Genomic DNA, 230,686 nt, shown 5'->3' on the forward strand with positions numbered 1-230,686 from the left:
GCGCGCGTGCCGGTGCTGCCCGACGACAGCCCCGAACAGCTGGCCGCGCGCGTGCTGGCGCGCGAACACCCGCTGCTGCTGGCCACGCTGGACCTGCTCGCCAGCGGGCGCGTGGATATACGTGGCGATGGCGTCCACATCGACGGTCAGTGCCTGTTTACGCCACTGCGACTAGAGTCCGCTGACACCGCACTCGCCTGAATGCGGATACGCCCTCCTCATCCCGTCTCGGACATCCTGGCGACCCCGTGCCTCGCTCTCAGCGCATGAAACTCCTCCCGATCGCCACCGCGCTGTTGACCACCGCCCTGCTTGCCCCGGCCGGAGCCGGCCGCGCGCAACAGGCTCCCGCCGTTCCCGCGCCAGCTGCTGCACCGGTTGCGGCGCCGCCGACGGCGCCGGGATCTGCAGCCGCCCTGCCCGTCAGCAGCTGGACGCCGCCGCCGCTGCAACCCTTCGTGGCAACCTACCAGGCGTTCTACCGCGGCAAGGAAGCCGGCGATGCCACCATGCAGGTCAGCCACGGCGAAGCCAGCCAGTGGCGGATCGACATGGCAGTGCGCGGCCGCAAGGGCTTTGCCAGCATCCTGGGCTTGAACCTGGAACAGAGCACGGTGTTCCGCGTCGATGGCGACACCTATGTGCCGTTGAGCCAGAGCACGGTGCGCAAGGCGATGTTCTTCGGCAAGAAGGTCACCGGCGTCTACAACTGGCAGACCGCCAGCGCGCAGTGGGACGGCGACCTGAAGAAGGAGCGCCAGCAGCCGATTCCCTTGCAGCGCGGCGACCANCTGAACCTGTCGCTGATGCGCGACGCACAACCCGGACGCAGCCTGAGCTATCGCTACGTCGATGTCGGCCGGGTGCGCAAGTACGACTACAAGGTCGCCGATGCCACCGAGGTGGTGCAGGTCGGCGACCTGAGCTACGACGCGTTGCGCGTGTACCGCGTCAACAGCGGCGACAACGAAACCATCCTCTGGATCGCCAACGGGGTTCCCACGCCGGTACGCATCCTGCAACGTGACAAAGGTGAGGATCAGGTCGATCTACGCCTGGTCGAATATCAAGGAGCCTGACCCATGCACACCGTTTCCCGCACCTGTTCGCTGATCGCCGCTGCCGCACTGGCTGCGGCCAGCCTGCCCGCGTTCGCCATGCAGCCGTTCCAGGCCGATTACTCGGCCAACTACATGGGCATGCAGGCCAACGGCACCATGACCCTGGCCGCTGCCGGCGCCAATCAGTGGCGCTACACGCTCACCATCCAGAACCAGCTGGCCAACCTGACCCAGAGCACGGTGTTCGAGGAAAGCAACGGCCAACTGCGCCCGGTCAGCAGCAACGACACCTCGTCGATGATGGTCAAGCGCCGCAACGTGACGGCCAACTACGACTGGAAGACCAGCCAGGCCACCTGGGGCGGCGACATCAAGCCGGACCGCCGTGGCCCGGTGAAGCTGCAGCCCGGCGACATGGATGCGCTGCTGATCAACCTGGCGATCACCCGCGACCTGATCGCCGGCAAGCCGCTGAACTACCGCATGGTCGACGAAGGCCGCATCAAGCCGATGAGCTACAAGGTGGTCGGCAAGGAAACCATCACCGTCAACGGCAAGCAGGAGCAGGCGACCAAGGTGTCGCGCGTGGACGGCGACAAGGAACTGATCGCCTGGGTGGTCAAGGACCTGCCGGTGCCGGCGCGCCTGCTGCAGAAGGAAAAGGGCCAGGACGCGCTGGACCTGACCATCAAGGCGCTGCGCTAAACGCCAGCCGCGCCTGGTAGGAGCGTGCCCGNGCCGGCGCGCCTGCTGCAGAAGGAAAAGGGCCAGGACGCGCTGGACCTGACCATCAAGGCGCTGCGCTAAACGCCAGCCGCGCCTGGTAGGAGCGTGCCCGCGCGCGACCGGGCGTTACGCGCGACCGGGCGTTATCGGTAACGCCCGGTCGCGCGCAGGCACGCTCCTACCAGGGCATGAGACCTGCCCGGCAGCCGCCCTCGGACTGCACTAAAAAGCCCGGCTGCCAGCCGGGCTCTTCATTTCAATCAGGCGCGGTGCGGAATCCCTGCAGCAGGCAGAGACACGCNTGCCCGGCAGCCGCCCTCGGACTGCACTAAAAAGCCCGGCTGCCAGCCGGGCTCTTCATTTCAATCAGGCGCGGTGCGGAATCCCTGCAGCAGGCAGAGACACGCTCACCCCTCAGGGCTTTGCCGCAGCCTTGTCCTCGCCGGTGCTGAACACCGTGCGGCAATCCACGCGGATCTGCTCGCCGCTGCCGCGCCAATAGAACAGGTCGCAATGGCGCTTGCCATCGACGGTCTTCTTCACCGCCACCGCATAGAACGATTGCGCGATCTCGTCGCGGCTGGCAGTGCCGTCGTTGTTCCAGTCCATGTCCTTGAACTCGACGCCCTGGGTGACCGCCATGCCGACCGACCAGGCGTAGGCCAGCCACGCCAGGATCAGCACGACCACGCCGAGCAGGATCTTGCGACGGGTGGTGAACCGCCCGCGCAGGATCATGCGGTGCGCCGGATGGTCGCGCCCAGCGCCCCCAGCTTCTCCTCGATGTTTTCGTAGCCACGGTCCAGGTGGTAGATGCGATCGATGCTGGTATCGCCGTCGGCGACCAGGCCGGCCAGGATCAACGACGCCGAGGCGCGCAGGTCGGTCGCCATCACCGGCGCGCCGCTGAGACGCTCGGCGCCGCGCACGATCGCGGTGTGGCCTTCGACCTGGATGTCCGCGCCCAGGCGCAGCAGCTCGTTGACGTGCATGAAGCGGTTTTCGAAGATGGTTTCGTTGATCACGCCCACGCCGTCGGCCACGCAGTTGAGCGCCATGAATTGCGCCTGCATGTCGGTGGGAAACGCCGGATACGGCGCGGTGGTCAGGTTGACCGCGCGCGGGCGCTTGCCGTGCATGTCCAGCGTGATGCTGTCGGCAGTGGTGGTGATGCTGGCGCCGGCTTCGGCAAGCTTGTCCAGCACCGCATCCAGGGTGTCCGGGCGCGCGCGGCGCACGGTGACGCTGCCGCCGGTCATCGCCGCGGCGACCAGGAAGGTACCGGTCTCGATGCGGTCCGGCAGCACCGCATGGTGCCCGCCGCCCAGGCGCTCGACGCCCTGCACCACGATGCGCGGCGTGCCGGCGCCCTCGATCTGCGCACCGAGCGCGATCAGGCAGTCGGCCAGGTCGGTGACTTCCGGCTCCATCGCCGCGTTTTCCAGCACGGTGGTGCCGTCGGCCAGCACGGCCGCCATCAGCACGTTCTCGGTGCCGGTGACGCTGACCATGTCGAACACGTAGCGGCCACCCTTCAGGCGCCCATTGCTGGCGGCCTTGATGTAGCCGTTTTCCACGCTGATCTCCGCACCCAGCGCCTGCAGGCCCTTGATGTGCTGGTCGACCGGACGCGAGCCGATCGCGCAGCCGCCGGGCAGCGACACTTCGGCGGTGCCGTAGCGCGCCAGCAGCGGGCCCAGCACCAGGATCGAGGCGCGCATGGTCTTGACCAGCTCATAGGGCGCGACCTGGTGGGTGACCGAGCGCGGGTCGACCAGGATCGAGCGCCCCTTGGCCAGCGTGCCTTCGTCGATGGTGACCTCGGCGCCCAGCTCGCCGAGCAGCTTCACCGTGGTGATCACATCGTGCAGGTGCGGCACGTTGCTGATCTCCACCGGCGCATCGGCCAGCAGGGTCGCGCACAGGATCGGCAGCACCGCGTTCTTGGCGCCGGAAATATGAACCTCACCGTGCAGCGCTTGGCCGCCGGTCACTACGATTTTTGCCATGGGAATCTGAGAAATCCGAAAGTAGAAGGGATGTCGGGGGAATGAAGTGAGGGACGTATCGACCGTGGTGCACGCGGCGCGCGTTGGAACCGGGGGATCGAGTGGCGCCGGGTACGGTCCGGGACGCGCTGGACACAGTCACTGCGTGAGCGTGGACGATGCCAGTCGAGGCGATGCAGGTGCCTACCGCTGACCGACCCTGCTCCGCGCACTGCGCCGGCCCAGCCCGCCTGATGGCGAGCGCGGCGATTGCGCTCAGCCTTCCTCAGGCGTCAGGGTCTTCAGCTGCAGCGCGTGGATCGCCCCGCCCATCAGCTCGCCCAGGGTCGCGTAAACCATGCGATGGCGCGCCAACGGCGCCTTGCCGGCGAATGCGGGGCTGATCACGGTCGCCTCGAAGTGCACACCGTCGTCGCCGTGCACGTCGACGCGGGCTTCGGGCAAGCCGGATTCGATGAGTTTGCGGATGGTTTCGGCGTCCACGGGGCGTTTCCTCATAAAATGAGCGCACATTCTACTCTTCACCCGAGTCCCGCATGGCCGTCTCGCACCTGCCCTCCGCCACCGTCAGCGACGCCAGCCTGGTCGCCACCGTCAGCGACGCCAGCCTGGTCGCCAGCGGCCAGCGCGTGCTGGAGATCGAGCGCGAGGCACTGGCCGGCGTGGGCGCGCGGATCGGCAGCGACTTCGCCGCGGCCTGCCGGCTGGTGCTGGCCTCGCGCGGGCGCGTGGTGGCCACCGGCATGGGCAAGTCCGGGCATATCGCGCGCAAGATCGCCGCCACCCTGGCCTCCACCGGCACGCCGGCGTTCTTCGTCCATCCGGGCGAGGCCGGGCACGGCGACCTGGGCATGATCACCGAGGCCGACATCGTGCTGGCGCTGTCCTACTCGGGCGAATCGGACGAGGTGCGTATGCTGCTGCCGGTGCTCAAGCGCCAGGGGAACCCGATCATCGCCATGACCGGGCGCCCGCGCTCTTCGCTGGCCCAGGCCGCCGACGTGCACCTGGATGTGAGCGTGTCCGCCGAAGCCTGCCCGCTGCATCTGGCGCCCACCTCCAGCACCACCGCCTCGCTGGCGATGGGCGACGCGCTGGCGGTGGCGCTGCTGGACGCGCGTGGCTTCACCGCCGACGACTTTGCGCGCTCGCATCCGGCCGGCAGCCTGGGCCGGCGCCTGCTGCTGCACATCACCGACGTGATGCACGCCGGCGATGACCTGCCGCGCGTGCGCGAGGACGCCAGCCTGAGCGAGGCGCTGATGGAAATGAGCCGCAAGCGCCTGGGCATGACCGCGGTGGTCGATGGCCAGGACCGCCTGATCGGCCTGTTCACCGACGGCGACCTGCGCCGCGCGCTGGACAGCGACATCGACGTGCGCAGCGCCGGCATTGCCCAGGTGATGACGCGCAACCCCCGCACCATCGGCGCCGACCAGCTGGCCGCCGAAGCCGCGCGGCTGATGGAGGACTACAAGATCAACGGCTTGATCGTGGTCGACGCCCAGCAGCGCGCGGTCGGCGCATTGAACATTCACGACCTGTTGCGCGCCAAAGTGGTTTAACAGGTTCAGTTTTCTACCGTTGGAACCCCGTTCCCACCGATCCGTGCCGATGCCCTACTCCCCTTTGCAGCACCTGTCCGCCGACATCGCCGAGCGCGCCGCGCGTATCCGCCTGGCCTGTTTCGACGTCGACGGCACCCTGACCGACGGCCGCCTGTACTACGACCACGCCGGCAACGAGAGCAAGGCCTTCAACGTGCTCGACGGCCAGGGACTCAAGCAGCTCGACCAGGCCGGCATCCATGTCGCGCTGATCACCGCGCGCGCCAGCCTGTCGGCGGAAAAGCGCGGCCAGGACCTGGGCCTGCACGTGCAGATCGGGGTCAAGAACAAGCGCCTGGCCGTGCTGGCCCTGTGCCAGGAGCACGGCCTGTCGCTGGACCAGGTGCTGTTCATGGGCGACGACCTGCCCGACCTGCCGGCCCTGCTGGCGGTCGGCCTGCCGGTCGCACCCGCCAACGCACACCCGTGGATCGCCGAGCGCGTGCAGTGGCATACCCGGGCACGTGGCGGCGACGGTGCCGCGCGCGAGGTTTGCGATGCGGTGCTGGCCGCGCAGGGCCAGGTCGAGGGCATCATCGAAAGGTTTTCCGCATGAGCTGGAACTGGCGCACCACCCTGGGCGTGACGTTGTTCGCCGCGGCAGTGATCTCCGGCTGGTCGGCCTGGCAGCAGCGCGCCCGCCCGGTCGCCGCGGCGGTGGACGATTCGCGCGCCGACTACGTGCTGCGCGACTTCGAACTGATTGCGCTGGACAAGGAGACCGGCAAGGAATCGATGACGCTGCGTGCGCCGGAAATGCACCGCAACCGCGCCGATCGCACCTCCGAGGTCACCACCCCGGTGTTCCTGCTGCCCGACAACGCCAATCAGCCGTGGACGCTGCGCTCCAAGACCGGCTGGATCAGCCCCAAGGGCGACGAACTGCGCCTGCGCGGCGATGTCGAGGGCGACAGCCCCACCGGCGGCGCGACCCCGCCGACCACGTTCCGCACCCAGAGCCTGGACGTGTTCCCGCAGCAGAATCTCGCCAAGACCGCTGCCCCGGTGAGCATGAGCCGGCCGGGTATCATGCAGAGCGGGGTCGGCTTCGAGGCCGACCTCAAATCACGCCAGTACAAGCTCCTTTCCCAGGTCAAGACCCGTTATGAACCGAATGCTGCCCGCTAAGCTGGCGTTTGCCGCGCTGCTGCTGCCTGCCCTTGCGATGGCCAAGACCAGCGACCGCAATCAGCCGATGGCGATCGACTCCAATGCCAACGACTGCAACATGCTCGACGACAGCGGCAAATGCCGCTTCAGCGGCAATGTGGTGATCACCCAGGGCACGCTGGAAATCCATGCCGACACCGCCGACATCTTCCAGAAGAACGGCCAGACCGACCGCGTCGTGCTGACCGGCAAGCAGGCCACGCTGAAGCAGCAGATGGACGACGGCGCGATGATGAACGGCCAGGCCGACAACATCGAGTACCAGGTCGCCAACGAAGTCATCGTGCTGACCGGCAACTACAAGGTCGACTCGCCCAAGGGCACCAACGCCGGCCAGCGCATGGTCTACAACACCAAGACCGGCAACATGCAAAGCGGTGGCGACGGCAGCCGCGTGCGCACCATCATCCAGCCGAAGACGGGGGCGCCGGCCACGGCGGCGCCTGCTCCCGCGCCGGCCGCCAAGCCCGCGACCAAGCCGCAGGGGAAGAAGTAATGCTGGTCGCCACCGGTCTGCGCAAGAAGTACAAGCAACGCGAAGTGGTCAAGGAGTTCGGCCTCACGCTCGAGGCCGGCGAGGTGGTCGGCCTGCTCGGCCCCAACGGCGCCGGCAAGACCACCTGCTTCTACATGATCGTGGGCCTGGTCGAGGCCGATGCCGGGCGCATCGAGCTGGACGGCCGCGACCTCACCGCCGAGCCGATGTATGCCCGCGCCAAGCTTGGCGTCGGCTATCTTCCGCAGGAGCCCTCGATCTTCCGCAAGCTCACCGTGGCCGACAACATCCGCCTGGTGCTGGAGCTGCGCGAGGAACTGGATGGCGCCGGCCGCGAGCAGGAACTGGTCTCGCTGCTGGAAGAACTGCAGATCACCCACGTGGCCGACCAGCTGGGCGCCAGCCTGTCCGGCGGCGAGCGCCGGCGCTGCGAGATCGCGCGCGCGCTGGCGGCCAAGCCGCGCATGATGCTGCTCGACGAACCCTTCGCCGGCGTCGATCCGATTTCGGTCGGCGAGATCCAGCGCATCATCATCCACCTCAAGGAACGCGGCATCGGCGTGCTGATCACCGATCACAACGTGCGCGAAACCTTGGGAATCTGCGACCGCGCGTATATCCTCGCCGAGGGAGGCGTGCTGGCGCAGGGGGCACCAGATGCGCTGCTAGCCAATCCCGACGTCCGCCGCGTGTATCTGGGGGAAACTTTCCGCCTTTGAGCGCGTCGCCGCGCCATCGATTTTCCCAGTCAGTGCCCGCATGAAAGCCCGGCTCCAGACATCGCTAGGACAGCAGTTGGTCATGACGCCGCAGTTGCGTCAGGCGATCAAGCTATTGCAGATGTCCACCACCGAGCTGGAACTGGAAATTGCCGAAGCGGTGGAGACCAATCCGCTGCTGGAATGGGCCGACGAGGCCGCGCATGCGGCCAACGAGCGTCCGGTGGAAGCCTCCTCGGCCGCCTCCACCGACGACACCCCGCGCGAAGAACCGGCCCCGACCGAGCGCGACGACGACTGGTCGCAGGACGAGTTGCAGTGGACCGGCTCGGGCAGCGGTGGCAGCTTCGACGACGACGAGTCCGGCGATGCCGCCGAGCGCGTGGCCGAATCCGAAACCCTGGCCGACCACCTGCTGTGGCAGCTGCACCTGTCGCCGCTGTCGCCGCGCGACCGCCAGATCGGCGCGATGCTGATCGATGCGCTGGACGAAGACGGCTACCTGCGCGAACCGCTGTCGGCCATCCTGGAAACGCTGGCACTGGGTGCAGCGGTGGACGAGGCCGACGTGCTCACCGTGCTGCACCAGATCCAGCGCTTCGACCCGGTCGGCGTGGGTGCGCGCACCCTGGGCGAATGCCTGGCACTGCAGCTGGCGGTGCTCGACCCGGCCACCCCGGGGCGCGAGCTGGCGCTGCAGATCGTCGCCGGCCCGCTGGAGCGCCTGCCGCGCAGCGGCGTGGCCGGCCTGGCGCACGAACTCAAGCGCTCCACCGCCGATGTCGACCAGGCGGTGCAGCTGGTGCGCTCGCTGGACCCGCGTCCGGGCAAGCAGATCGGCGACCTGGCGCAGGACAGCTACGTGGTGCCGGACTGCGTGATCTGGCGCCAGCGCGGCGTGTGGCGGGCCTCGCTGGCCGGCCGCGCCCAGCCCAAGGTCACCATCCACCGCGGCTACGAGAACCTGATCCGCAGCTGCGGCGAGTCCGATGCCGGCTATCTGCGCGGCCAGCTGCAGGAGGCGCGCTGGCTGCTCAAGAGCCTGGAAGCGCGCGGCGAGACCCTGCTGCGGGTGGTGCGCTGCCTGCTGCAGCACCAGGCCGGGTTCCTGGAATTCGGCGCGCAGGCCTTGCGCCCGCTGACCCTGCGCGAGATCGCCGGCGAGCTTGGCCTGCACGAATCGACCATTTCCCGCGCGATCGCCCGCAAGTACGTGCGCACCCCGCGCGGCACCATCGCGCTGCGCTCGTTCTTCGCCTCCGGCATCGACACCGACAGCGGCGGCGAGGCCTCCAGCACCGCCATCCAGGCCATGATCCGGCGCCTGATCGAGGCGGAAAACCCGCGCAAACCGCTGTCGGACGCCAAGTTGGCCGACCTGCTGAAAACCTCCGGCGTACCAGTGGCGCGGCGCACCGTTGCGAAGTATCGTGAGGCCATGAACATTTCCGCCTCCCACGAACGCGTCCGTATCGCCTGACGTTGCCCCAGCGCAACGCCGGCCTGCGCCGGGTTCGTCGGACCACCGGAAAGGTTCATTGGCCCACCGACCAATGGAGGTATCCGATGCGTATCGAGACGTATGGCCACCAGCTTGAAGTGACCCCCGCGCTGCGGGAGTACGTGGCAAGCAAGCTGCAGCGATTGCAGCGCCATTTCGACCAGCACTGCGAAGTCCGGACCCAGCTGGCCGTCCGCAAGCCAGACCACCACGTGGTCGCCACCGTCAACCTTCCCGGTCGCACCCTGCACGCCGATGCCAGCGGCTCCACCATGTACGCGGCCATCGACCTGCTGGTCGACAAGCTCGACCGCCTGGTGCTCAAGCACAAGGAAAAGAAATGTAACCACCATGCACGCGAGGTGCGCGACAATCCCGCATGACGCTTCCCGCTTGATGCCCTCATGCCTTTAACCGATCTGATGGCGGCCGTGCGCACCGTGGTGTCGCCGGCCGCCGATCGCGACACCGTGCTGCATACCGCCGCCGACCTGCTGTCCTGCCGCCAGGCCGGTGCCGACGAGCTCTACGCCAACCTGTGCGAGCGCGAGGCGCTGGGCAGCACCGCCATCGGCCACGGCATCGCCATCCCGCATGGGCGCTGCCCCAATCTCACCGAACCGCGTGGCGCCTTGCTGCGCCTGGATACGCCGGTGGCCTTCGGCGGCGACGAGCCGGTGGACCTGATCTTTGCGATGGCGGTGCCTGCGCACTACACCCACCAGCACCTGATGCTGCTGTCGGAACTGGCCGAACGGTTTTCCGATGCGCAGTTCCGTCAGCAGCTGCGCGCCGCCCCCGACGCGGACGCCTTGATGGCGCTGCTCACCGACGCCCCGCCACCACAGGCCAGCGCCGCATGAATACCAGCATCACCGCACGCGAACTGTTCGACCAGCAGCGCGACAAGCTGGCGCTGCGCTGGGTCGCCGGCCAGAAGGGCGAGCACCGCGAGATCGAAGCCGGCAGCAACAATGCGCGCCGCCCGTCGCTGGCCGGCTACCTCAACGTGATCTATCCCAACAAGGTGCAGATCCTGGGCACCGAGGAGCTGGCCTGGCTGGATTCGCTGGATGCGCGCCAGCGCTGGGAAACCATCGAGAAGATCATCCAGGTGCAGCCGCTGGCGCTGGCGATCAGCAAGAACCAGTCCTGCCCGGAAGACCTGCGCGCGGCCGCGGATGAATCCAACACGCCGCTGTGGATCTCGCCCAAACGCGGCCATGAGCTGCTCAACCATCTCTCCTACCACCTGGCGCGCACGCTGGCGCCGCGGGTCACGCTGCACGGCGTGTTCATGGAGATCTATTCGATCGGCGTGCTGATCACCGGCGAGGCCGGCTCGGGCAAGAGCGAGCTGGCGCTGGAACTGCTCAGCCGCGGCCACCGCCTGGTGGCCGACGACGCCCCCGAGTTCACCCAGATCGCGCCCGACGTGCTCGACGGCACTTGCCCGGAACTGCTGCAAGACCTGCTGGAAGTGCGCGGCCTGGGCGTGCTCAACGTGCGCGACATGTTCGGCGACACCGCGGTGAAGAAGAACAAGTACCTGCGCCTGATCGTGCACCTGACCCGCCCGATGACCGAGCCCACCCCGTCCGGTTACGAGCGCCTGACCGGCGATTCCGGCAGCCGGCATGTGCTGGACCTGGACGTGCCGCTGATCACCCTGCCGGTGATGCCCGGCCGCAACCTGGCAGTGCTGACCGAGGCGGCCACGCGGCTGCATATCCTGCGCACCAAGGGCATCGACCCGGCGGCGATGTTCATCGCCCGCCACAGCAACCTGCTGGAGCGACGCACGCCATGAGTACCGCGCCCTCCACGTTGATGATCGTGAGCGGGCTGTCCGGCTCGGGCAAATCGGTCGCGTTGAAGACCTTCGAGGATCTGGACTACTACTGCTCGGACAACCTGCCGGTCGAACTGCTGCCGGACTTCGTCAAGAGCCGCCTGCGTGGCAACCCGATCGGCGACCAGCGCCTGGCGGTGGGCATCGATGTGCGCAGCCGCAGCGACCTGACCCAGCTGGCGCAATGGCGCCAGGCCGCGCAGGAATACGGCATCGAGGCGCGGCTGCTGTTTTTCGAGGCCAGCGACGAGGCGCTGATCAAGCGTTATGCCGATACCCGCCGCCGCCATCCGCTCAGCCATCTTGGCCTGGCCTTGCCGGAAGCGATCACCCGCGAGCGGCAGCTGACCGAACCGCTGCGCGCGCAGGCCGATGCCATCATCGACACCAGCGCGCTCAACGTGCACCAGCTGCGTCGCCGGGTGGTCACCGAGTTCGCGCTCGGCACCAGCGACCGGCTGTCGCTGCTGTTCGAATCGTTCGCCTACAAGCGCGGCGTGCCGGCCGAGGCCGACTTCGTGTTCGATGCGCGCGTGCTGCCCAACCCGCACTGGGACCCGGAGCTGCGCCCGCTGACCGGCCGCGATGCCGGCGTGCGCGACTATCTGGACGGGCAACCGGACGTACAGCGCTACAGCGCGCAGATCGTGGACCTGCTCGATACCTGGCTGCCGCGGTTGCGCAACGACACCCGCAGCTACGTCACCATCGCCTTCGGCTGCACCGGCGGCAAGCATCGCTCGGTGTATCTGGCCGAGCGCATGGCGCGGCATGCGCGCGAGCAGGGCTGGCCGGAAGTGGCGACGTTTCATCGCGAGCAGGATTGAAGGGCTGGGATTCGGGATTCGGGAATCGGCAAAGCGGTGCCGTGCGGACTGCAAGCATGCGTGTCATCGGTGCAGGTGCGCGCACATTCTGATCATGCGCGGCCTGCCACTTGCGAACTGCAGCGCTCGCTTGTGACGTGGTTCGCATCGGAACGCCGGATGTCGCGACCATTGCCACACGACGACCACGCGCGTGTTGCCTTCACTGCGTGCGATCCATTGCAGCGGTCCTAAACGGCTATTCATTTCGCGACACATCGGTGCCGGCAAACGCTATCGCGCGGTCATGCCGACCTGTTAACGTTTCGGCATGGCCTGTGGCATTCTCCTCATTACTCATCCCGGCATCGGCGCGGCGTTGTTGAACGTGGCGACGGGGCTGTTGCGGCAGCTGCCGCTGAAGACCGAAGCGTTCGACGTGCCGCTCGATGCAGACCTGGACGCCTTGTTGCCCCAGGCCTCGTCGGCGATGCGACGGGTCGACAGCGGCGATGGCGTGCTGGTCATGACCGACCTGTACGGCGCCAGCCCCAGCAATCTCGCCAGCCGGTTGGCAAAGCTCGGCACGCCGGTTCGCCGGGTGTCCGCGCTCAGCCTGCCGATGCTGCTGCGGGTGATGAACTACCCCGAACAAGGATTGCAGGAGCTGCCCGCCACCGCGGCGGCAGGCACCCGCAACGGAGCGATCATCGACGATGCTTGAACGCGAACTCATAGTTTCCAACCGACTCGGACTGCATGCGCGGGCAACCGCCAAGCTGGTGCAGACGCTGTCGTCCTATCGCAGCAACGCCACCCTGGCGGCCAAGGGCCGCGAGGTAAACGCCAAGAGCATCATGGGCGTGATGCTGCTGGCCGCAGGCCAGGGCACCAGCGTGGTGGTGCGGCTGGATGGCGAAGACGAAGCGCAGGCCCTGCAGGCGCTGGTGGACCTGTTCGAGCGTCGTTTCGACGAGGACAGCTGAGCATGCGCGGGGTCGGTGCGGGGCTGACCGACAGGGCGCGGCTGCGCCAGGGGCGCACATGAGCCTGCGTCTGCGTGGGCACGCTGCCTCGCGCGGCAATGCACTCGGACGCGCACGCGTGCGCCAGAGCCATACGCTGGAGGTGGCCGAACAACGCGTGCCCGCCAGCCAGGTGGAAACGCAGCTGCAGCGCCTGCATCTGGCGATCGAGGCGGCACGCACCGAGATGCAGCAGCTGCGCGACCGCCTGCATGGCGCGCTTGCGCGCGAAGTCGGCGAATTCCTCGAACTGCATGCGCTGCTGCTCGACGACCCGGAGCTGCTGCAGGGCCTGGACGAGTTGATCCGCACCCACCGCTACAGCGCCGACTACGCCTTGCGCGTGCAGCGCGACCGGCTGGCAGCGGTATTCGACGGCATGGAGGACGCCTACCTCAAGAGCCGCATGGACGACCTGGATCACGTCATCGGCCGCATCCATGCGTTCCTGCACAAGCGCGCACCCGACCTCAAGGGCGTGGCCGGCGAGATCCTGGTCTGCGACAACGTCGCACCCTCGGAGCTGGCGCAGCTGCAGGCGCAAGGGGTGGTCGGCATCGTCACCACCGCCGGCAGCGCGTTGTCGCATAGCGCGATCCTGGCGCGCAGCCTGCACCTGCCGCTGGTGGTGGGAGTAAGCGAGGCGGTGCAGCGGATCGACGATGGCGATGTATTGATCGTCGATGCCGGTTCCGGCCAGGTGATCGTCGATCCCAAGCCCGAGCACCTGCGCGACTACCGCGAGCGCCTGCGCGCGCTGGCCAAGGAACAGCGCGAACTGGGCCGGCTGCGCTCCAAGCCCACGCGCACGCGCGACAACGTCGATATCACGCTGCTGGCCAATGCCGAATCGCTGGAGGACGTGGCCAAGGCGCACGCACTCGGCGCCAGCGGGCTTGGCCTGTATCGCACCGAATTCCTGTTCCTGCAGCGCAACGAGCTGCCGGACGAAGAGGAACAGTTCCACACCTATCGCGACACCGTGCTGGGCATGAGCGGGCGACCGGTCACCATCCGCACCCTGGACCTGGGCGCCGACAAGGCCGACCGTACCGGCCTGACCTTGAGCGACGAAGACAACCCCGCGCTGGGCCTGCGCGGCGTGCGGTTGTCGCTGGCCCGGCCTGCGGTGGCGCAGGCGCAGTTGCGCGCGATCCTGCGTGCCTCCGGCTACGGGCCGGTGCGCATCCTGGTGCCGATGGTCAGCGGCCGCGAGGAAGTGCAGCTGCTGCGCCGGCAGATCAAGAAGCTGGCCGCGCAATTGCGCGAACAAGGCCACGAGATCGCCGAGCACATTCCGCTCGGTGCGATGATCGAAGTGCCGGCCGCAGCGCTGGCGCTGGACTGCTTTATCGACGCTATCGATTTCCTGTCGATCGGCACCAACGATCTGGTGCAGTACCTGCTGGCGGTGGATCGCAATAACGAGGCGTTGGGCGAGTTGTATTCGCCGCTGCATCCGGCGGTGTTGCGCCTGATCGCGCAGGTGATCGCCACCGGGCGCGCATATGGCAAGCCGGTAGCGGTGTGCGGCGAGATCGCCGGCGATCCGCGCTTCGTGCCGATGTTGCTGGCCCTGGGGCTCACCGAGTTCAGCCTGCACCCGGCCACGTTGCTGGAGGTCCGCCGTGCGGTGCGCGACATCCACCTGGGCGAGTTGCGCGTGCATGGCGAAAAGCTGCTGCGCGCGCGCGACCGCAAGGGGATCGAGAAGTGGCTGGCCACCGTCGCGCAGGGCCTGGCGCGCTGAGCGATTGCGTCGCCGTGCAGGCGATGTTCGGGCGCATTGCCGGCGGCACTGTATGTTTCGTCACCATGCGCAAGCGATAATGCCGTGCTGACTCAGCACCGCGTCTTCCATCGGGACGTGTCCACTCTTCCAGGGAGCCGCGCATGGCCGAAGCCGTCCGCCACGACAAGACCGCGCGTCAGCTGCGATTGCTGTCCGATGCGCTGGATAGCGGGCGCTTGGGGCCGGTACGCCGGCTGGTCAACACGCTGGCGCCGGCGGAGATCGGCAACCTGCTGGAGTCGCTGCCGCCCGGCAAGCGCGAAGTGGTGTGGGGCCTGGTCGACCCGGAAGACGACGGCGAAGTGCTGCTGCATGTCGGCGATGAAGTGCGCGAAAGCCTGCTGGCCGACATGGACACCGACGAGATCGTCGCCGCGGTCGAAGACCTCGACATCGACGATCTGGCCAACCTGGTCGAAGACCTGCCCGACACCGTCATCGACGAAGTGCTCAAGTCGATGGACCGCGAGAACCGCGAGCGGCTCGAGCAGGTGCTGTCGTATCCGGAGGACACCGCCGGCCGCCTGATGAACCCGGACGTGGTGACGGTGCGCGCCGACGTCAATGTCGATGTGGTGCTGCGCTATCTGCGCCTGCGCGGCGAGCTGCCCGACCACACCGATCACCTGTACGTGGTAAGCCGGCGCCATCAGTATCTGGGCCGGGTGTCGCTGGCCGCGCTGGTCACCCACGAGGACAGCACGCCGGTCAATCGCCTGATCGACGACGAACAACCGGCGATCGACGTGGGCGATGGCTCCGACGAGGTCGCGCGGCGCTTCTCCGACCATGACTGGATCTCCGCGCCGGTGGTGGACGACAACAACATCCTGCTCGGCCGCATCACCATCGACGACGTGGTCGACATCATCCGCGAACAGGCCGAACACCAGGCCATGAGCGCGGCCGGCCTGGACGAGGACGAGGACATGTTCAGCCCGGCGCGGCGCGCATTCCGCCGCCGCCTGATCTGGCTGGGCATCAACCTGTGCACCGCGTTCCTGGCCTCCAGCGTGGTCAGCCGGTTCGAAGGCACGATCGAGAAGCTGGTGGCACTGGCGGCGCTGATGCCGATCGTTGCCGGCATGGGCGGCAATGCCGGCACCCAGGTGCTGGCGCTGATGGTCCGCGGCCTGGCGCTGGGCCAGATCGGTTCTTCCAACGTGATGACCTTGCTGAAGAAGGAGCTGACCGTCGCGCTGATCAACGGTGTGGTGCTGGGCGTGGGCCTGGGCCTGATCGTGCTGGCCTGGTTCCAGCAGCCGATGCTGTCGCTGGTGATCGGCACCGCGCTCACCTTGAACATGCTCACCGCCGCATTCGGCGGGGTGCTGGTCCCGGTGACGCTGAAACGGCTGGGCTTCGATCCGGCGTTGGCCGGCGGCGTGATCCTGACCACGCTGACCGACGTGATGGGCTTCCTGAGCTTCCTCGGCCTGGCAACGCTGATCCTGCTGCCGTAAGGCGAGATGCCCGGCCATCGCACGGCCCGTTCGTGCGGCCACACCGCGGCGGCAATCGGATGAATATTCGGCAAAAATCATCGCAGCGCGACACCCCGGCACAGCTGCGTGCAACGATACTGCAGGCATGTCATTGGTCAGGAGGTGGGCGTGATCCGTCGTTGTCTTGTGCTTGCGATCGTTGCGTTGGTGCTGGCCGGTTGTTCCAGCATGGCTGAGCGCCACCATGACGGACGCCGCGGCCATTTCGTCACCCGCACGCTGGAGCTGGAAGGACGGCTCTACCGCTATCAGGTGTTCGTGCCGGCCTCCCAGGCGCCACAACCGCGCCCGATCGTGCTGTTCCTGCATGGCTCGGGCGAACGCGGCGACAACGGACGCGATCAGGCCGAGGTCGGCGTCGGTCCCTACCTGAGCGCACACACCGCCGAGTTCCCTGCCCTGGTGGTGCTGCCGCAGGTGCCCGACGACGAGGAGTGGCTGGGCATCAATGCACGCATGGCGATCGCCGCGCTGGACGCGGCCAGTGCCGAATTCGGTGCCGACCCGCAGCGCACCTATCTCACCGGCATCTCGATGGGCGGCTATGGCGCCTGGGAAATCGGGCTGATGCAGCCGCAGCGCTTCGCCGCGATCGTGCCGATCTGCGGTGCGCTCAAGGCACCGCGCGACGAGCGTCGTACGCTCTACGTCAGCCTGGTGGCCAAGGAAGCCGACCCGTACACCGCTGCAGTCACCCAGCTCAGGCACGTGCCGATCTGGATGTTCCATGGCGCCAAGGACACCTCGGTGCCGCCACACGACGACCGGGCGCTGTACCGTGCCGCCAAGGGCGTCGGCGCCAATGTGCGCTACAGCGAGTATCCGGACGGTAACCACAACGCCTGGGACGCGACCTACGCGGACCCGGCGATGTGGGAGTGGATGTTCAGGCAGCACCTGCGCTGAGCGCGCGGCGCGCGGCGCGCCGCGCGCGGGCGTCTGCGCTCGATCAATGGTGGTACCCGGTGTCCGCGGTGATCTTGCCGCGGAACACGCGATACGACCACACCGTGTATCCCAGGATCAGCGGCAGCAGCACCACCAGGCCGACCAGCGCGAACAACTGCGACGACGGCGGCGCAGCGGCCTGCCAGAGGGTGTAGACCGGCGGCACCAGATACGGCCACATGCCCAGCACCAGGCCGAGAAAGCCGAGCACGAACAGGCCCATCGCCAGCAGGAAGGGAGGTGTATCCGGCCGCCCGGCCTCGGTGGCACGCCAGAGCGCGAACCCCACGATCGCGACCAGCACCGGCACCGGCATCAGCCACAGGTAATGGGCATCGCTGAACCAGCGGTCCATCACATGCGACTGCAGCGACGGCAACCATGCGCTGACCAGGCCGATGAAGATCAACACGCTGATCGTCAATGGCCGGCTCAACTGGCGCGCCAGCTGTTGCACGTGGCCTTCGGTCTTGAGGATCAGCCAGGTGCTGCCGAGCAAGGCGTAGCCGAACACCAGTGCGGCGCCGGTCAGCATCGCGAAGGGACTGAACCAGCCCCAGATGCCGCCGACATAGCGGTCGTTTTCGATCGGCAGGCCCTGCACCAGCGCGCCCAGGATCACGCCCTGCGCAAATGTCGCCAGGATCGAGCCGGCAGCGAAGGCATTGCTCCACAGCCGCCGCGAGCGATGCGCCTTGAAGCGGAACTCGAACGCCACGCCGCGGAACACCAGCGCCATCACCATCAGCAACACCGGCAGGTACAGCGCCGACAGGATCACCGCATACGCCTTGGGAAACGCTGCCAGCAGCCCTGCCCCGCCCAGCACCAGCCAGGTCTCGTTGCCGTCCCAGATCGGCGCGGCGGTGTTCATCATCAGGTCCAGCTGCGCCTCGTCCTTGCGGAACGGCGCCAGGATGCCGATGCCGAGCACGAAGCCATCCAGCACCACGTACATCAGCACCCCGAAGCCGATCACCGCAAACCACGCCACCGGCAATACGCTGCTCATGTCCATCATGCGGCTCCGTCGATCGGTTCATCGGCCGCCGACAGCGGCCGTGCCGGCGTGTGCTCGCCGTGGTCCAGCTGCGGCGCGTCATGCGGGGTCGGCCCGATCTTGCCGATCTTGACCAGGTACCAGATGCCCCAGCCGAACACGAAGGCATAGCCGAGCACGTACACCGCCAGCGAGATCGCGGTCATCAACGTCGACTGCGGGCCCACCGCATCGGCAGTGCGCAACAGCCCGTACACCACATACGGCTGCCGCCCCATCTCAGTGACGAACCAGCCCGAGACCAGCGCGATGAAGCCACTGGGCAGCATCCAGCGCCAGGCCGCCAACAGCCAGCGCCACTGCAATAACTTGCCGCGCCACCAGGCGAACGCCGAGACCCAGGCCACCAGCAGCATCAACGAGCCCAGCCCGACCATGATGCGGAAGGCGAAGAACACCGGCATCACCGGCGGGCGATCGGCGGCCGGCACCGAGGTCAACGGCTTGATGCTGCCTTCCAGACTGTGGGTCAGGATCAGGCTGCCCAGGCGCGGGATCGCCACCTCGTAATCGTTGCGCTCGGCCTGCGCGTTGGGCAAGGCGAACAGCACCAGCGGGAAGCCCTTGTCCTGGCCCTCGTCATGCCAGTGCGCTTCCATCGCCGCGATCTTCATCGGCTGGTGCTTGAGCGTGTTCAGGCCATGCATGTCGCCGACGAAGATCTGCAGCGGCACGGTGATCGCCGCGAACGCTACCGCCAGCTTGAGCATGCGCAGCCCGGCCTCGCGATGCACGCCGCGATGCAGATACCACGCCCCCACCGCGCCGACCACGAAGCAGGTGGTGATGAACGAGCCCAGCGCCATGTGCGCAAGCCGGTACGGGAACGAGGGGTTGAAGATGATCTTCAGCCACGCCACCGGATGCACGATGCCGTCGACCACCTCATAGCCGGCCGGGGTCTGCAGCCAGCTGTTGGACGACAGGATCCAGAACGTGGAAAACAGCGTGCCCAGCGCCACCATGCAGGTCGCCAGGAAATGCAGGCGCTCGGAAATGCGCCCCCAGCCGAACATCATCACGCCCAGGAAACTGGCTTCGAGGAAGAACGCGGTCAGCACCTCGTAGCTCAGCAACGGGCCGATCACGCTGCCGGCGATCCGGCTCAGCTCCGGCCAGTTGGCACCGAACTGGAAGGCCATCACGATGCCGCTGACCACGCCCATGCCGAAAGACACCGCGAAGATCTTCTGCCAGAAGAAATACAGCTCGCGCCACACCGGCAGCCGGGTGCGCAGCCAGCGCCATTCGAGAAATGCCAGCAGGCTGGACAGCCCGATGGTGAAGGCGGGAAACAGCACGTGGAATGCGATGACGAATCCGAACTGGATCCGCGATAACAGCAAGGCATCCATGGAGAGTCCTCCAGGAAAATGGGGAGACCGCAGCGCACCGGGTGCAGAGCGATCGCCCAGACTCGCTGCGGTGGTCGATCGCGACCGCCTGCGCTACCGGATCATGATAGGGACGCTCGGGCACGTTCCCGATGCGACACGGGGTCGCATCTGCGTCAAACCGTCACGCCCGCCCTGCCGCCAGAGGGGACGCCTGCAACGCGCTGCGGCAGGCTAGGCCGCGCTGCGCGTGCGCCGGGCAAGTTCGCTGATCACCGCGATGGCGGCGGTCAGCCCGACCATCGACAGGAATTGCGCGCGGGTGTCCGCCGACGACGCCAGCAGCACGAAGATCACCGCCAGGATCGCCAGGGCCAGCAAGGTCAGAAACGGGTACCCCCGCATGCGGAACGGCAACGCGATGCCGGCGCGGTCGGCGCGTGCGCGCAGGATCAGCTGCGACAGCAACGAGATCGTCCATACCAGCAGGCAGGTGGCACCGACGATGTTGAGCAGCATCGGCAACACCTTGTTGGGGTACAGCAGTTCCAGCGCGGCGGCGGCAAACCCGAACAGCACGCTGGCGATCACCGCCACCAGCGGCACCTGCTCGCCGCTGGTCCTGCCGAGCAGCCGCGGTGCTTCGCCGCGCTGCGCCAGCGAGAAGATCATCCGCGAGGCGCCGTACAGGTTGGCGTTGAGCGCCGACAGCAAGGCCACCACGGCGACCAGGGTGATGGCGGTGGCCGCGCCGGGAATGCGCGCCACCTCCAGCACCGCCGCAAACGGCGAGCTGAGCGCGGCGCTGGTCCACGGCACCACCGCCACGATCACGCTGATCGAGCCGATGTAGAACACCAGGATGCGCCAGGCCACGGTGCGAATGGTACGTGCCAGGCTGCGGCCCGGGTCGGCGGTTTCCGCGGCGGCCACCGCCACGATCTCGGTGCCACCGAAGGCGAACACCACCACCAGCAAGGCCGAGCCGATGCCGGCCAGCCCCTTGGGCGCGAATCCGCCGTTCTGGGTGAAGTTGGATAGCCCCGGCGAGGCCACACCGGGTAACCAGCCGGCCAGCAACGCCACGCCGATCAGCAGGAACACGATGATCGCCACGACCTTGAGGATGGCGAACCAGAATTCAAACTCGCCGAAATTGCGCACGCCCAGCAGGTTGATCGCCGTGAAGGTGGCCATGAACACCACCGCCAGCAACGGCACCGACAACGCCGGCCACACCGAGGCGAGCAGGCCCGCCGCGCCGACCGCTTCGGCCGCGATCACCACCACGATCTGCAGCCACCACAACCAGCCCACCGTCGCACCGGCGGTCGGCCCCATCGCATCGGCCGCGTACACCGAAAACGCACCGCTGGCCGGCTTGGACGCGGCCATTTCGCCCAGCGCGTTCATCACGATGATCACCAGCGCTCCGGCGATCAGGTAGGACACCAGCACTGCCGGGCCCGCCGCGTGGATTCCCACGCCCGAACCCAGGAACAGCCCGGCGCCGATTGCCGTGCCCAGGCCCATCATCATCAATTGCCGCGGTTTCAGCGCATGGCGCAACGCGGGCGTGGCGGACGGAGCGTGCTCGGCAACGGGATCGGTCGGAAGCGGCATGGACGGGTTTGGATGGATGGGATCGCGACACGATACCGCGTCGCGGTGCCTGCCGCGCCTCTTGACGCCGGCCCCGCAGCTGGATCGGCCCGCAAGGGCGCCTGCGCGCCTCCGCCGCCCTGGGTACACCGCCGCGCACGCCCCCCGTGTCCGCGATGCCTGGCTGCAACCCGGCGATGCGACGCTGCCCTGCCCCGCAGGCACCGATCCCCGGACGGGCCGGGGATCGGTGCGACTGCACGCCGTTGCCGCTTACTCGGCCAGGTTGGTGCCTGCGCCGGCGGTGGCGATCACCTTGGCCTTGACCTGGGCGGCCGGGGTGATGCTGTAGGTGTAGCCCAGCGGTTCGGGAAACACCTTGGTGGTGATCCAGTTGGTGGCGTTGGCATACGGCTTGCTGCCGTCCGGGGTGCTCCAGGTGATGCCGCTGCCGACGTAGTTGTTGATCAGGTCCCAGTAGCCGATCTCGCTGCTGTCGCGCGAGGTCACCGGGTTCTTGATGTTCTCGAAGTAGTTGGACTCGATCTTGGCCACCCCGCCCATGCGCACGTTGATGCCCGAGGTGGTGACGTTGTTGAAGTAGTTGTTGTAGATGTGGCTCAGCCCGCGACGTTGCAGTGGCACGCGCGATTCGACGTTCTCGAAGCGGTTGTGGTGATAGGTGGTGCGTGCGGCCGAATTCTTGGTGTCGCTGTCGCTGAATCCGTTGAGCGCGACCTTCTGGTAGTTGTAGACGTGGTTGTAGGACACGGTGACATGGTGGGTGCCCTTCTTCATGTCGATGCCGCCATCGAAAGACGCATCGCCGGCGCCCGAGCACTTGGTCAAGGAGGCGAATACGGTGTTGTGATCGACCCAGATCCTGGACGGCGATCCGCTGGAATTACCTTCCAGCGAAATCGAATCGGCATCTTCGCCGCCCTGCAGCAGCCCGATGGTCATGTTCTGGATGATGACGTTGCTGGAGTTGCCCACCACCCAGAGCCCGAAGTTGGCCGACGAGCCGTTGGCCCCCTTGATGGTGATGTTGCTCTTGTTCTTGATCTGCACCGTCTTGGCCGGCAACTTCCACTGGGCGCAGACGTCCTTGATGCTGCTGAAGTCGAACTTGCCGGTGTAGTTGAGCACCAGCCCGCCGCTGCCGGAGTAACTGTCGATGGCGGCCTGCATCGCCTCGAAGGTGGCCACGTTGACCGGTGTCTTGTTGCCGCCGCCGGTGGTGGCGGCACCGTACCCGACCGGGCCGGCGATGGCGCCCGCAGCGCAAGCGGACAGTGCAAGCGCCAGTGCGCCCTGGAATGTCGTGGTAATCATGCAGCCTCTCCCAAAGAATGTGGAAAAGCGATGCGTGCTGCCTGCGCCAGAGCGACGACAACAGCAAAGCGGTGCGTGGGGGCCGCATTCTTCGCGCGATTTAAAACATAAAACAATTATCCATCACTGAAACTTTGACGCACCACGGTGTTCTCCTTGCAGGACATGCAAAAGGGACAGCAAGAGACACCCGGGACAGGACACGCCCGCGTCGCACGCGCAGTTTCGTCCGTATGCGGATGTGGGTTTCATGCATGCAAACGCAGGCCGATGCTGGTTTGCTCACGCGCGCTTTCGGGCGCAGCCGGTCGCGGCAGATGCGCTTTCAAGCATCCACATGCACGCGCGACGCTGCGCAGCGGCAACTGCACACGGACGCGTGCTGCAGCTGTCATCGGTGGGTCGCGGCAGCGCCATCGCAGGGGCGCGTGGCTGGTGCGGCATCACATGCCGCTGCACCGAACACGGCGCGTGATTGCGCCTGCCCGGATCAATCGCGACCGTGGGCGAGCGCGGGCGCCACGCTGCCTGGTGCGACACTACCGGGCCGCTTCGGCCCGACCAGGTGGCGCCCCGTATCGCGTGCGGCCGCAGTGCGGCGATCCGCGTTGGATGCGCCGGTTCGGTTACTGGTCCAGGTGCACCTGCGTGCCTGGATACCACGCCGCTTCACGGCTGCCCTGCGAACACTGCTTGCACCGACGCAGGCGACCCGCCGCGCAGGTCAGGCATCAATCACGCTGCGGCGCAGTAGCGCGTCGCAGGCCGCGCACGCCCGGATCGGCGCGCTTACGCCCCGCCCCATCCGCTCACACCGCGCGGCTGGCTAGCGTGGACGCATGCGCCAGTTCCGCGCCGGGCCACGGCGTGTGGTCGTCGAGGAAGTTGCCGACCAGGCGCATGCATGCCGGGCGTTCTTCCACGTGCGGCATATGGCTGGAATTGGCGAACACATGCCACCGCGCGTCCGGGATCAGGCGCGCGTACGGCTCCACCGTTTCCGGCGTGGCTTCGTCGTACTTGCCCGACAGCACCAGGGTGGGCACGCTGATGCGATGCAGGCGCTCGATGATGCTCCAGTTGCGCAGGCTGCCGACCACGTGGAATTCGGTCGGGCCATTCATGGCGTGGTACACGGTCGGGTCGGCGTCGATGGCGGCGAAGGTGCGCGCCACGTCGGCAGGCCACGGCAGCACGCGGCAGACGTGCTGGGCGTAGAACACCTGACTTGCGGCGCGATAGGCCGGATCGTCCAGGGTGCCGGCCGCTTCGTGCGCGTCCAGCACCGCCTGGATATCCTCGGGCAGCTGCGCGCGCAACCGTAGCGCGGCAGCACGCCACAGGCCCATCGACGCCGGCGAGTTGGCAACCACCAACGCACGCAGGCCGGCCGGCCGGCGTACCGCATGCTCGGCCGCCAGCATCCCGCCCCAGGACTGCCCCAGCAAGGCGTACTGCGACAGCCCCAGGTGCGTGATCAAGGCCTGCAACTCGTCCAGAAACAGCCCTACCGTCCAGAAACCGGGATCGGCATCGGGGAGATGGGTGGACTTGCCATTGCCGAGCTGGTCGTAATGAATCACTGCGCGGCCATTGCCCGCCAGGTCCTTGAAGCTGTCCACGTAGTCATGGGTGCAGCCGGGGCCGCCGTGCAGCACGATCAGCGGACAGGCGTCGCTGCGCAGGTCGCCGGTGATGCGGTACCAGGTGCGGTACCCACGGAATTGGACGTAACCTTCGATGGACTGCATGACCTGCGCCTGCTGACGGCAAAGAGTGAGCGCCGAGCCTAGCGGGCCAACCGCCGCGCGTTAACTGGCAAAACTCCCAGGTTCGCGGCGCCTTCCGAGCCCAGCACCCGACACCTGCGCAGTGCGATCCAGCCCAGCGCCCGATTGGCCACCCGCAAGCGCATCGACCGCTGCAGCGATCGTGTTTGCCGATCGCGAAGTTACGACATCAGTCAGTCAGCTATCGCGGCCAGCCCTCGCAGGCACCGGCCACCCGGTGCTTACGGTTCCAGCAATCGATAATGCATGCCGCGCACGACGGCCTCGACGCGATTGCGCGCGCCCAGCTTGCGTGCTGCCGAGTTCAGATGCAGGTTCACCGTGGCGGTGGAACGGTTGAGCGCAGCGGCGATGCTCTTGGCTGTCAGCCCCCGGGCCGAGTACTGCAGGCATTCGCGCTCGCGGCGGGTCAATGCGATGTGGTGGCAGCGACGTTCCTGCGGATCGAGCAGTTCCTGCGCACGTGCCTGGAAGGCATGCGCCAGCAGCAGGAAGGGCGACAGCTGCGCTTCGGCCAGCCGTGGCGCCTCGGCCGGGACCGCGTCCACTGCGCCGCTGAAGGTGGCAAACGCGCCGCCAGGCAGATGCAAGGGCACGGTGACACCGGTTCCCATGCCGCTATCGCACAGGTAGCGCGTGACCTGCCGGTGCTGGCTGCCGACGTATTCCACGCCGTCCCTGTCGCCGTCGCTGCGATAGGACCACACGAATGGCGTGGTGCGCCGCGTCGCCCGCTGCTGCACCGGGTCGTATTGGTAATAGCCGTGCTCGCACCAGACATGCTGCATGTCGCCGGGCGCATTGCGCTGCATGAAGACCGACGGCGTGATCAAGGCACCTTCCAGGCTCAGTGGGACCGGTGCGTAGTCATACACCAGCGACTGGAAGCCCAGCCCGCAGACGTCGGCAAACACCCGGTCCAGGCAGGCGTTGAGCGTGTGCAGCGCCTGCAGATCGCGGCCCAGGCTGGCCAGAGTGTCGAACATGGTGGGTCCTTCGGTGTCGACGTGCGCCGCTGGATGACGTCCGGCATGGAAAACCTAGCATTTTTACCAATGGATGGGCTTGGCGGCCACATTATCGTCACAATGCCCGTCGGACAGCTGCCCTGCAGCATCGACGTTCAGGCGCTTCCAGCGCGCCTGCGTCGCGCCCGGCATTCCTTTCAGCGGACACCTGCATGACCGACACCCCCCGCCGCGACGACGCGGCCGCGCTGGAACGCTTTGGCTATACCCAGGAACTCAAGCGGCAGCTCACGCTCAAGGATCTGCTGATCTACGGGCTGGTGTTCATGGTGCCGACCGCGCCGTTTTCCATTTTCGGCGGCGTGTTCGACATCAGTGCCGGGATGGTGCCGCTGACCTACCTGGTCGGCTTCGTGGCGATGCTGTTCACCGCGTTGAGCTACCAGCAGATGTCGCAGGCGTTCCCGGTCGCCGGCTCGGTGTACGCATACGTGGGACGTGGCTTGAGCAGCGGCACCGGCTTTCTGGCCGGCTGGGCGATCCTGCTGGATTATCTGCTGGTGCCGACCCTGCTCTACGTGGTCGGCGCCAACGCCATGCACAACGTATTGCCGGCGGTGCCGCAGCCGGCGTGGATCGCCTTCTTCGTGGTGCTCAACACGCTGGTCAACCTGCGCGGCATCGAAACCACCGCGCGTGCCAATCGCTTCTTCCTCTACGCGCAGCTGGTGGTGCTGGCGGTGTTCGTGGTGCTGGCCACCTTGGCGATCCAGCGTGGCGTCAATGGCGCACACTGGAACCTGCGTCCGTTCTACAACCCGCAGGCCTTTTCGCCGCAGCTGATCTTCAGCGCCTTGTCGGTGGCGGTGGTGTCGTTCCTGGGCTTCGATGCGATCTCCACGCTGTCCGAAGAAGCCCGTGGCGGCAACCGCGTGGTCGGGCGCGCGACCCTGCTGGCGCTGTTGCTGGTGGCCGGCCTGTTCGTGCTGCAGACCTGGCTGGCCGCGCTGCTGCAGCCCAGCCTGCAACGCTATCCCAGCGCGCAGGCCTCCAACGATGCCTTCTTCGAGATCGGGCGCCTGATCGCCGGGCCATGGTTGCAGGTCGTCATTGCGCTCACGGTGGCGATCAGTGCGGCGATCGCCAATTCGCTGGTGGCGCAGGCCGCCACCTCGCGCCTGTTGTTCGCCATGGCGCGCGACCGCCAGCTACCGGCCTTTCTGCGCTACATCCATCCACGCACCGGCGTGCCGCAGCGCGCCATCCTGCTGGTGGCGGGTTTGAGCATGGTGCTGGGCGAAGTCTTCGTCGGCCAGATCGCGCTGCTGTCCTCGCTGTGCAATGTCGGCGCACTGACTGCCTTCATCCTGTTGCACGTGGCGGTGCTGTGGCATTTCCGCGGGCGGGGCCGCAGCGTGCTGTTGCATGTCGCGACGCCGTTGATCGGCATCGTGATCCTGGCCTATGTGCTGATCAATGCCGACCAGCACGCGCAACTTGGCGGCACCGCCTGGATGGTGGTCGGGCTTGCAGTCCTGGGGTTTTTGAAAGCCAGTGGTCGCTCGACCGACTTCCGCGCCAGCGACGCGTTGGAATAACCTGCAGCGCCTTCGCCTACCGGCACTACCCGCGCCGACATCCGGGTAGCGCACGCCACCTTCAGGCCTGCACGGGATAGGGCCGCAGGCCTTCCACATGCGGCCTGCCCGTATCGCCTGACGACTTGATCCAGGCCTCGCTGCACGATCGTGTTCCCGCCGGCATGGCGGTGTACGTGTTGCAGACGCGTCGGGCGCGCTTGCGCTGCGATGCCTCGCGCGTGTGCACGGCGAGATGGCAGCGCGTGTCCGCGCGAAGCTGCGCGCAGAACGCGATTATCGTTTTATGGACTGCCAATCTCTGAACGAGATTTTCAGCACATATTCAGTTTTAAACATTCGCTAGTCTCGTTCGGCGCCAACGATGGCGCCCGCAGGCGGTGGCCCCCGCCGCAACCTGCCGTTCCCTGACGAGAAGGACTACCCATGAATCGCAAGAATGCGTTGTACCTGGCGCTGTTTTCCGCCATTTCCGGCTCCGCACTGGCAGCGCCGCCGACCGAAATGGACGCAGCGCCGGTGAGCACCGCGCCGCAGGCGGCCAAACTCGGTGCGGCGACATTGCAGTCGGCAAGTCTGCGTGGCGGCATCCTGCCCACGCGTGTGGTGCAACTCACTGCGCCCACCGGTACCGAGATCGGTCGCGTGCGTGAGCGCCGCATCGCACAGGTCAAGCATGGGCAGCCCTTGCAGATCGGTTTTTCGCGCACGGTCGCCAAACCCCTGGTGAATCTTGCATCGCTCGATTGGCAGATGGCCAGGGATGGCGCGCGCGTGGCGACCCTGAAGGTCAGCTCCGCGCAGGCGGCCTCGCTGCGCGCGTCGCTGGTCCTGCGTGGCGCCGGCGCCACCCCGGGCGATCCGTCCAAGGTGACGTTGCGCTTTGCCGGCGACGACGGCCGGGTGTTCGAGCAATCCGGTGCCAGCTTCGCCGCCAGCGGCGAGGCGATCGGCTGGTCGCCCACCGTCAGCGGTGAGAACCTGCTGGTGGAACTGTCGCTGCCGGCCGGCCAGTATCCGGAGAACTTCAGCCTCAGCATCCCGCAGCTGTCGCATCTGGATATCAGCCCCACCGCCAGCCCGCGCGACATGATGACCATTGCCATCGGCGAGAGCGATTCCTGCCAGAACGATGTCGTCTGCCGCGCCAATCCAACCGCCGGCTTCACCAATGCCGCAAAGGCGGTGGCGCGCATGGTGTTCACCACCAGCCAGGGCTCGTTCCTGTGCACCGGCACGCTGCTCAACAACACCAACTCGCCCAAGCGCAACCTGTTCTGGACCGCGGCGCACTGCATCAGCACGCAGACGGTCGCCAATACACTGCAGACCTACTGGTTCTACGACGCGGCCAGCTGCAACGGCAACACCGTCAGCTCGCAGGCCACCACCTTGACCGGCGGTGCGTTCCTGCGCCACGCCAACACCACGCGCGACACCGCATTGCTGGAGTTGAAGACCGCACCGCCGAGCGGCGCGTTCTACGCGGCATGGAACAGCGCGGCGATCGGTGCGACCGGAACGTCGATCGTCGGCATCCACCACCCGTCCGGCGACGTCAAGAAGTATTCGCTGGGCTCGGTCAATGGGCTGAGCACCAGCATCGACGGCAAGAGCCCGCTGTATCGGGTGGTCTGGAACGATGGCGTCACCGAGGGCGGCTCGTCCGGCTCGGGCCTGTTCACCGTCGCCAGCGGTGGCGCGTACCAGCTGCGTGGCGGCCTGTACGGCGGCTACTCGTACTGCACCGCGCAGACCGATCCGGACTACTACTCGCGCTTCTCGGACGTGTATTCCAGCATCTCCACCTACTTCGGCCAGTAAGCGGGTGATGCGCGTGGCAGGCGGTGGTTCGCCTGCCACGTGCGACCGCGCCCGGTCTGGCCGGACTGCGGTCGATGGAGGCGCCGGCGTGTCGATCGTTCTGTGAGGATCGATCTGTAAAGTGCGATCTGTGCGGTTCGATCTGTGCAGGGGATTTTTCTGTGCGCTGGTCCCCTGGATGTCAACGGTCACGCGCGTCGCCCGTCACCGGCTTCACCTGCAGCGCCCGGATGATGCAGACTTGGCAGCTCTTCCGTCACCCGGATCGGCATGCCCGTTCAACGCATTCCTTGTTTCATCGCCGCCGCTGCACTCCTGATGCTGTCGCTGCAGGTCACCGCCAGCGCAGCCGGCAAGCCGGCCGATCGCAACGATATCAAGGCATACGCGCTGCAGCTGTGCCTGGACAACAACTACGAACGCAGCGGCAAGTACACATCCGACCAGCTGCGCGATCGCTCGTATCTGCTGACGACCTACGCGCTCGACAATGCCAGGACCGGCGCTACCGACCGCCTGCAGCGCTTCGTGGCCGAACGGACGGCAGACTTCCATCGCGCCGAGGTGCCGATGAAGGACGAAGCGCGCCGCGGGCCGTTCAACCGGATCTTCGCGCAATGCATGGCGTTCTATCGTTCGCCTGCGTTGAACGACTTCATCGCACGAGAGTCTGAAGGCAATCGATGAAGGGCCTGGCGTTCGAAAGCGACGGACGGCGCGACGTGGCCGATTCGGATCGGTCGATCAGACATGCCACCGTGCACGCTGGGTGTGCCGCAATAGCGGTTGCCTGATCCCTGGCTGCAGCCCGCTGCTGCCGCCATCGGCCCGTTCCGATGATCCCGACCGTTGCCGGCCGCCGACACACACCGACTGCGCATCCGCCCGCGGCCTTGGATGGCGCAGTCGCACGCCCGGCAGCGTCACGATAGTCTGGCGCAGCGCCGCTCGCCGCCTGGCGCGTCCTCTCCCATGCTTCAACAGGAGCCGTCATGTCCGCATCTTCTCCACGCACTTCCCGTCGCCAGGCGCTGTGTCTCGCCTTGGCTGCGGGCACGCTGGGCGTGGCAGGCCAGCTCGGTGCCGCGCTGCGGCGCGAGCCGAACGACGCCATTGCGTCAGCGGAGCCGGCATCGTCGGCGCCGTTCCCGGCCACCGGCAGCGTGCTGGTCCTGCTCGGCACCAAGGGCGGCCCCACGCCCTCACCGCTGCGCGCCGCAGCCGCCAACGCGCTGGTCGTCGACGGGCAGCCCTATCTCATCGATTGCGGCAACGGCGTTGCGCAGCAACTGGCCAAAGCCGGCATCCAGCTGCCCGCGCTCCGCGACATCTTCCTGACCCATCACCACTCCGATCACAACGCCGACCTGCTCAACGTGGTGTGGCTGGCCTGGGCGAGCGGGCTGCAGACGCCGGTGCATCTCTACGGCCCGCCCGGCATCGCCAAAATGGTGGACGCGTTCGTCGACATGAATGCCATCGACATCGAGGCGCGCATCCGCGAAGAAGGCCGCCCGCCGTTCAGGCAGCTGATCCAGGTGCACGAGTTCGACCAAGCCGGTACGGTGCTGCAGAACGAGCAGGTGACCGTCACCGCCACGCTGGTGGATCACTACACGCTCAAGCCGGCGTTCGCCTACCGTTTCGCCACGCGCGAGCGCACGGTGGTGTTCTCCGGCGATACGCGCTACCTGCCTGCACTGGCCGACTTCGCGAAGGACGCCGACCTCCTGGTGCACGAGGTGATGTACCTGCCTGCGCTGGAAAAGATGCTCAAGACCAGCGACAACGCACCGACCTTGCTCGACCATCTGCTCAAGAGCCACTCCACCAGCGAGGACGTCGGCAGGATCGCAGCGGCAGCCAATGCGAAGAGGCTCGTGCTCACTCACTTCGTGCCCGGCGGCGACCCGACCATCACCGATGCCATGTGGAGCGCGGGCGCGCGCAAGCACTACGCCGGGCCGATCGTGGTGGGCAGGGATTTGATGCGCTTGTAGCGCAGCAGCTTTGCACTGCAGCGATGGATCCGGCTGCGCACGGTCGTCAGCGCACCGGACCAGTCTCCGGCGCTGATGTCGCGACCGCTATCAAGTGGCACGAAATCACCAGGCATCGTGCAGAGCGGGCACGAAACAGCAGGCGACACGGCCTCTCTGGTCTCGTGTGTCCAAGAGCGGCTGACACGTTGCAAGCAGTCGTCAGTTGGGCATGGACGGCGCGCCCGGAACCGCGGTGGTAGGCCGCGACGAGGCATTCCCGGTGACGCTCAATCGCGCGCAAGCGCGCTCCTGCACAGGCCTGCGCCCCGCGCGCGCCGACGACCCGTGCCGGCCTTCCTTGCCGACTGCGGGAGCACGCTGCCCGTCCCGCATCGCATTGCCGAGCCGGGCCAGGACGTGCTGGCGCCGTGCCGGTTGCGGGCAGCGGCCGCGCCTGCCTGCCGGCGGCGCCCCCGCGTTGCCAGCCGCTCTACGTCACCACCGGACTGCGCAAGCCCCACACGCTTGCCCCGGCCTTGCAATACGCATCGATGAACGCCTGTTGCGACGGCATCTGGTCCACCGCACGCCGGATCGGCTGCGCAATGCCGTCGAGCAGGCGGTGCAGGTCGCGATCGGACACTGCACGCGCCAGCGGGTGATGCTGCGCAGGCATGATGCCCTGCCCCATCAGCACGTGGGTCCAGGAGTCGACGCGGAACAGTTCATCGGCGCCTTGCCAGGCATGCGCGCGTTCGCGCCAGGCGCGCAGGCGCAAGGCGAGCGATGCGGGCAGTTCCATCTCGCGGCACTGGCGCCACAGCGGCTCGTCGCGTTGGGTGGCGTGGTAATGCAGGATGATGAAATCGCGCACGTGCTCCATCTCGGCGCGGCTGATGGCGTTGAACAGCTCCACCTGCGAGGGCGCAATGCCGTCTGCCGGGAACAGGGTGATCAGCCGCACCACCGCGGCGATGGTGAGATGGATGCTGGTGGACTCCAGCGGTTCGATAAAGCCGCTGGCCAGGCCCAGCGACACCACGTTCCTGTTCCAGGCCTTGCGTCGACAACCGGTGCGGAACGGCACCAGCCAGGGATCCTTCAGCGCGGGCGCGGCCACATCGCGCAGCAGCTTGGCATGCGCTTCGTCGTCGGACAGGTGCTCGCTGGAAAACACCAGGCCGTTTCCCACACGATGCTGCAATGGAATATGCCAACGCCAACCGGCTTCGTGCGCGATGGCGCGGGTGTACGGCACCGGCGCGCCGAGCGCTTGGGTCTGCACCGCAACGGCGCGGTCGCACGGCAACCAATGGCTCCAGTCTTCGTAACCGGTGTGCAGCGCCTGTTCGATCAGCAGGCCGCGAAAGCCGCTGCAATCGATGAACAGATCGCCCTCGATCAGTTGCCCGTCTTCCAGCACCAGGCTGGCGACATCACCGCTCTCCGGCTGCAGCGTGACCTGCTGGATCCTGCCTTCGATGCGCCTGACACCGCAGGCCTCGCTGCGCGTGCGCAGGAACCTGGCATACAGCGCGGCATCCAGGTGATAGGCGTAATTGACCGCGGGCTCGCGCAACAGCGCGAAACGGTCCGCGCGCGAGGCCACGGTTTCCAGGCAGTAATCGCCAAAGCTGCACGGCATGCCGCGGCGCTGGCTTTCCAGCCATAGATGGTGGAAGGCGCACACCAGCGTGCTCTGCCCGGTGAGGCCGAACGGATGGATGTAGCGTTCGCCCTGGCGGCGCCAATGCTCGAAGGAGATCGACAGCTTGAAGGTGCCGGCTACTGCGCGCAGGAATTCCTGCTCGTCGATCTGCAGGAAGCGATGGAAGCTGCGGATCGGCGGCACCGTGGATTCGCCCACGCCCACGGTGCCGATCTGCTCGGACTCGACCAGGGTGATCTCCAGCAGGTCGCGGAACTGATGCGACAGCGCGCAGGCGGCGATCCAGCCGGCGGTGCCGCCACCGACGATGACGACCCTGCGAATCGGACCATGGCTCACTGCGCGCTCCTTTTGCGTGGATGTCGGTTGCCTGGCACAGCATCGTGCCCGATCGTGTGGGTGACGCAGAAGCCACGCAGCGACCGCTCGAACGCGGCACATGCGCGTGCGGCACATCGACCGCGACCGCCGGGCAGCTGCACAGGTGTCCGGTCGATGACCTTCAGGCCGGTCTCGCCCATCAGCGGTTGAGCTTGCCGATCAACAGCGCGCGCAGCTGCCGCGCGAGAGTGGGGTCGATCGGGCCCAGCGCATGCCGCGCCTGCTCGGGCAGGTGCTCGCCGGCGCGCTCGGCCGGACCGAACACGTAGTAGTCGAACAGGGCGCGCCACGCCGCTTTTTCCGCTGCCGGGCGGTCGCGGATGGACCACAGCGCGTGATACAGCGCCGGCGTCGGCGCCGGCAGGTGCGCAGGCACGCTGTTCCACCAGTAGTTGACCAGCACGTTGAATGGCTGCAGCGAGTGCACGTGATGCCACCACATGCCGGGAATGAACAGGGCATCGCCCGGCTCCAGCACGGTGGTGCACGCCTGCGTCAGCGCCTGGGCGAAACGTGGGTACCGCAGCAGATCCGGATTGGCGATATCCACCATGCTCACGACCTGCCCGCCCGGCGTGGGATCCAGCGGGCCGGGGTACAGGTTGCCCACCTGCGCGGGCGGAAACAGCGTAAAGCGACGTTGCCCTACCGCGCAGCACGCCAGGTTGTTGGGGGCATCATAGTGGCAGGAGGCGATGACCCGATTGCCGATCCAGATGCTCGGCTGCACCGCGATGCCGCTGGCGGCCACATCCAGATCGTTGCCGGCGCGCAAGCCCGGCAGGTTGTCGTCGATCGGCAACGACGCCAGGTAGTAGGTGGGCGGCTGCGGGTCGTCGCGATGCATGGCGATGGCCTCCAGCAAGCTGCTCAGGCTGCCGCGTTGCACATCGAAATTCAGCGCGCTGCAATCGTCGCTGTAGAACGGGCGGCTGGCGATCTCCGGGCCGCCATGGGAGTACTGCAAGACACGCCCGCCATCGTGCGCGCGCAGCAGCGCCATCGCCTCGTCGGGACCGCGCAGCCCGGCCTGCACCAGCGACCAGTGGCGTGCGATGCCACGCAGCACCACCGGCTCGGCCGCCTCGCACAGTGCGGCAAGCGGCAGCGCGTCGGGATGGCAATCGCGGCGCTCGGCGACGGGCGCGATCGAGGAAATGGCTGCGGCGGTCGTCATGCGCTCAGGCGAACGCGGCGGTTGCAGATGCAGCGTGCACCTGCTGCAGGCGGCGCTGCTTCTCGGCCATCAGCCGGCGCACGTTGTGCTGCGAGGCAAGCATCAGGAACGCAGCTTCCAGATAGCCGGCCCGGTGCAACTGCTGCAACGACGACGCATCGAGTGCGGCAAGCCGCTCGCGGTCGAGGGCGAACAGGCCTTCCAGCGTGGTGGCGTGGGTGGCATCCAGCGCAACATCCAGCTGCACCGGCTGGATCAGCCCCAAGGTGTCGAAGGCAGCCGCCATCGCCTGGCCGGCATCCACACCGTCGCGAATGCCGCGCAGCACATCGATGACATGCTCCAGGTACGGGCTGTGGCCGCCCTGCGGCAGGAACACGGCCTCGCCGTCGTGGCGGCTGACGCGTGGATGCTCAAGATCCACATGGATCACCGGCTCCTGCACCAACACGCCATCGATGCGCTGCTGCTGGAAGCCGATCAGGAATGGCCCCTTGGCGACGATGCCCGGCAGATAGCTGGCAGCCCAACGGCCCTCCTGCAGGAACAGGTTTTCGTCCTGCGCAAAGCCCAGCAGCGCCACCGACTGGTAGCCGCCGGTAGCAGGATCCTTGCGAAAGAACAGCGGGTACTCGCGCTGCAGCTCGGCGTACTCGGTGACGAAGGCCGGCACCAGGCCGAGCGCATCGCCGAACTCGGCACCGAAGCGCAGGATGACGCGCAGATCGTGATGCGCCACGTTGTTGAGCACTGCGTATCGCGTCATCTGAAACTCCCACGGTGCTCCGCGATGGAGGACCGCATTGCGTGGAATGCGTCGAACGCGCGACCGGGAACGCGCCTGCCTTGGCGAGCATTGCCAAAAAGCGACGGGCCGGCAAGCGGCACGGCGGCATGGGAACCGGCCGGGCAGCATCCGCGTCGCTGGGCAGCCGCAGCGGCCGTCGGCGGGCCGCTGTCTACGTGCAAGCCGTCGCAACGCGTGTCGGGCGTAGCGACGGAGACCTCACTGCAGCCGGCTCGACCGCGCAGTTGCGGCCACCGGAGCGCCGCCATGCAGGCTGAGGACGCGACGCGACCACTCGGCCCAGCCGGCGCGCGATCGCAGGCGGCATTCAACACACGCGCGCCATGAACCGAGCCCGGCCCGCAGGTCGGCATCTGCCACGCCACGCACGGGCTGCGCCCACCGGAGGCGCGCACAGCCGGGCTGTCAGAACGCGTAGCGCACACCCAGCGTGTAGCGCGGCTGCTGGTCGATCAGGCGAATCATCTGCTTGTCCGAGCGCCCATGCCAACGCACGTCCTCGCCGGTCAGGTTGATCGCCTCAAAGCCCACGGAGAGCTGCTTGCTGAAGCTGTAGCTGACGCTGAGATCCCACTGCTGATAGGCCTCGACGTAGTAGGGATTGCGGTTGGCGTTGTCCTGGTTGGCGGCGATCAGGTACTCGTCGCGCCAGTTCCAGGCCAGACGCGCGCTCCAGCCGTACTTCTCGTACATCAGCATCACGTTGGCGGTGTCGCTGAGGCCGAGCAGCGCGAACTGGTCGCGATCGATCACGGTATTGTCGAAGCCCACATCGCCTTCGACGATGGTGTAGTTGGCGTAGATGCCGAAGCCGGTGCTGTCGAAGAAGTACTGCCCGCCCAGTTCCCAGCCGTGGATGTTGGCCTTGTTCTGGTTGACCGGGCGCGACACATCGAACTGATACAGCGGGTCGGAGGCATTGCCGACGATGTCGTAGGCGTTCTCCAGTGCCAGGCTCTGCGCGGAGCTGCCGTTGTAGGCGGCCAGCCCGCCGGTGGCCGCGGCGTTGCGCAGCAACGCCATCGCCGCAAACAGCGAGGTGTCGTTGGCCGAGCACGCAGCAGCGACGTCGTTGCCGGAGGCCCCCACTTGCGCTGCGCAGGCGCCGCTCTGCAGGAACGCCAGCGCGGACTGTGCATCCGGGCCGGAGGTGGGATCGCTCAGCCCGTACAGGGATTCGCGCGAGACCGTATTGCCGATGAAGTTGCTCACGCGCTTGTTCCAGAACGTGGCGGACACGTAGCTGGCATCGGCGAAGTACCACTCCAGCGCCAGGTCGAGGTTGTCCGATTCCAGCGGATCCAGCTGCGGATTCTGCGAGCTGCCGCCGGCCCGGTTGGACGGGTTGATCAGGATCGAGCCATTGGGCGTATTCGGCGTCGGGCCGGCGATCAGGTTGTTGTAAGGCGCCCGTGCGATGGTCTGGCCGAACGAGGCGCGCCCCTTCAGCTGATCGGAGATGTCGATGCTGAAGTCGAGATTGGGCAGGATGTAGTTGTAGCTGGTCTTCTCGCTGAAGGGCTGCTGCTCGGTGGAACGCAACAGCTGGAAGTCGTTGTTGGCCTGCCACAGCAACGCCGTGGGCGTGGCCACCTGCGAGGTGGATTCCACATCGGTACGCTCGTAGCGCAGGCCCAGCCGGGTATTGGTGGTCATGCCGGAGATGTCGCCCTTCAGTTCCAGCTGCACGTAGGCGGCGCGGGTCTTCTCTTCCACTTGGTTATCGGCGCTGTACTGCGGGTTGTAGCGGGTGGTGGCGCCGTACTGGCTGCCCCCCCACAGCGCCAGCTGGTCGGCATCGCCGCGCCATGCATTGGGCGCGGCGCCGTTGGCGTTGAAGTCCTTGAACATGCCGGTGATGCTCACCGGCCGCAGCAGTGCCTGCATGCCGGGCTCGTTGCCGGCGTTGGCCACGCCCCAGTCGCCCAGCGTGGAGTTGGTGTCGCTGGTGAGCCGGTTCATGGTGGTCGTGGCGGTACTCACCCCGAACTGGAAGCGCCCGTCCTCGAAGTCGAAGGTGCCGTCCATGCGGCCTTCCTTGATCTCGGTGACCTGCGATTGATAGAAGATGCGCAGGACCTGCGAGCCGAGCTCGGCGGGGGTGAAGTCCGGGTTGAGCACGCCGTTGGTGCCGGCCAGGGAATCGGCCGCGGTGGGATACCAGGTGCGCGCGCCGATCGGCAGCCCGCCATTGAAGCGCAGCTCCTGCCCCCACTGACCGCCGCAGGACGGGCCATTGCTGCAGTTGTTGGTGCCGGCGAAACTGAAGTACGTGGCACTGCCGCCGGTGACCGGGTCGTTGGGCAGGCTCTTGGTCTTGGAGTTGTGCGCGTCGAAGGACAACTGGAAGCGGTCGTTCACCTGCCAATCGGCATTGAAACCGAGCGAGCCGAGCGTGTACTTCTGTTCGTTGCGCTGCTGCTCCATGCCGAAGTCCTTGGCACCGTTGGGCACATCGCGCAGATACACCGGCGTGGCCACCGCCTGGCCGGTATCGAAGGTCAGGTCGGTGAAGCTGTTGGCGCGCTGCAGCCAGATGCCCTGCTCGCCGCGCTCTTCGCGGATCTCGTTGGACGAATAGGTGTAGTCCAGGGTCAGGGTCAGGCTGTCGCTGGGGGCGAACTGCATCACCGCCTGGCCGTTGGTGCGCTCGCGCTGGAAGTCGGCGAAGGCATAGCGCAGGTCGTTGGGCATGCCGTACAGCTGGCCGATCGCCGGCGCATTGGTCACCACCGCATCCGGACGCAGGGCCGGATCGGTGCCGGTCCAGCGCTGGATGTTCCAGGTGTTTTCGGTGGCCTGCACCGAACCGCCGTGGCGCTTCTGATAGCTGCCGCTCAAGCCGATCCCGAAGGTCTTGTCGGGATTGGTGTAGCTGAAGATGCCCGACACCTCAGGGGTGAGCGAATCGCCGAACGGCTGCGACCGATCCGACACCATCTTGGCGCCGGCATTGGCCACCACGCCTTCGTGATTGAACGGCTTGTCGGTCTGGATGTTGATGGTGGCGCCGATCCCGCCGCTGGGCGCGGTGGCGCGGCTGGTCTTGTAGACCTCGATCCCGGTGATGGCCTCGGAGGCGAGCTGGGCGAAATTGAACGCACGCGTGCCCACATCCACGCCCCCGATCGGGGTCTGGCCGGGCGCGCCGAACGCATCGGCGCCGGGAATCAGGCGGCCGTTGAGGGTCACCGTATTGAACTGCGGGCCGAAGCCGCGTGCGGTGACCTGCGCGCCCTCGCCGTCGCGGCGCTCGATCGAGATGCCGGTGATGCGTTGCAGCGACTCGGCCAGGTTGGTGTCGGGAAATTTGCCGATGTCTTCGGCGCTGATCGCATCCACCACGCCGGCAGCGTCGCGCTTGATGCCCATCGACTGGTCCAGGCTACTGCGGATGCCGGTGACAGTGACCGCATCGAGGGTGGTGGCGGTCTGTGCGCTGGACTGCGGCGGCGGGGCCTGCTGCGCAGCAACGTCCTGCGCGAAGGCCGGATTGATCACCAACATGCCACCGACGAAGGTGAACATGGCCTTCGACTTCACATTGCTCAACGTACGACGCATCGATCTATCCTCGGGTCTGGTGCAACACCCACGGCCGTGGTCGCGGAATGCGACGCGGCGCTTGCCTGGCCACGCACCTTGGACGGCACGCGACCGGTCTCCCTGCAGCACTTCATTCAATCGGCCGCCTCGAACGCCGGCCGATGCCCCTTGATGCCGACCGTGCGTGTGCCACGTTCCTGACGAACGCGACCTGCGCCTGGACCTGTACAGCACCTGCGACTGCCTTCCCAATCGGTACGCCTGCGCGCTGCGTGCTGTCGAGCGCCCTGCACCCGACCCTGTGCAGGCATGCGGTGCGGCACTGATAGCGCTAACACGCGGCGCAGCCTAGTCACGCGTGCCGGGGCTTGTCACCGTGCGTTGCAGCAAACGCACAGGGCCACCGCCCGGCACGAAATATTGGATGCGCTTGAGTCCGTAGCACGAATGCAGACGCAGCGTGGCTGTAAGCGTTACCAGCGGGCGACCGCGAAAATTACGCCGCAATGGCGTTGCCGCATCTCATTGCCGCGCAGCGCGGACACGGCATGGAACCGTTGCGCAAAGCGTCGCGGTGATCTCAACGCGGCAGCCTTCAGTGGCGATGCGCTCGGCGATGCGTGCACCTGGCAGCTGGCGCCGACGCGCCTGCATCGTGGCGCGTCTGCGCATGACATCGGGCTGCACGCCGCCACGAAAAACCGCGCAATCGCTGCAATCGATTGCGCCGTTGGCGGCAGTGAAACGCGTGTGGTGCAAGCCTGCGACAGCTGCGCCATTGCAGCGCAGATGCATGCATCGGCAGCCGCTAGCCGATCGTGTTCACCTGGTTGTCGTCACGCCGGGCATCGGGCAAGACATGCTCCGGGTCCAGCGTCACCTGCAGCACTTTCTGCGTGGTCGGCAGCGTCAGCCTGGGCGCGGTGGTCTGCAGCCAGGTTTCCACCGGCACGCGGCGGTCCAGATGGCTGCCGTCGGCCAGATCCACCCGCACGGTGACCGGCATCACCAGTTTCTGGCTGCTGCGCAGCGTGAGTTGCAGGCCCTTGGCAGGATCGTGATCGATGTAATGGGCCTGGCTGATGCCCATGTCCAGCTGCCAGTTGTTGAGATACCAACCGCGCCACCACCAGGCCAGATTCTCGCCACTCTCGCTTTCCATCAGCCGGAAGAAATCCGATGGCGTGGGGTGCTTGTAGGCCCAGGTGGCGATGTATTTGCGAAAGGCCGGATCGAAACGTTCCGGCCCGAGGATCTGCTCGCGCAACAGCACCAGCCCCAGTGCGCCCTTGAAATAGGTCAGCGAATGCCGGTAGGTCTCGCTGGTGGAATCGGCATTGTCCATCAACGTCGGCGCGCTGGCATCGGCCAGCAACGGCAGGATTTCATCGACCGGGTTGCCGCCCTTGGGCGCATATTCCGAGTCGCGCTTGGGCGCGTATTCGCCCTTGTTGAAGGCATCGGACGCATAGACATCGATGAAGGTATTGAAGCCTTCGTCCATGAACGCATGCCGGCGCTCGTTGGAGCCGACGATCATCGGGAACCAGGTGTGGCCGATCTCGTGTGCGGTGATCCAGAACAGCTCCTTGCCGCCATCTTCAAAGCCGTCGAAGACGATGCCCGGATACTCCATGCCGGCGCCGTAGCCGCCCAGGTTGATCGCGGCCGGCCACGGATACGGGTACCACTGCGAGAAATGTTCGATCGCGCCCTTGACGTATTCGGTGGAGCGGTTCCACTTGTCCGCGCCCACGCCTTCCAGCGGGTACACCGACATCGCCAGCGACTGCCTGCCGCCCGGCAACCTGATGCGTGCGGCATCCCATACAAACGCAGGCGAGGCGGCAAACGCCACATCGCGGGTGTTGTCCATATGGAAGCGCCAGGTACGCGTGGCGTTCCCCTTCGGCCTGGCAGCGCGCGCGCTCACTTCCTCGGGCGTGCGGATCAGCACCGTGCGATCGCTGCCACGCGCCTGTTGCAGGCGTTGCTGTTCGGTGCGGCTGAGCACCTCGGCCGGATTGGTCAGTGCGCCGGAGCCGGCCACCAGGAAGCCCTCCGGCACGGTCACCGCATAGTCGAAGTCGCCGTACTCCAGATAGAACTCCGAGCCCAGGTACGGCTGCGTGTCCCAGCCGCGCAGGTCGTCGTACACGGCCATGCGCGGATACCACTGCGCAATCTCGTAGATCTCGCCCTGCTTGCTGGCACTGACCGCAGTGCGCCCGCCCCAGGTGCCGGGGATCGTGTAGCGGTAGCGGACATGCACGGTCAGCGCCTTGCCCTGCCCGGCCAACGGCTGCGGCAGGTCCACCCGCATGCGGGTGTCGTCGACGACGAAGTGCGCAGGCTGGCGACGCCCGCCGTCGTCGATCTCGACACTGGCGATCTGCATGCCGTCGGTGAACTGGGTGCGGCGCGACGGCCGGCTGGCGGCAGCACGCGCATCGGCGCGGTAGATGTTCTGGTCCAGCTGCAGCCACAGCACGTCCAGCGTGTCCGGGCTGCGGTTGGTGTAGTGGATCGCCGCCTCGCCGGTAAGCGTATGCGTTGCCGGGTCGATGCTGGCGTTGAGGCTGTAGTCGGCACGGTTCTGCCAGAACAACGGCCCGGGCACGCCGCTGCCGCTGCGGTAGGCGTTGGGTGCGTCGGGCAGTTGCAGCGGTGCGAACAGGGCCAGCGGATCGAACGCGCTCGCCGGCGCGGCGGCGTTGGCTGCAGGCGCGGCCTGCGCGTAGGCGGTGATGCACGCCAGCGACAGCGCAACGGCGAGCGATCGGCGCAAGGTGGGGAACATGCGTGAGGTCCTGCGGCGGAGGGGGATTCCCATCCTACGGTCGCCTTCGCCCGGCACGGCACTGCCATTGGTCCCGGTTGCGGCTTGAGTCCGGAACGGCGACAGGCGGATCCGGGGCACTGAAGCGGCGCGGTGGCTGCAGCCCACACGCAACCGGCAGATACCCATCACGCCGAAGCTACCCGCCCGCGGCGCAGCCCGCACGCGCCATCTCAGTCCGCGCCAAGCCGCGACAATCGCAATGCACCATCCCCGTCTTCGGCCAGCGTGTCGCCCGGGTTGCTCAAGCGGCAACGGCGCAGCGACAGACAGCCGCAGCCGATGCAGTCGGTGAGCTGGTCGCGCAGGGCCTGCAGCTCGGCGATGCGCGCATCCAGCTGGCCACGCCAACGCGCCGACATGCGTGCCCATTCCGCACGGGTGGGCGTGCGCTGGTCCGGCAGCACCGAGAACGCGTCCAGCACCTGCTGCAACGGCACGCCGAGCCGTTGCGCCACGCGGATCACCGCGATGCGTCGCAGCACATCGCGCGCATAGCGGCGTTGATTTCCGGCGGTGCGCAGGCTGCGGATCAGGCCCTTGCGCTCGTAGAAATGCAATGCCGACACCGCCACGCCACTACGCCTGGCCACTTCGCCCACCGACAACTCACGCTGCATTGCCTTGACCTCAACCTTGGTTGAGGCAGGATGCTGCGCGGCCACGACTGCTGCAAGTACCGGCGTCGTGGCTTTACACACACTGCCGTCCTGGATGTCCGATGCCTACCGATACCGCCCTGCCCGCCGCCTCGTCTGGCGATACCCGCCCCCCCTCCATCCTGGCCGCTCCGTATCGCGCAGCAACGCTGGGCATGGTGGCACTGGTGTCGCTCAACGCCTTCGAATCGCTGGCGGTGGCCGCCGCCATGCCCACCGTTGCGCGCGCATTGGACGGCTTGCCGCTGTACGCGCTGGCATTTGGCGGCACCCTGGCGACCAGCGTGGTCGGCATGACGGCCGCCGGGCGCTGGAGCGACCGGCGCGGCCCGGGCGGCGCGCTGGGTTACGGCCTGCTGTGCTTCGTGATCGGCCTGCTGGTGGCAGGGCTGGCACCGAGCATGCCCGTGCTGATTGCCGGGCGCCTGCTGCAGGGCCTGGGCGCCGGCGCGTATTCGGTGGCGCTGTACGTGATCGTCGGGCGCCTGTATCCGGACGCCCTGCGGCCGCGCGTGTTTGCCGCGTTTTCGGCCGGCTGGGTGGTGCCCTCGTTGATCGGCCCAGGGATCAGTGGGTTGATCGTGCAGCACATCGGCTGGCGCTGGGTGTTCCTGTCGGTGCCGTTGCTGGCGATCCCGGCCGGACTGATGCTGTGGCCGGCCATTCGCGGGCGCGCATGGTCCAGCGACACAGACGGCGCGTCGAATTCCGCACTGCGCTGGGCGATCGGTGCGGCCCTGGGTGTGCTCGGCGTGTATCTGGGCGGGCAGCTGCACGGCACTAGCGCGTTGCTGGCGATGCTGCCGGCACTGGCGCTCACCGTGTGCTGCGCCTGGCAGCTGCTGCCGACCGGCACGCTGCGGCTTGCGCGTGGCCTGCCCAGCGTGATCGCGCTGCGCGGCATTGCGGCGGCCGCCTTCTTCGGGTTCGAGGCATTCCTGCCGTTGCTGCTGTCGCGCGAACGTGGCCTGTCGCCACTGCTGGCCGGCGTGGCGCTGAGCGTCGGCGCGCTGGGCTGGTTCAGTGGTTCCTGGTACCAGGGCCACAGCCGCGCCGGCTGGTCGCGCCCACGCCTGCTCAAGACCGGTGCGTGCTTCATGTCGCTGGGCATCGTGATCAGCGCCGGTGCGGTGTGGCCGGTCATCCCGGTGCCGGTGGCGATTGCCGGCTGGGCGCTGACCGGCCTGGGCATGGGCCTGCTGTATCCGAGCCTGTCGGTATTGACGCTGTCGCTGTCGCCACCGGCGCAACAAGGCAGCAACAGTTCGGCGCTGCAGCTGAGCGAGGCGATTGCGGTGGCCGGCATGCTGGCGCTGGCCGGCGCCTTGTTCGCCGCACTGCTGGCCTCCGCGACTGCGGCCGCGTACCTGAGCGTGTTTGCGCTGGCGTGGCTGCTCGCCGTGGCGGGCTTTTTCGTGGCGCGGCGGGTGTGAGGGGGTGCGGTGTGCGCACGCTGTCGACGCAGGCGAGCACCGGTCGCGGGCGCTGACGCATTGCGCTCGATCGATGCGTTTCGCACACCTTAGATGCACCGCGCGTGCGCCCTGCACGGCTTGCACGGCTTGCACGGCTTGCACGGCTTGCACGGCTTGCACGATGAGTATGCTCGCCCCGGCGCGCTGGCGCGGTGCACTGCAGGCCGGGGCATCGCAGCGACCAGGGCGCAACCGACTTTGCCGATCCTGCCGGGATCGCTGCGATCGAGAGCGAACTACGCAGGTCGCCAGCGACTGGTCATTTTTTCGCCACCCATCTTGACAGCGTTGCAGGCCGGGGCCTGCCGCCACTTGTCCACAGCCTTGTGCAAGTTCCATCCACAGGGGGTGTGGAAAACCTGCGCTGCCCGGCAGGCCGCGCGGGGCTTGCGCGCCATCGCAGCGTGTGTCAGGCGATGCGCAGCGGCAGCTGCGCCATGGACCGCGACACCTGGCGTCCGACGCAGCTGCGCCCCAGACCAACCCCACGCATCACCGGAGGCAAGGCGATCGCGGCACACGGCATCGCCACCTCGCCGTGGCGATGCGCCCCCTTGCTGCATCAATCCACGATCACGTGCGGCACGAAGCGCGAGGTGTCGCGGGTGATCGGGCCATCGTCGTCGCGCATGCCCAGCCCGGCCGGACGATCGGCCACCACCCAGCTGCCGACCAGGGCGTGCCGGCCATCGAACACCGGCAACGGATGGTGCGCCTGCAGGATCGCCGGCCCGTCCACATACGGGCCGTCGGTGTGCGCCGCCTCGCCCTGCGCGGTGACCACGGAAATATTGGCGCCCTCGCGCGACAGCAGCGGCTTGCGCACCCAGCCTGCCGTGGGCGCTTCGCCGGCTTGCGCAAAGCGCGCCGGCAGCAGATTGGGATGGCCCTGATGCCGCTCCCACAGCAGCGGCAGGATGCCCTTGTTGCTCAGCACCGATTTCCATGCCGGCTCGATCAGACGCACACGGTTGGCAATCAATGCCGGGCCGAAGCGTTCTTCCATCATGAATTCCAGCGGGTAGAGCTTGAACAGCGTGTGGATCACCCGGTCCTGCTCATCGGTGAACCAGCCATCGGCGCTCAGGCCGATGTCCTCGATGGCCACTTCCTCGGTGCTGATGCCCACCTGGTGCGCGCAGTCGCGCAGGTAGCGCACCGTGGCGCGGTCTTCCAGCGAGTCGCGCACCGCGGAAAAATGCATCTGCGCACCGAGCGCGCCATCGGCCGCCAACGCGCCCAGGGTCTCGCACAGCAGGTCCTGGATCAGGTTGTACTGATCGGTGCCCTTGGGCAGCGCACCGGCGGCGATCTGCTGTTCCAGCCACAGCCACTGGAAATACGCCGATTCGTACAGCGAGGTCGGCGTGTCGTAATTGAGCTCGTACAGCTTGGCCGGGCCGTTGCCGGCGTAGGCCAGGTCCATGCGGCCGTAAAGGTGCGGGTCGCGGTCCTTCCACGAGGTGGCGATCCAGTCCCAGTAGAACGGCGGAATCGCCAGCTGCGTCATCAGCTGTTCCGAGCCCACCACCTCGTCCACCAGCTGCATCGCCATGTCGTGCAGTTCCTGCGTGGGCGCTTCGATGTCGTCCTCGATCTGCTGCAGCGTAAACGCGTAGTACGCGCTTTCGTCCCAGTACCGCTCGCCGTCGATGGTGTGGAAATGGAAGCCGAGCGATTCGGCCTGCTCGCGCCAGTCCGGGCGCTCGGCGATTGCGATCCGTTGCATGTCAGCCGCCGTATCCGGAGCTGCGTCCGCCGCTGCCGAACGAACTGCGCGCCGCCGCACTGGAGCCGAAACCCGAGCGCGACACGGTGATCGCCCGCGACGGCATGTCGATCGCGCCACTGCGCCCGCGCACGGTGCCGACGCGGTTGCTGGCCAGATCGCCATTGGGCTTGTAGTACCCGCCGCTGCGGTAATCGCGGTACAGCGGAATCGAGCCGCCATAGCGGTAACCGCCACCGCCGGTCATGTTGCCCAACGCATAGCCCAGCAGGAACCCGCCCATCGGCGGAATCCAGCTCTGCTGGCCCTGCGCCGTCTGCACCGCCGTACAGCTGCCGAACTGCTCGTCGCACTCGTAGCGCGTGTTGAAGCGCGGCGCGGCCTGCTGGTGCTTGGTCACCGCCTCGTCGTAGGCCTTGAGGCACTGCTGGATGTCGCTCTGTTCCTGCTTGATCTGGTAGCAGTCCGAAGCCGACTGCAGCACCACGCCGGTCTCCGGCTCGGACCCGCAGCCGGTGACGAGGGCGGCCGGCAATGCGGCCATCAGGGTGAGCTTGAGATTGCGTGATCGCTTCATGCCTGCGCTCCGTTACGGCGTGATCGCCGCGGCATTGATCAGCCCGACCGCGATCGACACGCCGGCCGAGAAGATGCCGGCGGCGGTGACGTTGTCGGTGATCTGCCGCGAGATGCGCCCGGCCACCAGGTTGGCCAGCAGGTACGCCACGATCTGGATGCCGCAGGCGACCGCGCCCCAGATCAGCGCATCGACCAGGCTCACCGAATGGGTGATGGCCGAATGCAGCGGCAATGCCACACCGATCAGGTTGCCGGCCAGGGCGGTGGCCGCCGCCACGTTGCCCTGCCGCAGCAGGGTGAAATCCTTGTGCGGGGTGACCAGGGTCACCAGCACCACCGCCACGATCAACACGCCCAGGCCGGTGCCGAAGTAGGAAAGAAACGCGAGAAAGCTCTGCAGGTTGATCGGGTTCATGACAGGACCAGGGTAAGTGGAGGACGAGCGCGCACGCTCAGGTGATATCCAGATCGGCAACGGTGACATCGATGCCGACTGCATAGGTGACGCAGAATTCATTGGGGCCGGAATCCTCGCCGGTGACCAACAGGAATTCCTCGCGCTGCAGCTCCGGCACGTCGCGGCTGTAGAGCATGGCGTAGTGGGTCAGATCGCCATCGCGGCGCGGCGGCTGATAGCGGTACAGCACCTCGTCGTAGGCGATCGGCGGAATCCGCGCAGCATCGTCGGTGGACTGCGTGGCGCGTTGCCAGCGCTTGCCGGCGTAGTCGATCTGCGCCGCACCCAGATGCGGATGCTGCATCACGAACTCCTGAAACGCCTGCTTGCTGGGCGGGTTGACCGTCTCGCAATACACGAACGCCTTCATCGCCTCCAGATCGCCACCCACGGTGGTGACCTGCAGGAACGCGTCATCGTCCAGGTAGAACCGATGCAGGGCATAGCCATCACCCAGATTGACGTGGCCGTAGCACGGAATACCTTGATGCCCGCCCGGCAACTCGGCGGTCATGGCCTCCGGTGCCATGCGGTACAACGTGGTGTCGATCTCCACCTGGCCACCCACACGCAGCCCCAGCGGCAGCGTGTGGCCGATGGCGCCGGTGCCGGTACCGGGCAACGGCGGCGGTTGTGGTTGACCGAACAACTTGCTGAAAAAACTCATCGTCCTGCACCTTGTGGCGATGGGGAATGGGGAACGGCCGCAGTGCGCAGCGCCTGCCATGCGATGGCCTGCACGGGCACGCGCTGCTCGGCCAGGTAATACAGCATCGCACCGGCCGGGACAGCGGTGTGTGCTGGCGGGTTCAAGCGCAGCGCACCATCGGGCGCGCGCAGGCCCAGCAGCAGGGCGCCGCGCTGGCTGAAATCGGTGGCCACGACGCCGTAATCCAGCATTGGCACATCGGCCGGAACCAGCAGGCCGAACTGGGTCGGGCCATCGTCCACCGACAGCAGCTCGGCGGTGATCGCCGCGCTGCCGGGATCCTGCGCGGCACGGGCCAGGATCTCGGCGGTCATCGGCCGCGTGCATTCGATCGCCGGATAGTGGCAATTGACCAGCCGCGCGGCGCTACCCGAATCGAAGTGCGCCACGATGTGCGCACGCGGCGCATGCGCCATCAACGCAAACACCGCCGCCAGGGTCTGGTCGTCGGACGGCGGGTTGACGATCACCCGCGCCGCGCCCGCGATGCCGGCACGCAGGTACACCTCGGTGTGCGTGTACGACTCGGCGGCGATGAAGCGCATGTGGTCGGGCATGGGGTTTTCGGCCACGCCCTCGGCGATCAGCACCACGCCTTCGTCGTCGGTGGCGGTGTCCGACAGCAGCAGCTCCAGCAAGCGCGTGGAGGCGGCGCCCTGCCAGCCGATCAGGATGGTGTGCCCGTACAGATCGGCGTAAGCCATCTTGCCCATGTAGTGGCGCCTCCAGAAGGTGATCAGCACGCCACTGGTCTTGGCCAGCACGGTGGCGAACAGCGCCACTGCACCGGGCATCAACACGAACGCGGCGATGTAACGGCCAGCCACCGAGCCAGGCGACAGGTCGCCATAGCCGATGGTGGTGGCGGTGGTCATGTAGTAATACGGAAACGCGTCCGGGCCAACGAGCGTGTGCTCGCCGGCCAGCAACAACAACGCCCAGCTCACGCCCATATGCGCCAGCAGGGCCAGCGCCACCATGCCCCAGCTGACGCGGCGCACGTGGCGCCGCACCACCCGCAACAGCTTTCCGACGATGATCATGGCGCGTCCTGTGCCGTGTGGCCGGTCAGCTGTCGCTGCGTGGAACCTGCTGCACGTCGCGCACCTGGCCGATCAGCGGCGCGCTGCCGCCGGCGCTGTCGTGGCCGAGCTGGGCCGGCTTCTTGAAGCGCGCCAGCACCGCGGCGGCGTTGGACTCGCCCTCCATCAGGCCGGCCGCGGCCAGGCGCCGGTTCAGATCGCCGTCGCCACTGGATGCTTCCAGCTCTTCGGCCGATTCGATGCGTGCGGAGGTCTCGGCCTGACGCGCCTTGATCCGCTCCAGCGATTCCAGCGCCGAGCCCATCTTGCTGCTGGCACCGGAATGGCGCGCGGCAATCGCCGCCTGCGCCTTCTGCACCGCATCGGTGGCCTTGACCGTGTCGATCTGCTGGCGCATGCCGCGCAGCTGGTTCTCGGTCTTCTGGATGGTGGCCTTGAGCGTCACCACCGACTGGTCCAGCGACGTCTTGGAGGCCTTGTCGCCGGCGTCCTCGCTTTCCAGCGCAGCCAGTTTGGTCGCCACGTCGTGGGCCAGCGATTCGTCGCCCTTGGCCAGCGCACCTTCGATATAGCGCGTGTATTCGGCCATCTTGCCGGCGCGCGCATCGATCTTCTGCTGGGCCAGCTTGCTCTGCGCCATCAGCTTGGTCAGCTCTTCGCGCGAGCGCGTGAGCTGGGCGCCGGCATCGCGCATTTCCTGGTCCAGGATGCGCAGCGCGTTGGCGTCGACCGCCTTCTGGCCGGTTTCGTGTGCAGTGCCACGCAGCAGCGTGATCAGCTTTGAAAAGATACTCATGACGACACGCCTTTAGGAAAAGAACGGCTTGAGAGATTCGGCGGCATCCAGCGTATTGGCCGCCAGGGTCTGGATTTCCTCGTCGATCTGGTCCAGCGTGGACGACGCCGACAGTTCGCCGAAGACCACGTAGCTGTCCTTGCCATCGACCTGCACCAGGCCCAGGTTGGACAAGGGATTGAGCGGGTTGAGCCGCAGGCAGGCGTCGTTGAACGCCGCGCGGTCGCTGACCTGGTCGGCGTTGGCCAGCAATGTGGAAACGAACACCTGCGAGCCGGAGGCGGCGACCTGGATCTGCATGTCGCCATGGTCGGCCAGGGTGAGGTTGATGGCCGGTTCCAGCCCATCGATCAGCTCGACCTCGATCGGCTGGTCGCGGTAGCGCTCGGCCAGCAGGCCGTGCAGTTCGACAGTGGTGTACTGCGTCATACGATGTCCTGTCCTTTGGTCATGCAGCGGTGATCAAGCGGCTGCGGGGATGCAGCGATAGCCAAGCAATGGGCGGACATACTACAGACTGTCCGCGACCGGCAGAAAGGGCCGGACGTCGGCCGGTCAGGCCAGCTGCAGGTGCAAGCAGACCACCGGTTCAGTCGGCGCGAAGCCGCACGCCGCATGCGCCGCCTGGGCGCCGTTGTGGTCCAGCCGCGCATCGGAGGTCGGCTCCGTGCAACCCCGATCCCGCCACCCGGCCGGCGTGCTCACGGATACAGCATCCGCTTGCTCCAGTGGCTGGCCGCATCGGCCTCGTACCGCCAGCGCTCGTGCAGGCGGAACCTGGCGCCATACCAGAACTCGAACGCCTGCGGCACCACCCGGAACCCGCCCCAGCCTTCCGGGCGCGGCACCGCGCGGCCTTCGAAGGTGGCTTCCACCTTGGCGATGGCCGCGTCGAACTCCTCGCGCGAGCCCAGCGTCTGCGACTGCAGCGAGGCCCAGGCGCCGATCTGGCTCATGCGCGGGCGCGAGGCGAAGTAGGCATCGGCCTCCTCTGCGCCAACCAGCTGCACGCCGCCTTCGATGCGCACCTGGATGCCGGCCTCGCGCAGGCTGCGCCACAGGAACAGCAGCGCGGCCTGCGGATGGGTCTGCAGGTCGCGGCCCTTGGCGCTGTCCAGATGGGTGTAGAACACGAACCCGCGCGCATCGAAGGCCTTGAGCAAGACGGTGCGTGCGCTCGGCCGGCCGTCGACGCTGGCGGTGGCCACGGTCATTGCGCTGGCTTCGAGCTCGGCGCCGGCGTGCGCCTCGGCGTACAACGCGGTAAAGGTGGCAAGGGCTTCTGCATACAGATCGGTCATGACGGTGCGAGGGCAGCAAGATTGGCGCCTATTGTGGGCGCATCGCGCCGGCTTCGCCTATGCGCGGCCGCCGACAGCCGCGTGCCCGCCGCCAGGGGCCGCTGCCGACGCCGGGAAAGCACGGCGCGCGGCTGCGCTTGGGCGTCTTCGCGCCGCCGACGCCTGGCCGGCAGGCACTGGCCAGGCGTTGCGCGCAGCCGATCCCCCCAGCCGCCGCGGCCGATCTCCACCCAGCAACGGTGTCGCTGCTGCCGCGCGCAGCCGACGCTCGCCCCGCGGGAATGGTTTCAGTCCATGCCGACCGGCCCGATGCGCGGGCCCGAATGCTACGATCCCTGCGCATGAACCCCGCTCCCAATCTCGTGATGGTCGGCCCGATGGGCGCCGGAAAAAGCTGCATCGGCCGCCGCCTGGCCGAGCGCTTCGGGCTGGAGTTCGTCGATGTGGATCAGGCCATCGTCGAGCAGGTCGGCAGCAGCATCCCGGCCATTTTCGAACAGCACGGCGAAGCGCGATTCCGGCAGCACGAGGTCCAGACCCTGCAGACGCTGCTGGCGCAGGACAACAAGCTGATTTCCACCGGCGGTGGCGCGGTACTGGATCCGCTCAACCGCCAGCGCATCCGCGCGCGCGGGTTCGTGGTGTACCTGCACGTCAGCGTGCCGGCACAGCTCACCCGGCTGGCACGCGACCGCAACCGGCCGTTGTTGCAACGCGCCGACCGCGAGCAGGTGCTGCACGCGATGGCCGCGCAGCGCACCCCGCTGTACCAGGAGGTCGCCGACCTCAGCCTGGAAACCGATCACTTCTCCCCCGCCGAGGCCACCGCGCAGCTGGTGCTGCGCCTGGCCGCGCAATGGCGCATGTCGAGTCCCCCCGCATGACACTTCCCCGTTCCTCGCGCAGCGTCGATGTCGACGGCGCGCAGCCGTACACCATCACCATCGCGCCCGGCCTGCTGGCCGACGGCGCACGCCTGGCCAGCCATGTGCGCGGCCGCCACGTGCTGCTGCTCAGCGACTCGCAGGTGGCCCCGCAGTACGCCGCCGGCGTGCGCAAGGCGTTGTTGCAGGCGCGCCCGGACCTGCAGCTGGGCGAGCTGGTGATCGCCGCCGGCGAAGCCTCCAAGACACTGGACAATTTCGGCGCTGCGATTGCGGCACTGGCCGAGCTGGGCGCCACCCGCGACGCCTGCGTGTTCGCGCTCGGCGGCGGCGTGGTCGGCGACCTGGCCGGGTTTGCTGCTGCCTGCTGGATGCGCGGGGTGGACTGCGTGCAACTGCCCACCAGCCTGCTGGCGATGGTGGATTCCTCGGTGGGCGGCAAGACCGCGGTGGACATCCCGCAGGGCAAGAACCTGGTCGGCGCGTTCCATCCGCCACGCGCGGTGATCGCCGATACCGACACCTTGCACACCCTGCCCGCGCGCGAGCTGCGCGCCGGGCTCGCCGAGGTGATCAAGTACGGCGCCATCCGCGACCCGCTGTTCTTCCAGTGGCTGCATGCCGAACGCCGGACGTTGCTGGAGGGCGATGCCGACGCCCTGGCGCAGGCGATCGCACGCAGCTGCGAGCACAAGGCCGACATCGTGGCGCGCGATCCGCTGGAAAAGGGCGAGCGCGCCCTGCTCAACCTGGGCCACACCTTCGGCCATGCGATCGAGACCGAACAAGGCTACGGCGCGCCTGGCAACGACAACCTCAACCATGGCGAAGCAGTCGCGGTGGGCATGGTGCTGGCCGCGCGGCTGTCGGCTGCGCTGGGCATGAGCGATGCACAGGACACCGAGGCGCTGCGCGCCCTGTTGCGCGACTTCGAGCTGCCCACCGAGATCCCGGCCGGCCTGTCGCCACAGGCCTTGCTGGGGCGCATGCGGCTGGACAAGAAAAATATCGCCGGCCGCCTGCGGCTGGTGCTGTGGCGCGGCATCGGCAAGGCCGAGGTGGTGCCCGACGTCGATGAGGCAGCAGTGCTGGACATCCTCACGGCCTGAGGCCGGCCGGCAACGCAGGCACGAAACGCCGGGAGACCGCACAACGCTGGAAGGCCGCACGCAGCTGCCATAGATCACCCCGACGCTCGCTCTCTGTAGGAGCGCCCTTGGGCGCGATCGGCCTTCCAGATAAATCCCCATCGCGCCCAGGTGCGCTCCTACGCAGTGCCTGCCAGCCNCGAAACGCCGGGAGACCGCACAACGCTGGAAGGCCGCACGCAGCTGCCATAGATCACCCCGACGCTCGCTCTCTGTAGGAGCGCCCTTGGGCGCGATCGGCCTTCCCGATAAATCCCCATCGCGCCCAGGTGCGCTCCTACGCAGTGCCTGCCAGCCGAGTGCCTGCACGGACCAAGTGGAACGTCGCCCACGCAGAGCCCGCTGGCCCGCACGGCCCTCGCCGGCGGGCCAGGCAGGCCAGGCAGGCACGAAACGCCGGGAGACCGCACAACGCTGGAAGGCCGCACGCGGCTGCCCTCGACCACCCCAAGACTCGCTCTCTGTAGGAGCGCCCCCGGGCGCGATGGGCCTTCCCGGTAAATCCCCATCGCGCCCAGGTGCGCTCCTACGCAGTGCCTGCCAGCCGAGCGCCGGCGCGGACCAAGTGGAACGTCGCCCACGCAGAGCCCGCTGGCCCGCACGGCCCTCGCCGGCGGGCTAGGCAGGCCAGGCAGGCGCGAAACGCCGGGAGACCGCACAACGCTGGAAGGCCGTACGCGGCTGCCCTCGATCACCCCAAGACTCGCCCTCTGTAGGAGCGCNTAAATCCCCATCGCGCCCAGGTGCGCTCCTACGCAGTGCCTGCCAGCCGAGCGCCTGCGCGGACCAAGTGGAACGTCGCCCACGCAGAGTCCGCTGGCCTGCACGGCCCTCGCCGGCGGGCCAGGCAGGCGCGAAACGCCGGGAGACCGCACAACGCTGGAAGGCCGCACGCAGCTGCCCTCGACCACCCCAAGACTCGCCCTCTGTAGGAGCGCCCCTGGGCGCGATGGGCCTTCCCGGTAAATCCCCATCGCGCCCAGGTGCGCTCCTACGCAGTGCCTGCCAGCCGAGCGCCTGCGCGGACCAAGTGGAACGTCGCCCACGCAGAGNCCCCATCGCGCCCAGGTGCGCTCCTACGCAGTGCCTGCCAGCCGAGCGCCTGCGCGGACCAAGTGGAACGTCGCCCACGCAGAGTCCGCTGGCCCGCACGGCCCTTGCCGGCGGGTTGAGGCCGACCAGGCAGGCACGAAACGCCGGGAGGCCGCACAACGCTGGAAGGCCGCACGCAGCTGCCCTCGACCACCCCAAGACTCGCCCTCTGTAGGAGCGCCCCCGGGCGCGATGGGCCTTCCCGATAAATCCCCATCGCGCCCAGGTGCGCTCCTACGCANACCCCAAGACTCGCCCTCTGTAGGAGCGCCCCCGGGCGCGATGGGCCTTCCCGATAAATCCCCATCGCGCCCAGGTGCGCTCCTACGCAATGCCTGCGTGCCGATCTTCCCTACCGGTTGCCACCGCTGCCCGCTGGACCTTCGCAGCCGGAGCACGCCAGGGCACCCACCGCCCCCCAGCCTTCAGCACCGCCCGGCTACAATCGGCGCCATGCGCATCCACTTGCAACACGATCCCGGCGGCAACGCGCCGCTCCGCTACGTCCAGCTGACCCTGCAACCGGATCTGTTCGGCGGCTGGGAGCTGCTGCGCGAGAGTGGCGAGATCGGTGGACGCTCGCAGCTGCGACGCGACCAATACCTGCTGCAGGACGAAGCGGACCGCGCCTTCGACAAGGCGCGCGACACCCACCTCAAACGCGGCTTCCAACTCATCACCGGCGGCGCCGACGCGCCGCTTTGAGGACATTTCTCCCCATGCTCAAGAACGATCGCCTGTTGCGCGCCCTGAACCGCCAGCCCGTGGACCGCACCCCCGTATGGCTGATGCGCCAGGCCGGCCGCTACCTGCCGGAGTACCGCGCTACCCGCGCGCGCGCCGGCAGTTTCCTCGGCATGGCCAAGAATCCCGAAATCGCCTGCGAAGTGACGCTGCAGCCGCTGCAACGCTTTCCGCTGGACGCGGCGATCCTGTTCTCCGACATCCTGACCATTCCCGATGCGATGGGCCTGGAGCTGTACTTCGTCGAAGGCGAAGGCCCCAAGTTCCGCCACCCGGTGCGCGATGCCGCCGCGATCCATCGGCTGGGCGTACCGGACATGGAGACCGAGCTGCGTTACGTGATGGATGCGGTGCGCCTGATCCGCCGTGAGCTGGATGGCGCGGTGCCGCTGATCGGCTTCTCCGGCAGCCCGTGGACGCTGGCCTGCTACATGATCGAAGGCGGCGGCAGCAAGGAATACGCGCGCATCAAGGCGATGGCCTTCAATGCGCCGGACGTGCTGCATCACCTGCTCGGCACCGTCACTGATGCCGTGATCGCCTACCTGTCGGCGCAGCGCGCGGCCGGCGCGCAGGCGCTGCAGGTGTTCGACACCTGGGGCGGCGTGCTGTCGCCGGCGATGTACCGCGAGTTCTCGCTGCCCTACCTCACCCGCATCGCGCGCGAGCTGGAACGCGGCGACGGTGCCGAGCGCACCCCGCTGGTGTTGTTCGGCAAGGGCAACGGTGCCTACGTCAGCGAGCTGGCGGCCAGCGGTGCCGAAGCGGTAGGCGTGGACTGGACCATCGCGCTGGCCGACGCCGCCCAGCGCGCCGGCGGCCGCGTCGCGCTGCAGGGCAACCTGGACCCGGCCACCCTGTACGGCTCGCCCGAGGCGATCCGCGCCGAAGTCGGCAAGACCCTGGACAGCTATGCCGAAGGCAATGGCGGCTCGCGCGAAGGCCATGTCTTCAACCTCGGCCACGGCATGTCGCCGGACATGGATCCCGAACACGTGGGCGTGCTGGTGGACGCGGTGCAGACGCTGAGCAAGCGGTAAGGCGCCCCACGACCAACCGCACGTGATGCGCAGCTGGTCGCGACTGGATCCGGCATGAGATGCGGTGTGCGGCGATGCTCCGGACACCGCGGAATGATGGATGGATCGGGGCGCGCACCAGCGCGCCCAATGACCGAAACATCGACTGCCGGTGCGCGGGCAAGCGCCCGCGGCGCACCGCAGCATTCGCGCAAGCGCACGTGATGCGCAGCTGGGCGCGACTGGATCCGGCATGAGATGCGGTGTGCGGCGATGCTCCGGACACCGCGGAATGATGGATGGATCGGGGCGCGTGCCAGCGCGCCCAATGACCGAAACATCGACTGCCGGTGCGCGGGCAAGCGCCTCGGCAGACCGACCCATTCGCGCAAGCGCGCAGAGGGCATGGGCGACGTTGGTCGGCCGCGCGGTGCTGCAGCCATCCGGCATGGCCGTTGATCCAAGAGCCAGGCATTCAAGCTGCGCTTTCGCAGCTGGAGCCGGAGATTCATCAGATCCCCGGGCCACAACGTCGCACGTTTTTCCGAGTCCCTGCACACCGGCATGGGGATAATGTCCGGTCTCTTCGACAGTGGTCGCCATGTCCCAGTCGGTCCCCGCCCCGCGCGCCTACGACACCATCAAGCCGCTGCTGTGGCTGGTGTCGCTGGCGATCTTCATGCAGATGCTGGATGCCACCATCGTCAATACGGCGTTGCCGTCGATGGCGGCCAGCCTGCACGAAAGCCCGCTGCAGATGCAGTCGGTGGTCTTCAGCTATGCGTTGGCGGTGGCGATGTTCATTCCCGCCTCGGGCTGGATTGCCGACCGCTTCGGTACCCGGCGCACCTTCCTGGCGGCGATCATCGTGTTCACGCTGGGCTCGCTGCTGTGCGCGGCCGCGCAACAGCTGCCGCAACTGGTGGCCGCACGCGTGCTGCAAGGCATCGGCGGGGCAATGCTGCTGCCGGTGGGCCGGCTGGCGGTGCTCAAGACCGTGGCGCGCACCGACTTCCTGCGTGCGATGAGCTTCATCGCGATTCCCGCATTGATCGGCCCGCTGATCGGCCCCACGCTGGGCGGCTACCTGGTCGAAGTCGCCTCGTGGCATTGGGTGTTCCTGATCAACCTGCCGATCGGCGTGATTGGTTTCATTGCCGCGCTGAAGATCATGCCCGACCATTACGGCGATGCGCGCCAGCGCTTCGATCTGATCGGCTATCTGATGCTGGCGTTCGGCATGGTGGCGTTGTCGTTGGCGTTGGACGGGATCTCCGAACTCGGCCTGCGCCACGCCTTCGTCATGCTGCTGGCGATCGGCGGGCTCGCTGCGCTGGCCGGTTACTGGCTGCATGCGGCCAGCGCGCCGGCGGCGTTGTTTCCGCTGGCCTTGTTCAAGGTGGCCAGCTTTCGCATCGGCATCCTGGGCAACCTGTTCGCGCGGGTGGGCAGCGGCTCGATGCCGTTCCTGATTCCGCTGTTGTTGCAGGTTGGCCTGGGCATGAGCCCGATGAATGCCGGGCTGATGATGGTGCCGGTGGCATTGGCCGGCATGGCCGCCAAGCGGGCCGCGGTGAAGCTGGTCGGTCGCTTCGGCTACCGCCGCGTGTTGATGCTCAATACCGTGCTGGTGGGCCTGGCGATGGCCAGCTTCGCCTTGATCGATGTCGGCCAGCCGCTAGGGCTGCGGCTGGTGCAGCTGGCGTGCTTTGGCGCGGTGAACTCGCTGCAGTTCACCGTCATGAACACCGTGACCCTGCGCGACCTGGATCGCGAGCAGGCCAGCCCCGGCAACAGCTTGCTGTCGATGGTGATGATGCTGGCCACCGGGTTCGGCGCGGCGGCGGCGGGCAGCCTGCTGGCCGCCTTCAACACGCACCTGGGCGACAGCCACGGCGCCACCGCGGCGCTGCATGCGACCTTCCTGTGCGTCGGTGGCATCACCTTGTCCTCGACGCTGATCTTCTGGCAGCTGGCCGAGACCCGGCCGCATCCCAGGCAGGTGGAGGAAGTGGCCGAGTAGCGATACAGCGATGCGGAATCGACCGGTGCCATGCGGACAAAGGGCGCATGCGCGGTTGGCCGGCGAGCCGGCTGCGGCGGCCGGCGCTATATCTCATCGCGCGGGCGTTCGCGCTGCAGCACCTCGGCGATGGTGTCGGCCAGCATGTCGCCGGTCAGCGGCTTGCGCAGGAAACCGTCGAACCCCGCCTCCTGCGCGGTGGGTTCGGCCTCTTCGTCCGAGCGCGCGGTCACCGCGATCAACGGCATGTCGTAACCGAACACGCGCAGCTGCCGCGCCAGCGCGAAGCCGTCCAGCCCGGGTAGATCCAGGTCCAGCAAGGCCAGGTCGAAGGTGTTGTCGGCCGCTTCGGTCAGCGCGGCCAGCCCGTGCGGCGCATGCACCACCGAGTGGCCTTGCGAGCGCAGCAGGCCCACGATGACCTCGGCGATGGTGGGTTCGTCTTCCACCAGCAGAATGCGCTGCGTGGCGGCCATGCCACCGGCGCGCGCCACCTCGCCGCCGAGCGTGGCATTGGAGGCGACCCAGCGCAGCGGCAGATCGACCACGAAGCGCGTGCCGGCACCGAGCCGGCTGATCACCTCGATATGCCCGCCCATGGCCATCGCCAGTTCCTGGCAGATGGCCAGGCCCAGGCCGCTGCCGCCGTAGCGCGAGGCGGTCCTGGCGCCGTCGCCTTGCTCGAAGCGCTGGAACAGGCGCGCTTTCTGGTCGGCATTGATGCCCGGCCCGGTATCGGCCACCTCGAAACGCAGTCCTTGATACGAGCCCAGGGTGGTCAGCTTGAGCGCGACCACGCCGCGCTCGGTGAACTTGATCGCATTGCTGAGCAGGTTGAGCAGGATCTGGCGGATGCGGGTGACATCGCCGCTGGCGGTGATGTCGCCGAGCAGCCCGACTTCCAGGCTGAAACGCAGGCCGCGCTCCTGCGCCAGTGGCGCCATCAGGCCTTCCACCTCGGCCACCAGCTGGCGGACCGAGAAGGGCTCCAGGTCCAGTTCCAGGCGTCCGGATTCGATCCGCGCCAGATCCAGCGCATCGTTGACCAGGCGCAGCAGATGCGCGCCGGCGCGACGGATCGATTCGGTGTAGCTGCGCTGCCTGTTGTCCAGCGAGGTCTTGAGCAACAGCTCGCTCATGCCCAGCACGCCGGTCATCGGGGTACGCACCTCGTGGCCGAGCGTGGCCAGGAAACGCGTCTTGGCCAACGACGCCTGCTCGGCCAGTTCCTGCTTGTGCACCGCCAGTTGCCAGGCATTCAAGCGCCGCAGGCGGCGGCGATACAGCAGCACCGCCGCGGCAACGATGCACAGGGCGAGCACGCCCAGCAGGACCAGCCCCCATGGAGCGAGCCACCACGGCGGCAATACCTGGAAATGCAGCGTCTGGCTGGCCGACCAGATCCCGTCGGCGGTACGCCCCTGGACTTCCAGCGTGTAATGCCCTGCGGGCAGCCGCGAAAACAGCCGCTCGCCACTGGGTCCGACATCGATCCAGTCCGGGTCGTAGCCACTCAGGCGGAAGCGGTAGCTGTTGGACTCCGAATCGGCCAGGCTGAGCAGGCGCGCGACGATGTGCAGGTCGCGATCGTCGTCCTGCATCGTCAACGGCTCTTGCCCGGTGATGTCCAGGCCGCGCTCCCCGCGCCGCAAGCCCACGCGTTCGATGATCAACGGCGGCCGGCGCGTGCTGGGGCGCATCGTGGCCGGATCGAACACCACCACCCCGTCGGGCGATGCAGCCACGATCCGCCCGCTGCCGGCCTGCACCAGGGTATTGATCTGCAGCTGCTGGTTGGGAAGGCCATCGTGCACCCCATACACACGCACCAGGCGGCTGCCGGGATCGATCCGGATCAGGCCGCGCTGGCTGGACACCCAGGCCACTCCCCGGGCGTCGACCACCAGGCCGTTGGGCGCCACCATCGGAAACTCCTGCGCGTTTCCGACGGTATCCAGGTGCTTGAGACGCTTTCCGTCCCACAGATAGCGCCGGATCTCGCCCGCCAGCCCGATCCAGACCACGCCGCCCTCGCCAAGCCGGAACAGGTAGGTCGGCAGGGACGGCGCGCCGTCGACGGGGACGAAGCGGTCGGCAGCAGGGTCCCAGCGCCGCAGGCCGGCGTTGTTGCTCAGCCAGATCTGACCATCCGGGCCAAGCCGGATGTCCAGGATGGTCAACACCTCCAGTCCATGGCTGCCACTGACGATGGTGCGCAGCAGCTGCCCCTGCTGGTCGCGGATTTGCAGGCCGTATTCCAGCACGGTCACCCACAGCCGGCCCTGCGCGTCCTCTGCCATCCAGCCCGGTCGGTCTGCGGAACCGTCGGGATCGGGCTCGGCATCTTCACGCAACTGCCAGCGTCTGACTTGCCGGGTCCGCGGGTCGTAGCGGATCAGCTTGCCTGCGACGCCGATCCAGACCAGCCCACGCCGGCTTTCGAGCATGGAATCGGGCGAACGGGTGTCGAGCTGGGCCAGATGCGTCTGCAGCTGGCCGGTCGCCGCATCCAGATACTCCAGCACATTCCGCGAGCCAGCCAGCCAGACGCCGCCCGCGGCCGAAGACGCCGTCGCCAGCACCGACGGATTGGTCAGCGACTTGGGATCGTTGGCGTGGTGGGCCAGTACCGCAAAGGTGTCCCAATGCGGAGGCAGATGCCACAGGCCGCCTTCGAGCGCCGCAAACCACAGCCCGCCCTCGCGATCTTCGTAGGCCGCGATCCAGTTGCGCCTGACCAGGCCGTGTGCCGCCAGGCTGTAGACCGGCACGCTGCTGATCTCGGTCCCTGCGGTGGACAGGCCCAGGCCGCTGTCGGTGTCCAGCCAGTAGCGCCCGCTGCGATCGTGCAGCAACACCCCCAAGACCCGCCGCTTGCCCTCGGCGTTCTGCCATGGCTGGGGCCGCACCTGGCCGGCGGCGTCCACGCCAAACGCATCGCCGACCACATCCGATACCCACAAGGTGTCGCCGCTGCGTTCCATGTACAGCCGATTGACCGCCTGCGTGGTTCCGGGCAGCGCCACCCGCTGGAAGTGCGCGCCGTCCCAGCGCGCCAGCCCGCCATGGGTGCCGATCCACAAGGTTCCGTCGGGCGCGACCGCGAACCCGATCACGCTGTCGGACGGCAGGCTGGTCGGGTCGCCGGGCACGTTGGAGAACCGCTGCATGCTGCCGTCGGGACGTCGCCGGTACAGTCCGTGGGCAGCGGTGCCTAGCCAGACATCGCCGTTCGGCGTGTTGGCCAGCGCCCAGACCGTGATTTCGCGCAGCTCCGGAAACTGCGGGTTCTCCAGCCGCCTGAACGTGCGTGTCTTGGACTCCAGAAAGCCGGCACCGCCGTTCTCGAACCCCATCCACACCCGATTGTCGCGATCGACGCAGAGGGTCCAGATCGCGTTGCTGGCCAGCCCTTCTTCCATCCGCCAGATGCGGTAGTTGCGGCCATCGAATCTGGCCAAACCATCATCGCTGGCGATCCAGAGGTAGCCCTGCTGGTCTTCGGCAAGCTCACTGACGGTGTCCGAGGGCAGCCCGTCGGCAACCGTGATCTGGCTGGGGACCGGCATGAGCAGTGCGCGCGAGGTCGCCCGCGCGGGCTGCACCGCGGCGCACAGCCACAGCAACACCGCCACGATCAACCAACAGGAACAACACGAAAAAAAGCGCACTGGACAGGTTTCACGACAAGTCGCCGCATAGTGCGGGCCGCACGCGGTGCGGGCAAGCCCGGACGCGCCTGCCGCGTGCTCATGCGTTCCCACTCCACACCGGTTCCTCGACCGGCTGCACCCGGGCCGCGCGCGCCTGCCGCGCGGCCGCGATCGCTTCGACCAACAGGTCGGCGGTGACCGGCTTGCGCAGAAATCCATCGAAGCCTGCGGCCTGCGCCTGGGTCTGGGCATCGCTGTCGGCGCGTGCGGTCACCGCCAGCAGCGGGAACGCATGGCCAAGCTGACGCAGCTGCGATGCCAGCGCGAAACCGTCCAGGCCGGGCAGATCCAGATCCAGCAACGCGACATCGAAGCCGCCATCGACAGCCTCCGACAATGCAGCCAACCCGTGCGCGGCAGGGCAAGATCTTCGCCCAGCTGTGGCATGTGGGCCGCATGTCGCATACCTCGCTGCAGCCCGATGGCGCCGATCCGGTGAGCGCAAGCACTGTCTCTTATACACATCTAGATGTNTGCGCTTGACCGTCTCAAGCCTGTACCGTGCCATCGCTCGCCGACATCGCGGCCTGAACAATGCTGTCTATAATACACATCTAGATGTGTATAAGAGACAGGGATGCGCAGGGACTCACCGGCAACCGCATGCACCTCGCCACCGCCGGGGCGCGTGCCGGAGCGGTCGATCGGCAGCGGCAGATCCACGGTGAACTGGGTGCCGACGCCGATCCGGCTGCGTACCCGGATCTGGCCCTTCATCGCCACGGTCAGCTCCTGGCAGATGGCCAACCCCAGACCGCTGCCGCCATAGCGCGAGCTGGTACGTGCGCCTTCGCCCTGCTCGAAGCGCTGGAACAGGCGCTTCTGCTGCTCCGGCCCGATCCCCGGCCCGGAATCGCGCACCTTGAAGCGCAGCAGTCCGGCATGCTGGCTGACGGTCAGGGAGACCTCGCCGCGTTCGGAGAACTTGATCGCATTGCCGAGCAGGTTGATCAGGATCTGGCGTACCCGCGTCGCATCGCCCAGCACGACCAGCGGCGCAGGCAGTTGATTGCGATAGTGGAAGCGCAATCCGCGCGCTTCGCTGATCGGATGCATGAAGTCTGCCAGCTCCTGGGTCAGCTGCCCCGGGTCGAACGGCTGCTGCACCAGTTCCAGTTTGCCCGCTTCGATACGTGCCAGATCCAGCGCATCGTTGACCAACCGCAGCAGATGTGCGCCCGCTTTGCGGATCGCATCGACGTGACTGCGCTGCCTGGCATCCAGCGGTGTGGCCAGCAGGAGTTCGCTCATGCCGAGCACACCGGTCATCGGCGTGCGTACCTCGTGCCCCAGCGTCGCCAGGAAATGTGACTTGGCAAGCGATGCCTGCTCGGCGAGTTGCTGCCGCTGTTGCGCCAGCACCCATTGCTGCTGCCGCCGCGCGCGTCGCCGCCATCCCCATACGCCCAGGCAGAACAGCAACGCGCACAGCGCTGCGGCGACCAGGCGCGCCGCGCTACTCAGCCACCACGGCGGGCGCACTTCCAGCTGCAGCGTCGGCGCGACGACCCAGTCGCCGTCGCCGGTCCGCGCCTGCACTTGGACGCGGTAGTCGCCCGGCGGCAGGCGCGAGATCACCCGCTCGCCGCTGGCGCCCTGCTCCACCCAACGTTCGTCGTAGCCATCGATGCGGTACCGATAATGCGCGGCGGCCGGATCGATGAACGACAGCAATCGCGCACTGATGCGCAGATCGCGGTCGCGCGCCTGCAGCACCACCGGCCGGTTGTGCGCAATCGGCTGCGAGCGTTCGGCATCGTTGCGCCGCACCTGCACCGATTCGATCACCAGGCGCGCCGGTGGCGCCGGAGCGAACGGCCGCGCCGGATCGAACAGCACCAGGCCGCTCGTGGTCAGCGCCAGCACCTGCCCGTTTGGTCCGGTGACTGGCGGACGCATCGAAAATTCGTTGTCCGGCAGGCCACCGCGCTGGCCGAACATGCGCACCTGGGGCTTGCCGCGCGTGTAGGCGAACAGACCCCGCGCGGTCGTCGCCCACACCGTGTCCGTGCCGCCCAGGGCCCTGTCTCTTATACACATNATGTGTATAAGAGACAGCTGGCCGGCAGACCGTGCTCGCGCCCGACCCGCTCCAGCAGGCGCGCCTGCCGGCCATCCCAGTGATAGCGCTCCAGCGCACCCGGGCGCCCGACCCAGAACTCCTGCGGCGATACGAACGCCAGCGCGTAGACCTCGTGACTGGCATCGCCGATCACCTGCCGAAAGCGCTCGCCCTGCCAGACCCACAGCCCATCACCGGCTGCAACCCACGCCGAGCCATCGGGCCGTATCAGCAGTTGCTGCACCATGCCGCCAACCTCACTGAGATCGGTACCGAAATGGAACGTTGCCAGCAGCCGCCCGTCCGCCGCACGCCGCTGCACGCCGCCCTCCACGATCGACAGCCAGAATTCGCCACCGATACCCGGCGCCATCAGCTCCACCCGGTGGGTATCGGAGGTACCGAACCCCATCGCGAGCTTGCGTGTCTCCCCGGTTTTCGGGGTGTAGCGGACCACGCTCTCGCGCAGCGCGACCCACAGACTGCCGTCGCCGGTCGGCAGCACCGATTGCACCGTACCGCCGCCCAACACCTCGCTCTGCACCACAGGGACCACCTCGCCCTGGTCGCCGACCCGGTAGATCCCTTCGCCGGTGGTCACCAGGAAACTGTCGCCATCGGCGGCAGCGTTGACCAGGTACAAGCTTTCCAGCGGCTTGCCCTGCGTCTCGAAAATCGTGGAAAAGCGTCGCCAGTCCGGTGGCAGGTACGCCACGCCCTGGGAAATCATCCCGAGCCATAGTCCTCCCTGGCGGTCCTGCATGACATCGAGCACACCGCTATGGGCGGTGAGAAAGCCGCTGCCGCGATCGCCTTCCAGGACACGCAGCCTGGTTTCGCCAGGTGCAACCCGGAAAAACCCGTCGGCCGCGCCCACCCAATAGCCACCATGCACATCGTGCACCACGGTGCCGGCACGGACGCCGGCAGATCCGCCCCAGGGCGCAGGCTCCAGCACGCCGGCGGGCGTCACTCGGTACAGGCCCTTGCTACTGCCTACCCACAGCGTGCCGTCAGGATCCTTGCTCAGCTTGAAAACCGTGCTGCTCAGCCGGTCCGGCGCAATGCGCACGAAGCGCTCACCATCGCGCATCACCAGGCCGCTGGCGGTGCCTATCCATAGCCGGCCGCGCGCATCGGTCAGCATGCTCATGATGGTGTCGCTGGGAAGTCCGTCCGGCGCATCCGGCGTTGCGCGGAAGACCGTCACCCGGCCATTTTCCTCGCGTCGGCACAGGCCGCCGCCGCTGCCGCCGACCCAGATTGCGCCCTGCGCCTGCGCCAGCGACCAGACCTGCCCGGCGCAGGCCTCGGACACCGCAGGAAACGTCGCAAAGGCCGCACGCCCTGTGTCGAGCATGGTGAGCGGCGAACCATTGATGCCCAGCCAGACCCTGTCGCGATCGTCGACAAACAGCGTTTCGACCTCGTTGCCGGGAATCGAGCCTGCGCTGCGCGGATCATGCTGCCAGACCTGCAAGCCGATGCCGTCATAGCGTGCCAGGCCGTCGCTGGTGGCTGCCCAGACATAGCCTTGCCCGTCCTGCGCCAAGGCCAGCACCATGCGCGAAGGCAAGCCTTCGGCCGCCCCGAACCGGCGCATGCGCGGGGTCTCGATCTGATTCACCGCTGCTGCATCGGCGCCAAGCAGCAACAGCACGAGTGCAAACGGCAGCAGCACGTTTTTCATGTTCATCCCTGTCCCCATCGCCAGCTGCGCGGCCGCCAGACGAGCACGGACGGTGCTCGGCGTCGGCATGTACCAATCGTACACTCCGGCTCCGGGTGCGCCGGCCGCACCCGCCTGACAACCGCGCGCCAGCTTGTGGTGGCCGCGCTCAGTCGGCGGCCGGGACGTCATGCGCGGCGGCGGCGGCCAGCGCACGTGCCAGTGCCTGCGCCAGCAACTCGCCGGTGACCGGCTTGCGCAGGAAGCCATTGCAACCGGCAGCCATCGCCTGCGGTTCCGCGTCGGCATCGGCACGTGCGGTGATCGCCACGATCGGAAAGCGCACGCCGCGCGCGCGCAACTGCGCCACCAACGCCGCACCGTCGATGCCGGGCAGGTCCAGGTCGCACAGGCCCGCGTCGAAGCTGTGCGTGCTCAGCTCGGCCAACGCCGCCAGACCATGCAGGACATGGGTGACCTGGTGACCACGCGTCTGCAGCAGGCCAACGATCACCTGCGCCACGGTCGGGTCGTCCTCGACCAGCAGCAACTGCAATGGTGCCTGTGCCTGCAGCGAATTCGCGCGTGCAGACGCAGGCACCGCGGGCAGCGCACTCGCCCAGCGCAGCGGCAGCTCCACCACAAAACAGGCCCCCTGCCCCAACTCGCTGCTGACCGTGACCGCACCGCCCATCGCCGCCGCCAGTTCGCGGCAGATCGCCAGGCCCAGGCCGCTGCCGCCATGCCGGGCAAGCGTCACGGCGCCTTCGGCCTGCTCGAAGCGCTGGAACAGGCGCCCGCGCTGTTCTGCGCTCATGCCCGGGCCGGTATCGCACACCTCGATCCGGATGCCTTGCGTGTCGCTTTGCGGCACCACCGCCACACGCAGGCTGACGCTGCCACGCTCGGTGAACTTGACCGCATTGAACAGCAGGTTGAGCAGGATCTGCTGCACGCGGCTGGCATCGCCGTGCAATGCCGGCGGCAGTGCCTCATCCAGCTCGCAGGTGAAGGCCAGCTGCTTCTGCTCGGCGCTCGGGCGCACCAGCTCGGCCACCTGGCTGATCAGCTGGCGCAGGTCGAAGTCGCGATAGTCCAGCGGCAGCTTGCCGGCCTCGATCCGCGCCAGATCCAGCGCATCGTTGACCAGCCGCAGCAGATGCTTGCCTGCCGACTGGATCGCACCGGCATAGCCCTGCTGGCGTCCATCCAGCGGCGTCTGCAGCAGCAACTCGCTCATGCCCAGCACACCGGTCATCGGCGTGCGCACCTCGTGCCCGAGGGTTGCCAGAAAGCGCGTCTTGGCCAACGAGGCCTGTTCGGCCAGCTCGCGCTTGTGCTGGGCCAGCTGCCATTGCGCGCGCATGCGCACACGGCGGCGATAGGCGGCCGCAAGCAGTGCGCCCAGCAGCAACACGAGCAGGCAAAGCAGCGCGATGCCTGCGTCGCTGCGCCACCATGGTGGATTGACCGAGAACCGCAGCGAGCGTATCTGCGAGCGATTGCCCAGCGGATCCACTCCCTGCAACGCGAGCTCGTAGCGACCGGCCGGCAAGCTGGCAAATTCCCGGACTCCGGCGTTGCCCGAGGTCTGCCATTCGGTGTCGAAGCCTTTCAGGAAACTGCGGTAACGATTGGACAGCGGATCGCTGTAGGACAGCAGACGGCTGACGATCTGCAGCTGCCGATCTCCGGGGCCCAGCTGGAACGGGCGGTCCATTGGCAACGCGATGCGTGCGCCGTTGCGTAGCACGCTGACATGTTCCAGCTGCAGCGCCGGAACAAACGGTGCGATATCGGGCATTGCGGTATCCAGCAGCACGGTGGAGCCATCGCTGGTCGCCCCGATCAGGGTATCGCCCGCCATCAGCAGACAATGCTGAATGAACTCCTGGCTGGTCAATCCATCGCGTGTGCCGATGTTGCGCAGGCGTGCCGGTGTCACCGACGGGTCGATCCGCCATAGCCCGCGCAAGCTGGAAATCCAGACCCTGCCACGCGGGTCGATCCGCATGGCGGACGCATCGAATCCGCTCAGGCCATCGGCCCGGCCCACCTGGCGCACGCGCACCCAACGGGTTGCGGTTTTCTTCCATTGTTCCGCACCGTCGGCCCGATACACCCACACCTGCTCCGGCGACTGGCCGGCAAATGCCTGGATCTGCGTTCCTTCCAGCCCTGCAACCGGCACGAACTGGTGGGACGCTTCGTCCCAGGCAAACATGCCGCCTTCGCCCGCAACCCAGACACGTCCGTCCGGGCCTTGCTCCAGCTGCTGTACGGCGATATCGCGCAAGCCGTGCAGGTCCTGCTGCGTGATGCGCTGCAGGACACGCCCGCTACGCAGATCGCGCTGCTGCAGCATGTCGATGAAGGCCATCCACACCGTCTCGCCATCCTCGATGATCCAGTCAGGCGCCGAGAGCGCCGACGCCGGTTCAGGGCCATCGGACGGCCAGTGGATGAATTCGCCGGTACGCAGGTCCATGCGGGAAAGGCCAAAGCTCAGATTGCCCAGCCAGACACGTTGCAGGCGATCCTCCAGCGCCGACACCAATTCCATGTCCTTGAGTTGCGACGACTGCACCCCTGTCTGAAACATGTCGCCAGTGCCTGGATCGACGCGCAACAAGCGACCTTCCGCATCGACCTGCCACAAGCCTCCGGAACGAGTGGCCGGGGCCAGGTTGCAATAGATGGCATCGCCCGCGGGCACGGCGGGTTTGAGCACGGCAGTGCGCTTCCAGTCTGCCGGCAGGTACCCAAGGCCGATGCCATGCATCGGAACCCATAGCCCGCCATCCGCTGCTCCGAGCAGGCCAACAACATTACGGCGCGACAATGGCCCTTCGCCGCTGAAGGCAGGCACCGGCGGACGCGCGCCGCGGGTCCGCCACAGACCGCGTCCGCTTCCCAGCCAGAATTCGCCGTCCGGGGCAGCCACTGCGCCCCAGAATTCGTTACCCGTGCCGAACATCGTCCCCCAGGGCAGCGGCTGCCACTGATCGTCGGATCCCATGACGTGCAATCCCGACTCGCTGCCCAGCCACAGACGGTCCCCCGCCCATTGCAGACCGAAGATGGCAGACTGCTGGTTCGGTTCGTCCGGGAAATAGACGCGGTGCAGCCGTTTTCCGTCGTAGTACGCCAGTCCACTGCTGGTTCCGATCCACAGCCGCTGCCGGTTGTCCGCCGCAAGGTTCATGACCATGGCCTGGTCAAGGCCGCCATCGACCGCCCCCAGATCCACCGACGACATCGCCCCGGAAGGATCGATGCGAATCAGCGCGCCGGTCGTGGTTCCGGCCCAGATGGCGCCGTCGAACGCAGCGATGCTGTAGATCTCGCCGTCCTTCATCGACGGATGCTCAACCGTGCGGTAGTGCCGGAAGCGGCTTCGTCCGGCATCCATGACGCTCAGCGTCTTTCCGCAGCCGACCCATATCCTGTCCAGCGCATCGATGTGCAGCGCCTGGATTGCATTGCAGGGCAACGATGCCGGGTCGGACGGATCGTGTCGCCAGGTCCTGAAACCTGCGCCGTCGTACCGCACCAGACCATCCAGGGTGCCAAGCCACAGATAGCCGGCACGATCCTGGTGGATCGCAACCACCATGGTCGATGGAAGGCCGTCGCTGGGACCCACGATCCGGAAGCGCGGGATCTCCGGAATCTTCGCCGCGCAGGGCAGTGCGCCCAGCAGCAGGACCAGCAAGACAGCAAGCGCACGCATGTGGGCATCCTTTCCACGTCCAGTCCGTATGCTCGCAACGGAATGTTGCGAGCGCAAGCCGAGCGCGCTGCTGCGGGATATGTCTAGAATCCCCCCATGACGCTACTCGCCCGCCTGTCGCTGCTTCCCGCCCTGCTCGTGGCCAGCCTTGCCGCAACCGCCGCACCGGTGCGTTACGCGCTGGATCCGGTGCACACGCGGGTGCTGTTCGCGGTCGAACATGCCGGATTTTCAAAGGCATTGGGCACCGTCTCCGGAACTACCGGCACGCTGGTGTTCGACCCGGACGACTGGGCTGCGGCGCGCCTGGACGTCACCGTGCCCCTGCACCGCACCGACCTGGGCGATGTCAAGTGGAACCAGGCCACCCTGGCACGCAACCTACTCGACGCCGAGCGCTTTCCCGACGCACATTTCGTCTCCACGCAGGTGCAAGCCAGCGGGCAGAACCACGCCAGGGTGACCGGCAATCTGACCCTGCACGGGGTCACCCGCCCGGTCACCCTGGATGTCACCCTCAATGCGCTCAAGCGCCATCCGCTACCGCCGTTCCGCCGCACCGCCGGGTTCTCGGCCACGGCCACGCTGAGCCGTGCGGAGTTCGGCATCGATGCATGGAAATCGATGATCGGCGATACGGTGGAACTGCGCATCGAAGCCGAAGCCGTGCGCGAAGGCCGCGCCGACGACGACGCGCCGCAAGCGCAACCACAAGGCGCACCCGCGCCCGCCGACACTGCCACCAGCCCGGAATCCTGAGCATGCCCCTGAAGAACGTCGAACGCTGGGGCGGTGTCAGCCAGACCCTGCACTGGTTGATCGCACTGCTGATCCTGGTGCTGGGCATCGTCGGCCTGACCATGGGCGAACTGCCCAAGACGCCGAAATACTTCTGGGTCTACACCGCGCACAAATCGGTGGGACTGACGGTGTTGGCGCTGGTGATCCTCCGGCTGGGCTGGCGCATCTACGCGGGCGCGCCGCCGCCGGTGGCCGGCACCCCGCGCTGGCAGGAACGCATCGCCGGGCTGACCCACTGGCTGCTGTACGCGATGATCTTCGCCATGCCGCTGTCGGGCTGGCTGTACGACTCCAGCAGCGGCCTGCGCCCGTTCCGCTGGTTCGGCCTCTTTGCAGTGCCCAAGCTCAGTGCCCCGGACGAGCAGCTACGTGCCACCTCCCACGCCATCCACGAGTGGGGCTTCTGGTTGTTGATTGCCGTGGTGCTGGCGCACGCCGGTGCCGCGCTCTACCACCACCTGTTCCAGCGTGATGCCACCCTGGTGCGGATGTTGCCGCGCGGTTGGCTCTCTCCCAAACCCTAGAGGATTCCCCATGTCGTCCAGGCTGTTCGCCTCTCCCCTGCTGGTCGCCGCCTCCCTGGTGGCCACCTTCGCTGCCGCCCCGGTCCTCGCTGCCAATTACGTGCAGGCGCCCGGCTCGTCGCTGGTGTTTGCCAGCAAGTACGACGGCGAAGTCTTCACCGGCAAGTTCCCCGGCTTCGATACCACGCTCAGCTTCGACCCGGCCAACCTGGCCGGCGCCAGGCTCGATGTACGCATTCCGCTGGCCAGTGCCATCAGCGGCAACAACGACCGTGATTCGACCCTGCAGGGGCCGGACTTCTTCAACGTCGCCAAGTTCGCCACCGCGCGCTACCGAGCCGACAAGTTCCGCGCCCTGGGCGGCAACCAGTACGCCGCCGACGGCACCCTGGAACTGCGCGGCGTCAGCAAGCCGGTCACGCTGACCTTCACCTGGACCCCGGGCGCGCAGCCGGTGCTGGCCGGCAAGGCGGTGGTCAAGCGCCTGGACTTCGGCGTGGGCGGCGGCGACTGGGCCGACACCAAGACCATTCCCAACGAAACCGCGATCAGCACCAAGGTCGTGTTCAAGGCGAAGTAACGCCACCGGCCGCAAGCGGACGCGGCCACTGAGCGGCGGACTACCTCGTCGGGTCCGCCGCTTTTTTATGCCCGGTGGGTGGATGACACCGCGCGCCAGCTAGACTCGGCATCCATCCCAGGGACGCCGACGATGCGCACACATGGAACCTTGACCCGCTGGAACACCGATCGCGGCTTCGGCTTCATTACCCCGGCGCAGCCTGGCGCGGAGGTGTTCGTGCATGTTTCGGCGTTTCCGCGCGGCTTCGCGGCGCCGCGCATCGGCGAGGTGATTTCCTTCGAAACCGAACCGGGTCCGGATGGTCGCCCGCGCGCGGTGCGCGTCGTGCGTGCCGGTACGCGCGCGCCCGGGCACGACGCGCCGGTGCGACGCAAGGCGACACGCATGGCACCTGCAAAAGGACAGATCGGGCTCGGCAAGGTCGTGCTCATCATGTTGGTGCTCGGTGGCGGCGCGTTCGCCTATCAGCAGCGCGATTACCTGACCAATGCGTTGACTCCGGCACCGGCACCAGACCAATCACCGTCGCCGGCGCGGCCCGTAGCAGCCGCTCCGGCGTCCGCTCCCACATCGCAATACAGCTGTGGCGGGCGCACGCAGTGCTCACAGATGACCTCCTGCGAAGAGGCCACGTACGTGTTGCAGCATTGCCCAAACACGGCAATGGACGGTGATCACGATGGAGTGCCCTGCGAGCAGCAATGGTGCCGTTGAATCAATGCGGCCGGCATCTTGAACGGGCCGCCGACCGGAGTGGCTTGTTAGCCACATCCTGTTGAATGAGGTCAACGGCGTGGCGAGTCGAGGGCGCGGCGCCCACCAGGCATGGAGCCGATGCATCATGATCGAACAAGGCATCTCGAGCGACGCTCTTACCTTGCGCACCGCCCCTCTCGACGGGCAGCCAGGTGCCAGATCGGACGTCCTGCAACAACGGCCCATCTGCTCCGCACCAGACCCGCATGAAGTCGTTGCCGCGGTTCCAAATCCACGCACTGGCACGCATCGGGTGCGCACACGCGGCTTCAGCGTGTACCGGCGTTCAACCATTCTCGCAAGTGCAGGCTGTCGAACGGCCACCCCAACTCGCGCCCATGCGTATCGCGCAGCACCGGCACACGCTCGCCATAAGCGGACTCAAGCACTGCATCGCCATCGATGAAGACGCTACGGAACTCGCCCGCGCGCGCCTGCGCCAGCACTTCCACGGCCTGGTCGCACAGGTGGCAATCGTCGCGCTGGTACAGGATCAGGGCCATCGGGAGGTCTCATGCTGCGCTGCGGCCATGCCGCGATCGCCGACCGACTAGAATAGCCGCCTTTACGCTCACCTCTTCGGCAAGCATGGCTGTCAGCACGTTCGACCTGTTCAAGATCGGCATCGGTCCGAGTTCCTCCCACACCGTGGGGCCGATGCGCGCGGCCGAGCGCTTCGTGCATCGCTGGCTGCTCGACGCCGGCCGCCTGCCCGATGTGGTGCGCATCCGCGCCGAAGTATTTGGCTCGCTGGCCCTGACCGGCCGCGGCCATGGCACCGACAAGGCCGTGCTGCTCGGCCTGGAAGGGCATCGCCCCAACCTGATCGACCCGGACATCATCCCGGCCACGCTGGAGCGCATCCGCACCAGCAAGCGCATCAGCCTGATGGGCCAGCACACCATCGCCTTCGACGAAAAGCGCGACCTGCCGATGAACAAGCGGCAGAAGCTGCCGTACCACACCAACGGCATGCGCTTCACCGCGTACGACGCCGATGAGGCGGTGATCGCCACGCGCGATTACTACTCGGTCGGTGGCGGTTTTGTGGTCAACCAGGACGACGCCGCCGACGACCGCATCGTGGCCGACGAAACGCCGCTGCCGTATCCGTTCCTCAGTGGCGACGAACTGTTGGCGCAATGCGCGCGCAGTGGCCTGAGCATCGCCGCACTGATGTTCGAAAACGAAAAGAGCTGGCGCAGCGAGGACGAGATTCGCGCCGGCCTGCGCGAGCTGTGGGCGGCCATGCAATCCTGCGTGGAGCGCGGCATCCGCCAGGAAGGCACGCTGCCGGGTGGCCTGAACGTCTCGCGGCGCGCACCGGCCTTGTACCGCGAACTCTCTTCCAAACCGGAAGCGGCGATGCGCGATCCGCTGACCACGCTGGACTGGGTCAACCTGTACGCACTGGCCGTCAACGAAGAAAACGCAGCCGGCGGCCGGGTGGTCACCGCGCCCACCAACGGTGCGGCCGGCATCATCCCTGCGGTGCTGCATTACTTCGACCGCTTCTGCCCCGGCGCGTCCGAGCAGCGCATCTTCGACTTCCTGCTCACCGCTGCGGCGATCGGCATTCTCTACAAGGAAAACGCCTCCATCTCCGGCGCCGAGGTCGGCTGCCAGGGTGAGGTGGGCGTGGCCTGCTCGATGGCCGCCGGCGGCCTGGTCGCCGCACTGGGCGGCAATCCCGGGCAGATCGAGAACGCCGCGGAGATCGGCATGGAACACAACCTGGGCCTGACCTGCGACCCGATCGGCGGCCTGGTGCAGATTCCGTGCATCGAACGCAATGCGATGGGCGCGGTCAAGGCGATCAACGCCAGCCGCATGGCCATGCGTGGCGACGGCAAGCACAAGGTGTCGCTGGACAAGGTCATCAAGACCATGCGCGACACCGGCCGCGACATGCAGGACAAGTACAAGGAAACCAGCCGCGGCGGCCTGGCGGTGAACGTCATCGAATGCTGAGCCGGTCGTCGGCCGAGTCCTGACCAAACCCACGCGCGCAGCGACGAAAGACCCCGCCACGCAGATGCGTGCCCTTCTCCAGGCAAAAGGTGCGCCAGACACGCGAGGATGCGATGCCCTTCTTTCGCACGCGGCGGAGGGCACAGAGCGCGAAGAAGGAAGACACCTGCCGCGACCGGACGCACCGCCCTTCTCCCGCAGACGCCATAGGGCACAGAACGCGAAGAAGGAAAACACCCGGCGCGACCGGATGCACTGCCCTTCTCCCGCGAGCGCCANAGGGCACAGAACGCGAAGAAGGAAAACACCCGGCGCGACCGGATGCACTGCCCTTCTCCCGCGAGCGCCAGAGGGCACAGAGCGCGAAGGAGGAAAACACCCGGCGCGACCGGATGCACTGCCCTTCTCCCGCGAGCGGGAGAAGGTGCGCGAAGCGCGGATGAGGGCAACAGGCGTCGTCGCGCCCTGGAACCCGGTCACCCACGCCCTCGCCATCCAGCACCCAGGCAGAGCCCGCACGACGTCGCCCGCTGTACGCCCCCACCACATCCGCCGCTGTACCGTCGGAGGCTGGATTCGGATGGAGATCACGATGCGAAAGCGCGCTTGCACCCTCACGCTCGCCCTGGCCTGCGGCCCGCTGATGGCTCAACAAGCCAGCTACGGCCCACGTCTTGAAGGCTTCGATTACCCCTACCCGGTCAAGACGTACGCGTTCACCTCCCAGCAGCAGCCACTGGAAATGGCGTATCTGGATGTCGCACCCACCGGCAAGCCCAACGGACGCACCGCCGTGCTGCTGCATGGCAAGAACTTCTGCGCCGCTACCTGGGAGCAGAGCATTGCCGCCCTGAGCAAGGCCGGCTACCGCGTGATCGCGCCGGACCAGGTGGGCTTTTGCAAATCCGGCAAGCCGGCTGCCTATCAGTTCTCGTTCGCGCAGCTGGCCGACAACACCCAGGCACTGCTGAACAAACTGGGCATCAAGCGCGCCGTGGTGGTCGGTCACTCGATGGGCGGCATGCTCGCCATCCGCTATGCGCTGATGTATCCGCAGGCCACCGAACACCTGGCGCTGGTCGACCCGATCGGCCTGGAGGACTGGAAGGCCGAAGGCATTCCATGGCGCAGCGTCGATGCCTGGTACGACAACGAGCTGAACATCAGCTTCGAGCGCATCAAGAAATATCAGATGGAGGTCTACTACGCCGGCCAATGGAAGCCGGAGTTCGAACGCTGGGCACGCATGCAGGCCGGCATGTCGCTGGGCGACGGCAGGCAGGCGGTTGCCTGGAACCAGGCGCTGACCTACGACATGGTGTTCAACCAACCGGTGGTCTACGAACTGCCCAGGCTCACCGTGCCGACCACCTTGTTCATCGGCCTCAAGGACCGCACCGCGATCGGCAAGGACACCGCGCCGCCCGAGGTCAAGGCACGGGTTGGCGATTACACCAGGCTGGGCAAGCGAGCAGCGGAAGCAATCCCGAACGCGACGCTGGTCGAGTTCGCCGACCTCGGCCACTCGCCGCAGGTGCAGGACCCGACGCGTTTCAATGCTGCGTTACTGAAGGCGATTGCGCAGTAAGCAGCATCGACGGCAACACGAGTGGCATGACCACGGCGTTGTTGAAAGCTGCAGCCCGCGCGCAGGCGAGCTGCAGCTGGAGGCGTTTGCAACGCACCGCGCAGGCAGCAGACCATCCGTGCAGTCGATGACGCCATCGACTGCATGCGCACCGGCAGCTGCCCTCCCGTGGGGGCAACGCCTGTCCGCGTTCTTCCCCTACTAGCCGGCCACAATCCGCAACACGTCATCCAGCAACGCGGCCGCAGTCACCTCCGCGCCGGCGCCCGGCCCCTGGATCAGCAAGGGCTGCTGGCGATAGCGATCACTGCTGATGGCGACGCGGTTATCGGTGCCGGCGCCGCCGGCGAGCGGGTGATCCAGCGCCAACTCGCGCAAGCCGACGCTGGCGCCATGCGCATCCACGCGGCCGACGAAGCGCAGGCAACGCCCTGCGGCACGCGCCTGCTGCCAGCGCGCGCCGACGACCTCATCCAGCGCGCCCAGCTGCGCATCCACTCCGTCAAGCGGCAGCCGCGCAATGCGCGCGGGCACCAGTGATTCCACATGCACCTGTTCGGCTTCCAGCTGCCAGCCCGCCGCGCGTGCCAGGATCAGCAACTTGCGCCGCACGTCCTCGCCCGACAGGTCGATGCGCGGATCCGGCTCGGTATAGCCGGCCGCCATCGCTTCACGCACGCAATCGGAAAACGCGCCATTGCCATCGTAGCGATGGAACAGCCAGGCCAGCGAGCCGGACAACACCCCTTCGATCGAATGGATATGGTCGCCGCCCGCCACCAGCGCGCGCACGCTGCTCAACACCGGTAGCCCCGCCCCGACGGTGGCGCTGTCGCCATAGTGCGCGCCGCTGGCGTGACGCGCCGCGTGCAAGGCCTGCGCCCGCGACAACGCGGTGCCCTGACCCAGCTTGTTGGCAGTGACCACGTGCACGCCGCGCAGCAGCCATTCCACATGCCAATCGGCGACGACCTCGCTGGCGGTCGCATCCACCAGCACATCACCGGCACGCAACGCGGTGGTTTCCGCCCAGGGTTGCAGCACGGCCTGGCCACGCGGCGCCGCGTTGGCCTGTTGCAAGGCCTGCGCGGCGCTGGTGCCGCAATCGTGGGCAATCCGCGAATTGGCCAGCCAGTCGAAGCGCGGCAACTGCAGCTGGCGCTCCTGCAGCGCGGTATAGCGCGCCACGAATGCGCGCCCCACCGTCCCGGTGCCCAGCAAGGCCAGCCGCGGTGTCGGCGTCACGGTTGCCGCCGACGCGCGGCGCGAAACAGGCAGCACGGTGCTCACGCGTCGACCTGTTTGCGGCTTGCGCTGGTCAGCGTTGCTTGGGCACGCGCCAGGCCGGCGCGCAGGTCGATCAACAGATCCTCGGCCGATTCGATCCCGATCGACAAACGCAGCAGGCCATCGGAAATCCCGGCGGCAGCGCGTGCGTCGGCGGTCATCGCCGCATGCGTCATCGAGGCCGGATGCGCGATCAGGCTTTCCACACCGCCCAGCGACTCGGCCAGGGTGAAGTAGCGCAGGCCATCGACGAACGCGCGCACCGCAGCTTCGCCACCATCGAGCTCGAAACTCATCATCGCGCCAAAGCCCTTCTGCTGGCGCGCGGCCAGCGCATGACCCGGATGCGCTGCCAGGCCGGGGAAATACACCTGGTTGACCACCGCATGTCCGTCCAGCAGCTCGGCGATCGCGTCGGCGTTTTCCTGGTGCACGCGCAGGCGCGCATCCAGCGTGCGCAGGCCGCGCAAGGTGAGGAAGGCATCGAACGGCGAACCGGTCAGGCCCAGCGCATTGGCCCACCACACCAGTTGCTGATGCAGCTCGGCATCGCGCGCGACCACCGCACCGCCCACCACATCGCTGTGGCCGTTGATGTACTTGGTGGTGGAATGCAGCACCAGGTCCGCCCCGAACTCCAGCGGCTTCTGCAGCGCCGGCGACAGGAAGGTGTTGTCCACCACGGTCAACGCGCCAGCCTTCTTCGCTGCCTCGATGACGAAGCGCAGATCGGTGATGCGCAGCAGCGGGTTGGACGGGGTTTCGATCAGCACCAGCTTGGGCGCCTGCGCCAGCGCATCGGCCAGCGAACGCGGGTCGGTGAGGTCGGCGGTGATCAGCGCGAAGTGGCCCTTCTTGGCCAGCGCATTGAACAGCCGCCAGCTGCCGCCGTAGGCATCGTGCGGCACCACCAGGGTGTCGCCCGGCTGCAGCAGCGCATTGAGCACCAGATTGATCGCGCCCATGCCGGTGGAGGTGATCCCCCCGCCGGCGCCACCTTCCAGCTCGGCCAGTGCCTCGCCGAGCAGATCGCGGGTCGGGTTGCCGCTGCGGGTGTAGTCGTACTGGCGCTTGTTGCCGAACCCATCGAAGGAGAAGTTCGACGACAGCACGATCGGCGGCGTCACCGCACCATAGGCAGTGTCGCGATCGATGCCGGCGCGGACGGCGGCGGTGGCGGCGGTACAGGGGGCGTCGGCGGGGTCACGAAAGCTCATGCGGTTTCTCCGGTGATGCGAAGGGCAGTGGCGAGGATCGCGTCGATGCGATCGATTTCTTTCAGGAAGGCGTCGTGGCCATACGGCGAGCGCAGCACGCGCAGGCTGCCGCGCGGCCCCAGGCCTTCGACCAGGCTGACCAGGTCGGCCAGCGGCACCAGGCGGTCGCCCTCCACCGCAACGACGACGGTGGGCACGCGCACCTGCGCCGGGTCGATGCGGTGCAGGTCGATGGATTCGGACAGCCGCAGGTAGGCGGTCACCGGGGTGCGCGCGACGTACTGTGCGCCAGCGGCATCCAGGTAGTCTTCGGCGGCCACGCGCACGCGACCATTGATCACTTCCGGCGGCGCGTCGAAGCGCTCGCTGAATTCTTCCGGGGTGCGGTAGCTGAGCATCGCGAACTGCCGTGCCAGTGCAAGCCCATGGTTTTCGGCGCATTGCAGCTGGCCCAGCGCCACCGCACGGCGTTGCAGTGCGCGCCCTGTCTCTNAGACGTGTGCTCTTCCGATCTCGACCAGCGCGCCATACGAGTAGCCGACGAAGCCGTGCAAGCGCGCAATACCCAGCGCATCCAGCAAGGCGGCGATCGCATCGGCCTGGTCGGCGGTATCGATCGGCGCATCCAGCGTGCCGTCGGCGCCGAGAAAATCGAACGCCAACAGGCGCCGCGAGGCCGGATCCAGCGCGCGGCTGCTGCCGAGAAGGCCATCCACCCAGCCCTTCTCGGGGAACAGGGCGCTGGCGGCCAGATGGCGATGCGCGGAAATCCCGCCGGCCACGAATACCACCGGCGCATTGGCCGCGCCAATCAGTTCATAGCGCAGCCGCAGCTCGCGCATGCCGGCATGGCGCATCGGCAAGGCAATGACCAGCTCGCCGCGCACGGCAATCAAGCCGTCGTCGGTGGCGGGGGGTGTAGCGGCGTATTCGGTCTGTGTCGGCGATGCTGTATTCACGAGGCTCATGGCGATATCCGGGGTGGATCGGCCATCGAGCTTCGCGGGAGCTCGCGTTCGACGTGCGCAAGGCACGATTCGAACCATCTTTCGGCGGACGCGGTGGTCCCCGCAGGATTTGGCACCAAACGCGGGCGCTTGCGCGCTCCGCTGGCTGCCCCGGCATCAAAGGGCCTGTCCCTCCGCCGGTCTCGATGGTGCAGCCAAGATGCCACCGCTTTTTTGCGATGTCAATCTCTTCATGCGGATGGAAAGATATATTTTCATCCGATACCACTGTGGCCTGTGATGGACCGCATACTTGGGGCCCCTTCAGTTCGAGCCGATCACGTGCCCCACCACGTGTCTCGCAGCACCCCGACCGCCCTCACCCGGTCTTTCATCATTGCGGCCCTGGCGTGCATCGCGCCGGCCGACGCGCAGCAGCGCTGGCACTGGCCCGGTGCCGCGAACACGCCTGCAAGCTCGCCAGCGGTCGCAGCTGCGCAGACAGCAACCGCATCGGCCGGCACCGGCCCGTCCCTGCAACTGGAGTGGCAGGCTCCGGCCTACCTGGCCTGGGTCAGCAACCCGCTGGCCGGACCGGCACAGGTGCAGCTGAGCGCACCGCCCAGCGAGGACTATCGCGCCGTGCCGGCATTGCCGCTGACGGTGCAACTGGCGGCACACGAGCGCCGGCTGCTGGCCCGGCTGTATCCGGCCAGCAACCAGCGCAGCCTGGGTGGACTGGGACTCACGCTCGATCTGGTGCCCGGCGATCCGCAGGCCCGCCCGCAGCAGCAGGTGCGCTACCGGCTCCCGTTCCGCGATGCACCGATACGCGTGGACCAGGGCTTCGGCGGGGCCTTCAGCCATGCCGATGCGCCCAACTGGTATGCGGTGGACTTCGCGCTGCCGCGGGGCACGCCGGTGCTGGCAGCGCGCGAGGGCGTGGTGATGGAGGTGCGGCAGGATGTCATCGAAGGCGGTCCGCAGGACCAGGCCGCCGCCGGCGGCAACCTGGTGCGGGTGCTGCATGCCGACGGCAGCATGACCATCTATGCCCATCTGGCGCCCGATGGCGTGGCGGTGCGCCCGGGCCAGGCAGTGCGCACCGGCGAGCGCCTGGGCGCCTCGGGCAGTACCGGCTTCAGCACCGCCCCGCACCTGCATTTCGCGCTCCAGCGCAATGCGGACCTGCGCCTGATCGCGTTGCCGTTCCGGATGCTGGGCCCCCAGGGCGAATTGCAGTTCCCCTCGCCGGCACCGTGAGTGACGGCCACCCGGGGAGCGCCGGGCTGCCGACCGGGAAGGCCCAGGCGGGGCCACAGAGGCCGGCCGCGGCGAAGCCGCTATAATCATCGGCTTCCTCAGTTTCCGCAGGCGTCCGACCGGGCGCGCCCACCCCATGTCCGACGTCTCCAACGAAGCCGCGCGCCGCCGCACCTTCGCCATCATCTCCCACCCCGATGCGGGCAAGACCACGCTGACCGAAAAGCTGCTGCTGTTCGGTGGTGCCATCCAGATGGCCGGCTCGGTCAAGGGCCGCAAGGCCGCCCGTCACGCCACCTCGGACTGGATGGCACTGGAAAAGGAGCGCGGCATCTCGGTCACCTCCTCGGTGATGCAGTTCCCGTACGAGGGCAAGATCGTCAACCTGCTCGACACCCCCGGGCACGCCGACTTCGGCGAGGACACCTACCGGGTGCTGACCGCCGTGGACTCGGCGCTGATGGTCATCGACGTCGCCAAGGGCGTGGAAGAACGCACCATCAAGCTGATGGAAGTCTGCCGCCTGCGCGACACCCCCATCATGACCTTCATCAACAAGCTCGATCGCGAGGGCAAGAACCCGATCGACCTGCTGGATGAAGTCGAAACCGTGCTCGGCATCCAGTGCGCCCCGGTCACCTGGCCGATCGGCATGGGCCAGCGCCTGAAGGGCGTGGTGCACCTGATCACCGGCGAGGTGCACCTGTACGAACAGGGCCGCAACTTCACCCGCCAGGATTCGACCATCTTCCCGTCGCTGGATGCCCCGGGCCTGGCCGAAAAGATCGGTGCACAGATGCTGGCCGAGCTGCGCGACGAACTGGAACTGGTTCAAGGCGCCAGCAATCCGTTCGACCTGCAGGCGTACCGCGCCGGCCAGCAGACGCCGGTGTTCTTCGGCTCGGGCGTCAACAACTTCGGCGTGCAACCGCTGCTGGATTTCTTCGTCGAGCATGCACCGCCGCCGCAGGCGCGCGACACCACCGGCCGCCGGGTCGAGGCGACCGAAGCCAAGCTCAGCGGCTTCGTCTTCAAGATCCAGGCCAACATGGACCCGCAGCATCGCGACCGCGTGGCCTTCATGCGCGTGTGCTCGGGCAAGTTCACTGCCGGCATGAAGGCATTGCACGTGCGCAGCGGCAAGGACCTCAAGCTGGCCAACGCGCTGACCTTCATGGCCTCCGACCGCGAGATCGCCGCCGAAGCCTGGCCGGGCGATGTCATCGGCATCCACAACCACGGCACCATCTCCATCGGCGACACCTTCACCGAAGGCGAATCGCTGTCGTTCACCGGCATTCCCAACTTCGCACCGGAACTGTTCCGGCGTGCGCGCCTGCGCGACCCGCTCAAGCTCAAGCAACTGCAAAAGGGCCTGGCACAGCTGTCCGAAGAAGGCGCCACGCAGTTCTTCCGCCCGTTGATGAGCAACGATCTGATCCTCGGTGCGGTGGGCGTGCTGCAGTTCGACGTGGTGGCCTACCGGCTCAAGGACGAATACGGCGTGGACGCGATCTTCGAACCGGTGAGCGTGACCACCGCACGCTGGGTGCATTGCGACAACGCCAGGAAGCTGGAAGAGTTCCGCGAGAAAAATGCCGGCAATCTGGGCATCGACGCCGCCGGCCAGCTGGTCTATCTCGCCCCGACGCGAGTGAACCTGCAGCTGGCGCAGGAACGCGCGCCGGACGTGCGCTTCTCCGCTACGCGCGAGCATGCGCACGCCAGGGCGATCGATTGAGCGCGGCTTGAACCGGGGCATGCAACGGCGTCCGGCGATGCGAATTGCTCGCAATTGCGGTACCTTTTTGGCATGAACGCAGACGCCTCCCCCTCGACCGACCTGCGCGACGAGATAGCCAGTGCCGTGACCCACGGCCTGGGTGCCATTGCTGCATTGGCCGGTGGCTCGGTGCTGATCACGCTGGCCGCCATCTATGGCGATGGCTGGCAACTGGCCACCGCCATCGTCTTCAGCGCCACCCTGGTACTGCTGTACGTCGCCTCCACGCTGTTCCATGCCATCCCGCATCCGGGCGCCAAGGCACGCCTGCAGGTGCTTGATCATTGCGCGATCTATCTGCTGATCGCCGGCACCTATACCCCGTTCACGCTGATCAACCTGCGCGACTCCTGGGGCTGGGGATTGTTTGCCGCGATCTGGACGATTGCCGCCGCCGGGGTGATCTTCAAACTGTTCTTCACCGGCCGTTTCCGCCTGCTGTCGACGGTGCTGTATCTGGCGATGGGCTGGCTGATCGTCGTGGCGATCCAGCCCTTGCTGCGCTCGGTCGATACCTGGTCTCTGTGCTGGCTGCTGGCCGGCGGACTCTTCTATACGCTGGGTACGTATTTCTACCAGCGCGACACGCAGCGCTATTTCCATGCGATCTGGCACCTGTTCGTGCTGGCCGGCAGCGCTTGCCACTTCGTTGCGGTGATCGCGCAGGTGATGTGAGGCGCGATCTGCAGGGCGTTCGCATGCCGTGCACGAGCCATCGCCAACCATGGCCCGCGTGAACAACGTGACCGATCCCTCGACTGCGCCCCCGTCCCCCACGCCACGTCGTCGACGCTGGTTGACCGGGCTTGCCATCGCCGCCGCCGTCGTGGTGATCTTCGTGCTGCTGTTCGAGTGGAACTGGCTGCGCGGCCCGGTCGAGCGCCTGGTCAGTGCCAAGACCGGCCTCCAATTCCATCTCGGCTATCTGGATGTGAAGCTGGGCCGCACGACCACGGTGCGCGGCAATCGGCTGAGCCTGGCCAATGCAGCATGGTCCAAGCGCGGGCCGATGGCCGAGCTCAACTCGGCCGAGATCGATGTCGAGTTGTGGCCGCTGCTGCGCGGCAAAGTGCGTCTGCCGGAAATTCGCCTGGATCACCCGACCGTGCTGCTGGAAGCCGGCGACGACACCCATCCCGGCAACTGGGTCTTCGATCAGGATGATGGCGATGGCACCCTGCCGCGCCTTGGCCGCCTGCTGGTGAACAACGGGCGCCTGCAATACGTCGATGCAGCCAATCGCTCGGACGTGGATGTGGCAATCAACAGCCTCGCCCCGCCGAGCAGCGACCAGCGTGCAGCGCCGATCGGCATCGATGGCAAGGGCCGCTGGAAGGGCTACCCCTTTACGCTCAAGGGCAATACCGCCTCGCCGCTGGAGTTGAGCCAGAGCGCGCATCCGTTCCGCGTCGATCTGCGCGGCAGCGCTGGCGCCACCCGCACGCACGTGCGCGGCACCCTCACTAACCCGTTCCAGTTCCAGGTCTTCGATCTGCAAATGGCGCTCAGCGGCCAGGACATGCAGGATCTGTATCCGCTGACCGGCGTGGCCATGCCGTCGACGCCGCCGTACAAGCTCGATGGCCATCTGCGCCGCAATGGCCAGCTCTGGCGCTACGAAAAGTTCACCGGCACCGCCGGCGACAGCGATCTGAGCGGCACTGCCGAGGTGGACCTGCGCAACAAGCGTCCGTTCCTGCGTGCGGATCTGGCGTCCAAGCGCCTGGATTTCGATGACCTGGCAGGGTTCGTCGGCGCCCCCCCGAAGACCGGCGCGAACGAGTCGGCAAACGCCGAACAGAAAAAGCAGGCGGCACAACTGGCCGCCAGCGCACGCGTGCTGCCCAGCACGCCCTACGACCTGTCCAAGCTGCGTGCGATGGATGCGCAGGTGCGCTGGCGCGCGCAGCGTATCAATGCGCCGTCGTGGCCGCTGGACGACATGGATGCCTCACTGACCTTGAAGGACGGTCTGCTGCAGCTGGATCCGCTCAACTTCGGCGTTGCCGGAGGCGACATCCGCTCCACCATCCGCATGGATGCGCGCAACGAGGTGATCACCACGCAGCTCAAGGCCGGCCTTCGCGGCATCCGGCTGGATCAGCTGTTCCCCGACACGACGCTTGCCAAGCAAGCCTCGGGTGCCATCGGCGGCGAGTTCGATCTGCGTGGCCGCGGCAACTCGATCGGGGCGATGCTCGGTACCGCCGACGGCACGATCGGCGTCGGCATGGGCCGCGGGCATGTCGGCAACCTGATCATGGAACTGGCCGGGCTGGATATCGCCGAGTCGCTGAAATACCTGTTCACCAAGGACCGCCAGATTCCGGTGCGCTGCATCTTCGGCGACTTCGGCGTGCAGGACGGCCTGATGCAATCGCGTGCGCTGGCCTTCGACAGCAGCGACACCATCATCATTGGCGAAGGCAGCATCAGCTTGAAGGACGAGACGCTGGATCTGCTGCTGCGCCCGCGCCCGAAAGACCGCAGCATCCTGAGCCTGCGCTCGCCATTGCGGATCGGCGGCAGTTTCAAGGACCCGAGCTTCCGTCCCGACTTCAAGGCGTTGGGCCTGCGTGGCGCGCTTGCGGTCGGCCTGGGCATGATCGCCCCACCGGCCGCCTTGCTCGCGACCTTCGAACCGGGCCCCGGCAAGGACAGCGACTGCGGCGGCAAGTTCGCGAAGTAAGCTCGCGGCAAGACCTTGGGCGACCAGCAAATCTGCCAAACGCTGCAGCGATGGTGGTTACGTGTTGAGCGTATGCACTTTATTTGGCGGGTGCACTTCACAACAGGCACACGCAGCAATGGCGAACAGCGTCATCGGTTCTTGCAGTCAAGATGCTCAGGCAAACACGCGGTGAATCGTGTACGGCACCTCACCGCTCGCAGGACACGCCGTGAATCCGTCCCTGGAAGCTCGGTGGCGGCATCCCTGCCGCTACACGGTCCTGCAATCGACGAGGACACCGCACCAGACAGTTGGTCGGCGCTCTTGTGAAAAGCTGTCTGTAGTGCGGTGTGCACCAGGCGTGGAGCCGATACGTCATGAGCGAACAGGGCCCATCCCGCACTGCTCTTACCCATGCGCACCGACCATCTCGACAGGTCCTTGCCCGCCCACCGTCGCGGGACCTTACGCGGCATGGATGCCGCGTAAGAGCCTACAAGGACGTACTTGCGGCGTGNTCTCGACAGGTCCTTGCCCGCCCACCGTCGCGGGACCTTACGCGGCATGGATGCCGCGTAAGAGCCTACAAGGACGTACTTGCGGCGTGTCCTGCGATGGTGGGCGGGCAAGGGCCCTGCAGCAGGCTGCACATCAAGCGCCCTAAAGCCGCTCTTTCTGCTCGACACACTCCTCAAGGGATGTCGGGCAGAAGCGCCGTTCAATGCAGAACGCAGGGAACCCAGCCGGCCCGGCTCTAGCTGGCGATGTAACGCTGCAATTGATCGATATCGTGCTGCTGGCGCTCGATCACCGCCTTGACCAGATCGCCGATGGAAATCACGCCCTGCACGCGCCCGTTGTCCACCACCGGCAGATGCCGGAAGCGTCCGTCGGTCATCAACTGCATGCAGCGCTCCACCGTGTCCGACGGCGACACCGTCACCACCTGGGTGCTCATGATCTCGGCAACGCTGGTGGTCGATGAGGCGCGGTCGCGCAGCACCACCTTGCGCGCGTAATCGCGCTCGGACACGATGCCGACCAGCCGTGGTCCGTCCATCACCAACACCGCGCCGATGCCTTTCTCGGCCATCATCCGGATCGCCTCGATCACCGCGGCGTCTGCCGCCACGGCGAACACCTCAACCTGCTTGGTCCCCAACAGCTGTCGTACGGTCTGCATGGCCCGCTCCGCGCTTGGTCTGGTGGTCGCAGACTACTCCCACCGCGCCGCGGTGGGTATCGACCAGGTACAGCGGACGCTGCTTGGCCTCGTCATACAACCGGCCCAGGTATTCACCGATCAGGCCCAGGGCAATCAGCTGGATGCCGCCAAGGAACAGGATTACCGACATCATGGTCGGCCAGCCGGCCACCGGATCGCCCATCAGCGCCGCCTTGATCACCACCCAGCCACCAAACAGGAATGCCACCAGCGCGGTGAGCAAGCCCAGATAGGTCGCCGCGCGCAGCGGCACGGTGGAAAAACTGGTGATGCCATCCAGCGCGAAGTTCCACAGCCGCCACACCGTGAACTTGCTGCGCCCCGACAGCCGCGGCGCACGCCGGTACGGCAGCGCCACCTGGCGAAACCCGACCCAGCCAAACAGCCCCTTCATGAAACGGTGGCGCTCGCGCAGCTGCTGCAAGGCCTCCACCACCCGTGGCGACAGCAGCCTGAAATCCCCGGTATCGGCGGGAATCGGCGTGCGCGACAACTGCCGGATCACCCGATAGAACGCATGCGCCGCACTGCGCTTCAACCAGCTCTCGCCCTCGCGAAAAATCCGCGTGCCGAAGATGTTGTCGTAGCCGGCGCGCCACAGCGCGACGAACTCCGGAATCAGCTCCGGCGGGTCCTGTCCATCGGCATCGAGCAGCACCACCGCACCGGGCAACACATGGTCCAGGCCTGCAGAAATGGCCACTTCCTTGCCGAAATTACGCGACAGCCGCACCGCGCTGACCTGCGGGTCGGCATCGACAAGTGCCTGCAGCACGCCCCAGGTGCCGTCGCTGCTGCCATCGTCGACATACAGCACATGCGTCTGCACGCCAGGCAGGCCCGCCAGCACGGCGCATAGGCGCGGGTGCAGCTGCGGAATGCTGGTCTCTTCGTTATAGGCCGCAATCACCACGGTCAGGCGGTCTGCTGCTGCCGGCAACTGCGTGGGTCCGGACGTCTGCACGCTCATGGCGCCTGCAGATACGCGCGGCCGCCCAGCTGGCGCGCCTGCCGCTGGATCCATGCCGTCCGCCGTTGTACATAGGCGCCGGGACGACGTGCGTCATAGCGGCGCGGCGAGGGCAGCACTGCCGCCAGACGCGCCGATTCGCCCGGCGACAGCCCCGCCGCATCCTTGCCCCAGAACTGCCGGGCAGCGGCCTGCGCGCCGTACACCCCGTCGCCGAACTCGGCCACGTTGAGATACACCTCCAGAATGCGCTGCTTCGGCCAAAGCACCTCGATCAGCACCGTGTACCAGGCCTCCAGGCCCTTGCGCAGCCAACTGCGGCCCTGCCACAGGAACACGTTCTTGGCGACCTGCTGACTGATCGTGCTGGCCCCGCGCACGCGTCCGCCGCGTGCATTGTGATCGCGCGCCTTCTCGATCGCCTGCAGGTCGAAGCCGTGATGCGCCGGAAACTGCTGATCCTCCGCCGCCACCACCGAAATCGGCAGGCTGGCGGCGATCCTGTCGTAGTCGCGCCATTGCTGGTGCAGCGAAAAACGCCAGTCGCCCTCGCCCCAGGCTTCCAGATAGCGGCCGACCATCATGCTGCTGATCGGCGGATCGATCACCCGCAACACCAGCACCTGCAACACGCTCGCGGCGGCAAACAGCAGCGGTGCTGCCAGCAACCAACGCAGCCAGCGCCGCGCGCGCCGCGGTGGCGCCACCTGCTTGCCATCCAATGCATCCGTCCCCATTGTTTGCTACGACCTTTCATCCCGATGCTCGTTGCATTATCCGGCAACCGGCGTCCCTTACGTCCGATGTTCCCATGACCGATCACGATCAGCTTTCCCGTTTCCTGCTGCCTGCTGCCGGCGTGCGCGGCGTCCATGTGCGCCTGACCCAGGCCTGGCACGACATCCAGGGGGCCGCCGACTATCCGCCCGCCGCCCGCCAATTGCTTGGCGAGGCCGCAGTGGCCGCCGCCCTGTTCACCGGACACACCAAGGTCGACGGCCGTCTGTCGGTGCAGCTGCGCGGCAACCAGACCCTGCGCACCCTGTTCGCCGAATGCACCGCGGCCGGCACCCTGCGCGGCATCGTGCAGCTGGCCGACGGCGCCGATGCGCCCACCGACCTGCGCGAACTGGGCGAGGCCGCGCTGTTGGCGATCACCATCGAGAATCCCGGCCTGGACCCGCGCGAACCGCAGCGCTACCAGAGCCTGGTCGGCATGCAGGCGCCGGATCTGGCCGAGGCCTTCGAAACCTACTTCCAGCAGTCCGAACAGCTGCCGACCCGCCTGTTGCTGGCGGCGGGCCCGGACCAGGCCGCCGGCCTGCTGCTGCAGAAGCTGCCCGGCGACGAAGGCGACAACGATGGCTGGACCCGCATCGGCGCCCTGTTCGACACCCTGGGCGCGCCGGAATTGCTCTCGGTCGCCAGCGAGGACCTGCTGCACCGCCTGTTCCACGAGGAAGACACCCAGTTGCTGGGCAGCAAGCCGCTCAGCTTCGGCTGTTCCTGCTCGCGCGAGCGGGTCGCCTCGATGCTGCAATCGCTGGGCGAAGACGAGGCGCGCGCCGCTGCCGAGGCGACCGGCGAGGTCGAGGTCCGCTGCGAGTTCTGCGGGCGTGAGTATCACTTTCCGTTGACCACGCTGGACGTACTTTTCCGCGAGGCGCAGCCGTCGCTGGATGCACCGGAAAGGTTGCAGTAGATAGCGTTGACGCCGCGGTCCCGGGGGGCGCGGCTACTTGTTAAATAATCATAAACACCCTAGCATTCTCATTGCCCGCTCTCGGGAACTTAACAACTGCCCCTGGGTCTGAACTCTGGTATGCACCACCTTCTTCGCCTTCCGCTCGCTTTGCTGGTTGCCCTCGCGGCATCGGCGGGCGTGCATGCGCAGTCGGCGTCCCAGCAGTTGCGCGAGAGCACCATCCTGCCGGTGTGGAACAAGGGCAGCGGCAAGGTCGAAGCCTTTTTGTATCTCGAACCCACGGGCGAGCAGAAGGCCGGCGCACGCTGGCATTTCGGTCGCAATTCGCTGGACGCGGCATTCGGCCTGACCTCGGGCGATTCCCTGGGCCTGCTTTGCAACAGCAGCCGCGGCACCAACATCAGCGGATTGGCCAGCCATTGCCTGCTCGCCGGCATCGGCGACGACGAGGAAGACGGCGCTGCCGCGTCGCGCCGTGTGTCCGGAACGCTGGGCTTCAACCGCGCCGGTGGCCGCGTCGGCGTCACTGCCGGCAGCGGTCGCGACACCCTTCCTGCCTGGCTGATCGGCGCGGGCAAGGCACCGCTGACCCGCGTCGAGCAGAACGACCTGACCGTCTTCGGCCAGAAGAACATCGGCCGCGAAGGCTTCGTCTCGATCGGTGGCACCTACGCGCGCGCCCGCCTGGTACCGCTTGCCGACGTTTCGCCAGCGATTGCCGACCAGTGGGACAGCAAGACCTTGAGCGTTGGCGGTGGCTATGGCGCCTTCAGCGCCAACGTCATCGGCCGCGTCGTCGACGTCCCCGGCCAGCCGGAAAAGTGGGAAGGCCTGGGCCTGGGCCTGACCTGGCGCACCCCCTGGAGCGGCCAGCTGACCGTCGGCGCAGAGAACGTCATCTCCCGCGGCAAGAACCCGTTTGCGCCGAACAACGACAGCAATAGCGACGGCACGATTCCTTACGTGCGCTACGAGCAAGACCTCTAGGTCGTTGATTTAAAACGATTTTAGCTAACGCCACCGGTTTACAGCCGGTGGCGTTCTGCATTCCGGGTCCGTGCCCGCGGTCACGTTTCACGTCTTTCTTCTTTTTCGTTAACGGGACTTTAATTTCCTGCATAACGCATATACCATCGGTTCACCCTGACGTTTTGGATCCGCTTCTTCGGACCCCCCGACAGGCAAACAACCCTTGGCAGTACCCAAGATCACTTGGAGAGAGAGCTAATGAATTGCAAGTCCAACAAGCTGCGCGATGCAGTCGTCCTCGCGCTTGTCGTGGGCGTCGGCGGTACCGGTACCGCCATCGCTCAGGAAGCCGGCACCACCAACCTCGACAAGATCGAAGTGACCGGTTCGCGCATCAAGCGCGCGGACGTTGAAACGTCGCAGCCGGTTTTCAGCATGAGCCGTCAGCAGATCGAATCGCAGGGTTTGACCTCGATCGGCGATGTAATTCAGAACATCAGCACCAATGGCTCGGCACTCAACACCAATGTCAACAATGGCGGCAATGGTGAGACACGCGTCAACCTGCGTAACCTCGGCTCCAACCGCACCCTGGTGCTGGTCAACGGTCGTCGCTGGGTCGGCGGCACCGGATTGGGCGGCGCGGTCGATCTCAACACGATTCCGACTGCTGCCGTCGAGCGCATCGAAGTCCTGAAGGACGGCGCTTCCACGATCTACGGCTCTGATGCTATCGCCGGTGTGGTCAATATCATTTTGCGCCAGAACTTCGATGGCGCGGAAGCAAACGCCTACTACGGTCAGTACGATAAAGGCGACGGTAGCCGTGAGTCCTATGATTTTACCATTGGCTCGGCTGGCGATCGTTGGCACGCAACCTTGGGCGTGGGTTATGTAAAGGAAGAGCAGGTTTGGGCCGGTGACCGTGAAATCTCTGCCGTTCCGGTGTTTGGTGCCGTTCCTGGTACCGGCAACAGCTCAACCACTCCAAGCGGTCGCTTTGCAGTGTTCGGCCCCACCGGCGCAACCAGCAATGGTGCGACGCGGTTGAACGGCGCGCCTGGCTACTTTGTGACTGGTAATGGTGGCACCACTACCCGGCCGTATACCGCAGCGGACAGCTACAACTTTGCTCCGACCAACTATCTGGTAACTCCTCAGGAGCGTAAGTCCGTTTTCGCTGATGCCGGTTTGAGCATCACCGATAACGTGCGCTTCAAGACGACAGTTACCTACAACGAACGCGAGTCGTCCCAGGTTCTGGCGGCAATGCCGATCGTGCTCGGCCGCGCTGCCCCGGGTACCAATGGCGCCAACATCGTCATCGATGCCGACAACATCTATAACAACTTCAACCGCGACATCGATTACATCCAGTACCGTGCAAACGAGACCGGTGGCCGCATCTACTCGCAGAACGTCAAGACGTACGGCTTCAATGGCGCTTTCGAAGGTGACTTCGAAGTTGGCAGCCGCTTCTTCAACTGGGAAGCTGGCATGTTTTACGGCAAGAATGACCAGACCGACATCACGACTGGCTTCTTCAACATTTCTGCTCTGCGGAGTGCGCTGGGCCCGTCCTTTGTCGATGCAACTGGTGTGGCCCGGTGCGGCACGGCTGCCTCGACGATTGATGGCTGCGTCCCGATGAATCTGCTTGGCGGCGCCGGTTCGATGACGCCTGAGATGATTGACTATGCCGGCTTCAAGGCACATGACGTCTACGGCTATGAGCAGAAGAGCTACTACGGCAGCATTGGTGGCGAGCTGTTCGACATGCAGGGAGGCGCGTTCGCCTTCTCGTTGGGCGTTGAACATCGGGAAGAATCCGGTTTTGACGATCCGGACGCGTTGATCAACTCCGGCGACACGACCGGCAATGCCCGTACCGCAACCAGTGGCGGGTACGATCTGGACGAAGCTTATCTTGAGTTGGCAGTGCCGCTGTTGGCAGATTTGCCGGGCGCACAGCTGCTCGATTTCAGCTTGGCTACGCGTTACTCCAAGTACAGCAACTTCGGCGACACGACCAACAGCAAGTTCGGTTTCCGCTGGAAGCCCATCACTGACTTGATGATCCGTGGTAACTGGTCAGAAGGCTTCCGGGCGCCGTCCATCAGCGAACTGTTCTCGGGTGTGAGTGACACCTTTGAAGACGTTCGCGATCCGTGCGCCGGCTCGTACACCGATGGTAGCGTCAACGGTGCAATTCCGGGCTCCTGCGCAGGCGTGACGCCTTATGCTCAGGCAAATTCGCAGATCCGTACCACCGTAGGCGGTAACGAGGCCCTCGGACCTGAGACCTCCACATCCAAAACGCTCGGCTTCGTTTACAGCCCAGGCTTCGTGACGGGCTTGGACATCGCAGTCGACTGGTGGACTGTCAAGATTGAAAATGCGATCGATACCCAGACTGCCCAGGAACTGCTGGACAGCTGCTATGTCGCTGGCATCCAGTCGACCTGTGCGTTGATCACCCGCGAAAGCACCGGTGAAATTTCCAACATGCTTGCTGTTCCTCGCAACATTGCCAGCATCGAGGCCGAAGGTTTCGACTTCACGTTCGGCTATCGCTTGCCGGAAACCGCGTGGGGAAGCTTCAGCTTTGTTTGGGACTCAACCTATTTGACCAAGTTCACCGTTGACAAGCCCTTGCAGGCCCCCGAAGAACGTGTCGGCTTGTATCGCGGCGGCTCTGCGCGAGACAACAACTGGCGCTTGCGTTCTAACCTGATGGCCAATTGGGAACTGGGCGACGTCGGCAGTTCGGTTGCGATGCGGTATTACAGTTCGCAGGTTGAAAACTGTACTGGTGCCAACTTGGCCAACCCGACCAACATCGGCCTGCTCTGCTCCGATGCCGATCGCGTCACCAGTGCAGGAGCTGCTCCACGTAACCACGTGCCGAGCGTCACCTACACCGACATCAGTGCGTACTGGAAAGCACCCTGGAATGCGCGCGTCACCTTGGGTGTGAACAACGCCTTCGATCGTGATCCGCCGCAGTCGGCAACCGCGTTTGCCAACAGCTTTGACTCGCAGTACGAGGTTCCGGGTCGCTTCTACTACATGCGTTACACCCAGAAGTTCTGATAATCGGCTGCTTGTGTACTACGTAAACCGAAAACCGCGGCTCGAAAGAGTCGCGGTTTTTCTTTGCTCAACGATCAGACATCGACGTACGCCACGCCGGACGCCTGAAACCTAGCCCGGAATCAACGTCTGGATCACATGCTCGACGTAGGCTTCGAAGTCTTCGCGGGCCTGCTTGGGTTGTTGCAGCTGCAGCGAGAGCTGCAGGAAGCCGACATAGGCGGCGTAGGCCAGGCGCGCGCGGTGTTGGGCGTCGGTGCGGCTCAGGCCAGCCTGGCGGAACGAGGCGATCAGGTAGTCGAGGCGACGCTGCGAGACGCGGTCGATGACCGGGCGCACGGCCGGGTGGTCGAGTGCCTTGAGCAGTTCGCTGTAGATGACGTGCGGTTTGACTTCGTGGGCGACCAGCTGGAACAGCGCGCGCAGACGTGCGCTCGGATCAGGCACGTCTTCCAGGCTGCCGAACACCTCCTTCTGTTCGAAGATCTCCCAGCGTTCGAGGGCTGCCTGCAGCAACGCATCGCGGGAGGGGAAGTGCCAATAGAAGCTGCCCTTGGTTACGCCGAGACGGCGCGCCAGCGGCTCCACTGCGACGGCGCCCACGCCTTGTTCGGCGATCAGGTCCAGTGCGGCCTGCGCCCAATCGTCCGCGCTGAGGCGGTTGCCGCGACCAGAGGTGGCGCGGGGCGTTGTGAGGCTTGGATCGGTGATGTCATTCATTGACGCGATTTAACCATACGCTTGAGTCAGTTGCAGTATGCATCACAAAAAGGACACACAATCGCCGCGATTCAATGGCTTAACCGTCCATACCAGACAGTATTGACAGCAGCCCGGGCAGATCCATACCATGAGGTATGGTCACCTCTTCTCCTAGCCTCGCCCACAGTGCGTCCACCACGCGGATCGACGCTGGCGGGACAGCGCTTGCGGTCTCGCTGCGAGGCACGGACCACGCGCCGTCGGTGCTGCTCGCACACGGGTTTGGGCAGACCCGGCACGCGTGGGAAAGCACTGCGGCGCGATTGGCCGACGCCGGCTACCGGGCGCTGGCCTACGATGCGCGCGGTCATGGCGATTCCAGTTTCAATGACGCAGACCTGCCCTACTCGGCCACGCAATTCACTGACGACCTGATCGTGCTGGCAGGCGAACAGGCCGAGCCGCCGGTGCTGGTTGCCGCATCGATGGGCGGCTTGTTCGGCCTGCTTGCCGAGGCGCGCTGGCCGGGCCTGCTGCGCGCGATCGTGCTGGTCGACATCACCCCGCGCTGGGATACCGCCGGGGTGGAACGCATCCTGCGCTTCATGACCGCACACCCGGAGGGCTTCGCATCGCTGGATGCCGCGGCCGACGCGATTGCCGCGTATTTGCCACAGCGCCCGCGCAAGACGGTGCAGCAGCTGCAGGCCTTGTTGAGGCAGCGCGGAGACGGTCGCTGGCATTGGCACTGGGATCCGCGGCTGGTCGATGAACTGGCAGGCCAGGAGCCGCACGCACAGCAGAAGACCTTGCTGGATGCCGCCGCGCGGGTGCGTTGCCCGATATTGCTGATCAGCGGCGGGCGTAGCGATCTGGTCACGCCGGACAACATCACCGAATTCCTGTCGATCGCACCACATGCGCAGCACGTGCATTTGCCCGATGCCACGCACATGCTGGCCGGCGACGACAACGCCACCTTTACCGCAACCGTGTTGCATTATCTGGACGCACTGCCCCCGGTTGGCACCATCGCAGCGTCCAACATCACCGAGCATGTCACTGGAGCAAGACCATGAGCATCGTTGCACCGTTCCTTCTCGTCATCCTGGCGGCGGGCATCGCTGCCTATCACCGCATGCGCCTTGCCACCTGGGTTGCGATCAGCGCCTGTGTGCTGGTGGCCTGCTGGCTGCTGGGTGCCAATCTCACCGCGACCATCGTCGCTGCGGCACTGGTGGTGCTGGTCTCCGCGCCGGTGCTGCTGCCGTTCCTGCGCAAGCCGCTGCTGACCACGCCGTTGATGGCCTTCTTCCGCAAGGTACTGCCGCCGCTGTCGCAGACCGAGCGCATCGCACTGGAAACCGGCTCGGTCGGTTTCGAGGGCGAGCTGTTCACCGGCGACCCGGATTGGCAGAAGCTGCTCAACTACCCCAAGCCGCAGTTGACCGCCGAAGAGCAGGCATTCCTGGACGGCCCGGTCGAAGAGCTGTGCAAGATGGTCAACGACTGGGAAATCACCCACGTCCACGCCGACCTGCCGCCGGAGCTGTGGGACTTCATCAAGAAGAACAAGTTCTTCGGCATGATCATTCCCAAGCAGTATGGCGGCCTGGGTTTCAGCGCGCTGGCGCACCACAAGGTGATCCAGAAGCTGTCCTCGATCTCCAGCGTGGTCAGCTCCACCGTCGGCGTGCCCAACTCGCTCGGGCCCGGTGAGCTGCTGCTGCATTACGGCACGCCGGAACAGAAGGATTATTACCTGCCGCGCCTGGCGGTGGGTGCCGAGGTGCCGTGCTTCGGCCTGACCGGCCCGTTCGCCGGCTCCGATGCGACCTCGATCCCCGACTACGGCATCGTCTGCAAGGGCGAGTGGAACGGCGCCAACGTGCTCGGCGTCAAGCTCACCTTCGACAAGCGCTACATCACCCTGGCGCCGGTTGCCTCGCTGATCGGCCTGGCGTTCCGTGCCTACGATCCGGATGGCCTGATCGGCGACAAGAAGGACATCGGTATCACCCTGGCACTGCTGCCGCGCGAAACCCCCGGCGTGGAAATCGGCCGTCGCCATTTCCCGCTCAACTCGCCGTTCCAGAATGGCCCGATCCACGGCGAGGAAGTCTTCATCCCGCTGAGCCAGCTGATCGGCGGCGTTGAAATGGTCGGTAAGGGCTGGAACATGCTCAACGAGTGCCTGGCAGTCGGGCGTTCGATCACCCTGCCCTCCACGGCCAGCGGCGGCGGCAAGTATGCTGCGGTGGTCACCGGGGCATACGCGCGGATCCGCAAGCAGTTCGGCCTGTCGGTCGGCCGCTTCGAGGGCGTGGAAGAGGCGCTCGCGCGGATCGGCGGCAAGGCCTATGCGATCAGTGCGCTGTCGCAGGCCACTGCCGCAGCGGTGGATCGTGGCGACGTACCGTCGGTGCCGTCGGCGATCGCCAAGTACCACTGCACCACCATGGGCCGCGAAGTGGTCAGCGACATGATGGATGTGATCGGTGGCAAGGGCATCATCCTGGGGCCGCGCAACTTCGCCGGCCGCGCCTGGCAGGCTGCGCCGATCGGCGTGACCGTGGAAGGCGCCAACATCATGACCCGCAGCCTGTTGATCTTCGGCCAGGGCGCGATCCTGTGCCATCCGTGGGTGATGAAGGAAATGCAGGCGGCGCAGGATCCGGACACGCGTCGCGGCCTGGAAGCGTTCGACCAGAGCCTGTTCGGGCATATCCGCTTCGGCATTTCCAATGCCGTGCGTTCGTTCTGGTTCGGTCTGACCGGTGCGCGCATCGGCGCGGCGCCCGGCGATGCCTATACCCGCCGCTTCTTCCGCAAGCTGGATCGCTATTCGGCCAACCTGGCGCTGATGGCCGATGTGTCGATGCTGATGCTGGGTGGCAAGCTGAAGTTCAAGGAGTCCTTGTCCGGCCGTCTGGGCGATGTGCTGAGCCACATCTACATGACCAGCGCGATGCTCAAGCGCTACCACGACGAAGGCGCACCGGCCACCGACCAGCCGTTGCTGGCCTGGGCCTTCCACGACAGCGTGCACAAGATCGAAACCGCGCTGTCGGCAGCGTTGCGCAACTTCCCGATCCGCCCGGTTGGCTGGCTGATGTGGGTACTGATCTTCCCGTTGGGCCGCCGTGCCGAGGCGCCGGGCGACCGCCTGGGCCATCGCGTGGCATCGATCCTGATGGCGCCCAACGAAGCGCGCGATCGCCTCGCCCAGGGCGTGTTCCTGACCCCGTGCGCCAACAACCCCGGTGGCCGTATCGCCAGCTACCTGACCAAGGCAGTGATGGCCGAGCCGGTGGAGCGCAAGTTCCTCAAGGCACTCAAGACCAAGGGCATCGAGGCGCTGGACTTTACTGCACAGCTGGACGAAGCGGTGGCAGAGGGCGTGCTCACCCTGGACGAACGCAAGCTGCTGGAAGAGCTGCGCGAGATCATGATGGATACCATCACCGTGGACGACTTCGATCCGCACGAGTTGCGTGCGGCCAGCTTCTACGACAAGCCGCAGGCACAGCAGCCGCGCGAAGCGGCGTAAGGCTCGGGTCAAGGTGAGAGTAGACGACGGCGGGCTTCGGCCCGCCGTCGTCGTATGCGGAGACCGGCTGGTGTGGAAACCGACCATCTCGCGGCTGCCTGCCTGTCGCCGTGGTCTTCGGCGAGTTCACCGCAGCTGCAATGCCAGCGTGCTGCCAAGGTAGGAGCGGACCTGGCCGCGATGAGGCATTACCGGTGACGCCCCGTCGCGGCCAGGTCCGCTCCTACAGAAGGCGGGGACTCCGCCTCAGCGCGGCAACCACAGCAATGCCAGGGCAATCAACGCGGGCAAGGCCTGCACGAAGAAGATGCGGCGGTTGACGCTGTAGGCGCCATAGCAGCCTGCCACGACGACGCAGCCCAGAAAGAAGCCGAGCACATCGGCACGGGCCTGCAACGCGCCCCAGAACAGGCCCGCAGCCAGGAAGCCGTTGTACAGGCCCTGGTTGGCCGCCAGCACACGCGTGGCCTGCGCCTTCTCGGGCGTGTTGCGGAAGGTCTTCAGGCCCAGCGGCCGCGTCCACAGCACCATTTCCAAGACCAGGATGTAGACGTGCAACAGAGCGACGCACAGGCCGGCAGCGATGGCGAACAGGGACATGGCAGACCGTCATCATGGATGTAGCAGCCAGCATAGCTGCGATTGCGGCCGTGCTGCTCAGCGCAGGCAACCGGCGAGGACACCGCACCAGACAATTGGTCGGCGCTTACTTGAAAAGCGGTCTGTAGTGCGGTGCCCGTCAGACGTGGAGCCGATGCGTCATGACCGAACGAGGCGCATCCAGCACGGCTCTTATCATGCACACCGACCATCTCGTCATGCCCACCGACCAACTCGACAGGTCCCTGCCCGGCCATCGTCGCGGGACCTTGCGCGGCATGGATGCCGCGCAAGCGCTTACAGGGTCGTCCTTGCAGCGTGTCCCGCGGTGGCGGGCGGGCAAGGGCCCTGCAACCAGGCCGCAGATCATTCGCCGTCCACGACATCGTTCCATCGGCCGCGCCTACTCGGAGCTGTGCCTGCTCGTCTCCGCATCGCGCTCTGCGGGCAGTTTGCGCGCTTCGCGCAGCAGGCCGAACGCGCCCAGCGTCATGCCCGAGGCCACCAGCAGGCCGACGCCGAACACGGCGCCGGAGCCGAAGGCCGACACCAGCTTGTGCACCCAGACGAAGGTGAGATCGCCACCGCGGTAGATCACCGTGTCGATCGCCGCGCCGGCCTTGTAGCGCCACTGCCGATCCACCCGCGTGTACAAGGTCTCGCGCGCCGGCTTGGCCAGGGCGAACTCGCTGGAGCGGGTGATCACCTGCACGATCGCAAGCATCATCGGCAACGGCGAGGCCGTCAGCACGGCATAGCCCAGCGTGATCGCCACGCCCGGAATCAGCAGTGCCGGTGCGATGCCGAAACGCGACAACAGCGCGCGCGTCACCAGCAACTGCAGCACCAGGGTCAGCGCGTTGATTGCCAGGTCGATGCTGGCGTAATAGGCGGTGGCCGCCGCCGCGTCGGTGTAGAGCCGCCGTACCAGCGCCGCCTGCTCGTTGTAGAGCAAGGTACCCACGCCCACACCGAACAACACCATGAAGGCCAGCCAGCGCAGCAACGGCTCGCGCACGATCAACTTGAGCCCGCCCAGCACATCGCCGCCCATCGGCACTTCGCCCGAGCCCAGCTGTCGCTCCTGCTCGCGCGCAACCGCCCACAAGCGCAGGCGCAGCACGCAGACCACGCACACGGTCAGGAACCCGGCCGACACCAGCATCAGATGCGCGATGCCGATGCGCTCGACCAGGGTGCGGGTGAGGATCGGCCCGAGAAACGCGCCCAGCGTGCCGGCCGCACCGATGTAACCGTAGTAGCTGCGCGCTTCGGCGTTGCTGAAGACGTCGGCCATGAAGCTCCAGAACACCGCCACCGCGAACAGGTTGAAGACGGTCACCCACAGGAAGAACGCCATGCCGCGCCCGGGCACGCCGCTGTCGAACACCACGTAGAACAGCAACAGGGTCGCGATGAAGAAGCCATACACCGCCGGCAGGAACACCCGGCGCGGGTAGCGGCTGACCAGCGCGCCGTAGACCGGCTGCAGCAACACCATGATCAGGAAGGTGCAGGTAAACAGCACCTGCAGGGTGAAATCCTTGAGCGGTATGCCGTGCGTGGCAAAGAAGGCGATCATGCCGGTGGGGAAGATCGCTTCCACATCCGCCGACGCACTCATCGCCTCGCGCACCGGGCGCAGCACGTAGTAACCGCTGAGCAGGCAGAAGAAATACAGGAACGACCACGCCAGCGGCGGCGAGCTGCGCAATGCCACGCTCAGACGGCCAGCCGCCGAGCGCGGCGAGGATGGGCTGGTCATAAGGTGAAGCTCGCTCGCATCAACGGGCGCAACAGCAAGGACATGGCAGCGGCAGCACCCGCGAAACAAGCGCGCAAGTTAGCCGATGCCGCGCTGCATCACCAGCAGCTGGCGGGCGGCGCGGAGCAAATCGATCGCCCGCGGCTGCGGCACGCTGCTTGCACCTCTCTGCTCACCGGTTCCGGGTGGCGTTGAACGGGCACCGTGCAGGTCGATTTATGAACCTAAAATCATCAATAGGATCAATATGATGCCCATTCATCTTCCGGCAGTTTGTGCTATTGCGAAGCGCGGCGCTAGAATCGCCGGAGGCAGCGGAACAGGCGGGACAACCATGACTCAAATGCGCAGGCGCCGACGGTTCCGACCGTTGGCTATCGGGCTGCTCGGGGCGTTATTGCCCCTGGCCCTCTCTTCCACCGCGCAAACACCTGCGCCGGCTGCTTCTGCGCTGCAGCCGGCCACCGTCGTGCAGTCGCCCACCGCTCCGCTGCAATACCGTGCGTCGCTCCCGGCCAGCCAGGTACTGGCCCCGGCGGCAGGATTCGACGTGGCGGCGTTCGAATCGATGGCCAACCAGTTGACCTACGGCAATCGCTTGCCCGGCATGGCGATGGCGATCGTGCAAGGCGGCAAGGTGCTGAGCGCGCGCGGCTATGGCGTCACCGACGTCAATCACCCGCAACCGGTCGATGCCCACACCGTGTTCCGTCTTGCCTCGCTGTCCAAGGCGTTTGCCGGCACCATGGCCGGATTGCTGGTCAACGACGGCGTGCTGCGTTGGGACAGCAAGGTGGTGGACTACGTGCCCGGCTTCCAGCTCAGCAATAACGTCGCCACGCGGCAACTCACCGTTGCCGAGGTGCTCAGCCATCGCGTCGGGCTGACCCGCAATGCCTACGACAACGATATCGAATCCAACGTCGACTACTACTCGCTCAGCCACAAGCTTGCCGCCGCGCCGCTGCGCTGCGCGCCCGGCGATTGCTACGCCTACCAGAACGTGGCCTTCAGCCTGGTCGGCGACGTGGTGTTCGCTGCGTCGGGCAGTTTCTACGAGCAGTCGGTGGAGCGCCGCATCTTCAAGCCGCTGGGCATGAACGATGCGAGCATGGGGCTGGCCGGTATCCAGGCCAGCCCGCGCTGGGCACGCCCGCACGTGCGCAGCCGTAATGGCTGGGTATCGCTGACGCCCAAGCCGACCTACTACCGCCTGGCCCCCGCTGCCGGCGTCAATGCCAGCGCCAGCGACATGGCGCAGTGGCTGCTCGCGCACACCGGCCACCGCACCGACGTGCTGCCAGCGCCGCTGCTGGCGACGCTGCACGCGCCGCTGATCTCCACGCCCGGGGAGATGCGCTCGGGGTGGCGCCACGAGCGCGTGGACGCTGCCAGCTATGCGCTGGGCTGGCGCGTGTTCGACTACGCCGGCCATCAGGTCGTCTTCCATGCCGGCGCGGTACAGGGCTATCGCGGCCTGGTCGCGCTGCTGCCCGAGCGCGATCTGGGCATCGCGATCATGTGGAACGGCGAGAGCGGCCTGCCCTCCGGCATGTTGCCGACCATCCTGGATCGTGCGCTGGGGCTGCCTGCCAAGCGTTGGCTGGATATCGACGTGGATGGCGACTTCGGCAGCGAGAACATGCTGGCCGAGCGCCCCGATCCTGCCGGCAAGGGGGCCTCGTCCGGCAAGTCGGTGGCATCGCCGCGCTGAGGATGGCTCGCTGCGCGCTCGCACACAGGCGGCTTCGGCCGCCTGTGTTGTTTCTGGCCCGCAGCGGGACCGGGTCGAGCGTTTCGACATCAGTGGCCGGCAGGCTGGGCATCGCTCCATCGCCATGCGCTACCGGTCATGGCCAACGCATGCCTGGACAACCTTGTCGCGTGCGCGCAAAGCCAAGAAGCGAGCGGACAACCCACCCTCCGCGCGATGCGACCGAGTGCATCTCTCCCGCTTCGCACTGACCGACACATCAGCGCGACGCCAGGCGATCGCGGCACTACCGGTCGGGACAGACGATGGCTCGTTGCGTGGGCGGCGCAGCAGCCGAGCCCACCAGCAGCACTGGACCCGGGAAAGCGAGTGGCGGGTGGCGGGTGGCCAGTGGCGCAAGTGCGGCGATAGGCACAGTCACCCGGCCTGACAGCCCGCCAGGCAGCGCGCGATGCGTTGGGTGGCGATCGCAATCCGTTTGCGCCACCGCGCAACGGTTATCCAGGTCTGCTGGCGTCATGTCGTGCCACGCGGCCCGAGCAGGTCACCCTGGTACCGGCTGGCGATGGACTGCGACTGTCTGCGCGCGACCGGTCCTCACCGGATCACGGCCGCCGTGGGCAAGCCAATAAAAAAGCTCCCTCCCCGCTGGGCGTCGGGGAGAGAGCTCGATGTTTACGGCGATCGGGTAATGCAGATCAGATCAGCGGCGCCGGGGTTGCGGGCAGCGCGACCGGAGCGGCCTTCTTCTTGCGAACGGCCGGCTTCTTCTTGGCGACCTTCTTCACAGCAGGCTTCTTGGCGGCAGTCTTCTTGGTGGCCGACTTCTTGGTCGCCTTCTTGGCAACTGCCTTCTTGGCGGTCTTCTTTACCGCTTTCTTGGCGGTCTTCTTGACGGCCTTCTTGGCGGCGGTCTTCTTGGTCGCCTTCTTTGCAGTCTTCTTCACTGCCTTCTTGGCGGCAGTCTTCTTGGTTGCCTTCTTTGCAGTCTTCTTCACTGCCTTCTTGGCGGTTGCCTTCTTTGCAGTCTTCTTGACGGCCTTCTTGGCAGCAGTCTTCTTCACTGCCTTCTTGGCGGTTGCCTTTTTGGCGACCTTCTTGACTGCCTTCTTGGCGGCAGTCTTCTTCACTGCCTTCTTGGCAGTGGGTTTCTTTTTCGCAGCTTTTGCAGTGGCCATGTAATTGGCTCCTCGTCAGTGAACTATGGAGGTGAAACGCCCAGTTGAAGCAAACCCCGCAACGGCATGCCGTCGTCGGGAACCGTCCGCAGGTAATGCGCGACGGGACGGATACAGAAACACCCGCATCGAACAGCGACGCGGGTGCGTGATCGGAACGACTGCTGCTTTTCTGGAGAGAAGCGGACCCAACTCCACCGTGGATAGCGCTTCGGTGGACGTCGGGAACAAGCGTGTCGGCCTGATGTCGATTCTGCTCACTCTCTTTCGCAGCAACGTCTGCTGGGCGAAACCTAATCACGCTTTTTTTTACTGTCAACACTCTTTTGCATTTTTTTTTCAACGCCTTGTCGCGATACGTCCCATCGAGCGGGTCGGAAGACGCCGTGCACCGGCACGCACAGCGCCCCCCGACCTGCAGCCGTGCAACGCCGTTTGCAAAAAAGCACTTCTTTTGTGCTGTTTTTTTTTAGCACTGCATACGCGCACGCCATTGCCCAGTGCACCGACGCTGCAGCGCACGCCTGCGCGCCGCAGTGCGCGCCGCCTGTCCGCCAGCTGAAAATTTTTTATCGACCAGCCATGCCTGAGGCCTCGCACAAGCGAAAATGCGCAAACTTGTTGCGCGGTTTTCGACCCATGCGTGCATCCGCATGCGTTGCCGATGGCATGCGTCGCACACCGTATCCGAGGTCGCACGCACGCGATGCCGCGGACGTTTTTTCACCAGCCGCACGCCGTCTCCTCACGACCGGCTCACGTCGGAAATCCGGCAGCGCGACCATGGCGCCGCTTCCGACGATGTGGCGCACGCAGGTCGCTGGCGAGCGCGTGGTTGTCGAACATCGGTAAAGGCTTCGACGGCGATCGACAGCCGGCACTGGTCGGTCGCGCCGCTCGACAGGACCCACACCATCGCCAGGCCGGATCGACGCGCGGCCACCACCGTGCGGGCAAAAAAAATGGCCGCTCCAACGAGCGGCCATCCGGGTCTGCGAGGGGCGAGGCGAAGTCAGTGCGCGTCGTCTTCCAGCAGCTCGGCGTAGTCGTCTGGCGACAGCAGGTCGTTGAGCTCTTCCTTGTCGTCGAGTTCGACCACGAAGATCCAGCCGTCGCCGTAGGCGTCCTCGTTGATGGTTTCGGGCTTGTCGGTGAGTGCGCTGTTGACCTCGACAACGGTGCCGCTGACCGGGCTGTAGACGTCGGAGGCGGCCTTGACCGACTCCACCACCGCTGCGCCGTTGCCGACCTGCACGGTGTCGCCGACGCCCGGCAGTTCGACGTAGACCAAGTCGCCCAGCAGGCCCTGCGCGTGGTCGGAGATGCCGACGGTCACGCGGCCGCTGCTTTCGACGCGGGCCCACTCGTGGGATTTGAGGAACTTGAGGTCGCCAGGGATCTCGCTCATGGGTGTGCTCCGGGGAAACTGATGGGTTGGGGACAGGTGGCTAGTTTAGACCGCGCGACAAGACAGGTGCACGCGCGCGCCGGCCGATTGGCGGCGATGGATGTTGCACGCTGCCGGAGGTTTGCACGCCGGCAGCGTTTGACTCAGTCGCCGAGCACGCCTGGCTGCGCCTGGCCGTCGCGCACGAACGGAAACTTCACCACGCGCAACGGCACCTGCTTGCCACGGATGTCCACGCGCAGGTCGTCGATGCTGCCGGCCGGCACGCGCGCGAACGCGATCGCCTTGCCGAGAGTGGGCGAGAAGGTGCCGGACAGGATCTCGCCTTCGCCGCTGGCGCTGAGCACGGTCTGGCCATGCCGCAGCACGCCCTTCTCATCCATCACCACACCGATCAGCTGACGTGGGGCGCCCTGCGCCTTCTGCGACTCGAGCACGGCGCGACCGACGAAGTCGCGGCCTTCGTCCAGGGCGATCGTCCAGGCCAGCGCGGCCTCGTACGGACTGACCGTGTCGTCCATGTCCTGGCCGTAGAGATTCATGCCGGCCTCCAGACGCAAGGTGTCGCGTGCGCCCAGACCCGCCGGCTTGACGCCTTGCGCGAGCAACGCATTCCAGAATGCCACTGCTGCTTCTTGCGGCAACACGATTTCGAAGCCGTCCTCGCCGGTGTAGCCGGTACGTGCCAGGAACAGCTCCACGCCCTCGCGCGAGCGCGTCTGCAGCGCGGCAAAACGGCCGAGCTTGCTGGCCGCCGCGGTATCGGCCGGATCCACCAGTTCGATCACCTTGGCGCGTGCGTTGGGGCCTTGCACGGCGATCATCGCGAAGTCGCCGCGCTCTTCCACCCGCACCTCGAAGCGGGCGGCCTGTTCGCCGATCCACTGCAGGTCCTTTTCGCGGGTGGCGGCGTTGACCACCAGGCGGAAGAAGTCCTCGCGCAGGAAGTAGACGATGAGGTCGTCGATCACCCCGCCCTGCGGATTGAGCATGCAGGTGTACAGCGCCTTGCCGGAGACCTTGAGCTTGTCCACCGAGTTGGCGAGCAGGTAGCGCAGGAACGCGCGCACGCGCGCGCCGTGCAGGTCGACCACGGTCATGTGGCTGACGTCGAACATGCCGGCGTCGCGACGCACCTGGTGGTGTTCGTCCAGCTGCGAGCCGTAGTGGATCGGCATGTCCCAGCCGCCGAAGTCGACCATCTTGGCGCCAAGCGCACGATGGGTGTCGTTGAGGATGGTCTTCTGGGTCATGCGCACCGGTCCGAGGGAAAGAGGACCATTATCGCTGCCCGGCCGCGCTTGGGGGAACGGCGCCCGCCTGCTGCTCCCAGCTGGGGCTGGCCGCGACACTTCGCGCCGCACTGCAGCATCGCGGCATCGACCGGGCGCGCGTGCCCTGCCCGATCAACCGGCCGCCTGCACCTGCAAGCTCATGCCATCGACACCGACGATGCGCACTGGCGTGCCGGCCGGAAGATCCGGGCCGCTGACCACCCAGAACGCGTCGTCGATCTTGCCGCGGCCGCGTCCCTCGCGGATCGCCTGGTCGGGCACCACGCAGCGGCCGACCAGTTGCTCGGCGCGTCGGTTGAGCAAGGGTCGATCGCTCTGCCGGCCCTTGCCGCGAAACCAGCTGCGATACACCTGCACCGACAGAAAACTCAGCAGTACGAAGGCGACGATCTGCACCAGCAGCGACACGCCCGGCAGCGCGAGCACCCGCACGCAAACGGCTGCGGCAGCGATCCCCATCCACAACAGGAACGCGCCGGGTACCAGGGTCTCGGCAGCAATCAACAGCAACCCCAGCACCGCCCACGCCACCACGTCCCAACGCATGCTCAGCCTCCCGCGCGCGGCGGCATCGGCGGCATGCGCACGCTGGTGGCATCGGGTTTGTGCAGTGCCTGCTTTGCGAGCTCGGCGATGCCGGCGATCGAGCCGATGATGCCGCTGGATTGCATCGGCATCAGCACGAACTTCTGGTTGGGTGCGGTGGCCAGCGCCTTGAACGCCTCCACATACTTCTGCGCGACGAAGTGGTTGATCGCCTGCACGCTGCCGTTGGCGATCGCATCGGAGACCACCTGGGTGGCCCTGGCGTCGGCCTCGGCCAGACGCTCGCGTGCTTCGGCATCGCGGAACGCCGCTTCCTTGCGGCCTTCGGCTTCGAGCACGGCGGCCTGCCTCTCGCCGTCGGCGCGCAGGATCTCCGACTGGCGCGACCCCTCGGCTTCGAGGATCTGCGCGCGCTTCTCGCGTTCGGCCCTCATCTGCCGCGCCATCGAATCGATCAGATCGCGCGGCGGCTGGATGTCGCGGATCTCGATGCGGGTGACCTTGATGCCCCAGGGACCTGTGCTGCTGCCTTCGGCGACGGCGGTCGCACCCCTGTAGCGCATTACCCCGGCCCGGTATCGTCGTTCTGTATCCGGTCGCACCGGGCGGACAGGCGCGGCTTGCCGCGCGCAGACATCACTGCGCGTGCGTGCTCAGGCGCTGCGTGGCGAGAACATGATGATCGCCATGCCGAGCAGGCAGCAGGCGGCACCAAGCAGGTCCCAACGCGTCGGCGTCACCCCGTCCACCCACCACAGCCACAGCAGTGCGCTGGCGATATAGACCCCGCCATAGGCAGCGTACACCCGCCCACTGGCGTCTGGATGCAGGCTCAACAACCATACGAAGATGGCCAGGCTCAGCGCCGTCGGCAGCAGCAACCAGCTGCTGCCGCCCTTGCGCAGCCACAGATAAGGAAGATAGCAACCGACCAGCTCGGCGACCGCGGTGGCGACGAACAGCAACAATGTGGTCGGTGCGAAAGTCATGCGCGGCCTGACCTGTCCAGCCCCTGCCTGTCGACATCGGCCTGTTGCAGCGCCGAGGTGTCGGGTGCCCGATCGCTGCGCACCGGCACGGCAGGGGCAGGCGTCGCGGCACCCGGTTGGTCGGGAATGGATGGCGCGCTGCCTCGTTCGCCGCGCTTGACCTGTTGCCACAGCGCTTCCTGCTGCTGCAGGGAGAGCGCGGCCAACGCGGTGCCATCGGCCTGCGCCTGCGCTTCCATGGCGCGGAAGCGGCGCTCGAACTTGAGATTGGCGTGCCGCAGCGCCGCACCCACATCGACCCTGGCATGGCGCGCCAGGTTGGCGCAGACGAACAACACATCGCCAAGCTCGTCTTCCAGCCGGGCCTGGTTGTCGGCAACCGGACCACGGGCGAACTCCACGCGCAGCTCCTCGATTTCTTCCTGCAGTTTTTCCAGCACCGGTGCCGGGCCGGGCCAATCGAAGCCGACCCGCGCCGCACGCGATTGCAGCTTGGTGGCGCGTTGCCATTCCGGCAGGCCGCGCGCGATGCCGGCGAGTGCGGAGTCGTCCTGATGGCCCGCAGCGCGACGTTCGTCGCGCTTGATCTGTTCCCAGCTGGCGCTCACCGCCTGCGCGTCGTCGGCGCGCTGTTCGGCGAAGACATGCGGGTGGCGGCGCACCAGCTTGTCGCTGAGCGTGGCGACCACCTCGGCGAATCCGAATGCGCCCTGCTCGGCGGCCATCTGCGCATGGAAGACCACCTGCAGGAGCAGGTCGCCCAACTCATCGCGCAGACCCGCCAGATCGTTGCGGTCGATGGCGTCGGCAACTTCGTAGGCTTCTTCGATGGTGTAGGGGGCGATGCTGGCGAAGGTCTGCTGCACGTCCCACGGACAGCCATGCTCACGATCGCGCAGACGCGCCATCAGCTGCAGCAGGCGCTGGAGATCGCCGGTCGGCGGGGACTGGGACATGATGGTCTTCCTGGCAGGGGGCTACAGTTGGGGTGTGCGCCCAGGCGATGCCGCGCGCCAGCTGGCGGCAGGCGATGGGCAGGGACCGCGCTGGACATGGCCGGAGCAGCGTCGCGCGCAGGCGCCCGATCCAGACAGCGCGCGCAGCGACGGTCGGCGCGGCTCACTCCAGCCAGCTGCGCCAGGGCAGATTGGGATCGCCCAGCGCGATGAAATCGCCATTGAGCAAGGTGTCGCGGCGGTTGTAACGGAACGGCTTGCCGGTGCCGCCGGCCAGCAGCACCCCGCCGGCGGCGTGCAGCACGCACTGGCCGGCCGCGGTGTCCCACTCGGAGGTGGGGCCGAAGCGCGGATACACATCCAGGTCGCCTTCGGCGATGCGGCAGAACTTCAACGACGACCCTTGCGCGACCACGTCGATCTCGCCCATGCGCTCCAGCGCGGCGGCGGTGCGCGCGTCGCGATGCGAGCGACTGGCGGCGACCCGCAGCGGCGTGGCCGCCGGCGTGCGCGTGTGCAGCATCTCGTCACGATCGCCATCGCGGCGGTAGGCGTTCTCGCCGCGTGCGGCGTACCAGACCCGGCCATCGACCGGCGCCTGCACCACGCCGAGCACCGGCGCACCCATGTGGATCAGGGCGATGTTGACGCTGAACTCGCCGTTGCGCTTGATGAACTCGCGGGTGCCGTCGAGCGGGTCGACCAGCCAGTAGCTGGTCCAGAACTGGCGGTCTTCCCAGGCCACGTGCGCGGATTCTTCCGACAGCACCGGCACATCCGGGGTGACCCGGCGCAGGCCGTCGACGATGACCCGATTGGCGGCCAGGTCGGCCTGGGTCAACGGGCTGGCATCGTCCTTGAGCTCCACCGCGAAATCCTGCGCATAGACATCCATGATCGCTGCGCCCGCCTCACGGGCGATGGCGATCACGGTTTCGCGCAGTTCCATCGGGATGCGGATCATGGGTTGCGCTCCAGCCACTCGCGCGCAATGAACAAGGCGGCCAGCGAGCGGCCCTCGGAAAAATCGTCGCGCAGCATCAATTCATCCAGACGGGCGATCGGCCAGGGCACCACTTCCATCTCTTCGGGCTCGTCGCCGACCAGGCGCTCGGGATAGAGCTCGCGTGCCAGCACCAACCAGGATTGGTGACTCATATAAGTAGGAGCGAGCGTCATCGCACGCAGCACCTGCACCTGGCGCGCGCCGTAGCCGGCTTCTTCCTTGAGTTCGCGGTCGGCGGCCTGCTCCGGCGTTTCGCCGGCATCGATGCGGCCCTTGACCAGGCCCAGCTCGTAGCGATGCACGCCGGCGGCGTACTCGCGCACCAGCAGTACGGTCTGCGCATCGAGCATCGGCACCACCACCACTGCGCCATGGCCCTGGCTGAGTTGCCGCTCGTATAGGCGACGCTCGCCGTTGGAAAATTCCAGATCCAGCTGCTGGCGACGGAACGGCCCGTCGCCCAGATCGGTGATCTTGTGGATGGTCGGCAGGCGCGGGCTCATGCGTCGCACGCAGCGGCGGAGCCGACCGATAGAATAGGCGTATGCATCGACATGTTCATGAGCCCGAAATCCTAGCAGACCCGGCAGCCTCCCAAGCTGACGAACATTGGCGGCAACGCGATCTTCAGGTGCTGTGGCACCCCTGTACGCAGATGCGCGAGCACCCGCACACACTTCCGCTGGTGCCGATCGCGCGTGGCGATGGTGCGTGGCTGATCGGCCACGACGGCCGCCACTACCTGGACGCGGTCAGCAGTTGGTGGACCAACCTGTTCGGCCATAGCGAACCGCGCATCGGCGCGGCCATCGCACGCCAGGCTGGCGAACTGGAGCAGGTGATGCTGGCCGGCTTCACCCATGCGCCCGCCGTGCAGCTGGCCGAGCGCCTGCTGGCGATCGCGCCGCGCCAGGCCGGCCGTGCGCCGTTGTCCAAGGTGTTCTATGCCGACAACGGTTCGGCCGGCGTGGAGGTGGCCTTGAAGATGGCCTTCCATTACTTCCACAACCGCGGCGAGCAGCGCCGCACGCGTTTCGTCGCGCTGGAAAACGGCTACCACGGCGAGACCATCGGCGCGCTGTCGGTCGGCGACATTCCGTTGTATCGGCGCGTGTATGCGCCGCTGCTGCTGGAGTCGATCTTTGCGCCCTCGCCCGATGCCTACCTGGCCGAGCCTGGGCAGAGCGCGGAAGACTACGCACTGCAGGCGGCCAACGCGCTGCAGGCGGTGTTCGAACGATCGCCCGGGGAAATCTGCGCACTGATCCTGGAGCCGCGCGTGCAGTGCGCCGGCGGCATGCGCATGTATCACCCGGCCTACCTGCGCCGCGCGCGCGAACTGTGCGATGCGCATGGCGTATTCCTGATCGCCGACGAGATCGCCACCGGCTTCGGCCGCACCGGCAGCCTGTTCGCCTGCGAACAGGCCGGGGTCATGCCCGACCTGTTGTGCCTGTCCAAGGGGCTGACCGGCGGATTCCTGCCGTTGTCGGCAGTGCTGGCCACGCAGCAGGTGTACGACGCGTTCCTGGACGATTCGCGCGAGCGTGCGTTCCTGCATTCGCATAGCTACACCGGCAATCCGCTGGCCTGCGCCGCCGCGCTGGCGACCCTGCAGATCTTTGCAGAGGACGACGTGATTGCGCGCAACCAGCGCACCGCCGCGCAGATGAGCGCGCTCGCTGCGCAGGTCGGCGACCACCCTGCAGTGGCGGATGTGCGCCAGGCCGGGATGATCGTGGCCTTCGAGCTCACGCAAGGAGGCGACAAGCGCACACCGTTCCCGTCTGCGGCACGGGTGGGCCTGAAGGCCTATCGCGCCGCGCTGGACAAGGGCGTGGTGCTGCGCCCACTGGGCGACGTGCTGTACTGGATGCCGCCATATTGCGTGGACGAGGCGCAACTTGCGCTGCTGGCGGCGACCACCCGCCACGCCATCGAAGAGGCCGTTGCATGCGCCTGACCCGTTCCCATGTGGCATTGCCGCTGCACTGCGACCAGGAGCTGACATTGCCGGAAACGTCGGCCAATCACCTGCTGCGCGTGCTGCGACTGCGCGAGGGCGATGCCTGCATCCTGTTCAATGGCGACGGCAGCGACTACCACGCGCGCATCACCCTGGCCAGCAAACGCGAGGCGCGCGCAGTGGTGGAACGCGTCGAACCGCTGCGTAACGAGTCGCCGTTGTCGATCACCCTGATCCAGGGCATCGCGCGCGGTGAGAAGATGGACCTGATCCTGCAGAAAGCCACCGAGCTGGGGGTGACGGCGGTGGTGCCGGTCAACGCCGAGCGCACCGAGGTCAAGCTGGATCCGCTGCGCATGGAAAAACGCCTGGCGCACTGGCGCAGCGTGGTGGTATCGGCCTGCGAGCAATCCGGGCGTGCACGCATTCCCACGGTCGCGGCGCCGCATGGTCTGCAGGAGGCGGCCCAGGCCAGCGATCCGCAGGCGCTGCGACTGACGCTGGACCCACACGGCGAGCATCGCCTGGGCAGCCTGGAGATGGGCGCGCAGCCGCATGTGATCGTGGCGATCGGTCCGGAAGGCGGCTGGTCGCCGCGCGATCGCGCCACCCTCGCCGAGGCCGGTTTCAGCGGCCTGCAGTTGGGGCCACGCATCCTGCGTACCGAAACCGCGGGGCTGGCGGCGATTGCGGCGCTGCAGTCGCGGTTCGGCGATGTGTAAGGCGCGCTCGTCGTAGGAGCGCACCTGGGCGCGACGGGGGCGTTATCGGCACTGCCCCGTCGCGCCCGGGTGCGCTCCTACGGGGGTGTGTGGAGATTTGATCGGCGCCGTGTTGCCGGCTGCGCGCTTGCAGCGACTGGCANCCGGGTGCGCTCCTACGGGGGTGTGTGGAGATTTGATCGGCGCCGTGTTGCCGGCTGCGCGCTTGCAGCGACTGGCACGTCCACTGCGCGCCGGCCTGACACCTGCGCCGACTCGTAGGAGCGCACCTGGGCGCGACGGGGCGTTATCGGCACTGCCCCGTCGCGCCCGGGTGCGCTCCTACGGGGGTGTGTGGAGATTTGATCGGCGCCGTGTTGCCGGCTGCGCGCTTGCAGCGACTGGCANGACACCTGCGCCGACTCGTAGGAGCGCACCTGGGCGCGACAGGGCGTTATCGGCACTGCCTCGTCGCGCCCGGGTGCGCTCCTACGCGGGTGTGTGGGATTGATTGGCGTCGTGTTGTCGGTTGCGCGTTCGCAGCGACTGGCCGGTTCACTGCGCGCCCGGCCCGACACCTGCGCCGACTCGTAGGAGCGCACCTGGGCGCGACGGGGCGTTATCGGCACTGCCCCGTCGCGCCCGGGTGCGCTCCTACCGGGTGTGTGGAGATTTGATCGGCGTCGTGTTGGCGGCTGCGCGTTCGCAGCGACTGGCACGTCCACTGCGCGCCCGGCCCGACACCTGCGCCGACTCGTAGNCGGGTGTGTGGAGATTTGATCGGCGTCGTGTTGGCGGCTGCGCGTTCGCAGCGACTGGCACGTCCACTGCGCGCCCGGCCCGACACCTGCGCCGACTCGTAGGAGCGCACCTGGGCGCGACGGGGGGGGTTATCGGCACTGCCCTGTCGCGCCCGGGTGCGCTCCTACGGGGATATGGGGTTGCCGGCTTGCTGCAACTGGCGATGCGCGGGCGCTCAACGGCCGTGCTGCAGGAACCAGCTGGCCGCGCCGATCACACCGAGCTGGCCGTGCTCGACGATGCTGACCGGCACCTGCTCCAGCGCCGGGCGTAATGCACCCTTGTCGAGCAAACGTGCGACGAAATCGCTTGCGGCCACGAACTCGGCGATCTGCGGCAGGAACCCACCCGCCAGATAGACGCCGCTGCGCACGCTGTAGAGCAGCATCATGTCGCCGACCACGCTGCCCATGAAACCGCAGAACGCCTGCAGCGCATCGTGCGCCAGCACGTCCTGGCCAGCCAGTGCGGCGGCGGTGACAGCGGCCGGGCTGGCGTGCTGTGCCGGCACGCCACGCAGCGCAGCCAGTGCCGTGTAGAGGTTCAACAAGCCCGGGCCGGAAAGCAGACGTTCGGTAGCCACATGCGTGCGCGAGCGCCGCAACTCCTGCAGCAGGGCCACCTCCAGATCGCTGGCTGGCGCGAGCGCGGCGTGGCCGGCTTCGGTGGGCAACACCACCGGGTTGCCGCCATTGGGAATCCACAACGCCGCGCCCAGCCCGGTGCCTGGGCCCAGGATCAGCGCCGGACCCGGTGCGCCCTGCGGCGGGCCAGACAGCTGCATGACCTGGTTGGCGGTCATGTAGCTGGCCGCATGCGCCACCGCTTCGAAATCGTTGACCAGATGCAGCGCCTGCATGCCGAGCTGGCGGCGGATCTGCTCCGGCGCCAGCACCCACGGCAAGTTGGCGGTGATCACACTGCCGTCTTCCAGCGCATACCCGGCGCTGGCAATGATGCCGCGCTGCACCGGCGCGCAACCCAGCTCCGCAAAGAACGCGGCCATGATCTCGGCCAGGCCCGGATAATCGGCGCAGCGGTACTTGCGATAGTCCAGCACCGTGACCGGCTGGCGTGGATCCACGCTTTCGCACACCAGCGCCAGGCGCACATGCGTCCCCCCCACGTCCGCGGCAACGAAGGTGTCGGGGCGCGGAAAGGCCACCGCTTCCATTGGACTGCTTGCGCTCACGCATTCTCCTGATAAGTGGCCGCGGGCTGGCGTCATGCCCGTTGTCCGACGAACGGTAACGGGGTAGACAACGTTGTCAGTAATCGCCTTGTAACGCAACCGTGGCGATCACGATTTAAACAGGATGCCGCCAATTTCATCATCCCCTAAAAATCGGCGCCGGCAGCAATGATTTCAGCACAAAGCGTCGCCCACCTCCTTCAAGTGCACGATTCCCCATAGAAACCGCCGATCGCAATCCAGGAACCCCATCGACGCGCCGCGCAGCCGTATCGGCGCAGTGCGCAGCCTCACCCAAAAATGCTGCATTGCAGCGCAATCGCAGCAGCTTCAGAGATCTGTGACGATGTGTTGACAACGCTGTCAACGCTACGCGAGACTCGATCCAAATCGGGGTTCTGGCAGGAGGGGCCATGGACTGTTCGGTACTCAGGAACGGGCTACTCCCTCGCCGGCGCATTCCAGATCCGTGAGCGCACATCACTCGATGTTCGACTCGCTGAAGTCGCACCCGCTGCACCGCTTCACCACACGGGGGACACCTCCTCTACCACGCGAATCACCTGGACCCGCCTCTTGCGACGCGTACCAGTGCGATCACCGCGATCGGTCAGGGCGTGTTGTTTTGCCGGCCACGCCGAGCGCGTGACGCCTTCCAGAGGCGGCGCGCTCACAGCACTAACCAACGAGGTTTAGCCATGCACAGCCGCACCACGACGTTAGCACTCTGTATCACCGCCGCTCTGTACTGCTCCGGCTCTGCAATGGCTGCCGGACAAGACCAACAGGCTACTGCCGCCACACCGTCGGCGACCACCGAGCTGGATACCGTCACCGTCACCGGCTACCGCGCATCGCTGGAGAAGAGCCAGGCCGTCAAGCGCTCGGCCAACTCGATCGTCGATGCCATCAGCGCCGAAGACATCGGCAAGTTCCCGGACATCAACGCCGCCGAATCGCTGTCGCACCTGCCGGGCATCAGCGTCGATCGCCAGTTCGGCGAAGGCGAGAAGGTCAGCATCAACGGCACCGACCCGGCCTTGAACCGCGTGTTGCTCAATGGCCAGACCATCGCCTCGGGCGATTGGGGCGGCAACCCGACCGACACCAGCGGCCGTACCTTCAATTACACCCTGCTGTCGCCGGAAATCATCGGCCTGATGGAGGTCTACAAGACCCCCGAGGCACGCATCGACGAAGGCTCGATCGGCGGCACCGTGATCGTGCACACCCGCAAGCCGCTGGACCTGCCCAAGAACACCATCCGCGGCTCGGTCGGCTACAACTACAACGACCGTTCGGAAGAAGGCAATCCGCGCGGTTCGGCGCTGTGGAGCTGGAAGAACGACGACGAGACCTTCGGTGCGTTGATCTCGGCCACGCATGACAAGCAGGACCTGGCGCGTGCCGGTATCGAGTACTTCGGCTACACCACTGGCGCCAACATTCCGCCGACCGCCACCATCACCGGCGACGGCAGCGATGTGGCTACCGCTCGCGTGCCCGCCGGCATCAACAGCGCGTTCTTCCAGCAGACCCGCGAGCGCAGCGGCCTGCAGGGGGCGTTGCAGTGGAAGCCGAACGAGCAGAACGAGTTCAACCTCACCGGCCTGTACATCAAGGGCAAGTACAACAACTTCAGCCAGTCGCGTTACATGTGTCCTGCGTGCGGGTCGCCGGCTGCCGATGGCTCCGGAGATAGCATCAACAACCTGAGGCTGGTGACGCAGGCCAATGTCCAGAATGGCGTCATCACCTCGGCAACCGTGTCCGATGGCGGACTGGCGCAGCCGTATGCACAGTTGGACGCAAACTATCGCGAGAGCACCGTCACCACCAAGAGCCTGAACCTGCGTCACGACTGGTCCGGCGAGAAGTGGGTGTTCACCACTCAGGTTGGTGATACCAAGGCCACCGGCGGCAAGAACCCCGAATACCTGATGAAGTTCCTGCTACAGGAGGGGGGCTACAACTTTGCCTACAATGGCAACAGCACGGCCGTCAATTACGAGAACGGAGGCGTTGCGAACTGGACCCTGGCTGGCTCGCCGGCCGGGCTTCCTGCGGGCTCACAGGATGGCAGCGCAGTACAGGCCGGCGGCATCCTGTATCAACAGAGCACCGATGAAGAAAAATACTTCCAGTGGGACGCTGCACGCGATCTGGAATGGGGCCCATTCACCAAACTGCAATTCGGCTACAAGTACATCAACCACAACAATGGCGTGGCCGCACGCAGCAATCGCATCAATACGACAGATCCGGTCTCGCTGACGCAGTTCAGCCCTGGCAGCACGCCGAGCAGTCTGTATGACGGGCTGGGTGCCAGTGGTGACCTGACAACTTGGTCCACTGCGAATCTGGGCGCTGTGCGTAACTATCTGCTTTCACAGCCGCAAGGACCGTTCCGCACCGACTTCGGCTCGTCCTTCGACGTGAAGGAGATCACGCAGAATTTCTACACCCAGTTGAATTACGAAACCGGCAAGTGGCGCGGTAACGTAGGCGTCCGCTTGGTCGACACCACCGACAAGTCACTGTACTGGCAGAGTCCCGATGCTGGCACCAACTTCAGCCGTGTGGCCGAGACCAACGACTATCGCAAGGCACTGCCGAGCTTCAACATCGCCTACGACATCACCGACGACGCCGTACTGCGCTTTTCTGCAGCCAAGGTCATTGCGCGTCCGCGGTATGGCGACCTCGCAGGGACCTTTACCATCAATAGCAACAATGGCAACCTGACCGCCGGTGGTGGCAATCCGGATCTGAAGCCTTACGAATCCACCAACTACGATCTGGCGGCCGAGTGGTATTTCGCGCCCTCCAGCATGCTGTCCGGTGAGGTGTTCTATCGCGACATCAGCTCCTACATTGTCAACACCACGAGCGTCCGTCAGCTCACCGATCCGGTTAGCGGCGTTACTGACCTGTATCTGGTGACGTCGCCGATCAACGTCTCCGATGCCAAGGTCAAGGGTGTGGCGGTCAACTACCAACAGACCTTTGGTCTGGGCTTTGGCCTGCAGGCCAACTACACGTTTGCCGAATCCGATTCCAGCTCCGGCCTGAACCTGCCGTACCTGTCGCGCGATACCTATAACGTGATTCCGTACTGGGAACACGGCGACTGGACGGTGCGCGTGAACTACAGCTACCGCTCCAAGTACTTCACCCAGATCGGTCGCTTGTCGTCGGAAGATTTTGCAGATGCCTACAAGCAGCTGGACCTGACCGCCTCGTATCAGATCACCGACTATATGGGCATCACTTTCGGCGCCACCAACCTGCTCGACTCTACCTACCGTCTCTTCAGCAACACCCGCGATACCCCCACGGCGTTCTACAAGAACGGCCGCGGTTATCAGGCCCAGCTGAACTTCAAGTTCTGATGTAGCACCGGCGCGCCACCGACCCTCCACGGTGGCGCGCTTTTTTTTGAGCGGTGCGTTGCATGCAGCGCACAGCTCGATGCTGTACCAAGCAGTGGTACTGGCCACGCCCCTTCGCGGTTGAGGGAGCATGGCCAGGCCCGCTTTTGCCATCCACGTGCCGGCTGCGCTGCAACCGACATGTCCCGCTTGAAGGAGTGCAGTTCCCATGACGACCGATAGCCGCCCCGCGGCTCCATCCCGCCGCCACGCCGGAGCTGTACCCAGAACGCGAATGCTCGCGCTCGGTCTGCTGCTTGCGCTGCCGGCCGCCACGCTCAGCGCGCAATCGCCCACCGCGCCGACCGCCACCACGCTCAGCCCCGAACAGATCGACCAGCAGTGGCTCAGCGCCACCTCCAAATACGCACCCGAGCGCGAGCGGCTGGTGCGCGAAGCCGAACAGGGCGCGCGCAAGGGCCCGTTCCGCCCTGACTGGGCCGCGCTCAAGGCCTATCAATCGCCGGCGTGGTACGACAACGCCAAGTTCGGCATCTTCATCCATTGGGGCGTGTTCTCGGTGCCGGCGTTCGGCAGCGAGTGGTATTCGCGCAACATGTATCTGCAAGGCTCCAAGGAATTCGCCCATCACGTGGCGACCTATGGCCCGCAGGCGAGCTCCGGCTACAAGGACCTGATTCCCAAGTTCACCGCGCCCAAGTTCGACCCCGATGGCTGGGCCAAACTGTTCCGGCAATCCGGCGCGCGCTATGTGGTGCCGGTGGCCGAGCACCATGACGGTTTCGCACTGTACGACTCCAAGTTGTCGGACTGGACTGCGGTCAAGATGGGACCCAGGCGCGATCTGCTGGGCGAATTGTCCAAGTCGATTCGTGCGCAGGGGCTGCACTTCGGCTTGTCCTCGCATCGTGCCGAGCACAACTGGTTCTTCGATGGCGGGCGTAAATTCGATTCGGACGTCAACGACCCGCGCTATGCAGCGCTGTACGGCCCGGCGCAGGTGCGTCTGCCGGGCAAGGACGATGCCGATGTCAACAACGACTGGACGCCGGTATCGCAGGCCTGGCTGGACGACTGGTTGGCACGCACCACCGAGCTGATCGATACCTATCAGCCGGACCTGATCTATTTCGACTGGTGGATCGCCCACCCCACCTTCCGCAGCAGCCTGCCGACCATGCTGGCCTACTACTACAACCAGGGCGCGGCGCGCACCGAAGCCGATCGCGGCGTGGTGGTGAACTACAAGCTGGGCGCGTTCCCGGAAGGCGCCGGCACGCTGGATATCGAGCGTGGCCAGCTGACCGGCATCCATCCCACCCACTGGCAGACCGATACCTCGGTCAGCAATGCGTCGTGGGGCTACATCGAGAACGACACCTACAAGTCGCCGACCTTCATCATCCACATGCTGGCCGACGTGGTGGCCAAGAACGGCAACCTGATGCTCAACATCGGCCCGCGTGCCGATGGCTCGATCCCCGACACCGAGCGCGGCATCCTGCTGGCGATCGGCAAGTGGCTCAAGACCAACGGCGGCGCGATCTACGACAGCAAGCCGTGGCGCGTGTACGGCGAAGGCCCGACCGAGGTGGTGGGCGGCACCTTCCAGGACATCAAGACCAAGCCGTATACGGCCGAAGATTTTCGCTTCACCACGCGTGATGGCGCGCTGTATGCGATCGAGCTCGGCTGGCCGGCCGGCGGCGAGGCGGTGATCCGCTCGCTCAACGCCGCCGATGGCGTACGCGGCGTGACGCTGCTGGCCAACGGCAAAAAGATCCCGTTCGAACAACGCGCCGACGGCCTGCACCTGCGCTTGCCGGTCAAGCCGGTCGGCGAGAGCGCTTACGTGTTCCGCATCGACCTTTCCTCCCCTACTCCCTGACGGATGCTGTTTTCATGAGCAAGCGATTGACCTGGATCCTGCTGGCGCTGGCGCTGCTGTGCGCGCCGGCCCTGGCCAAAACCCCCACCGCGTTGTTCTATCTGATGAACACGCAGAAATCGACCAACTCGTTCCTGGCCAATGTCGACAAGATCGACGTGGTGGTGCCGACCTGGTATGGCGTCGACCAGAACGGCCTGGTCAACGGCACACCCAACATGTACCTGTACGACATCGCCAAGCAGAAGAAGCTGCGGGTGATGCCGATCCTGTCGATGACCACCGGGCGCGACGGCTTCCACAAGCTGATGCACGACGAAGCCGCCAAGAAGCGCATGATCGAATCGCTGCTGATCCACGGCAAGCAGCACAAGTACTACGGCTTCCAGTTCGATTTCGAGAACATCGCCTGGACCGACCGCGACGCCTACACGCTGATGGTCAAGCAGACCGCCGATGCGCTGCACAAGGCCGGCTTCAAGATGTCGGTGGCGGTGGTGCCCAATGCCCCGGGCCATGCCGAAGGCGGCCAGTTCTCCAAGTGGATGTGGGAATACTGGCGTGGTGCGTACGACCTCAAGGCGCTGGGCCAGGCGGCGGATCTGGTCAGCATCATGACCTACGACCAGCACACCCGCTGGACCACGCCGGGCCCGGTCGACGGCATGGTGTGGATGAAGAAGCACCTGGACTACGCCATCACCCAGGTGCCGAAGGACAAGCTCTCGCTCGGCATCGCCACCTACGGCTACCGCTGGTACACCGGCAACCCGGTCAAGGAAGACGGCACCGAAGCGTCGAACATCTCCGCCACCTACATCGATGCCGACGAATCCTTCCCGCTGGCGATCGAGCAGAACGCTACCGTGCAGTGGGATCCGGTCGAGCAGGAATCGTGGTTCTACTTCTACCGCGACGACATGCGCGAGTGGGTGTTCCGCCCGGACGCACGCAGCTTCAAGGCACGCTACGAGCTGGTCAAGCAGTACGGCCTGGAAGGTTTCAGCTGCTGGGTGCTGGGTGCCGAAGACCCGAAGGTGTGGGACGAATTGCCGACTGCGCAACGCTAAGCACGCGATCGCACTGCTGCGCGACATGACGGGCGCGGTCGGTGTCTGCATCGGGCTGGATGCACTGCAAGCCGATGCGGTCACTGACCGCGCCCGTCCTGCGACGAACGACGCGGACACGCGGTCGTTGCAGGCCACCACACACCGCGCACCCCGGCGAAGCGTGCGCCAGTCCCTGCGCCATCCGGCACGGCTTTGCTACTGTGCGTGGCTGCCGTGTTTCCCCCCGCCTTACCGGGATGTGATTGCATGATGTCGAACTCCGCACCGAACCTGCGCTCATCGCCATCCGCGTCGCCGTTGCCGCGCCGCCTGTCGTTGCGGCTGCCGTCATCGCCGGGACGTTGCTCGCGCCTGCTTGCGGTGGCGTTCGCGGCAATGCTGTCGGCAGGGTGTGGCCAACCCGATACGGCGACCGCGCCGGCTGCGGACCATCCCCGCAGCACCTCGACATTGCCTGCGACCACCGCACCGCTGCCGCTGATTCCCGCCCCGGTCGAAGCCAGGCGCGGCACTGGCAGCTTCCGCGTCGGCACCGGCACGGTGATCTCCATCCCCACCGGCAATGCCGAGGTGCGCCGCAGCGCCGAGTCGCTGGCCAGCCTGCTGCAACGCACCCGTGGCCTGACCCTGGAAGTGCGCACCGAAACCACGGCGTCACCGCACAGCATCCGCCTGGAGCGCACACCGCAGGCACCGGTGGCGCACAAGGAGGGCTATAGCCTGGACGTGGATGGCGACGGCATCCGCATTGCCGCGCGCGATGGCGCCGGCCTGTTCTATGGCGCGATCAGCGCCTGGCAACTGATGACGCCGGACGCGCGCAAGGGCGAGGTCGCCGTGCCGGCGGTGGCGATCCGCGACTGGCCGCGCTTTGGCTGGCGCGGCCAGCATCTGGATGTGGCCCGCCACTTCCACGACGTGGACACCGTCAAGCATGTGCTGGACGCGATGGCCGCGCACAAGCTCAATGTGCTGCACTGGCATCTCACCGACGACCAGGGCTGGCGCATCGAGATCAAGCGTTATCCCAAGCTTACCGAGGTCGGTGCCTGGCGCACCCCGCCTGGCGCCGGCCGGCACGGCACACCCGAGCGTTACGGCGGTTTCTATACGCAGGAACAGATCAGCGAGATCGTTGCCTACGCCGCGCGCCTGCACATCACCGTGCTGCCCGAGCTGGACATGCCCGGGCATGCGCAGGCTGCGGTGGCGGCGTATCCGGAAGAGGTTGGCGTGCCCGGCCAGCGCACCCAGGTCGGCGTGGACTGGGGCGTCAATCCGTATCTGTTCAACACCAGCGAGCGCAGCCTGAGGTTCATCACCAATGTGCTGGATGAAGTGCTGACGTTGTTCCCGTCGGCGTATATCCACATCGGTGGCGACGAGGCGGTCAAGGATCAATGGGAAGCCTCGCCTGCGGTACGCGCGCAGATGCGCAAGCTCGGGGTCAAGGACGCGCATGCGATGCAGGGCTGGTTCAACGAACAGCTGGCGGCCTACCTCACCCAGCACGGCCGGCGCATGATCGGCTGGGATGAAATTCTGGAAGGCGGCGTACCGCAGAGTGCGTCGGTGATGTCGTGGCGTGGCACCGAAGGTGCGGTGACCGCAGCCAGGCAAGGCCACGACGTGGTGCTGGCACCGGGCGACTGGCTGTATCTGGACAATCTGCAGACAACCCGCAGCGACGAGCCCAACGGCCGCCTGACGATCCTGCCGTTGTCCAAGGTCTACGCCTTCGACCCGGTGCCAGGTGAACTCAGCGCCGAGCAGGCCAGGCATGTCCTCGGCGCGCAAGGCGCGTTGTGGTCCGAATACATTCCCTCCAGGTGGCATATCGACCACGCGCTGTTCCCGCGGCTGTCCGCGGTGGCCGAAGTCACCTGGTCGCCTGCCGCTGCACGCAACTGGAAGGATTTCCTGGCGCGCCTGCCGGCGCAGCTGCAGCGCTACAAGGCGCTGGGCATCGACTACAGCGACGGCGCCTTCGCCGCCGATATCGCACTGGAAGGCGGCCCCAACCCGGTGCTGGCCGGTGGCCCGGCCAAGGTGGCGTTGAGCACGCAGACCGGCGCAGGCGCGCTGCACTACACCACCGATGGCAGCGATCCCACGCCGGCATCGCCGCGCTACAAGGCCCCGTTCGCGATCCAGCTGCCGACCACGGTCAAGGCCGCCGCCTTCGATGCCGGCGGCACCGCGCTGGCGGCCACGCGCAGCCGCAGCGTCGATCGCGCCTCGCTGTTGCGCGTGGACACCCAGGGCCTGCGCGATTGCGTGCAGACCGGTGCGCTGGGCCTGCGCCTGCCGTTGCTGCCGGAACTGACCGGCGCCGACACGCCGGTCTACAACGTCGACCTGTTCCATGCCTGCCGTCTCTACCCGCAGGCGCGCCTGGATGGCATCGGCGCGATCCGCATCGAGGCCGCACGCCTGCCGAACAACTTCGGCCTGGCGCACGAGCAATCCAAGGTGGTGCAGTACCCGGCCAAGACGCGCCGCGGCGAGCTGGAAGTGCGCCTGGGCTGCGAGGGCGAGCTGATCGCCAGCCTGCAATTGCCCGACAGCGCCGCCCTGGGCGAACAGTTCACGCTGGAAACTGCACTGCCTGCACGCACCGGCGTCCACGATCTGTGCCTGCGCTTCACCGCGCCGATTCGCGGCCCGCTGTATGCCATCGGCGCCGTCCAGTTGATTGAAACCACCGCGCAGGCGCCCCCCGCCGCCACGCGCTGATCCATCCAAGGAGAGTCACCCATGCCCCTGTCCCGCCATCGCCGCGTCCCCGCCCCCACCCGTCTCGGGCTTGCCCTGGCCTTTGCCATCTCGCAGGCCTGGGCCGCCCCGCCCACGGCGACGCCACTGGACAGCGGCTGGCAGGTGCGGCTGGTGCCGGGCCAGGAACAGGCAAGGACGTATCCAAAAGCGGCGGCCTGGCTGCCGGCGCAGGTGCCGGGCGCGGTGCAGACCGACCTGATCGCCGCCAAGATCGTGCCGGACCCGTTCTATCGCGACAACGAGGGCAAGATCCAGTGGGCGGGCCTGAGCGACTGGCAATACCAGACCCGCTTCAACGTGGACGCGGCCACGCTCAAGCGTGAGCACGTGGAGCTGGTGTTCGACGGCCTGGACACCTTTGCCGAGGTCACCCTCAACGGCAAGCCGCTGCTGCGCGCCGACAACATGTTCCGGCAGTGGCGGGGGGATGCCAAACCGCTGCTCAAGCGCGGCCACAACGTGCTCGAGGTCAAGCTGTTCTCGCCGATCAAGAAGATCCAGCCGTGGCTGGCCAAGCAGCCGTACGCGCTGCCGGGCGCCTACGATTCGGCCTTCGGCGACGAGCCCGAATCGCGCCACAGCTCCACCTACGTGCGCAAGGCGCCGTATAGCTATGGCTGGGACTGGGGCCCGCGCATGGTCAACGCCGGCATCTGGAAGGATGTGCGCGTGGAAGCCTGGGATGCGGTGCGCGTGGACGGGCTGCATATCGCCCAGCAGCGCGTCGACGCGGACAGCGCGCAATTGCAGGCGCAGCTGGAACTGCAGGCCGGCCGCAGCGGGCCGGTGCAGGTGACGCTGGACGTGCTGGGACCGGATGGCCAGAAGGTCGGCCAGTTCACCCAGGACGCGGTGGTCGACCCCGGCCAGAACCGCATCGATCTGGCGGTGCGCATCGCCAAGCCCAAACGCTGGTTCCCGGCCGGCTACGGCGCGCAGGACCGCTACACCTTCGTGGCCAGCGTGCGCGATGCCGATGGCGACAGCCAGCAGATCAAGCGCGTCACCGGCCTGCGCTCGGTGGAGCTGCGTCGCGAAAAGGACAAGTTCGGCAAGAGCATGGAGATCGTGATCAACGGCATACCGATCTTCGCCAAGGGCGCCAACCTGATCCCGCTGGATGCGTTCCCCGCGCGTGTGAGCCCCGAGCGCATGCGCAGCACCCTGCAGGATGCGCGCGATGCCAACATGAACATGCTGCGCATGTGGGGCGGCGGGCATTACCAGGACGACCGTTTCTACGAGATGGCCGACGAGCTGGGCATCATGATCTGGCAGGACTTCATGTTCGGCGGCGCCGTGCCGCCGTACGACGTGGAGTTCCGCGAGAACACCCGGCAGGAGGCGATCGAACAGGTCAAGCGCCTGCGCGACCATCCCAGCATCGTGCTGTGGTGCGGCAACAACGAGGTGCAGACCGGCTGGGAAAACTGGGGCGACCGGGTCAAGTTCAAGCAATCGGTGGACCCGGAAGAGCGCAGCCGCATCGAGCGCGGCATGACCACCCTGTTCGGCACCGTGTTCCGCGAAGTGGTGGCCACCTACGACAGCGACGTGCCGTACTGGTCCACCTCGCCGGGCACCAACTTCGACGGCGCCGCCGACCAGGCCACCGATGGCGACATGCATTACTGGAAGGTGTGGGGCGGCCCCGCGCTGCCGGTGACCGAATACCTCAACGTCACCCCACGCTTCATGTCCGAATACGGCCTGCAGTCGTTCCCGGACATGCGCACCGTGCGTGCCTTCGCCGAACCCGGCGACATGGATCCGGAATCGCCGGTGATGCGCGTGCATCAGAAGTTCGACAAGGGCAACGGCAACAAGCGGCTGATGCTGTACATCCGTCGCGAATTCGGCGAACCCAAGGATTTCGAGAGCTTCGTCTATCTGAGCCAGCTGATGCAGGCCGAAGGCATCAACCTGGCCGCCTCGCATCTGCGCGCCTCGCGCCCGCAATCGATGGGCTCGTTGTACTGGCAGCTCAACGATGTGTGGCCGGGTGCGTCCTGGTCCAGCGTGGATTACTACGGCCGCTGGAAGGCGCTGCAGTACCACGCCCGCCGCTTCTATGCGCCGGAGCTGATCGCCGCACTGCGTAACGACAAGGGCCAGACCGAGGTGTCACTGGTGTCCGACCGTACCACCCCGCTGGCGGCCCGCTGGCGCATGCGGGTGATGGGCATGGACGGCAAGCTGCTGAGCAAGCGCGAGGAAAAGGCCACCGTCAAGCCGCTCAGCAGCCTGCAGGTGGGCAGCTTCAGCGACAGGCAATTGCTGGGCAGTGCAGATCCCAAGCGCACGTACGCGGTGTTCGAGTTGTTCGATGGCGCCAAGCTGCTGTCGCGCGAAGTGGTGTTCTTCGCGCCGGCCAAGCAGCTGGCCTTGCCGTCCGCGAAGATCGACAGCCAGTGGCGCGCCGATGGCGATGGCTATGCGCTGACGCTGTCCAGCGACACGCTGGCGCGCGAGGTGTGGCTGTCGTTCGGCGACCTGGACGTGAGCGTGGCCGATAACGCCTTCGACCTGCTGCCGGGCGAGCCGCTGACGCTGCACGTGTCCAGCAAGCTGCCGATGGCGCAGGTGCAGTCTGCGTTGCAGGTGCGCGACCTGGCATCGACGCTGGCCGGCGCGCCGCCGGAACCGCCGGAGGCAGCGGCGACGAAATGAGCGGCGAGCTGGCCCTCATCCGCCCTTCGGGCACCTTCTCCCGCCAGGCGGGAGAAGGACTCGATCTCCGCTCGTGCATGCGCTTGTTCCGCGTATGCATTTCGCGCGCATGGCGTCTCCCGCCAGGCGGGAGAAGGACTCGATCTCCGCTCGTGCATGCGCGTGTTCCGCGTATGCGTTTCGCGCGCNTTCGCGCGCATGGCGTCTCCCGCCAGGCGGGAGAAGGACTCGATCTCCGCTCGTGCATGCGCGTGTTCCGCGTATGCGTTTCGCGCGCATGGCGTCTCCCGCCAGGCGGGAGAAGGACTCGATCTCCGCTCATGCATGCGCTTGTTCCGCGTATGCGTTTCGCGCGCATGGCGTCTCCCGCCAGGCGGGAGAAGGACTCGATCTCCGCTCGTGCATGCGCGTGTTCCGCGTATGCGTTTCGCGCGCNTTCGCGCGCATGGCGTCTCCCGCCAGGCGGGAGAAGGACTCGATCTCCGCTCGTGCATGCGCGTGTTCCGCGTATGCGTTTCGCGCGCAAGGCGTCTCCCGCCAGGCGGGAGAAGGACTCGATCTCCGCTCGTGCATGTGCTTGTTCCGCGTATGCGTTTCGCGCGCATGGCGTCTCCCGCCAGGCGGGAGAAGGGCTCGATCTCCGCTCGTGCATGCGCGTGTTCCGCGTATGCATTTCGCGCGCATGGCGTCTCCCGCAGATTTGGTTTCCTGTCATGCCACTCTTCGCACCCTTGCATCGCATCCACCTTAGGAAAACGACGTGATCTCCTGCCGTGCGTGCCCTCTCCCAAGGCGCGCCCCTCTCCTCCCTCGCGCGCCCTCGTCCCGCGTTGGGTGTCCTTCTCCCGCGGGCGGGAGAAGGTGCCCCGCAGGGGCGGATGAGGGCCCGCCGCAGTAACAGCAACATCCACCACAGCCGGTGGCGCGCATGACGCCGCCGCGCCAGACCCTCAACCCGCCGCCCCCCCTGCGGCACCACCAGAACAACGCCGGGCGAATCTCGCCACTGCGCAGGAGTGAATCGATGTCATCCGTGTTTGTATCGCGTCTTGCCATGGCACTGGGCCTGAGCCTGGGCCTGCCCTGCATCGCGCACGCCGCGCCCGACGACCGCAGCAGCACGCCGGAGCAGCGCGCCGCCGCGTTGGTGGCGCAGATGAGCCGCGAGGAAAAAGTCGCGCAGGCGATGAACGCTGCGCCGGCGATTCCGCGCCTGGGCATCCCCGCCTACGAATGGTGGAGCGAAGGCCTGCACGGCATCGCCCGCAATGGCTACGCCACGGTGTTTCCGCAGGCGATCGGCCTGGCCGCCAGCTGGAATACCGCGTTGATGCAGCAGGTGGGCACGGTGGTGTCGACCGAGGCACGCGCCAAGTTCAACCAGGCCGGCGGCCCGGGCAAGGACCACAAGCGCTATGCGGGGCTGACCATCTGGTCGCCCAACATCAACATCTTCCGCGACCCGCGCTGGGGCCGTGGCATGGAAACCTACGGCGAGGACCCCTTCCTCACCGGGCAGCTCGCGGTGGGCTTCATCCGCGGCCTGCAGGGCGACGATCTCCATCACCCGCGCACCATCGCCACGCCCAAGCACATCGCCGTGCACAGCGGCCCGGAACCGGGCCGGCACGGCTTCGATGTGGACGTGTCGCCGCGCGATGTGGAGGCGACCTACACGCCCGCCTTCCGCGCCGCCTTGATCGACGGTCAGGCCGGCTCGGTGATGTGCGCGTACAACTCGCTGCACGGCACACCGGCCTGCGCAGCCGATTGGTTGCTCAACGGCCGCGTGCGCGGCGATTGGGGCTTCAAGGGCTTCGTGGTGTCCGACTGCGATGCGGTGGACGACATGACCCAGTTCCATTACTTCCGCCCGGACAATGCAGGCTCCTCGGCAGCCGCCCTCAAGGCCGGTCACGATCTCAATTGCGGGCATGCCTATCGCGACCTCGGCACCGCGATCGAGCGCGGCGAATTGGATGAAGCCTTGCTCGACCAATCGCTGGTGCGCCTGTTCGCCGCGCGCTATCGCCTGGGCGAACTGGAAGCGCCGCGCAAGGACCCGTATGCGCGGCTGGGCGCCAAGGACATCGATAACGCCGCCAATCGGGCATTGGCGCTCAAGGCCGCCGCCGAGTCGATCGTATTGCTCAAGAACGCTGCCGGCACGCTGCCGCTGAAACCCGGCACGCGGCTGGCGGTGATCGGCCCGAACGCCGATGCCCTGGCGGCGCTGGAAGCCAACTATCAAGGCACCTCGTCCGCGCCGGTGACGCCCTTGCTCGGCCTGCGCCAGCGCTTCGGTGCGCAGCAGGTCAGCTATGCGCAAGGTGCGCCGCTGGCCGCGGGCGTGCCGGGCATGATTCCGGAAACCGCGTTGCGCAGCGACGGCAAGCCGGGACTGCGTGGCGAATATTTCGACAACGTCGACATGGCCGGCACCCCGGTGACCGTACGCCAGGACCGTGCGGTCAGCTTCAACTGGGACCAGGTCAGCCCGGCCAAGGGCGTGCCGGCCGATCGCTATGCGGTGCGCTGGAGCGGCGAGCTGCTGCCGCCGGGCGCGGGCGATTACACGCTGGCGGTGCGGGTGGCGCGCTGCTTCGATTGCGCCGGCCACGATCCGGTGCGGCTGTACATCGACGACAAGCTGGTGGTTGCCGGCAATGCCGAAGACAAGCATGTGCCGGCCGGCATGCACAACGCCGATGGCCGCAGCGTGGAAACCATGCTGCACTTCGACGACACCCGCCCGCGCAGGATCCGCCTGGAAATGGAGCACCGCGGCCAGGACCAGGGCCTGCGCCTGGAGTGGCTGGCACCGGCGGCGGCGCAACTGGCCGAGGCCGAGCAGGCGGTGGCACACGCCGATGCCGTCGTGGCCTTCGTCGGGCTGTCGCCGGATGTGGAAGGCGAGGAACTGCGTATCGACGTGCCCGGCTTCGACGGCGGCGACCGCAACGACATCGCCCTGCCCGCGCCGCAGCAGGCACTGCTCGAACGCGCCAAGGCCTCCGGCAAGCCGCTGGTGGTGGTGCTGATGAGCGGCAGCGCGGTGGCGCTGAACTGGGCCAAGGCCAATGCCGATGCGATCGTGGCGGCGTGGTACCCGGGCCAGTCCGGCGGCACCGCGATCGCGCGCGCACTGGCGGGCGAGGACAACCCTGGCGGGCGCCTGCCGGTCACGTTCTACCGCTCCACCAAGGACCTGCCGCCCTACGTCAGCTACGACATGAAGGGCCGCACCTACCGCTACTTCAAGGGCGAGCCGTTGTTTGCGTTCGGCTATGGGCTGAGCTACACCAGCTTCGCCTACGAGGCACCGCGCCTGTCCACCAGCACGCTGCAAGCCGGCAATACGCTGCAGGTGACCACCACCGTGCGCAATACCGGCAGCCGCGCCGGCGATGAAGTGGCGCAGGTGTACCTGCAGTATCCGGACCGCCCGCAATCGCCGCTGCGCAGCCTGGTCGGCTTTCAACGTATCCGTCTGGAGCCGGGCGAGCAGCGCACGCTCACCTTCACCCTGGACGCGCGCGCCCTCAGCGATGTGGATCGCAGCGGGCAGCGCGCGGTGGAAGCCGGCGATTACTCCCTGTTTGTCGGCGGTGGCCAGCCCGGCACCGGTGCGGCAGGCAAGGCTGCAACGTTCTCGATCTCGGGACGTTCGCCGCTGCCGAAGTAAGCGGTGCGCAGGCGTGATGCGACAGCGTCGGCCGTGATGGCCGGCGCCTGCGGCGTGAGGTATCGCGAGCACCTTGCCCGCAGGGCTGCCTGGCAGCTGGCGAGCTGGTACGGACAAGCAGGCTCTACCAGTGGACTGGTCGGTGCCATGCCCAGCCCGATCCTGTCGCGCGTGTTCCAGGTCGGTCGTGAGTGCACGGAAGCTGGGCGATGTCCATGCGGCGGCACGGGCGTGGACCAGCCACCGCACCCACTGCCGCGAACCCGCATACGGCGCCGAATTGTGCGGACGCACTATGCACATTCGGCGCACACGTTGTATGGTCATCGGGAATTGGTCCTGCATAGGTCTCATCATCGGCCCGGCGCGCAGCGCGACCGATGGAGGTGCCCGCTGCCTCGACCGCTTGCGAAAATCCCAGGGAGCTCCAGGTCATGCACACCCGCCGCGACATCCTTCAGCTGCTCGGCGCCAGCGCGGGCGCCGGCTTGCTGGCCGGCGCGCTGCCGGCCTTCGCGGCCGGCCCCGCCGCCGGCGCATCCACGGCCGCCGGCAACTTCGTCAGCAAGCGCCCGCCCAAGGCGCAGCGCCGCTTCGTCAGCAAGGCGGTCGAGCAGCAGATCGTGCAGATCAAGGCGCGCATCGCCGACCCCGAGCTGGCCTGGCTGTTCGAGAATTGCTACCCCAATACGCTGGACACCACGGTGGAAACCGGCACCCGCAACGGCAAGCCGGACACCTTCGTCATCACCGGCGACATCCACGCGATGTGGCTGCGCGATTCCTCCGCGCAGGTGCATCCGTACGTGCCGCTGGCCAGGCGCGACCCTGCGTTGCGGCGCATGTTCCATGGCCTGATCCAGCGCCAGGCCGCCTGCATCCGGCTCGACCCCTATGCCAACGCCTTCCTGCCCGATGGCCAGACCCAACGCCTGAAGTGGTCGCTCAACGACATCACCGAGATGAAGCCCGGCGTGGGCGAGCGCAAGTGGGAAATCGATTCGCTGTGCTACCCGATCCGCATCGCGCACGAGTACTGGCGCGCCACCGGCGATACCGCCCCGTTCGACGACGACTGGCGCGCAGCGATGCACGTGGTGGTCAGGACCTTCCGCGAGCAGCAGCGCAAGGACAACCGCGGCCCGTATGTGTTCCAGCGGCCCTCGCCGCTGGCGACCGAGACGCTGGTGCTGGAAGGCTACGGCCAGCCGACCCGGCCCAACGGCATGATCCACTCGATGTTCCGCCCCTCCGACGATGCCTGCGTGTATCCGTTGTTCGTGCCGGCCAACCTGTTCGCGGTGGCCTCGCTGCGCCAGCTGGCGACGATGAGCACCGCATTGCACCGCGATAGCGATTTCGCCGCCGACTGCACCGCGCTGGCCGACGAAGTGGAAGCGGCGACGCGCCAGTTCGGCCAACTGCGCGACAGCGACGGCCAGGCGTACTGGGCGTTCGAAGTGGACGGTTACGGCAACCAGTTGTTCATCGACGACGCCAACGCCCCCGGCCTGCTCAGCCTGGCCTACCTGGGCTGCTGCGACCGCGCCGACCCGGTGTTCCTGCGCACCCGCCAGCTGGCCTGGAGCGAACGCAATCCGTATTTCGCGCGTGGCCGTGCGGCCGAGGGCGTCGGCAGCCCGCACAGCGGCATGGGCACGATCTGGCCGATGTCGATCATCCAGTACGCGCTGGTCAGCGACGACGATGCGCAGTTGCGCCAGTGCCTGCAGTGGCTGAAGACCACCCACGCCGGCACCGGCTTCATGCACGAAGCCTTCGACAAGGACAACCCAAGCACCTTCACCCGCGACTGGTTCGCCTGGGCCAACACCTTGTTCGGCGAACTGATCATCGACCTGCACCAACGCAAACCGCAGCTGCTGCGCAGCGCCTGAGTTTGCGAAGGGCCCGCCCTTCCAACGCGGAACTGCAGAGCGCTTGATCTTCCCTTCTCCCGCCGGGAAAAGGTGCCCGAGGGGCGGATGAGGGTACGGCCCGCCCCACTTCGTGACATCCAAGAGCACATCACCATGGCAACACGACGCGGTTTTCTCCAAGGCGCCATCGCAGCGGCCCTGTTCGGCAGCACCGGCCTGCCCGGGCTTGCCCGCGCACGCGCCGGCAACTACGCACTGCCGGCCGATGCACGCACCCGCGCCGAGCTCACCCGCCATGTCGATGTGTTCATCGGCACCGGTGGCCATGGCCACACCTTTCCCGGCGCGACGCTGCCATTCGGCATGGTGCAGCTGAGCCCGGACACCTACAACGCGGTGTGGGATTCGTGCTCCGGCTACCACGAGTCCGACGGCTCGATCATGGGCTTTTCGCATACGCATCTGTCCGGCACCGGCATCGGCGACATGCTGGACGTCCTGCTGGTGCCGGCCACCGGCGAGGTCAAGCTGGTGCCCGGCGCACTCGACGCGCCGGACAGCGGCTACCGCTCGCGCTACGACCACAGCGATGAAGCCGCCTCGCCCGGCTACTACCGCGTGCGGCTCAAGGACAGCGGCGTGCATGCCGAGCTCACCGCCACCTCGCGCGCCGGCCTGCACCGTTACCACTTCCCCAAGGGCAAGCCGGCGCATGTGCTGCTGGACCTGTGCCACGGCATGCAGGACAAGCCCGGCATCCCCACCCGCGTGAGCGATGCCCAGCTGCGCGTGGTCGATGCACAGACCATCACAGGCGGACGCCGCGTCCACCAGTGGGCCAAGGGGCGCTACATCTACTTCGCAATGCGCCTGTCGCGGCCGTTCGCCAGCGTGCAGCTGTACGACGAAGATCAAGCGCTGCCCGCCGGCACGCGCAGCCGCGACGGTAGCCACCTCAAGGCCGCGTTGCACTTTCCCGATGCATCCGACGCCCCGCTGCTGATCAAGGTCGGCATCTCCGCCGTCAGCGCCGACAATGCGCTGGCCAACCTGGATGCCGAGCTGCCCGATTTCGACTTCGCCCGCGTGCATGCGCAAGCCGTCGCCGCTTGGGAAAAAGAGCTGGCTCGCGTGCGCATCGACAGCGATGACGCTGCGCAACGCCGCATCTTCTACACCGGCCTGTATCACAGCCTGCTGGCGCCCACCCTCTTCAGCGACGTGGATGGCCGTTACCGCGGCATGGACCTGCAGATCCACACCGCCCCCAAGGGCTATCACAACTACAGCACCTACTCGCTGTGGGACACCTACCGCGCCGCGCACCCGCTGCTCACCCTGGTGCAACCCGAGCGCGTGCCGGACCTGGTGCAGTGCCTGGTGCGCGGCGCCAACGAATGCCCGGACGGCGTGGGCATCTGGCCGCTGCAAGGCGTGGAAACCGGCTGCATGATCGGCTACCACTCCGCGGTGGTGCTGGCCGAAGCGCATGCCAAGGGCTTCACCGGCATCGACTACACCGCCGCCTGGCCGGCGTACCGCAAGCGCGCGATGGACGACACCACCCACGGCCTGGCGTATTACCGCAGGCTTGGCTACATCCCCGCCGACAAGGTGGACGAAGCGGTCAGCCGCACGCTGGAATACGCCTACGACGACTGGGCCTGCGCGCACCTGGCACAGGCCGCCGGTGCCACCGACGACGCACGCGCACTGCGCGAGCGCTCGCGCAACTACCGCAACGTGTTCAATCGCGACAGCGGCTTCGTGCAGGCGCGACTGGAAGACGGCAGCTGGGCCCAACCATTCGATCCGCGCGGCATGGGCCACATCAGCAAATGGCGCGACTTCACCGAGTCCAACGCCTGGCAGGCCACCTTCCTCAACCAGCACGACCTGTACGGCTACATGGACCTGTACGGCGGCCGCGACGGCTTCGTCGCCAAGCTGGACGAACTGTTTTCCACCAGCTCCGAACTGCCCGCCGATGCGCCACCGGATATCGATGGCCTGGTCGGCCAGTACGCGCACGGCAACGAGCCGAGCCATCACGTGGCCTATCTGTTCGCCTATGCCGGCCAGCCATACAAGACCCAGGCGATGGTGCGCCGGCTGCTGCGCGAGCAGTACCACGACGCGCGCAACGGGTTGTCCGGCAACGAGGATTGCGGGCAGATGAGCGCCTGGTTCGTGCTCAGTGCGCTCGGGCTGTATGCGGTGGACCCGGTCAGCGGCAACTACGTCCTCGGCAGCCCGTTGTTCAAGCGTGCAGAACTGGATGTCGGCAACGGCCGCACGCTGCGCATCGTCGCCAACAACAGCAGCGCACAGAACGTCTATGTGCAGTCGCTGACCTGGAACGGCAAGCCGATCAACCGCAGCTGGATGCGGCATGCCGACTTGGCCGCCGGCGGCACGCTGGAATTCACCATGGCTGCCAAGCCGAATCCGGCCTTCGGCGCGAACAGGGAGGATCTGCCACCGTCGTTCGCATAGCGTACTTCCCCGGCATCGCGCCGATCGCAACAGGAGGCTGCCGTTCCCTTTCCCGCAAGCGGGAGGCTTGCTCTTCCCTTCTCCCGCAAGCGGGAGGCTTGCCTGTCCCTTCTCCCGCAAGCGGGAGGCTTGCCTTCCCTTCTCCCGCAAGCGGGAGGCTTGCCTTTCCCTTCTCCCGCAAGCGGGAGAAGGTGCCCGAAGGGCGGATGAGGGCCAACCCGCAAGCGGCCTAACCCAAAAACCAATCCACCCCCATCGTCACCAGTCACTCGTCACCGCCGAGAATCGCCCATGTTGCGCAGCACCCTCAGCCCCCTCGTTCTGGCCCTCGCCTTCGCGTTTCCCGTTACCGCCATGGCCAACGACGCCGACACCTGGCCCAGCTTCGGCACGCAAGGCACGCAGTTCGTGCGCGATGGCAAGCCGTACCAGATCCTCTCCGGCGCCATCCATTTCCAGCGCATCCCGCGCGCCTACTGGAAGGACCGCCTGCAGAAAGCACGTGCACTCGGCTTGAACACGGTGGAGACCTACGTGTTCTGGAACCTGGTCGAACCGCAGCAGGGACAGTTCGATTTCTCAGCCAACAACAACGTGGCCGCCTTCGTCAGGGAAGCCGCCGCACAAGGCCTCAACGTGATCCTGCGGCCCGGCCCCTACACCTGCGCGGAATGGGAAGCCGGCGGCTACCCGGCCTGGTTGTTCGGCAAGGACGATATCCGCGTGCGCAGCCGCGACCCGCGCTTTCTCGCATCCAGCCAGGCCTACCTGGATGCGGTGGCAAAACAGGTGCGCCCGTTGCTCAACCATAACGGCGGGCCGATCATCGCCGTGCAGGTCGAGAACGAATACGGCTCCTACGACGACGACCACGCCTACATGGCCGACAACCGCGCCATGTACGTCAAGGCCGGCTTCGACGACGCCTTGCTGTTCACCTCCGACGGCGCCGACATGCTCGCCAACGGCACCTTGCCGGACACCCTGGCGGTGGTGAACTTCGCTCCCGGCGAGGCCAAAAGCGCGTTCGAGAAGTTGATCAAGTTCCGTCCCGACCAGCCACGCATGGTCGGCGAATACTGGGCAGGCTGGTTCGACCACTGGGGCAAGCCGCATGCCAGCACCGATGCCAAGCAACAGACCGAGGAGCTGGAGTGGATCCTGCGCCAGGGCCACTCGGCCAACCTCTACATGTTCATCGGCGGCACCAGTTTCGGCTTCATGAATGGCGCCAATTTCCAGGGCAATCCCAGCGACCATTACGCCCCGCAGACCACCAGCTACGACTACGACGCCATCCTGGACGAAGCCGGACGCCCCACGCCCAAGTTCGCGCTGATGCGCGACGCCATCACGCGGGTCACCGGCGTGCAGGCGCCCGCGCTGCCGAAGCCGATCACGATCGCGGCGCTGCCGGAAACGCCGCTGCCTGAATCCGCCTCGCTGTGGGACAACCTGCCCGCCCCGATCGCCATCGACACCCCGGAGCCGATGGAGCACTTCGGCCAGGATTACGGCTACATCCTCTACCGCACCACCGTCGCCGGCCCGCGCAAGGGCCCGCTGTACCTGGGCGAGGTGCGCGATGTCGCGCGGGTATATGTCGATCAGAAGCCGGTCGGCAGTGTCGAACGCCGGCTGCAGCAGGTCTCTACCAACGTGGACATTCCCGCCGGCCAACACACGCTGGATGTCCTGGTCGAAAACAGCGGCCGCATCAACTACGGCCCGCGCATGGCCGACGGCCGCGCCGGCCTGGTCGACCCGGTGCTGCTGGACAACCGGCAGCTCACCGGCTGGCAGGCGTTCCCGCTGCCGATGCGCTCGCCCGACAGCATCCGCGGCTGGACCCGCACCGCCGTCGCAGGCCCGGCGTTCCATCGCGGCACGCTGCGCATCGGCACACCGGCCGACACCTACCTGGACATGCGCGCCTTCGGCAAGGGCGTGACCTGGGCCAACGGCGTCAACCTGGGCCGCCACTGGGCTATCGGCCCGCAGCGGGCGTTGTATTTCCCGGCCCCGTTCCAGCGCAAGGGCGACAACACCGTGGTGGTGTTCGACCTGGACAGCACCGCCAAGCCGAGCGTGCGCGGCCTGCAGCAGCAGGTGTGGATCACGCCGACGAAATAACATCGGCCAGGAAACCACCGCGCTCATCGTTAGACGGGCGCGGCGTTCGCTCCGAATCGGTCAAGAGCCGCCAACAGAACTACTGCATGGCCACCGGGCGGGCGCAGTCGGTACTCGGAATGAGGGTCGACAGGGATTCGTGTAAAAAATAGCCAAAAACAAGCTAACCCGCCGCAAGCAAAGAACTTTTTTACGAATTGCTGCCGACCCTCTATCGCATGTCGACTCCCCGTAAAAGTGGTCCATCCATGGTTAGAGGTCTCCGGGNCCCCGCCGCAAGCAAAGAACTTTTTTACGAATTGCTGCCGACCCTCTATCGCATGTCGACTCCCCGTAAAAGTGGTCCATCCATGGTTAGAGGTCTCCGGGCACACTAGCCACCGAGGAGACCAACGATGCGCAAGAGCAAGCTCACCGAAAGCCAGATTGTCGCCACGCTGAAGCAGGTTGAGGGCGGCCGCCAGGTCAAGGATGTGTGCCGTGAGCTGGGCATTTCTGACGCGACGTACTACGTCTGGAAGTCCAAGTACGGCGGCATGGAAGCCTCCGACGTGCAGCGGCTGCGTGATGTTGAAGCCGAGCACGCCAAACTCAAGCGGATGTATGCCGACTTGGCGATGGAGAACCATGCGTTGAAGGATCTGATCGCAAAAAAGTTGTAGACCCGGCGCATAAGCGCCCGCTCCTTGCCTGGCTCGTCGAGCAGCATGGCTGGAGCGAGCGTCGGGCTTGCTCAGCGCTTGGTGTGGCGCGCTCGACAGCGCGCTATCGGCGTCGTCCCGATCGCGACGATGAAGTCATTGCGTTGTTGTCCGAATTGGCCGAGCGCTTTCCCGAGCGTGGTTTTGGAAAGCTNGTGTGGCGCGCTCGACAGCGCGCTATCGGCGTCGTCCCGATCGCGACGATGAAGTCATTGCGTTGTTGTCCGAATTGGCCGAGCGCTTTCCCGAGCGTGGTTTTGGAAAGCTGTTTCAGATCATCCGCCGTCGCGGACATGTGTGGAATCACAAGAGGGTTTGGCGCGTGTAGTGCCTGATGAAGCTCAACCAGCGTCGTCGCAGCAGGCGCCGGGTCCCGACGCGTCATCCACAACCGCTGACATGCGGAGCACGCCCCAATGCTGGATGGTCGATCGACTTCATGTCAGATGCGCTGTGGGATGGTCGACGCTTCCGCACGTTCAATGTCATCGACGATTTCAGCAGTGAAGCCTTGGCGATCGAAGTGGACTTGAATCTTCCNGATGCGCTGTGGGATGGTCGACGCTTCCGCACGTTCAATGTCATCGACGATTTCAGCAGTGAAGCCTTGGCGATCGAAGTGGACTTGAATCTTCCGGCCGCCCGCGTCATCCGCACCTTGGACCATCGCAGCCTGGCGCGGCTATCCCGCTAAGCTTCGTCTGGACAACGGACCGGAATTTGTCGCGTTGGCCTTGGCCGAGCGGGCCGAGCGCAAGGGCATCGCCTTGGACTTCATCGAGCTTGGGCGTCCAATGCAAAACGGTTTTATCGAACGCTTCAANACTACAACCAGCAGATCCCGCACGACAGCCTGGGCGGGCTAACGCCCGCCGAGTTCCGTGATCAACATCAACCGCAGACCTCTAGTTTTAGCTGGCATTGAATTGTGGGGAGTCGACACTTCCGCTTACTGCTTCCGCTTACTGCTTCCGCTTACTGCTTCCCCCTACCGCCTACTACCTGCTGCGTGCTACGTGCTGCCTGCTGGGGCAAAAGTTCTTGGCTGCTCCGCTGTATGCGTTGCCAGAACGTGAACCAGATCAGCTAGAGATGTTTGTACTCTCAGCAACGCCCCTTCAGACTACCGCGCGCCCGCCGCTATCTGGAGGTCAACTGCCCGCGCAGCGTCTGCGACCAATTGCTGTATCGGACCGATCGCATTCCAGGCAAGATCACCGGCTCACGCCGTTGTGGAAGGCAGTGGCGCATTCCCGTCGTCCCATCGGGCGACGGTCAGATCGTGAGTTCCAGGAGCGTTTCATGTCGTCGTCCACCGTTACGCAAGACCCTGTCTCCGCGGTTCCGGAGCAGACCCAGCACGCCTTCGCCGAACACGTCCACAGCAAGCCCGCGCCCAGCCAGCCGATCGGCAGCACCGAAGCGGCGCACCTGATGACCTTCCTGTGCCAGACCCACTCGGCCAAGCAGCCGCAGATCCTGCTGCCGCCGCAGGAACGCGACGAGAACGCCGCATAAGCACGCCCCGACGCGCGCGACGTGGGCAACCGCGTGACGCGCGTGCCAGCGCCCGACCGGCAGCGTCACGTGAATGCGTTGAGCACCGTCCGCAGGCTGGCCAGGTTATCGGCCACGCCTGTCTGGGCAACCTTCCTGGTGGCACCGGCTGCCGCCATGGCATCCACCCTGCAGATCTGCATCACGCCCTGGCTGCTCGCAGACTACGCCAGCGTGTTTCTGTTGCTGCGGCACCGCTACCGCGTTCTGGAACAGGATGCCGGTCTGTTGGGCAATGCTCCGGTAGATCGTGCCCATGCCATTGCAGGCGCCTGGTCGATGCCCTTGAGGCTGGACTGCGTAACGGCATCGGTCATCTGATCGTTGACTGCGGCTGGGAAAGCCCTGCTGCGCTCCTGCGTGGACAACCGCACGGCGTACGCGCCGCTGAAAGCCGAGTTCGGCACCGGTCGACCGCAGCGCGGTAGACAGGCCGGCCGCACCGGCCACAGCACACCATGCCCTTTCGATAGCGGCGTGCAGGCGGATGAGTGAATCCTCGCAACGCGGCTTCGCAATGTGCGTCGCAGGCGGCTTGGCAACCTGCTTGGCAACCTGCTGCGCAATGGCCGACGACAGCGGCAGCGCGGTCGGCCAGCGCACCGGGGCGAGCGATGCAACGACCTTCCGGGTCCTCGCCGGGCCGGCGGCACAGCCGCCGGGCGACCAGCGCACATGGTATTTAATTGATAATAAATAGGTATCTCCAAAGTCCGCACAGGATGGACCATGCCGCATTTGCCACGCCTGCTGACCAGCCTTGTTGCCGGCCTTGCTGCCATTGCCGCCGGGGCACAGGAACGCGCATCGCCGCCTTCGCCGATCGTCCTCAGCGAGTTCATCGCCGACCCGGCACCCACCCCGCAAGCGCACGCGTCCACCTTGCTGGAAACCCGCGATGGCCATCTGCTGGCGGCCTGGTTCGGCGGCGCACACGAGGGCGCGGCCGACGTCGGCATCTGGCTGACCCGGCGCGACGCGCAGCACTGGCAGCCACCGCGCCGTATCGCCGATGGCGCGCGCGCCGGCACGCAGGGTACGACCGTGCCGGCCTGGAATCCGGTGCTGTTTCAATCGACCACCGGCCCGGTGCAGCTCTATTACAAGCTCGGCCCCAATCCGCGGCAGTGGTGGGGGCTGCGCATGACCTCGGCTGACGAGGGAACGCATTGGTCTGCGCCGCAGCAGTTGCCCCAGGGCATCCTTGGGCCGATCAAGAACAAACCGCTGCAATTGCCGAATGGACGCATCCTCGCGCCCAGCAGCAGCGAAGACCGTGGCTGGCGCGCGCATCTGGAATGGAGCGACGACGACGGGGAGCACTGGCAGCGCGGCATGCCGCTCAACGACCCGTCAGCGATCGGCGCAATCCAGCCCAGCGTCCTGCTGCATGCAGACGGGCGCGTGCAGGTCCTCGGGCGCAGCCAGCAGAACAAATTGTTCAGTACGTTCTCTCAGGATGGCGGACTGCACTGGCAACCGATGCAATTGCTGGATGTAGCCAACCCCAACTCCGGCACCGATGCGGTGATGCTGCGCGACGGCCGCGCCCTGCTGGTCTACAACCCCGGCATCGCCGGCAAGGACTGGTGGGACGGTCGCGGCACGCTTGCGGTGGCACTGTCGACCGACGGCGTGCACTGGCAACGCGCACTCACGCTGGAACACAGCGCAAAAGACGAGTTCTCCTATCCGGCGGTGATCCAGACCCGCGATGGCTTGGTGCACATCAGCTACACCTGGAAGCGTCAACGCATCAGACATGTCGTGATCGATCCAGCGCGGCTTGGCGCATGCGCTACCTGCACGGCGTCTGCCGGCACCAGTCCTACCCAGGGGAGATCGATTACTGACCGCCGCACCATCGACGCTTCGCCGCCCTGACCAGGACTTCGCGCCGAGATCCTTGTGCGATGCGCTGCAGTCGGATGATTTCCACTACACCGCATGCAACGAACGAGGAAACACGATGCCGCGCATCGGTCGGGCACGCACGCCAGAAGTTCCGTCGGAGCTTCCACCTGAGGAAATCTCCAACCCAAACACGCTGCCCTCCGACCGGACGCGGCCTCGCGCCGTTCCCGAACGCGGTTCAGGCCTGCTGGGTGGCCTGCTAGGGCGTGTAACCGGCAACCGCCCGCGTCGCCCATCATCGACACCAGCGTCATCCGAAATCTCCGGTCGGCAACCCAGGTCGGACGTGCGTTCGCATCCCCACGAAGTTGATGACCGTATGGCAGCAGATGAAGGACCCTCGGACGCCTCTCACTCGTCAGGCATGCCACGACTGGGCGCCAGAGAACGGCTTCGGTTCCACTCCACGGTAACGGGCTCGCCGCGCATCGACGCTGCGCGCCCAGGCTCGCACGCCGCGCCAGGCAACGCGCAGTTGGAGCACGGCGCATCGACTTCCACCTACGAAAGTGCGTTGTCGCAATGGCGGCAGGAATGCGCGGCGGCCAATGCGCAATGGCGCAACGCATGGAGCGCTGCCATCGACGGCATGCCGGCCGTCGAGACCGATCCTGAGGAAGCCCTGAGGGCAACCGCAGCCACGTTGGCGGAAGCAGCCAACCCCGCTGTCGCATCGCTCAATCTCCACTGCCTGCCACTGCCCCGATTCCCTGAGCAGACCGACCGCCTGTCCCACCTGGAACACATGACCATCAGTGCAGCGGGCCTGTTGGAACTCCCGCAATCCATGCAAGACCTCGCCAACCTGCAGACATTGGCGCTGGAGCAGAATCCGATTCGCTCGCTGCCGGCATCCATTTCTTGCCTGAGCCAATTGCGACAGCTCAGCATCGTCTTCTGTCCGGACTTGACAGAGCTGCCCCGCAATCTTGCGATGCGCAACGCATCCGGCCAATACGAAGGGCTGGTCAACCTGCAAGCACTCCAGTTGTTGGGCACAGGAATACGCATCCTCCCGACCTCGGTCATGCACCTGGAAAATTTGAAAAGATTGCAGGTGATGCACTCACCACTGACCCAACTTGCCATCAACATTCATCACATGCCCAGGCTGGAAGAACTGGATTTGCAGGGCTCGGCATTACGCAACTATCCCCCGATTGCCAGGGGCCGTGCGCCATTGAAAAGACTCAACCTGCGGGACTGCAGCGAGCTGGTCACTCTGCCACTGGATATTCATGCACTGACGCAGCTTGAAGAGCTTGACCTGCGAGGCTGCAACAGACTGGAAGCACTGCCTCCGACAATCTCCGCACTGCCTGCCGCTTGCACAATCCATGTTCCACCACATCTGCAAGCGCAACTCGATCGACTCAGGCAGCACAGAGTGCCGCCAAGGCAAGAGCGCACCGGCCCCATCGGCGCCAATCCCCGTCCCGCCACCACGACCGATCCGGCGGGTGCATCTTCCTCTGGCACTGCGCTCACCGGCACGCAGGCGCGTAAAGACGCGCTTGAAAAAATCGATAACACCGCACACGCCCTGTTGAGCGTTGTCATCGATGACGAAAGAAACCCGTTTATCGAAGGCGCCCCATCTTATCTTCCCGACAAGCGGCCTGCGGGAACTCCCGCCACGCTCGGCGAGGTGCCCGCACTCAGGAAAATGCTCGATGAAAGCAGGGATCCAGATTTCCTGGCAATGGTGCAACAAATGGCGGGTGACACGCCTAGAGTCGAAGGGATGACCAGTGAAGACCTGAGCGATCATTACACCGCCGTGAGCAACTGGAAGGCGCAGCAAAATGCGCACCTGGGCATCGTCGATCATCTCGGGCAATACGTTTATCACCAGGAAAGCGAAATGGACGCATCGACGCTGGCCAAAGCGGTACAGATGTGGAAGACCCGCGAATTGCTCGTCGCTGCACGCCCGCAGGATCGTCGGCAGTTTCCCTCGTTCCCGCTCCATCTGCCCGAGCATGCGCACGAAGGCTCGGATGGCGAGTAGACAGAACGACCGCTGGATTCCGGCTGCCGACAGCTTGCGTAGGGAAGCCCCAACATGCCACCGATGCGGAAGCGTCCAGGCCGATGAGCGTGCCGCCCGGCAATGCGCCGGCCGCTCTTGACCACCCGCCGCACAGCGCGCGCCTCCAGCGACACCAGATCTGTCGGGCCTTACATCCCGTGGTGCCGGCCAGGGTAGCGGCCTCAAGGCTGAGACGGCGCGAGAACCGCGTGCCAATCGCAGTTCTCGTCACCGGGCGCGCATGCGCGTTGCTCAGCGTTGCTGCAACATATCGACCATTCGCTGCACCCGTACGACATCCGTCCGTTGGTAGTCGCCTCCCAGATCGCGAATGGACGGGTGCGGTGCCTGCACCTGCGCGGCAATCACGCGACGCGCCGAGGCGTGGAACTCGTGGGCGCCGGTGTGTTCGCTCACGGTGCGAAGGTTGTCCTCGGAGAGCCCGGCACCGGGCATGATGCTGATACGTTTGCCCGCCTGCCGCACCAGCGCAGCGATGGTGTCGACACCTTCCAGCGCGCTCGCACGCGCACCGGAGGTCAGCACGCGCTCGCACCCCAGCGTGATTGCATCTTCCAGCGCGCGCGACGGATCGGCACTGACGTCGATCGCACGATGAAAGGTCACGCCCAGCGAACCGGCCGCGGCGATCAACACCCGCATCGTGGCCATGTCGACCTGCCCATGCGGATCCAGCGCACCCAGCACCACGCCATCGCAGCCCAGCCGCACGCAGTGCTCCACATCGCGCCGCATCACCTCGACTTCGGCCGCGTCGAAGACGAAATCGCCCACGCGCGGGCGGATCAACACATACAGCGGAATCTGCAATCGCTCACGCACCACCGCCAGCGTGCCGAACGACGGCGTCAACCCGCCGCCGTCCAGACCACCGCAGAGCTCGACCCGCATCGCACCGCCCTCTTGCGCCGCCAATGCCGATCCCACCGAATCGGCAGCCACCTCCAGCCCAAACCCGCTCATGCCGCAGGCTCGGTGGTGTAGTGGCTGTCGCCGGGCACCAGCAGGTCCTGCCGCTGCGCATCGCAGACCGCATAACTGAAACCCTTCTGGATCGCGAACGCCCCCACCTGGCCGCGCTTGTTCATCGCCAGAAATCCGACCTGCAAGGTGCGGGTGAGTTCGGGCTTGCGGCGGATCAGCCGCATCACCACCTCGCGGCAGGCATCGGCCGGCGACCTCCCCTGGCGCATCATTTCCACCACGGCAAAACTGCCGACATTACGGATCACCTCCTCGCCCACGCCGGTGGAGGTCGCGCCGCCCACCTCGTTGTCCACGTACAGGCCGGCACCGATGATCGGGCTGTCGCCGACCCGGCCGTGCATCTTCCACGCCATGCCGCTGGTGGTGCACGCGCCGGACAGGTTGCCGTGCGCATCCAGTGCCAGCATGCCGATGGTGTCGTGGTTGTCCTTGCCGCCCGGCAGCTTGGCATCGCGCCAGGCGCGGTTTTCCACGTTGGCCTCGGGCGAATACTTGGAGGTCTTCAACCACTCCTTCCACGCCGCTTCGGCGCTGGGCGTGAGCAGCCTGGTCTGCGGAAAGCCCTGTTCCAGCGCGAACTGCCGCGCGCCATCGCCGACCAGCATCACATGCGGGGTTTTTTCCATCACCGCGCGCGCCACCGAGATGGCATGCACCACGTCTTCCAGCGATGCCACCGCGCCGCAGTTGCCCAGGTGATCCATGATGCAGGCGTCCAGCGTCACCCGCCCATCGCGATCGGGGTAGCCGCCCAGGCCGACGGTGGGATTGTTCGGGTCCGCTTCGGGTACGCGCACGCCCGCTTCCACCGCATCCAGCGCGAGACCGCCGCTGCCGAGGATGTTCCAGGCGGCCTGGTTGGCGGCAATGCCGAAATCCCAGGTGGAAATCACCCGCGCCGCGCCGCGCGGCAACGCGGCGACGGGCCCGCCCGTGCCCGTGCCCGTGCCCTTGCCGGCGCCGGCCGCGGCCTGCGCACGTGCGCCCCACCCGGCCAGGCCGGAAGCGATCGCGCCCAGCGTGGCGCTCTTGAGGAAGTGACGACGTTGGATCATCCGGGCGAACTCCATGCAGGAAGAAAACGGCCGCCGCACTGCGCGGCGCCAGCCTTCCATCATGCGGCAGCGCCGCGCGCGGATAAACCGCCTTGCGGCGCTGTCGGCTGCGGATCCGCGCACAACCGGCGCACGCGCAGGGCCCGCTGCGTACGCGCTGCGCCCGGACCGCCGCGGCGATCAGGGACGAACCGACTCACCCGCCACCGGCGTCAGCGTCCTCGCGCAACCGGCTGGTCAACACATGGTCGCGCCAGACGCCGTTCAATTGCAGATAGCGGCGCGCATAGCCTTCGATCTGAAAGCCCAGCCGCTGCAGCACGCGTGCACTGCGCAGATTGTCGGGGACGTATTGCGCCATCACCCGGTGCAGGCCAAGCGGGCCGAATGCAAACGCGATGCCCTGGGTGGCCGCCCAGTGGATCAAGCCGCGCCCCTGCTGCTGCGCGTCCAGGCCGTACCCCAGATGACAGCCCTGGAAGGCACCGCGCTGGATCTGGGTAAAGCCGACCGTGCCGATCACCTGCGCATCGCGCAGCAACACCAGTTGCAACTCGCGCTCGCCGGGCACCGCGGTGCGGTAGGCGATGCTCAGCCGGCGCCAGCCCTCGGTGGTGTAGAACGCCGGCGGACGCAGCGGCATTGCAGCGGCCAGATGCGCGCGATGACGGCTGTGGTAGTCGGCCATTGCGGCCGGATCGACGATGGCCAGATCGCACAGCACCACACCGTCGGCGTGCTGGACGGGTGCGAAGACAGGCAGGCTCATGACAGCCGCGCTCGCGTCGTGCGCGCGGCATGCGTGTTGTGTGGAGCAGGCAGACGCATACGGATCATGCCCCCGCTAACGGTTGCCCGAGGGAAGCAAGGGATCTCGGGCAACCGCCACGCCGGCACCGGCTGCACCCCGCAAGCGCGACGCCAGCCTGGCCGCTGCGGCCCCTTCCCGCCGCACCCCGACATCGCCGGCAAGCCGGCAGCCTCGTCGTCCGGCAGCGGTGCGTTACGCGGCAATCGCCGCCAGCGCGTGCGCAACCTGCGCTTCGATCGCGTCCAGGTTCGGCAGCAATGCGCTCTGTTCGCCCAGCAGCACGCGCATGTGCACGCCGTCGGGCAGCGCGTCTTCCGAGGCGTCGGCCAGCAGGCCATCGCGCGGCACCGAGATCAGCTGCGGGAACGAGGCGGTGAGCAAGGCGAAGTACGGCAGCGCCGGATTGCCGCCCAGTGCCTTGAGCACGATCACCTTGTTGTTGACGGCAGCCGGCTCCTCTCCCATGCCGCTCAGGCGCGCGAACGACAGCAGCGGCACTTTCCAGCCGTACCAGTCGATGCGCCCCACCACCCAGCGCGGCATGTCCGGCAGCGCCTCGACCGCCACCCGCGACATCACCTCGGCCACCGTGGCGTTGGGCAGCAGCACGCGCTCGTTGCCGGCCTGGATCAGGACGCCGCGGATTTCGTCATTGTTGGCGTAGCTCATCGCACCTGTTCCGATCTGAGAGGAAGCGCCCGGCTTACGCCGGCCAACGCTGTGCCAGCGCCCGCGCCAGCTGCGCGGGATCGCCGGTCAAAATGCCTTGCCGCGCCAGCCGCGCTGCCGCGGCCGGGTCGTAGCAGCCGTCGGCGGACTGACCGGCCAGCCAGGCGCCCTGCTCGGCCAGCGCCAGCGCTGACTCGACCAGTGCCTCGTTGGCGCCGCTGAGCATCAGCACCGCGCTGTCGGTCGGCGGCAACGCGGCCACCAGTCCGGCCGGATCGGCCTGCGCGACAAACGCCAGCGCGCCGGCCCGCTGCTGCACGCCGATGTCGTCGGACAGCACGTAGACCTTGCCCGCGCTGACGCCCTGGCCGGCTTCGCCCAGTTCGACCGGCAATGCCGACACCCGTCCCATCTGCCGCACCAGGTTGCCGTACTGGCCGCCGTCCAGGGTCATGCGCACCAGCACCGCGCGCGGAAACTCCGGCGGCAGCGCGGACAGCAGGCGGCGGATCGCATCCGGGCCGCCGATGCCGGCCAGTACCAGCACCGCACCGGCGACGTCGCCGGCCTGGTCCAGCTCCACCAGCGACAGGCCGCCGGTCGACAACGCATCCATGTCCAGGGCGGCACGCGGGCGCACCACCACGGCGACCTCGTCGACCAGGCCCCAGGTGCTGGAATCGCCCAGCGTCAGGCCAGGCGTGCCGGCCGCCGCTGCGGCCCCGGAGGTGTCCGCGACACGCGCGAACAAGGCATCGCCGGGCACGCTGTCGAAGGCGTGCGCGGCGGCCTGCAGGTGCTGGTCCAGCTGCAGGTCCGAATCCTGCCGCGGCGCCAGCGCCAGGCCCGGCTCGGGCTGCAGTGACGGCTCGCTTTCGGTCCCTGGCGGCAACACGTCGGCATGTCCATGCAGCTTGGCGGCCAGATGGCGCACCCAGCGCTGCGCTTCCCAGCCCTCGCGGCGCACGGTCAGCTCGGCCTCGTCGAAGATCACCGTGACGCCGGGCATGTTGAAGGCCGGCTCCAGTGCCTCGAGCGCATCTTCGATCGACGGCTCCAGCGCGACCAGCACCGCCACCGGCTCGGCATCGCGCAGCATCTGCACGTCCACCGCCGCCGGCTCGTCCTCCAGCACCACGTGCGCGCCAGCCAGGCCGAGCGCTTCACGCAGGCGCTCGCGCGCCGGCCCGGGACGGCCCAGCAGGGCGACCGGCGTTCCCATTGCGCCATTAGTCTCGGACACGGGCGATCCCCAGCAGGTCATACACGTTTCGCATCAGATCCAACTCTTGGTAGGGCTTGCCCAGGTAACGCTGCACGCCGATCTCGAAGGCGCGCTGGCGATGCTTGTCGCCACTGCGCGAGGTGATCATCACGATCGGCACCGCCTTGAAGCGCGGGTCGGCACGCATCGCCGTCGCCAGCTCGTAGCCGTCCATGCGCGGCATTTCGATGTCCAGCAGCATCAGGTCGGGCACGCGCTCTTCGAGCAGTTCCAGTGCCTCGACACCATCGCGCGCGGTGGTGACATCCAGGTTGTGGCGCTCCAGCACGCGGCTGGTGACCTTGCGCATGGTCAGCGAATCGTCCACCACCATCACCAACGGCACCTGGCGCTGCGATTCGGCCGGGGTTTCCGGCGCCGGACGCGCCGGCTGGCTGAGGTAGCGACGCACCAGCGGGGCCACGTCCAGGATCACCACCACGCGGCCATCGCCGGTGATGGTGGCGCCGTAGATGCCCGGTACCGAGGCGATCTGCAGGCCCACCGGCTTGACCACGATTTCGCGGTTGCCCAGCACCTGGTCGATCGCCACCGCCGCACGCAGGTCGCCGGCACGTACCAGCAGCAGCGGCACCTGCGCCTGGCCATCGGCACGTGCGGCGACCTGGCCCACCAGCGAGCCGAGATCGTGCAGTGCGTACTCCTCGCCAGCGTAGTGGTAGCCGCCTTCGCCCGACTCGTAACGGCTGCGCGAGATGCGGCCGATACCGCTGACCGAGGCCACCGGCACCGCAAAGGTGGTATCGCCGATGCGCACGAACACCGCCTGGGTGACCGCCAGCGTCTGCGGCAGGCGCAGGGTGAAGGTCACGCCCTGGCCGCGCACCGAGTGGATATCCACCGAGCCGCCAAGCTGACGCACTTCGTTGCGGACCACGTCCATGCCCACGCCACGGCCGGCCAGCTGGCTGACCTGCTCGGAGGTACTGAAACCGGAGGCGAAGATCAGCCCATCCAGCTCGGCCTCGCCGAGCTCCTGGCCGGGCTCGATCAGGCCGCGCTGCTCGCCGCGGCGACGGATCGCCTCGCGGTCCAGCCCGGCGCCGTCATCGGCCACTTCCAGCACGATTTCCGAGCCTTCGCGACGCAGCCGGATCGCGATGCTGCCTTCTTCCGGCTTGCCCGCATCGCGGCGTTGCTCCGGCGCTTCCAGTCCATGCGCCACCGAGTTGCGCAGCATGTGTTCCAGCGGCGCGACCATGCGATCGAGCACGTTGCGGTCCAGTTCGCCCTGGGTACCTTCCAGCAGCAGATGCACCTGCTTGCCGGTATCGGTCGCGGCCTGGCGCACCACGCGGCGCAACCGCGGCACCAGGCCGTCGAACGGCACCATGCGCGCGCGCATCAGGCCGTCCTGCAGCTCGGAGCTGACGCGCGACTGCTGTTGCAGCAAGCCGTCGTATTGACGCGACAGGTCTTCCAGAACGCCCTGCAAGCCGCCCAGGTCGGCCGCCGATTCGTTCAGCGCGCGGCTGAGCTGCTGCAGGGTGGAGAAGCGGTCCAGTTCCAGCGGATCGAAGGTGCGGTCGCCCTGGTCCTGCTCGCGCTGATAGCGCGCCACGATCTGCGCTTCGGTTTCCAGGTCCAGACGCCGCAGCTGGTCGCGCAGACGCGCGTTGGTGCGATCCAGTTCGCCCATCGCGCCGCGGAACGCACCCAGCTGCTGTTCCAGCCGCGAGCGGTAGATCGCCACTTCGCCGGCGTGGTTGACCAGCCGGTCCAGCAGGTCGGCGCGCACGCGCACCTGCTCCTGCTGCACACGCGGCAGGAAGTCGTCCTCGCCCTGGCCCTCGACCGGCACCGGTGCCGACAGCGGTGCCGGTTCCACCGATGCCTTGGCGATCGCGCGCACGTCGGCATCGCTGGGTTCTGCGGCATTGCGGCCACGGGTGCGGGTTTCGAAGGCGTCCACCAGGTCGGTCGGCATCGCCACGGCGCGGTGCATGCCGGTGCGGGTCAACAGCTGGTGCAGGCGGTCGAAGCCGCGCTCGAACAGGCGCACGTCGTCGCGGTCGATGTCGGTACGGTTGGCCGCCACCGCTTCGAGCAGCGACTCGATCGCATGGCCGAGATCGCCGATGGCATTGATGCCGGCCATGCGCGCGCCGCCCTTGAGCGTGTGCAGGTCGCGCTGCAGTCCGTTGAGGACCTCGCGGTCTTCCGGCACCTCGCGCATGCGGGCGATCAGACCATCGCAATGGTCCAGCAGGTCGCGGCCCTCCTCGACGAAGATGTCGACCAGTTCGCCATCGAGCTGGTCGAAGTTGAGCGGACCGGTATCGAAGGCTGCGCCCACGTCGCTGGCGGCGCTATCGCCCGCTGCGGCGTCTTCCACCGGCGCGCTGAAGGGCACGACGGCGGCGTGTTCGCCTGGGGCTTCGGCGGATTCGGCCGGTTCGGCGTGTTCCGTGGATTCGACGTATTCGACGTATTCGACGTGGTCGCCGTGTTCGGTTTGCCCGAGCTGCCCGACGTGGTCGGGAGTCCCGACAGCATGCATACCGACAGATGCGTCTGCGTCGCGATACTGCGCGTGGACATCGGCATCGGTTTGCGCATCCGCATCAGCAACGGGGTCGGACTGCAGCTCCGGCGCCGTTTCCGATTGCGGATCGCCAGTCTCTTCGACCTGGTCGGCCACCTGCGCCATCTCGAAGGCCTGCACCGACTCGATGACGTACTCGGGTAGTGCTTCCGCAGCCTGCTGTGCTTGCGCAGCGTGCTCCGCGTCTGCAGCCAGTTCTGCTTCTGCAGTCTTTTCTGCTTCTGCAGTCTTTTCTGCTTCTGCAGTCTTTTCTGCTTCTGCAGTCTTTTCTGCTTCTGCAGTCTTTNAGTCTTTTCTGCTTCTGCAGTCTTTTCTGCTTCTGCAGTCTTTTCTGCTTCTGCAGTCTTTTCTGCTTCTGCAGTCTTTTCTGCTTCTGTAGTCTTTTCTGCGTCTGTAGCCTGCCCTGCTTCTACAGCCGGCTCTGTTTCTGCTGTCTGCTCTGCTTCCGCTGTGCGTTCGGCTTCTGCAGTCTGCTCTGCTTCTGCAGTGCATTCGGCTTCGGCAACGTGCTCCGCTTCTGCACTGCGTTCGGCTTCCGCAACGTGCTCTGCTTGGTCGGCATGCGCGTACACATGTGCGTCCGGGGATTCCTGCTCACCCGCATCGACGCGCGTTTCCGACTGCGCAGGCTCGTCGGCATGCGCAGATTCGTGCGGCTGCACCTGCTCGCCAGGCAGGGCCTGCTGTTCGGCAGACGACTGTTCGCCCCGCTGCGCTGTGTCTTGGTGCTGCTGTTCACCAACGCGCGCGTCGGCATCGTGCGGCCATGCGGCATCGCCGTGCTGTGCCGCCTCGTCGGCCGGCAGCTGCGCGTGCTGCACCTGCGTGGTGACGGCGTCCTCGTGCAACGTGGAAACGTGATCGCCCTGTTCGCTCGACCCGCCGTCCAGTGCCGCGACAACCGGCGCCCGGTCTTCGCCCGCTGCAGCATGGGTCCGGTCGGCCAGCGGTGGCTGCGCATGCACCGCTTCCAGCGCCTCGATGGTCTCGACAGGCGCTTGGTCGGTGGTTGCGGCGGCATCGCTCGACTTCGCCTCGGCATCCTGCGCGACTGCGTCGTCGTCGAGCTGGTCGTATGGGTCGTCATGACCGTGCACGGCTGCGTGCTCGCCCGGCGACGGCTGCCCGGCGTCTGCGTGCTCGGCATCGACCTGCCCGGCTTCCGGCGGGGCGAGCGTCTGCGCATCATCCAACGCGGCTTCCGCGTCGGACAGCGCGTCCACGGCCGCATGCTCGCCAGCTTCCGGTACGTCGCCTGCTGGCGCGTGCGACACCGCATCGACACCGCCGGCCTGCTGCAATCCGGTCGCATCCCAGGCATCGGCGTCGACCACCGGCTCATCGGCCGGCGTGTCGTGCGCATCGGTGCCAGGCGATGCGGCTCCGATGTCGTCCGCGTGCTGGTACTGCTCCGTATCGCCGTGCACCGCATCGGCGGCCTGCGCCGTTTCCGCATCGGGTGCGCGTGCATCCGCGGCCGCTGCCTGCGCAGCCTCGAGCGAATCGGCGCCCTGCGCCTGCTCCTGCTCCGGCGCAGCAACGTCAGCCGTTTGCGCCTGGTCGTGTGGTGCCGGTGCTTCCAGCGCAAGCGCCGAGGTGTCTTCGGCCTCGGCCTCGGCCAGTTCGTCCACCGCAATCGCCGCGTCGGCGTCGGCGTCGGCATGCGCAGCAGGATGCTGCGCCACATCGACGTCGGCATGCGCAGCGGCATCCTGTGCTGCGTCGGCGTCGGCATGCGCAGCGGCATCCTGTGCCACGTCGACGTCGGCATGCGCAGCGGCATCCTGTGCCGCGTCGACGTCGGCATGCGCAGCGGCATCCTGTGCCGCGTCGGCGGCGGCATGCACGGACGCCCCGGCATCGGTCGCCTGCGACGGCAGTGCGCCGGCGTCCAGATACGGCGACAGGTCCTGCGCACCGGTCAGCTCGACCGCCGGTTCGCTGCCGACGGCCATCTCGCCCGGCGCCTCCAGATCCTCCAGCTCGTCCAGGAACGCCTGCGGTGGCCACTGCGCTTCCGGCAGCGTTTCCACCAGCGCGCGCAGGCGCTCGGTCAGCGGCGCAAACGACGGGATCAACGGCGCATCGGCGCGCAGGGCGGTCACGGTGGTGGCGATTGCCGCCGCCGTTGCGGCAATGGCGTCGATGCCATCCTGCGACGGCGTCAGCGACGCGGCGAGCAGACGCTTGACGTAGCTCTCGGCCGGCGTGGTCACCAGGGTGATTTCCGGCACGTCGGTCATCGCAAACGCGCCACTCATGGTGTGCACGGCGCGCAGCAGTTCTTCACTCACCAGCTGCGGCTCGGCCTGGCTGGCCTGCAGCCACGCGTTGACGGTGTCCAGGTGGGTGGCGACTTCGGCTTCCAGGATCTCGCGCAGCACGCTGTCCACCGATGCCGGTGTGCCGCCGCTCGCAGCGAACACGCCCACCGCTGCCGGAACGAAGGCAACCTCCGCCGCCGGCAGCGCCGGCGCGGCCACGTAGTAGGCCTCTTCGCCCGCGGCCACGCGCTCGGCAACTGCCTGGATGGCCGGCAGGTCGGCGCTGATGCGGCCCTGGTCGCGCAAGGCGGCGTTGAACTGCGGCAGCACCTCGTAGGCCAGCTCGACCATCGCCACCACCGCCGGACTGGCCGGGCGCGAGTTGTCGAGCACGCGGTTGAGCATGCTCTCGATCTTCCAGCTGAACTCGCCGAGCACGTGCGCACCGACCAGACGGCCGCTGCCCTTCAGGGTGTGGAAGACGCGGCGGATCGGGCGCAGGTTATCCTGGCTGTGCGGTGCGGCACGCCATACCGGCAGCAGCTGGCCAAGGTTGACCAGTTCTTCGTCGAATTCCTCCAGGAACACCTCGCGGATATCGTCGTCGATATCGCTGTCGCCAAAGCCGCCGAAGATGCCGGCATCGGCACCCGCCTGGGCCGGTTCGCTTACTGCCGGTTCGCTTACTGCCGGTTGGGGCGTTGCCTCGGCAGCCTGGGCGTCGCCAGCGGCGTCGGTCGCCTGCGGTGCCTGCGGACGCTGCACATCGAACTGCGCGGCGGCCGCATCGAGCTGGGCCAGGAACGCCGTCGATGCGGCATCCAGCTCGAACGCGCTGACCACCGCCTGCTGCACGCGCGGCGTGCCCTGCCCGGCGGCTTCGTCGGCCGGGGCCGGCTGCGGTTCGGGCACGGATTCGACGAACGGGTCGGCCGGTTCCTGCGGCGCGACGGGCGGCAACGGCGGCGGCGAGAACGCATCGTCGATACTGGTCTGCGCGCGGCCGCTTCCGGCCTGCGCGATGAAGTCCAGTGGTGCTTCGGTCTGGTCGGCATCGCCCGGCAACACGATCTGCGCGATCTGCAACGGCGCCTGCTCGGCAACCGCCGGCGTGGCGCTGTCGTCGTGCTCCAGCGCAGTCAGGTCCACGGTATAGCTGACCTGGGCGGCATCGGCCGACACGCTGCCGTCCTGCTCGGCCGAGACCGGGTCGAACACGGAGGTGGCGATCGGCGCGGCCTGTTCGGTGGTTTCCAGCTGCCAGTCGCCGGGCGCCTGCGCGCCATCATCGGACAGGTCCAGCGGCGCCACCGTAAACGGCACGTGCGCCTGGCCGGAGACGGTCTCTTCGGCGGCAACCGGATCGAACGAGAACACCGCATCGGTGGCGGCAGCGCCGGTGTCGTGCACCACGCTGGCGGCAAACGGCACCTCGAGCACGGTCTCGTTGGCCCACTCCAGCGACGCCGTCGGTGCGGCGTCGTTGGCCGCCAGCACCGGTGCGCCGGCGTGTGCAGGCGATGCGGCGGGCGGCTGCGGCTCGGCCGTGCGGCCCGGCTGGTCGGCACCGACCGGCAGGTCGGAGAGCCGGCCCGTCGGCAGCGGCCAGTAGCGCAGCGTCTCCAGGCTGTTGCGGGTGATGTCCAGGATCTCCTCGCGGCCGGGACGGCGCTCGCGCAGGGCTTCCAGGTAGTACTCCAGGCTGGCCATCGCGTCGGCCAGGGTGTCCAGCTGGCGACCGCTGGGCACGCGCTGCTTGCCGATCAGTTCCAGATCGACGTAGCGACGCACGCCTTCCAGATAATCGGCCGCCTGCGGCAATTCGAGGATGCGCAGGGCGCCGCCGACTTCGCCGAGCAGGTGCGGCACATCGGCCAGGCGGGTGTGGTCCCAGTTGGTCTCGATGAAGGCGACGAAATGCTCGCGCGCCGCACCGAAATTGGCGATCGCCTCCTGCGCCAGCACGTCCACCGTGCGCCGCACTTCCGACGAGGTGGCGCTGTTGCCGGCTTCATTGCCGTCGCCGACATCGGCGCCGAGGCTGGCAACCTGGTCGTCCAGCGAGGCATCGACGTACAGCAGCGCGCCGGCGATATCCAGCAGCACGCCTTCGTCCATCTGCACCTGGCCGTCGACCACGCGCGCCAGCGCATCGCGCTGCTGCACGACCACGTTGCGTGCCACGCCCAGGCCCATCATGCCCAGCGTGTCGGCGACGCTGCCCAGATCCTTGACCTGGGTCTGCAACTCGGCGATCTCGCCGCCGGTGCGCAGGTGCAGGTCCAGCGCATCCTTGACGCGCAGCAGTTCCTCCTTGACCGCGTTGCCGACGGTGTCGAGCAGTTCGCGATTGCGCCCGCTCAGGCTGCCGCGGGCATGATCCAGCTCCGCCTCGGTGGCGACGCCGGCCTGCGGATCGAACGCGAACAGCACGCTCTCGTTGAGGCCCGGCTGGCCACGCGTGGCGCGGATCTCGTTGAGCAGCGGCAGCAGCACGATCGGGATATCGCGGTGACCGTTCTGCAGGCGTTCCAGGTAATCGGGCAGCAGCACGGTGCCGCGCATCAGCATCGCGCAGGCTTCGTCGCGGTCGGCCACCTCGCCGACCTGCACGGCCTGGGCCAGCAGCTCCAGCTCTTCGGCCACCATCGCCGGGGCGTACAACTCGACCATGCGCAAGGTGCCCTGCACCTGGTGCAGATAGCCGGCGCAGAAGCGCATCCGACTGGTGTCGGAGGGTTCTTCGGCAAAGTACTCGATCTCGTTGCGCGCCTGGCGCAACGTCTCGTCCAGCTCCGGCTTGACCCAGCCCAGCGCGGCGTGACTCATCGCATCGCGAAGCGCACTCATTGCAGCCCCCTGCCTACGGCCGGCGTACCGTCAAGGCGGCCACCGGTCTGTTCCTGCATCGACGTAACGCGACGACGCGCCATCTGCTGATCCTTGCCGTTGCGCGTCGTGCTCACGCCGGCAGCTTGAAGTCGGCGACCGAACGGCGCAGATCGGCAGCGAGCTGCGCCAGGTTGCCGATCGACTCGGCCGTCTGTTCCGCACCCTGCGAGGTCTGGCTGGTGATCTGTCGGATCACGCCCATGGTCTGTGTGATGTCCGTCGCTGCGGCCGACTGCTGGTGCGCGGCGATGGAGATGTTCTTGATCAGGTTGTTCAGGGCGTTGGACACGCGCTCGATCTCGGTCAGCGCGGTACCGGCGTCCTCGGCCAGGCGTGCGCCGGACACCACTTCGGAGGTGGTCTGCTCCATCGAGCTGACCGCCTCGTTGGTATCGGCCTGAATGGTCTGCACCAGGCCTTCGATCCGCCGGGTCGCACCGGAGGTGCGTTCGGCCAGGCGCTGCACTTCGTCGGCCACCACCGCGAAACCACGACCGGCCTCGCCCGCCGAGGCGGCCTGCACCGCAGCGTTGAGCGCCAGGATGTTGGTCTGCTCGGAAATGTCGTTGATCAGTTCCACGATCGAGCCGATCTCCTGCGAGGATTCGCCCAGCCGCTTGATGCGCTTGGAGGTTTCCTGGATCTGGTCGCGGATCTGGTCCATGCCCTGGATCGTCTCGCGCACCACCCCGGCACCTTCGGCGGCGATCACCACCGAGCGCTGCGCCACTTCGGCCGACTCGGTGGAGTTGCGCGACACCTGTTCGATGCTGGCGGCGATTTCGCTGATGCGCTCGGAGGCGGTGGTGATCTGGTTGGCCTGCTGGCCCGCCGCGTCGGCCAGCTGCATCGCCGTGGCCTGGGTTTCCTGGGTCGACACGGCGACCTTGGCCGAAGTGTCGTTGATGGTGGTCACCAGGTGACGCAGTTCGTCCACGGCGTAGTTGATCGCGTCCGCGATCGCGCCGGTCATGTCCTCGGTCACCGAGGCCTTGACGGTCAGGTCGCCCTCGCCGAGCGAGCTGATTTCGTCCAGCAAGCGCATGATCGCCTGCTGGTTGCGGCTGTTGAATTCCACCTGCGCCTGGTAACGCACGTCCTGCTCGCGCGAGCGCACCCGCACCGAGCTCCAGACGAACCCGATGATCGCCAGCAACGCCAGCAGGCCGGACACCACGCCCAGCCAGAAGTTCGGAAACAGGCGCGTATCGCGCACCGAGCCGAATGCCGAGAACGCATCGAACAGCTTCTTGCTGTCGTCGAGCATCCTGTTCGAGCCGGCGGTCAGCGCGGCGGCCGCCGACTGCGCGGCGAACAGGTTGCGCGAGCTGGCCAGGATGGCGTCGACGTCGGTCTTCATCGTCGCCCACTGCGCCTGCGACTGCTCCAGCGCCGACAGCGCGGCCGGGTTGCGCACCGCGGCGATGCCCAGCTCTTCATTGCCTGCGCGCAGGCCGTCCAGCATCTGCGTGAACACCACCGCGTCGCGCGCCAGCGCATCGCCGGCAGCGGCGGCATTGGCGCCACCGGCGCGCATTTCGGTCACCCGGCGCGCCATGGTGCCGGCGACCACGACCTGCTGCAGCGTGTTGTAGACCTGCGCCGCGGGCGCGCCGCTGACCGTCATCGCGCGCACCACCTCGTTCAACTGCGCCTGCAGCTGCGGCACGCTGCCGGAGAAGCGCTCGGCGTTGCCGGCCAGGCCGAGTACCGCCGGTTCGCTGGCGATGACCTGGTCGGCGTTCTTGCTCAGCGGCACCCAGGTCGCCTTGAGCTGGGCCATCGCACTGGCGACCGAGCCTTCCTGGCCGTAGCGGCCATCCAGTTCGCTGACCGTGCTGTCGATGCGGCCCTTGGTCTGCTTGAACGCGGCAAATGCCTTCGCGTCGCCGGACACCGCTTCGCGGCCCTGGTTGGCCAGCTGCTGCGACAGCACCTGCAGATCGGCCGCACCGGTCCCGGCACCGGCCAGGCGGCTGCCCTGCCAGGTGGCGACGCCGGTATTGGCGCCGAACACGATCATCGACAACACCAGCAAACCAAGCCAGAAGCTGGTGCTGACGCTGCCGAGCTTGTTGGTCTTGCGGGCGTCCGGGGCGGTACTCATGGTTCGACCTCGATCTGTATGACGTGGCGGGGTCGCGGCTTAGGCCGCGGCCTGCCGGAATTCAGGAGTGCGCGACAGCAACGCCAGGGAGAACACACCCCAGTCCTGCGTCTCGTTGCGGAAGGCACGGTCGATGAAGTGGGCGTAGCGGCCTTGCGCCAGCTCGCCGGGTTCGACCGCCTGGGCCTGCTCGAAGCTGCGCTGGCCGTACAGCTCGTCGATGGTCAGCGCGACGTCGCCGCCGCTCTGGCGCATGATCAGCACGCGCTGGCCTTCCTGCAGCACCGTGCGCCGGCCCTCCAGGAACTGCTTCAGGTCGATCACCGGGAACAGGTTGCCGCGCAGGTTGCCCACGCCCAGCAGCCAGGGCTGTGCGCCAGGCACCGGCGTGACCGGCGGCATCGGCACGATTTCCGCCACTTCGCGGAAATCCGAGACCAGCCGCCGGGTGCCGACGCGATAACCGACCCCGCGCCAGATATCGGCCGAGAACTGGCGTTCCGGCAGCGGCGTGGCGTGCGCAAGACTACGCCGCTCGTAGTCTTCGAGAATATCGAATGGAGAACGCATCAACGCACCAGTTGTTTGATGCGGGCGATCAGGTCGTCTTCGCGCGGCGGCTTGACGATGTAGTCGCTGGCACCTTGTCGCAAACCCCAGGCCTTGTCGGTTTCCATGCCCTTGGTGCTGACCAGCAGCACCGGGATGTCCTTGGTGGCCTGGTCGCGCGCCAATGCGCGCGTGGCCTGGAAGCCGCTCATGCCGGGCAGCACCACGTCCATCAGCACCAGGTCGGGCGCCTGGCTGCGAATCAGCGCAAGTCCCTCCTCGGCATTGTCGGTGGCGACGACCGTATGGCCTGCTTTTTCCAGCCATTGACTGAAGACTGCCCGGTCGGTGGGCGAGTCCTCGATCAATATAATTCGAGCCATGTTGCCTTTCCCCCTGGTCAGGCGTGGACGTACGTGCGAATCGCGCTCAGTAGTTCTTCACGAGTGAACGGCTTGGTCAGATATTGCTCGGAGCCGACGATGCGGCCGCGTGCCTTGTCGAACAGGCCGTCCTTGGACGACAGCATGATCACCGGCGTCGACTTGAAGAGCTGGTTGCCCTTGATCAACGCGCACGTCTGGTACCCATCCAGGCGCGGCATCATGATGTCGACGAAAATGATCTGAGGTTGCTGGTCGGCAATCTTGGCCAGTGCCTCGAAACCATCGGTCGCTGTCACTACTTCACAGCCTTCCCGCTTCAGCAGCGTCTCGGCGGTGCGGCGAATGGTCTTCGAATCATCGATCACCATCACCTTCAGTCCTGCGAGTTCCCCACCCGCAGCCATGTTTTCAGTCATGCAAATGTCCCCGGACGCGCGACGCTTCTTCCCTGCCGGCGTCGCTACGAAACTGCATGTATATCCCAAGACCCGCATTGACTGTCAAGGGTAGGTTGCCGGGAGCCCGCCAGGCGGACGTTCCGACCGTGTGCAGCTGCGGGCCGAGCGGCAAGTCGCGCATTCACGACCGGCCGGGCGCGCCATCGCCACCGCTTGAAGTTACCATCGGCGGCCTGTTCTAAAGGTTTAGCTCCCATGTCGCTCGACGTCGTCGTGGTGATGGATCCCATCGCCTCCATCAAGATCGCCAAAGACACCACCTTCGCCATGTTGCTGGAAGCGCAGCGGCGTGGTCACCGCCTGCAGTACGTGCGCCCCGGCGGGCTCAGCTTGCGCGAGGGACGCGCGGTGGCGCAGGTTGCGCCGCTGAGCGTGCGCGAGGACACGACCGGCTGGTTCACCCTGGGCGAGTTCGCCGAGCTGGCATTCGGTCCCGGCCAGGTGGTGCTGATGCGCAAGGACCCGCCGGTGGATGCGGAGTTCATCTACGACACCCAGGTCCTGAGCGTGGCCCAGCGCGCCGGCGCGCAGGTGGTCAACGACCCGCAGGGCCTGCGCGACTACAACGAGAAGCTGGCCGCGCTGCTGTTTCCGCAGTGCTGCCCGCCGACCCTGGTCAGCCGCGATGCGGCGGCGCTGAAGGCCTTCGTGCTCGAACACGGCCAGGCCGTGCTCAAGCCGCTGGACGGCATGGGCGGGCGCTCGATCTTCCGTAGCGGCACCGGCGACCCCAATCTCAACGTGATCCTGGAAACGCTGACCGACGGCAATCGCAAGCTGACCCTGGCGCAGCGCTTCATCCCCGACATCACCGCCGGCGACAAGCGCATCCTGCTGGTCGATGGCGTGCCGGTGGACTACTGCCTGGCCCGCATTCCGCAAGGCGACGAGTTCCGCGGCAACCTGGCCGCCGGCGGGCGCGGCGAAGGCCGGCCGCTGTCCGAGCGCGACCGCTGGATCGCCGCGCAGGTGGGTCCGGAAATGCGCCGCCGCGGCATGCGCTTCGTCGGCCTGGACGTGATCGGCGACTACCTGACCGAAGTCAACGTCACCAGCCCCACCTGCGTGCGCGAGCTGGATGCGCAGTTCGGCCTGAACATCGCCGGGCTGCTGTTCGACGCGATCGAGGCCGGCGCGGCGCAATGAGCGCGGCCGCGGCACTGCCGGCTCGCGCGGACGAGCGTCGACGGCTGACCGCGACGCTGGTGATCTCGCTGCTGCTGCACGGCACGCTGATCCTGGGCGTGGGGTTTGCGGTCAGCGAAGACGCGCCGCTGGTGCCGACGCTGGATGTGATCTTCAGCCAGACCAGCACCCCGCTGACGCCCAGGCAGGCCGATTTCCTGGCCCAGGCCAACCAGCAGGGCGGCGGTGACCACGCCACCGCGCAACGCCCGCGCGACAGCCAGCCCGGGGTGGTGCCGCAGGACCGCAACGGACTGGCGCCGCAGGCGCAACGCGCGACCACGGTGCAGGCACCGGACCCGACCCAGACCCGCGTGGTGACCAGTCGCCATGGCGAGCAGCGCGTGCCTGTCCCGCAGCCCAATCCGCAGACCGACCCGCTCACGCCCACCGATGCGCAGCGCGTGCAGCGCGACGCGGAAATGGCCCGGCTCGCGGCCGAGGTGCATCTGCGCTCGGAGCAATACGCCAAGCGCCCCAACCGCAAGTTCGTCTCGGCCAGCACCCGCGAATATGCCTACGCCAACTACCTGCGTGCCTGGGTGGATCGCGCCGAGCGCGTCGGCAACCTCAACTACCCGGATGAAGCGCGCCGTCGCCGCCTCGGCGGCAAGGTGGTGATCAGCGTGGGCGTGCGCCGCGACGGCAGCGTGGAAAGCAGCCGCGTGCTGGTCTCCAGCGGCACCCCGGCGCTGGATGCGGCGGCGCTGCGGGTGGTGCAGCTGGCGCAGCCGTTCCCGCCGCTGCCCAGCACCAAGGACGACGTGGACATCCTGCAGGTCACCCGCACCTGGCTGTTCCTGCCCGGCGGCGAGCTGCACGACGATCGTTGAGCGGTCCCGTGTCCGGTCAGGACGCGTTTTCTGCTGCCGCATGCCCGCCCGACAGACGACGTTGGCGCGTGCGTTGCGTGCGGCGTCAGGCGACCTGCGCCGCCGCGTACAGCTGATCGGCCAGGTCGACGATCGCGCCGGCATCCTGCACGCGCGCGCGCCAGGCGGCGGGAATTGCCTCGATGCCATGGAACGCGCCGGCCAGCTGGCCGCAGATGGCCGCGGTGGTGTCGGCATCGTCGCCCAGGTTGGCCGCACGCAGCACCGCATCGGCAAACGTGTCGGTGGTGGCAAAGCACCAGAGCGCCGCCGACAGCGCATCGACCACGTAGCCGGTGCCGCGGATCCGGGCGGCGGGAACCGCCCGATGGTCGCGCACCGACAACGCACGCAGTGCCGGCGTCGACAGCCCTTCGCAGCGGGTCTGCAACACCTGCTGGCGCTGGCCGCCGAGCAGCGCGGCACGCAACTGGAAGGCAAACAGTCGGCAGGCATCCAGCGCTTCGTCAGCGGCATGCGTGGTGCGCGAGCTGTCGGCGGCGCGCTCGCCCAGCTCGGCGGGGCGGTGCGCGTAATACATCGCCACCGGGGCCAGCCGCATCAGCGAGCCATTGCCGGCCGAGCGCGGATCGGTGCTGCCACTGAAGGCCGGCCCGCCATCCAGATAACGCTCCAGCGCCTGCCGCACGGTCGTGCCGATATCGAAGCAGGCGCCGGTGCTGCTGAGGTAGCCGTGCTGGTACCAGTTGCAATAGCGGTTCATCTGGTCGGCGGCATCGAAGCCCTGCCGATGCAGCAGGCTGTGCGCCAGGCACAGGGCCATCGAGGTGTCGTCGGTCCACTGCCCGGCGCGCAGTGCGAACGGGCCGCCGCCGCGCATGTCGTCGATCGGCGTGAAGCTGCCCGGCGCGCAGAATTCCAGCGTGGTGCCGAGCGCATCGCCGACCGCCAGGCCCAGCAGGCAACCGCGGAAACGTGCGCGCTGCAATGCGTCGGTCATGGCGCGGCACCAGCGGCCCTGGCTGCGCGTGCGGCCTGCTGCTCGAGCAGGGTCAGCGCCACGTTGTCGCGCAGATAGGCCGGTTCCACCCGCTCCGGCGCCACGCCTTCGCCGCGCAGCAGCGCCGGCACGGCCAGCGTGAGCAGGTCGGCCGCATGCGGCAACGCGGCGGCATCGACGCTGGTCAGCTGCGTTGCGAACCGCTGTTGCAGCAGCGCATCGACAGCAGCAAACCCGCTGCCGACACCGGCAAAGCGGTGCAGCGTGTCCGGCACCACGCAGTGCTGCGGCGCGCACACCACTTCCGCTGCCAGCTCCTGCAGTGTGTCGCCATCGCGCGCGAAGACGCCGGCATACACCTCGCCCATGCGCGCATCGATGCAGGCCAGCACCTGCCTGGCCTCGGCGGGCGCGCGCAAGGCCAGCACCTGCAGCGTGGACACCGCCAGCACCGGCAGGTCCAGGCCCAGCGCGATGCCTTGCGCGATGCCGATCGCCAGCCGCACGCCGGTGAACGCACCCGGGCCACGGCCGACCGCGATCGCGTCGAGCTGGCGGCGCGTGATGCCGGCCTCGGCCAGCAGGTGTTCGGCCCAGGGCAGCGCCAGTTCGGCATGCCGACGCGGCGCCAGTTCGAAGCGTTCGAGCACGCGGCCGTCGACGTGCAGCGCGACGGAACAGGCTTCGGTGGAGGTCTCGAACGCGAGGACTTTCATGGCAGGACCGCAGGCAGGAAGGGGACGCTCAGGCGTCGCCGAACGGCAGCGCGAGCACGCCATTGTCGCCCACCGGCTCGGCGACGCCAAAGAACGCACGCACATCGCCGATCTCGCGGGTGCGCGCAAACGGCGGCAGCGACGTCATGAAGGTGCGGCCGTAGCCCTTGTTCACCAGCCGCGGGTCGCACAGCACCAGCACGCCGCGATCGGTCTCGCTGCGGATCAGCCGGCCCACGCCCTGCTTGAGCGCGATCACCGCCTGCGGCAGCTGTTCGTCGCGGAACGGGTTGCCGCCGTCGCGGCGGATCGCATCCAGGCGCGCTTCGAACACCGGGTCGTCGGGCGCGGCGAACGGCAGCTTGTCGATCACCACCACGCTCAAGGCATCGCCAACCACATCCACGCCCTCGCGGAAACTGGCCGAGCCCAGCAGCACGCCGTTGCCGGACGTGCGGAAACGCTGCAGCAAGGTGGCGCGCGGCGCCTCGCCCTGCACGAACAGTGGCCACGGCGCACCGCGCAAGGCCTCGGCCGCCTCGCGCAGCGCGCGGTGCGAGGCGAACAACAGGAAGGCGCGGCCGTTGGAGGCCTCCAGCACCGGCGTCAGCGCCGCGATCAGCGCGGTGCCGAATCCACGTGCGGCCGGATCGGGCAGGTTCGGCGGCAGATAGCACAGCGCCTGGCGCGCCCAGTCGAAGGGACTGGGCTGCAGCAAGGTCACCGGATCGCTCAGGCCCAGGCGCTGCGCGATGTGGTCGAACTCGCCGCCCACCGCCAGCGTGGCCGAGGTGAACACCCAGGCCGCCTGCGATTTCTCGCGGTGTTCGCGCAGCGGGCCGGACACATCCAGCGGCGTGCGCTGGCAGCGGAACCCGCGCGGGCTGAGCTCGTACCACAGCACGTCGTTGTCGATGGTGTCCGGCAGCTCCTGGTCGAAATCCGGCACCGGCGCGTCCTCGCCCAGCCACCGCGACAGCCGCGCCAGCGCTTCCTGCGCGCGCGCAGAACAGCCATCGAAGCCGGGCGAGGCCTCGCGCAGCGGCAGCAAGGCCTCGCCCAGGCGCGCCAGCGACGACAGCACCGCGTCGAAGCCTTCGCGCACCTGCGGCCTGGCCAGCGCGCGCCATTGGGTGCCGCGCGAGGGCAGGCCTTCCATGCCCGCACGCAGGCCGCGCAAGGCCTCGTCCAGGGCCAGGATCGGTTCCTGCAGGCTGGCCTGCGCACCGGCGACCAAGCGCGCTTCGACCATGCAATCGCGCGCCAGTTCCTGCCACGGCCGCATGCCGAAACTTTCGCCGAAGAAGTTCGCCGCCAGTTCCGGCAGCTGGTGCGCCTCGTCGATGACGAAGGCCTGCGCGCCGGGCAGGATCTCGCCGAAGCCTTCCTGCTTGAGCGCCAGATCGGCCAGCAGCAGATGGTGGTTGACCACCACCAGATCGGCCGCCTGCGCGCGCTGGCGTGCCTGCACCACGAAGCATTCGCCGTAGAACGGGCATTCGGTGCCCAGGCAGTTGTCGACGGTGGAGGTCACCAGCGGCAGCAGCGGCGAGTCGTCCGGCAGGGCTTCCAGCTCGGCTATGTCGCCGAACCGGGTGCGCCCGCTCCAGGCCACGATGCGCTGGAACTGCGAGACCTGCTCGGGCGTGGCAAAGCGCGGTTCGCCGCGTGCCTGCTGGGTGCGGTACTTGCACAGGTAGTTCGCGCGGCCCTTCAGCAGCGCACTGCGCAGGCCGATGCCGAGCGCGGCACGCACGCGCGGCAGGTCGCGATGGAACAACTGGTCCTGCAGCGCGCGCGTGCCGGTCGACACGATGGTCTTCAGCCCGGACAGCAGCGCCGGCACCAGATAGGCGTAGGTCTTGCCGGTGCCGGTGCCGGCTTCGGCCAACAGCACATCGCGCGCCTCGAACGCCTCGGCAATGGCGCCAGTCAGGCGCAGCTGCGCAGCACGCGGCGCGAACGCATCGAGCTGACGCGCAAGCGCCCCGCCCTCGCTGAGCGCCTCGATGCTGGCAGTGGCAAGTTGGGACATGGGACCGGAAGCGGGTGCAGGAAGCGCGACAGCCTAGCGCGTGCGCGGTGATGCGGGGTGGCTGGCGCCCGCGGGCCAGCGATGGCGAGCGCCGCGCAGCCGGGGTTTATGCCCCACGTCGCATCGCACCGCGCCGCTGGCGGTGGTGCGGGCGCCGATGGCGCGCAGCGCATGGCTGCGCGCGCGTGATCCAGGCTGCAGCGCGGCTTCGCCGCACTCGCCTTGCGGCAAGTGCAACCGGCACCGTTGCCATGCTCAGTAGCGCTTCACGCCGGGCACCGTGCAGCCGGCAATCTGCGACTTGGCCGAGGCGGCGTTTTCCTTCTCGCCGCGTGCCAGCCGCGACTGTTCGATGGTGGCCCAATGCCGACGGCACAGCGGCCCGGTCTTGGAGCCCAGCTCGATGGCCTGCCTGGCAAACCGCTCGGCGGCGGGCCAGTCGGCCTGCAGCACCGCCACTTCGGCACGCTCCTGCAGGATGGCCGGATCGCCGGAGACCAATCCCACGGCCTGATCCAGCGCCGCCGCCGCGCCGGCCAGATCACCGGACTGGCGCTTGCTCTTGGCGGTCTCGCGCAGATCGTCCACCTGCGGGTCGCGCAAGGGCTGCACCGACAACTCGGTGTCGTCGACGCCGGCCTCGCGTTCGATCAGCAACAGCCGCTGGGTCGGCGTGGTCGGGTCCACCGGAGCCGGCGGTGGCGGCGGCGGCGGCGCGCTGACGCAGGCGGTCAGTACGGCAGACACGCCAGCGAGGGCAAGCAAACGGTGCAGTCGGTTCATCGGGTCACTCCAGTCAACGGGCAGGTGCAGCCGCGGCGGGCGCCGGCGCGGGGTCTTCCGGCTTCTTTTCCAGGCCGAAGAAGCGGCGCCAGCCACCGCCGCTGGATTGCTCGGCCGGCGCGGCTGCGTCGCCGGGCACGCCTTCGATCGACGGTGCATTGCCGGCACAGGGGGCGTAGGCCGGCGTGAAGCCGACCACGAACGGGAACTGGCGCGCGCCCGGGCAGCCGGCATCGGTGACGCCGGTGGCGGCCGCATCCACCCACTGCCAGTCCAGGCCCTTGCCGCTGACCTTCAACGGCGCACTCGGCAGCCGCGCAAAGATGCTCGACCACACCCGCATCGCGCCGGTGGCGCCGTACAGGCCGGTCTGCTCGTTCTGGTCGTTGCCCATCCAGATCACCGCCAGGTGGTCGCCGGTGTAGCCGGCATACCAGCTGTCGCGGCCGTCGTTGGAGGTGCCGGTCTTGCCGGCCGGCGACAGCCGCCCCAGGCCATCGCCCAGCAACTGCCGCGCGGTGCCGCCGCTGACCACCTGCTGCAAGGCGATGCTGATCAGGTTGGCAGCCACCGAATCGCCCTCCTGCGCCGGCGCCGGGGTCTTGTCGTAGCGCTTGAGCAGCTTGCCCTGCGGATCGAGCACGCCGCGCACCGCATGCAGCGGCTGGATCTCGCCGCCGGCAGCCAGGAACTGGTACAGCTGCGCCATGCCGTACGGGCTCTGGTCGGTGGCACCGAGGATCAGCGACGGATTGGTGTCGGCCTTGATGCCGGCCAGGACCTGGATCAGCTGGGCGATGCGCTCCGGGCCGACCTGCATGCCCACGCGCACCGTGGCCTGGTTGTAGGAATGCGCCAGCGCATCGATCAGCCGTACCGTGCCATGACTGCGGTTGTCGGAATTGCCCGGCGACCAGGTCTTGCCGCGGCTGAGCTGCACCGTCACCGGCGCATCGTCGACCCAGCTGGACAGCGCCCAGCGGTCCGGCGAGGCCAGCGCCAGCAGGTACACGAACGGCTTGAGCAACGAGCCGACCTGCCGCTGCGCCTCGACCGCGCGGTTGAAGCCCGGCTTGGCCACATCGCGGCTGCCGACCACCGCCAGCACATCGCCGTTGTGCACGTCGGTGAGCACCAGGCCGGCCTGCAGCGGCGGGCGCTTCCTGTTGTCCAGCCGCTTGATGGTGCCGGTCACCGCGCCTTCGGCATACGCCTGCGCCGACGGCGACATGCCGGTCAGCACGCTCATGCCGGCGCCCTGCAGCACGCCTTCCGGGTAGTCGTGCGCCAGCTGGCGCCGCACCAGGTCCACATAGGCGGGGAAGCGATTGGCTGCGACCAGGCCGGGCTCGGTGGGCACGCCCAGCGGTGCGGCCAGCGCGCGCTTGTATTCGGCCGCGTCGATCAGGTTGTTTTCGTGCAGCTTGCCCAGCACGAAATTGCGCCGATCCAGCGCCCGTTCCGGGTTGCGCCGCGGGTCGTAGTAGGACGGCCCCTTGACCAGCCCGATCAGCAAGGCGATCTGCTCGGTGGTCATCGAAGTGAGTTCGCGGCCGAACCACAGCTCCGCGCCCGAGGACACGCCGTGGATCGCCTGCCCGCCGCGCTGGCCCAGGTAGACCTGGTTGAGATAGGCCTCCAGGATGGTGCGCTTGTCGTAACGCGCCTCCATGATCACTGCGTAGAGAATTTCGTTGAATTTGCGGGTGACGGTCTGTTCCTTGCCGATGCCGAGCAGGCCGCTGCGTGCCAGCTGCTGGGTCAGGGTGCTGGCGCCCTGGCGGACCTGGCCGCCGGAGCGCGCCATGATCCAGGCCGCGCGCACCATGCCGCTGAGGTCGATGCCGTGGTGGCTGTTGAAGTCGCGGTCCTCGACCGCCTGCAGGCCGGTGACCAGCAGCTCGGGCACTTCCTCCATGCGCACCAGGCGGCGCTCTTCCTGCTTCTGCCCGTACAGCGTGGCGATGCGCGCCGGGTCCAGCCGCGCGCTCTTGAGCGCCTTGCGGTCGCCGGCGTCGCGCAGGCTGGCCACGCGCCCGCCGGAGAGGCTGACTTCCACCCGCCGCGCAGGCACGCGCCCGTCCACATCGACATAGCCGCGGCTGGCGATGGTGAAGCGGCTGCCGTCCTGCTGGTAGGTGCCGGCCAGCCTGGCCTGCCCGTCGTCGCGGTAGGAGGCTGCATCCAGCTCGGTCTTCAGGGTGGCCGCATCCAGCGCATTGCCCGGCGCCAGCACCAACGGCCGCCCGTACACGCGGGTCGGGATCTGCCAGCGCAGCTCGCCGAAACGCTGGGTGACCTGCTTGTTCAGATACACCGTGTAGGGAATCAGGAAACCGAGCGCCAGCGCACATGCCGCAAAGGCCCAGACAATCAGCCTGCGTTGCCAGCGGGAACCTTGCTCGGTGGAATCGTCCTCGAAATCGTCGGGAGCGTCGTTGTCGTGGCGTCGGGGCACAGGGATGCGAGAATGTAGAGTCCGGCGAGTCTAGCGCAGCGCTGTCGTGGTTGTGGTCAGCCGGAGCCTTTGACTTAAGAGCGGCTAACAAANGGGCACAGGGATGCGAGAATGTAGAGTCCGGCGAGTCTAGCGCAGCGCTGTCGTGGTTGTGGTCAGCCGGAGCCTTTGACTTAAGAGCGGCTAACAAAACCTGCGACGCCTGCCGGCAGGCGGGCACGGACCGTGCTTTGCATCTGCGGGTACCCTTCGTACCCTGCGCTTGCCTCGCGCAGTCCTTGCCCACCGACGACTGCTCGCCGGGTTTTCTTCGCCACGCCACGTCTGGAGTTCCAACGGAATGTCGATGTCCCTGGCCGATGCACGCTATCTGTTCAATCGCGTGCTCGGGCTGATCCACCGCAGCGTGGCAAGCATGCGCACGCGCGGCTGGCGCGCCACCTGGCAGCGCATTCGGGTGCATACGCAGGCGCCGCCAGCGGCGCTCGGCACGCCGTTGTGGTTGCCCGAGGCGGCGCCGTTTGCCGCGTTTGCGGTTCCGCACAGCGCCGTCCCGCGCGTGACGCTGGTGATTCCGGTCTACAACCACATCGCCCACACGCTGGCGTGCCTGCGCGCACTGGCGGCGCATCCGCCGTTGCTGGAGGTGGAGATCATCGTCGTGGACGACGGCAGCAGCGATGCCACGCAGGCGCAGCTGCCGCAGGTGCAAGGCCTGCATTACCACCGGCGCGCCAGCAATGGCGGCTTCATCGCCGCCTGCAACGACGGCATCGCACTGGCACGCGGCGACTACGTGGTGCTGCTCAACAACGACACCATCCCGCAGCCCGGCTGGCTGGATCGGCTGATCGACACCTTTGCCCAGCACCCCGGCGCCGGCCTGGTCGGCGCGCAGCTGGTGTACCCGGATGGACGCCTGCAGGAATCCGGCGGCGTGGTGTTCGCCGATGGCAGCGCGTGGAGTTATGGCCGTTTCGAATCGGCCGACGACCCGCGCTACGCCTATGTGCGTGCGATGGACTATTGCTCCGGTGCGGCGATCGCATTGCCACGCGCGTTGTTGCAGACGCTGGGCGGGCTGGATCGCCGCTACATGCCGGCGTACTACGAGGACACCGACCTGGCCTTTGCGGTGCGTGCGGCCGGCTACCAGGTGCTGGTGCAGCCGGCCAGCGTGGTGGTGCATGACGAGGGCACCAGCAATGGCACCGACACCCGTACCGGGGTGAAGGCGTACCAGGTACGCAATCAAGGCGTGTTCGCCGACAAGTGGCAGCAGGCGCTGGCAACACAGTTGCCGGTCGGCACGGTTCCCGGACCTGCGCTGCTGCAGCGTGGCCAGCGCCAGGTGCTGATCCTGGACGAATGCGTGCCGCAGCCGGATCGCGACTCCGGCTCGTTGCGGCAGTTCAATCTGATCCGCCTGCTGTGCGAAGAAGGCGCGCACGTGGTGTTCGTGCCGACCCGCCGCGAACACGCCGGACGGCACACGCAGGCGCTGCAGCAGCTGGGCGTGGAAGTCTGGTACGCGCCGTTTCTCGAGGGTATCGGCAGCTGGCTGCGCAGCCATGGCCCGCGCTTTGCGGTGGTGCTGCTGGTGCGTCACCACGTCGCGCACGCCTGCCTGCCGCTGCTCAGGCAATACGCCCCGCAGGCGCGCACGCTGTTCGATACCGTCGACCTGCATTACCTGCGCGAGCGCCGCGGCGCCGAGCTGGCCGGCGACGCCAACCTGGTGCGCGCGGCAGAACGCACCCGCCTGCGCGAACTGGAGATCATGGCCGCCACCGATGTCACGCTGCTGGTCTCGGCGGCCGAGCAGGCGCAGCTGCAGGCGGACGCACCGCAGATCCACACCGCCCTGCTCTCCAACCTGCATGAGGTGGCCGGCAGCGGACGCCGCTTCGAGCAACGCCGCGACCTGGTGTTCGTCGGCGGCTTCCGGCATTCCCCCAATGTAGATGCGGTGCAGTGGTTCATCAGCGCGATCTTTCCGCAGGTGCGCGCGCACCTGCCGGAGGTGGTCTTCCATTGCATCGGCGCGGACATTCCGGAGGCGTTGAGACTGCTCGCCGAAGAATGCCCCGGCGTGCAATTGCACGGCCACGTGCCGGATCTGTTGCCATTCATGGAAAACGCACGCATCGCAGTGGCGCCGCTGCGCTTCGGTGCCGGCGTCAAGGGCAAGATCAATCTGAGCATGGCGCATGGGCAGCCGGTGGTCGGCACCACCTGTGCGGTGGAAGGCATGCATCTGCGCAACGGCGAGGACGTCTGCGTGGCCGACGATGCCGATGCGTTCGCCGATGCAATCGTGCACCTGTATCGCGATGCGGCGCTGTGGCAGCGCCTGGCCGACAACGGCTTGCATAACGTGGCCCGGCACTTTTCGCTGGATGCGGCACGCAGCACCGTGCGCGAGCTGTTTGTTGCGGGGTGAGCGGGCGCCGGGCGTGTTGCCTGGCAGGCAGGGGGGCGCCGTCGCAGCTGGTCGCGGCGTCAGCGCTGCTCCGCCACGGCCTTGACCCGGCGCGTGAACTCGGCCAGTTCCGGCAGCCCCGGATCCAGCTGCTGCGCCTCGTCCTGCGCGCGCCGTGCGAAGGCAGCGTCCTCCTGCCCCAGGCGTTCGCTGCCCACCGCAACCCAGCGCTGCGCAAGCCGGCGACGCGCGCCGGCCAGCGCATCGCCATCGGACGTCAGCGCCTGCCACGCATCCAGACAGCCGCGCGCGGCACGCAGGCGGTTGTTGCGCAGCTCGTCCTCGAAACAGCGCTGGCTGGCCGGCACCACGCGTGCGGCGGCCTGCAGCACGCGCGGATCGCGCGGTGCCAGCGCCTGCGCCGCACGTACCGCGTCGTAGGCACTGGCGCCGGGCGGGGTCATCCACTGCTGGCGCGCTTCGGCATCGGCCACCCGCTGCAGCAGCGCGCGCAGGCGGCGCTCGCGCGCACCGCGCGACAGCCCGGTCTCGGGGCTGCGTTGGGCATCGCGGGCACGCGCAATCGCGTGCTCGGCCTGGGCGATCGATGCAGCGCCGGGCAGCAGGGTTTTCGCGTCCTGCAGCGACTGCAGCGCCGCATCGAAGCGGAAGTCCGCCGCCTGCCGGCCGGCTTGCGCGGCATATTCGCCGGCCACCCGCTCGAGCCCACGCCGGGCGGCCGCATCCTCCGGCTCGGCCGCCAGCACTGCGTTGAAATCGCGTGCGGCCGGTGCCAGGCGACCGCGCCGCAGCAGGCCCTCGGCGCGCTGACGGCGCTGATCCAGCATGCGGTGGTAGTGGCCCTCGGTCAGCGGCACATCGGCATGCCCGGGGTCGTAGCGCTTGGCGGCGGCCAGCAGCCTCGCCGCATCGCCGAGCGCATCGCGCGCCAGTGCGTGGCGGGCCTGCGCCAGCAGATCGGTCAAGGCGTCCTCGCGTCCTTCCAGCGCATCGGTGCGGTCCGGCGCCAGGCTCAGGATGCGCTGGTACAACGGCAGCGCGCTGTCCGGGCTGCCATCCAGGCGCCCTTGCCGTTGCGCGGACACCGCCTGGGCGAACAAGACGTCCAGGCCGGCCCGACGCGCCTGCAGCGCGCGCAGGCGCAGCGCAACCGGTGCGGTCTGCGCCTGCGGTACCTCCAGCGCATTCGCCAGCGTCAACGCGCGTTGCGCAGCGGCGGCGTCACCGGCTGCGACCGCCGCACGTGCCTGCACCACCGCAGCGGCACCGGTGCGCGCCAGCCCGGCGCGGGCCTCGCCACGGTCGCTGTCCAGGGCAAGCGCGGCCGCGAACAGTTCGCGCGCGCCGTTGCCGTCGGCCGCACTCAGCTGGCCGCGTGACAGCGCCGCATCGCCGCGTTGCAGCAGTTGCTGGATACGCGTGTCCGGCCACAGCCAATCGGCCAGCGGCTTGCGCAGCACGACCGTGGCCAGCAACAGGCAGGCGCACAACGCCAGCACCACGCGCCATAGCGCGCGGCTGCGCAATGGTGCCCAGAGGCGAGGCGATCTTGCCCAGCGCGGAAGCGGGAGCATGCGGTGGCGTCCGTCCTTGGCGCGACCTGACGGGGACGCGTTCACCCGGGCATGGTAGCTGTCTGCTGCGAAGACGATGTGGGCTTGGCGGGAAATCGGGAATCGGGAATCGAGCTGCGGCGCACTCAACCGAGTCGCCGCACCTCGTTGACGCCGGGCAAGGCGTCCAGCTTGCCCAGCAGCCTGGACAGTTGATCGTAGTCGCTGACCTTCAGGCGCAGGCGCAGCTGCGCCCGGCCGGTATCGCGCACGTTGTCGCTGTTGATTTCCAGCACGTGCGCATCTTCCTGTGCGATCAGGTTGGTGATGTCCTTGAGCAGCCAGCGGCGGTCGACCGCGCGCACCTGCACATCCACCTCGTAGCCGCTGCCGGCCTTGCCCCACTCCACCGGCAGCACGCGCTGCGGGTGCGCCGCCGCCAGACGCGACAGCGCCACGCAGTCGGTGCGATGCACGGTGATGCCGCGGCCGCGGGTCAGATAGCCGGCAATCGGCTCGCCCGCCACCGGCTGGCAGCAGCGCGCCAGTTGCACCAGCAGGTTGCCCACGCCCTCCACGGTGAATTTGGACTTGCCCAGTCCGTCCCGGCGCGCGGTGGGCCGTGGCGGCGCCGGCACTGCCGGCTGCGAGGCGGCCCGCTCGGCTTCCAGCAGGGCGCGGCTGACTTGGTTGGGGCCGGTATCGCCCAGCGCCACCTGGATGTACAGATCGTCGACCGTCTCGGCGTGGAATTTACGCGTGGCCACGCCCAGGTCGGCGTGCTGCAGGCCCAGCCGCTTGAGCTCGCGATCGAGCAGGTCCTTGCCGGCCTGCACATTGCGCGCGCGGTCGAGCTTGTGGAACCACGCGCGCACCTTGTCGCGCGAACGGCCGCTGGCCAGGAACCCGTTGGATGCCAGCAGCCAGTCGCGGCGCGGGTCGGCTTCCTTGGCGGTCATGATCTCCACCCGGTCGCCGCTGCGCAGCCGATAGGTCAGCGGCACGATGCGGTCGTTGACGCGCGCGCCGCGGCAGCGGTGCCCGACCATGGTGTGCACGTGATAGGCAAAATCCAGCGGCGTGGCGCCTTGCGGCAGGTCGATGACCTCGCCCTTGGGGGTCAGTGCATACACGCGGTCTTCGATCAGCTCGGCGTCCAGCGCGCCGGCCAGTTCGCCGTGGTCACCGTCCTGCACCTGCTCCAGCAGCTGGCGCATCCACAGGATCTTGCGGTCGAAGGCTTTTTCGCCGCCCTTGCCGCCTTCCTTGTATTTCCAGTGCGCGGCCACGCCGAGCTCGGCCTGCGCGTGCATCTCGTGGGTGCGGATCTGGATTTCGATGGTGCGCCCTTCCGGGCCGACCACCGCGGTATGCAGCGAGCGGTAGTCGTTGGCCTTGGGCCGGGCGATGTAGTCGTCGAACTCGCTCGGCACCGGCGCCCACAGCGAGTGCACCGCCCCCAGCGCGGCATAGCAGGCAGCCACGTCGTCGACCATCACCCGCACCGCGCGGATGTCGTACAGCTGGTCGAAGGACAGGCGCTTTTTCTGCATCTTCCGCCAGATGCTGTAGATGTGCTTCGGCCGCCCGCTCACCTCTGCGTGCAGCCCCTGCTGGGCGAGCGTGGTCGACAAGGTGCGCTTGACCGTTTCGAGATAACGCTCGCGCGCCACGCGGGTTTCGTCCACTTCGCGGGCGATGCGGCGGTAGGTGTCCGGCTCCAGATGCCGGAACGCCAGGTCTTCCAGCTCCCATTTCACCTGCCAGATGCCCAGCCGGTTGGCCAGCGGCGCATGGATGTCGCGGGTGAGCTGGGCCAGTGCGCGGCGCTGTTCCTCGCGCAGGCGGTCGGCCGCGCGCATGCGCGCCAACTGCCGTGCCAGCAGGATCGGCACCACCCGCAGGTCGTGGATGATGGACAGCAACAGCCGCCGCAGGCCTTCGCTGTTGCGCCCGGCCTCGCGACCGGCATGCAGCGCCCACACCTGGTCGGCCGCATCCAGCCCGTCCAGCAGTCCTTCCACCGCCACCCGGCGCTCGGCCGGTTGCCACGGCAGGCCGGCGATCGACGCGCGCAGCGCCGGCAGGTCGAACAACAGTGCCGCAATCAGGGTCGCCTCGTCGGCTGCCAGCAACCCCAACGCGTCCAGCGTGTCGGCCAGCAGCGCCCAGGGCACGTCCTCGCTCGGCGCCGGCAGTTGCTGCCAGGCCTGCGCCAGGGCGTCGCGCAGGTCTGGTGCGATCGACGCGATGGCGGGACGCTGCAGCAAGGCCTGCAGGCGCTCGGATGAGGAACTGGTCACTGCGGTGGACACGGCGATGGGCGACAACAAGGGGGCTGACAACTACGGTAACGTGCGCGTCACCTTCTCCACAACGCGCAATCGCGGCGGCAGCGGCGCCATGCCGCACGCCTGCGCTTAGGGTCGGTTCACCCGCCAACGTCTTGATTCGCAACCGCTGCGCTGCGAAATCGCGGCAATGCGTCAGGCCCATCGGCACGCTCGATCGGCTTTTTACATGCTTTTTACAACTCGCCCAAACCGCCTGCCTATCCTCCTGTGGCGTTGTCGCTGCGTTATGCCGCGTCCACGTCATTCCAACCAACTGCGAGGTAGCCGATGAAGACCTGGAAGAAGCCTGTCGTTCGTGAAGTCAACTGTGGCGCCGAGATCAACTGCTACGTCTCCGGCGAATTCTGAGCACACCTGCCGCCCTTCCTCCCGATGCATGACCGGCAATGGCCGGCAGATAGGTAACAGTTCTCCATGCGCATCATCGTTCTGGGATCGGCGGCCGGCGGTGGGCACCCGCAGTGGAATTGCCACACCCCCGCCAGCCGGCGGGCCTGGCAGCAAGCGGACGGTGCCCAACGTCGTACCCAGGCCAGCATCGCCGTCAGCGCCGACGGCCAGCGCTGGGTGCTGATCAACGCCTCCCCCGATTTCCGTCAACAACTGCTCGCAACGCCTGCGCTCTGGCCGCAGCACGGCCTGCGGCATTCGCCGATCGAAGCGGTGCTGCTGACCAGCGGCGAGATCGACCATATCGCCGGGCTGCTGTCGATGCGCGAGAGCCAGGCGTTCTCGCTGCATGCCAGCCGCCGCGTGCTGGACCTGCTGTCGCAGAACCCCATTTTCGATGCAGTCAATCCGGCATATGTGGAGCGCCGGCCGTTTGCGCTCGACACGCCGCTATCGCTGCTGGGCCTGCAGCTCACCCCGTTCTCGGTGCCCGGCAAGGTGCCACTGTTCATGGAATCGCGCAGCGGCGGCGACCTGGCCGGCTCCAACGAAGAAACCCTCGGGCTGACCATCGACGACGGCCAGCACCGCGTGCACTACATCCCCGGCTGCGCGGCGATGACCGATGCCCTGCGCGCGCGCCTGCAGGGCGCCGAGCTGGTGTTCTTCGACGGCACGCTGTGGCGCGACGACGAGATGGTGCAACTGGGCATCAGCCAGAAGACCGGCAAGCGCATGGGCCACATGAGCATCGACGGTCCCGACGGCAGCATTGCCGCGTTTGCCCCGCTGGAGGTGGCGCGCAAGATCTTCATCCATCTCAACACCACCAATCCCGTGCTCGACATCCACGCGCCGGAGTACGCCAGTGCGCGTGCCAGCGGCTGGGACGTCGCCCACGACGGCCTGGAGATCACCTTGTGACCACCCTGCTCACCCCGGACCAGCTGGAGGCGGACCTGCGCGCCATCGGCGCGCGCCTGTATCACGACCAGCATCCGTTCCACGCGCTGCTGCACGAAGGCAAGCTCGATCGTGGCCAGGTCCAGGCCTGGGCGCTGAACCGCTTCGAATACCAGCGTTGCATTCCATTGAAGGACGCCGCGATCCTGGCGCGCATGGACGACCCGGCGTTGCGGCGGATCTGGCGGCAACGCATCCTCGATCACGACGGCAACAGCCCCGCCGATGGCGGCATTGCCCGTTGGCTGCACCTGACCGACGCGCTCGGCCTGGATCGCACGCTGGTGGAATCCGGCCGTGCGCTGCTGCCCGGTACCCGGTTTGCGGTACAGGCCTACCTGCAGTTCGTGCGCGAAAAAAGCCTGCTCGAGGCGATCGCCTCCTCGCTGACCGAGCTGTTCGCCCCCAACATCATCGGCCGGCGCGTGGCCGGCATGCTCCAGCATTACGACTTCGTCTCGCCCGAAGCACTGGCCTATTTCGAGCATCGCCTGACCGAAGCGCCGCGCGATTCGGATTTTGCGCTGGACTACGTCAAGCAGCACGCCGATACCGTCGAGAAACAGGACCTGGTCAAGGCCGCGCTGCACTTCAAGTGCTCGGTGCTGTGGGCGCAGCTGGACGCCTTGCACGTGGCCTACGTGGCCCCGGGCATCGTGTGGCCGGATGCGTTCGTGCCCGACCGCGACGCCAGCCGGGCCGCGGCGTGAGCGGCATCACCCGCGACAGCCGGCCGGCCCTGCGCGCAGGCGTGCGCCTGCAGCACGACCGCGCGCGCGACCAATGGGTGCTGCTGGCGCCGGAACGGGTGGTCGAGCTGGACGAGATCGCCCTGGTGGTGGCGCAGCGCTACGACGGCGCACGCTCGCTGGCGCAGATCGCGCAGGAACTGGCCGGCGAGTTCGATGCCGACGCGGCCGAGATCGAGGTCGATGTCATCGAGCTCACCACCACCCTGCATCAGAAGCGCCTGCTGCGGCTATGACCATCGCCCCGCCGCCACTGTCGGTGCTGCTGGAGCTGACCCACCGCTGCCCGTTGGCCTGCCCGTACTGCTCCAACCCCATCGCACTGGCGGCACTGCGCGAGGAAATGGATACCGCCGGCTGGCGCTCGCTGCTGCAGCAGGCCGCCGACATGGGCGTGCTGCAGGCGCATTTTTCCGGTGGCGAGCCGATGCTGCGCAAGGACCTGCCCGAGCTGGTGGCGCATGCACGCGCACTCGGGCTGTACAGCAACCTGATCCCCTCCGGCGTGGCCGGCGGCGAGCCGATGCTGGACCAGCTGCAGGCGGCCGGACTGGAGCATGTGCAGCTGAGCGTGCAGGACGTCGACCCGGCCGGTGCCGACCGTATCGCCGGCTATCGCAACAGCCTGGCGAAGAAGCGCGCGTTTGCCGCCGCCGTACGTGCGCGCGGCCTGCCGCTGACGCTCAATGCGGTCTTGCATCGCCATAACGCCGAGCGCGTACCCGGCATGATCGCGCTGGCGCTGGAATGGCAGGCCGAGCGCATCGAAGTGGCGCACACCCAGTACTACGGCTGGGGCCTGCGCAATCGCGCCGCGCTGATGCCCAGCCGCGCGCAGCTGATGGCCACGATCGACGCGGTCGAAACCGCCCGCCGCGAGCTCGGCGACCGCCTGGCGATCGACTTCGTCACCCCCGACTACTACGCCCGCCAGCCCAAGCCGTGCATGGGCGGCTGGGGCCAGCGCTTCGTCAACATCTCCCCGCGCGGCGACGTGCTGCCCTGCCATGCGGCCGAAACCATCGACGGCATGCGCTTTGACAACCTGCGCGAGCGGTCGCTGGCCGATATCTGGAACAACGGCGAGGCCTTCGTGCGCTTCCGCGGCACCGCGTGGATGCCCGAGGTCTGCCAGGGCTGCCCCAAGCGCGAGATCGACTGGGGCGGCTGCCGCTGCCAGGCGCTGGCGCTCAGTGGCGATGCCGCCACGCTGGACCCTGTTTGCGAACGCTCGCCGCGGCATGCCCAGGTGCGTGCCACCGCAGAACGCGAAGCTGCAGCGCCGGCACCGGAGTTTGTTTACCGCCGTCCCGAGCGTGCGAACGCGCCCGCGTAGACCGCAAGTCGCCAGTGGCGGAGCCCCCCCCAACCGGGTGGTGTCTCCAGGCTGCGCGAAGCGGCGTGGGGGCTGCCCGGCACTCATCAGCACCTGTGGTCTCAGGCTGCACGCTGCGCTCCAGCGTCTACACTAGCGGCCTCCTCGTCTTCTGGATGGCTTCCATGTCGCTCGCGCGCCGCATTCCCCTGCTGGTCTGCCTGACCCTCGCCCTCAACGCCGCTCCGGCCCTGGCGCAGCGCGCGGCGCAGGGCGACCTGCAGTCGCAGATGAGCGCCGAACAGTTCAAGGCCGCCGGCCTGGACAAGCTCGATGCCGGCGAACTGGCCGCGCTCAACGACTGGCTGCAGGGCAAGGTCGCCAAGGAAGCTGCGGTCGTGGTCGAACAGGCCAAGGAAGCCGGCCGCCAGGAAGTGATCGTCAAGAACCGCGGCTTCTCCGATTTCGGCAGCAAGGAGCCGATCGAGAGCAACATCGTTGGCGAGTTCAAGGGCTTTTCGAGCGGGCGCGTCTACACGCTCGCCAATGGCCAGGACTGGGAGCAGACCGACGCCGCCACCTTGTCGGGCGTGCGCAAGACCGCGCCCAGGGTCAAGATCAAGCCGGGCCTGGTCGGCGTGTGGTATCTGCAGATCGAGGGCTACAACACCCAGGCCAAGGTCCGCCGGATCAAGTAAGCCCGACCGGGCATCGCGCGGCCCGCCGGCGGGACTGGCGCACCCACGCCACTGGGAGAACACGCATGCGGCCGATGACACGTTGCAGCCTGGTGTTGCTGGCATCACTGGCCTGGTTCGCAGGCGCCGCGCCTGCAGCTGCGGCCGCCGCACCCGTGCTGTCGGCGCAGCAGTGCGCCGATGCGCCCGAGGTCGGCATCGACCAGGCGCTGGTGTGCTATCACGATGCCATCGAACGCCAGCCGCTGGTCTACCGGCGCGTGGCCACCAGCACGGTGGCCGGTGTCGAGCGGCGTGATTACCTGCTGACCTCGCAGCAATGGTCGCCCGAGGCACTGGTGCAGCCGGCCAGCTGGCAACACGATGTCGCGATCTATGTGCCAGCGGATGCGCTGCCGACGCGTGCGCTGTTGCTCTCCACCAACGGCACCCGTCATCCCGTCGATGGTGGCGCGGCGCAGCCGTCCAGCGAATTGCCACCCGAGGCCCTGGCGGCGCTGGCGCAGCGCAGCCGCACCGTGGTGATCGCGCTCGCCGATCTCCCCAGCCAGGCGCTGACCTATCGCAACGACGGCACGCCGCGCCGCGAGGACGACAGCGTCGCCTACAGCTGGTCGCTGTTTCTGGCATCGCCGCAGCAACGCAAGACCCTGCCGCTGCATGTGCCGATGGCCGCCGCGATCGCGCGCACCATGAGCCTGGCCGAACGCGAACTGGCGCCGTTGCGGATTCATCGCTTCATCCTCGCCGGCGCCTCCAAGCGCGGCTGGGCAAGCTGGCATGCCACCATCGCCGATGCGCGCGTGGAGGCCGTGGCGCCGTTCGTGATCGACATCCTCAACATGCCGGCGGTGCTCGATCACATGTACCGGAGCTATGGCGGCAACTGGCCGATCGCATTCAATGCCTACGCCAGGCAGGGCATCACCACGCAGCTGCACACGCCGGCCTTTGCGCAACTTGTGCAACTGCAGGACCCGCTGCGGTATCTGCACACGCCGCAGCGCAAACGCCTGGCCGTGCCCAAGTACATCGTCAATGCCAGTGGCGACGATTTTTTCCTGCCGGACAACACGCAGTTCTTCTACAACGCGCTGCCCGGCAGCAAGGCGCTGCGCATGGTGCCCAACAGCGCGCATAACGGCATCCGCGCCTTCATCGTCGACAGCCTGGTGCCCTTCGTGACCCGGCTGCAGCAGCAACGCGCGCTGCCAAAGGTGCGCGATTCCCTGCACGCAGGCGAACATCCGCAGCTCCGCTTCCATTCCTCCGAGCGCCCTGCGCAGCTGCGCCTGTGGCAGGCGAGCAACCCGGTGGCGCGCGACTTCCGCCATGCCTGCGGCATTCGTTACAGCGCCACGCCGATCGCGCCCGCACGCGGCAACACCGTGACGGTACCGGTCCAGGTGCCCGAGGCCGGCTGGAGCGCGTACTTCGTCGAAGCCACCTACGCGGACGGCTTCGTCGCCACCAGCCAGACCTACGTGCTCGGCAAGCAGCAATACCCGACGCAGGCACCACCCACCGACGGCGCAGCCTGCAGCACCCTGCCGGGCGCGGCCTCTGCGGCAGCCGCGCGCTGAGGAAACGACGCCCCCCGCAGCTGACAACCGGCCGTCGGTCTCGACTGGCGGTCTCGATGTCGAATGTGGATGTGGATGTGGACGTGGACGTGGACGTGGACGTGGACGTGGATGTCCACGATGGTCCAGTCCCGGATGGCGACAAGCACCCACCGTCGCAGGCCAGCCATCGCCTGCGCGCGTCTTTCCGCAATGCGCCACACCTCCACGCGCAACGGTGCTGAACACGGTGTTCCTGCACCTGCGTCCGCCAGCGAGATCGATCCAAGCCGACTGAACCATTGACACCGTTGTCACCAACTTCTACACAGGCCGCTACCCGCCGATCGCGTTGGCCGACCGGCGCACCCAAAGGACTGCACGTGGCTGCGACTTCGCGTTCCGCTCTCGCTTCCGGCTCGCCCGCCGCCCCGGTCGCCGCCGGCTTCATCGCGGCCGACGTGGGTGGCACGCACGTGCGGGTCGGCCACCTCGCGCAGGCGGGCAACGCTGCAATCGCGCTGTCGCAGTACCGCAGCTATCGCTGCGCCGAACACGCCAGCCTGGACGCCATCCTTGCCGACTACCTGCAGCAACGGCGCGATGTTGCGGCGGTGGTGATCGCCAGTGCCGGGGTCGCGCTGGACGATGGCAGCTTCATCAGCAACAACCTGCCGTGGACGATTTCGCCCGGCCGCATCCGCGCCGCGCTCGCCGTGCCGGGCGTGCACCTGGTCAACGATTTCGAAGCGGTCGCCTACGCCGCCCCGTTGATGGAACAACACGCCGTGCTGCACCTGAGCGGACCGCCCCCGCGGCATGCGCGCGCCACCGGCCCGATCCTGGTGGTCGGCCCCGGCACCGGGCTGGGTGCGGCGGTCTGGATCGATGCCAGGCCGCGGGCGATCGTGCTCGCCACCGAAGCCGGCCAGGTCGCGCTGGCCAGCAACGACCCGATGGAACTGCAGTTGCTGCGGATCCTGCTGCGTGGCGAGCGCTATCTGCCGCTCGAACATGTGCTGTCCGGGCCCGGCCTGCTGCGCCTCTACAACGCCGCGTGCGAACTGCATGGCGCCACGCCGCGCCATCGGCTGCCGGCCGCGATCACCCATGCCGCGCTGCACGAAAACGATGCATTGGCACGCGAGTGCCTGCAGGTCTTCTGCGCCGTGCTGGGCAGCGCGGTTGGCGACATGGCGCTGGCCTACGGCGCGGCTGGCGGCATCTACCTGGCCGGCGGCATCCTGCCGACGGTCGGCCCGTTCCTGCAGAACAGCGCTTTCCGCGAGCGTTTTCTGGCCAAGGGCCGCATGCGTGCAATGCTCGAACGCATTCCGGTCAAGCTGGTCGAGCACGGGCAGCTGGGCGTGCTCGGCGCGGCCAACTGGTATCTGCAACACCACGCCGACCTGTCGTAGGTGATCGGCTCCCCGCTCCATCCCAAGCGCGCCGCTGCACGACCCGCACCCGGCGAGCGGCCGCCTGCCGTCCAGCCCTGTGCGTGCTCAGGAGAGGCAGCGTGAACTGCAGCATTGCGGTGCGCGGTCCAGCGCATCCAGCACCGTTCAGTTGCGCAACGCCGCCACCCGCTGCGACAGCTTCTTCGCCGACACGCCCGATTTGGCGCCCAGCTCCTGCGCAAACACCGACACCCGCAATTCCTCCAGGTCCCAGCGCAGCGACTGCCACGCATCACGTTGCTGCAACCCACGCGCAGCCGCCTCGTCCAGCGCATCCACGAACGGCTTGAGTTCGAGCATGCGTGCCTGGTCGCGGGCCGGATCGCGCTTGGCGCGCTCGGTGCGCAGGATCATCGCCTTGAGATAGCGCGGATAACTGGCCAGCGCCTCGGCCGGTGTTTCGCGCAGGAAGCCGGCATGCACCAGCGCGCGCAGCTGCTGCTCCATATCGTCCAGGTTGCCACGCGCCCAGCCCATCAACGGCGCCTCCAGCAGCGGCTTGAGTTCGGCCACCGCGCCGAGGATGCTTTCGGCCAGCGTCAGCCGTTGCATCGCCTCGCCGAACAGGCGTTTGCTCGCCTCGTCGCGGCGCTGCGCAAAGGTGCCAGGGTCGCGGATCGCGCCCAGCCCATCGGCCAGTACCGCGTTGAGCGCGGCATCGACCAGATCGCCGCGCAGGCGCTCCTGCGATTCGATCGCCGCGTACAGCAGGCCGGTCTTGGGCGACACCGGCAGTTGCTTGCGCGCCTGCTTGATCTTGTCGGCCAGCGCGATTTCCAGCAGCCGGCGCACGCCGCGCGGATGCGCCTGCGCCGCGTCGTTGCGGTCGGCAAAGATGCGCAGCGCCGCGTCGTCGCCCTGGTCCACCAGCGCCGGATACGCCGGCACGCCGGCTTCGCCGGCCACCTGTTCGGGAATCGGCGCGGACGGAAAATCGCGCAAGCCCTCGGCCGCCAGCGCGCGCCCCGCACGTGCGGCGAAGGCCTGGCCGGCACGCTCGCCAAAGCGTGCGCGCAATCCATCCAGGTCGCGCGACTCGGCCAGTACCTTGCCGTCGTCATCGCGCAGGCGCAGGTTCATCAGCAGATGCGTGTCCAGCGACTCTTCGTCGAAATCCAGCGCCGCCACCTGCGTGCCGGTGGCCTTGGTCAAAAAGCGCGCCAGCTCGCCACGGATAGCGTCGGCCGAGGCAATGCTGTAGGCCTCGTAGAACGCGCGCCCGAAATCCGGCGCCGGCACATAGTTGCGCCGTTGCGCCTTGGGCAGGCTGCGAATCAGGGCCGATGCCTTGTCGGCAACGAAGCCCGGCGCCAGCCACGACAGCCGCGCCGGATCCAGCGCATTGAGCAGGTGCAGCGGCACATCCAGCGTCACCCCGTCATCGATGGCGCCCGGCTCGAAGCGGTAATGCAACGGCAGCCGCGCATCGCCCAGCGGGAAATACTTCGGAAACCGGTCGGCCTCGCTGCCTTCGCCCGGCAACAGGTCGTTCAACGTCCAGTGCAGGCTGCGGCGCTTGTCCGGCGGCAGGGTCTTCCACCATGCATCCAGCCCGCTGGCCGAGTGCAGCTCGGCCGGGATGCGATCCAGGTACCAGCGCGCCTGCCAGTCTTCGTCGGCAACGATGCCGGCACGACGCAGCTTGGCTTCTTCCTCGCGCGCCTGCTCCAGCACCTTGAGGTTGTCGGCGATGAACGCCGCACGCGTCGTGATCTCGCCGGTGACCAGGCCCTGGCGCACGAACAGGTCGTGTGCGGCGGCCGGATCGATCTTGCCGAAATGCACCGGCTTCTTCGGCGCCAGCACCAGGCCGAACAGGCTGATCTGTTCGGACGCCACCACCTGCCCCTGCGCACGCGACCAGTGCGGGTCGAAATGCTTGCGCGCCAGCAGATGCCCAAGCTCGGCGATCGCCCAGTCCGGCTCGATCGCGGCATTGGTCATGCCCCACACCTTTTGCGTATCCAGCAGCGTGGCGGCCAGCATCCACGGCGGCGGCTTGCGTGCCAGTGCCGAGCCGGGAAACGGCACGAACCGGCGTTGCCGCGCGGCGAGGAAGTCGCCTTTCTCGGTGCGATGGCCGATCTGCGTGGGCAGGCCCGCCAACAGCGCACGATGCAGGGCCTGGTACGCCGCCGCGCGTTCGCGCTCGCTGGTGCGTGCCACCGCCTCGGCGGCGTCGGCCTGCTTGCTGGCAGCGGCGGACGTGGCCTGCGCAGCTGGCGCATTCGGATCCGGCTTGCCTTCGCGCGCCAGCCGCGCAGCGCGGTGCAGCTGCCCACGCGTCGGCCGGTTGGCGTTGTGCCCGTCCTCGCGCGCAGGCGCGCTGGCACCGGCCAGCAGCGGCACCAGCATCGCAGCGGCCGGCTCCTCGCTCCACCCCAGCTCCTCGCACAACAGGCGCAGCTGCCGATGCAGCTCACGCCACTCGCGCATGCGCAGGAACCCGAGGAAATGCCGGTTGCACCACTCGCGCAACTTGGACTGGGTGAGATCCTCGTGCACCTGTCGATACGCCTCCCACAACCGCAGGATGCCGACGAATTCGGAGCGTGCATCGGCAAACAGCGCATGCGCGTTGTCGGCCGCCTCGCGTGCTTCGGGCGGGCGCTCGCGCGGATCCTGGATGCCCAGGAACGCGGCGATGATGATCATCTCGCGCAGGCAACCGTGCTGTTGCGCGGCCACCAGCATGCGCGCCAGCTTGACGTCCACCGGCAGGCGCGCCATCTGCCGGCCGATGGCGGTCAGGCGCCGCTCGGCATCGATCGCGCCCAGCTCCAGCAACTGCTGCCAGCCGTCGGCGACTGCGCGTTCGTCCGGCGCTTCCAGGAACGGGAATTCCTCGATCCGCCCCAGCCCCAGTTGCAGCATGCGCAGGATCACGCCCGACAACGACGAGCGGCGGATTTCCGGGTCGGTGAATGCCGGCCGCGCGGCAAAATCCGCTTCGGCATACAGGCGGTAGCAGATGCCTTCGGCAATGCGGCCGCAACGGCCCATGCGCTGGTTGGCGCTGGCCTGCGAGATCGGCTCGATATGCAGGCGGTCCAGCTTCTGGCGCGGGCTGTAGCGCTTGATCCGCGCAAAGCCCGGATCCACCACGTAACGGATGCGCGGCACCGTCAGCGAGGTTTCGGCCACGTTGGTGGCCAGCACCAGGCGCCGGCGCGGCCCCGGGTTGAACACGCGGTCCTGGTCGGCCGCCGACAGCCGCGCATACAGCGGCACCACTTCGGTTTCGCGGTACTTGCGCCGTTCCAGCGCATGGTGTGCATCGCGGATCTCGCGCTCGCCCGGCAGGAACATCAGCACATCGCCACGCGGATCGATGCGGGTGATCTCGTCGATCGCCGCCACGATCGCATCGCTGACGGTGCGCTCGCCATCGCGGCCATTGCCACGCTCGCCGTCGCTGCCGTCGCTGCCGTCGTCGGCCTCGCCTTCGAGCGGACGGTAGCGCACCTCGACCGGGAAGGTGCGGCCTTCCACGTCGATCACCGGCGCGTTGTCGAAATGCCGGGCAAAGCGCTCGGTGTCGATGGTGGCCGAGGTGACGATCAACTTCAGGTCGGAGCGCTTGTGCAGCAGCTGCTTGAGATAGCCGAGCAAAAAATCGATGTTGAGGCTGCGCTCGTGCGCCTCGTCCACGATGATGGTGTCGTAGGCCGACAACCAGCGGTCGCTGGCGATCTCGGCCAGCAGGATGCCGTCGGTCATGAACTTGATCCGCGACTGCTCGCCGACCCGGTCGGTAAAGCGCACCTGGAAACCCACCGTGGTGCCCAGCGGCGTCTTCAGCTCCTCGGCCACGCGCGCGGCCACCGCCCGCGCGGCGATCCGGCGTGGCTGGGTGCAGCCGATCATGCCGGCCGCACCGCGCCCGGCCGCCAGGCACAGCTTGGGCAGCTGGGTGGTCTTGCCCGAGCCGGTTTCGCCGGCGATGACAACCACTTGATGGTCACGGATCAGCGCGATGATGCGCTCGGCCTCGCGCGCGATCGGCAACTGCTCGTCCAGCGTGATGGCCGGCTGCTGCTCGGCGCGCGCCTGGCGTTGCGCCTGCGATGCCGCCAGCGCCTGCTCGAAGGCCTCGCGCACCTGCGGGTTGCCGGGCTTGCCCTGCCAGCGCGACCACAGACCGAGCAGCCGGCCGCGGTCACGGCTCATCGCGCCATCCACGGCGCGGCGGCGCTCACGCAAGGTGTTGGCAAGCTCGGTGTCGATAGCGCTCATTGATGGAAAAATGTGAAAGATTGAATGACGAGTGATCCTTTAGAGTGACTATTGTGACCCGATATCTGGTTCCTCAGGAGGACCATTCCCATGTCCAAGAAAAAGCACGCCAACAAGCCCGTCGTCATCAGTGAAGCGGCGGGGGCACTGCCGGTCGCCGCAGCATCGGCACCACACATCGATATCGGGATCAAGGACGGCGATCGCAAGCAGATCTCCGACGGTCTGGCCCGCTACATGGCTGACGCCTTCACCCTGTATCTGAAGACCCACAACTTCCACTGGAATGTCACCGGGTCGATGTTCAACTCGCTGCACACCATGTTCGAGACCCAGTACACCGAGCAGTGGGGCGCGCTGGACGAAGTGGCCGAGCGCATCCGCGCCCTGGGCTACAACGCACCGGGCTCCTACAGCGAGTTCGTCGCCCTGACCTCGATCCCGGAAGAACAGGGGCTGAGCGACAGCGCCGACTGGCGTGAAATGGTGCGCCAGCTGGTCAGCGGCAACGAAGCGGTCTGCCGCACCGCACGCAAGGTGCTGGGCACCGCCGACGACGCCGGCGACGACCCGACCGTGGACCTGCTGACCCAGCGCCTGCAGACCCACGAGAAGTACGCCTGGATGCTGCGTTCGCTGTTGCAGTAAACCCTCCGGCGTCGCCCCGTCGGGGTTGCCCAGGGTTTCGCAGTGGCGAAACCCTGGGCCCCTGCTCAACGACCCGGCGCCTTCGGCGCGCTTGCCTCACGCTGGGGTTGCGGCCACGTCCGCTTCGCGGATACGTCCTCCCGACGTTCGCATCGCGGCAATCTCCGACCCGCCATCGGGCAACATCGACGGCATGACACCGACCAGGGCTTGACCTGCGCGGTATCCTAGGGCGATGTCTTCCCCCGCCCACGAACTGCTCAGCCGCGTCTTCGGTTACGACGACTTCCGTGGCCCGCAACAGGCCATCGTCGAACACGTCGCCGCCGGCAACGACGCCCTGGTACTGATGCCCACCGGTGGCGGCAAGTCGCTGTGCTACCAGGTACCGGCGCTGCTGCGCGACGGCATCGGCATCGTGGTCTCGCCGTTGATCGCGCTGATGCAGGATCAGGTCGAGGCCTTGCGCCAGCTCGGCGTGCGCGCCGAATTCCTCAATTCCACGCTGGACGCGGAAAACGCCCAGCGGGTCGAGCGCGCGCTGCTGTCGGGCGATCTGGACCTGCTCTACGTCGCGCCGGAGCGCCTGCTGACCCAGCGCTTCCTGTCCTTGCTGGAGCGCAGCCGCATCGCGCTGTTCGCCATCGACGAGGCGCATTGCGTTTCGCAATGGGGCCATGATTTCCGCCCCGAGTACCGCCAGCTCACCGTCTTGCACGAACGCTGGCCGCAGATCCCGCGCATGGCGTTGACCGCCACCGCCGATCCGCCGACCCAGCGCGAGATCGCCGAACGCCTGGATCTGGTCGACGCACGCCACTTCGTCAGCTCCTTCGACCGCCCCAATATCCGCTACACCGTGGTGCAGAAGGACAACGCGCGCAAGCAGCTGCAGGAGTTCCTGGGCCGCCACCGCGGCTCGGCCGGCATTGTCTATGCGATGTCGCGGCGCAAGGTGGAAGAGACCGCGCAGCATCTGTGCGCGCAAGGCTTCAACGCCCTGCCCTACCACGCCGGGCTGCCGGCCGAGGTGCGTGCGGAAAATCAGCGCCGCTTCCTGCGCGAGGACGGCATCATCATGGCCGCCACGATCGCCTTCGGCATGGGCATCGACAAGCCCGACGTGCGCTTCGTGGCGCACGTGGACCTGCCCAAGTCGCTGGAGGGCTACTACCAGGAAACCGGCCGCGCCGGCCGCGATGGCGACCCGGCCGAGGCCTGGCTCTGCTACGGCCTGGGCGATGTGGTGCTGCTCAAGCAGATGATCGAACAGGGCGAGGCGGCCGAAGAGCGCAAACGGCTGGAGCGCGCCAAGCTCGATCACCTGCTCGGCTACTGCGAATCCATGCAATGCCGCCGCCAGGTGTTGCTGGCCGGCTTCGGCGAAACCTATCCCAAGCCCTGCGGCAACTGCGACAACTGCCTGACGCCTGCTGCCGCCTGGGACGCCACCGTGGCCTCGCAGAAGGCGCTCAGTTGCGTGTACCGCAGCGGGCAACGCTTCGGTGTCGGCCACCTGATCGACATCCTGCGCGGCAGCGAGAACGAGCGCATCAAGCAGCTCGGCCACGACCAGCTGAGCACCTACGGCATCGGCCGCGACCTGGACGAGCGCACCTGGCGCGGCGTGTTCCGCCAGCTGGTGGCGGCCAGCCTGCTGGAGGTCGACAGCGAGGGCCATGGCGGCCTGCGCCTGACCGATGCCAGCCGCCAGGTGCTCAAGGGCGAGCGCCAGGTGATGATGCGCCGCGAGAACCCGGCTGCCGGACGCGAGCGCAGCGCGCAACGCACCGGCCTGCCGGTGCAGCCGCAGGACCTGGTGCTGTTCAACGCCTTGCGCGGCCTGCGCGCGGAGCTGGCCAAGGAGCAGAACGTGCCGGCCTTCGTGATCTTCCACGACAGCACGCTGCGCAATATCGCCGAACAGCGGCCCACCAGCATCGATGCGCTGTCGCGTGTCGGCGGTATCGGCGGCGGCAAACTGGCCCGGTACGGCGCGCAGCTGATCGAGATCGTGCGCGAGCAGGGCTGATGCAACAGCGCGTGCCATTGCGGTGACGGTGCTGCCACGACAATCCGCGCAATCGACAGCGCGCATTCAATCAGCCGTTGCTAGTTTCACGAGGCGACCTGGCACGCGCTGTCAGTCCCTCCTGGTAGAGTCCATCCGATGAAACGCAGCCTGCTTCTTTTGGCCACTCTGTTCGCTGCCGGCGGCGCGCTCGCCCAGGCGGGTGAGCACGGCGCCGAGCCGGGATCGGCGCGGTCGCTGGACCTGAGCGTTCCGCAAGCCCCGGTGCAGTATCGCTCCGACCCCGCGTACAGCACCGACCCGCCGGGTACCTTCTACGGCGACAAGAGCGGGCCCAAGCCGGCGTTGACCCGTCCCAGCGCGGCCTCGCTGGCCGCCGAGCGTGCCGAGCAATGCCAGGGCAAGCTGCATGGTGCGGTCGAGACCGGCATGGGCTACTCCAACCGTGGCGGCAACAGCAACTGGCAGGCGGTCAACCTGAACTCGTGCAAGACCTATTACGACGACGACGGCAAGGCGCATCAGATCGGCGTCAGCATCAGTGTCGGACGCGGTGAAGGCCCGGTTTTCGGACCGCGCTACGGTCCCGCAGGCTATGGCCCTGGCCCATTCGGCTGGTGACCGTACGGCCCCGTCTGCGTTGACAGAGGGTTCACTGCCGCATCGCTGAGAATGTGGCTTGCCTTACGAGACGTGCTCATGTCACAGAACAAGGAACGGCCGGTTGTATTCGTCGTCGAAGATGGCGATGGCACCCGACAACTCAGCTGCCTTGTGCTGGAAAGCTATGGTTTCACCTGCCGCAGCGCCGGCTCGGTCGAAGAAGCGCTGACCCTGATCGAGAGCGACCCGCGCGTCGATGTCCTGTTTTCCGACATCCATTTCCCGGGTGGTCTGACCGGTGTGGATCTGGCGCTCAAGACCGCGCACGCTCCCTACCATCTGCCCGTGCTGCTTACCTCCGGGCTGGCGGTGGAGTATGTGGAAGAGATCCTGCCCGACGGCGTGGCCTTCCTCGAAAAACCCTACACGCCCGAGCAACTGTTGAGTGCGATCCGTAGTGTGATGGCCAAGCACCGGGGACTGTTCACCCCGGTCGCGTGATGCAGGCGGTCGCGACTGCATGGCAGCCAGCGATCCTGGAATGAAGCTGCAGCGCGATGTGCCAGCAACCCGGCGTCGCTGCGCTGGCAGACTGGCAACGCGCGATGGCACGGCGGATGTCGGGAATGGCCCGACAAGCTGTCGGCGCGGGCCCGATTTACGTGACGCATACCTCATTTAAACTGCAGCCACCGGACGCGAGGCCTGTTGGGCCGCTCGACTCGCGAGGCGCTGAGCACGCCCCCGCCGGGACATCGCCGGCACCGGGGCAGCACACGGCCGGAATTCGGTCGGCTTGCCGTTGCCATGCATCCGGCCACCCTGTCAGCCATGCCGATGCCGGCGTTGCAACGGCAGCGCAGCAGGCATCTGCCGAACGCCTACGCACGCCACCGTCGCGCGCGCTTGCCGCATGGGTCACGCATCGCCGCTGCGGTCCAGCAATGAAGCGTCTTTCACGCTACCAAGCAGGCCGCTCGTTAGGCTGACGTCAGTGCAGCACTTGGCTGCGAAGACTCAGGACATTCCCATGGGCGACAATTCGTTTCTGTCACCGGCCTTCATCATTCTGGTAGTCGGCGTGATCGCCGTCGTGTTCTGGCTGGTGACCCGCGCCAAGAAAAAGCGCAACAAGAAGTAGGCGTTGAAGAGAGTGATCCTGGCATCGGGGTGCGCAACGCAGCGTGCGCTCGATGCGTCATCGCAGTACACCGCCGAACGTCCAGGGGGCGGCTGATGCGCTTGCGCTCTTTACCTGGCGCGGTCACTTCGCGCTACGTGCGTGCATGCACGCGCATCGGTGCTGAAACAGCCCGGGCAGCCGCGCCTGACAGCGATCGCGCCATGTTGCAGTCGCGCAACGCCTGAAGCCTGCAAGATGCCGTCGGCAGCGGCATGCCACCGCATCGCCACCACGCGCGTCCAGCAGCCAGCACCCGTCAGAAACGCTCGCCGGCTGGCAGATAGCGCCATTGGCCGATGGCTAGCTTGCCCAGCGACACCCGGCCCACGCGCAGGCGCCGGATGCTGACCACCTCCAGCCCCACCGCATCGCACATGGAACGCAGCTGGCCGGGTTGCACGTGCTTGATCGCAAACCGCAGACGCTCCTCGTTCTGCCAGCTCACCTTGCACGGCGGCAGACTGCGTTGCTGATACACCAGGCCATGCGCAAGCCGCGCCATGCCGTAGGGGCGCAACTCCCCGCGCACCTCCACCAGGAACTCCTGTTCGATGGAGGTGGCATCGGCACCGAGCCTGCGCAGCACGCGGCCGTCCTGGCTCAGCACCAGCAAACCGCTGGCCTCGTCCTCCAACGGTAGCGGCGCGCTCAGGCGCAGGAAGTGCCGCTTCAGCACGCGCATCTCGAGCGGGTCCAGGACGCTGCGCGTTGCTGCAGTGGCCAGTGCCAGTGCCGCCTCGGCGCTCATGCCCGCCGGCTTGTGCAGCAGCAGCGTGGCAGGCTCGGCAGCTTCGAGCACGGCGTTTTCCGCCAGCGTCACCTGCGCCGCGGTCGCCAGGGCTTGCGGCTCCTCGACCACGGCCCCGTCCACGCTGACCCAGCCGCCCTCGATGTATTGCTGCGCCTCGCCGCGCGAGCAGCCAAACAGCGCGGCCACGCATTTATCGAGACGGATCGGATCGGACATCGGACGAGCTCTGCATCAGGGGACGGCAGTGTACGTGCTGGGTCGGCGGATGCGTGAGGCCGGCTTCTGCACCGCCCGACGACGTGGGAAACTGGGCGCTCACACAGGAGATCGCAGATGTTCATCAAGTTCGGCACCACCCGGATCCGCCTCAACCATATCTCCGTCGTCAACGATCCCTTCAATGCAGGCGAAAACTTCGGGTCGTATTGCCATTCGGTGCGGGTCGGCCTGCTCTCCGGCGAGGAAGTCTTTGCACGCTTCAATACCGAAAGCGGCGCCGAGCAGCTTCATGCCGAAGTACTCGCTGCGCTGGAAGGCTGAGCGCAGCACCCGCAGTCCCGCCGTGCGCGTGACCCATCACGCGCGATGCGCGGTGCCGACACGAGCAGCCGGCCATGCCGGCGTGCAAACAGGGACGCGGCTTTGCGGTGTTGGCTTCCGAGGTACGCACGCTCGCGCAGCGCTCCGCCGGTGCGGCCAAGGAGCCAGCGGTCGGCACTGTGCCATGGCCAGGTCGCATTGCACGGATGGCATTTCGCGCGGCCGCAGCGACGACCGGCTCGCCGTGCCACGCCGAGCCTGCTAGCCTTTCCGCCTGTTCTGTTGTGATTGCCGATCCGTCATGAAAAAAGCCGTTGTTCTGTTGTCCGGGGGCATGGATTCCGCTGCCGTCATCGCGCTTGCGCAGGAGCAGGGCTTTGCCGTGCATGCCCTGAGCGTGCGCTACGGCCAGCGCCATACCTCCGAGCTGGACGCCGCCGCGCGCGTGGCTGCGGCGCAGGGCGTGATCGCGCACAAGGTGGTGGACGTGGACCTGCGCAGCATCGGCGGCTCGGCGCTCACCGACGACATCGACGTGCCCGATGCCGGTGGTGCCGGCATTCCGGTCACCTACGTGCCGGCGCGCAACACCATCATGCTGTCGCTGGCACTGGGCTGGGCCGAAGTGATCGGCGCCAACGACCTGTTCTGCGGCGTCAACGCGGTCGATTACTCGGGTTACCCCGACTGCCGGCCCGAATTCGTCCGCGCCTTCGAAGTGCTGGCCAACCTGGCCACCAAGGTGGGCGTGGAAGGCGCCGGCCTGCGCGTGCATGCGCCGCTGCAGTTCCTCAGCAAGGCCGACATCGTGCGTGAAGGCCTGCGCCTGGGCGTGGACTTTGGCCTGACCGTGTCTTGCTACCGCGCCGACGCCGACGGACGCGCCTGCGGCCACTGCGACGCCTGCCGCCTGCGCGCGGCCGGTTTCGCCGACGCCGGCGTCGCCGACCCCACCCACTACGCCATTTCGCCTTGACGCCGGTGTAGGGTAGAATGCGCACCCCGGCGCGCTGCCGGGACAGTGGGCCGTTAGCTCAGTCGGTAGAGCAGAAGACTTTTAATCTTTTGGTCGATGGTTCGAATCCATCACGGCCCACCAATCAGACCAGCAACGTGAAGGGCGCCCAGGGCGCTTTTTTTGTGCCTGCGGACAATCCACCGGCAACTGCGCAGCCGTGCAGCGTGTTGCACGGCCACGCGGTCGAATGGGTCGCGGCGCCTATCGCAGCGCGCATGGCGTGGCCCAAGCCAGCACTTCCCTGCCCGATCACGCTGCGCCGGCCGTCAGGTCCTGGGCCCGGGCTGGCGGCCGTGTCGTTCCCGCTGATCAACCGGCTCGGGTCTTCTGGACAGGCGATTACACGCGCCGCGTTCGTCGCGCGGCCCCAGCGGCGCGAGCCTGCTTGCGCAGCCACGTCAGCACGCCCACCGCAGCGTCCACACGCATGCAGACATGCAGACGGCCCAGCACGACGCTCTGCGCATCGCTGCCCGGCAAGACCTCGTCAAAGCCAGTGGCTTCGCAGGCGATCAGCACTGGCGACAGATCGGGCTGCGCGTCGGAATGCAGCATCGCCAACACATAGCCCTGCATCACCTCGACGCTGAGAACCACACCGTCACAGACGCGGAATTGCTTGTTGGCGCTCATCGCTGCATCTCCGAGCGGCCATCGACGCCAACGATCACCGCAACCAGATGACGATAGGCAGACGTAAGGAGGTGAAAGGGTTTGCTGGGGCCTTCGCCGCTCGACGTCATGTTGAACGAGGCTGCACGGTTCCAATCGAATGCGTTGGCGGCCGGATCGAAATGGCGGACGATCTGGCACGCAGCAGATGCGGGCATTTCATGGGTGTCGTAAGACATGCTGGATTCCTTTTGTGTTTTGGAATCCGCCACCCAGACGCCAATCGGGGTGGCGGACGGTACGCGGTTGGCGTGCCGGCCAAAAGGAACCGGTGGGCCTTGCGGCCCCCGCGCACCGCCCGCCGTAAACGCTGGCCGGCATGCACCCGCGACGATGCGGGCAACTAAAAAGCGCCGTGCATCGATCGATGGGCGCTGGTGCGCCTTTTGGTTCGGGACGCCAATCCCGGTCGCCGAATGGGCGGCGACGCGGGAATACTCGCTCTGCCGCTTGGCGCCTGTCAACGCAAAGACACACCGCCGCGACAAGGCGACGGTTGCGACGAAATGCGGCGAAAGCACTGCCCGCCGAGCCAGCAAAACCTGAAACTCCGGCACATCCCGCGGGGCGATCAGCCGGGCCGATGCGGCTGCGCCCATATATCGCAAGCCCTGGCGGGACGGAACTGGCGCGGCAGCAAATGCGAATTCCCATGCCGCGCCCCGTTTCCTATCGTTGTTGACTCAACGACACGCGAGCGCAACGCCATGAGCAACATCGAAAAAGCCGGCACGTTTCTTCTTGGAGATCGCAGCGTCACCCGCATCGGCTACGGCGCGATGAAGCTCGCGGGGCCCGGCGTGTTCGGCCCGCCCAAGGATCGCGAGGGCGCGCTGGCCGTGCTGCGCGAGGCGATGGCGCAGGGCGTCAACCATATCGACACCAGCGATTTCTATGGGCCGCACACCACCAATCAACTGATCCGCGAGGCACTGCATCCCTACCCGCAGGCGCTGACCCTGGTCACCAAGATCGGTGCGGCCCGCGGCGCGGATGGTTCCTGGCTGCCGGCCTTCTCGCCGCAGCAACTGGTCGAGGCGGTGCACGACAATCTGCGCAACCTGGGGCTGGAAACGCTGGAGGTGGTCAACCTGCGCGTGATGTTCAAGACCCAGGAACCGGCGGAAGGCTCGATTGCCGAACAGCTGGAGACCTTGCTCGCGCTGCAGCGCGACGGCCTGGTGCGGCACATCGGCATCAGCAACGTCACTGCGACGCAGGTGGCCGAGGCGCGCGCCATGACCGACATCGTCTGCGTGCAGAACATGTACAACATCGCGCATCGGCACGACGACGCACTCATCGACGCGCTCGCGCGCAACGGCATCGCCTACGTGCCGTTCTTCCCGCTGGGCGGTTTCTCGCCATTGCAATCGTCCACGCTCGCCGCTGTTGCCGGGCGCCTGGCCGCAACCCCGATGCAGGTGGCACTGGCCTGGCTGCTGCAGCGCTCGCCCAACATCCTGCTGATCCCGGGGACCTCGTCGGTGACGCATCTGCGCGCCAATCTGTTCGCGGCGGAACTGAAACTGCCGGCCGATGCCGTCGAGGAATTGAACAGGATCGCAGCATAGACGCAGGTGCTGTCTCCTGGCAGGCAGCACCTTGCACCCGGGATCTGGCGCGGCCAACGAAGCGTGGCGGGTGGTCGGCAGGCGGGTGCGGACGGCATGCCAGCAACCGCAGTGGATGCCTGGCACACGCCGATTGCAGGCAACCGGCCGCGCCCGCTTTTTTTGGATGAGCGCAGTCGCTCTATCGCTCAGCTTGGCGCTCGCGCCTAGCGCCCCGGTTCGTCGTTCCACAGCAGCTTGTGCAGCTGCATCTGGAAGCGTACCGGCAGGCGGTCGGCCACGATCCAGTCGGCCAGCTGCCGCGGCGTCACCTCGCTCTTGCTGGGCGAAAACCATACCGTGCAGCGGCGGTCCAGCGCGTGGGCCGCAACGATCTCGCGCGCCCATTCGTAATCGGCACGGCTGCAGATCACCAACTTGATCTGGTCGCGTGCGGTCAGCAGCGGCAGATTCTCCCAGCGATTGCGCTGTTGCTCGCCGGATGCAGGGGTCTTGATGTCGACCACGCGCGAGACGCGCGGATCGACCGCCGACACGTCCAGCGCGCCGGACGTCTCCAGCGAGACATCGAAGCCGGCATCGCACAGTTTCTGCAGCAGCACCAGGCAGCGCTTCTGCGCCAGCGGCTCGCCGCCGGTCACGCAGACATGGCGCACGCCGTGGCCGGTGACCTCGGCGACGATCGCATCGATGTCGTACCACTCACCGCCATGGAAGGCGTAGGCGGTATCGCAGTAATGGCAGCGCAGCGGGCAGCCGGTCAGACGCACGAACACGGTCGGCCAGCCGGCCGCCTCGGCTTCGCCTTGCAGGGACAGGAAGATTTCGGTGATCTTCAATCGCGGCAACGGCGACTGGACGATCTCGCTGGGGACGGCGGCGGCGTTCATGGGCAAAGTATGCGCCACGCCAGAAGGCGCGAACGCAGCGCGGCTCAGCGCAGTTGCTGGCCGAGACGGATGGACTGCAGACGCTCCTGGGCCACGCGCGCTGCGTCGGAGCCGGGATACTGCGTTGCGACCTGCTGCAAGGTCTGCTGGGCCTGGTCGTTCTTGCCTTCGCCATACTGCGACAGGCCAAGCTTCAACAGGCCGCCAGCGGCCTTGTCATGCGTGGGATAGCGGCTGACCAGATCGCGGAACTGCGCCTCGGCCAGCTGGAAATTTCGGGTGGCGTAATAGCTTTCGCCCAGCCAGTACAAGGCATTGGGGGTGTAGACGCCATTGGGATAGAGCTCGAGAAAGCTCAAAAACAACTGCGAGGCATCGTCGTACTTGCCGTTCTTCAATGCATCGAAGGCAACGTTGTAGGCAGTGCGTTCGTCGTTGCTGACGGCCATCGTGCCTGGATCGCCATGCACGCTGGGCGGCTTCTCGGAAGTTGCCGCCGCTGCAGGCCGCGCGGCAGGTGCCGGGGCCGGTGTGACGCTGCCGGTGGGCGATGGCAATGGCGGCGTTGCGCCACCTGCCCCTTCCAGCCGGTTCAGGCGTCCGTCCAGATCCAGATACTGGTCCTTGGACTGCTGCTTGAGTTGTTCGTTGTCGTGCTGCAGCTGCTCCACGGTCGCTCGCAAGCCCTGCAGGTCCGAACGCGCCTGCTGCAGCTGATTGAGAAGATCGTTGTTGGCCTGGCTGTTGGCCTGCTGCTGCTCAAGCACGGCAACACGATCAGCGAGACTGGCTCGCTGCGCGTGCGCCGGCGCGGCGACCACAAGGGCCGCCGCGACGAACAGGGATGTCACTCGAAAGCGCATCGCTTCTTACTGAGCCGTGTACACGATTTCAACACGACGGTTCTGCGACCAGCAGCTTTCGCTGGTTTCGGTGCAGACCGGACGCTCTTCGCCGTAGCTGACCACGGTCAGCTGGCTGGCCGAACCGCCGGCAGCCTGCAGCGAGGACGACACGGCGTTGCCGCGACGCTCGCCCAGACCCATGTTGTACTCGCGCGAACCGCGCTCGTCGGCATTGCCCTGCAGGGTGATGCGCGAGGACGGACGGTCACGCAGGTACTTGGCGTGGCACGCCATGATGGCCTGGAATTCCGGCTTCAGGGAGTCCTGATCCAGATCGAAGTAGACAACGCGCTGGCGCAGGCAGGCATCGGTATCCAGGTCGCCCGGGCCGTACAGGCCAGAGGTGGACGGGCCGGTGGGAACGGAGGAACCAGTGGTGGTGTCAGTCGCAGGAGGCGGAGTTTCCTTCACCTTCTTCGAACAACCGGCCAGCACGGCCACGGACAACAGGGAGACAAGCAAGACGCGGGTGGACTTGTTCATGGGATACCTATGGAGGCTCTGGGCCAATGAGTGGTTTAACGCAGCGAAATATTAACATTAATGCGCGGTTCGGTAAGGCCCCCACGAAGGTTCTCTCACATCTCCATCGGCCAGCACCAGGCGCTGGCGGACGCGAGCGTCGGCAGACACGGCGTAGAGCACGCCGCGGCCACCCTCACGTGCGGCGTACAGCACCATGCTGGCGTTCGGCGCGAAGCTCGGCGATTCGTCCAGCGACCCGGGCGACAGCGTGCTCCAGCTGGGCGAACCCAGGCTGCGATCCATCATGGCGATGCGGTAGCTGTTGCCGCTGCCCTGCGCCACGGCGATCTTCTTGCCGTCGAACGAGACGCTGGCGGTGGCGTTGTAGTTGCCCTGGAAGGTCACGCGGTTGGCGCTGCCGCCGCTTGCGGCCACCTGGTAGATCTGCGGACGACCGCCGCGATCGGAGGTGAAGTAGATGCTGCCGCCGTCCGGCGCCCAGGTCGGCTCGGTATCGATGCCGAAGTGGTTGGTCAGCTGGGTCAGCTGCTTGCTGCCCAGGTCCATCACGTAGATTTCCGGATTGCCGCTGCGCGACAGTGCCAGCGCCAGGCGACGCCCGTCCGGCGAGAACGACGGCGCACCGTTGATGCCGCGGAAGCTGGACACCAGTTCACGCGCGCCGGTGGCGATGTCCTGCAGGTAGATCGAGGAATTGCCGCGCTCGAAGCTCACGTAGGCCAGCTTCTTGCCGTCCGGGCTCCAGTTCGGCGACAGCAGCGGTTCGGCCGAACGCACGATGGTCTGCGGGTTGTAGCCATCCGAATCGGCCACCATCAGCGCATAACGCATCGCCCCGCCCTTGCCGCTGGCGGTCACGTAGGCAATCCGGGTCCAGAACGCGCCGCGCACGCCGGTGATCTTTTCGTAGATGGCATCGGCCATCTGGTGCGAGACGTCGCGCATCGCATTGGCACGCGCCGTCATCGCCAGGCCGAGCATGCGCTCGCCCTTGGCCACGTCGAACAGTTCGTACTCGACGCGGTAAGCGCCTTCGCCGGCGTCCATGACGCGGCCGACCACGATGTAGTTCTGCTTGAGCGTGCGCCAGGTCTGGAACTGCACCTCGGTGCCGCGGGTCGGCTTCTCGACGATCTGCGCAACCGGCAAGGTGCGGAACTGGCCGGAGCGGTCCAGGTCGGCGCCGACGACAGCAGAGACATCGGTCTGCGGCGCAGTGCCGGAGCCCTGGTAGGGCATGGGCACGACGGTGATCGGCGTGGCCGAGGCGCTACCGCCGACGATATCGATGGTGAGTCCTTGCTGTTGCGCGAACGCGCTCAGCGGCAACAACAGGACGGTCAAGGCAGCTAGCCAACGCAGCGGTTTTTTCATGGACGGCTCGGATCGGGCAGGAAAAGTGTGCAAGGGATACCAATCAGCGAGTGAACATACTCGCAATCGTGAACGAGACAGCGTGAAAATGAAGCGAGCGGCCGACCAGCGGGCAATTCCGGCAGCCGGACGAGCCTGCGGTGGTGCGCCACATCGATCGCCCGAACACCGGCGCCAAGCAGTCGCACCACCACCCGCACAGCCGAGGCGCAGCGCAGGCCGTGCTGCCGCGCCCCAGCCACCCGCAACCTGCGCTACTGGTCCTGCGCGGTGAACACGAAGGTCAGGTTGCGCTGGAAGACCGACTCGAAACCGCGATACGGCAATGGCTGGGCACTCAGCACCGCGGCCTCGATCGAGCGCTGGCCGGCCTCGTCATAGGGACAGCCGGGCGCGACCTTGGCCTCCATCACGCTGCCGCCAGGCAACTGGCGGATGTTGATGGTGCACTTCTGGCCCGGCGGCACCGACGGCGGGCGCACCCACTGCGCCAGCACCTTTTGCTGGATCGCCGCAGCGTACTTGGCCGACAGATCGGTGCTGGTACCGCCCTGCCCCGCGGTCGGTTGCGCGCTGGCGGCGGCAGCCGACGAGGCCTGCTGCGCACGCGCAGCGGCGACCTGGCGCAGCTTCTGCTCGGCCAGCGCGGCCTCCTTGGTGGCCTGTTCGCGCTGGCGGCGGATGTCGGCGATCTTCTTCTCGCGCTCGGCATCGGCGGCAGCCTGTTGCGCGGCGGCCTGCTTCTTCTTGGCGTCGGCTTCTTCCTGCTGCTTGGCCAGCCGCAGTTTCTGCTCGGCCTCTTCCTGGCGCTTGCGCTCGGTCAGGTCGATCTGTTCCTGGCGGCGCTTGGCTTCCTGCTCCTGCTTGGCCTTTTCCGCCGACAGCGCGAGCGCGTCCACGCGCTCCTGGTCAATCTTGTCCGGCTGGGCGACACGCTCCTGCGCCTGCGCCTGCTGCGGCGTGGGCGCATCCTGCGGATGCGGTTCGGGAATCGGCTGCGGCGGCGGCACGGTATCTTCCGGCGCGGGCTCGGGCAGCGGCGCCGGCGGTGGCGGTGCCTCCACCGGCGTGGCCTTCAGCGCCTGGCGCGCGACGCGCGCTTCGGCCGCGGACACATCCAGCGAGGCTTCCATGCTGGGATCGCCGGCGGCCGGCTCGACCGAGCGTTCGGGCGACCACAGCCAGCCGGCGATGAACACCAGCGCGACCAGTACGTGCACGACCAGCGCCAGCACGACCGGCCGCAGCCAGCCATCCTCGCGCGCCGTCTGGGTGGGGAGTGCGTCAGCGTGCATCGCTGCCTGCAGTGCCGCCGGAGTCGGAGATCAGGCCGACCTTCTCGACCTTGGCCTGCTTGAGCACGTCGATGGCGTCCATGATCTTTTGATATGGCGCGGCGCGATCGCCGGCCACCACCACGCGCGCGTCCTTGTCCTGCGCCACGATCGCGGCCAGCTGCGCCTGCAGCGCGGCCACGTCCATCGCCTGCGGCTTGCCCTTGGGCAGCTGCAGGGCAAGCTGGCCGTCGGCAGCGACCACCACCACGACCGGATCCTGCTTGCTCTCCAGCGCCTTGGCGCGCGAGCTCGGCAGGTTCACGTCGGTGCTCAGGGTCAGCAGCGGTGCGGTCACCATGAAGATGATCAGCAGCACCAGCATCACGTCGATGTACGGCACGACGTTGATGTCGGATTTGAGCTTGCGCTTCTTACGGCGGGAAATACCGGAAATCATCGAGGAACGTTCCTATTGATCCCCCGCACATGCAGGTGCGGGCTGTTGCGGGGGACTCGCCCATCCAATCCTTCGCACAGGTGGGTGCGCGCTGTCGCGGATGGCTGGCCGGTCCAATCCCTGCGCTGCGGGAAACGGGCACGGGCAAACGCAGCACCCGGCATGTCCGCACGCCGGAATGTGCGGACCATGACGGGGCACTCGCCTGGCTGCCGGCTGTCGCAGGGCACGCGCATCACTCGTCTGCGCCGGCCTGGCGCTGCAGGATCGAGCTGAACTCGTCGGCGAAGGTCTCGTAGCGCACCGACAGCCGCTCCACGCGGGTGGTGAAGCGGTTGTAGGCCCACACCGCGGGAATCGCCACGAACAGGCCGATGGCGGTAGCGAACAGGGCTTCGGAAATACCCGGCGCCACGGCCGCGATACCGGCCTGCTCGCCGCTGCTGACCATGTCGTGCATGGTCACCATGATGCCGAACACGGTACCGACCAGGCCGACGTACGGCGCGGTGGAGCCGATGTTGGCCAGCAGTTCGAGATTGCGCTCGAGCTGGTCGACCTCGCGGGTAAAGGCGGTGCGCATGGCACGCTGCGCGCCTTCCAGCTGCACCCGCCCGTCCAGCCGGCGGCGGTCACGCAGCCGCGAGAACTCGCGGAAGCCGCTCTCGAACATCGACTCCAGGCCGCCGACGGTGCGGTTGCGGTCGGTGGCCGAGGCGTAGAGCTTGGCCAGGTCGGCGCCGGACCAGAAGCGGTTCTCGAACTCGTCCGCCTCGCGGTTGGCCTGCTTGAAGGCGCGTGCCTTGCGGAAGATGATCACCCAGCTGATGAACGAGCCGATCAGCAGCAGCAACACGATGATCTTGACCGGGATACTCGCCCGCAGGATCAGATCGACATAGTTGATGCTGCTGTTGTGCGCCACGCTGGCGGTCTGTGCCGCAGCGGCGGCAACGTCCTGCGGTAGTGCTTCCACTACCGTGTCCTGCAGGGCCAGGAGCAATGCAATCGACATCCGTTTGTTCCTCAGTAATCGGATTCTGGGGTTTCTAGAGCTTTCAACACGTCATACAGCGCATCGTCCATCCCGCGCGGGCGGAAGTCGCCGGTGCCGAGTGCGGCAATGCGCACCTCGGCGGTCAGCAGCACTTCGCCCTCGCGACGTACCGACTGCGCAAACAGCAGGCTGGCCCGTCTGCATCGCAGCAACACTGCCGACACCGACAGCGCATCGTCGAGCCGGGCCGGCTTGAGGAAATCCAGTTGCATCGAGCGGACCGCAAACACCAGCTCGTGCTGCTGGCGCATCAGGTCCTGCCCGTAGCCGGCCGCGCGCATCCATTCGCTGCGCGCACGCTCCATGAAGGCGACGTAGCGCGCATGGTAGACCACCCCGCCGGCGTCGGTATCTTCCCAGTAGACGCGTGTCGGCCAACTGAATACAGGCGGGGAGTCGGACATCGGGAGTCGGGAATCGGCGGTCATGGACACGGAATGGTGGTCGAGACGGCCCGGGCGAGCGACGAACGGAGCGTCATCAGAACAGCTCTCCCGGCTCGCCGATGCCCGGGGCACGATCGCGCGGCGGCTTCAGGCCCAGGTGCAGGTAGGCCTTGGTGGTGACCATGCGGCCGCGCGCGGTGCGGATCAGAAAGCCCTGCTGGATCAGGTAGGGCTCGATCACGTCTTCCAGCGTGCCGCGCTCTTCCGACAGCGAGGCGGCCAGGGATTCCACACCCACCGGGCCGCCGTCGAAATGTTCGACGATGGTGCGCAGCATGCGGCGGTCGAGCTCGTCGAAGCCTTCCGGATCCACTTTCAGCATCTGCATGGCGGCCTGCGCCACCGGCAGGTCGATATGCCCGGCCGCCTTGACCTGGGCGAAGTCGCGCACCCGCCGCAGCAGCCGGTTGGCGATCCGCGGGGTGCCGCGCGCGCGGCGGGCGATCTCGGCCGCGCCTTCGGGCGTGCAGTCGATGCCCAGGATCGCCGCCGAGCGGATCACGATGCGGGTCAGTTCCGGCGGCGAATAGAACTCCAGCCGCTGCACGATGCCGAAGCGGTCGCGCAGTGGCGCGGTCAGCAGGCCGGCACGGGTGGTGGCGCCGATCAGGGTGAACGGCGGCAGGTCGATCTTGATCGAGCGCGCGGCCGGGCCGTCGCCGATCATGATGTCGATCTGGAAATCTTCCATCGCCGGATACAGCACTTCTTCCACCACCGGCGAGAGGCGATGGATCTCGTCGATGAACAGCACGTCGTGCGGCTGCAGGTTGGTCAGCAGCGCGGCCAGGTCGCCGGCCTTCTCGATCACCGGGCCGGAGGTGGAGCGCAGATTGACACCCAACTCGTTGGCGATGACGTGGCTGAGCGTGGTCTTGCCCAGGCCGGGCGGGCCGAAGATCAGCACGTGGTCCATCGCCTCGCCGCGCGCCTTGGCCGCTTCGATGTAGATCTCCATCTGCTCGCGCACCGGCTGCTGGCCGAGATAGTCGGCCAGGCGCTTGGGCCGGATGCTCGCATCGGCGGCATCGTCTTCGCGGGTGGCACTGCTGGCGATGATGCGGTCCATTAGAGCTGGGATTGGGGATTCGTCATTCGGGATTGGCAGCTAGCTAGTATGGGCTGCGAGGCGCCTCCGGCGCTACGCTCTTGCCAATCCCGATTCCCCGATCCCCAATCCCGGGCCGCCGCAGGCGGCCTCAGATCTCGACCTGGGCGCCCAGCTCGACCAGGCGGTTGCCGGGGATGCGGAAGAAGCCGGTGGCCGGGGCGGCGTTGCGATGCATCAGCGCGAACAGCTTGTCGCGCCAGATCGGCATGCCGCGGTTGGCGCTGGCCACGATGGTCTCGCGGCTGGCGAAGAAGGTGGTGTCCATCGGGTCGAAATGGATGCCACCCTGGTCGCACGAGCGCATCAGCGCCAGCGGCACGTCCGGGGTCTCCATGAAGCCGAAGCGCACATAGACGCGGTAGAACTCGTCGCCGATCGATTCGATCTGCAGGCGCTTGTCGGCCGGCGCATACGGGATCGGCAAGGTGTCGACGTTGAGGAAGATGTTGCGCTCGTGCAGCACCTTGTTGTGCTTGAGGTTGTGCATCAACGCATGCGGCACGACCATCGGGTCGGCGGTGAGGAACACCGCCATGCCCGGCACGCGCGCCGGCGGGGCCAGCATCAGGCCCGGCAGGAAGCTGTCGATGCGGATGCCGTCCTTGCGGATTTCCTCGCGCAGCAGCGCGCGGCCGCGGCGCCAGGTGCGCATCAGGGTGAACACCACGATGCCCAGCGCCAGCGGGAACCACGCGCCCTGCAGCAGCTTGGCGCCGTTGGCGATGACGAAGGCCAGCTCGATGATGAAGAACACCACGCACAGCGGCAGCACCCAGTTGCGCCAGCGCGGCCACAACGACCGCGCCACCAGCGCCAGCAGCAGGGTGTCGATCAGCATCGTCATCGACACCGAGATGCCGTAGGCCACCGCCAGGTTGGTGGAACTGCGGAAGATCAGCACCAGCGCGATCACCATCACCATCAACAGCCAGTTGATGCCGGGCACGTAGATCTGGCCGATGGTGGTGCGCGAGGTGTGCTTGATCAGCATGCGCGGGATGTAGCCCAGCTGCATCGCCTGGCGGGCCACCGAATAGGCGCCGGTGATGACCGCCTGCGAGGCGATCACCGCCGCCAGCGTGGCCAGGATGATCATCGGATACAGCGCCCAGCCCGGCACCGCTTCAAAGAACGGGTTCTTCAGTGCGGAAGGGTGATTGAGCACCAGCGCGCCCTGCCCCAGGTAGTTGAGCAGCAGCATCGGCAGCACGAAGAAATACCAGCCGTGGCGGATCGGCCTGGCGCCGAAGTGGCCCATGTCCGCATACAGCGCCTCGCCGCCGGTCACCGCCAGCACCACCGCGCCGAGGATGAACACCCCGTGCCAGCCATGCTCCATGAAGAAGCGGATCGCCCACCACGGGTTGAAGGCCTTCAGCACTTCCGGCGCATCGATGATGTTCCAGGCGCCGATCGCCCCCAGCGACAGGAACCACAGGCAGGTGATCGGCCCGAACACCTTGCCGACCTTTTCGGTGCCGAAGCGCTGCACCATGAACACCACCAGCAGCACGATCACGGTGATCGGCACGATGAAGGGATGCAGGCTGGGCGCGGCGATTTCCAGGCCTTCCACCGCGCCCATCACCGAGATGGCCGGGGTGATCACGCCATCGCCGAAGAACAGCGAGGCGCCGAAGATGCCGAGGATGCCGACCACGTACGCCGAGCGCGAGCCGTTGCGCATGGTGCGCTGGGTCAGCGCCATCAAGGCCATGATGCCGCCCTCGCCCTCGTTGTCGGCGCGCATGATGATGGTGACGTACTTGAGCGTCACCGTGACCATCAGCGCCCAGAACGCCAGCGACAGCACGCCCAGCACGGTGTCGTGATCGCTGGTCAGCCCGTAGTGCGGCGAGAACGCCTCCTTGAGGGTGTACAGCGGACTGGTGCCGATATCGCCGAAGACGACGCCGATGGCGCCGATGACCAAGGCCATATGGCGATTGGCGGGCGCATGGCCGTGGCCAGCTGCGGAAGTGGGGGTCTGGGACATGAAGTGGGCAGGGTATCGCCAAGTGGCGTGAAGGAGAGGAAGACAGCGCCGCCTAGCGGAGCGCGGCCTGGAGGGCCTTGCGAATGACCGTGGCGACGTCGTCGCCTTCTGCCCCGGCCTCGCGTGCCATGCGTGCGGCCTCGGCCGGCTTGTAACCCAGTTGCTGCAACGCCACGGTGGCTTCGGACACCGCATCCGGGCCGAGCTGGCCGGTGATCGGCGCACCGCTGCTGAAGTCGGCGGCGCGGTCGCGCAGCTCCACCACCATCCGCTCGGCGGTCTTCTTGCCGATGCCGGGGATGCGCGTCAGCGCGGTGATGTCGCCGCTGGTGATCAGCCGGGCGAACTCGTCCACGCTGACCCCGGACAGCACCGCCAGCGCGATCTTGGCGCCGATGCCGGTGACCTTCTGTACGTCGCGGAACAGCCTGCGCTCGCCTTCGCGCAGGAATCCGTACAGCGACACGCTGTCTTCCTTCTGCGCATAGTGGGTGAACAGGATCACGTCGCGGCCGACGTCGGGCAGGTCGTAGAAGGTGCTCATCGGCGCCTCCAGCTCGTAGCCCACCCCGCCCACGTCGATCACCAGCCACGGCGGCTGCTTGTAGGCCAGGATCCCGCGCAGGCGGCCGATCATTGGGCACCGCCAGGGCGGTGCCGGGATTGGGAATTGGGGATTGGGGATTGGTTATTCCCCGCGCGGCCGTCAACGACTGGCGCGTACAGCCCCATCAGCTCAGCACAGGCAGACCCGCTTTTTCCAATTCCCAATCCCGACTCCCGATTCCCGATTCTCATTTCTTGCGGCTCCAGGCCTGTTGGGTATTGACGCCCAGGCGCTGCGCGGTGGCGCGCACGTGGGCGTGGGTGATGGCGACCGCCAGCGCGTCGGCGGCGTCGGCCTGCAGCTTGCCTTTCAGGTTGAGCATGATGCCGACCATGTGCTGGACCTGCACCTTGTCCGCCCCACCCTTGCCGACCAGCGCCAGCTTGATCTCGGTGGCAGCGTACTCGTGCACCGGCAGGTCGCGCAGCACCACCGCGCAGATCGCCGCCCCGCGCGCGTGGCCGAGCTTGAGCGCGGAATCGGCGCTCTTGCCCATGAACACCTTCTCGATCGCCACTTCCTGCGGCCGGTAGGTCTCGATCACCTCGCCCAGCCCGTGCAGCAGGCGCTTGAGCCGCCGGGCAAAGTCGCCCTCGCCCAGCAGCACCAGCGGCGCATGATAGACATGCCGGCTGCGACCGCTCTCATCGACATCGATGATGCCGAGCCCGGTGCGCTGCGAGCCGGGATCGATGCCGAGGATGCGGGTCATCGCGCGGCCGGGCTTGGCGATTGGGGATTCGGGATTGGTGATGCGCATGCAGTACGGCGATCGCATTGCTGTTGCGAATCCCGAATGCCGAATCCCGCCATCCCGGCCTTCATCAGGCGCCGAGACTCGACTGGTCGACGTTCGAATACACGTCCTGGACGTCGTCCAGGTCTTCGAGCATGTCGAGCAGCTTGCGGACCTGCACGGCGGTGTCGCCGTCGACGGCGATGTCGTTTTCGGCGCGGAAGGTGATCTCGGCGTGGGCCGGCTCCAGGCCGGCGGCGGTCAGCGCCTGCTTGACCTGGGCGAAGGCCTCCGGGGCGGTCAGTACGTCGATGGCGCCGTCTTCCGGGTAGACCACCACGTCGTCGGCGCCGGCCTCGATCGCCGCGTCGGTGAGGGTGTCTTCGTCGGTGCCGGCGGCAAAGCTCAGCACGCCCAGGCGCTTGAACATGAAGGCCACCGAGCCGTCGGTGCCCATGTTGCCGCCGCACTTGCTGAAGGCATGGCGCACATCGGCCACCGCGCGCACGCGGTTGTCGGTCAGGCAGTCCACGATCACCGCCACGCCGCCGGGGGCGTAGCCCTCGTAGCGCACTTCCTCGTACTCCACGCCTTCCAGCTCGCCGGTGGCTTTCTTGATGGCGCGCTCGATCACGTCCTTGGACATGTTCGCCGACAGGCCCTTGTCCACCGCCACGCGCAGGCGCGGATTGTTGGACGGATCGCCACCGCCGCCGCGCGCGGCGACGCTGATCTCGCGAATGATCTTGGTGAACATCTTGCCGCGCTTGGCGTCGGAGGCGTTCTTGCGGCCTTCGATGGAGGGGCCTCTACCCATGGGTGGTTCCAGACTGGCTTGGATGACAGGGCGCGGATTTTACCTGATTGCTCGCCCGCACCGGGGCGGCGGCGTTCAGTGGCCGAACCGGCCCTGGCGCAGGAAGTGCAGCACCTGCTGCGCGGCCTCGGGCGAGCGCAACAGGCCGCTGTGGCTGGCCTGCACCACGCAGTGGTCGCGCAGCCCCGGCAGGCGGGTTTCGGCCAGCGCCACGGTGCCGTCCGAGCCGCCTTCCAGCGGTGCCAGCCAGCGCCCCACCCCGCGTGCGACGGTGCCGGCGACCTGGCCGACCTCCGCCGCGCCCTCCCAGTGCGCGAGGCCGTGCTGCAGCAAGGCCGCGCTGCGTCCCAGCGCCCAGCGCCCGCCGCGCCGGGCCAGGCCGCGCGCGGCGGCGCTGCCGCATAACGGCGAGCCCAGGCAGACCACGCGGCGCACCGGCAATCCGGGCGCAATGCGCAGCGCCTGCAACGCCACCAACCCGCCCAGGCTATGGCAGACCAGCCACTGCGCGCCGGTCGCCTGCAGGCGTTCGATCAGCCGCGGCACCGCCTGCGCCGGACCGCCGAGCACGCTGGCATAGCCGAACAGCGCGGGCGCCAGGCCCTCGGCACGCAGCCGGCGCGCGAGCGGCAACAGCCAGTGCGCGGTATTCCAGATGCCGTGCACCAGCAGCACGTCGGCGGTGGCGGTGGTCGGTGCCGTGCGCGGAGCGTGCCCGGATGCGGCTGCAAATGCTGAACAGGTGCTGGGCATCAGCGCGGTCTCCAGCACGTGGCGCGCGATCGCCGGCCTGCTGCGGACGGCGCCTGCATGCGCTCAGTCGGCCGCGATCAGCGGCTTGCGCCGCAGGATGTGTTCGCGGTCGAGGATCTTGCCGACCGGGAAGTCGTACTCGCCCACCTTCTCGAAACCGTAGCGGGCGTAGAAGCGTTGCGCGCCGAAATTCTCCGACCACACGCCGATCCACAGCGTGCGCGGGCCGTCGCGCTCCAGCCATTCCAGCGTGGTTTCGAACAGGCGGCTGCCCCAGCCGCTGTTCTGGTAATCCTTCAACAGATACAGCCGCTTGAGCTCACCGTCGCCGGGACGCACATCGTCGTGCGGCAGCCCGCAGGGGCCGGCGGCGGCATGGCCGACCAGCAGGTTGTCCATCTCCAGCAGCCAGATCGCATAGTCCGGATGCGCCAGCACGATGCGTGCGCGCTCGACCGCGTAGGTCTCCTGCAGAAAGCCGTGCAGATCCTCTGGCGGGTACAGATGCCCGAAGGTTTCGGTGAAGGTCTGCGCAGCCAGCAGCGACAAGGCTTCGGCATCGTCCGGTGTGGCGCGGCGGATGCGGGTCATGCGGGGGTCTCAGGCCGGGGGGACGTGGCAGCTTCGCGCATGCGGCTCTGTTGTCGCAAGCGGGGATTCGGGATTCGGGAATCGGGAGAGCATGCGCGTTTCCGGGGCGGCGCGTGCGCGAGTCGCTCGCAATGCATCGTTGAGGGCGAGCAAGGGGCGCAGTTTTCCGTCGCGGCTGCGGCGCGGCGTGGCCTGCGGACGATGACATCGACGGTTCGGCCGGTGGGCGGCGCTTCCGCGGCAGCCAGGCATGCGACACGCTGCACGCTGCAGCGTGTCGGCAAGACGGCCACGCGCTGGCGTGGCCGTCTGGGTGGCAGGTCAGGCCTGCTTGGGGCGTACCTGCACGTGCACTTCGGCCAGCTGATCGGCGGCGATCGGCGACGGGGCGTCGGTCATCAGGTCCTGCGCGCCGGTGGTCTTGGGGAACGGGATGACGTCGCGGATCGATTCGGTGCCGGCCATCAATGCAGCGATGCGGTCGATGCCGAAGGCGATGCCGCCATGCGGCGGGGCGCCGTAGTTCAGGGCATCGAGCAGGAAGCCGAACTTGGCACGCGCCTCCTCGGCGCCGATGCCGAGCAGCTCGAACACCGCGCTCTGCATGTCCGGGCGGTGGATACGGATCGAGCCGCCGCCGATCTCGTTGCCGTTGAGCACCATGTCGTAACCACGCGAAACCGCGGTGCGGGCGTTGGCGCGCAGGTCGGCGATGTCGTCCACCGCCGGCGCGGTGAAGGGGTGATGCAGGGCCACGTAGCGCTGCGCCTCCTCGTCCCACTCGAACATCGGGAAATCGGTGACCCACAGCGGCGCCCAGCCATCGGCGACCAGATTGAACTCCTTGCCGGCCTTCAGGCGCAGGGCGCCCATGAAGTCGGACACGGTGTTGTAGCGGCCGGCACCGAAGAACACGATGTCGCCGTTGGTTGCACCGACGTGCTTGAGCAGTGCGGCGAAGGCCTGCTCGCCGAAGAACTTGGCGATCGGCGAGCTGACCTCGCCGGTCTCCGACAGCTTGATGTAGGCCAGGCCCTTGGCGCCGTACTTGGCGGCGTGCGCGGCGTAGTCGTCGATCTGCTTGCGGCTCAGCGTGGCGCCACCGGGAATGCGCAGCGCGGCCACGCGGCCGTCGGCGTCGTTGGCGGCGGCAGTGAACACCGGGAATTCGCTGGCCTTGACCAGCTCGGCCACGTCGACCAGCTCCAGCCCGATGCGCAGGTCCGGCTTGTCCGAACCATAGCGACGCATCGCCTCGGCCCAGGTCATGCGCGGGAACTGCGCGGCCAGGTCGACCTCCACCACTTCGGCGAAGATGGCGCGGATCATGTCTTCGACGAAGTCCTGCACGTCGCGCTCGCGCACGAAGGCAAATTCCATGTCCAGCTGGGTGAATTCCAGCTGGCGGTCGGCGCGCAGCGCTTCGTCGCGGAAGCAGCGTGCGATCTGGTAGTAGCGGTCGAAGCCGGCCACCATCAGGATCTGCTTGAACAGCTGCGGGCTCTGCGGCAACGCGTAGAACTCGCCCGGATGCATGCGCGCCGGCACCAGGAAGTCGCGTGCGCCTTCCGGAGTGGCCTTGGTCAGGATCGGGGTTTCGATGTCCTGGAAATCGCGTGCGTCCAGGTGCCGGCGCAGCGCCTGCACCAGCTTGATGCGGGTGCGCTGCATGCGCTGCATTTCCGGACGGCGCAAATCCAGGTAACGGTACTTCAGGCGGGTTTCCTCGCCCGGGTTTTCATGCGCGTGGAACGGCAGCGGCGCAGCCTTGTTGAGGATGCTGATGCGGGTGGCGATCACTTCGACCTTGCCGGTGCGCAGCTTGTCGTTGACCGCGTGACGCGCGCGCACCACGCCTTCGACCTGCAGCACGTCCTCGTAGCCGAGGCTGGCGGCCACCTTGAACAGCTCGGCGCTGTCGTCGTCGCCGGCCACCGGTTCCACCGTCACCTGCACGATGCCTTCGTGGTCGCGCAGGTCGATGAAGCACACCCCGCCCAGGTTGCGGGCCACGTCGGTCCAGCCGGCGAGAGTGACGGTTTGGCCGATCAAGGTCTCATCGACCAGGCCGCAGAAGTGGGTACGCATCGAAAGCTCCGCTGAAAACCCGACGCAGGACGGCGCCGGAGAGCCGGATATTCTGGGGCCGGCGGGCGACAGGAGCAAATGCGCAGGCGCTCATGGCCGCTTAAGTCGGCGCCCGGCTGAATAGGCGCCAGACCCTTCCGCACCAAGGACGACACGATGCTGCGCACCGCCCTGCTGCTCTCCGGCTTCGGCCTGATCACCCTGACCGGCCTGCTGACCAGCGCGCCTGCCGCCGCGCAGGACCGTGGCTGGAACGGCCCCAGCATCACCTGCTCCAGCAACGACAACCGCCGCCGCGAGTGCGATACGCCGTTCCGCGGCCGCGCGGTGCTGGTCGAGAACATCTCCGGCACCCGCTGCATCGAAGGCCGCAACTGGGGCAGCGACCGCGGCCGCATCTGGGTCGACAACGGTTGCCGTGGGCGCTTTGTCGATGGCCGCAACGGCGGTGGCGGCTGGGGCGGCAACACGGGCCCCGGCGGTGGCGGGGTCGCCGGTACGGTGCGCTGCGAGAGCAACGACCAGCGCCAGAAGATCTGCGACACCGGCTGGCGCCGCGCCATGCTGGTGCGCCAGCTGTCCAACACGCCCTGCGTGGAAGGCCGCAACTGGCGCCAGGACGGGGGTCGGATCTGGGTGGACGACGGCTGCCGGGGCGAGTTTGCGCAGGCCCGCGGTGGCGGCTGGGACCGGGGTGACGGCGGTTACGGTGGCCGCGACGACCGCCCGCGCAACGATTACGCCATCACCTGCGCCAGCGACGACCGCCGCCTGCGCACCTGCGGCTGGGATGGCCGCTACGGCCGCCCGGTGCTGACCCGCCAGCTGTCCGACACCCGTTGCGAGGAAGGCCGCAGCTGGGGCTACGACGACCGCCGCGCGACGCTGTGGGTCAACGATGGCTGCCGGGCGCGCTTCGAGGCGCGTTGAGGCAGACAGTCAGCGCGCCGCTCCTGGGGCGGGACAGGGTGACGGCTTCAGCACTGCCAGCCGCTGCCCGGTGCTGCCCGCCGCTGCAGCGCGCTGACCCGGCTCAGGCAGGATCGGCCGCGGGCTTGGCAGCGGGCTTGCTCTCGGCGGCGGCCGCCGGCTTGGCATCGCCACCGGCGCTGCTGCTCTCGCTGAGGTTTTTCTTCTTCTCGCCCGCCGACTTGAAGTCGGTCTCGTACCAGCCGCTGCCGGACAGACGGAACGACGGCGCGGTGATCTGGCGCTTGATCGTGGCCGCCGCGCAGGCCGGACAGGTCTGCGGATCGGGATCGGCCATCTTCTGCAGGCGGTCGAAGGCGTGGCCGCAGGTGGTGCACTGGAAACCGTAGATGGGCATGGCAGGATCAGCTGAAGACGATGCAGGGGCGCAGATTCTAGACGGATGCGGGCAGGCAGGTGCAGTGGTGCATCTGCGCTTGGCCAGGCGCGTACGCGTTGCCGGCGAGAGACATCGCTCGGTGATCGTGGCGTGCCCGCCCGTGCGCCAAGTGGACGCCCGGCATCGCGGCTCCCATCGGCAGACGGCAGGGCATGGGGGCGCCCGCGCGCATGCCGACGGTCGCCGGCCTGCGCACCGAGTGCGCGATACGTCGGCGTGACCGTGCGACCTGCGCAGGCAGGTGAAGCCGTCATCCGCCACGTCACACACCCACGCGGTGCGCCGACCCGACACCAACCTGCTGGTATGCAACGCCGCAAGCCAGCTCGCTTCGCTCAAGCCGCGCGACACAGGCTGCTACACTCCAACAGGTGATCGACGCGCCTCTTCCCCCACGAGGACCGCATCCATGTTGCGGCTGACTGCCTTATTGCTGGGCGTTGCCCTGCTGCTGACCGGCAGCGGGCTGCTCGGCACCCTGCTTGCCGTGCGCGGTGGACAGGCCGGTTTCGATGCGCGTGCGCTCGGCCTGATCATGTCCGGGTATTTCGCCGGCTTCTTTCTCGGCACCTTCTTCGCGCCGCCGCTGATCCGGCGCATCGGGCATATCCGCGCATTCGCGTTCTACGCGGCGCTGGCGGCGATCGCGGTACTGCTGCATCCGATCTGGTTGAACGCCTGGGGTTGGGGATTGCTGCGGCTGGTCACCGGCGCGGCGCTGGTCGGCCTGTACACGGTGATCGAGAGCTGGCTCAACGCCGAGCCGGACGCGCGCCGGCGCAGCCGGGTGTTTTCGGTCTACATGGCGATCAATCTGTCGGCATTGGCGCTGGGCCAGATCCTGCTCACCGCAGGCGATGCGGGCGCACCGGCGATGTTCACGCTGACGGCGATCCTGATCTGCGCGGCAGTGATGCCGGTGATGACCACGCGCCTGATTCCGCCCGAGGTGCCGCACGTGTCGCGCCTGCGCCTCAAGACGCTGTACGCGCTGGCGCCGGTGGCGACCATCGGCGCGGGATTGTCGGGCCTGGCGATGGGGGCGTTCTGGGGTCTGTTGCCGGTGTACGCCGACCGCATCGGGCTGGATGCCGACGGCGTGGCGATGTTCATGCTCACCGCCATCATCGGCGGTGCGGTGCTGCAGTGGCCGATCGGGCGCATCAGCGATGGCCATGACCGGCGCATCGGCCTGGTCACGATCAGCGTGCTGGCGGCCGGCATTGCGATCGCCGCCGCGGTGCCGATGGTGCAGGCGCAGACCGGCATGTTGTTCGTGCTGTTCTTCGTATACGGCGGGTTGGCGTTCTCGCTGTATCCGTTCGCGGTGGCGCACATGCTCGATTACCTGCCGCGCGAAGAGCTGCTCTCCGGCTGCAGCAGCCTGCTGCTGGTACATGGCGTGGGCGCGGCGATCGGTCCGGCCCTGGCCGGTGGCGCGATGCAGAAATTCGGCCCTGCGGCACTGCCGGTCTATTTCGCGGTGATGCTGCTGGCACTGGCCGGATTTACCCTGGCACGCCTGCTGCGCTTCACGCGCCGCCGCATCCACCCGATCTCTTTCCGCCCGATGCTGCGCACCACGCCATCGGCGTTGGAGTTGATGCCGGAAACGCAGCAGGCCGAAGCGGCGCCTCACGCCAAGAGCGGCTAGCACACCTGTTTCGCTGTCGTTAGTCGCTGCGCTGCTGATCCGGCGATCTGCGGCGTTGCTGCAGAGCCGCCTTGCCCGCCCACCATCGCGGGGGGAGGGTGCCGCAAGGCGGAGCAGCTGGCAGACGACTTTTTTGGATGGATCAGTTGTAGAGCGGTTGATCTGCGGCCTTATGGGAGGGCCCTTGCCCGCCCACCATCGCAGGACACGCCGCAAGTACGTCCGTGTAGGCTCTTACGCGGCATCCATGCCGCGTAAGGTCCCGCGACGGTGAGCGGGCAAGGGCCAGTCGAGATGGTCGGTGTGCATGGTGCAAGCAGTGCATGACGTGCGTTGTTCGGATAACGGCGCGTCGATCAATGTCCCAAGGCAAGCCGAGTAACAAGCGGGCTTTCAACAAACTACCGACCAACTCTATGGTGCGGTGTCCTCGCCGATTGCGGGACCGTGTGGCGGCATGGATGCCGCCACCGAGCCTACATGGATGTACTTGCGGCGTGTCCCGCGAGCGGCGAGGGCACCGCGCNTTGCGGGACCGTGTGGCGGCATGGATGCCGCCACCGAGCCTACATGGATGTACTTGCGGCGTGTCCCGCGAGCGGCGAGGGCACCGCGCGCTCGACCAATCAGGCTTTTGACTGCAGCTAATGAATGACGCTGCGACTCGGATCTCGGCGGTCTTGCAACCAACGCGGCCTTGAAAAACACCCAGACAACACCTACTCCTAGTCGTCCTGGCGGTGAGGCTACGCACCTGCACTTGGTGATCGCGGCCCCACCTGTAGCGCGGTCATCATCACGCAACGCAAGTGCGGGAGTCTTTGCAGACTCCCTCCCCGCTTGTTGGATTGCAATGGATTCGACGTCCTCCTCGCGCGTGCGCCATCCGGCCACGCTCGCGTTGCTGCTGGTTCCGCTCACCCTGCCCGCCTACGCACAGCAAGCCCCCGATGGCGCCGCGTCTGGCCCGTCCGCGGCCGAACCGGGCACCGCTGGCGAGCCGGTGTCCACGCTGGATCAGGTGCAGGTGGTCGGCCAGGCGATGACGTATTCCAAGACCAATGTCAGCAAGGAAATGCTGGACCGCCAGTTCGTGCTGGGCAGCGTCAACGATGCGCTCAACGAACTGCCTGGCGTGGTGGTGACCGAGGCCGATGCCTTCGGCTCGTCGGACTGGGGCACCCAGATCAGCATGCGCGGCTTCGTCAGCAATCGCGATACCCAGCAGATCGGTACCACCATCGATGGCGTGCCCAACGGCGGCTCGGCCTATGGCGGCGGCTCCAAGGCCAACCGCTTCATCGACATGCCGGACCTGGAAACGGTGGAAGTCAGCCAGGGCACCGCCGACATCGCCTCGCGCTCCAACGAAGCGTTGGGCGGCACCTTGAACTACCTCACCGGCGATCCGCTGGAAGAGCAGCGCGTACGCATGATCGGCGGCATCGGCGACAACCAGGCGCGCAAGTATTACGCGCGCTACGACACCGGCCTGCTCGGCGGCAACACGCGCGCCTGGGTCAGCGGCTCGTCGGCACGCAACGACGACTGGATCGACGGCAGCGGCCACACCCGCCGCGACCACCTGGCCGGCAAGTTCGTCAGCGTGTTGGACAAGTGGACGCTCAGCGGCTACGCGTCCTATGACGATGCCGACGAATCCGAGTACACCAGCGTGACGCCCGAACAGTTCGCCCGCGACCCCGAGCACGACCTGCTGACCGGCACGCTCACCGGCATCCCGTACCTGGACCAGAACTATCGCTCCGGCTCGCGCGCGCTGCGCAAGAACACCTTCGGTTACTTGCGTGGCGCCTTCGATGGCGGCAATGGTTTCAAGACCACGCTGACCGGCTACGCACATCGTATGCAAGGCCGTGGCGACTGGATTCCGCCGTATCTGGTGGATGTCCGCAACGACGGCGCCGGCGCAGCGGAAACCGAAGCGCGTGGCGGCACCACCGTGTATGCCGGCAGCGACCTGGGCAAGCTGTACTACCTCACGCCCGGCGGTGCAGCCGCGACGATGCTGGCCGGTTGCGCCGGCAGCGATGCGCTGCCGGCCGAATCCAACCCGGCCTGCTATCCGGCCGGTTCGGTGCCGGTGCAGTCGTATCGCCACAGCCACTACGACAACCACCGCGCCGGCGCGATGGCCGACGTGGAATGGCGCGCCGATCTGGGCGCCATCGACAACACCGTGCGCGCCGGTGCGTGGCTGGAACGCTACGACCGTAGCGTTACCCGCGACTGGCATCGCCTGCTCAACGTCGGCACCAACATCGGCTTCGATCACCAGCCGTACTGGGTGCAGTTCAAGGACGACTACCAGACCGACGAGCAGATGTACTACGTCGAGGACGTGATGCGTTACGGCGCCTTCGCCTGGCGCGTGGGCGTCAAGCAGTTCTTCGTCGACCAGACCCGCGACCGCCGCATCGGCGATGCGCAGCATGTGGAGTCGGATTCGCATTCAGACCCATTGCTGTCGGCCGGCCTGACCTGGACCACCCCGGTGCAGGGCCTGGAAGCCTTTGCCGGGTATTCGCAGAACTTCGCCGCGATTCCCTCCGGCGTGCTGGGCGAAACCGACCCGGTCGCACTGAGCCGGGTGCAACCGGAAACCGCCGACAACGTCGAGCTCGGCCTGCGCCTGAGCCGCTGGCCGTTGACCGGCAGCGTGACGCTGTACGACATCCGCTTCGACAACCGCATCGTCTATGTGCCGGCCAACTTCGTCACCGGCATCGACTACCTGGGCGAAACCGATGGCGTGTACGAGAACTTCGGCGGCGTGCATGCGCGCGGCGTGGAAGCGGCGCTCGGCTATGGCTGGGACAACGGCTGGCGCATCAACGGTGCCTATACCTACAACAAGGCCGATTACCTGGGCAGCGGCGATGCCGCGCGCGACACCGCGCTGGAGATCACCCCGGGTGCGCAGGTGATCGGCCAACCGCGCAACACCTTGGTGATGTCGGCCGACTAGCGCGGGCAGGCGTGGCGCTTCGGCGTGTCCGGGCGCTACCTGGGCAAGCGCTACCTGGACGCCTCCAACCGTGCGGCACTCGATGGCGTGACCACGTTCGCTGCCAACCTGGGCGTGGAACTGTCGCAACTGTCGTCGCAGCTCAAGGGCCTGCAGCTGGCGCTCAACGTCAGCAACCTCACCGACAAGCGCTATCTGGAAGGCGTGGACGGCAGCGACAGCGCCTTCATCGGCGCACCGCGCACGGTCGGGCTGACGCTGACGCTGGATCTCTAGCCTCGACGGCGCATTGCCGACCTGCGGGATGGCCGTTGCGACGTGCGGGAGCGGATCGGGCTGAAGACACGCCACCCGATCCGCTTCCGCACGTTGCCTGCTGCGCAGGTGCAAACGGACATCGCCGGCGGTTTTTGCAAGCACGCAAGACAACACAGGCGCTGACGCATTGGGGACGCTCGCCCCGCTCCAACGCCGACAGGATGGGAGCGCCAACCAGGTGACACGATGATCGACCTTCCCCGCCGCCGCGTTCTGCAGACCGGGCTTGCCGGTGCCGCCGCCGCGCTGCTGCCGCCCAGCATCGCGCGCGCCGCGGCCATCGCGCCGGACCGCCGCACCGGCACGCTGGAAGATCTGCAGCATGTGGTGATCCTGATGCAGGAAAACCGCGCCTTCGATCATTACTTCGGCGCCCTGCCCGGCGTGCGCGGGTTCGGCGATCGATTCCCCATTCCCGCGCCGCCACTGCCGGGTGCACCCGCGCGCACGGTCTGGCTGCAGCCCAGCGAAGACGGTCGCCAATGGCTGACGCCGTTTGCGCTGGATACGGCAGCGCAATTCGGCTTCATGCGCGTGCAGGGCACGCCGCATGGCTGGGTGGATGCGCAACGCGCCTGGGATCACGGCCGGCTCGGGCACTGGGCCGCGGCCAAGCACAACCACGCGCTGGGGTATTACCGGCGTGCGGATATTCCGTTCCAGTACGCGCTCGCCGACGCCTTTACCCTCTGCGATGCGTACCACGCCTCGATCCAGACCGGCACCAATTCCAATCGCGTGTTCCTGTGGACCGGCGGCAACGATCCGCAGGCGCGCGCCGGCGGGCCGGTGATCGGCAACTCGCACGACAACTTTCCGGAGCTGGGCGGTTTTGCCGAGCCATACCGCTGGACGAGCTACGTCGAGCAGCTTCAACGCGCTGGCGTGTCCTGGCAGATCTATCAGGACATGGCCGACAACTTCACCGACAACCCGCTGGCCGGGTTCGAGGCGTTTCGGCAGGCCTACCGCAACGCGCCCGGCCACGATGCGCAACTGCGCGCGCGTGGCATCAGCACGCGAGGCGTGGAGCAGCTACGCGCCGATGTGCTGGGCGGGCGTCTGCCATCGGTGAGTTTCGTCATCGCCGATGCGGCCGGCAGCGAGCATCCCGACCCGTCCAGCCCTGCGCAGGGCGCGGCCTATACCGCGCGTGTGCTGGATGCGCTGACCGCCGATCCGCAGGTGTGGAGCCGCACCGCACTGCTGCTGATGTTCGACGAGAACGACGGCTTCTTCGATCACATGCCGCCGCCGGCGCCACCCTCGCCGGACCCACGCGCGGCCGGCGGCCTTGCGGGCGCATCGAGCATTGCCACCGACGACGACTACCATCGCCATCCGGCACCGGGCGAGCAGAACGTGGATCTGCCCGAGCTGCGTGGCCGTCCCTATGGCCTGGGCCCGCGCGTGCCGCTGTACGTGATCTCGCCCTGGAGCCGCGGCGGCTGGGTGGATTCGCAGGTGTACGACCACACCTCGGTGCTGCGCCTGCTGGAACGCCGGTTTGGCGTGAGCGCACCGGAGATCACGCCGTGGCGGCGCGCGGTGTGTGGTGATCTGACCAATGCGTTCGACTTCCGTAGCGCCGATACACGCCCATTCGTCGCATCGCTGCCCGATGTGGGCGATGCGGCAACGCGTGCGGCAGCCCTGCGCGCGCACACGCTGCCGCCGCTGCCGGCCATCTTGCAGCCGCCCGCGCAACCATTCGGCGTGCGCCGTTCGCGCGCCCTGCCCTATCGCCCGCGCGTGCAACTGGCCTATATGCCCGGGCGCGGCGAGGTGCGGCTACGCATGACCAACAGCGGCGCGGCGGCGGTGCTGCATGTCTACGACCGCTACGACCTGGCGGCGATCCCGCGCCGCTACACGGCGGGCAACGGCGCCACGCTGGACGCCGACTGGACCACCTACGACGGCCGTTACGATCTGTGGCTGGTCGGCCCCAACGGATTCCATCGTCACTATCGCGGAGATCTGGGCGCACCGTTACTGGCGACTGAGATCGCACAAGATCCGAACGACGCCACATCCGTGTTGCTATCGCTGCGCAATGGCGGAAGCGCTGCCGTGCAGGTGGAGCTACAACCGGGTGCCTATGCAGCCGCGCAGCCGCACGAGCGCCTCAGCATAGCGCCCGGCGCGACCGAGCAGCGCCGTTGGAAAGCGGCAGGAACCGGCGGCTGGTACGACCTGTGGGTGCACCACGACGGCACGGCCCAGCGCCTGGCCGGCCGTATTGAAACCGGCGCCGACAGCGTCAGCGATCCCGCCATGGGTGGGCCGGCACGACTGCAGCAGGACAGACCTGTCGTGATCGGCGCGCTGGGTTGAGTGGCCGTGCCAGGTTGAATGTTGCCGCTGGCCAGTGGCAACCATCGCTCCCCATCACGCCGCTGCGTGGAAGAACGTCGCAACCTCCCTAGCCGGCATCGTGCCTGCCGAATCGACATGCGCCGCTATCGCCACGTGTCGCTTCGGCAGGCTCACCTTGCAAACCATTCCCGCACCGCGACCGCCACCGCCTTCAACGCCGTATCGCGTGCAGCATCGTCGACCTTGGCACCGTTCAAGTACGTCGTCAGCAGCAGTGGAGGCCGGCCCTGCGGCGGCCAGAGGATGGCGATGTCGTTGCGGGTATCGGTGCCGTTGCTCCCGGTCTTGTCGCCGATCTTCCAGCCGCGCGTGAGCCCCGCGCGCAGGCAATCGTCGCCGGTGCGATTGTCGATCATCCAGTCGGTCAGCTGCTTGCGCGAGGCAGGCTGCAGCGCATCGCCAAGCAGCAGTGTGCGCAGCGTCGACGCCATGGCCGCGGGGGTAGTGGTGTCGCGCGGCTCGCCGGGGGCGAACCCGTTCATCGCTGGCTCGTAGCGGTCACTGCGGGTCTTGGCATCGCCGATGCTGCGCAGGAAGGCGGTCACGCCGGGCGGGCCGCCGACCAGCGGGAACAACAGGTTGGCGGCAGGGTTGTCGCTGTAGATCATCGTGGCCCGGCACAGGTCGCCGACACTCAGCGCGCCGCCGACGTGGCGCTTGGTGACCGGCGCGTGCTCAAGCATGTCCGCGGCACGGATCTTGACCGGTTGCGCCAACGTCAGCTTGCCCTGATCCACCCGCTGCAGCACCGCGGCAGCCAATACAAATTTGAAGGTACTGCACATCGGAAAGCGCTCATTCTCGCGCTGCCCGAGGCGCCAGCCGGGGGCGCTGCCGAGCAGGCTGATGCCCAGGCGACCACCGGTACCACGTTCGATTTCCGCCCACTGTGCCCGCAGCATGTCGTCCATACTCACCGCCGGACTGAGCGCCAGTGCGGGTCTGGACGCCGCAAACAGCATGCCCGCGCCAGTTGCGCACAAGAACTCTCGCCGATTCAACATGTGTTTGCCTCCTTGAGGGAGCCCGCAGTATCGATGCACACGGCGCAACCGACTATTGCGATGTTTCAATCACAGGCATGAATTGAACTAATCTCTGCGCATGCCCCGCCCTCGCCTCCCGCTCAACGCCTTGCGCGCCTTCGAGGCCGCCGCGCGTCATCAGAATCTGACCCGTGCGGCCGGCGAGCTGTGCGTCAGCCAGGCCGCGCTCAGCCACCAGATCAAGGCGCTGGAGCAACAGCTGGGCACCAGCCTGTTCCACCGTCTGCCACGCGGGGTGGCGCTCACCGACGAAGGCGCTGCGCTGGCGCCGGTGCTGGGCGAGGCCTTCGACCGCATTGCGGCCACCCTGGAGCGCTTTGCCGGTGGCCGCTATCGCGAGGTGCTCAACGTCGGCGTGGTGGGCACCTTCGCCACCGGCTGGCTGCTGCCGCGCCTGGATGCCTTTCATGCGGCGCATCCGGAGATCGAATTGCGCCTGTCCACCCACAACAACCGCGTCGACCTGGCCGGCGAAGGCCTGGATCTGGCGATCCGGTTTGGCGACGGCGACTGGCAGGGCCAGATCGCCCATGCGCTGATGGAGGCGCCGTTTGCGCCGGTGTGCGCGCCCAGCATGGCGCGCGGCCTGCGCACGCCGGCCGACCTGGCGCAGTTGCCGTTGCTGCGCTCGTACCGCCTGGACGAATGGCCGCAGTGGTTTCGCGCCGCAGGCGTGGCCGAGGTCGCCGCGCGCGGGGCGATGTTCGATTCCTCGTTGACACTGGCCAGCGCGGCGGCGGCTGGTATCGGTGTGGCGTTATTGCCGCTGCCGATGTTTCGCCAGGACCTGGATGCCGGGCGCCTGGTGTGCCCGTTTCCGATCCAGATCGACGCTGGACGTTACTGGCTGACACGGCTGCGCTCGCGGGCGGAGAGCGAGGCTGGGCGGAGGTTTCTTGCGTGGTTGTTGGTGGAGCAAACGCCGGGGTGACGCTGGATGCGTTCCCGGGCCGGTTGCCTGCGTGCACGCGACGCAGCCTCTTGTGAGATGGCTGCGCCGCACCTCACCTAGCCCTTCCATCGAGATGGCTGTCTGCCGTCGTACCCTCACCCCAACCCCTCTCCCTGCGGGAGAGGGGCTTGTCACCAGAGCTGCGGCTTGCTCCCTTCTCCCGCTGGGAGAAGGTGGCGCGTAGCGCCGGATGAGGGTACGGGCGCGAAGCCTACTTCCATCACCTACGCCCTCTTGCACCAGCGATCAACAGGCACCATCACCAGCCCCATCACCGCGACCCCGCTCCTACACCCCCTCGATCAACTCCATCCACGCCGCTTCCGCTGCGGCCAGCTGCTGCGCCGTCGCCTCGCGGTCGCGGCCCAGCACCGCCATCTTCTCGCTGTCGGCATAGTTGCCGGGGTTGGCCAGTTCGCGGTCCAGCGCCGCCAGCGCCGCTTCCAGCTCGCCCACGCGCTTCTCGGCGCTGGCCAGCTTGTGCGGGTTGACCGCCTTCTTCGGAGGCAGCGGTTTGGTCGGCGGTGGCGGGGTCGGCGCGACTTCGGCCATCTTCTGCTTGGTGCCCTGCGCGGCCGGACGGCTGCGCAACCAGGCGGCGTATTCGTCCAGATCGCCAGCGAACGGCTCGACCACGCCATCGGCCACGCGCCAGAAACTGTCGCAGACCAGGCCGATCAGATGGCGGTCGTGCGAGACCATCACGATGGCGCCTTCGAAGTCGCTCAGCGCTTCGGCCAGCGCCTCGCGCATTTCCAGGTCCAGATGGTTGGTCGGTTCGTCCAGCAGCAGCACGTTCGGCTGCTGCCAGGCGATCAACGCCAATGCCAGGCGCGCGCGCTCGCCACCGGAGAAACCATCCACCACTTCGAATGCGCGGTCGCCGGCGAAATTCCATTTACCCAGGAAATCGCGGAACGCCTGATTGGACCCGTCCGGCGACAGCTCGCGGAAGTGATCCATCGGCGACTGGCCCTCGTGCAGCGACTCCACCGTGTGCTGGGCGAAGTAGCCGATGCGCAGGTCCGGATGCGCGCTGCGCTCGCCAGACAACGGCGCCAGCTCACCCACCAAGGTCTTGACCAGGGTGGACTTACCCGCGCCATTGGGACCCAACAACCCGATGCGGTCGCCTGCTTCCAGGCCGAAACCGACATCGTGCAGGATGACCGTGGCAGCGTCGCCCCCATCCGCCCTTCGGGCCCCTTCCCCCGCACGCGGGGGAAGGGAGGTCGGCGCCGGATAGCCGGCCTGTAGATGATTCAACCGGATCAGCGAAAACGGCAGCCGATTGGGCTGGGCGAACTGGATGCGGAACTCGCGCTCGGCGCGGACCGCCTCGGTGCCGGCCATCTTGGCCAGGCGCTTCATGCGGCTCTGCGCCTGGGTGGCCTTGCTGGCCTGCGCCTTGAAGCGGTCGATGAAGCTCTGCAGATGCGCGCGCTCGGCCTGTTCCTTGTCGTGGGCGATCTGCTGCTGGCGCAGGTGCTCGATGCGCTGGCGCTCGAAATCGGTGTAGCCGCCGACATACAGCTTGGCGGTGCCGCCATGCAGGTGCAGGGTGTGGGTGGCCACGTTGTCGAGAAACTCGCGGTCGTGCGAGATCAGCAGCAAGGTGCCCGGGTACTTGAGCAGCCATTGCTCCAGCCACAGCACCGCGTCCATGTCCAGGTGGTTGGTCGGTTCGTCCAGCAGCAGCAGGTCGCTGGGCATCATCAGCGCGCGTGCCAGGTTCAGGCGCACGCGCCAGCCGCCGGAGAACGAGGACACCGCGCGGTGATGGGTGTCGGCCGGGAAGCCCAGGCCGTGCAGCAGCTTGCCGGCGCGCGCCTCGGCATCGTAGGCGCCGAGTTCGGCCATCTTCTGGTGCGCATTGGCAACCGCTTCCCAGTCCTCGCGCGCGGTGGCCGCGGCCTCTTCCTGCAGGATCGCCGAGACCTCGATGTCGCCGCCCAGCACGAACGACAGCGCCGGATCCGGCAGCGACGGGGTTTCCTGCGAGACGCTGGCGGTGCGCACCTTGCCGGGGAGGTCGACATCGCCCTTGTCCGCCTCCAGCTCGCCCTTGACCGCGGCGAACAGGCTCGACTTGCCGGTGCCGTTACGGCCCACCACGCCGACGCGGTAGCCGGCATGCATGGTCAGGTCGACGTTGGACAACAGCAGACGCTCGCCGCGTCGCATGGAGAAGTTGCGCAGGGAAATCATTGATGGACAGTCCGATAGAACGAAAAGGAATGAGCAGATGAGCAGCACTCCTGCGACGCCATTCTAGCGTTAACGAATAATTAGCGCCTTCAGGTTGGACGCCACCCGCGCTTCGCACGCCCGTGATCGCCATCCGCCCAGTCTAGTTGGCCCCGCTCGGGCCGCCGTTTTCGGAGTTGTCATGAACATCCCCCTGTCCTGCCTTGCGACCGCCGTGGTCGCTGCACTGCTTGCCTCTCCTGCCCTGGCGCAGGACACCGCGCCAGCCACCGCCAACACCCTGGATACCGTGATCGTCACCGGCACCCGCGTGTCCGACCGGACCGTGGCCGAGTCGCAGTCGCCGATCGACATCATCAGCGCCGAGTCGCTGCAGGCCACCGGCACCCCGGAACTGGCCACCGCGCTGGCGCGTGCGCTGCCGTCGCTGAACTTCCCGCGCCCGGCGCTGAGCGACGGCACCAGCGCGATCCGCCCCGTGCAGTTGCGCGGCCTGTCGCCGGACCAGGTGCTGGTGCTGGTCAACGGCAAGCGCCGCCACACCTCCTCGCTGCTCAACCTCAACGGCACCATCGGCCGCGGCGCCGCGGCGGTGGACCTGAACACCATTCCGGTGGCGGCGATCGCGCGCGTGGAAGTGCTGCGCGACGGCGCCTCGGCGCAATACGGCTCCGATGCCATCGCCGGCGTGGTCAACATCGTGCTCAAGGGCGCGGAAAAGGGCGGCAGCCTGCAGGCAGGCTTCGGCCAGTATTCGGCCGGCGACGGCAGCAACTACGAGCTGTCCGGCGACACCGGCGTGGCGTACGGCAACGACCGCGGCTGGCTGCACGTGGCCGCCCAGCTCAACCAGCAGGACCCGACCGACCGTGCGCGCGGCTATGCCGGCGCGCCCAGCGCCTCGCAGCCGGCCGTGGGCCAGAAGGCGTTCAAGATCGGCGACCCGGACGTCAACGCGCAGGCCGCCTCGCTCAATACCGAATACCAGTTCAGCGACAGCATCACCGGTTACGCCTTTGCCACCGCCAGCAACCGCGACATCACCTCGTTCGCGTTCTTCCGCGCGCCGGGCAGCACCCAGAACCTCCTGTCGGTCTATCCGCAGGGCTTCCTGCCGGAAATCCAGACCTACGCCAAGGACCGCTCGCTGGTGGCCGGCGTGCGCGGGTCCACCGCCAGCGGCTGGGACTGGGACGCCAGCTACAACTACGGCTACAACAGGATCGACTTCCACACCCGCAACACGCTCAACGTGAGCCTGGGGCCGACCTCGCCGACCTCGTTCTATGACGGTGCGCTGGAGACCACGCAGAACATCGTCAACCTGGACGTCAAGCGCGGCTTCGACTGGGGCCTGGCGTACCCGGTGACGGTGGCCTTCGGCGCCGAATACCGCAACGAGAAGTGGAACCAGTCGCCGGGCGAGGTGGGCTCGTACTTCCAGGCCGGCACGCTGGCCGGTGGCGCGCAGGGTTTCGGCGGATTCGCGCCGAGCGTGTCCGGGCAGTATTCGCGTGACAGCTACGCGCTGTATGCCGACATCGAAGCCGACTTCACCGACAAGTTCTCCGCCGGCCTGGCCGGGCGCTACGAAGACTTCAACGATTTCGGCAGCCAGGCCTCGGGCAAGTTGTCCGGCCGCTATGCGTTCACCGACAGGATCGCGCTGCGCGGCACGGTGGCGTCGGGCTTCCGCGCGCCGTCGCTGGCGCAGCAGTATTTCCAGTCCACCAGCACCACTTTCCTGGCCGGCAATCCGAACCCGTTCGAAATCCGCACCTTCCCGGCCGACAGCACCGTCGCGCGTGCGCTGGGGTCCGAGCCGCTGGATGCCGAGACTTCGCTGTCCTACAGCCTGGGCCTGGTGCTGCAGCCGACCGATGCGCTCTACCTCACCATCGATGCCTATCAGATCGACGTGGACGACCGCATCGTGCTGTCGTCCAACCTCACCGGCACCGGCGTGCGCAACCTGCTCCAAACGCAGGGCATCTTCGGCATCAACGGCGGGCGCTACTTCACCAACGCGGTGGACACGCGCACGCGCGGCGTGGACGTGGTCGGCAGCTACCGCTGGCAGCTCGCCGCCAGCAGCGTCGACCTGACCGCCGGCTACAACTATTCGGAGACCGAGGTGCGCAGCGTCGCTGCCAATCCGGCCGCGTTGTCGGCCAACGGACTGAGCCTGGAGCGCATCGACCGCACCGAACGCGGCCGCATCGAGGAAGGCTTCCCGCGCGACAAGTTCCTGCTCAACGGCAGCTGGAACCTGGAGCACTGGACGCTGGCACTGGGTGCCACGCGCTATGGCAAATACAGCACGCGTCCGGCCGCGGCGATCAACGACCAGACCTTCGGCGCCAAGTGGGTGGTGGATGCCTCGGCCAGCTACAAGATCGATCGCTGGACGCTGACGCTGGGTGCGGACAACCTGCTGGACGAATACCCGGACGAGAACAACTTCGCCAACTCCACCAGCGGGCAGTTCCCGTACAGCAACCTGTCGCCGTTCGGCTTCAACGGTGCCTACGTATACGGCCGCATCAATTATCGCTGGTAAGACGGCGATGCACCTTGCGGCGGTGTCGACAGGCACTACGGCTGACGCACGCCGCACGGTTCCATCCCGCGACACCTGACCACACGCCCCGGCCTGCCCGGGGCGTGTGCGTTGTGGCTGCACTGCATGGTGTTTTCTTGCGGCAGCCATCCAGCCGCGGGCATCGATGCGTCATGCGCTGCGGCGCTATCGCCACCACTGCCCTGCGCGCAAGCAGCGCAACAGCTCTCACGCCGCCGACAGGCACGCGTTGCATCACCCTACATTCGCGCATGGTGGGCGCGACAACTTCACAGCACATGGCTCATGCACCACGCGGACGATCGGCAAAGCGCCGATGGCCGTACCGCGACAGCTCGCTGCGCCGTGCGCCTGCACCGCCCGAGCGATGAGGCTGCACACGCGTTCGATTCAATGGCAACCAGCTCCAAGGGGGGTGCACTGCTGCGCAATGCAGCGTGGATGCGCTGCAGATCATGTCCTGATGCAGAAGTTTCATAACTGCTATCCATGTCCATGATGGTGCAAACAAACCCGCACGGCAGCAGGTCGGGTGCAAGCGACGCATCACTCTGGTGCAAGCTGGCACCGTTTTCATAAGCATATTCGCGACGACGGTTGCACGCGCAACGTAACCAAAATTTGACATGGGGTTATGCGTGGTCAATGGTTGTGAACGCACCGCAGCTGCCGCAACGGACGCGGCCCGGGAAGGGGGCCCCTGCGATGCATCCGTTCCCCACTCGGAGTTGTCACCGCATGAATTGCAAGACCAGTCCACTCGCAGTTGCCGTTGTTCTTGCACTGTCGTTTTCCGCTTCAAGCGCAGTCGCGCAGTCACAGGCTCCCGCCCAGAAAACCCTCGATACCCTGATCGTGACCGGCACGCGCGTGGCCGATCGCACCGTGGCCGAATCGGCATCGCCGATCGACATCATCTCGCCGCAGGCGCTGGAATCGACCGGCACTACCGAGCTGGCGACCGCGCTGTCACGCGCGATCCCCTCGTTGAATTTCCCCCGCCCGGCCATCTCCGACGGCTCGGACGCCGTGCGCCCGGCGCAGCTGCGCGGCCTGTCGCCCGACCAGGTGCTGGTGCTGGTCAACGGCAAGCGCTACCACAGCACCGCGTTGATCAATCTCAACGACACCCAGGGGCGCGGCTCCTCGCCGGCCGACCTCAACACCATTCCGATCGCCGCGGTGGAGCGCATCGAAGTGCTGCGCGACGGTGCCTCGGCGCAGTACGGTTCCGACGCCATCGCCGGCGTGATCAACATCGTGCTCAAGGGCAGCGGCGAAGGCGGCAGCGTCAACGGCCGCTACGGCAAGTACAGCGCCGGCGACGGCGAGCAGTATCAGCTGTCCGGCGATGCCGGCTTCAGCTTTGCCGGCACCGGCAAGGTGCACTTGGCCGCGCAGGCCGGGCACTCGGACCAGACCAACCGCGCGTTGCCGTTCGGCGGCCGCGTGGAGCAGCGTTACGGCGATCCGGACATCGACCAGGGCGCCATCTCGTTCAATGGCGAATACAGCCCCACCGATTACCTGACCTTCTACTCGTTCGGCATGGTCAGCCGCCGCGAGGTGCTGTCCAACGGCTACTTCCGCTTTGCCGGCGACACCCGCAACCGCCCGGAAATCTATCCGGACGGCTTCCTGCCGCAGATCTACAACGTCAGCAAGGACGTGTCCTGGGTCGGCGGCTTGAAGACCTCCACCGAAGGCGGCCTGAACATCGATCTGAGCTACAACTACGGCCAGAACAATCTCACCTTCGATGTGCGCAACAGCTTGAACAACAGCTTAGGGCTGGCCAGCCCGACCGACTTCCACGCCGGTACGCTGGAAGTGACCCAGAACGTGCTCAACGCCGACTTCACCAAGACCCTGGACTGGGGCCTGGCCTATCCGGTCACGCTGGCCTTCGGTGCGGAATGGCGCGGCGAGAAGTTCAACCAGTCGCCCGGCGACGCGGCATCCTCGGCCAACGGCGGCATTCCGTCGGCGGCCGGTACGCTGATCCCGGGCGCACAGGTATTTCCGGGCTTCAAGCTCTCCGATGCCGGTTACTACAACCGCAACAGCCACTCGGCCTATGTGGACCTGGAAGCGGATCTGACCGACAAGTTCTCCGCCGGCCTGGCCGGGCGCTACGAGAAGTACAGCGACTTCGGCGATACCGCCACCGGCAAGCTGTCTTTGCGTTATGCGTTCACCGACAAGATCGCGCTGCGTGCCACCGCCTCCACCGGCTTCCGCGCACCGTCGTTGCAGCAGCAGAACTTCCAGTCGATCGCCACGCAGTTCCTCAACGTGGCCCAGCCCAACGGCACGACCTCCGCGATCCCGTTCGAGATCGGCACCTTCCGCACCGACAACCCGGCGGCCATCGCACTGGGCGCCGAGCCGTTGAAGGCCGAGGAATCCAACAACTACGGGCTTGGCGTGGTGCTGCAGCCGGTCGAAAACCTGTACATCACGGTCGATGCGTATCGCATCGATATCGACGACCGCATCGTGCTGTCGGAGAACCTGACCTCTGACCAAGTCCGCGGCTACCTGCAGGCCAATGGTTTTCCCGGTATCGGCGGCGGGCGCTACTTCACCAATGCGGTGGATACCAAGACGCAGGGCGTGGATGCAGTCGGTACCTATCGCTGGAACCTGGACGGCGGCAGCGTCGAGCTGACCTCCGGCTACAACTACAACAAGACCGAGGTGGAACGGGTCGCCGACAACCCCGCCGCGCTGGAAGCGATCGCCCCGGGCACCGTGCGCATCGGCCGCGCGGAGCTGGGCCGGATCACCGAAGGCACGCCGCGCGACAAGTTCTTCCTGGGTGGTACCTGGTCGCCGGGCAACTGGTCGTTCACCGGCACCGCCACGCGCTGGGGCGAGTTCACCACCTTCGGCACCAACGCCGGCAGCGACCAGACCTATGCGGCCAAGTGGACGCTGGACCTGGCCGCGTCCTACAAGCTGGGCGCGTGGAACTTCACCGTCGGCGGCGACAACGTGCTCAACGAATATCCGGACCGCCAGGAAGCCGGCCTGGGCACGCGCAACTACCTGCCCTACAGCAGCGCCTCGCCGTTCGGTTTCAACGGTGCGCTGGTGTATGCCAACGTGAACTACAAGTGGTAAATCGCCACGTGCCGGTCGGCAACGACCGGCACCTCGATCGTCGCGTCCTGCGTCGCTGAGAGCAGGCGTCACTCCCGCAGCATCGCTTGCCCTATCCGATGGTCGCGACAGGGCGAGTTCCCCCTTCTTTCGCAAGGATGCGCCATGCAGCAGACGCTGCGTCGCAGTCCGTTGTCCTTGCCGTGCCCGCCATCCCGCCAGCGCCCACGCGCTGCGTGCAGGCGCCACGGATCACGCAGTCCCCCGTCCCCTTCCCCCGCACTACGCGCAGCGCAGTGCTGCGTCCATCATCACCCTTGAGTCTCCATTCCCATGCACACCTCCAACGCACTCTCGCTTGCGATCTCGGTCGCGCTCACCGTCTGTACGTTTGCCGCCAGTGCGCAATCGCAGCCTGACCAGCCGCAGAAAACCCTGGATACGCTGATCGTCACCGGCACGCGCGTCAGCGACCGTACCGTGGCCGAATCCGAGTCGCCGATCGACATCATCACCGAGCAGTCGCTGCAGGCCACCGGCGCCACCGACATCGCCACCGCGCTGGGCAAGCTGCTGCCCTCGCTGAACTTCCCGCGCCCGGCAATCTCCGACGGCAACGATGCCGCGCGCCCGGCCACGCTGCGCGGGCTGTCGCCGGATGCGGTGCTGGTGCTGGTCGACGGCAAGCGCTATCACACCTCCTCGCTGATCAACTACAACCCGTACGTCGGGCGCGGTTCGGCACCGGCCGATCTGAACTCGCTGCCGATGTCGGCGATCGCGCGCATCGAGGTGCTGCGCGACGGCGCCTCGGCCCAGTACGGCTCCGATGCGATCGCCGGCGTGGTCAATATCGTGCTCAAGCATGGCGCCGATGCCGGCAGCAATAGCGTGTCGATCAATGGCGGCATCATGGACAAGGGCGATGGCGAGCAGAACGGCATCGACGGCTCGGTCGGCCTGCCGTTCGGCGGCAGCGGCGGCGATACCGCTCCGGGCTGGGTGCGGCTGTCGTGGAACTACCAGAACACCATGAGCACCAACCGCGGCGAAAACACCAACCGCGCCACCACCGTGCCGGGCACGCCCAACCCGGGCGGCGTTCCCTACCAGCGCCACGGCGACCCGGCCTCCACGTTCTACCAGGGGCTGGCCGCGTTCGGCTATGCGTTCTCGCCGAACCTGGAGCTGTACGGCCACCTCAGCATGAGCCGGCGCGAGGTCACCTCCAACGGCTACTACCGCGCGGCCGACAACACCGCGCGCAACGTGCAGGCGATCTACCCGAACGGCTTCCTGCCGCAGATCTACAACCCCACCAACGACCGCTCGGCGGTGCTGGGCCTGAAGGGCAGCACCGAGAGCGAGTGGAATTGGGACATGTCGGCCACCTACGGCAAGAACGACATGAACTTCAACATCCTCAACAGCATCAATACCAACCTGTATTACAGCACCGGCAGCTCGCCGACCACCTTCAATTCCGGCGGCTTCGAAACCGAGCAGGGCACGCTCAACCTGGACGTCAACAAGTCCTTCGACTGGGGCCTGGCGTATCCGGTCAATGTGGCCTTCGGCGCCGAGCATCGCCAGGACCGCTACCAGATCACCGCCGGCTCGCCGGCGTCGTACTTCTTCGATCCCAACACCATCAATCCCGACGACGGCACACCGTATCCGGGCGGCGCCCAGGTGTTCTCCGGGCTGGAGCCGTCGGTGGCCGGCAAGTTCGGCCGCCACAGCAATGCGGTCTACGCCAACCTGGAGGCGGACATCACCGACAAGCTGTCCGGCGGCATCGCCGGGCGCTACGAAAACTACAGCGACGCCGGCTCCACGCGCTCGGGCAAGCTGTCGGCGCGCTACGCCTTCAGCGATACCTTCTCGCTGCGCGGCACCATCTCCAACGGCTTCCGCGCGCCGTCGCTGGCGCAGCAGAACTACGCCTCGGTGGTGACGCTGATCCAGAACGGCGAGCTGGTGCAGGTCGGCACCTACCGCACCTCCGACCCGGTCGCGGTGGCGCTGGGCGCCGGCCCGCTGAGCCCGGAAAAATCCACCAACTACGGCCTGGGCGGCGTGTGGCAGCCAACGGCCAACTTCACCTCCAGCCTGGACGTCTACCAGATCCGCATCTGGGACCAGATCCTGTATTCGGACCAGCTGCAGCTGGCGCAGCCGATCGGCCAGGTGGCCGCGGTGCAGTTCTTCGTCAACGGCGCCACCAGCCGCACCCGTGGCGTGGACTGGATCAACAGCTATCTCGCCGACCTGGGCAGCTACGGCAAGCTCAACCTCAGCGCCAGCGCCAACTACAACAAGACCACGATCCTGGAACTGTCCAACCCCAACTTCGGGCGCGCCAGCCAGGGCCTGCTCACCGATGCCACCCCGCGTACCAAGTACATGGCGGCGGCAGACTGGACGCTGGGCGGCTTTGCGCTGAACTTCAACGCCACCCGCTACGGATCGATCAAGCGCATCAGCGACCCGGCCGATGGCAGCCAGGACCAGACCTACGACGCGCGCTGGCTGTTGAACCTGGCTGCCAGCCAGACCTGGAACGCGTTCACCTTCACCGTGGGCGCGGACAACCTCACCAACCAGTACCCGACCAAGGCGCAGCTGACCACCGCCTACGACGACCGCGCCGGCGGCCTGCAGTACTCATCGCTGTCGCCGTTCGGCTTCAACGGACGCTACTGGTACGGCCGGGTCACCTATCGGTTCTAGGTCGCCACGCTCGATCGCAGCGTGCTGATCGCACGTTTCGATCAGCGCATCTCTCACCCAAACACCGCCGATCGCTCGGCGGTGTTTGTCGTTGTGGGCATCGCGACACAGGTGCGAACGCTGTTGCCATCTGGCGCACTGGTGCCTGCCCCGTCGATGGTCCTACGGATGACGCACGGTGCGTGGGCCGGCATGGTCGCCAGTGGCCGCCATCCGTGCAGCATGCAGGGTTTTATTGACTGCTAGTGGCCGACGACCTCACCAGGAGGCGAGCAGCGCGTCGACACCGCGCAGGTTGGCGCGGTCGTTCCAGCTCAGCGTGTCGAGCTGCTCCAGCCGTAGCGCCGGCAGACGCGCCAGCAGGCAGGCCAGCGCGGCCTCCATCTCGATCAGCGCCAGCCGGTTGCCCAGGCAGTGGTGGATGCCGCCGCCGAAGGACAGCGCACGGCCCTGCTGCCGGCGGATATCCAGCACCTGCGGGTCGCTGAACTGCAAACTGTCGTGATTGGCCGCGCCCAGCATCAGGTACAGCATGGCACCCTGCGGAACCGCCACGCCCTCGATCTCGAACTCCTGCAAGGCCGTGCGCGTGGCGATCTGCACCGAGCTGTCGTAGCGCATGCACTCGAGCACCGCATTGGGCAGCAGGCTCGGGGTGTCCTGCAGCAGGCGCAATTGCTGCGGATGCCGATGCAGGGCGACCAGCGCATTGCAGATCATGTTGGAGGTGGTTTCGTGGCCGGCAAAGAACAGGAGGATCACGTTGGAGACGATTTCCTCATCGCTCAGGCGGCGGCCGTTGTCCTCGGCCTGGATGAAGCGCGTGATCAGATCGTCACCGCCCTCGCTGCGACGTTGCGCGATCACGTCGTGGAAATACGCTGCCAGCTGGTCGTAGGCAACACTGGTCGCCTGCAGTTCTGCGGCCGTCATCATCGGATCGAAGACCTTTGCCAGCGCGCTGGTCGCATGACTCAGCGCGGTGGCATCGGCCGCATCGATGTCCAGCATCCGGCAGATGATGGCGATCGGCAGCGGGAACGCGAACTCGGTCAGCAGGTCGCAGTGGCCGTTGGCCTGGAAGGTGTCGAGCAACCCGGCGGCGGTATCGCTGGCCACCTCGCGCATGGACGCCATCTGCCGCGCACCGAAGGCCTGCGTCATCAGTCCGCGCAACTGCGTGTGCAGCGGCGGGTTGAGCAGCAGGAACATGCGGCTCATGCCCTGGAACAGCGGCAGCTGCACCGCCGCCTCGCCGTAACGCAGCCGAATGCTTTGCAGGTAATCGCGGCCGACCCGGCGATCGCCGAGCAGGCGATCGACCACGGCGTAGCGGCCGGACATCAGCCGCCCGTCCGCCACCTGCACCAGCGGGCCTTCGTCACGCAGGCGTGCATACGTCGGATAGGGATCGTGGCGGAACTGGGGTGTTGCAAAATCGCTGAGATGCATGGCCTGGCTCGTGTGGCGTCGCCCGCAACAGGGGCGGTGCGTGCGTGGACCTGCCGAAGGACGCAGGCGCTCCACTGGAAGTCTGGATTGTCGGCCGGTGCCGCGCCGCGGCCCTGCGCAGGGGCGAAGCGGTGTCGTCAATGTTGAATCGGCGTGCCGGACTTGCGTCGCAGCCCGCACGCGCACGTGCGGGCCGCAGCGGTTACGCGGCGTCTGGCGCATGTACCGGCCTGCGTGCAGGCGCTGCATGTCGCATCACGTTAATCAAGCGCTGTGTACTATGGGCGTCCGGCCAACCGGACCAGCAACGCGGTCCTGTTCCCCCGCGCCGGACACCAGCCATGACCACGCAATGCCCGCAGGCGATGCCCGGCGCAGTGCCGTTGGCTGGTCGCGCCCGCGACGCTCTCTCGGACACTCTCACAACGGATTGGAATGCATCACGACACCAGCCTCATCGACATCATCGCCGTCGGCCTCGCGGTCGCTTTCGTGCTGGGCACGCTCGCACAGAAGGTGAAACTCTCGCCGCTGGTCGGCTATCTGCTGGCCGGTGTCTGCGTCGGACCATTCACACCTGGCTTCGTGGCCGACCAGACCATGGCCAACCAGCTGTCCGAGCTGGGCGTGATGCTGCTGA

Annotated in this window: 170 protein-coding genes, 1 tRNA gene, 2 other RNA genes, 12 pseudogenes and 1 riboswitch (2 of these 186 cut by a window edge); of the genes and pseudogenes, 93 read left to right on the forward strand and 92 right to left on the reverse strand. The window is 67.1% G+C overall.

Annotated features, from left to right (window positions below; all coding sequences use genetic code 11):
* The 3 genes from purN to C0541_RS14325 form a co-directional block, all read left to right on the forward strand.
* Positions 1-201, forward strand: the final stretch of a protein-coding gene (purN, locus tag C0541_RS14315; protein WP_115049315.1) for a phosphoribosylglycinamide formyltransferase. It extends 453 nt beyond the left edge of the window; 201 of the gene's 654 nt are visible here — the last part of the coding sequence; its start codon lies beyond the left edge, outside the window; it ends in the stop codon at positions 199-201.
* 65 nt (positions 202-266) lie between these two features.
* Positions 267-1,079 (forward strand): DUF3108 domain-containing protein, encoded by an 813-nt coding sequence (locus C0541_RS14320; RefSeq protein ID WP_115049317.1) that lies wholly within the window; start codon positions 267-269, stop codon positions 1,077-1,079.
* A gap of 3 nt (positions 1,080-1,082) precedes the next feature.
* On the forward strand, positions 1,083-1,766 hold the full coding sequence (locus C0541_RS14325; RefSeq protein WP_115049319.1) for a DUF3108 domain-containing protein: 684 nt from the start codon (positions 1,083-1,085) through the stop codon (positions 1,764-1,766).
* A gap of 435 nt (positions 1,767-2,201) precedes the next feature.
* Here the strand turns inward: C0541_RS14325 and C0541_RS14330 are convergent, their stop codons facing one another.
* From C0541_RS14330 to C0541_RS14340, 3 genes are all read right to left on the reverse strand, one after another.
* The gene (locus C0541_RS14330) at positions 2,202-2,525 is read right to left on the reverse strand and encodes an EF-hand domain-containing protein (protein ID WP_115049321.1); all 324 of its coding nucleotides are present in this window, start codon (positions 2,523-2,525) and stop codon (positions 2,202-2,204) included.
* On the reverse strand, positions 2,522-3,796 hold the full coding sequence (gene murA / locus C0541_RS14335; protein ID WP_115049323.1) for a UDP-N-acetylglucosamine 1-carboxyvinyltransferase: 1,275 nt from the start codon (positions 3,794-3,796) through the stop codon (positions 2,522-2,524). Before murA ends, C0541_RS14330 begins: the two co-directional genes overlap by 4 nt.
* A gap of 255 nt (positions 3,797-4,051) precedes the next feature.
* On the reverse strand, positions 4,052-4,279 hold the full coding sequence (locus C0541_RS14340; protein WP_039421327.1) for a BolA family protein: 228 nt from the start codon (positions 4,277-4,279) through the stop codon (positions 4,052-4,054).
* A 53-nt stretch (positions 4,280-4,332) separates the two neighbouring features.
* On the opposite strand from C0541_RS14340, the gene C0541_RS14345 reads away from it, so the two are divergent.
* The 15 genes from C0541_RS14345 to C0541_RS14415 all read left to right on the forward strand — a co-directional run bounded on the left by C0541_RS14345 (position 4,333) and on the right by C0541_RS14415 (position 17,175).
* Positions 4,333-5,361, forward strand: a complete 1,029-nt coding sequence (locus C0541_RS14345) for a KpsF/GutQ family sugar-phosphate isomerase (protein WP_115049325.1) — start codon at positions 4,333-4,335, stop codon at positions 5,359-5,361.
* A gap of 49 nt (positions 5,362-5,410) precedes the next feature.
* Positions 5,411-5,959 (forward strand): KdsC family phosphatase, encoded by a 549-nt coding sequence (locus tag C0541_RS14350; RefSeq protein ID WP_115049326.1) that lies wholly within the window; start codon positions 5,411-5,413, stop codon positions 5,957-5,959.
* A complete protein-coding gene (gene lptC / locus C0541_RS14355; protein WP_115049328.1) occupies positions 5,956-6,531 on the forward strand; it encodes an LPS export ABC transporter periplasmic protein LptC in 576 nt (191 codons plus the stop codon). The genes C0541_RS14350 and lptC overlap by 4 nt, the downstream gene beginning before the upstream one ends.
* On the forward strand, positions 6,509-7,069 hold the full coding sequence (lptA, locus tag C0541_RS14360; protein ID WP_115049331.1) for a lipopolysaccharide transport periplasmic protein LptA: 561 nt from the start codon (positions 6,509-6,511) through the stop codon (positions 7,067-7,069). Before lptC ends, lptA begins: the two co-directional genes overlap by 23 nt.
* Positions 7,069-7,788, forward strand: a complete 720-nt coding sequence (gene lptB, locus C0541_RS14365; RefSeq protein ID WP_115049333.1) for an LPS export ABC transporter ATP-binding protein — start codon at positions 7,069-7,071, stop codon at positions 7,786-7,788. Before lptA ends, lptB begins: the two co-directional genes overlap by 1 nt.
* Before the next feature lie 82 nt (positions 7,789-7,870).
* Positions 7,871-9,268 (forward strand): RNA polymerase factor sigma-54, encoded by a 1,398-nt coding sequence (locus tag C0541_RS14370; protein WP_238601329.1) that lies wholly within the window; start codon positions 7,871-7,873, stop codon positions 9,266-9,268.
* 86 nt (positions 9,269-9,354) lie between these two features.
* Positions 9,355-9,672 carry a ribosome hibernation-promoting factor, HPF/YfiA family gene (gene hpf, locus C0541_RS14375; protein WP_005913379.1) on the forward strand — a complete coding sequence of 106 codons (318 nt, stop codon included), beginning with the start codon at positions 9,355-9,357 and terminating at the stop codon, positions 9,670-9,672.
* 21 nt (positions 9,673-9,693) lie between these two features.
* Entirely contained in the window at positions 9,694-10,152 is a 459-nt protein-coding gene (locus tag C0541_RS14380) for a PTS sugar transporter subunit IIA (protein WP_115049337.1), read from the forward strand.
* The gene (gene hprK, locus C0541_RS14385; RefSeq protein ID WP_016904610.1) at positions 10,149-11,099 is read left to right on the forward strand and encodes an HPr(Ser) kinase/phosphatase; all 951 of its coding nucleotides are present in this window, start codon (positions 10,149-10,151) and stop codon (positions 11,097-11,099) included. Before C0541_RS14380 ends, hprK begins: the two co-directional genes overlap by 4 nt.
* Positions 11,096-11,968, forward strand: coding sequence for an RNase adapter RapZ (rapZ, locus tag C0541_RS14390; RefSeq protein WP_161960078.1), 873 nt, complete (start codon positions 11,096-11,098; stop codon positions 11,966-11,968). Before hprK ends, rapZ begins: the two co-directional genes overlap by 4 nt.
* Before the next feature lie 310 nt (positions 11,969-12,278).
* Positions 12,279-12,671 carry a PTS sugar transporter subunit IIA gene (locus tag C0541_RS14395; RefSeq protein ID WP_016904612.1) on the forward strand — a complete coding sequence of 131 codons (393 nt, stop codon included), beginning with the start codon at positions 12,279-12,281 and terminating at the stop codon, positions 12,669-12,671.
* Complete coding sequence (locus C0541_RS14400; RefSeq protein WP_016904613.1) at positions 12,664-12,933, forward strand: HPr family phosphocarrier protein; 270 nt, start codon at positions 12,664-12,666, stop codon at positions 12,931-12,933. The genes C0541_RS14395 and C0541_RS14400 overlap by 8 nt, the downstream gene beginning before the upstream one ends.
* A gap of 58 nt (positions 12,934-12,991) precedes the next feature.
* Positions 12,992-14,722, forward strand: a complete 1,731-nt coding sequence (ptsP, locus tag C0541_RS14405) for a phosphoenolpyruvate--protein phosphotransferase (protein ID WP_115049339.1) — start codon at positions 12,992-12,994, stop codon at positions 14,720-14,722.
* Between the two features lie 143 nt (positions 14,723-14,865).
* The gene (mgtE, locus tag C0541_RS14410; protein WP_047126946.1) at positions 14,866-16,227 is read left to right on the forward strand and encodes a magnesium transporter; all 1,362 of its coding nucleotides are present in this window, start codon (positions 14,866-14,868) and stop codon (positions 16,225-16,227) included.
* A gap of 210 nt (positions 16,228-16,437) precedes the next feature.
* On the forward strand, positions 16,438-17,175 hold the full coding sequence (locus C0541_RS14415) for a prolyl oligopeptidase family serine peptidase (RefSeq protein ID WP_238601330.1): 738 nt from the start codon (positions 16,438-16,440) through the stop codon (positions 17,173-17,175).
* A gap of 43 nt (positions 17,176-17,218) precedes the next feature.
* Here C0541_RS14415 and cydB read toward each other — a convergent pair whose 3' ends face one another.
* From cydB to C0541_RS14450, 6 genes are all read right to left on the reverse strand, one after another.
* Positions 17,219-18,235, reverse strand: coding sequence for a cytochrome d ubiquinol oxidase subunit II (gene cydB / locus C0541_RS14420; RefSeq protein ID WP_115049341.1), 1,017 nt, complete (start codon positions 18,233-18,235; stop codon positions 17,219-17,221).
* Entirely contained in the window at positions 18,235-19,632 is a 1,398-nt protein-coding gene (locus tag C0541_RS14425; protein WP_115049343.1) for a cytochrome ubiquinol oxidase subunit I, read from the reverse strand. Before C0541_RS14425 ends, cydB begins: the two co-directional genes overlap by 1 nt.
* 213 nt (positions 19,633-19,845) lie before the next feature.
* Positions 19,846-21,234 carry an amino acid permease gene (locus tag C0541_RS14430; protein WP_115049345.1) on the reverse strand — a complete coding sequence of 463 codons (1,389 nt, stop codon included), beginning with the start codon at positions 21,232-21,234 and terminating at the stop codon, positions 19,846-19,848.
* Between the two features lie 252 nt (positions 21,235-21,486).
* Positions 21,487-22,548 carry a pectate lyase family protein gene (locus tag C0541_RS14435; protein ID WP_115049347.1) on the reverse strand — a complete coding sequence of 354 codons (1,062 nt, stop codon included), beginning with the start codon at positions 22,546-22,548 and terminating at the stop codon, positions 21,487-21,489.
* 809 nt (positions 22,549-23,357) lie between these two features.
* Positions 23,358-24,299, reverse strand: coding sequence for a proline iminopeptidase-family hydrolase (locus C0541_RS14445; RefSeq protein WP_115049349.1), 942 nt, complete (start codon positions 24,297-24,299; stop codon positions 23,358-23,360).
* Between the two features lie 260 nt (positions 24,300-24,559).
* A complete protein-coding gene (locus tag C0541_RS14450) occupies positions 24,560-25,324 on the reverse strand; it encodes a LuxR family transcriptional regulator (protein WP_115049351.1) in 765 nt (254 codons plus the stop codon).
* Positions 25,325-25,518: 194 nt separating this feature from the next.
* Here C0541_RS14450 and C0541_RS14455 point away from each other — a divergent pair, with 194 nt between their 5' ends.
* From C0541_RS14455 to C0541_RS14470, 4 genes are all read left to right on the forward strand, one after another.
* Complete coding sequence (locus C0541_RS14455) at positions 25,519-26,904, forward strand: APC family permease (RefSeq protein ID WP_115049354.1); 1,386 nt, start codon at positions 25,519-25,521, stop codon at positions 26,902-26,904.
* A gap of 426 nt (positions 26,905-27,330) precedes the next feature.
* Entirely contained in the window at positions 27,331-28,728 is a 1,398-nt protein-coding gene (locus C0541_RS14460) for a trypsin-like serine peptidase (RefSeq protein WP_115049356.1), read from the forward strand.
* A 270-nt stretch (positions 28,729-28,998) separates the two neighbouring features.
* Entirely contained in the window at positions 28,999-29,415 is a 417-nt protein-coding gene (locus tag C0541_RS14465; RefSeq protein ID WP_115049358.1) for a hypothetical protein, read from the forward strand.
* A 305-nt stretch (positions 29,416-29,720) separates the two neighbouring features.
* Positions 29,721-30,728, forward strand: a complete 1,008-nt coding sequence (locus tag C0541_RS14470) for an MBL fold metallo-hydrolase (RefSeq protein WP_115049360.1) — start codon at positions 29,721-29,723, stop codon at positions 30,726-30,728.
* 178 nt (positions 30,729-30,906) lie between these two features.
* Here the strand turns inward: C0541_RS14470 and C0541_RS14475 are convergent.
* The 7 genes from C0541_RS14475 to soxR form a co-directional block, all read right to left on the reverse strand.
* Positions 30,907-30,985: non-coding RNA, sX9 sRNA (locus tag C0541_RS14475), on the reverse strand.
* Positions 30,986-31,200: 215 nt separating this feature from the next.
* Entirely contained in the window at positions 31,201-32,718 is a 1,518-nt protein-coding gene (locus C0541_RS14480) for a tryptophan halogenase family protein (RefSeq protein ID WP_115049362.1), read from the reverse strand.
* A gap of 181 nt (positions 32,719-32,899) precedes the next feature.
* A complete protein-coding gene (locus C0541_RS14485) occupies positions 32,900-33,937 on the reverse strand; it encodes a cupin-like domain-containing protein (RefSeq protein WP_115049364.1) in 1,038 nt (345 codons plus the stop codon).
* A 4-nt stretch (positions 33,938-33,941) separates the two neighbouring features.
* Positions 33,942-34,703 (reverse strand): SapC family protein, encoded by a 762-nt coding sequence (locus C0541_RS14490; RefSeq protein ID WP_115049366.1) that lies wholly within the window; start codon positions 34,701-34,703, stop codon positions 33,942-33,944.
* Positions 34,704-35,150: 447 nt separating this feature from the next.
* Positions 35,151-38,309, reverse strand: coding sequence for a TonB-dependent receptor (locus C0541_RS14495; protein ID WP_161960080.1), 3,159 nt, complete (start codon positions 38,307-38,309; stop codon positions 35,151-35,153).
* A gap of 790 nt (positions 38,310-39,099) precedes the next feature.
* A complete protein-coding gene (locus C0541_RS14500) occupies positions 39,100-41,091 on the reverse strand; it encodes a M1 family metallopeptidase (protein ID WP_161960081.1) in 1,992 nt (663 codons plus the stop codon).
* 212 nt (positions 41,092-41,303) lie between these two features.
* Positions 41,304-41,750, reverse strand: coding sequence for a redox-sensitive transcriptional activator SoxR (gene soxR, locus C0541_RS14510; RefSeq protein ID WP_115049370.1), 447 nt, complete (start codon positions 41,748-41,750; stop codon positions 41,304-41,306).
* Positions 41,751-41,851: 101 nt separating this feature from the next.
* Between soxR and C0541_RS14515 the strand changes: the two genes are divergently transcribed.
* On the forward strand, positions 41,852-43,222 hold the full coding sequence (locus C0541_RS14515; RefSeq protein WP_115049372.1) for an MFS transporter: 1,371 nt from the start codon (positions 41,852-41,854) through the stop codon (positions 43,220-43,222).
* 604 nt (positions 43,223-43,826) lie between these two features.
* Here C0541_RS14515 and C0541_RS14520 read toward each other — a convergent pair.
* The 8 genes and pseudogenes from C0541_RS14520 to pdxH all read right to left on the reverse strand — a co-directional run.
* Positions 43,827-44,993 carry a glutathionylspermidine synthase family protein gene (locus tag C0541_RS14520; RefSeq protein ID WP_115049374.1) on the reverse strand — a complete coding sequence of 389 codons (1,167 nt, stop codon included), beginning with the start codon at positions 44,991-44,993 and terminating at the stop codon, positions 43,827-43,829.
* A 1-nt stretch (position 44,994) separates the two neighbouring features.
* The gene (locus C0541_RS14525; protein WP_115049376.1) at positions 44,995-45,570 is read right to left on the reverse strand and encodes a DUF1190 domain-containing protein; all 576 of its coding nucleotides are present in this window, start codon (positions 45,568-45,570) and stop codon (positions 44,995-44,997) included.
* Between the two features lie 12 nt (positions 45,571-45,582).
* A complete protein-coding gene (locus tag C0541_RS14530; protein ID WP_047126964.1) occupies positions 45,583-45,987 on the reverse strand; it encodes a DUF350 domain-containing protein in 405 nt (134 codons plus the stop codon).
* 37 nt (positions 45,988-46,024) lie between these two features.
* On the reverse strand, positions 46,025-46,696 hold the full coding sequence (locus C0541_RS14535) for a YjfK family protein (RefSeq protein WP_115049377.1): 672 nt from the start codon (positions 46,694-46,696) through the stop codon (positions 46,025-46,027).
* Positions 46,693-47,781, reverse strand: a complete 1,089-nt coding sequence (locus tag C0541_RS14540) for an ion channel (protein ID WP_115049379.1) — start codon at positions 47,779-47,781, stop codon at positions 46,693-46,695. Before C0541_RS14540 ends, C0541_RS14535 begins: the two co-directional genes overlap by 4 nt.
* A 25-nt stretch (positions 47,782-47,806) precedes the next feature.
* A complete protein-coding gene (locus tag C0541_RS14545) occupies positions 47,807-48,577 on the reverse strand; it encodes a PspA/IM30 family protein (RefSeq protein ID WP_104583023.1) in 771 nt (256 codons plus the stop codon).
* A 12-nt stretch (positions 48,578-48,589) separates the two neighbouring features.
* On the reverse strand, positions 48,590-49,006 hold the full coding sequence (locus tag C0541_RS14550) for a YjfI family protein (protein ID WP_005995044.1): 417 nt from the start codon (positions 49,004-49,006) through the stop codon (positions 48,590-48,592).
* Positions 49,007-49,278: 272 nt separating this feature from the next.
* Positions 49,279-49,890, reverse strand: a pseudogene (gene pdxH / locus C0541_RS14560) (pyridoxamine 5'-phosphate oxidase); the annotation flags it as partial.
* A gap of 329 nt (positions 49,891-50,219) precedes the next feature.
* Here pdxH and C0541_RS14565 point away from each other — a divergent pair.
* The 5 genes from C0541_RS14565 (at position 50,220) to mdtD (ending at position 56,788) form a co-directional block, all read left to right on the forward strand.
* Positions 50,220-50,762, forward strand: a complete 543-nt coding sequence (locus tag C0541_RS14565; RefSeq protein WP_115049383.1) for a shikimate kinase — start codon at positions 50,220-50,222, stop codon at positions 50,760-50,762.
* Complete coding sequence (gene aroB, locus C0541_RS14570; protein WP_115049385.1) at positions 50,759-51,871, forward strand: 3-dehydroquinate synthase; 1,113 nt, start codon at positions 50,759-50,761, stop codon at positions 51,869-51,871. Before C0541_RS14565 ends, aroB begins: the two co-directional genes overlap by 4 nt.
* 1,584 nt (positions 51,872-53,455) lie before the next feature.
* Entirely contained in the window at positions 53,456-53,707 is a 252-nt protein-coding gene (locus tag C0541_RS14575; RefSeq protein WP_104533988.1) for a WGR domain-containing protein, read from the forward strand.
* Between the two features lie 14 nt (positions 53,708-53,721).
* On the forward strand, positions 53,722-54,786 hold the full coding sequence (gene hemE / locus C0541_RS14580; protein WP_115049387.1) for a uroporphyrinogen decarboxylase: 1,065 nt from the start codon (positions 53,722-53,724) through the stop codon (positions 54,784-54,786).
* Between the two features lie 580 nt (positions 54,787-55,366).
* Complete coding sequence (mdtD, locus tag C0541_RS14585; protein ID WP_115049390.1) at positions 55,367-56,788, forward strand: multidrug transporter subunit MdtD; 1,422 nt, start codon at positions 55,367-55,369, stop codon at positions 56,786-56,788.
* Positions 56,789-56,874: 86 nt separating this feature from the next.
* On the opposite strand, the gene C0541_RS14590 is transcribed toward mdtD, so the two are convergent.
* The 3 genes and pseudogenes from C0541_RS14590 to C0541_RS14600 form a co-directional block, all read right to left on the reverse strand.
* A complete protein-coding gene (locus C0541_RS14590) occupies positions 56,875-60,357 on the reverse strand; it encodes a hybrid sensor histidine kinase/response regulator (protein ID WP_161960127.1) in 3,483 nt (1,160 codons plus the stop codon).
* A 181-nt stretch (positions 60,358-60,538) separates the two neighbouring features.
* Positions 60,539-60,877: pseudogene (locus tag C0541_RS14595) on the reverse strand (response regulator); the annotation flags it as partial.
* 197 nt (positions 60,878-61,074) lie between these two features.
* Positions 61,075-64,253, reverse strand: a pseudogene (locus C0541_RS14600) (ATP-binding protein); the annotation flags it as partial.
* A gap of 67 nt (positions 64,254-64,320) precedes the next feature.
* On the opposite strand from C0541_RS14600, the gene C0541_RS14605 reads away from it, so the two are divergent.
* Positions 64,321-64,397, forward strand: a non-coding RNA gene (locus C0541_RS14605) — sX9 sRNA.
* A 4-nt stretch (positions 64,398-64,401) separates the two neighbouring features.
* Here C0541_RS14605 and C0541_RS14610 read toward each other — a convergent pair.
* On the reverse strand, positions 64,402-67,965 hold the full coding sequence (locus C0541_RS14610; protein ID WP_115049394.1) for a hybrid sensor histidine kinase/response regulator: 3,564 nt from the start codon (positions 67,963-67,965) through the stop codon (positions 64,402-64,404).
* Positions 67,966-68,061: 96 nt separating this feature from the next.
* Between C0541_RS14610 and C0541_RS14615 the strand changes: the two genes are divergently transcribed.
* From C0541_RS14615 to C0541_RS14630, 4 genes are all read left to right on the forward strand, one after another.
* On the forward strand, positions 68,062-68,724 hold the full coding sequence (locus C0541_RS14615) for a YceI family protein (RefSeq protein ID WP_115049396.1): 663 nt from the start codon (positions 68,062-68,064) through the stop codon (positions 68,722-68,724).
* A gap of 2 nt (positions 68,725-68,726) precedes the next feature.
* Positions 68,727-69,290, forward strand: a complete 564-nt coding sequence (locus tag C0541_RS14620; RefSeq protein ID WP_115049398.1) for a cytochrome b — start codon at positions 68,727-68,729, stop codon at positions 69,288-69,290.
* 10 nt (positions 69,291-69,300) lie between these two features.
* Complete coding sequence (locus tag C0541_RS14625; RefSeq protein WP_115049400.1) at positions 69,301-69,870, forward strand: YceI family protein; 570 nt, start codon at positions 69,301-69,303, stop codon at positions 69,868-69,870.
* Between the two features lie 150 nt (positions 69,871-70,020).
* Positions 70,021-70,587: an excalibur calcium-binding domain-containing protein gene (locus C0541_RS14630; protein WP_338016140.1), complete on the forward strand. Its 567-nt coding sequence runs from the start codon at positions 70,021-70,023 to the stop codon at positions 70,585-70,587.
* A gap of 311 nt (positions 70,588-70,898) precedes the next feature.
* Here C0541_RS14630 and C0541_RS14635 read toward each other — a convergent pair whose 3' ends face one another.
* Positions 70,899-71,132 (reverse strand): glutaredoxin family protein, encoded by a 234-nt coding sequence (locus C0541_RS14635; RefSeq protein WP_115049404.1) that lies wholly within the window; start codon positions 71,130-71,132, stop codon positions 70,899-70,901.
* 85 nt (positions 71,133-71,217) lie between these two features.
* Between C0541_RS14635 and C0541_RS14640 the strand changes: the two genes are divergently transcribed.
* Both C0541_RS14640 and C0541_RS14645 read left to right on the forward strand, forming a co-directional pair.
* Positions 71,218-72,600: an L-serine ammonia-lyase gene (locus C0541_RS14640; RefSeq protein ID WP_115049406.1), complete on the forward strand. Its 1,383-nt coding sequence runs from the start codon at positions 71,218-71,220 to the stop codon at positions 72,598-72,600.
* Between the two features lie 580 nt (positions 72,601-73,180).
* The gene (locus C0541_RS14645) at positions 73,181-74,188 is read left to right on the forward strand and encodes an alpha/beta fold hydrolase (RefSeq protein ID WP_161960082.1); all 1,008 of its coding nucleotides are present in this window, start codon (positions 73,181-73,183) and stop codon (positions 74,186-74,188) included.
* Positions 74,189-74,389: 201 nt separating this feature from the next.
* Here C0541_RS14645 and C0541_RS14650 read toward each other — a convergent pair whose 3' ends face one another.
* The 3 genes from C0541_RS14650 to metX are packed head-to-tail and all read right to left on the reverse strand — an operon-like array spanning position 74,390 to position 77,660.
* On the reverse strand, positions 74,390-75,478 hold the full coding sequence (locus C0541_RS14650; protein ID WP_161960083.1) for a homoserine dehydrogenase: 1,089 nt from the start codon (positions 75,476-75,478) through the stop codon (positions 74,390-74,392).
* A complete protein-coding gene (locus C0541_RS14655; protein WP_115049408.1) occupies positions 75,475-76,692 on the reverse strand; it encodes an O-succinylhomoserine (thiol)-lyase in 1,218 nt (405 codons plus the stop codon). The genes C0541_RS14650 and C0541_RS14655 overlap by 4 nt, the downstream gene beginning before the upstream one ends.
* On the reverse strand, positions 76,689-77,660 hold the full coding sequence (gene metX / locus C0541_RS14660) for a homoserine O-succinyltransferase MetX (protein ID WP_115049410.1): 972 nt from the start codon (positions 77,658-77,660) through the stop codon (positions 76,689-76,691). The genes C0541_RS14655 and metX overlap by 4 nt, the downstream gene beginning before the upstream one ends.
* A gap of 71 nt (positions 77,661-77,731) precedes the next feature.
* A riboswitch (SAM riboswitch) is annotated at positions 77,732-77,852 on the reverse strand.
* A gap of 129 nt (positions 77,853-77,981) precedes the next feature.
* On the opposite strand from metX, the gene C0541_RS14665 reads away from it, so the two are divergent.
* The 4 genes from C0541_RS14665 (at position 77,982) to C0541_RS14680 (ending at position 83,374) form a co-directional block, all read left to right on the forward strand.
* Positions 77,982-78,902 (forward strand): M23 family metallopeptidase, encoded by a 921-nt coding sequence (locus C0541_RS14665; protein WP_115049412.1) that lies wholly within the window; start codon positions 77,982-77,984, stop codon positions 78,900-78,902.
* Positions 78,903-79,038: 136 nt separating this feature from the next.
* Positions 79,039-80,643, forward strand: coding sequence for a peptide chain release factor 3 (locus tag C0541_RS14670; RefSeq protein ID WP_115049414.1), 1,605 nt, complete (start codon positions 79,039-79,041; stop codon positions 80,641-80,643).
* Between the two features lie 72 nt (positions 80,644-80,715).
* Positions 80,716-81,360, forward strand: a complete 645-nt coding sequence (gene trhA, locus C0541_RS14675; protein ID WP_115049416.1) for a PAQR family membrane homeostasis protein TrhA — start codon at positions 80,716-80,718, stop codon at positions 81,358-81,360.
* Positions 81,361-81,409: 49 nt separating this feature from the next.
* A complete protein-coding gene (locus tag C0541_RS14680; RefSeq protein ID WP_115049418.1) occupies positions 81,410-83,374 on the forward strand; it encodes an AsmA family protein in 1,965 nt (654 codons plus the stop codon).
* Between the two features lie 736 nt (positions 83,375-84,110).
* On the opposite strand, the gene C0541_RS14690 is transcribed toward C0541_RS14680, so the two are convergent.
* The 3 genes from C0541_RS14690 to mtgA are packed head-to-tail and all read right to left on the reverse strand — an operon-like array spanning position 84,111 to position 86,288.
* Positions 84,111-84,539: a CBS domain-containing protein gene (locus C0541_RS14690; protein WP_115049420.1), complete on the reverse strand. Its 429-nt coding sequence runs from the start codon at positions 84,537-84,539 to the stop codon at positions 84,111-84,113.
* A complete protein-coding gene (locus tag C0541_RS14695) occupies positions 84,499-85,551 on the reverse strand; it encodes a glycosyltransferase family 2 protein (RefSeq protein WP_115049422.1) in 1,053 nt (350 codons plus the stop codon). The genes C0541_RS14690 and C0541_RS14695 overlap by 41 nt, the downstream gene beginning before the upstream one ends.
* Entirely contained in the window at positions 85,548-86,288 is a 741-nt protein-coding gene (gene mtgA, locus C0541_RS14700; RefSeq protein ID WP_115049424.1) for a monofunctional biosynthetic peptidoglycan transglycosylase, read from the reverse strand. The genes C0541_RS14695 and mtgA overlap by 4 nt, the downstream gene beginning before the upstream one ends.
* Positions 86,289-86,362: 74 nt before the next feature.
* Between mtgA and C0541_RS14705 the strand changes: the two genes are divergently transcribed.
* The 3 genes from C0541_RS14705 to C0541_RS14715 all read left to right on the forward strand — a co-directional run bounded on the left by C0541_RS14705 (position 86,363) and on the right by C0541_RS14715 (position 91,318).
* Entirely contained in the window at positions 86,363-87,253 is an 891-nt protein-coding gene (locus tag C0541_RS14705) for an Hsp33 family molecular chaperone HslO (RefSeq protein WP_115049426.1), read from the forward strand.
* A 153-nt stretch (positions 87,254-87,406) separates the two neighbouring features.
* Positions 87,407-88,243 (forward strand): hypothetical protein, encoded by an 837-nt coding sequence (locus tag C0541_RS14710; RefSeq protein WP_193725946.1) that lies wholly within the window; start codon positions 87,407-87,409, stop codon positions 88,241-88,243.
* Positions 88,244-88,483: 240 nt separating this feature from the next.
* Complete coding sequence (locus tag C0541_RS14715; protein ID WP_115049430.1) at positions 88,484-91,318, forward strand: TonB-dependent receptor domain-containing protein; 2,835 nt, start codon at positions 88,484-88,486, stop codon at positions 91,316-91,318.
* A 111-nt stretch (positions 91,319-91,429) separates the two neighbouring features.
* On the opposite strand, the gene C0541_RS14720 is transcribed toward C0541_RS14715, so the two are convergent.
* Positions 91,430-92,038: a TetR/AcrR family transcriptional regulator gene (locus tag C0541_RS14720; RefSeq protein ID WP_016902764.1), complete on the reverse strand. Its 609-nt coding sequence runs from the start codon at positions 92,036-92,038 to the stop codon at positions 91,430-91,432.
* A gap of 137 nt (positions 92,039-92,175) precedes the next feature.
* Here C0541_RS14720 and C0541_RS14725 point away from each other — a divergent pair, with 137 nt between their 5' ends.
* Both C0541_RS14725 and C0541_RS14730 read left to right on the forward strand, forming a co-directional pair.
* Positions 92,176-93,099 (forward strand): alpha/beta fold hydrolase, encoded by a 924-nt coding sequence (locus C0541_RS14725; protein WP_161960084.1) that lies wholly within the window; start codon positions 92,176-92,178, stop codon positions 93,097-93,099.
* Positions 93,096-95,570: an acyl-CoA dehydrogenase gene (locus C0541_RS14730; protein WP_115049432.1), complete on the forward strand. Its 2,475-nt coding sequence runs from the start codon at positions 93,096-93,098 to the stop codon at positions 95,568-95,570. Before C0541_RS14725 ends, C0541_RS14730 begins: the two co-directional genes overlap by 4 nt.
* Positions 95,571-95,816: 246 nt before the next feature.
* Here the strand turns inward: C0541_RS14730 and C0541_RS14735 are convergent, their stop codons facing one another.
* Positions 95,817-96,170: a DUF1304 domain-containing protein gene (locus C0541_RS14735; protein ID WP_115049434.1), complete on the reverse strand. Its 354-nt coding sequence runs from the start codon at positions 96,168-96,170 to the stop codon at positions 95,817-95,819.
* Positions 96,171-96,573: 403 nt separating this feature from the next.
* Positions 96,574-97,935, reverse strand: coding sequence for an NTP/NDP exchange transporter (locus tag C0541_RS14740; RefSeq protein WP_115049436.1), 1,362 nt, complete (start codon positions 97,933-97,935; stop codon positions 96,574-96,576).
* A 3-nt stretch (positions 97,936-97,938) separates the two neighbouring features.
* Between C0541_RS14740 and C0541_RS20780 the strand changes: the two genes are divergently transcribed.
* Both C0541_RS20780 and C0541_RS14745 read left to right on the forward strand, forming a co-directional pair.
* Positions 97,939-98,130 carry a hypothetical protein gene (locus tag C0541_RS20780; protein WP_153064990.1) on the forward strand — a complete coding sequence of 64 codons (192 nt, stop codon included), beginning with the start codon at positions 97,939-97,941 and terminating at the stop codon, positions 98,128-98,130.
* A gap of 175 nt (positions 98,131-98,305) precedes the next feature.
* Positions 98,306-99,649 carry a serine hydrolase domain-containing protein gene (locus C0541_RS14745; RefSeq protein WP_172454262.1) on the forward strand — a complete coding sequence of 448 codons (1,344 nt, stop codon included), beginning with the start codon at positions 98,306-98,308 and terminating at the stop codon, positions 99,647-99,649.
* Positions 99,650-100,347: 698 nt separating this feature from the next.
* On the opposite strand, the gene C0541_RS14755 is transcribed toward C0541_RS14745, so the two are convergent.
* The 9 genes and pseudogenes from C0541_RS14755 to nudE form a co-directional block, all read right to left on the reverse strand.
* Positions 100,348-100,827, reverse strand: coding sequence for a hypothetical protein (locus C0541_RS14755; protein ID WP_039519650.1), 480 nt, complete (start codon positions 100,825-100,827; stop codon positions 100,348-100,350).
* Positions 100,828-101,839: 1,012 nt separating this feature from the next.
* On the reverse strand, positions 101,840-102,235 hold the full coding sequence (gene gcvH / locus C0541_RS14765) for a glycine cleavage system protein GcvH (RefSeq protein ID WP_104533961.1): 396 nt from the start codon (positions 102,233-102,235) through the stop codon (positions 101,840-101,842).
* A gap of 143 nt (positions 102,236-102,378) precedes the next feature.
* The gene (gcvT, locus tag C0541_RS14770; protein ID WP_115049440.1) at positions 102,379-103,488 is read right to left on the reverse strand and encodes a glycine cleavage system aminomethyltransferase GcvT; all 1,110 of its coding nucleotides are present in this window, start codon (positions 103,486-103,488) and stop codon (positions 102,379-102,381) included.
* A 153-nt stretch (positions 103,489-103,641) separates the two neighbouring features.
* Positions 103,642-104,076, reverse strand: coding sequence for an NfeD family protein (locus C0541_RS14775; protein WP_115049442.1), 435 nt, complete (start codon positions 104,074-104,076; stop codon positions 103,642-103,644).
* Positions 104,077-104,078: 2 nt separating this feature from the next.
* Positions 104,079-104,600 (reverse strand): annotated as a pseudogene (locus C0541_RS14780) (SPFH domain-containing protein); the annotation flags it as partial.
* A 129-nt stretch (positions 104,601-104,729) separates the two neighbouring features.
* Positions 104,730-105,065, reverse strand: a complete 336-nt coding sequence (locus C0541_RS14785; RefSeq protein WP_115049444.1) for a YnfA family protein — start codon at positions 105,063-105,065, stop codon at positions 104,730-104,732.
* Complete coding sequence (gene mazG / locus C0541_RS14790) at positions 105,062-106,021, reverse strand: nucleoside triphosphate pyrophosphohydrolase (RefSeq protein ID WP_115049446.1); 960 nt, start codon at positions 106,019-106,021, stop codon at positions 105,062-105,064. Before mazG ends, C0541_RS14785 begins: the two co-directional genes overlap by 4 nt.
* A gap of 163 nt (positions 106,022-106,184) precedes the next feature.
* Complete coding sequence (cysQ, locus tag C0541_RS14795) at positions 106,185-106,985, reverse strand: 3'(2'),5'-bisphosphate nucleotidase CysQ (protein WP_115049447.1); 801 nt, start codon at positions 106,983-106,985, stop codon at positions 106,185-106,187.
* Positions 106,982-107,530, reverse strand: a complete 549-nt coding sequence (gene nudE, locus C0541_RS14800; RefSeq protein ID WP_161960085.1) for an ADP compounds hydrolase NudE — start codon at positions 107,528-107,530, stop codon at positions 106,982-106,984. Before nudE ends, cysQ begins: the two co-directional genes overlap by 4 nt.
* A 41-nt stretch (positions 107,531-107,571) precedes the next feature.
* On the opposite strand from nudE, the gene bioA reads away from it, so the two are divergent.
* Together bioA and C0541_RS14810 are read left to right on the forward strand one after the other, a co-directional pair.
* Positions 107,572-108,990 (forward strand): adenosylmethionine--8-amino-7-oxononanoate transaminase, encoded by a 1,419-nt coding sequence (bioA, locus tag C0541_RS14805; RefSeq protein WP_115049451.1) that lies wholly within the window; start codon positions 107,572-107,574, stop codon positions 108,988-108,990.
* Positions 108,981-109,715, forward strand: coding sequence for a 16S rRNA (uracil(1498)-N(3))-methyltransferase (locus tag C0541_RS14810; RefSeq protein WP_115049453.1), 735 nt, complete (start codon positions 108,981-108,983; stop codon positions 109,713-109,715). The genes bioA and C0541_RS14810 overlap by 10 nt, the downstream gene beginning before the upstream one ends.
* Positions 109,716-110,670: 955 nt before the next feature.
* On the opposite strand, the gene glk is transcribed toward C0541_RS14810, so the two are convergent.
* A complete protein-coding gene (gene glk / locus C0541_RS14815) occupies positions 110,671-111,669 on the reverse strand; it encodes a glucokinase (protein WP_193725947.1) in 999 nt (332 codons plus the stop codon).
* 716 nt (positions 111,670-112,385) lie between these two features.
* Between glk and C0541_RS14820 the strand changes: the two genes are divergently transcribed.
* The 12 genes and pseudogenes from C0541_RS14820 (at position 112,386) to C0541_RS14875 (ending at position 135,901) form a co-directional block, all read left to right on the forward strand.
* Positions 112,386-115,079 carry a TonB-dependent receptor gene (locus C0541_RS14820; protein ID WP_115049456.1) on the forward strand — a complete coding sequence of 898 codons (2,694 nt, stop codon included), beginning with the start codon at positions 112,386-112,388 and terminating at the stop codon, positions 115,077-115,079.
* 208 nt (positions 115,080-115,287) lie between these two features.
* The gene (locus C0541_RS14825; RefSeq protein WP_115049458.1) at positions 115,288-116,967 is read left to right on the forward strand and encodes an alpha-L-fucosidase; all 1,680 of its coding nucleotides are present in this window, start codon (positions 115,288-115,290) and stop codon (positions 116,965-116,967) included.
* A 14-nt stretch (positions 116,968-116,981) separates the two neighbouring features.
* Positions 116,982-118,037 (forward strand): glycosyl hydrolase family 18 protein, encoded by a 1,056-nt coding sequence (locus C0541_RS14830; RefSeq protein WP_115049460.1) that lies wholly within the window; start codon positions 116,982-116,984, stop codon positions 118,035-118,037.
* Between the two features lie 249 nt (positions 118,038-118,286).
* Complete coding sequence (locus C0541_RS14835) at positions 118,287-120,776, forward strand: family 20 glycosylhydrolase (protein WP_238601332.1); 2,490 nt, start codon at positions 118,287-118,289, stop codon at positions 120,774-120,776.
* Between the two features lie 21 nt (positions 120,777-120,797).
* Complete coding sequence (locus tag C0541_RS14840; RefSeq protein ID WP_161960086.1) at positions 120,798-123,488, forward strand: beta-mannosidase; 2,691 nt, start codon at positions 120,798-120,800, stop codon at positions 123,486-123,488.
* Positions 123,489-124,512: 1,024 nt separating this feature from the next.
* Positions 124,513-127,173, forward strand: coding sequence for a glycoside hydrolase family 3 C-terminal domain-containing protein (locus C0541_RS14845; RefSeq protein ID WP_115049462.1), 2,661 nt, complete (start codon positions 124,513-124,515; stop codon positions 127,171-127,173).
* 434 nt (positions 127,174-127,607) lie between these two features.
* On the forward strand, positions 127,608-129,071 hold the full coding sequence (locus C0541_RS14850) for a glycoside hydrolase family 125 protein (RefSeq protein WP_115049464.1): 1,464 nt from the start codon (positions 127,608-127,610) through the stop codon (positions 129,069-129,071).
* A gap of 135 nt (positions 129,072-129,206) precedes the next feature.
* Entirely contained in the window at positions 129,207-131,549 is a 2,343-nt protein-coding gene (locus tag C0541_RS14855) for a GH92 family glycosyl hydrolase (RefSeq protein WP_115049466.1), read from the forward strand.
* 291 nt (positions 131,550-131,840) lie between these two features.
* Positions 131,841-133,682, forward strand: a complete 1,842-nt coding sequence (locus tag C0541_RS14860; protein ID WP_115049468.1) for a glycoside hydrolase family 35 protein — start codon at positions 131,841-131,843, stop codon at positions 133,680-133,682.
* A gap of 395 nt (positions 133,683-134,077) precedes the next feature.
* Positions 134,078-134,523: pseudogene (locus C0541_RS14865) on the forward strand (transposase); the annotation flags it as partial.
* 17 nt (positions 134,524-134,540) lie between these two features.
* Positions 134,541-135,308 (forward strand): annotated as a pseudogene (locus C0541_RS14870) (DDE-type integrase/transposase/recombinase); the annotation flags it as partial.
* Positions 135,309-135,685: 377 nt separating this feature from the next.
* Positions 135,686-135,901 carry a hypothetical protein gene (locus tag C0541_RS14875; protein WP_115049469.1) on the forward strand — a complete coding sequence of 72 codons (216 nt, stop codon included), beginning with the start codon at positions 135,686-135,688 and terminating at the stop codon, positions 135,899-135,901.
* Positions 135,902-135,966: 65 nt separating this feature from the next.
* Here C0541_RS14875 and C0541_RS21395 read toward each other — a convergent pair.
* Positions 135,967-136,257, reverse strand: a pseudogene (locus C0541_RS21395) (RebB family R body protein).
* A gap of 412 nt (positions 136,258-136,669) precedes the next feature.
* Between C0541_RS21395 and C0541_RS14885 the strand changes: the two are divergent.
* Positions 136,670-137,824 (forward strand): sialidase family protein, encoded by a 1,155-nt coding sequence (locus C0541_RS14885; protein ID WP_115049471.1) that lies wholly within the window; start codon positions 136,670-136,672, stop codon positions 137,822-137,824.
* A 349-nt stretch (positions 137,825-138,173) separates the two neighbouring features.
* Positions 138,174-139,865, forward strand: coding sequence for a type III secretion system leucine-rich repeat domain-containing effector XopL (gene xopL / locus C0541_RS14890; protein ID WP_238601333.1), 1,692 nt, complete (start codon positions 138,174-138,176; stop codon positions 139,863-139,865).
* 273 nt (positions 139,866-140,138) lie between these two features.
* Here xopL and C0541_RS14895 read toward each other — a convergent pair whose 3' ends face one another.
* The 12 genes and pseudogenes from C0541_RS14895 to pilG form a co-directional block, all read right to left on the reverse strand.
* Entirely contained in the window at positions 140,139-140,870 is a 732-nt protein-coding gene (locus C0541_RS14895) for a copper homeostasis protein CutC (protein WP_115049476.1), read from the reverse strand.
* Complete coding sequence (locus tag C0541_RS14900) at positions 140,867-141,949, reverse strand: N(4)-(beta-N-acetylglucosaminyl)-L-asparaginase (RefSeq protein ID WP_115050383.1); 1,083 nt, start codon at positions 141,947-141,949, stop codon at positions 140,867-140,869. The genes C0541_RS14895 and C0541_RS14900 overlap by 4 nt, the downstream gene beginning before the upstream one ends.
* A gap of 196 nt (positions 141,950-142,145) precedes the next feature.
* Positions 142,146-142,718 carry a GNAT family N-acetyltransferase gene (locus tag C0541_RS14905; RefSeq protein WP_115049478.1) on the reverse strand — a complete coding sequence of 191 codons (573 nt, stop codon included), beginning with the start codon at positions 142,716-142,718 and terminating at the stop codon, positions 142,146-142,148.
* Between the two features lie 234 nt (positions 142,719-142,952).
* Positions 142,953-143,429 carry a chemotaxis protein CheW gene (locus C0541_RS14910; RefSeq protein ID WP_115049481.1) on the reverse strand — a complete coding sequence of 159 codons (477 nt, stop codon included), beginning with the start codon at positions 143,427-143,429 and terminating at the stop codon, positions 142,953-142,955.
* Between the two features lie 34 nt (positions 143,430-143,463).
* Positions 143,464-144,651 (reverse strand): chemotaxis protein CheB, encoded by a 1,188-nt coding sequence (locus tag C0541_RS14915; RefSeq protein ID WP_115049483.1) that lies wholly within the window; start codon positions 144,649-144,651, stop codon positions 143,464-143,466.
* A gap of 7 nt (positions 144,652-144,658) precedes the next feature.
* Positions 144,659-147,064: pseudogene (locus tag C0541_RS21575) on the reverse strand (hybrid sensor histidine kinase/response regulator); the annotation flags it as partial.
* Between the two features lie 194 nt (positions 147,065-147,258).
* Positions 147,259-147,550: pseudogene (locus C0541_RS21750) on the reverse strand (hypothetical protein); the annotation flags it as partial.
* Between the two features lie 156 nt (positions 147,551-147,706).
* Positions 147,707-152,373, reverse strand: a pseudogene (locus C0541_RS21580) (Hpt domain-containing protein); the annotation flags it as partial.
* Between the two features lie 112 nt (positions 152,374-152,485).
* A complete protein-coding gene (locus C0541_RS14930; RefSeq protein ID WP_115049485.1) occupies positions 152,486-154,522 on the reverse strand; it encodes a methyl-accepting chemotaxis protein in 2,037 nt (678 codons plus the stop codon).
* A 39-nt stretch (positions 154,523-154,561) separates the two neighbouring features.
* Positions 154,562-155,092, reverse strand: coding sequence for a chemotaxis protein CheW (locus tag C0541_RS14935; RefSeq protein WP_014508568.1), 531 nt, complete (start codon positions 155,090-155,092; stop codon positions 154,562-154,564).
* Positions 155,092-155,454: a response regulator gene (locus C0541_RS14940; protein ID WP_024940328.1), complete on the reverse strand. Its 363-nt coding sequence runs from the start codon at positions 155,452-155,454 to the stop codon at positions 155,092-155,094. Before C0541_RS14940 ends, C0541_RS14935 begins: the two co-directional genes overlap by 1 nt.
* A gap of 17 nt (positions 155,455-155,471) precedes the next feature.
* Positions 155,472-155,873: a twitching motility response regulator PilG gene (gene pilG, locus C0541_RS14945; RefSeq protein WP_104562659.1), complete on the reverse strand. Its 402-nt coding sequence runs from the start codon at positions 155,871-155,873 to the stop codon at positions 155,472-155,474.
* Between the two features lie 237 nt (positions 155,874-156,110).
* Here pilG and gshB point away from each other — a divergent pair, with 237 nt between their 5' ends.
* Together gshB and C0541_RS14955 are read left to right on the forward strand one after the other, a co-directional pair.
* A complete protein-coding gene (gene gshB / locus C0541_RS14950; RefSeq protein ID WP_115049487.1) occupies positions 156,111-157,061 on the forward strand; it encodes a glutathione synthase in 951 nt (316 codons plus the stop codon).
* A complete protein-coding gene (locus tag C0541_RS14955) occupies positions 157,058-157,933 on the forward strand; it encodes a cell envelope integrity protein TolA (RefSeq protein WP_115049489.1) in 876 nt (291 codons plus the stop codon). The genes gshB and C0541_RS14955 overlap by 4 nt, the downstream gene beginning before the upstream one ends.
* An 85-nt stretch (positions 157,934-158,018) precedes the next feature.
* On the opposite strand, the gene C0541_RS14960 is transcribed toward C0541_RS14955, so the two are convergent.
* The 5 genes from C0541_RS14960 to mrcB form a co-directional block, all read right to left on the reverse strand.
* Positions 158,019-158,933, reverse strand: a complete 915-nt coding sequence (locus C0541_RS14960; RefSeq protein ID WP_115049490.1) for an ADP-ribosylglycohydrolase family protein — start codon at positions 158,931-158,933, stop codon at positions 158,019-158,021.
* Positions 158,930-159,649, reverse strand: a complete 720-nt coding sequence (tsaB, locus tag C0541_RS14965; protein WP_115049492.1) for a tRNA (adenosine(37)-N6)-threonylcarbamoyltransferase complex dimerization subunit type 1 TsaB — start codon at positions 159,647-159,649, stop codon at positions 158,930-158,932. Before tsaB ends, C0541_RS14960 begins: the two co-directional genes overlap by 4 nt.
* A 28-nt stretch (positions 159,650-159,677) precedes the next feature.
* Positions 159,678-161,684, reverse strand: a complete 2,007-nt coding sequence (locus C0541_RS14970; protein ID WP_115049494.1) for an ATP-dependent DNA helicase — start codon at positions 161,682-161,684, stop codon at positions 159,678-159,680.
* 255 nt (positions 161,685-161,939) lie between these two features.
* Positions 161,940-162,467 carry a hypothetical protein gene (locus C0541_RS14975; RefSeq protein WP_115049496.1) on the reverse strand — a complete coding sequence of 176 codons (528 nt, stop codon included), beginning with the start codon at positions 162,465-162,467 and terminating at the stop codon, positions 161,940-161,942.
* 13 nt (positions 162,468-162,480) lie between these two features.
* Positions 162,481-164,925: a penicillin-binding protein 1B gene (mrcB, locus tag C0541_RS14980; protein ID WP_115049498.1), complete on the reverse strand. Its 2,445-nt coding sequence runs from the start codon at positions 164,923-164,925 to the stop codon at positions 162,481-162,483.
* A gap of 340 nt (positions 164,926-165,265) precedes the next feature.
* On the opposite strand from mrcB, the gene C0541_RS14985 reads away from it, so the two are divergent.
* Positions 165,266-167,368 carry a glycosyltransferase gene (locus C0541_RS14985; protein WP_161960088.1) on the forward strand — a complete coding sequence of 701 codons (2,103 nt, stop codon included), beginning with the start codon at positions 165,266-165,268 and terminating at the stop codon, positions 167,366-167,368.
* A 59-nt stretch (positions 167,369-167,427) separates the two neighbouring features.
* Here the strand turns inward: C0541_RS14985 and C0541_RS20910 are convergent, their stop codons facing one another.
* Positions 167,428-168,942, reverse strand: coding sequence for a hypothetical protein (locus C0541_RS20910; RefSeq protein WP_161960089.1), 1,515 nt, complete (start codon positions 168,940-168,942; stop codon positions 167,428-167,430).
* A 125-nt stretch (positions 168,943-169,067) separates the two neighbouring features.
* A complete protein-coding gene (locus C0541_RS15000; protein ID WP_161960090.1) occupies positions 169,068-171,251 on the reverse strand; it encodes a RelA/SpoT family protein in 2,184 nt (727 codons plus the stop codon).
* 291 nt (positions 171,252-171,542) lie between these two features.
* Between C0541_RS15000 and pqqA the strand changes: the two genes are divergently transcribed.
* The 9 genes from pqqA to C0541_RS15040 all read left to right on the forward strand — a co-directional run bounded on the left by pqqA (position 171,543) and on the right by C0541_RS15040 (position 178,370).
* Positions 171,543-171,623: a pyrroloquinoline quinone precursor peptide PqqA gene (pqqA, locus tag C0541_RS15005; protein ID WP_002812057.1), complete on the forward strand. Its 81-nt coding sequence runs from the start codon at positions 171,543-171,545 to the stop codon at positions 171,621-171,623.
* Positions 171,624-171,689: 66 nt separating this feature from the next.
* Entirely contained in the window at positions 171,690-172,589 is a 900-nt protein-coding gene (pqqB, locus tag C0541_RS15010; RefSeq protein WP_115049502.1) for a pyrroloquinoline quinone biosynthesis protein PqqB, read from the forward strand.
* Positions 172,586-173,338, forward strand: coding sequence for a pyrroloquinoline-quinone synthase PqqC (pqqC, locus tag C0541_RS15015; protein ID WP_115049504.1), 753 nt, complete (start codon positions 172,586-172,588; stop codon positions 173,336-173,338). Before pqqB ends, pqqC begins: the two co-directional genes overlap by 4 nt.
* Positions 173,335-173,613 carry a pyrroloquinoline quinone biosynthesis peptide chaperone PqqD gene (gene pqqD / locus C0541_RS15020; protein WP_115049506.1) on the forward strand — a complete coding sequence of 93 codons (279 nt, stop codon included), beginning with the start codon at positions 173,335-173,337 and terminating at the stop codon, positions 173,611-173,613. The genes pqqC and pqqD overlap by 4 nt, the downstream gene beginning before the upstream one ends.
* On the forward strand, positions 173,610-174,713 hold the full coding sequence (gene pqqE, locus C0541_RS15025) for a pyrroloquinoline quinone biosynthesis protein PqqE (protein WP_115049508.1): 1,104 nt from the start codon (positions 173,610-173,612) through the stop codon (positions 174,711-174,713). The genes pqqD and pqqE overlap by 4 nt, the downstream gene beginning before the upstream one ends.
* A gap of 164 nt (positions 174,714-174,877) precedes the next feature.
* Positions 174,878-175,390, forward strand: a complete 513-nt coding sequence (locus tag C0541_RS15030; protein ID WP_115049510.1) for a hypothetical protein — start codon at positions 174,878-174,880, stop codon at positions 175,388-175,390.
* Positions 175,391-175,455: 65 nt separating this feature from the next.
* The gene (locus C0541_RS15035) at positions 175,456-176,973 is read left to right on the forward strand and encodes a PhoPQ-activated pathogenicity-related family protein (protein ID WP_115049512.1); all 1,518 of its coding nucleotides are present in this window, start codon (positions 175,456-175,458) and stop codon (positions 176,971-176,973) included.
* Positions 176,974-177,029: 56 nt separating this feature from the next.
* On the forward strand, positions 177,030-177,197 hold the full coding sequence (locus C0541_RS20915; protein ID WP_161960091.1) for a hypothetical protein: 168 nt from the start codon (positions 177,030-177,032) through the stop codon (positions 177,195-177,197).
* Between the two features lie 138 nt (positions 177,198-177,335).
* A complete protein-coding gene (locus tag C0541_RS15040) occupies positions 177,336-178,370 on the forward strand; it encodes a glucokinase family protein (RefSeq protein ID WP_115049514.1) in 1,035 nt (344 codons plus the stop codon).
* Between the two features lie 147 nt (positions 178,371-178,517).
* Here the strand turns inward: C0541_RS15040 and hrpA are convergent, their stop codons facing one another.
* Complete coding sequence (hrpA, locus tag C0541_RS15045) at positions 178,518-182,648, reverse strand: ATP-dependent RNA helicase HrpA (RefSeq protein ID WP_115049516.1); 4,131 nt, start codon at positions 182,646-182,648, stop codon at positions 178,518-178,520.
* 90 nt (positions 182,649-182,738) lie between these two features.
* Here hrpA and C0541_RS15050 point away from each other — a divergent pair, with 90 nt between their 5' ends.
* The 4 genes from C0541_RS15050 (at position 182,739) to C0541_RS15065 (ending at position 186,432) form a co-directional block, all read left to right on the forward strand.
* The gene (locus C0541_RS15050) at positions 182,739-183,296 is read left to right on the forward strand and encodes a Dps family protein (RefSeq protein WP_115049518.1); all 558 of its coding nucleotides are present in this window, start codon (positions 182,739-182,741) and stop codon (positions 183,294-183,296) included.
* Between the two features lie 235 nt (positions 183,297-183,531).
* Entirely contained in the window at positions 183,532-185,328 is a 1,797-nt protein-coding gene (gene recQ, locus C0541_RS15055) for a DNA helicase RecQ (RefSeq protein ID WP_115049520.1), read from the forward strand.
* Between the two features lie 138 nt (positions 185,329-185,466).
* A complete protein-coding gene (locus tag C0541_RS15060; RefSeq protein WP_115049521.1) occupies positions 185,467-185,949 on the forward strand; it encodes a hypothetical protein in 483 nt (160 codons plus the stop codon).
* 78 nt (positions 185,950-186,027) lie between these two features.
* Complete coding sequence (locus tag C0541_RS15065; RefSeq protein ID WP_115049523.1) at positions 186,028-186,432, forward strand: response regulator; 405 nt, start codon at positions 186,028-186,030, stop codon at positions 186,430-186,432.
* Positions 186,433-187,370: 938 nt separating this feature from the next.
* Here C0541_RS15065 and C0541_RS15075 read toward each other — a convergent pair.
* Positions 187,371-188,081, reverse strand: coding sequence for an rRNA pseudouridine synthase (locus tag C0541_RS15075; RefSeq protein WP_115049524.1), 711 nt, complete (start codon positions 188,079-188,081; stop codon positions 187,371-187,373).
* Between the two features lie 117 nt (positions 188,082-188,198).
* Here C0541_RS15075 and C0541_RS15080 point away from each other — a divergent pair, with 117 nt between their 5' ends.
* The 4 genes and pseudogenes from C0541_RS15080 to C0541_RS15095 all read left to right on the forward strand — a co-directional run bounded on the left by C0541_RS15080 (position 188,199) and on the right by C0541_RS15095 (position 189,504).
* Complete coding sequence (locus C0541_RS15080; RefSeq protein ID WP_115049526.1) at positions 188,199-188,405, forward strand: hypothetical protein; 207 nt, start codon at positions 188,199-188,201, stop codon at positions 188,403-188,405.
* A 71-nt stretch (positions 188,406-188,476) separates the two neighbouring features.
* Positions 188,477-188,569: pseudogene (locus C0541_RS21755) on the forward strand (methyl-accepting chemotaxis protein); the annotation flags it as partial.
* A 137-nt stretch (positions 188,570-188,706) separates the two neighbouring features.
* Positions 188,707-189,381 carry a 7-cyano-7-deazaguanine synthase QueC gene (queC, locus tag C0541_RS15090; RefSeq protein ID WP_115049530.1) on the forward strand — a complete coding sequence of 225 codons (675 nt, stop codon included), beginning with the start codon at positions 188,707-188,709 and terminating at the stop codon, positions 189,379-189,381.
* A gap of 47 nt (positions 189,382-189,428) precedes the next feature.
* A tRNA-Lys gene (locus tag C0541_RS15095) sits at positions 189,429-189,504 on the forward strand.
* Positions 189,505-189,762: 258 nt separating this feature from the next.
* Here the strand turns inward: C0541_RS15095 and C0541_RS15100 are convergent.
* Together C0541_RS15100 and C0541_RS15105 are read right to left on the reverse strand one after the other, a co-directional pair.
* Complete coding sequence (locus C0541_RS15100) at positions 189,763-190,056, reverse strand: hypothetical protein (RefSeq protein WP_161960092.1); 294 nt, start codon at positions 190,054-190,056, stop codon at positions 189,763-189,765.
* Positions 190,053-190,274, reverse strand: a complete 222-nt coding sequence (locus C0541_RS15105; protein ID WP_115049532.1) for a hypothetical protein — start codon at positions 190,272-190,274, stop codon at positions 190,053-190,055. Before C0541_RS15105 ends, C0541_RS15100 begins: the two co-directional genes overlap by 4 nt.
* A 528-nt stretch (positions 190,275-190,802) precedes the next feature.
* Here C0541_RS15105 and C0541_RS15110 point away from each other — a divergent pair.
* Positions 190,803-191,669 carry an aldo/keto reductase family oxidoreductase gene (locus tag C0541_RS15110; RefSeq protein ID WP_115049534.1) on the forward strand — a complete coding sequence of 289 codons (867 nt, stop codon included), beginning with the start codon at positions 190,803-190,805 and terminating at the stop codon, positions 191,667-191,669.
* 206 nt (positions 191,670-191,875) lie between these two features.
* Here the strand turns inward: C0541_RS15110 and queE are convergent, their stop codons facing one another.
* The 16 genes from queE to aspS all read right to left on the reverse strand — a co-directional run bounded on the left by queE (position 191,876) and on the right by aspS (position 207,260).
* Positions 191,876-192,559: a 7-carboxy-7-deazaguanine synthase QueE gene (queE, locus tag C0541_RS15115; protein ID WP_115049535.1), complete on the reverse strand. Its 684-nt coding sequence runs from the start codon at positions 192,557-192,559 to the stop codon at positions 191,876-191,878.
* A 44-nt stretch (positions 192,560-192,603) separates the two neighbouring features.
* Positions 192,604-193,422 (reverse strand): tol-pal system protein YbgF, encoded by an 819-nt coding sequence (ybgF, locus tag C0541_RS15120; RefSeq protein WP_115049537.1) that lies wholly within the window; start codon positions 193,420-193,422, stop codon positions 192,604-192,606.
* Positions 193,423-193,428: 6 nt separating this feature from the next.
* Positions 193,429-193,947 carry a peptidoglycan-associated lipoprotein Pal gene (pal, locus tag C0541_RS15125; protein WP_115049539.1) on the reverse strand — a complete coding sequence of 173 codons (519 nt, stop codon included), beginning with the start codon at positions 193,945-193,947 and terminating at the stop codon, positions 193,429-193,431.
* Between the two features lie 57 nt (positions 193,948-194,004).
* Positions 194,005-195,324, reverse strand: coding sequence for a Tol-Pal system beta propeller repeat protein TolB (gene tolB / locus C0541_RS15130; RefSeq protein WP_115049541.1), 1,320 nt, complete (start codon positions 195,322-195,324; stop codon positions 194,005-194,007).
* A 254-nt stretch (positions 195,325-195,578) separates the two neighbouring features.
* On the reverse strand, positions 195,579-196,619 hold the full coding sequence (gene tolA / locus C0541_RS15135; protein ID WP_115049543.1) for a cell envelope integrity protein TolA: 1,041 nt from the start codon (positions 196,617-196,619) through the stop codon (positions 195,579-195,581).
* On the reverse strand, positions 196,609-197,058 hold the full coding sequence (gene tolR / locus C0541_RS15140; RefSeq protein ID WP_016904126.1) for a protein TolR: 450 nt from the start codon (positions 197,056-197,058) through the stop codon (positions 196,609-196,611). Before tolR ends, tolA begins: the two co-directional genes overlap by 11 nt.
* A gap of 235 nt (positions 197,059-197,293) precedes the next feature.
* Positions 197,294-198,073 carry a protein TolQ gene (gene tolQ, locus C0541_RS15145; protein ID WP_016904125.1) on the reverse strand — a complete coding sequence of 260 codons (780 nt, stop codon included), beginning with the start codon at positions 198,071-198,073 and terminating at the stop codon, positions 197,294-197,296.
* An 11-nt stretch (positions 198,074-198,084) separates the two neighbouring features.
* Positions 198,085-198,543, reverse strand: a complete 459-nt coding sequence (gene ybgC, locus C0541_RS15150; RefSeq protein WP_115049545.1) for a tol-pal system-associated acyl-CoA thioesterase — start codon at positions 198,541-198,543, stop codon at positions 198,085-198,087.
* A gap of 52 nt (positions 198,544-198,595) precedes the next feature.
* A complete protein-coding gene (gene ruvB / locus C0541_RS15155; RefSeq protein WP_115049547.1) occupies positions 198,596-199,630 on the reverse strand; it encodes a Holliday junction branch migration DNA helicase RuvB in 1,035 nt (344 codons plus the stop codon).
* Positions 199,631-199,760: 130 nt separating this feature from the next.
* Positions 199,761-201,668 (reverse strand): potassium transporter Kup, encoded by a 1,908-nt coding sequence (locus tag C0541_RS15160; RefSeq protein ID WP_115049549.1) that lies wholly within the window; start codon positions 201,666-201,668, stop codon positions 199,761-199,763.
* Positions 201,669-201,720: 52 nt separating this feature from the next.
* On the reverse strand, positions 201,721-202,305 hold the full coding sequence (gene ruvA / locus C0541_RS15165) for a Holliday junction branch migration protein RuvA (RefSeq protein WP_115049550.1): 585 nt from the start codon (positions 202,303-202,305) through the stop codon (positions 201,721-201,723).
* Positions 202,306-202,462: 157 nt separating this feature from the next.
* Positions 202,463-202,987, reverse strand: coding sequence for a crossover junction endodeoxyribonuclease RuvC (gene ruvC / locus C0541_RS15170; protein WP_115050392.1), 525 nt, complete (start codon positions 202,985-202,987; stop codon positions 202,463-202,465).
* 112 nt (positions 202,988-203,099) lie between these two features.
* Positions 203,100-203,828 (reverse strand): YebC/PmpR family DNA-binding transcriptional regulator, encoded by a 729-nt coding sequence (locus C0541_RS15175; RefSeq protein ID WP_104584708.1) that lies wholly within the window; start codon positions 203,826-203,828, stop codon positions 203,100-203,102.
* Between the two features lie 75 nt (positions 203,829-203,903).
* Entirely contained in the window at positions 203,904-204,581 is a 678-nt protein-coding gene (locus C0541_RS15180) for an alpha/beta hydrolase (protein ID WP_161960093.1), read from the reverse strand.
* Between the two features lie 63 nt (positions 204,582-204,644).
* Complete coding sequence (locus tag C0541_RS15185) at positions 204,645-205,172, reverse strand: GNAT family N-acetyltransferase (RefSeq protein WP_115049552.1); 528 nt, start codon at positions 205,170-205,172, stop codon at positions 204,645-204,647.
* 321 nt (positions 205,173-205,493) lie between these two features.
* Positions 205,494-207,260, reverse strand: a complete 1,767-nt coding sequence (gene aspS / locus C0541_RS15190) for an aspartate--tRNA ligase (RefSeq protein WP_115049554.1) — start codon at positions 207,258-207,260, stop codon at positions 205,494-205,496.
* Between the two features lie 156 nt (positions 207,261-207,416).
* On the opposite strand from aspS, the gene C0541_RS15195 reads away from it, so the two are divergent.
* Entirely contained in the window at positions 207,417-208,190 is a 774-nt protein-coding gene (locus C0541_RS15195) for a DUF3011 domain-containing protein (protein ID WP_115049556.1), read from the forward strand.
* 103 nt (positions 208,191-208,293) lie between these two features.
* Here the strand turns inward: C0541_RS15195 and C0541_RS15200 are convergent, their stop codons facing one another.
* Complete coding sequence (locus C0541_RS15200) at positions 208,294-208,587, reverse strand: FmdB family zinc ribbon protein (RefSeq protein WP_104583599.1); 294 nt, start codon at positions 208,585-208,587, stop codon at positions 208,294-208,296.
* Between the two features lie 451 nt (positions 208,588-209,038).
* Here C0541_RS15200 and C0541_RS15205 point away from each other — a divergent pair, with 451 nt between their 5' ends.
* The 3 genes and pseudogenes from C0541_RS15205 (at position 209,039) to C0541_RS15220 (ending at position 215,927) form a co-directional block, all read left to right on the forward strand.
* Positions 209,039-210,283 (forward strand): MFS transporter, encoded by a 1,245-nt coding sequence (locus C0541_RS15205; RefSeq protein WP_115049558.1) that lies wholly within the window; start codon positions 209,039-209,041, stop codon positions 210,281-210,283.
* A gap of 853 nt (positions 210,284-211,136) precedes the next feature.
* Positions 211,137-213,548 (forward strand): annotated as a pseudogene (locus tag C0541_RS15215) (TonB-dependent receptor domain-containing protein).
* 228 nt (positions 213,549-213,776) lie between these two features.
* Positions 213,777-215,927: a phosphocholine-specific phospholipase C gene (locus C0541_RS15220; RefSeq protein WP_115049560.1), complete on the forward strand. Its 2,151-nt coding sequence runs from the start codon at positions 213,777-213,779 to the stop codon at positions 215,925-215,927.
* A gap of 152 nt (positions 215,928-216,079) precedes the next feature.
* Here C0541_RS15220 and bla read toward each other — a convergent pair whose 3' ends face one another.
* Positions 216,080-216,973, reverse strand: a complete 894-nt coding sequence (bla, locus tag C0541_RS15225; RefSeq protein WP_115049562.1) for a class A beta-lactamase — start codon at positions 216,971-216,973, stop codon at positions 216,080-216,082.
* A 100-nt stretch (positions 216,974-217,073) separates the two neighbouring features.
* Between bla and ampR the strand changes: the two genes are divergently transcribed.
* A complete protein-coding gene (gene ampR, locus C0541_RS15230) occupies positions 217,074-217,946 on the forward strand; it encodes a LysR family transcriptional regulator AmpR (RefSeq protein WP_115049564.1) in 873 nt (290 codons plus the stop codon).
* Positions 217,947-218,255: 309 nt separating this feature from the next.
* Here ampR and C0541_RS15235 read toward each other — a convergent pair whose 3' ends face one another.
* Positions 218,256-220,175 (reverse strand): ABC-F family ATP-binding cassette domain-containing protein, encoded by a 1,920-nt coding sequence (locus C0541_RS15235; RefSeq protein WP_115049566.1) that lies wholly within the window; start codon positions 220,173-220,175, stop codon positions 218,256-218,258.
* 181 nt (positions 220,176-220,356) lie between these two features.
* Between C0541_RS15235 and C0541_RS15240 the strand changes: the two genes are divergently transcribed.
* From C0541_RS15240 to C0541_RS20785, 4 genes are all read left to right on the forward strand, one after another.
* Positions 220,357-222,735 carry a TonB-dependent receptor plug domain-containing protein gene (locus tag C0541_RS15240; RefSeq protein WP_115049568.1) on the forward strand — a complete coding sequence of 793 codons (2,379 nt, stop codon included), beginning with the start codon at positions 220,357-220,359 and terminating at the stop codon, positions 222,733-222,735.
* A gap of 759 nt (positions 222,736-223,494) precedes the next feature.
* Entirely contained in the window at positions 223,495-225,882 is a 2,388-nt protein-coding gene (locus C0541_RS15245) for a TonB-dependent receptor plug domain-containing protein (protein ID WP_115049570.1), read from the forward strand.
* A gap of 312 nt (positions 225,883-226,194) precedes the next feature.
* Positions 226,195-228,594, forward strand: coding sequence for a TonB-dependent receptor plug domain-containing protein (locus C0541_RS15250; RefSeq protein WP_115049572.1), 2,400 nt, complete (start codon positions 226,195-226,197; stop codon positions 228,592-228,594).
* 21 nt (positions 228,595-228,615) lie between these two features.
* Positions 228,616-228,840, forward strand: a complete 225-nt coding sequence (locus C0541_RS20785; protein WP_153064993.1) for a hypothetical protein — start codon at positions 228,616-228,618, stop codon at positions 228,838-228,840.
* Between the two features lie 12 nt (positions 228,841-228,852).
* Here the strand turns inward: C0541_RS20785 and C0541_RS15255 are convergent, their stop codons facing one another.
* Positions 228,853-230,046, reverse strand: a complete 1,194-nt coding sequence (locus tag C0541_RS15255; RefSeq protein ID WP_115049573.1) for a cytochrome P450 — start codon at positions 230,044-230,046, stop codon at positions 228,853-228,855.
* Between the two features lie 435 nt (positions 230,047-230,481).
* Here C0541_RS15255 and ybaL point away from each other — a divergent pair, with 435 nt between their 5' ends.
* A protein-coding gene (gene ybaL / locus C0541_RS15265) for a YbaL family putative K(+) efflux transporter (protein ID WP_115049575.1) crosses the window boundary here: on the forward strand, positions 230,482-230,686 show its 5' portion. 1,493 nt of this gene lie beyond the right edge of the window; only the first 205 of its 1,698 coding nucleotides appear in the window; it begins with the start codon at positions 230,482-230,484; its stop codon lies off the right edge, out of view.

The sequence above is a fragment of the Xanthomonas arboricola genome (genome assembly GCF_003353015.1).
GTDB classification, from domain to species: domain Bacteria; phylum Pseudomonadota; class Gammaproteobacteria; order Xanthomonadales; family Xanthomonadaceae; genus Xanthomonas; species Xanthomonas arboricola_E.

Coding starts and splice junctions, on each gene's coding strand:
- C0541_RS14325 (WP_115049319.1), top strand. CDS start 1,083: ATGCACACCGTTTCCCGCACCTGTTCGCTGATCGCCGCTGCCGCACTG.
- C0541_RS14330 (WP_115049321.1), bottom strand. CDS start 2,525: ATGATCCTGCGCGGGCGGTTCACCACCCGTCGCAAGATCCTGCTCGGC.
- murA (WP_115049323.1), bottom strand. CDS start 3,796: ATGGCAAAAATCGTAGTGACCGGCGGCCAAGCGCTGCACGGTGAGGTT.
- C0541_RS14345 (WP_115049325.1), top strand. CDS start 4,333: ATGGCCGTCTCGCACCTGCCCTCCGCCACCGTCAGCGACGCCAGCCTG.
- C0541_RS14350 (WP_115049326.1), top strand. CDS start 5,411: ATGCCCTACTCCCCTTTGCAGCACCTGTCCGCCGACATCGCCGAGCGC.
- lptC (WP_115049328.1), top strand. CDS start 5,956: ATGAGCTGGAACTGGCGCACCACCCTGGGCGTGACGTTGTTCGCCGCG.
- lptA (WP_115049331.1), top strand. CDS start 6,509: ATGAACCGAATGCTGCCCGCTAAGCTGGCGTTTGCCGCGCTGCTGCTG.
- lptB (WP_115049333.1), top strand. CDS start 7,069: ATGCTGGTCGCCACCGGTCTGCGCAAGAAGTACAAGCAACGCGAAGTG.
- C0541_RS14370 (WP_238601329.1), top strand. CDS start 7,871: ATGACGCCGCAGTTGCGTCAGGCGATCAAGCTATTGCAGATGTCCACC.
- hpf (WP_005913379.1), top strand. CDS start 9,355: ATGCGTATCGAGACGTATGGCCACCAGCTTGAAGTGACCCCCGCGCTG.
- C0541_RS14380 (WP_115049337.1), top strand. CDS start 9,694: ATGCCTTTAACCGATCTGATGGCGGCCGTGCGCACCGTGGTGTCGCCG.
- hprK (WP_016904610.1), top strand. CDS start 10,149: ATGAATACCAGCATCACCGCACGCGAACTGTTCGACCAGCAGCGCGAC.
- rapZ (WP_161960078.1), top strand. CDS start 11,096: ATGAGTACCGCGCCCTCCACGTTGATGATCGTGAGCGGGCTGTCCGGC.
- C0541_RS14395 (WP_016904612.1), top strand. CDS start 12,279: ATGGCCTGTGGCATTCTCCTCATTACTCATCCCGGCATCGGCGCGGCG.
- C0541_RS14400 (WP_016904613.1), top strand. CDS start 12,664: ATGCTTGAACGCGAACTCATAGTTTCCAACCGACTCGGACTGCATGCG.
- ptsP (WP_115049339.1), top strand. CDS start 12,992: ATGAGCCTGCGTCTGCGTGGGCACGCTGCCTCGCGCGGCAATGCACTC.
- mgtE (WP_047126946.1), top strand. CDS start 14,866: ATGGCCGAAGCCGTCCGCCACGACAAGACCGCGCGTCAGCTGCGATTG.
- C0541_RS14415 (WP_238601330.1), top strand. CDS start 16,438: ATGGCTGAGCGCCACCATGACGGACGCCGCGGCCATTTCGTCACCCGC.
- cydB (WP_115049341.1), bottom strand. CDS start 18,235: ATGGACATGAGCAGCGTATTGCCGGTGGCGTGGTTTGCGGTGATCGGC.
- C0541_RS14425 (WP_115049343.1), bottom strand. CDS start 19,632: ATGGATGCCTTGCTGTTATCGCGGATCCAGTTCGGATTCGTCATCGCA.
- C0541_RS14430 (WP_115049345.1), bottom strand. CDS start 21,234: ATGCCGCTTCCGACCGATCCCGTTGCCGAGCACGCTCCGTCCGCCACG.
- C0541_RS14435 (WP_115049347.1), bottom strand. CDS start 22,548: ATGATTACCACGACATTCCAGGGCGCACTGGCGCTTGCACTGTCCGCT.
- C0541_RS14445 (WP_115049349.1), bottom strand. CDS start 24,299: ATGCAGTCCATCGAAGGTTACGTCCAATTCCGTGGGTACCGCACCTGG.
- C0541_RS14450 (WP_115049351.1), bottom strand. CDS start 25,324: ATGTTCGACACTCTGGCCAGCCTGGGCCGCGATCTGCAGGCGCTGCAC.
- C0541_RS14455 (WP_115049354.1), top strand. CDS start 25,519: ATGACCGACACCCCCCGCCGCGACGACGCGGCCGCGCTGGAACGCTTT.
- C0541_RS14460 (WP_115049356.1), top strand. CDS start 27,331: ATGAATCGCAAGAATGCGTTGTACCTGGCGCTGTTTTCCGCCATTTCC.
- C0541_RS14465 (WP_115049358.1), top strand. CDS start 28,999: ATGCCCGTTCAACGCATTCCTTGTTTCATCGCCGCCGCTGCACTCCTG.
- C0541_RS14470 (WP_115049360.1), top strand. CDS start 29,721: ATGTCCGCATCTTCTCCACGCACTTCCCGTCGCCAGGCGCTGTGTCTC.
- C0541_RS14485 (WP_115049364.1), bottom strand. CDS start 33,937: ATGACGACCGCCGCAGCCATTTCCTCGATCGCGCCCGTCGCCGAGCGC.
- C0541_RS14490 (WP_115049366.1), bottom strand. CDS start 34,703: ATGACGCGATACGCAGTGCTCAACAACGTGGCGCATCACGATCTGCGC.
- C0541_RS14495 (WP_161960080.1), bottom strand. CDS start 38,309: ATGCGTCGTACGTTGAGCAATGTGAAGTCGAAGGCCATGTTCACCTTC.
- C0541_RS14500 (WP_161960081.1), bottom strand. CDS start 41,091: ATGTTCCCCACCTTGCGCCGATCGCTCGCCGTTGCGCTGTCGCTGGCG.
- soxR (WP_115049370.1), bottom strand. CDS start 41,750: ATGCAGCGTGAGTTGTCGGTGGGCGAAGTGGCCAGGCGTAGTGGCGTG.
- C0541_RS14515 (WP_115049372.1), top strand. CDS start 41,852: ATGCCTACCGATACCGCCCTGCCCGCCGCCTCGTCTGGCGATACCCGC.
- C0541_RS14520 (WP_115049374.1), bottom strand. CDS start 44,993: ATGCAACGGATCGCAATCGCCGAGCGCCCGGACTGGCGCGAGCAGGCC.
- C0541_RS14525 (WP_115049376.1), bottom strand. CDS start 45,570: ATGAAGCGATCACGCAATCTCAAGCTCACCCTGATGGCCGCATTGCCG.
- C0541_RS14530 (WP_047126964.1), bottom strand. CDS start 45,987: ATGAACCCGATCAACCTGCAGAGCTTTCTCGCGTTTCTTTCCTACTTC.
- C0541_RS14535 (WP_115049377.1), bottom strand. CDS start 46,696: ATGAGTTTTTTCAGCAAGTTGTTCGGTCAACCACAACCGCCGCCGTTG.
- C0541_RS14540 (WP_115049379.1), bottom strand. CDS start 47,781: ATGATCATCGTCGGAAAGCTGTTGCGGGTGGTGCGGCGCCACGTGCGC.
- C0541_RS14545 (WP_104583023.1), bottom strand. CDS start 48,577: ATGAGTATCTTTTCAAAGCTGATCACGCTGCTGCGTGGCACTGCACAC.
- C0541_RS14550 (WP_005995044.1), bottom strand. CDS start 49,006: ATGACGCAGTACACCACTGTCGAACTGCACGGCCTGCTGGCCGAGCGC.
- C0541_RS14565 (WP_115049383.1), top strand. CDS start 50,220: ATGAACCCCGCTCCCAATCTCGTGATGGTCGGCCCGATGGGCGCCGGA.
- aroB (WP_115049385.1), top strand. CDS start 50,759: ATGACACTTCCCCGTTCCTCGCGCAGCGTCGATGTCGACGGCGCGCAG.
- C0541_RS14575 (WP_104533988.1), top strand. CDS start 53,456: ATGCGCATCCACTTGCAACACGATCCCGGCGGCAACGCGCCGCTCCGC.
- hemE (WP_115049387.1), top strand. CDS start 53,722: ATGCTCAAGAACGATCGCCTGTTGCGCGCCCTGAACCGCCAGCCCGTG.
- mdtD (WP_115049390.1), top strand. CDS start 55,367: ATGTCCCAGTCGGTCCCCGCCCCGCGCGCCTACGACACCATCAAGCCG.
- C0541_RS14590 (WP_161960127.1), bottom strand. CDS start 60,357: ATGCCGGTCCCCAGCCAGATCACGGTTGCCGACGGGCTGCCCTCGGAC.
- C0541_RS14610 (WP_115049394.1), bottom strand. CDS start 67,965: ATGCGTGCGCTTGCTGTCTTGCTGGTCCTGCTGCTGGGCGCACTGCCC.
- C0541_RS14615 (WP_115049396.1), top strand. CDS start 68,062: ATGACGCTACTCGCCCGCCTGTCGCTGCTTCCCGCCCTGCTCGTGGCC.
- C0541_RS14620 (WP_115049398.1), top strand. CDS start 68,727: ATGCCCCTGAAGAACGTCGAACGCTGGGGCGGTGTCAGCCAGACCCTG.
- C0541_RS14625 (WP_115049400.1), top strand. CDS start 69,301: ATGTCGTCCAGGCTGTTCGCCTCTCCCCTGCTGGTCGCCGCCTCCCTG.
- C0541_RS14635 (WP_115049404.1), bottom strand. CDS start 71,132: ATGGCCCTGATCCTGTACCAGCGCGACGATTGCCACCTGTGCGACCAG.
- C0541_RS14640 (WP_115049406.1), top strand. CDS start 71,218: ATGGCTGTCAGCACGTTCGACCTGTTCAAGATCGGCATCGGTCCGAGT.
- C0541_RS14645 (WP_161960082.1), top strand. CDS start 73,181: ATGGAGATCACGATGCGAAAGCGCGCTTGCACCCTCACGCTCGCCCTG.
- C0541_RS14655 (WP_115049408.1), bottom strand. CDS start 76,692: ATGAGCTTTCGTGACCCCGCCGACGCCCCCTGTACCGCCGCCACCGCC.
- C0541_RS14670 (WP_115049414.1), top strand. CDS start 79,039: ATGTCCGACGTCTCCAACGAAGCCGCGCGCCGCCGCACCTTCGCCATC.
- trhA (WP_115049416.1), top strand. CDS start 80,716: ATGAACGCAGACGCCTCCCCCTCGACCGACCTGCGCGACGAGATAGCC.
- C0541_RS14680 (WP_115049418.1), top strand. CDS start 81,410: ATGGCCCGCGTGAACAACGTGACCGATCCCTCGACTGCGCCCCCGTCC.
- C0541_RS14690 (WP_115049420.1), bottom strand. CDS start 84,539: ATGCAGACCGTACGACAGCTGTTGGGGACCAAGCAGGTTGAGGTGTTC.
- C0541_RS14695 (WP_115049422.1), bottom strand. CDS start 85,551: ATGAGCGTGCAGACGTCCGGACCCACGCAGTTGCCGGCAGCAGCAGAC.
- mtgA (WP_115049424.1), bottom strand. CDS start 86,288: ATGGGGACGGATGCATTGGATGGCAAGCAGGTGGCGCCACCGCGGCGC.
- C0541_RS14705 (WP_115049426.1), top strand. CDS start 86,363: ATGACCGATCACGATCAGCTTTCCCGTTTCCTGCTGCCTGCTGCCGGC.
- C0541_RS14715 (WP_115049430.1), top strand. CDS start 88,484: ATGAATTGCAAGTCCAACAAGCTGCGCGATGCAGTCGTCCTCGCGCTT.
- C0541_RS14720 (WP_016902764.1), bottom strand. CDS start 92,038: ATGAATGACATCACCGATCCAAGCCTCACAACGCCCCGCGCCACCTCT.
- C0541_RS14725 (WP_161960084.1), top strand. CDS start 92,176: ATGGTCACCTCTTCTCCTAGCCTCGCCCACAGTGCGTCCACCACGCGG.
- C0541_RS14730 (WP_115049432.1), top strand. CDS start 93,096: ATGAGCATCGTTGCACCGTTCCTTCTCGTCATCCTGGCGGCGGGCATC.
- C0541_RS14735 (WP_115049434.1), bottom strand. CDS start 96,170: ATGTCCCTGTTCGCCATCGCTGCCGGCCTGTGCGTCGCTCTGTTGCAC.
- C0541_RS14740 (WP_115049436.1), bottom strand. CDS start 97,935: ATGACCAGCCCATCCTCGCCGCGCTCGGCGGCTGGCCGTCTGAGCGTG.
- C0541_RS14755 (WP_039519650.1), bottom strand. CDS start 100,827: ATGGCCACTGCAAAAGCTGCGAAAAAGAAACCCACTGCCAAGAAGGCA.
- gcvH (WP_104533961.1), bottom strand. CDS start 102,235: ATGAGCGAGATCCCTGGCGACCTCAAGTTCCTCAAATCCCACGAGTGG.
- gcvT (WP_115049440.1), bottom strand. CDS start 103,488: ATGACCCAGAAGACCATCCTCAACGACACCCATCGTGCGCTTGGCGCC.
- C0541_RS14775 (WP_115049442.1), bottom strand. CDS start 104,076: ATGCGTTGGGACGTGGTGGCGTGGGCGGTGCTGGGGTTGCTGTTGATT.
- C0541_RS14785 (WP_115049444.1), bottom strand. CDS start 105,065: ATGACTTTCGCACCGACCACATTGTTGCTGTTCGTCGCCACCGCGGTC.
- mazG (WP_115049446.1), bottom strand. CDS start 106,021: ATGTCCCAGTCCCCGCCGACCGGCGATCTCCAGCGCCTGCTGCAGCTG.
- cysQ (WP_115049447.1), bottom strand. CDS start 106,985: ATGATCCGCATCCCGATGGAACTGCGCGAAACCGTGATCGCCATCGCC.
- nudE (WP_161960085.1), bottom strand. CDS start 107,530: ATGAGCCCGCGCCTGCCGACCATCCACAAGATCACCGATCTGGGCGAC.
- bioA (WP_115049451.1), top strand. CDS start 107,572: ATGCATCGACATGTTCATGAGCCCGAAATCCTAGCAGACCCGGCAGCC.
- C0541_RS14810 (WP_115049453.1), top strand. CDS start 108,981: ATGCGCCTGACCCGTTCCCATGTGGCATTGCCGCTGCACTGCGACCAG.
- glk (WP_193725947.1), bottom strand. CDS start 111,669: ATGGAAGCGGTGGCCTTTCCGCGCCCCGACACCTTCGTTGCCGCGGAC.
- C0541_RS14820 (WP_115049456.1), top strand. CDS start 112,386: ATGCACAGCCGCACCACGACGTTAGCACTCTGTATCACCGCCGCTCTG.
- C0541_RS14825 (WP_115049458.1), top strand. CDS start 115,288: ATGACGACCGATAGCCGCCCCGCGGCTCCATCCCGCCGCCACGCCGGA.
- C0541_RS14830 (WP_115049460.1), top strand. CDS start 116,982: ATGAGCAAGCGATTGACCTGGATCCTGCTGGCGCTGGCGCTGCTGTGC.
- C0541_RS14835 (WP_238601332.1), top strand. CDS start 118,287: ATGATGTCGAACTCCGCACCGAACCTGCGCTCATCGCCATCCGCGTCG.
- C0541_RS14840 (WP_161960086.1), top strand. CDS start 120,798: ATGCCCCTGTCCCGCCATCGCCGCGTCCCCGCCCCCACCCGTCTCGGG.
- C0541_RS14845 (WP_115049462.1), top strand. CDS start 124,513: ATGTCATCCGTGTTTGTATCGCGTCTTGCCATGGCACTGGGCCTGAGC.
- C0541_RS14850 (WP_115049464.1), top strand. CDS start 127,608: ATGCACACCCGCCGCGACATCCTTCAGCTGCTCGGCGCCAGCGCGGGC.
- C0541_RS14855 (WP_115049466.1), top strand. CDS start 129,207: ATGGCAACACGACGCGGTTTTCTCCAAGGCGCCATCGCAGCGGCCCTG.
- C0541_RS14860 (WP_115049468.1), top strand. CDS start 131,841: ATGTTGCGCAGCACCCTCAGCCCCCTCGTTCTGGCCCTCGCCTTCGCG.
- C0541_RS14875 (WP_115049469.1), top strand. CDS start 135,686: ATGTCGTCGTCCACCGTTACGCAAGACCCTGTCTCCGCGGTTCCGGAG.
- C0541_RS14885 (WP_115049471.1), top strand. CDS start 136,670: ATGCCGCATTTGCCACGCCTGCTGACCAGCCTTGTTGCCGGCCTTGCT.
- xopL (WP_238601333.1), top strand. CDS start 138,174: ATGGCAGCAGATGAAGGACCCTCGGACGCCTCTCACTCGTCAGGCATG.
- C0541_RS14895 (WP_115049476.1), bottom strand. CDS start 140,870: ATGAGCGGGTTTGGGCTGGAGGTGGCTGCCGATTCGGTGGGATCGGCA.
- C0541_RS14900 (WP_115050383.1), bottom strand. CDS start 141,949: ATGATCCAACGTCGTCACTTCCTCAAGAGCGCCACGCTGGGCGCGATC.
- C0541_RS14905 (WP_115049478.1), bottom strand. CDS start 142,718: ATGAGCCTGCCTGTCTTCGCACCCGTCCAGCACGCCGACGGTGTGGTG.
- C0541_RS14910 (WP_115049481.1), bottom strand. CDS start 143,429: ATGAGCTACGCCAACAATGACGAAATCCGCGGCGTCCTGATCCAGGCC.
- C0541_RS14915 (WP_115049483.1), bottom strand. CDS start 144,651: ATGGGAACGCCGGTCGCCCTGCTGGGCCGTCCCGGGCCGGCGCGCGAG.
- C0541_RS14930 (WP_115049485.1), bottom strand. CDS start 154,522: ATGAGTACCGCCCCGGACGCCCGCAAGACCAACAAGCTCGGCAGCGTC.
- C0541_RS14935 (WP_014508568.1), bottom strand. CDS start 155,092: ATGCGTTCTCCATTCGATATTCTCGAAGACTACGAGCGGCGTAGTCTT.
- C0541_RS14940 (WP_024940328.1), bottom strand. CDS start 155,454: ATGGCTCGAATTATATTGATCGAGGACTCGCCCACCGACCGGGCAGTC.
- pilG (WP_104562659.1), bottom strand. CDS start 155,873: ATGACTGAAAACATGGCTGCGGGTGGGGAACTCGCAGGACTGAAGGTG.
- gshB (WP_115049487.1), top strand. CDS start 156,111: ATGTCGCTCGACGTCGTCGTGGTGATGGATCCCATCGCCTCCATCAAG.
- C0541_RS14955 (WP_115049489.1), top strand. CDS start 157,058: ATGAGCGCGGCCGCGGCACTGCCGGCTCGCGCGGACGAGCGTCGACGG.
- C0541_RS14960 (WP_115049490.1), bottom strand. CDS start 158,933: ATGACCGACGCATTGCAGCGCGCACGTTTCCGCGGTTGCCTGCTGGGC.
- tsaB (WP_115049492.1), bottom strand. CDS start 159,649: ATGAAAGTCCTCGCGTTCGAGACCTCCACCGAAGCCTGTTCCGTCGCG.
- C0541_RS14970 (WP_115049494.1), bottom strand. CDS start 161,684: ATGTCCCAACTTGCCACTGCCAGCATCGAGGCGCTCAGCGAGGGCGGG.
- C0541_RS14975 (WP_115049496.1), bottom strand. CDS start 162,467: ATGAACCGACTGCACCGTTTGCTTGCCCTCGCTGGCGTGTCTGCCGTA.
- C0541_RS14985 (WP_161960088.1), top strand. CDS start 165,266: ATGTCGATGTCCCTGGCCGATGCACGCTATCTGTTCAATCGCGTGCTC.
- C0541_RS20910 (WP_161960089.1), bottom strand. CDS start 168,942: ATGCTCCCGCTTCCGCGCTGGGCAAGATCGCCTCGCCTCTGGGCACCA.
- pqqA (WP_002812057.1), top strand. CDS start 171,543: ATGAAGACCTGGAAGAAGCCTGTCGTTCGTGAAGTCAACTGTGGCGCC.
- pqqB (WP_115049502.1), top strand. CDS start 171,690: ATGCGCATCATCGTTCTGGGATCGGCGGCCGGCGGTGGGCACCCGCAG.
- pqqE (WP_115049508.1), top strand. CDS start 173,610: ATGACCATCGCCCCGCCGCCACTGTCGGTGCTGCTGGAGCTGACCCAC.
- C0541_RS15030 (WP_115049510.1), top strand. CDS start 174,878: ATGTCGCTCGCGCGCCGCATTCCCCTGCTGGTCTGCCTGACCCTCGCC.
- C0541_RS15035 (WP_115049512.1), top strand. CDS start 175,456: ATGCGGCCGATGACACGTTGCAGCCTGGTGTTGCTGGCATCACTGGCC.
- C0541_RS20915 (WP_161960091.1), top strand. CDS start 177,030: ATGTCGAATGTGGATGTGGATGTGGACGTGGACGTGGACGTGGACGTG.
- hrpA (WP_115049516.1), bottom strand. CDS start 182,648: ATGAGCGCTATCGACACCGAGCTTGCCAACACCTTGCGTGAGCGCCGC.
- C0541_RS15050 (WP_115049518.1), top strand. CDS start 182,739: ATGTCCAAGAAAAAGCACGCCAACAAGCCCGTCGTCATCAGTGAAGCG.
- recQ (WP_115049520.1), top strand. CDS start 183,532: ATGTCTTCCCCCGCCCACGAACTGCTCAGCCGCGTCTTCGGTTACGAC.
- C0541_RS15060 (WP_115049521.1), top strand. CDS start 185,467: ATGAAACGCAGCCTGCTTCTTTTGGCCACTCTGTTCGCTGCCGGCGGC.
- C0541_RS15065 (WP_115049523.1), top strand. CDS start 186,028: ATGTCACAGAACAAGGAACGGCCGGTTGTATTCGTCGTCGAAGATGGC.
- C0541_RS15075 (WP_115049524.1), bottom strand. CDS start 188,081: ATGTCCGATCCGATCCGTCTCGATAAATGCGTGGCCGCGCTGTTTGGC.
- C0541_RS15080 (WP_115049526.1), top strand. CDS start 188,199: ATGTTCATCAAGTTCGGCACCACCCGGATCCGCCTCAACCATATCTCC.
- queC (WP_115049530.1), top strand. CDS start 188,707: ATGAAAAAAGCCGTTGTTCTGTTGTCCGGGGGCATGGATTCCGCTGCC.
- C0541_RS15100 (WP_161960092.1), bottom strand. CDS start 190,056: ATGAGCGCCAACAAGCAATTCCGCGTCTGTGACGGTGTGGTTCTCAGC.
- C0541_RS15105 (WP_115049532.1), bottom strand. CDS start 190,274: ATGTCTTACGACACCCATGAAATGCCCGCATCTGCTGCGTGCCAGATC.
- C0541_RS15110 (WP_115049534.1), top strand. CDS start 190,803: ATGAGCAACATCGAAAAAGCCGGCACGTTTCTTCTTGGAGATCGCAGC.
- queE (WP_115049535.1), bottom strand. CDS start 192,559: ATGAACGCCGCCGCCGTCCCCAGCGAGATCGTCCAGTCGCCGTTGCCG.
- ybgF (WP_115049537.1), bottom strand. CDS start 193,422: ATGCGCTTTCGAGTGACATCCCTGTTCGTCGCGGCGGCCCTTGTGGTC.
- pal (WP_115049539.1), bottom strand. CDS start 193,947: ATGAACAAGTCCACCCGCGTCTTGCTTGTCTCCCTGTTGTCCGTGGCC.
- tolB (WP_115049541.1), bottom strand. CDS start 195,324: ATGAAAAAACCGCTGCGTTGGCTAGCTGCCTTGACCGTCCTGTTGTTG.
- tolA (WP_115049543.1), bottom strand. CDS start 196,619: ATGCACGCTGACGCACTCCCCACCCAGACGGCGCGCGAGGATGGCTGG.
- tolR (WP_016904126.1), bottom strand. CDS start 197,058: ATGATTTCCGGTATTTCCCGCCGTAAGAAGCGCAAGCTCAAATCCGAC.
- tolQ (WP_016904125.1), bottom strand. CDS start 198,073: ATGTCGATTGCATTGCTCCTGGCCCTGCAGGACACGGTAGTGGAAGCA.
- ybgC (WP_115049545.1), bottom strand. CDS start 198,543: ATGACCGCCGATTCCCGACTCCCGATGTCCGACTCCCCGCCTGTATTC.
- ruvB (WP_115049547.1), bottom strand. CDS start 199,630: ATGGACCGCATCATCGCCAGCAGTGCCACCCGCGAAGACGATGCCGCC.
- C0541_RS15160 (WP_115049549.1), bottom strand. CDS start 201,668: ATGTCCCAGACCCCCACTTCCGCAGCTGGCCACGGCCATGCGCCCGCC.
- ruvA (WP_115049550.1), bottom strand. CDS start 202,305: ATGATCGGCCGCCTGCGCGGGATCCTGGCCTACAAGCAGCCGCCGTGG.
- ruvC (WP_115050392.1), bottom strand. CDS start 202,987: ATGACCCGCATCCTCGGCATCGATCCCGGCTCGCAGCGCACCGGGCTC.
- C0541_RS15175 (WP_104584708.1), bottom strand. CDS start 203,828: ATGGGTAGAGGCCCCTCCATCGAAGGCCGCAAGAACGCCTCCGACGCC.
- C0541_RS15180 (WP_161960093.1), bottom strand. CDS start 204,581: ATGCCCAGCACCTGTTCAGCATTTGCAGCCGCATCCGGGCACGCTCCG.
- C0541_RS15185 (WP_115049552.1), bottom strand. CDS start 205,172: ATGACCCGCATCCGCCGCGCCACACCGGACGATGCCGAAGCCTTGTCG.
- aspS (WP_115049554.1), bottom strand. CDS start 207,260: ATGCGTACCCACTTCTGCGGCCTGGTCGATGAGACCTTGATCGGCCAA.
- C0541_RS15195 (WP_115049556.1), top strand. CDS start 207,417: ATGCTGCGCACCGCCCTGCTGCTCTCCGGCTTCGGCCTGATCACCCTG.
- C0541_RS15200 (WP_104583599.1), bottom strand. CDS start 208,587: ATGCCCATCTACGGTTTCCAGTGCACCACCTGCGGCCACGCCTTCGAC.
- C0541_RS15205 (WP_115049558.1), top strand. CDS start 209,039: ATGTTGCGGCTGACTGCCTTATTGCTGGGCGTTGCCCTGCTGCTGACC.
- C0541_RS15220 (WP_115049560.1), top strand. CDS start 213,777: ATGATCGACCTTCCCCGCCGCCGCGTTCTGCAGACCGGGCTTGCCGGT.
- bla (WP_115049562.1), bottom strand. CDS start 216,973: ATGTTGAATCGGCGAGAGTTCTTGTGCGCAACTGGCGCGGGCATGCTG.
- ampR (WP_115049564.1), top strand. CDS start 217,074: ATGCCCCGCCCTCGCCTCCCGCTCAACGCCTTGCGCGCCTTCGAGGCC.
- C0541_RS15235 (WP_115049566.1), bottom strand. CDS start 220,175: ATGATTTCCCTGCGCAACTTCTCCATGCGACGCGGCGAGCGTCTGCTG.
- C0541_RS15240 (WP_115049568.1), top strand. CDS start 220,357: ATGAACATCCCCCTGTCCTGCCTTGCGACCGCCGTGGTCGCTGCACTG.
- C0541_RS15245 (WP_115049570.1), top strand. CDS start 223,495: ATGAATTGCAAGACCAGTCCACTCGCAGTTGCCGTTGTTCTTGCACTG.
- C0541_RS15250 (WP_115049572.1), top strand. CDS start 226,195: ATGCACACCTCCAACGCACTCTCGCTTGCGATCTCGGTCGCGCTCACC.
- C0541_RS15255 (WP_115049573.1), bottom strand. CDS start 230,046: ATGCATCTCAGCGATTTTGCAACACCCCAGTTCCGCCACGATCCCTAT.